229 protein-coding genes, 5 tRNA genes, 1 other RNA gene and 1 riboswitch (2 of these 236 only partly in view) are annotated in these 223079 nt (G+C 67.9%); of the genes, 76 read left to right on the top strand and 159 right to left on the bottom strand.

The window, feature by feature from the left end:
* The 3 genes from ettA to CUR96_RS04345 form a co-directional block, all read right to left on the bottom strand.
* On the bottom strand, positions 1-1448 hold the 5' portion of the coding sequence (ettA, locus tag CUR96_RS04355; RefSeq protein WP_102192268.1) for an energy-dependent translational throttle protein EttA. It extends 232 nt beyond the left edge of the window; the window shows 1448 of its 1680 coding nt (coding positions 1-1448); its start codon is at positions 1446-1448; the stop codon falls past the left edge of the window.
* A gap of 116 nt (positions 1449-1564) precedes the next feature.
* Positions 1565-2062 (bottom strand): DUF6993 domain-containing protein, encoded by a 498-nt coding sequence (locus CUR96_RS04350; protein WP_180968930.1) that lies wholly within the window; start codon positions 2060-2062, stop codon positions 1565-1567.
* A 91-nt stretch (positions 2063-2153) separates the two neighbouring features.
* Positions 2154-2678: a single-stranded DNA-binding protein gene (locus CUR96_RS04345; RefSeq protein ID WP_102192047.1), complete on the bottom strand. Its 525-nt coding sequence runs from the start codon at positions 2676-2678 to the stop codon at positions 2154-2156.
* Positions 2679-2887: 209 nt separating this feature from the next.
* Here CUR96_RS04345 and CUR96_RS04340 point away from each other — a divergent pair, with 209 nt between their 5' ends.
* Positions 2888-3157, top strand: coding sequence for a hypothetical protein (locus CUR96_RS04340; protein ID WP_102192046.1), 270 nt, complete (start codon positions 2888-2890; stop codon positions 3155-3157).
* A 25-nt stretch (positions 3158-3182) separates the two neighbouring features.
* Here CUR96_RS04340 and CUR96_RS04335 read toward each other — a convergent pair.
* Positions 3183-3255 (bottom strand) — tRNA-Arg (locus CUR96_RS04335).
* A gap of 60 nt (positions 3256-3315) precedes the next feature.
* Here CUR96_RS04335 and orn point away from each other — a divergent pair.
* The 6 genes from orn to CUR96_RS04305 all read left to right on the top strand — a co-directional run bounded on the left by orn (position 3316) and on the right by CUR96_RS04305 (position 5944).
* The gene (gene orn, locus CUR96_RS04330) at positions 3316-3942 is read left to right on the top strand and encodes an oligoribonuclease (protein ID WP_102192045.1); all 627 of its coding nucleotides are present in this window, start codon (positions 3316-3318) and stop codon (positions 3940-3942) included.
* A gap of 36 nt (positions 3943-3978) precedes the next feature.
* Positions 3979-4054: transfer RNA gene (locus CUR96_RS04325), tRNA-His, on the top strand.
* Between the two features lie 91 nt (positions 4055-4145).
* Entirely contained in the window at positions 4146-4775 is a 630-nt protein-coding gene (locus CUR96_RS04320; RefSeq protein ID WP_102192044.1) for a LysE family transporter, read from the top strand.
* Between the two features lie 40 nt (positions 4776-4815).
* On the top strand, positions 4816-5163 hold the full coding sequence (locus CUR96_RS04315) for a metallopeptidase family protein (protein ID WP_102192043.1): 348 nt from the start codon (positions 4816-4818) through the stop codon (positions 5161-5163).
* A complete protein-coding gene (gene clpS / locus CUR96_RS04310; protein WP_102192042.1) occupies positions 5160-5456 on the top strand; it encodes an ATP-dependent Clp protease adapter ClpS in 297 nt (98 codons plus the stop codon). Before CUR96_RS04315 ends, clpS begins: the two co-directional genes overlap by 4 nt.
* The gene (locus CUR96_RS04305) at positions 5453-5944 is read left to right on the top strand and encodes a DUF2017 family protein (protein ID WP_102192041.1); all 492 of its coding nucleotides are present in this window, start codon (positions 5453-5455) and stop codon (positions 5942-5944) included. Before clpS ends, CUR96_RS04305 begins: the two co-directional genes overlap by 4 nt.
* A 13-nt stretch (positions 5945-5957) precedes the next feature.
* Here CUR96_RS04305 and CUR96_RS04300 read toward each other — a convergent pair whose 3' ends face one another.
* From CUR96_RS04300 to CUR96_RS04270, 7 genes are all read right to left on the bottom strand, one after another.
* Positions 5958-6539 (bottom strand): hypothetical protein, encoded by a 582-nt coding sequence (locus CUR96_RS04300; RefSeq protein ID WP_102192040.1) that lies wholly within the window; start codon positions 6537-6539, stop codon positions 5958-5960.
* Complete coding sequence (locus CUR96_RS04295; protein ID WP_102192039.1) at positions 6523-6855, bottom strand: hypothetical protein; 333 nt, start codon at positions 6853-6855, stop codon at positions 6523-6525. Before CUR96_RS04295 ends, CUR96_RS04300 begins: the two co-directional genes overlap by 17 nt.
* Before the next feature lie 37 nt (positions 6856-6892).
* Positions 6893-8149, bottom strand: coding sequence for a DNA polymerase IV (gene dinB / locus CUR96_RS04290; protein WP_102192038.1), 1257 nt, complete (start codon positions 8147-8149; stop codon positions 6893-6895).
* 63 nt (positions 8150-8212) lie between these two features.
* Positions 8213-9751, bottom strand: coding sequence for an Asp-tRNA(Asn)/Glu-tRNA(Gln) amidotransferase subunit GatB (gene gatB, locus CUR96_RS04285; RefSeq protein ID WP_102192037.1), 1539 nt, complete (start codon positions 9749-9751; stop codon positions 8213-8215).
* A complete protein-coding gene (gene gatA / locus CUR96_RS04280) occupies positions 9751-11268 on the bottom strand; it encodes an Asp-tRNA(Asn)/Glu-tRNA(Gln) amidotransferase subunit GatA (RefSeq protein WP_102192036.1) in 1518 nt (505 codons plus the stop codon). Before gatA ends, gatB begins: the two co-directional genes overlap by 1 nt.
* Complete coding sequence (gene gatC / locus CUR96_RS04275; protein ID WP_102192266.1) at positions 11265-11564, bottom strand: Asp-tRNA(Asn)/Glu-tRNA(Gln) amidotransferase subunit GatC; 300 nt, start codon at positions 11562-11564, stop codon at positions 11265-11267. The genes gatA and gatC overlap by 4 nt, the downstream gene beginning before the upstream one ends.
* A 137-nt stretch (positions 11565-11701) precedes the next feature.
* On the bottom strand, positions 11702-12325 hold the full coding sequence (locus CUR96_RS04270) for a hypothetical protein (protein WP_102192035.1): 624 nt from the start codon (positions 12323-12325) through the stop codon (positions 11702-11704).
* A gap of 64 nt (positions 12326-12389) precedes the next feature.
* Here CUR96_RS04270 and CUR96_RS04265 point away from each other — a divergent pair, with 64 nt between their 5' ends.
* Together CUR96_RS04265 and CUR96_RS04260 are read left to right on the top strand one after the other, a co-directional pair.
* A complete protein-coding gene (locus CUR96_RS04265) occupies positions 12390-14090 on the top strand; it encodes a long-chain-fatty-acid--CoA ligase (RefSeq protein ID WP_102192034.1) in 1701 nt (566 codons plus the stop codon).
* 46 nt (positions 14091-14136) lie between these two features.
* Complete coding sequence (locus tag CUR96_RS04260) at positions 14137-15936, top strand: DEAD/DEAH box helicase (RefSeq protein ID WP_432612408.1); 1800 nt, start codon at positions 14137-14139, stop codon at positions 15934-15936.
* 101 nt (positions 15937-16037) lie between these two features.
* Here the strand turns inward: CUR96_RS04260 and CUR96_RS04255 are convergent, their stop codons facing one another.
* From CUR96_RS04255 to CUR96_RS04240, 4 genes are read right to left on the bottom strand one after another with little or no spacing between them, the layout of a single operon-like run.
* Complete coding sequence (locus CUR96_RS04255; RefSeq protein ID WP_180968929.1) at positions 16038-16556, bottom strand: AAA family ATPase; 519 nt, start codon at positions 16554-16556, stop codon at positions 16038-16040.
* Entirely contained in the window at positions 16549-18867 is a 2319-nt protein-coding gene (ligA, locus tag CUR96_RS04250; RefSeq protein WP_102192031.1) for an NAD-dependent DNA ligase LigA, read from the bottom strand. The genes CUR96_RS04255 and ligA overlap by 8 nt, the downstream gene beginning before the upstream one ends.
* Positions 18868-18913: 46 nt before the next feature.
* Positions 18914-20011 carry a tRNA 2-thiouridine(34) synthase MnmA gene (mnmA, locus tag CUR96_RS04245; protein WP_102192030.1) on the bottom strand — a complete coding sequence of 366 codons (1098 nt, stop codon included), beginning with the start codon at positions 20009-20011 and terminating at the stop codon, positions 18914-18916.
* Between the two features lie 9 nt (positions 20012-20020).
* Positions 20021-21211, bottom strand: a complete 1191-nt coding sequence (locus CUR96_RS04240; RefSeq protein ID WP_102192029.1) for a cysteine desulfurase family protein — start codon at positions 21209-21211, stop codon at positions 20021-20023.
* A gap of 74 nt (positions 21212-21285) precedes the next feature.
* Between CUR96_RS04240 and glgX the strand changes: the two genes are divergently transcribed.
* The 3 genes from glgX (at position 21286) to glgB (ending at position 27698) form a co-directional block, all read left to right on the top strand.
* On the top strand, positions 21286-23358 hold the full coding sequence (glgX, locus tag CUR96_RS04235) for a glycogen debranching protein GlgX (RefSeq protein WP_102192028.1): 2073 nt from the start codon (positions 21286-21288) through the stop codon (positions 23356-23358).
* 66 nt (positions 23359-23424) lie between these two features.
* A complete protein-coding gene (locus CUR96_RS04230) occupies positions 23425-25497 on the top strand; it encodes a maltotransferase domain-containing protein (RefSeq protein ID WP_102192027.1) in 2073 nt (690 codons plus the stop codon).
* On the top strand, positions 25494-27698 hold the full coding sequence (gene glgB / locus CUR96_RS04225; protein WP_102192026.1) for a 1,4-alpha-glucan branching protein GlgB: 2205 nt from the start codon (positions 25494-25496) through the stop codon (positions 27696-27698). The genes CUR96_RS04230 and glgB overlap by 4 nt, the downstream gene beginning before the upstream one ends.
* Before the next feature lie 62 nt (positions 27699-27760).
* Here the strand turns inward: glgB and CUR96_RS04220 are convergent, their stop codons facing one another.
* A complete protein-coding gene (locus CUR96_RS04220; RefSeq protein WP_102192025.1) occupies positions 27761-28693 on the bottom strand; it encodes a tetratricopeptide repeat protein in 933 nt (310 codons plus the stop codon).
* Complete coding sequence (locus CUR96_RS04215; protein ID WP_245861079.1) at positions 28690-30603, bottom strand: glycosyl transferase; 1914 nt, start codon at positions 30601-30603, stop codon at positions 28690-28692. Before CUR96_RS04215 ends, CUR96_RS04220 begins: the two co-directional genes overlap by 4 nt.
* Positions 30604-30782: 179 nt before the next feature.
* Between CUR96_RS04215 and CUR96_RS04210 the strand changes: the two genes are divergently transcribed.
* The gene (locus tag CUR96_RS04210) at positions 30783-31838 is read left to right on the top strand and encodes an AI-2E family transporter (RefSeq protein WP_102192024.1); all 1056 of its coding nucleotides are present in this window, start codon (positions 30783-30785) and stop codon (positions 31836-31838) included.
* Positions 31839-31856: 18 nt separating this feature from the next.
* Here CUR96_RS04210 and CUR96_RS04205 read toward each other — a convergent pair whose 3' ends face one another.
* The 9 genes from CUR96_RS04205 to rpsB all read right to left on the bottom strand — a co-directional run bounded on the left by CUR96_RS04205 (position 31857) and on the right by rpsB (position 38445).
* On the bottom strand, positions 31857-32576 hold the full coding sequence (locus tag CUR96_RS04205; protein ID WP_102192023.1) for an alpha/beta hydrolase: 720 nt from the start codon (positions 32574-32576) through the stop codon (positions 31857-31859).
* 2 nt (positions 32577-32578) lie between these two features.
* On the bottom strand, positions 32579-32866 hold the full coding sequence (locus tag CUR96_RS04200) for a hypothetical protein (protein ID WP_102192022.1): 288 nt from the start codon (positions 32864-32866) through the stop codon (positions 32579-32581).
* A 9-nt stretch (positions 32867-32875) separates the two neighbouring features.
* Positions 32876-33556, bottom strand: coding sequence for a transglycosylase SLT domain-containing protein (locus CUR96_RS04195; RefSeq protein WP_245861078.1), 681 nt, complete (start codon positions 33554-33556; stop codon positions 32876-32878).
* Between the two features lie 48 nt (positions 33557-33604).
* Entirely contained in the window at positions 33605-34192 is a 588-nt protein-coding gene (locus CUR96_RS04190) for a DivIVA domain-containing protein (protein WP_102192021.1), read from the bottom strand.
* On the bottom strand, positions 34192-35232 hold the full coding sequence (locus CUR96_RS04185; RefSeq protein WP_102192020.1) for a phosphatidate cytidylyltransferase: 1041 nt from the start codon (positions 35230-35232) through the stop codon (positions 34192-34194). Before CUR96_RS04185 ends, CUR96_RS04190 begins: the two co-directional genes overlap by 1 nt.
* Positions 35233-35237: 5 nt before the next feature.
* Positions 35238-35792: a ribosome recycling factor gene (frr, locus tag CUR96_RS04180; RefSeq protein WP_102192019.1), complete on the bottom strand. Its 555-nt coding sequence runs from the start codon at positions 35790-35792 to the stop codon at positions 35238-35240.
* Between the two features lie 68 nt (positions 35793-35860).
* Complete coding sequence (gene pyrH / locus CUR96_RS04175; protein WP_102192018.1) at positions 35861-36577, bottom strand: UMP kinase; 717 nt, start codon at positions 36575-36577, stop codon at positions 35861-35863.
* 90 nt (positions 36578-36667) lie between these two features.
* Positions 36668-37495, bottom strand: a complete 828-nt coding sequence (gene tsf / locus CUR96_RS04170; RefSeq protein WP_102192017.1) for a translation elongation factor Ts — start codon at positions 37493-37495, stop codon at positions 36668-36670.
* A gap of 47 nt (positions 37496-37542) precedes the next feature.
* Positions 37543-38445, bottom strand: a complete 903-nt coding sequence (rpsB, locus tag CUR96_RS04165) for a 30S ribosomal protein S2 (protein WP_102192016.1) — start codon at positions 38443-38445, stop codon at positions 37543-37545.
* 297 nt (positions 38446-38742) lie between these two features.
* On the opposite strand from rpsB, the gene CUR96_RS04160 reads away from it, so the two are divergent.
* Positions 38743-39273, top strand: coding sequence for a murein hydrolase activator EnvC family protein (locus tag CUR96_RS04160; protein WP_245861077.1), 531 nt, complete (start codon positions 38743-38745; stop codon positions 39271-39273).
* Between the two features lie 41 nt (positions 39274-39314).
* On the opposite strand, the gene CUR96_RS04155 is transcribed toward CUR96_RS04160, so the two are convergent.
* From CUR96_RS04155 to CUR96_RS04115, 9 genes are all read right to left on the bottom strand, one after another.
* Complete coding sequence (locus CUR96_RS04155; protein ID WP_102192015.1) at positions 39315-40217, bottom strand: tyrosine-type recombinase/integrase; 903 nt, start codon at positions 40215-40217, stop codon at positions 39315-39317.
* A 135-nt stretch (positions 40218-40352) separates the two neighbouring features.
* A complete protein-coding gene (gene dprA, locus CUR96_RS04150; RefSeq protein ID WP_102192014.1) occupies positions 40353-41543 on the bottom strand; it encodes a DNA-processing protein DprA in 1191 nt (396 codons plus the stop codon).
* Positions 41540-43069, bottom strand: a complete 1530-nt coding sequence (locus tag CUR96_RS04145; RefSeq protein WP_102192013.1) for a YifB family Mg chelatase-like AAA ATPase — start codon at positions 43067-43069, stop codon at positions 41540-41542. Before CUR96_RS04145 ends, dprA begins: the two co-directional genes overlap by 4 nt.
* Positions 43066-43428: a YraN family protein gene (locus CUR96_RS04140; protein WP_102192012.1), complete on the bottom strand. Its 363-nt coding sequence runs from the start codon at positions 43426-43428 to the stop codon at positions 43066-43068. Before CUR96_RS04140 ends, CUR96_RS04145 begins: the two co-directional genes overlap by 4 nt.
* A 119-nt stretch (positions 43429-43547) precedes the next feature.
* Positions 43548-43874, bottom strand: coding sequence for a DUF2469 family protein (locus tag CUR96_RS04135; protein WP_017830719.1), 327 nt, complete (start codon positions 43872-43874; stop codon positions 43548-43550).
* Positions 43875-43934: 60 nt separating this feature from the next.
* Positions 43935-44594 (bottom strand): ribonuclease HII, encoded by a 660-nt coding sequence (locus CUR96_RS04130; RefSeq protein ID WP_102192011.1) that lies wholly within the window; start codon positions 44592-44594, stop codon positions 43935-43937.
* Positions 44591-45319 (bottom strand): signal peptidase I, encoded by a 729-nt coding sequence (gene lepB / locus CUR96_RS04125; protein WP_102192010.1) that lies wholly within the window; start codon positions 45317-45319, stop codon positions 44591-44593. The genes CUR96_RS04130 and lepB overlap by 4 nt, the downstream gene beginning before the upstream one ends.
* 118 nt (positions 45320-45437) lie before the next feature.
* Positions 45438-45788, bottom strand: a complete 351-nt coding sequence (rplS, locus tag CUR96_RS04120; protein WP_102192009.1) for a 50S ribosomal protein L19 — start codon at positions 45786-45788, stop codon at positions 45438-45440.
* A gap of 167 nt (positions 45789-45955) precedes the next feature.
* The gene (locus tag CUR96_RS04115; RefSeq protein WP_102192008.1) at positions 45956-46447 is read right to left on the bottom strand and encodes an MFS transporter permease; all 492 of its coding nucleotides are present in this window, start codon (positions 46445-46447) and stop codon (positions 45956-45958) included.
* Between the two features lie 109 nt (positions 46448-46556).
* On the opposite strand from CUR96_RS04115, the gene map reads away from it, so the two are divergent.
* Complete coding sequence (gene map / locus CUR96_RS04110) at positions 46557-47339, top strand: type I methionyl aminopeptidase (RefSeq protein ID WP_102192007.1); 783 nt, start codon at positions 46557-46559, stop codon at positions 47337-47339.
* 9 nt (positions 47340-47348) lie between these two features.
* On the opposite strand, the gene CUR96_RS04105 is transcribed toward map, so the two are convergent.
* Positions 47349-47795, bottom strand: a complete 447-nt coding sequence (locus tag CUR96_RS04105; protein WP_102192006.1) for a pyrimidine dimer DNA glycosylase/endonuclease V — start codon at positions 47793-47795, stop codon at positions 47349-47351.
* 95 nt (positions 47796-47890) lie between these two features.
* On the opposite strand from CUR96_RS04105, the gene CUR96_RS04100 reads away from it, so the two are divergent.
* Positions 47891-48484: a histidine phosphatase family protein gene (locus CUR96_RS04100; RefSeq protein WP_245861076.1), complete on the top strand. Its 594-nt coding sequence runs from the start codon at positions 47891-47893 to the stop codon at positions 48482-48484.
* A gap of 27 nt (positions 48485-48511) precedes the next feature.
* On the opposite strand, the gene trmD is transcribed toward CUR96_RS04100, so the two are convergent.
* From trmD to rpsP, 4 genes are read right to left on the bottom strand one after another with little or no spacing between them, the layout of a single operon-like run.
* Positions 48512-49213, bottom strand: a complete 702-nt coding sequence (gene trmD / locus CUR96_RS04095; protein WP_102192005.1) for a tRNA (guanosine(37)-N1)-methyltransferase TrmD — start codon at positions 49211-49213, stop codon at positions 48512-48514.
* Between the two features lie 19 nt (positions 49214-49232).
* Entirely contained in the window at positions 49233-49832 is a 600-nt protein-coding gene (gene rimM, locus CUR96_RS04090) for a ribosome maturation factor RimM (protein ID WP_102192004.1), read from the bottom strand.
* 1 nt (position 49833) lies between these two features.
* The gene (locus CUR96_RS04085; protein WP_102192003.1) at positions 49834-50064 is read right to left on the bottom strand and encodes an RNA-binding protein; all 231 of its coding nucleotides are present in this window, start codon (positions 50062-50064) and stop codon (positions 49834-49836) included.
* Between the two features lie 5 nt (positions 50065-50069).
* The gene (rpsP, locus tag CUR96_RS04080) at positions 50070-50507 is read right to left on the bottom strand and encodes a 30S ribosomal protein S16 (RefSeq protein WP_102192002.1); all 438 of its coding nucleotides are present in this window, start codon (positions 50505-50507) and stop codon (positions 50070-50072) included.
* A 209-nt stretch (positions 50508-50716) separates the two neighbouring features.
* On the opposite strand from rpsP, the gene CUR96_RS04075 reads away from it, so the two are divergent.
* The gene (locus CUR96_RS04075) at positions 50717-51901 is read left to right on the top strand and encodes a glutamate--cysteine ligase (protein ID WP_102192001.1); all 1185 of its coding nucleotides are present in this window, start codon (positions 50717-50719) and stop codon (positions 51899-51901) included.
* Here CUR96_RS04075 and CUR96_RS04070 read toward each other — a convergent pair.
* A complete protein-coding gene (locus CUR96_RS04070; protein WP_102192000.1) occupies positions 51883-52854 on the bottom strand; it encodes a sugar-binding transcriptional regulator in 972 nt (323 codons plus the stop codon). The genes CUR96_RS04075 and CUR96_RS04070 overlap by 19 nt on opposite strands.
* 103 nt (positions 52855-52957) lie before the next feature.
* Between CUR96_RS04070 and CUR96_RS04065 the strand changes: the two genes are divergently transcribed.
* From CUR96_RS04065 to glpK, 3 genes are all read left to right on the top strand, one after another.
* On the top strand, positions 52958-54667 hold the full coding sequence (locus CUR96_RS04065) for a glycerol-3-phosphate dehydrogenase/oxidase (protein WP_102191999.1): 1710 nt from the start codon (positions 52958-52960) through the stop codon (positions 54665-54667).
* A 90-nt stretch (positions 54668-54757) separates the two neighbouring features.
* Entirely contained in the window at positions 54758-55510 is a 753-nt protein-coding gene (locus CUR96_RS04060; RefSeq protein ID WP_102191998.1) for an MIP/aquaporin family protein, read from the top strand.
* Between the two features lie 42 nt (positions 55511-55552).
* Positions 55553-57067, top strand: a complete 1515-nt coding sequence (glpK, locus tag CUR96_RS04055) for a glycerol kinase GlpK (protein WP_102191997.1) — start codon at positions 55553-55555, stop codon at positions 57065-57067.
* A 72-nt stretch (positions 57068-57139) separates the two neighbouring features.
* Here glpK and CUR96_RS04050 read toward each other — a convergent pair whose 3' ends face one another.
* The gene (locus CUR96_RS04050; protein ID WP_102191996.1) at positions 57140-58003 is read right to left on the bottom strand and encodes a LysR family transcriptional regulator; all 864 of its coding nucleotides are present in this window, start codon (positions 58001-58003) and stop codon (positions 57140-57142) included.
* Positions 58004-58081: 78 nt separating this feature from the next.
* On the opposite strand from CUR96_RS04050, the gene CUR96_RS04045 reads away from it, so the two are divergent.
* On the top strand, positions 58082-58999 hold the full coding sequence (locus CUR96_RS04045) for an EamA family transporter (RefSeq protein ID WP_102191995.1): 918 nt from the start codon (positions 58082-58084) through the stop codon (positions 58997-58999).
* Between the two features lie 6 nt (positions 59000-59005).
* Here the strand turns inward: CUR96_RS04045 and ffh are convergent, their stop codons facing one another.
* Positions 59006-60562, bottom strand: a complete 1557-nt coding sequence (gene ffh, locus CUR96_RS04040; RefSeq protein ID WP_102191994.1) for a signal recognition particle protein — start codon at positions 60560-60562, stop codon at positions 59006-59008.
* Positions 60563-60663: 101 nt separating this feature from the next.
* Entirely contained in the window at positions 60664-61251 is a 588-nt protein-coding gene (locus CUR96_RS04035) for a TetR/AcrR family transcriptional regulator (protein ID WP_102191993.1), read from the bottom strand.
* Positions 61252-61349: 98 nt separating this feature from the next.
* On the opposite strand from CUR96_RS04035, the gene lipB reads away from it, so the two are divergent.
* Both lipB and lipA read left to right on the top strand, forming a co-directional pair.
* A complete protein-coding gene (gene lipB, locus CUR96_RS04030) occupies positions 61350-61988 on the top strand; it encodes a lipoyl(octanoyl) transferase LipB (RefSeq protein ID WP_102191992.1) in 639 nt (212 codons plus the stop codon).
* Entirely contained in the window at positions 61985-62977 is a 993-nt protein-coding gene (gene lipA / locus CUR96_RS04025) for a lipoyl synthase (protein WP_102191991.1), read from the top strand. Before lipB ends, lipA begins: the two co-directional genes overlap by 4 nt.
* 6 nt (positions 62978-62983) lie before the next feature.
* On the opposite strand, the gene CUR96_RS04020 is transcribed toward lipA, so the two are convergent.
* The 3 genes from CUR96_RS04020 to smc all read right to left on the bottom strand — a co-directional run bounded on the left by CUR96_RS04020 (position 62984) and on the right by smc (position 68058).
* On the bottom strand, positions 62984-63484 hold the full coding sequence (locus CUR96_RS04020; protein WP_102191990.1) for a DUF2004 domain-containing protein: 501 nt from the start codon (positions 63482-63484) through the stop codon (positions 62984-62986).
* Positions 63485-63528: 44 nt separating this feature from the next.
* Positions 63529-64401: a signal recognition particle-docking protein FtsY gene (gene ftsY, locus CUR96_RS04015; protein WP_102191989.1), complete on the bottom strand. Its 873-nt coding sequence runs from the start codon at positions 64399-64401 to the stop codon at positions 63529-63531.
* Positions 64402-64518: 117 nt separating this feature from the next.
* Positions 64519-68058 carry a chromosome segregation protein SMC gene (gene smc, locus CUR96_RS04010; protein WP_102191988.1) on the bottom strand — a complete coding sequence of 1180 codons (3540 nt, stop codon included), beginning with the start codon at positions 68056-68058 and terminating at the stop codon, positions 64519-64521.
* Between the two features lie 512 nt (positions 68059-68570).
* Here smc and CUR96_RS04005 point away from each other — a divergent pair.
* From CUR96_RS04005 to CUR96_RS03985, 5 genes are all read left to right on the top strand, one after another.
* A complete protein-coding gene (locus CUR96_RS04005; RefSeq protein ID WP_102191987.1) occupies positions 68571-68861 on the top strand; it encodes a hypothetical protein in 291 nt (96 codons plus the stop codon).
* A 16-nt stretch (positions 68862-68877) separates the two neighbouring features.
* Positions 68878-69966: a GNAT family N-acetyltransferase gene (locus CUR96_RS04000; protein ID WP_102191986.1), complete on the top strand. Its 1089-nt coding sequence runs from the start codon at positions 68878-68880 to the stop codon at positions 69964-69966.
* A complete protein-coding gene (locus tag CUR96_RS03995; RefSeq protein WP_102191985.1) occupies positions 69963-71045 on the top strand; it encodes a GNAT family N-acetyltransferase in 1083 nt (360 codons plus the stop codon). The genes CUR96_RS04000 and CUR96_RS03995 overlap by 4 nt, the downstream gene beginning before the upstream one ends.
* 106 nt (positions 71046-71151) lie before the next feature.
* Positions 71152-71862 carry an ABC transporter ATP-binding protein gene (locus CUR96_RS03990; RefSeq protein ID WP_102192261.1) on the top strand — a complete coding sequence of 237 codons (711 nt, stop codon included), beginning with the start codon at positions 71152-71154 and terminating at the stop codon, positions 71860-71862.
* Positions 71859-73181 (top strand): FtsX-like permease family protein, encoded by a 1323-nt coding sequence (locus CUR96_RS03985; protein WP_102191984.1) that lies wholly within the window; start codon positions 71859-71861, stop codon positions 73179-73181. Before CUR96_RS03990 ends, CUR96_RS03985 begins: the two co-directional genes overlap by 4 nt.
* Before the next feature lie 17 nt (positions 73182-73198).
* Here CUR96_RS03985 and CUR96_RS03980 read toward each other — a convergent pair whose 3' ends face one another.
* Together CUR96_RS03980 and fdhD are read right to left on the bottom strand one after the other, a co-directional pair.
* Entirely contained in the window at positions 73199-75556 is a 2358-nt protein-coding gene (locus CUR96_RS03980; RefSeq protein WP_245861075.1) for an FdhF/YdeP family oxidoreductase, read from the bottom strand.
* The gene (gene fdhD, locus CUR96_RS03975) at positions 75537-76436 is read right to left on the bottom strand and encodes a formate dehydrogenase accessory sulfurtransferase FdhD (RefSeq protein ID WP_102191983.1); all 900 of its coding nucleotides are present in this window, start codon (positions 76434-76436) and stop codon (positions 75537-75539) included. The genes CUR96_RS03980 and fdhD overlap by 20 nt, the downstream gene beginning before the upstream one ends.
* Before the next feature lie 70 nt (positions 76437-76506).
* Between fdhD and CUR96_RS03970 the strand changes: the two genes are divergently transcribed.
* From CUR96_RS03970 to CUR96_RS03945, 6 genes are read left to right on the top strand one after another with little or no spacing between them, the layout of a single operon-like run.
* Positions 76507-77604, top strand: coding sequence for a HesA/MoeB/ThiF family protein (locus CUR96_RS03970; RefSeq protein ID WP_102191982.1), 1098 nt, complete (start codon positions 76507-76509; stop codon positions 77602-77604).
* Positions 77601-78803 carry a molybdopterin molybdotransferase MoeA gene (locus CUR96_RS03965; RefSeq protein ID WP_102192259.1) on the top strand — a complete coding sequence of 401 codons (1203 nt, stop codon included), beginning with the start codon at positions 77601-77603 and terminating at the stop codon, positions 78801-78803. Before CUR96_RS03970 ends, CUR96_RS03965 begins: the two co-directional genes overlap by 4 nt.
* Positions 78800-79276 carry a cyclic pyranopterin monophosphate synthase MoaC gene (gene moaC / locus CUR96_RS03960; RefSeq protein WP_102191981.1) on the top strand — a complete coding sequence of 159 codons (477 nt, stop codon included), beginning with the start codon at positions 78800-78802 and terminating at the stop codon, positions 79274-79276. Before CUR96_RS03965 ends, moaC begins: the two co-directional genes overlap by 4 nt.
* The gene (gene mobA, locus CUR96_RS03955) at positions 79273-79869 is read left to right on the top strand and encodes a molybdenum cofactor guanylyltransferase (RefSeq protein WP_102191980.1); all 597 of its coding nucleotides are present in this window, start codon (positions 79273-79275) and stop codon (positions 79867-79869) included. Before moaC ends, mobA begins: the two co-directional genes overlap by 4 nt.
* Complete coding sequence (locus CUR96_RS03950) at positions 79862-80110, top strand: DUF6457 domain-containing protein (protein ID WP_102191979.1); 249 nt, start codon at positions 79862-79864, stop codon at positions 80108-80110. Before mobA ends, CUR96_RS03950 begins: the two co-directional genes overlap by 8 nt.
* Positions 80107-80343 carry a MoaD/ThiS family protein gene (locus CUR96_RS03945; protein ID WP_102191978.1) on the top strand — a complete coding sequence of 79 codons (237 nt, stop codon included), beginning with the start codon at positions 80107-80109 and terminating at the stop codon, positions 80341-80343. Before CUR96_RS03950 ends, CUR96_RS03945 begins: the two co-directional genes overlap by 4 nt.
* 19 nt (positions 80344-80362) lie before the next feature.
* Here the strand turns inward: CUR96_RS03945 and CUR96_RS03940 are convergent, their stop codons facing one another.
* From CUR96_RS03940 to CUR96_RS03905, 8 genes are all read right to left on the bottom strand, one after another.
* Positions 80363-80791, bottom strand: a complete 429-nt coding sequence (locus tag CUR96_RS03940) for a molybdenum cofactor biosynthesis protein MoaE (protein WP_102191977.1) — start codon at positions 80789-80791, stop codon at positions 80363-80365.
* Positions 80788-81273 (bottom strand): MogA/MoaB family molybdenum cofactor biosynthesis protein, encoded by a 486-nt coding sequence (locus CUR96_RS03935; RefSeq protein ID WP_102191976.1) that lies wholly within the window; start codon positions 81271-81273, stop codon positions 80788-80790. The genes CUR96_RS03940 and CUR96_RS03935 overlap by 4 nt, the downstream gene beginning before the upstream one ends.
* A gap of 26 nt (positions 81274-81299) precedes the next feature.
* Positions 81300-82163 carry a bifunctional DNA-formamidopyrimidine glycosylase/DNA-(apurinic or apyrimidinic site) lyase gene (gene mutM / locus CUR96_RS03930; RefSeq protein ID WP_102191975.1) on the bottom strand — a complete coding sequence of 288 codons (864 nt, stop codon included), beginning with the start codon at positions 82161-82163 and terminating at the stop codon, positions 81300-81302.
* Complete coding sequence (rnc, locus tag CUR96_RS03925) at positions 82156-82848, bottom strand: ribonuclease III (protein ID WP_102191974.1); 693 nt, start codon at positions 82846-82848, stop codon at positions 82156-82158. The genes mutM and rnc overlap by 8 nt, the downstream gene beginning before the upstream one ends.
* Before the next feature lie 8 nt (positions 82849-82856).
* On the bottom strand, positions 82857-83066 hold the full coding sequence (rpmF, locus tag CUR96_RS03920) for a 50S ribosomal protein L32 (RefSeq protein ID WP_102191973.1): 210 nt from the start codon (positions 83064-83066) through the stop codon (positions 82857-82859).
* Between the two features lie 2 nt (positions 83067-83068).
* Entirely contained in the window at positions 83069-83563 is a 495-nt protein-coding gene (locus CUR96_RS03915; RefSeq protein WP_432612407.1) for a YceD family protein, read from the bottom strand.
* Positions 83564-83646: 83 nt separating this feature from the next.
* The gene (gene coaD / locus CUR96_RS03910) at positions 83647-84144 is read right to left on the bottom strand and encodes a pantetheine-phosphate adenylyltransferase (protein WP_102191972.1); all 498 of its coding nucleotides are present in this window, start codon (positions 84142-84144) and stop codon (positions 83647-83649) included.
* 30 nt (positions 84145-84174) lie between these two features.
* Positions 84175-86349, bottom strand: coding sequence for an ATP-dependent DNA helicase RecG (locus CUR96_RS03905; RefSeq protein WP_102191971.1), 2175 nt, complete (start codon positions 86347-86349; stop codon positions 84175-84177).
* 61 nt (positions 86350-86410) lie between these two features.
* Between CUR96_RS03905 and rsmD the strand changes: the two genes are divergently transcribed.
* Positions 86411-87043, top strand: coding sequence for a 16S rRNA (guanine(966)-N(2))-methyltransferase RsmD (gene rsmD, locus CUR96_RS03900; protein WP_102191970.1), 633 nt, complete (start codon positions 86411-86413; stop codon positions 87041-87043).
* Here rsmD and thiL read toward each other — a convergent pair.
* Positions 87013-88008, bottom strand: coding sequence for a thiamine-phosphate kinase (gene thiL / locus CUR96_RS03895; protein WP_102191969.1), 996 nt, complete (start codon positions 88006-88008; stop codon positions 87013-87015). The genes rsmD and thiL overlap by 31 nt on opposite strands.
* 23 nt (positions 88009-88031) lie before the next feature.
* On the opposite strand from thiL, the gene CUR96_RS03890 reads away from it, so the two are divergent.
* Complete coding sequence (locus CUR96_RS03890) at positions 88032-88499, top strand: DUF3515 family protein (protein WP_102191968.1); 468 nt, start codon at positions 88032-88034, stop codon at positions 88497-88499.
* Between the two features lie 39 nt (positions 88500-88538).
* Here CUR96_RS03890 and CUR96_RS03885 read toward each other — a convergent pair whose 3' ends face one another.
* The 7 genes from CUR96_RS03885 to CUR96_RS03855 all read right to left on the bottom strand — a co-directional run bounded on the left by CUR96_RS03885 (position 88539) and on the right by CUR96_RS03855 (position 96062).
* A complete protein-coding gene (locus tag CUR96_RS03885; protein WP_102191967.1) occupies positions 88539-89627 on the bottom strand; it encodes a D-alanine--D-alanine ligase family protein in 1089 nt (362 codons plus the stop codon).
* Complete coding sequence (locus CUR96_RS03880; protein WP_102191966.1) at positions 89533-90663, bottom strand: NAD(P)H-dependent glycerol-3-phosphate dehydrogenase; 1131 nt, start codon at positions 90661-90663, stop codon at positions 89533-89535. Before CUR96_RS03880 ends, CUR96_RS03885 begins: the two co-directional genes overlap by 95 nt.
* Positions 90656-91408, bottom strand: a complete 753-nt coding sequence (locus CUR96_RS03875) for a lysophospholipid acyltransferase family protein (protein ID WP_102192257.1) — start codon at positions 91406-91408, stop codon at positions 90656-90658. The genes CUR96_RS03880 and CUR96_RS03875 overlap by 8 nt, the downstream gene beginning before the upstream one ends.
* 5 nt (positions 91409-91413) lie before the next feature.
* On the bottom strand, positions 91414-92781 hold the full coding sequence (gene murA, locus CUR96_RS03870) for a UDP-N-acetylglucosamine 1-carboxyvinyltransferase (protein WP_102191965.1): 1368 nt from the start codon (positions 92779-92781) through the stop codon (positions 91414-91416).
* A gap of 78 nt (positions 92782-92859) precedes the next feature.
* The gene (gene leuD / locus CUR96_RS03865) at positions 92860-93456 is read right to left on the bottom strand and encodes a 3-isopropylmalate dehydratase small subunit (protein WP_102191964.1); all 597 of its coding nucleotides are present in this window, start codon (positions 93454-93456) and stop codon (positions 92860-92862) included.
* Positions 93457-93458: 2 nt separating this feature from the next.
* Positions 93459-94895, bottom strand: coding sequence for a 3-isopropylmalate dehydratase large subunit (gene leuC / locus CUR96_RS03860; protein ID WP_102191963.1), 1437 nt, complete (start codon positions 94893-94895; stop codon positions 93459-93461).
* A gap of 162 nt (positions 94896-95057) precedes the next feature.
* Positions 95058-96062, bottom strand: a complete 1005-nt coding sequence (locus CUR96_RS03855; RefSeq protein WP_102191962.1) for a TerC/Alx family metal homeostasis membrane protein — start codon at positions 96060-96062, stop codon at positions 95058-95060.
* Between the two features lie 173 nt (positions 96063-96235).
* Between CUR96_RS03855 and CUR96_RS03850 the strand changes: the two genes are divergently transcribed.
* From CUR96_RS03850 to CUR96_RS03830, 5 genes are all read left to right on the top strand, one after another.
* A complete protein-coding gene (locus tag CUR96_RS03850) occupies positions 96236-96898 on the top strand; it encodes a TIGR00645 family protein (protein ID WP_102191961.1) in 663 nt (220 codons plus the stop codon).
* Between the two features lie 77 nt (positions 96899-96975).
* The gene (locus CUR96_RS03845; protein ID WP_102191960.1) at positions 96976-97527 is read left to right on the top strand and encodes an RNA polymerase sigma factor; all 552 of its coding nucleotides are present in this window, start codon (positions 96976-96978) and stop codon (positions 97525-97527) included.
* The gene (locus CUR96_RS03840; RefSeq protein WP_102191959.1) at positions 97524-98621 is read left to right on the top strand and encodes a DUF4349 domain-containing protein; all 1098 of its coding nucleotides are present in this window, start codon (positions 97524-97526) and stop codon (positions 98619-98621) included. The genes CUR96_RS03845 and CUR96_RS03840 overlap by 4 nt, the downstream gene beginning before the upstream one ends.
* Before the next feature lie 117 nt (positions 98622-98738).
* Positions 98739-99287: a winged helix-turn-helix domain-containing protein gene (locus tag CUR96_RS03835; protein ID WP_102191958.1), complete on the top strand. Its 549-nt coding sequence runs from the start codon at positions 98739-98741 to the stop codon at positions 99285-99287.
* Positions 99287-100525 (top strand): MFS transporter, encoded by a 1239-nt coding sequence (locus tag CUR96_RS03830; RefSeq protein WP_245861074.1) that lies wholly within the window; start codon positions 99287-99289, stop codon positions 100523-100525. Before CUR96_RS03835 ends, CUR96_RS03830 begins: the two co-directional genes overlap by 1 nt.
* Positions 100526-100584: 59 nt before the next feature.
* Here CUR96_RS03830 and CUR96_RS03825 read toward each other — a convergent pair.
* Positions 100585-100657: transfer RNA gene (locus tag CUR96_RS03825), tRNA-Glu, on the bottom strand.
* Between the two features lie 152 nt (positions 100658-100809).
* Between CUR96_RS03825 and CUR96_RS03820 the strand changes: the two genes are divergently transcribed.
* Entirely contained in the window at positions 100810-101448 is a 639-nt protein-coding gene (locus CUR96_RS03820; RefSeq protein ID WP_102191956.1) for an MBL fold metallo-hydrolase, read from the top strand.
* Positions 101445-102002 (top strand): GNAT family N-acetyltransferase, encoded by a 558-nt coding sequence (locus CUR96_RS03815; RefSeq protein WP_348639562.1) that lies wholly within the window; start codon positions 101445-101447, stop codon positions 102000-102002. The genes CUR96_RS03820 and CUR96_RS03815 overlap by 4 nt, the downstream gene beginning before the upstream one ends.
* Here CUR96_RS03815 and pepN read toward each other — a convergent pair.
* Both pepN and CUR96_RS03805 read right to left on the bottom strand, forming a co-directional pair.
* A complete protein-coding gene (pepN, locus tag CUR96_RS03810) occupies positions 101980-104460 on the bottom strand; it encodes an aminopeptidase N (RefSeq protein WP_102191955.1) in 2481 nt (826 codons plus the stop codon). The two genes, CUR96_RS03815 and pepN, sit on opposite strands and share 23 nt — an antisense overlap.
* Positions 104461-104517: 57 nt before the next feature.
* Entirely contained in the window at positions 104518-105477 is a 960-nt protein-coding gene (locus CUR96_RS03805) for a DNA topoisomerase IB (protein ID WP_102192255.1), read from the bottom strand.
* A gap of 214 nt (positions 105478-105691) precedes the next feature.
* Here CUR96_RS03805 and CUR96_RS03800 point away from each other — a divergent pair, with 214 nt between their 5' ends.
* Together CUR96_RS03800 and CUR96_RS03795 are read left to right on the top strand one after the other, a co-directional pair.
* On the top strand, positions 105692-106054 hold the full coding sequence (locus CUR96_RS03800; RefSeq protein ID WP_102191954.1) for a hypothetical protein: 363 nt from the start codon (positions 105692-105694) through the stop codon (positions 106052-106054).
* Between the two features lie 117 nt (positions 106055-106171).
* Entirely contained in the window at positions 106172-106768 is a 597-nt protein-coding gene (locus tag CUR96_RS03795) for an SRPBCC family protein (RefSeq protein ID WP_102191953.1), read from the top strand.
* 45 nt (positions 106769-106813) lie between these two features.
* Here the strand turns inward: CUR96_RS03795 and CUR96_RS03790 are convergent, their stop codons facing one another.
* Together CUR96_RS03790 and CUR96_RS03785 are read right to left on the bottom strand one after the other, a co-directional pair.
* A complete protein-coding gene (locus CUR96_RS03790; RefSeq protein ID WP_102191952.1) occupies positions 106814-108100 on the bottom strand; it encodes an MFS transporter in 1287 nt (428 codons plus the stop codon).
* Positions 108101-108172: 72 nt separating this feature from the next.
* Positions 108173-108571, bottom strand: a complete 399-nt coding sequence (locus CUR96_RS03785; RefSeq protein ID WP_102191951.1) for a VOC family protein — start codon at positions 108569-108571, stop codon at positions 108173-108175.
* A 49-nt stretch (positions 108572-108620) separates the two neighbouring features.
* Here CUR96_RS03785 and CUR96_RS03780 point away from each other — a divergent pair, with 49 nt between their 5' ends.
* Entirely contained in the window at positions 108621-109376 is a 756-nt protein-coding gene (locus CUR96_RS03780; protein WP_102191950.1) for a hypothetical protein, read from the top strand.
* A gap of 22 nt (positions 109377-109398) precedes the next feature.
* Here CUR96_RS03780 and CUR96_RS03775 read toward each other — a convergent pair whose 3' ends face one another.
* The 9 genes from CUR96_RS03775 to CUR96_RS03735 all read right to left on the bottom strand — a co-directional run bounded on the left by CUR96_RS03775 (position 109399) and on the right by CUR96_RS03735 (position 118339).
* A complete protein-coding gene (locus tag CUR96_RS03775; RefSeq protein ID WP_102191949.1) occupies positions 109399-109752 on the bottom strand; it encodes a hypothetical protein in 354 nt (117 codons plus the stop codon).
* A 189-nt stretch (positions 109753-109941) separates the two neighbouring features.
* Positions 109942-110013: transfer RNA gene (locus CUR96_RS03770), tRNA-Gln, on the bottom strand.
* A 95-nt stretch (positions 110014-110108) separates the two neighbouring features.
* Positions 110109-111614, bottom strand: coding sequence for a glutamate--tRNA ligase (gltX, locus tag CUR96_RS03765; RefSeq protein WP_102191948.1), 1506 nt, complete (start codon positions 111612-111614; stop codon positions 110109-110111).
* A gap of 61 nt (positions 111615-111675) precedes the next feature.
* Positions 111676-112440 (bottom strand): class I SAM-dependent methyltransferase, encoded by a 765-nt coding sequence (locus CUR96_RS03760; RefSeq protein WP_102191947.1) that lies wholly within the window; start codon positions 112438-112440, stop codon positions 111676-111678.
* Positions 112437-113696, bottom strand: coding sequence for an MFS transporter (locus tag CUR96_RS03755; RefSeq protein WP_102191946.1), 1260 nt, complete (start codon positions 113694-113696; stop codon positions 112437-112439). The genes CUR96_RS03760 and CUR96_RS03755 overlap by 4 nt, the downstream gene beginning before the upstream one ends.
* Positions 113693-114469, bottom strand: coding sequence for a fumarylacetoacetate hydrolase family protein (locus tag CUR96_RS03750; RefSeq protein WP_102191945.1), 777 nt, complete (start codon positions 114467-114469; stop codon positions 113693-113695). The genes CUR96_RS03755 and CUR96_RS03750 overlap by 4 nt, the downstream gene beginning before the upstream one ends.
* A gap of 17 nt (positions 114470-114486) precedes the next feature.
* Positions 114487-115587, bottom strand: coding sequence for a branched-chain amino acid aminotransferase (locus CUR96_RS03745; RefSeq protein WP_102192254.1), 1101 nt, complete (start codon positions 115585-115587; stop codon positions 114487-114489).
* Positions 115588-115680: 93 nt separating this feature from the next.
* Positions 115681-116727, bottom strand: coding sequence for a 3-isopropylmalate dehydrogenase (locus CUR96_RS03740; RefSeq protein ID WP_102191944.1), 1047 nt, complete (start codon positions 116725-116727; stop codon positions 115681-115683).
* A 64-nt stretch (positions 116728-116791) separates the two neighbouring features.
* On the bottom strand, positions 116792-118339 hold the full coding sequence (locus tag CUR96_RS03735) for an MFS transporter (protein ID WP_102191943.1): 1548 nt from the start codon (positions 118337-118339) through the stop codon (positions 116792-116794).
* Positions 118340-118432: 93 nt separating this feature from the next.
* Here CUR96_RS03735 and CUR96_RS03730 point away from each other — a divergent pair, with 93 nt between their 5' ends.
* A complete protein-coding gene (locus tag CUR96_RS03730) occupies positions 118433-118975 on the top strand; it encodes a TetR/AcrR family transcriptional regulator (protein ID WP_102191942.1) in 543 nt (180 codons plus the stop codon).
* A 41-nt stretch (positions 118976-119016) separates the two neighbouring features.
* On the opposite strand, the gene serA is transcribed toward CUR96_RS03730, so the two are convergent.
* The 3 genes from serA to CUR96_RS03715 form a co-directional block, all read right to left on the bottom strand.
* Complete coding sequence (gene serA, locus CUR96_RS03725) at positions 119017-120621, bottom strand: phosphoglycerate dehydrogenase (RefSeq protein WP_102191941.1); 1605 nt, start codon at positions 120619-120621, stop codon at positions 119017-119019.
* A 121-nt stretch (positions 120622-120742) separates the two neighbouring features.
* The gene (locus CUR96_RS03720) at positions 120743-121102 is read right to left on the bottom strand and encodes a hypothetical protein (protein ID WP_102191940.1); all 360 of its coding nucleotides are present in this window, start codon (positions 121100-121102) and stop codon (positions 120743-120745) included.
* Positions 121099-121557 (bottom strand): hypothetical protein, encoded by a 459-nt coding sequence (locus CUR96_RS03715; protein WP_102192253.1) that lies wholly within the window; start codon positions 121555-121557, stop codon positions 121099-121101. Before CUR96_RS03715 ends, CUR96_RS03720 begins: the two co-directional genes overlap by 4 nt.
* Positions 121558-121615: 58 nt before the next feature.
* On the opposite strand from CUR96_RS03715, the gene CUR96_RS03710 reads away from it, so the two are divergent.
* A complete protein-coding gene (locus CUR96_RS03710) occupies positions 121616-122596 on the top strand; it encodes a hypothetical protein (protein ID WP_245861073.1) in 981 nt (326 codons plus the stop codon).
* Between the two features lie 23 nt (positions 122597-122619).
* On the opposite strand, the gene CUR96_RS03705 is transcribed toward CUR96_RS03710, so the two are convergent.
* From CUR96_RS03705 to CUR96_RS03670, 8 genes are all read right to left on the bottom strand, one after another.
* Positions 122620-123882 carry an alpha-L-fucosidase gene (locus CUR96_RS03705; RefSeq protein WP_102191939.1) on the bottom strand — a complete coding sequence of 421 codons (1263 nt, stop codon included), beginning with the start codon at positions 123880-123882 and terminating at the stop codon, positions 122620-122622.
* Between the two features lie 96 nt (positions 123883-123978).
* A complete protein-coding gene (gene ilvC / locus CUR96_RS03700) occupies positions 123979-125007 on the bottom strand; it encodes a ketol-acid reductoisomerase (protein ID WP_102191938.1) in 1029 nt (342 codons plus the stop codon).
* A 62-nt stretch (positions 125008-125069) separates the two neighbouring features.
* Complete coding sequence (gene ilvN, locus CUR96_RS03695) at positions 125070-125579, bottom strand: acetolactate synthase small subunit (RefSeq protein WP_102191937.1); 510 nt, start codon at positions 125577-125579, stop codon at positions 125070-125072.
* A gap of 3 nt (positions 125580-125582) precedes the next feature.
* Positions 125583-127385: an acetolactate synthase large subunit gene (locus CUR96_RS03690; RefSeq protein ID WP_102191936.1), complete on the bottom strand. Its 1803-nt coding sequence runs from the start codon at positions 127383-127385 to the stop codon at positions 125583-125585.
* Positions 127386-127444: 59 nt separating this feature from the next.
* A complete protein-coding gene (gene ilvD, locus CUR96_RS03685; RefSeq protein WP_102191935.1) occupies positions 127445-129178 on the bottom strand; it encodes a dihydroxy-acid dehydratase in 1734 nt (577 codons plus the stop codon).
* Between the two features lie 9 nt (positions 129179-129187).
* Positions 129188-129985 (bottom strand): trehalose-phosphatase, encoded by a 798-nt coding sequence (otsB, locus tag CUR96_RS03680; protein WP_102192252.1) that lies wholly within the window; start codon positions 129983-129985, stop codon positions 129188-129190.
* A gap of 28 nt (positions 129986-130013) precedes the next feature.
* Positions 130014-131459 carry an alpha,alpha-trehalose-phosphate synthase (UDP-forming) gene (locus CUR96_RS03675; RefSeq protein ID WP_102191934.1) on the bottom strand — a complete coding sequence of 482 codons (1446 nt, stop codon included), beginning with the start codon at positions 131457-131459 and terminating at the stop codon, positions 130014-130016.
* Between the two features lie 72 nt (positions 131460-131531).
* Positions 131532-132779 carry an MFS transporter gene (locus tag CUR96_RS03670; RefSeq protein WP_102191933.1) on the bottom strand — a complete coding sequence of 416 codons (1248 nt, stop codon included), beginning with the start codon at positions 132777-132779 and terminating at the stop codon, positions 131532-131534.
* 226 nt (positions 132780-133005) lie between these two features.
* On the opposite strand from CUR96_RS03670, the gene CUR96_RS03665 reads away from it, so the two are divergent.
* Positions 133006-133305, top strand: coding sequence for a hypothetical protein (locus CUR96_RS03665; RefSeq protein ID WP_102191932.1), 300 nt, complete (start codon positions 133006-133008; stop codon positions 133303-133305).
* A 6-nt stretch (positions 133306-133311) separates the two neighbouring features.
* Here CUR96_RS03665 and CUR96_RS03660 read toward each other — a convergent pair whose 3' ends face one another.
* From CUR96_RS03660 to CUR96_RS03650, 3 genes are read right to left on the bottom strand one after another with little or no spacing between them, the layout of a single operon-like run.
* Positions 133312-134496, bottom strand: a complete 1185-nt coding sequence (locus tag CUR96_RS03660; RefSeq protein WP_102191931.1) for an acetyl-CoA C-acetyltransferase — start codon at positions 134494-134496, stop codon at positions 133312-133314.
* Positions 134493-135146: a CoA transferase subunit B gene (locus CUR96_RS03655; protein WP_180968928.1), complete on the bottom strand. Its 654-nt coding sequence runs from the start codon at positions 135144-135146 to the stop codon at positions 134493-134495. Before CUR96_RS03655 ends, CUR96_RS03660 begins: the two co-directional genes overlap by 4 nt.
* Position 135147: 1 nt before the next feature.
* Positions 135148-135936, bottom strand: a complete 789-nt coding sequence (locus tag CUR96_RS03650) for a CoA transferase subunit A (protein WP_102191930.1) — start codon at positions 135934-135936, stop codon at positions 135148-135150.
* A 104-nt stretch (positions 135937-136040) separates the two neighbouring features.
* On the opposite strand from CUR96_RS03650, the gene CUR96_RS03645 reads away from it, so the two are divergent.
* Positions 136041-136829: an IclR family transcriptional regulator gene (locus tag CUR96_RS03645; RefSeq protein ID WP_102191929.1), complete on the top strand. Its 789-nt coding sequence runs from the start codon at positions 136041-136043 to the stop codon at positions 136827-136829.
* A gap of 10 nt (positions 136830-136839) precedes the next feature.
* Here the strand turns inward: CUR96_RS03645 and CUR96_RS03640 are convergent, their stop codons facing one another.
* Positions 136840-137250: a protease inhibitor I42 family protein gene (locus CUR96_RS03640; RefSeq protein ID WP_146008121.1), complete on the bottom strand. Its 411-nt coding sequence runs from the start codon at positions 137248-137250 to the stop codon at positions 136840-136842.
* A 71-nt stretch (positions 137251-137321) separates the two neighbouring features.
* Between CUR96_RS03640 and CUR96_RS03635 the strand changes: the two genes are divergently transcribed.
* The gene (locus CUR96_RS03635; protein WP_102191927.1) at positions 137322-137828 is read left to right on the top strand and encodes a GNAT family N-acetyltransferase; all 507 of its coding nucleotides are present in this window, start codon (positions 137322-137324) and stop codon (positions 137826-137828) included.
* 66 nt (positions 137829-137894) lie between these two features.
* Here CUR96_RS03635 and CUR96_RS03630 read toward each other — a convergent pair.
* Positions 137895-137967 (bottom strand) — tRNA-Lys (locus CUR96_RS03630).
* A 111-nt stretch (positions 137968-138078) separates the two neighbouring features.
* Between CUR96_RS03630 and CUR96_RS03625 the strand changes: the two genes are divergently transcribed.
* From CUR96_RS03625 to CUR96_RS03610, 4 genes are read left to right on the top strand one after another with little or no spacing between them, the layout of a single operon-like run.
* Positions 138079-138873 (top strand): inositol monophosphatase family protein, encoded by a 795-nt coding sequence (locus CUR96_RS03625; RefSeq protein ID WP_102191926.1) that lies wholly within the window; start codon positions 138079-138081, stop codon positions 138871-138873.
* A gap of 31 nt (positions 138874-138904) precedes the next feature.
* Positions 138905-139480, top strand: coding sequence for a hypothetical protein (locus tag CUR96_RS03620; RefSeq protein WP_102191925.1), 576 nt, complete (start codon positions 138905-138907; stop codon positions 139478-139480).
* Positions 139468-140286, top strand: a complete 819-nt coding sequence (locus CUR96_RS03615; protein ID WP_102191924.1) for a hypothetical protein — start codon at positions 139468-139470, stop codon at positions 140284-140286. The genes CUR96_RS03620 and CUR96_RS03615 overlap by 13 nt, the downstream gene beginning before the upstream one ends.
* 16 nt (positions 140287-140302) lie before the next feature.
* On the top strand, positions 140303-141148 hold the full coding sequence (locus tag CUR96_RS03610; RefSeq protein ID WP_102191923.1) for a hypothetical protein: 846 nt from the start codon (positions 140303-140305) through the stop codon (positions 141146-141148).
* Positions 141149-141152: 4 nt separating this feature from the next.
* Here CUR96_RS03610 and CUR96_RS03605 read toward each other — a convergent pair whose 3' ends face one another.
* The 5 genes from CUR96_RS03605 to CUR96_RS03585 form a co-directional block, all read right to left on the bottom strand.
* Complete coding sequence (locus tag CUR96_RS03605) at positions 141153-141650, bottom strand: hypothetical protein (RefSeq protein ID WP_102191922.1); 498 nt, start codon at positions 141648-141650, stop codon at positions 141153-141155.
* A gap of 22 nt (positions 141651-141672) precedes the next feature.
* Positions 141673-142479, bottom strand: a complete 807-nt coding sequence (locus CUR96_RS03600; RefSeq protein WP_102191921.1) for an ABC transporter ATP-binding protein — start codon at positions 142477-142479, stop codon at positions 141673-141675.
* Entirely contained in the window at positions 142476-143444 is a 969-nt protein-coding gene (locus tag CUR96_RS03595; RefSeq protein ID WP_180968927.1) for a FecCD family ABC transporter permease, read from the bottom strand. The genes CUR96_RS03600 and CUR96_RS03595 overlap by 4 nt, the downstream gene beginning before the upstream one ends.
* A gap of 71 nt (positions 143445-143515) precedes the next feature.
* Positions 143516-144559, bottom strand: a complete 1044-nt coding sequence (locus CUR96_RS03590) for a FecCD family ABC transporter permease (RefSeq protein WP_245861072.1) — start codon at positions 144557-144559, stop codon at positions 143516-143518.
* A 3-nt stretch (positions 144560-144562) separates the two neighbouring features.
* A complete protein-coding gene (locus tag CUR96_RS03585) occupies positions 144563-145606 on the bottom strand; it encodes an ABC transporter substrate-binding protein (RefSeq protein ID WP_180968926.1) in 1044 nt (347 codons plus the stop codon).
* A gap of 163 nt (positions 145607-145769) precedes the next feature.
* Here CUR96_RS03585 and CUR96_RS03580 point away from each other — a divergent pair, with 163 nt between their 5' ends.
* Positions 145770-146594 carry a helix-turn-helix domain-containing protein gene (locus tag CUR96_RS03580; RefSeq protein ID WP_102191918.1) on the top strand — a complete coding sequence of 275 codons (825 nt, stop codon included), beginning with the start codon at positions 145770-145772 and terminating at the stop codon, positions 146592-146594.
* Between the two features lie 16 nt (positions 146595-146610).
* On the opposite strand, the gene CUR96_RS03575 is transcribed toward CUR96_RS03580, so the two are convergent.
* Positions 146611-146925, bottom strand: coding sequence for a hypothetical protein (locus tag CUR96_RS03575; RefSeq protein ID WP_102191917.1), 315 nt, complete (start codon positions 146923-146925; stop codon positions 146611-146613).
* A 240-nt stretch (positions 146926-147165) separates the two neighbouring features.
* Positions 147166-147535, bottom strand: a transfer-messenger RNA (tmRNA) gene (gene ssrA, locus CUR96_RS03570).
* 141 nt (positions 147536-147676) lie between these two features.
* Here ssrA and CUR96_RS03565 point away from each other — a divergent pair.
* The gene (locus CUR96_RS03565) at positions 147677-148339 is read left to right on the top strand and encodes an SIMPL domain-containing protein (protein ID WP_102191916.1); all 663 of its coding nucleotides are present in this window, start codon (positions 147677-147679) and stop codon (positions 148337-148339) included.
* A gap of 10 nt (positions 148340-148349) precedes the next feature.
* Here the strand turns inward: CUR96_RS03565 and hflX are convergent, their stop codons facing one another.
* Complete coding sequence (gene hflX / locus CUR96_RS03560; protein WP_102191915.1) at positions 148350-149855, bottom strand: GTPase HflX; 1506 nt, start codon at positions 149853-149855, stop codon at positions 148350-148352.
* 70 nt (positions 149856-149925) lie between these two features.
* Here hflX and CUR96_RS03555 point away from each other — a divergent pair, with 70 nt between their 5' ends.
* Positions 149926-150570 carry a class I SAM-dependent methyltransferase gene (locus CUR96_RS03555; RefSeq protein WP_102191914.1) on the top strand — a complete coding sequence of 215 codons (645 nt, stop codon included), beginning with the start codon at positions 149926-149928 and terminating at the stop codon, positions 150568-150570.
* A 3-nt stretch (positions 150571-150573) separates the two neighbouring features.
* Here CUR96_RS03555 and CUR96_RS03550 read toward each other — a convergent pair whose 3' ends face one another.
* The 20 genes from CUR96_RS03550 to CUR96_RS03455 form a co-directional block, all read right to left on the bottom strand.
* Positions 150574-151236 (bottom strand): HAD family hydrolase, encoded by a 663-nt coding sequence (locus tag CUR96_RS03550; protein ID WP_245861071.1) that lies wholly within the window; start codon positions 151234-151236, stop codon positions 150574-150576.
* Positions 151236-152108: a diaminopimelate epimerase gene (gene dapF, locus CUR96_RS03545; RefSeq protein ID WP_102191913.1), complete on the bottom strand. Its 873-nt coding sequence runs from the start codon at positions 152106-152108 to the stop codon at positions 151236-151238. Before dapF ends, CUR96_RS03550 begins: the two co-directional genes overlap by 1 nt.
* A gap of 22 nt (positions 152109-152130) precedes the next feature.
* The gene (locus CUR96_RS03540; protein ID WP_102191912.1) at positions 152131-152577 is read right to left on the bottom strand and encodes a GNAT family acetyltransferase; all 447 of its coding nucleotides are present in this window, start codon (positions 152575-152577) and stop codon (positions 152131-152133) included.
* A 63-nt stretch (positions 152578-152640) separates the two neighbouring features.
* Positions 152641-153171 (bottom strand): dihydrofolate reductase family protein, encoded by a 531-nt coding sequence (locus CUR96_RS03535; RefSeq protein WP_102191911.1) that lies wholly within the window; start codon positions 153169-153171, stop codon positions 152641-152643.
* 37 nt (positions 153172-153208) lie between these two features.
* Positions 153209-154120: a tRNA (adenosine(37)-N6)-dimethylallyltransferase MiaA gene (gene miaA, locus CUR96_RS03530; protein WP_102191910.1), complete on the bottom strand. Its 912-nt coding sequence runs from the start codon at positions 154118-154120 to the stop codon at positions 153209-153211.
* A gap of 43 nt (positions 154121-154163) precedes the next feature.
* Entirely contained in the window at positions 154164-155711 is a 1548-nt protein-coding gene (gene miaB / locus CUR96_RS03525) for a tRNA (N6-isopentenyl adenosine(37)-C2)-methylthiotransferase MiaB (protein WP_102191909.1), read from the bottom strand.
* A gap of 74 nt (positions 155712-155785) precedes the next feature.
* Positions 155786-156541, bottom strand: a complete 756-nt coding sequence (locus CUR96_RS03520; RefSeq protein WP_102191908.1) for a regulatory protein RecX — start codon at positions 156539-156541, stop codon at positions 155786-155788.
* Positions 156542-156543: 2 nt separating this feature from the next.
* Positions 156544-157593 (bottom strand): recombinase RecA, encoded by a 1050-nt coding sequence (gene recA, locus CUR96_RS03515; RefSeq protein ID WP_102191907.1) that lies wholly within the window; start codon positions 157591-157593, stop codon positions 156544-156546.
* Between the two features lie 281 nt (positions 157594-157874).
* Positions 157875-158099, bottom strand: a complete 225-nt coding sequence (locus CUR96_RS03510; protein ID WP_102191906.1) for a DUF3046 domain-containing protein — start codon at positions 158097-158099, stop codon at positions 157875-157877.
* Between the two features lie 16 nt (positions 158100-158115).
* A complete protein-coding gene (locus CUR96_RS03505; RefSeq protein WP_102191905.1) occupies positions 158116-158424 on the bottom strand; it encodes a helix-turn-helix domain-containing protein in 309 nt (102 codons plus the stop codon).
* 165 nt (positions 158425-158589) lie between these two features.
* On the bottom strand, positions 158590-159078 hold the full coding sequence (locus CUR96_RS03500; protein ID WP_102191904.1) for a CinA family protein: 489 nt from the start codon (positions 159076-159078) through the stop codon (positions 158590-158592).
* Positions 159075-159668 carry a CDP-diacylglycerol--glycerol-3-phosphate 3-phosphatidyltransferase gene (gene pgsA, locus CUR96_RS03495; protein ID WP_102191903.1) on the bottom strand — a complete coding sequence of 198 codons (594 nt, stop codon included), beginning with the start codon at positions 159666-159668 and terminating at the stop codon, positions 159075-159077. Before pgsA ends, CUR96_RS03500 begins: the two co-directional genes overlap by 4 nt.
* Entirely contained in the window at positions 159668-162376 is a 2709-nt protein-coding gene (locus CUR96_RS03490) for a DNA translocase FtsK (RefSeq protein WP_102191902.1), read from the bottom strand. The genes pgsA and CUR96_RS03490 overlap by 1 nt, the downstream gene beginning before the upstream one ends.
* A 67-nt stretch (positions 162377-162443) precedes the next feature.
* Complete coding sequence (locus CUR96_RS03485; RefSeq protein WP_102191901.1) at positions 162444-162935, bottom strand: GNAT family N-acetyltransferase; 492 nt, start codon at positions 162933-162935, stop codon at positions 162444-162446.
* 23 nt (positions 162936-162958) lie between these two features.
* Positions 162959-164635, bottom strand: a complete 1677-nt coding sequence (locus tag CUR96_RS03480; protein ID WP_102191900.1) for a ribonuclease J — start codon at positions 164633-164635, stop codon at positions 162959-162961.
* Positions 164636-164703: 68 nt separating this feature from the next.
* On the bottom strand, positions 164704-165681 hold the full coding sequence (gene dapA / locus CUR96_RS03475; RefSeq protein WP_102191899.1) for a 4-hydroxy-tetrahydrodipicolinate synthase: 978 nt from the start codon (positions 165679-165681) through the stop codon (positions 164704-164706).
* A 28-nt stretch (positions 165682-165709) separates the two neighbouring features.
* On the bottom strand, positions 165710-166129 hold the full coding sequence (locus CUR96_RS03470; protein ID WP_102191898.1) for an EF-Tu/IF-2/RF-3 family GTPase: 420 nt from the start codon (positions 166127-166129) through the stop codon (positions 165710-165712).
* A gap of 45 nt (positions 166130-166174) precedes the next feature.
* Complete coding sequence (locus CUR96_RS03465) at positions 166175-166936, bottom strand: SDR family NAD(P)-dependent oxidoreductase (protein ID WP_102191897.1); 762 nt, start codon at positions 166934-166936, stop codon at positions 166175-166177.
* On the bottom strand, positions 166936-167412 hold the full coding sequence (locus CUR96_RS03460) for a dihydrofolate reductase (RefSeq protein WP_102191896.1): 477 nt from the start codon (positions 167410-167412) through the stop codon (positions 166936-166938). The genes CUR96_RS03465 and CUR96_RS03460 overlap by 1 nt, the downstream gene beginning before the upstream one ends.
* On the bottom strand, positions 167409-168218 hold the full coding sequence (locus CUR96_RS03455) for a thymidylate synthase (RefSeq protein ID WP_102191895.1): 810 nt from the start codon (positions 168216-168218) through the stop codon (positions 167409-167411). Before CUR96_RS03455 ends, CUR96_RS03460 begins: the two co-directional genes overlap by 4 nt.
* Before the next feature lie 107 nt (positions 168219-168325).
* Between CUR96_RS03455 and CUR96_RS03450 the strand changes: the two genes are divergently transcribed.
* From CUR96_RS03450 to CUR96_RS03440, 3 genes are all read left to right on the top strand, one after another.
* Positions 168326-168739: a thioredoxin family protein gene (locus CUR96_RS03450; RefSeq protein ID WP_102191894.1), complete on the top strand. Its 414-nt coding sequence runs from the start codon at positions 168326-168328 to the stop codon at positions 168737-168739.
* A 21-nt stretch (positions 168740-168760) separates the two neighbouring features.
* Positions 168761-169333 carry a DUF4395 domain-containing protein gene (locus CUR96_RS03445; RefSeq protein ID WP_102191893.1) on the top strand — a complete coding sequence of 191 codons (573 nt, stop codon included), beginning with the start codon at positions 168761-168763 and terminating at the stop codon, positions 169331-169333.
* An 85-nt stretch (positions 169334-169418) separates the two neighbouring features.
* A complete protein-coding gene (locus CUR96_RS03440) occupies positions 169419-169844 on the top strand; it encodes an OsmC family peroxiredoxin (RefSeq protein WP_102191892.1) in 426 nt (141 codons plus the stop codon).
* Here the strand turns inward: CUR96_RS03440 and CUR96_RS03435 are convergent.
* The 6 genes from CUR96_RS03435 to CUR96_RS03410 form a co-directional block, all read right to left on the bottom strand.
* The gene (locus tag CUR96_RS03435; RefSeq protein ID WP_102191891.1) at positions 169819-170286 is read right to left on the bottom strand and encodes a hypothetical protein; all 468 of its coding nucleotides are present in this window, start codon (positions 170284-170286) and stop codon (positions 169819-169821) included. The two genes, CUR96_RS03440 and CUR96_RS03435, sit on opposite strands and share 26 nt — an antisense overlap.
* A complete protein-coding gene (dapB, locus tag CUR96_RS03430) occupies positions 170286-171026 on the bottom strand; it encodes a 4-hydroxy-tetrahydrodipicolinate reductase (RefSeq protein WP_102191890.1) in 741 nt (246 codons plus the stop codon). The genes CUR96_RS03435 and dapB overlap by 1 nt, the downstream gene beginning before the upstream one ends.
* Positions 171027-171094: 68 nt before the next feature.
* Positions 171095-171697: a histidine phosphatase family protein gene (locus tag CUR96_RS03425; protein WP_102191889.1), complete on the bottom strand. Its 603-nt coding sequence runs from the start codon at positions 171695-171697 to the stop codon at positions 171095-171097.
* Positions 171698-171778: 81 nt separating this feature from the next.
* Entirely contained in the window at positions 171779-172807 is a 1029-nt protein-coding gene (locus CUR96_RS03420; protein WP_102191888.1) for an aldo/keto reductase, read from the bottom strand.
* A gap of 219 nt (positions 172808-173026) precedes the next feature.
* Entirely contained in the window at positions 173027-175315 is a 2289-nt protein-coding gene (locus CUR96_RS03415; protein ID WP_102191887.1) for a polyribonucleotide nucleotidyltransferase, read from the bottom strand.
* 299 nt (positions 175316-175614) lie between these two features.
* Complete coding sequence (locus CUR96_RS03410; RefSeq protein ID WP_245861070.1) at positions 175615-177540, bottom strand: GDSL-type esterase/lipase family protein; 1926 nt, start codon at positions 177538-177540, stop codon at positions 175615-175617.
* A gap of 155 nt (positions 177541-177695) precedes the next feature.
* Between CUR96_RS03410 and CUR96_RS03405 the strand changes: the two genes are divergently transcribed.
* Together CUR96_RS03405 and CUR96_RS03400 are read left to right on the top strand one after the other, a co-directional pair.
* Positions 177696-178280 (top strand): DedA family protein, encoded by a 585-nt coding sequence (locus CUR96_RS03405; RefSeq protein WP_245861069.1) that lies wholly within the window; start codon positions 177696-177698, stop codon positions 178278-178280.
* A gap of 39 nt (positions 178281-178319) precedes the next feature.
* Positions 178320-178499 carry a DUF5302 domain-containing protein gene (locus CUR96_RS03400; RefSeq protein WP_102191886.1) on the top strand — a complete coding sequence of 60 codons (180 nt, stop codon included), beginning with the start codon at positions 178320-178322 and terminating at the stop codon, positions 178497-178499.
* A gap of 68 nt (positions 178500-178567) precedes the next feature.
* On the opposite strand, the gene CUR96_RS03395 is transcribed toward CUR96_RS03400, so the two are convergent.
* A complete protein-coding gene (locus CUR96_RS03395; protein WP_102192246.1) occupies positions 178568-180007 on the bottom strand; it encodes a cation:dicarboxylate symporter family transporter in 1440 nt (479 codons plus the stop codon).
* A 147-nt stretch (positions 180008-180154) separates the two neighbouring features.
* On the opposite strand from CUR96_RS03395, the gene CUR96_RS03390 reads away from it, so the two are divergent.
* From CUR96_RS03390 to CUR96_RS03380, 3 genes are all read left to right on the top strand, one after another.
* The gene (locus tag CUR96_RS03390; RefSeq protein WP_102191885.1) at positions 180155-181441 is read left to right on the top strand and encodes a sensor histidine kinase; all 1287 of its coding nucleotides are present in this window, start codon (positions 180155-180157) and stop codon (positions 181439-181441) included.
* A complete protein-coding gene (locus CUR96_RS03385) occupies positions 181438-182139 on the top strand; it encodes a response regulator (protein WP_102191884.1) in 702 nt (233 codons plus the stop codon). The genes CUR96_RS03390 and CUR96_RS03385 overlap by 4 nt, the downstream gene beginning before the upstream one ends.
* A 23-nt stretch (positions 182140-182162) precedes the next feature.
* Positions 182163-182306: riboswitch (FMN riboswitch) on the top strand.
* Positions 182307-182318: 12 nt separating this feature from the next.
* Positions 182319-182753, top strand: coding sequence for a 6,7-dimethyl-8-ribityllumazine synthase (locus tag CUR96_RS03380; RefSeq protein ID WP_102192245.1), 435 nt, complete (start codon positions 182319-182321; stop codon positions 182751-182753).
* Positions 182754-182792: 39 nt separating this feature from the next.
* Here CUR96_RS03380 and CUR96_RS03375 read toward each other — a convergent pair whose 3' ends face one another.
* The 3 genes from CUR96_RS03375 to CUR96_RS03365 all read right to left on the bottom strand — a co-directional run bounded on the left by CUR96_RS03375 (position 182793) and on the right by CUR96_RS03365 (position 185483).
* Positions 182793-183542: an SDR family oxidoreductase gene (locus CUR96_RS03375; protein WP_102191883.1), complete on the bottom strand. Its 750-nt coding sequence runs from the start codon at positions 183540-183542 to the stop codon at positions 182793-182795.
* 70 nt (positions 183543-183612) lie between these two features.
* Complete coding sequence (locus CUR96_RS03370; RefSeq protein ID WP_102192244.1) at positions 183613-184257, bottom strand: FMN reductase; 645 nt, start codon at positions 184255-184257, stop codon at positions 183613-183615.
* Complete coding sequence (locus tag CUR96_RS03365) at positions 184257-185483, bottom strand: LLM class flavin-dependent oxidoreductase (RefSeq protein ID WP_102191882.1); 1227 nt, start codon at positions 185481-185483, stop codon at positions 184257-184259. Before CUR96_RS03365 ends, CUR96_RS03370 begins: the two co-directional genes overlap by 1 nt.
* 112 nt (positions 185484-185595) lie before the next feature.
* Between CUR96_RS03365 and CUR96_RS03360 the strand changes: the two genes are divergently transcribed.
* Positions 185596-186756: an acyltransferase family protein gene (locus CUR96_RS03360; RefSeq protein ID WP_102191881.1), complete on the top strand. Its 1161-nt coding sequence runs from the start codon at positions 185596-185598 to the stop codon at positions 186754-186756.
* On the opposite strand, the gene efeB is transcribed toward CUR96_RS03360, so the two are convergent.
* Genes efeB through efeU form a run of 3 tightly spaced genes read right to left on the bottom strand, consistent with a single transcriptional unit; the run spans position 186729 to position 190236 of the window.
* Positions 186729-188042 carry an iron uptake transporter deferrochelatase/peroxidase subunit gene (efeB, locus tag CUR96_RS03355; protein WP_102191880.1) on the bottom strand — a complete coding sequence of 438 codons (1314 nt, stop codon included), beginning with the start codon at positions 188040-188042 and terminating at the stop codon, positions 186729-186731. The genes CUR96_RS03360 and efeB overlap by 28 nt on opposite strands.
* Before the next feature lie 17 nt (positions 188043-188059).
* Entirely contained in the window at positions 188060-189292 is a 1233-nt protein-coding gene (gene efeO, locus CUR96_RS03350) for an iron uptake system protein EfeO (RefSeq protein WP_102191879.1), read from the bottom strand.
* Complete coding sequence (gene efeU, locus CUR96_RS03345; RefSeq protein ID WP_102191878.1) at positions 189289-190236, bottom strand: iron uptake transporter permease EfeU; 948 nt, start codon at positions 190234-190236, stop codon at positions 189289-189291. The genes efeO and efeU overlap by 4 nt, the downstream gene beginning before the upstream one ends.
* 126 nt (positions 190237-190362) lie before the next feature.
* Here efeU and CUR96_RS03340 point away from each other — a divergent pair, with 126 nt between their 5' ends.
* The gene (locus CUR96_RS03340; RefSeq protein WP_102191877.1) at positions 190363-191367 is read left to right on the top strand and encodes an isopenicillin N synthase family dioxygenase; all 1005 of its coding nucleotides are present in this window, start codon (positions 190363-190365) and stop codon (positions 191365-191367) included.
* 288 nt (positions 191368-191655) lie between these two features.
* On the opposite strand, the gene CUR96_RS03335 is transcribed toward CUR96_RS03340, so the two are convergent.
* Both CUR96_RS03335 and rpsO read right to left on the bottom strand, forming a co-directional pair.
* Positions 191656-191934 carry a hypothetical protein gene (locus CUR96_RS03335; protein ID WP_146008119.1) on the bottom strand — a complete coding sequence of 93 codons (279 nt, stop codon included), beginning with the start codon at positions 191932-191934 and terminating at the stop codon, positions 191656-191658.
* 73 nt (positions 191935-192007) lie between these two features.
* A complete protein-coding gene (rpsO, locus tag CUR96_RS03330) occupies positions 192008-192277 on the bottom strand; it encodes a 30S ribosomal protein S15 (RefSeq protein ID WP_045280509.1) in 270 nt (89 codons plus the stop codon).
* A 143-nt stretch (positions 192278-192420) separates the two neighbouring features.
* Here rpsO and CUR96_RS03325 point away from each other — a divergent pair, with 143 nt between their 5' ends.
* Positions 192421-193713 (top strand): MFS transporter, encoded by a 1293-nt coding sequence (locus tag CUR96_RS03325; RefSeq protein WP_102191875.1) that lies wholly within the window; start codon positions 192421-192423, stop codon positions 193711-193713.
* Positions 193714-193741: 28 nt separating this feature from the next.
* Here the strand turns inward: CUR96_RS03325 and CUR96_RS03320 are convergent, their stop codons facing one another.
* The 6 genes from CUR96_RS03320 to CUR96_RS03295 form a co-directional block, all read right to left on the bottom strand.
* Positions 193742-194296: a YceI family protein gene (locus CUR96_RS03320; RefSeq protein WP_102191874.1), complete on the bottom strand. Its 555-nt coding sequence runs from the start codon at positions 194294-194296 to the stop codon at positions 193742-193744.
* 166 nt (positions 194297-194462) lie between these two features.
* A complete protein-coding gene (locus CUR96_RS03315) occupies positions 194463-194831 on the bottom strand; it encodes an FKBP-type peptidyl-prolyl cis-trans isomerase (protein WP_102191873.1) in 369 nt (122 codons plus the stop codon).
* 86 nt (positions 194832-194917) lie between these two features.
* Positions 194918-195730 carry an ABC transporter permease gene (locus CUR96_RS03310; RefSeq protein WP_102191872.1) on the bottom strand — a complete coding sequence of 271 codons (813 nt, stop codon included), beginning with the start codon at positions 195728-195730 and terminating at the stop codon, positions 194918-194920.
* A 7-nt stretch (positions 195731-195737) separates the two neighbouring features.
* Positions 195738-196565, bottom strand: a complete 828-nt coding sequence (locus CUR96_RS03305) for an ABC transporter permease (RefSeq protein ID WP_102191871.1) — start codon at positions 196563-196565, stop codon at positions 195738-195740.
* 84 nt (positions 196566-196649) lie between these two features.
* The gene (locus CUR96_RS03300; protein WP_102191870.1) at positions 196650-197843 is read right to left on the bottom strand and encodes an extracellular solute-binding protein; all 1194 of its coding nucleotides are present in this window, start codon (positions 197841-197843) and stop codon (positions 196650-196652) included.
* A 45-nt stretch (positions 197844-197888) separates the two neighbouring features.
* Positions 197889-198956 (bottom strand): ABC transporter ATP-binding protein, encoded by a 1068-nt coding sequence (locus tag CUR96_RS03295; protein WP_102191869.1) that lies wholly within the window; start codon positions 198954-198956, stop codon positions 197889-197891.
* Positions 198957-199071: 115 nt separating this feature from the next.
* Here CUR96_RS03295 and CUR96_RS03290 point away from each other — a divergent pair, with 115 nt between their 5' ends.
* Together CUR96_RS03290 and CUR96_RS03285 are read left to right on the top strand one after the other, a co-directional pair.
* The gene (locus tag CUR96_RS03290; RefSeq protein WP_102191868.1) at positions 199072-199851 is read left to right on the top strand and encodes a FadR/GntR family transcriptional regulator; all 780 of its coding nucleotides are present in this window, start codon (positions 199072-199074) and stop codon (positions 199849-199851) included.
* 37 nt (positions 199852-199888) lie between these two features.
* On the top strand, positions 199889-200596 hold the full coding sequence (locus CUR96_RS03285) for a cache domain-containing protein (RefSeq protein ID WP_102191867.1): 708 nt from the start codon (positions 199889-199891) through the stop codon (positions 200594-200596).
* Between the two features lie 151 nt (positions 200597-200747).
* On the opposite strand, the gene CUR96_RS03280 is transcribed toward CUR96_RS03285, so the two are convergent.
* Entirely contained in the window at positions 200748-202052 is a 1305-nt protein-coding gene (locus CUR96_RS03280; RefSeq protein ID WP_245861068.1) for a PrsW family intramembrane metalloprotease, read from the bottom strand.
* Between the two features lie 88 nt (positions 202053-202140).
* Between CUR96_RS03280 and CUR96_RS03275 the strand changes: the two genes are divergently transcribed.
* Positions 202141-203010 carry a fumarylacetoacetate hydrolase family protein gene (locus CUR96_RS03275; RefSeq protein ID WP_102191866.1) on the top strand — a complete coding sequence of 290 codons (870 nt, stop codon included), beginning with the start codon at positions 202141-202143 and terminating at the stop codon, positions 203008-203010.
* 75 nt (positions 203011-203085) lie between these two features.
* On the opposite strand, the gene CUR96_RS03270 is transcribed toward CUR96_RS03275, so the two are convergent.
* The 3 genes from CUR96_RS03270 to CUR96_RS03260 are packed head-to-tail and all read right to left on the bottom strand — an operon-like array spanning position 203086 to position 206150.
* The gene (locus CUR96_RS03270; protein ID WP_102191865.1) at positions 203086-204546 is read right to left on the bottom strand and encodes an aspartate ammonia-lyase; all 1461 of its coding nucleotides are present in this window, start codon (positions 204544-204546) and stop codon (positions 203086-203088) included.
* A 49-nt stretch (positions 204547-204595) separates the two neighbouring features.
* Positions 204596-205531, bottom strand: a complete 936-nt coding sequence (locus CUR96_RS03265) for a phosphodiesterase (protein ID WP_102191864.1) — start codon at positions 205529-205531, stop codon at positions 204596-204598.
* Between the two features lie 49 nt (positions 205532-205580).
* A complete protein-coding gene (locus tag CUR96_RS03260) occupies positions 205581-206150 on the bottom strand; it encodes a dihydrofolate reductase family protein (RefSeq protein ID WP_102192242.1) in 570 nt (189 codons plus the stop codon).
* Between the two features lie 71 nt (positions 206151-206221).
* On the opposite strand from CUR96_RS03260, the gene CUR96_RS03255 reads away from it, so the two are divergent.
* Positions 206222-206794 (top strand): TetR/AcrR family transcriptional regulator, encoded by a 573-nt coding sequence (locus tag CUR96_RS03255; protein ID WP_102191863.1) that lies wholly within the window; start codon positions 206222-206224, stop codon positions 206792-206794.
* Positions 206795-206800: 6 nt separating this feature from the next.
* Here CUR96_RS03255 and CUR96_RS03250 read toward each other — a convergent pair whose 3' ends face one another.
* Positions 206801-207127: a peptidase gene (locus CUR96_RS03250; RefSeq protein WP_102191862.1), complete on the bottom strand. Its 327-nt coding sequence runs from the start codon at positions 207125-207127 to the stop codon at positions 206801-206803.
* Positions 207124-208476, bottom strand: coding sequence for an inorganic phosphate transporter (locus tag CUR96_RS03245; RefSeq protein ID WP_102191861.1), 1353 nt, complete (start codon positions 208474-208476; stop codon positions 207124-207126). The genes CUR96_RS03250 and CUR96_RS03245 overlap by 4 nt, the downstream gene beginning before the upstream one ends.
* Before the next feature lie 158 nt (positions 208477-208634).
* Between CUR96_RS03245 and CUR96_RS03240 the strand changes: the two genes are divergently transcribed.
* Positions 208635-210734 (top strand): S9 family peptidase, encoded by a 2100-nt coding sequence (locus tag CUR96_RS03240; RefSeq protein WP_102191860.1) that lies wholly within the window; start codon positions 208635-208637, stop codon positions 210732-210734.
* Between the two features lie 385 nt (positions 210735-211119).
* On the opposite strand, the gene CUR96_RS03235 is transcribed toward CUR96_RS03240, so the two are convergent.
* Entirely contained in the window at positions 211120-211299 is a 180-nt protein-coding gene (locus tag CUR96_RS03235) for a hypothetical protein (protein WP_102191859.1), read from the bottom strand.
* 108 nt (positions 211300-211407) lie between these two features.
* On the opposite strand from CUR96_RS03235, the gene CUR96_RS03230 reads away from it, so the two are divergent.
* Positions 211408-212001, top strand: a complete 594-nt coding sequence (locus tag CUR96_RS03230; protein WP_102191858.1) for a hypothetical protein — start codon at positions 211408-211410, stop codon at positions 211999-212001.
* A gap of 186 nt (positions 212002-212187) precedes the next feature.
* Here CUR96_RS03230 and CUR96_RS03225 read toward each other — a convergent pair whose 3' ends face one another.
* The 6 genes from CUR96_RS03225 to truB all read right to left on the bottom strand — a co-directional run bounded on the left by CUR96_RS03225 (position 212188) and on the right by truB (position 218507).
* On the bottom strand, positions 212188-213216 hold the full coding sequence (locus tag CUR96_RS03225) for a 6-phosphofructokinase (RefSeq protein ID WP_102191857.1): 1029 nt from the start codon (positions 213214-213216) through the stop codon (positions 212188-212190).
* Positions 213217-213433: 217 nt separating this feature from the next.
* On the bottom strand, positions 213434-215596 hold the full coding sequence (locus CUR96_RS03220) for a DEAD/DEAH box helicase (RefSeq protein ID WP_102191856.1): 2163 nt from the start codon (positions 215594-215596) through the stop codon (positions 213434-213436).
* Positions 215597-215790: 194 nt separating this feature from the next.
* Positions 215791-216741, bottom strand: a complete 951-nt coding sequence (locus CUR96_RS03215; RefSeq protein ID WP_102191855.1) for a bifunctional riboflavin kinase/FAD synthetase — start codon at positions 216739-216741, stop codon at positions 215791-215793.
* A complete protein-coding gene (locus CUR96_RS03210; RefSeq protein WP_245861067.1) occupies positions 216738-217175 on the bottom strand; it encodes a hypothetical protein in 438 nt (145 codons plus the stop codon). The genes CUR96_RS03215 and CUR96_RS03210 overlap by 4 nt, the downstream gene beginning before the upstream one ends.
* A gap of 73 nt (positions 217176-217248) precedes the next feature.
* Positions 217249-217617 carry a hypothetical protein gene (locus tag CUR96_RS03205; protein WP_102191853.1) on the bottom strand — a complete coding sequence of 123 codons (369 nt, stop codon included), beginning with the start codon at positions 217615-217617 and terminating at the stop codon, positions 217249-217251.
* Positions 217614-218507, bottom strand: a complete 894-nt coding sequence (gene truB / locus CUR96_RS03200; protein ID WP_102191852.1) for a tRNA pseudouridine(55) synthase TruB — start codon at positions 218505-218507, stop codon at positions 217614-217616. Before truB ends, CUR96_RS03205 begins: the two co-directional genes overlap by 4 nt.
* Before the next feature lie 80 nt (positions 218508-218587).
* On the opposite strand from truB, the gene CUR96_RS03195 reads away from it, so the two are divergent.
* Positions 218588-219487: an A/G-specific adenine glycosylase gene (locus CUR96_RS03195; protein WP_281255041.1), complete on the top strand. Its 900-nt coding sequence runs from the start codon at positions 218588-218590 to the stop codon at positions 219485-219487.
* 22 nt (positions 219488-219509) lie between these two features.
* Here the strand turns inward: CUR96_RS03195 and CUR96_RS03190 are convergent, their stop codons facing one another.
* Positions 219510-221705 (bottom strand): helix-turn-helix transcriptional regulator, encoded by a 2196-nt coding sequence (locus CUR96_RS03190; protein ID WP_146008118.1) that lies wholly within the window; start codon positions 221703-221705, stop codon positions 219510-219512.
* Positions 221706-221825: 120 nt separating this feature from the next.
* A protein-coding gene (locus CUR96_RS03180; protein ID WP_281255040.1) for a glycosyl hydrolase family 18 protein crosses the window boundary here: on the bottom strand, positions 221826-223079 show its 3' portion. The gene runs 636 nt beyond the window's last position; only the last 1254 of its 1890 coding nucleotides appear in the window; its start codon lies off the right edge, out of view — the gene reads right to left on this strand; its stop codon occupies positions 221826-221828.

The following is a 223079-nucleotide window of genomic DNA, read 5'->3' as shown; positions in this document are numbered from 1 at the left end:
TCCAGCGAGCTCAGCGTCTCGACGTCGAGGTCGTTGGTGGGCTCATCGAGCAGCAGCAGGTTGCCGCCCTCCTTGAGAGTGAGGGCCAGGTTCAGGCGGTTCCGCTCACCACCGGAGAGCACTCCGGCTTTCTTCTGCTGGTCCGGCCCCTTGAACCCGAACTTGGAGACGTACGCGCGCGACGGGATCTCGGTCTTGCCGACGGTGATGTAGTCGAGTCCGTCGGACACGACCTCCCACAGCGTCTTGTTGGGATCGATGTTCGAGCGGGACTGGTCGACGTAGCTGATCTTGACGGTCTCGCCGATCTTGAGGTCGCCACCGTCCAGCGGTTCCAGCCCCACGATCGTCTTGAAGAGCGTGGTCTTTCCGACGCCGTTCGGGCCGATGACGCCGACGATGCCGTTCGGCGGCAGGCTGAAGCTGAGGCCGTCGATGAGCGAGCGGCCGTCGAAGCCCTTCTTCAGCTTCTTCGCCTCGATCACGATGCCGCCGAGTCGCGGGCCCGCGGGGATCTGGATCTCGTCGAAGTCGAGCTTCCTGGTCCGCTCGGCCTCGGTCGCCATCTCCTCGTAGCGAGCGAGGCGGGCCTTGGACTTGGTCTGGCGGCCCTTCGCGCTGGAGCGCACCCACTCCAGCTCCTCCTTGAGACGCTTGGCGAGCTTGGCGTCCTTCTTGCCCTGGACCTCCAGGCGCTCGCCCTTCTTCTCCAGATACGTCGAGTAGTTGCCCTCGTAGCCGATCAGCCGGCCGCGGTCGACCTCGGCGATCCACTCGGCCACGTGGTCGAGGAAGTACCGATCGTGGGTGATGGCGATCACGGCGCCCTTGTAGGCCTGCAGGTGCTGCTCGAGCCAGAGCACGCTCTCCGCGTCGAGGTGGTTCGTGGGCTCATCCAGAAGCAGCAGATCCGGCTTCTGGAGAAGGAGCTTGGCGAGGGCGACACGGCGCTTCTCGCCACCCGAGAGCGGCGCGATGGCGGCATCCGCGGGCGGGGTGCGCAGCGCGTCCATGGCCTGGTCCAGCTGGGAGTCGAGATCCCAGCCGTCGGCGGCATCGATCTCCTCCTGGAGCGTGCCCATCTCCGAGAGGAGCGCGTCGAAATCGGCGTCCGGATCGGCCATAAGCGCGGAGATCTCGTTGAAGCGGTCCAGCTTCGCCTTGATCGCGATGCCCTCCTGGATGTTCTCGATCACCGTCTTCGACTCGTCGAGCTCGGGCTCCTGCATCAGGATCCCGACCGTGAAGCCGGGCGAGAGCTTGGCCTCGCCGTTGGACGGGGTGTCGAGTCCCGCCATGATCTTCAGGATCGTCGACTTACCGGCGCCGTTCGGGCCGACCATGCCGATCTTCGCGCCGGGGAGGAACGCCATCGTCACGTCATCGAGGATGAGCTTCTCGCCCACCGCCTTGCGGGCACGGACCATGGAGTAGATGTACTCTGCCACCGAAAACGCTCCTTCTGTGTCGTCGAAGATCGACACTCCAGCCTACCGGCCTCCGCTGTGCGCACCTGCCGGGACCGAGTGGCCCCATCGGGATCGGGGCCAGGCCCGCGCCGAGGTCACCAGTCGATCGGTCGCGTGGTTCCGACGAGGCAGCGCCCTTCGGCGAGCTGTGCCATGACGGCGGTGACCGGCTCTCCGGTCGACGGTCCCACCTGTCCGATCAGGCAGTGCGCATCGCCCCAGCGGACGGAGAACTGCAAGCTCTCCACCGCATTGCCGACCGTGGTCTCGTCCGGCGTGACCTGCATGAGCGCGCGATCGAATCCGACCGCAACCAGAGCATCCACGTACGCCCGGCCCGACGCACGCTGTTCCGAAGCCCACACCTGCTGCGTGACGGCGGTGAAGACCGGCAGGTTGGCCTCGGCCGTGCCCGCTGGGTCGTATGCCGGCGCCTCGGGCGCCTCCGTCGCGGCCGGCGCACTCTCCGCAGGCTCGGGGTTCGTCGACGGATTCGGCGTGGGACTGCATGCGGTGAGCAGCATCGCGACGGCCGCTGCGGTCAGTACGCCCCGGGTCGCGCGCGAAACAGGGGCGTTCGGTCGTCGGAGCACGATCCGAGTCTACGGGTCGTGCTCCGACGACCGCCTCTGGCGACAACGGCGCTGAATCGCTCGAAGGGACGCCTGGTTCGCTCGCGATCGCTCAGTAGGGTGCGGTCTCGGCATCGGCCAGCTCCGGCGCCGCATCCGGAGTCGTCCACACGGCTGCGCTCAACGCCATCGCCTCGTCAGGATCGACGGCGTTCTCTTCCTCCTCCTGCCCGGCGCTCGCTTCGGCCGCTGCCTGCGCACGGTTCTCGGCCGACGCGGAGCGCGCGGCGCGAGCGTACGCCGCGGTCCCCCATCGAAGATCGTGGCCGATCGTGTCCGCATCGATGTCGACGCTCGTGCCGTGCTTGCCGTTGGCCTCCCAGTTGCGGATCTTCAGGCGCCCGGTCACGATGACGCTGTCCCCGGACCGCAATGATGCCTTCGCATGTTCGGCCAGTTGCCGGAACGCCGCGATCGAGTACCAGTTGGTACTCGTCTCGATCCACTGCTGGGTCGAGTTGTCGAACCTTCGCTGGGAACTCGCCACCCGGAAGTTCGTCACGGGGATCCCACTGGGCGTGCGACCCAGTACCGGGTCTGTGGCGACGTTTCCGATGATCGTCAGCGTGTCGGTCATTTCCTTCTCCTCTGCATGCCCGGGTCGATCGCCCGGATCGCTCCAGGATGCGCCTGCCGACACACGGGGGAACGCACCGAACTCGGGAACGGTGCACTCTTCATCCCAGCCGCGGAATCGTGCAGGAAGGGTCAGGCAGGCGCGCCTGAATCGGTCTCGGCGCGAATGTCGGTGGTCGCTCATATGTTCGAACCAGAAAGGAGATTCCGATGTCCGACAACCTGATCACGTCCCTGCCCGAGGTCCCCTATGCGACTCCCCGACTCGCCACCACGCGCGAGAAGCTCGTTCGAGCGGCCGACCACCTGTGGCGCGTCCAGGACGCGAACGGCCGAATCCTCGGCCATCTGCGCATCGTCGCCGACCCGCTCGGCCTTCGGTACCGCGCCGAGCGACTGCACCTCGCCACCGGGACGTTCCGCATCGTCGGAGAGTTCTGGCGTCCCGACGATGCGGTCGCGGTGCTGCGCTACGCGTGAGGGAAGATCGTCGTCACGATCGGTGTGCCCCCGGCAGGATTCGAACCTGCGACCAAGAGATTAGAAGGCTCCTGCTCTATCCCCTGAGCTACGGAGGCGGCCTAAATACCGTACCGCGCTCCGGAAGGCGATGTCTGCGCCGTCGATAGGATGGCGTCATGGTATCTGCGTCCGAGAATGATCGACTCGTCTGGATCGACTGCGAGATGACGGGGCTCGATCTTCAGGTCGATGAGCTCGTCGAGATCGCCGTCGTCATCACCGATTTCGAGCTCGAACCCGTCGATCCGGGGTTCCAGATCGTGATCAGGCCGAGCGAGGCGGCACTGGACAACATGAACGACTTCGTGACGAAGATGCATGAGAGCTCGGGGCTCATCGAGGAGATCCCGCTCGGCGTCTCCCTCGCTGATGCCGAGGCGCAGACTCTCGCCTACATCAAGCGGTTCGTCCCGTTGGAGCGCAAGGCTCCGCTCGCCGGCAACACGATCGGCACCGATCGGATGTTCCTCGCGAAGTACATGCCGCAGATCGACAACTGGCTGCATTACCGCAACGTCGACGTCTCCAGCATCAAAGAACTCTCCCGTCGCTGGTATCCGCGGGTGTTCTTCCAGGCCCCGGCGAAGGACGGCGGGCACCGCGCACTGGCGGACATCCTCGAGTCGATCAGAGAACTGCGCTACTACCGCGAAGCCGTCTTCGTCGCCGAGCCCGGACCCTCCAGCGATCAGGCACGAGAGATCGCCTCGCGCACCGTGTCGGAGTTCGCCCCGAACGTGTAATAGAATCGTCTGGTTGCCTTCTCCGGTAGGCACATGGTGGCTATAGCTCAGTTGGTAGAGCACCGCGTTGTGGTCGCGGGGGTCGCGGGTTCGAGCCCCGTTAGCCACCCCAATACATGAAGAGGCCCGAACCCTGAGGTTCGGGCCTCTTCTGCATCCGGCACCGTCGCGGGGCGAGTCCGGCACGACCGTAGACTGTCGAGGTGTCGCTGACGGTCTGGCTCTCTCTCCTCACGGCTTGCGTGGTGATCAGCTTCACTCCCGGCGCCGGTGCCATCAACACCATGTCGAATGCCCTGAGCCAGGGCTGGCGCCGCTCGATCTGGGGCGTGATCGGACAGCAGCTGGCGCTCATCGTGCACGTCGTGATCGTCGCGGCGGGCGTCGGCCTCATCGTCTCCAGTTCGGAGATCCTGTTCAACGCCATCCGCTACTCGGGTGCCGCGTACCTCGTGTACCTCGGCATTCGGCTCATCCTCGCCCGGCCCGTGATACCGGACGAAGACGAAACCGCGGCCCCCGTCTCCCGCGAGGGTCGCTGGTCGATGATCCGGCGGGGATTCTGGGTCAATCTGCTCAACCCCAAGGCGATCGTGTTCTTCCTCGCCTTCATCCCCCAGTTCGTCCGTCTGGACGAGCCACCGCTCCCCCAATACCTCACGCTGATCGGCACGGTGATCCTTGTCGACGTGATCGTCATGTGGGGCTTCTTCGCCTCCGCGGCGCGACCGTTCCGCCGGCTCACGCAATCGCCGCGCGGGCAGCGGACACTCAACTCCGTGTTCGGCGCCCTGTTCATCGCCGTGGCCGCGCTGCTGGTGTTCGTGCACTGACGATCTTCGGAACTCCGCTCTCCCCATAGGCTGGGCTGTGATGAACATGGATGCCGCCGCCTTCGAGGAACTCGTCATCGACGAGCTCGATCGCCTGCCCGACGACATGGTGGACGGCCTGGAGAACGTGGTCTTCGTGGTCGAGGATCGCCCAGAGGACGGCAGCCTCGACCTTCTCGGTCTCTATGACGGTCTGGCCCTCACCGAACGCACCCAGTATGGGATGGGCGAACTCCCGGATCGCATCATCGTGTATCGGGAGCCCCATCTGGAGGCGTGCGATGACGAGGACGAGCTCCGCGACGAGGTGCACACCACGCTGGTTCACGAGATCGCGCATTTCTACGGGATCGATGACGAGCAGCTGCACAAGCTGGGGTGGGCATGAGCCTGCCGTCGATCTCTCCGGACATCCAGGAGACCACTGACCTCTCAGCCGCACCGCTGGAGCCCTGGCAGGTCGTCGTCTGGAACGACCCGGTGAACCTGATGAGCTACGTCGTGCGGGTCTTCCGGACGTACTTCGGGTATTCGATGGAACGGGCGACCGCCCTGATGCTGGCGGTGCACAACGACGGACACGCCATCGTCGCAACCGGTCCGCGAGAGACCATGGAAGTGCACGCCCAGGCGATGCACGACTATGGACTGTGGGCGACGGTTCGTAAGGCCCCGCTGTGAAGGAGAAGACCATTCAGCTCTCCATCGCCCGTCTCGAGGGAATCCACTTGTCACGTCTCGTCGATGACTTCATCGAGCTCGTCGACACCGGGCGCGACACGAGCGATCCGGCGATCGCCCGACTGACGCCGAACGCCTATCCGGAAGACGTCGACGCGTCGCGTGGCTTCGCGGACAGCACCCGGGACGACCTCCTCGACCGCAGGGTCACCGATGCGGCGACTGTCCGCTCGGCCCTCGAGGGATTCGACGTCGACGTCGAATCCCTCGCCGAGGAAGAGGCGCTCGCGCCCCGCGACGTCATCGTCCGCGCGGCCGACATCGATGCCTGGCTGCGTACGCTGACCGCGCTCCGGCTCGTCATCGCCGACCGACTGGAGATCACGGACGACGACCAGTACGACCCGGACGACCCGCGCTACGGCATCTACACCTGGCTCGGCTACCGGCTCGAAGGCCTGATCCAGGCCGCCGACGATCTGGACTGAGTGCCACCCGAGTTCAGGGAATTTCGACGATCCGCGTCGCGAGCGTCCGTGGTGCATCGCGCTCGATGTGGCGACGCTCCTGGGCCGCCCATCGGTCCCAGTGCGGCCGGTACGTGTCGCCGTCGCGCCGGAGCGCCCGTGACTTGCGCGAATGATCTGGAGCGTCCACCCACACTCCGACGTCGGCGAGCTTGGCGGTCAAGGGTGTGAGGGAACCGCTCCCCTCGATGATGACGCCGAGAGCGGGATCCACGGCATGGCTCTCGGCATCCGCCTCGGCCTCCCAGTCCCACCGTCGCCACGTGCCCAGGAGGCCACGGCCGTGCGGCCTCAGAATCCATTCGGCGGCGCGCTCTACCCCGGCGTCAAGACCATCCCACCCCGGGTAGATCGAGTCCAGCGCGATCAACTGCACCCGGCCAGCCATCGGCCACCGCCGGAGTAGGCGCTGCGCGAGCGAGGACTTGCCGGCACCGCTGCATCCGTCGATGAGCACCACCGGGTTGGCAGCGGCCAAGGCCTTCACGTCATCCGCGATCAGTGCCGCGGCATGCTCCAGAGCAGCCGCGACGGGGTCCTCACTTCTTGAGTGCACGGATGATGCGGGTGATCGCCCGTCCTGCGACCCAGACGAAGGGGATCGCGACGGCGAGCAGCGAGACGAAGTTCGGCTCGAATCGCAGACCCTCTTCGCGGCGGACGTAGACCCCCAGCGGGATCGCGATGCCACCGCCTCCACCGCCCTCGCCCTCCGCGGCGCCGTCGGCACCACCTGATCCGCCACCGAATCCGGTGCAGGTCAACGCGACGGGAGTGAACTCCGCGCCGTCGACCGTCTGCGTGTTTCCGTAGGCGCTGTTCACGCCGAAGGATCCGGCGTTCTTCCCGAGTTCCAGTGCGATGTTGGGCATGAACCCACGCTAACCCACGACCGGGCCGCTCGGAACGTCAATCCAGTCCGTGAGCCTTCGGGTGCTGCGCTGCGCCGCGCCCCTCACCGCGCCCCAGATGGCGCGCTCTGGTGATCGTGGCATTGCCGAAACGCGCGACGGCATCGTCGACCGCACCCTCGACGCGCCGCCAGTCCTCGTCGTCGTCCCAGAGCCCCATCACACTGCCACCCGCCGGGCGGAGGTTCTCGGCCCGCACGCCGACCAGGCGAACCGGGTCGCGACGCTCGATCTGTTCGAAGAGCGCCTGCGCGGCCTCTCCGATCCGCTGACCCACAGCGGTGGCCTCGGGAAGGGTCTGCGATCTGCTGAGAGTGCGGAAGTCGTCGAAGCGGATCTTGATGGCCACGGTCCCCGTCTCCCAGTCCGCGCGCCGAAGCCGGGCGGCGACACGATCGGCAAGCCTCAGCAGCTCGGCACGGAGGTACACACGATCGATGACGTCGTGATCGAACGTCTCCTCGTGCCCGATGCTCTTCTCCACGCGCTCCGTCTCGATGAGTCGCGCGTCTTCGCCCCACGCCAACTGCGTCAGACGGGCGCTGAGAGCCGCACCCACCGCCCGATCGAGCATCTCCCGGGAAGACTCGCGGATGTCGCCGATGGTGCGGATGCCGCGACCCTCCAGCGCCTCTGCAGCCTTCGGCCCCACACCCCACATGGCCCGCACCGGGCGGAGCGCCAGGAAATCCAGTGTGTCGGCGGCGGCGACCACCAGCATCCCGTCGGGCTTCGCGATCGTCGACGCCATCTTCGCCACGTGCTTCGTCGCGGCGACTCCGACGCTGCAGGTGATCCCGACCTCCGCCTGTACGCGCTCCCGGATGAGCTGAGCGATTCGCGCTGGGCTCCCCCACAGCCGACGTACCCCCTGCACGTCGAGGAACGCCTCGTCGACCGACAGCGGCTCGACGAGCGGCGTGAACGACTCGAAGATCTCCATCACCTGGCGGGAGACCTCGTGGTACCGGTGGAAATGCGGAAGGACGATGCGGGCCGAGGGGCACAGCCGCAGCGCCTGCGACACCGGCATCGCCGCACGCACGCCGTAGCGCCGAGCCTCGTACGAGGCGCTGGAGACGACGGAGCGGCCGTCCGGCGCACCGATGATCAGCGGGAGCCCGCGTAGTGACGGATCGTCGAGTACCTCGACCGCCGCGTAGAACGCGTCCATGTCGACGTGCAGGATGCGGGTGCCCGTATCGTCGGCGCCGTCGGAGGATACGACGCGCCCTCTGCCGTCACCGTGTCCCATGTGCCCATTCTCTCCCGGACCTCGGACACGAGGTCCGGGAGGAGCGGTCAGCCCGCGGAGTGCTTATGCTTCGGGTTCACCGGCGCGAGCCAGGACCAACTCGCGCACGCGAGCGGCATCGGCCTGGCCGTTCATCGCCTTCATGACGGCGCCGATGACTGCACCGGCTGCCTGAACCTTGCCATCGCGGATCTTCGCCATCACGTCCGGCTGGCTCGCCAGCGCGTCATCGATGGCGGCGATCAGTGCGCCGTCATCGGAGACGACCGCCAGACCACGTGCATCGACGACCTGCTGCGGCGTCCCTTCGCCCGCGATGACGCCCTCGAGCACCTGACGTGCCAGCTTGTCAGTGAGCGTGCCCGCCTCGACGAGCTGCTGAAGGGCGGCCACATCTGCCGGGCTGACGAGCTCAGCAGCATCCTTGCCCTGCACATTCGCTGTGCGGGTGATCTCACCGGTCCACCATTTGCGCGCCGCAGCCGGGGATGCGCCGGCGGCGATCGTCGCCTCGACCTCTCCGACCAGCCCGTTGTTGCGGACGTCCTGGAACTCCTTGTCCGTGAAGCCCCACTCGGTCATCAGGCGACGTCGACGGGCGACAGGCTGCTCGGGCAGAGCCGCACGCAGTTCCTCGATCAGCTCGGCCGGCGGCTGCACGGGCAGCAGATCGGGCTCCGGGAAGTAGCGGTAGTCGTCGGCATCCGACTTCGGGCGACCAGGAGATGTGGCGCCGGTGTCCTCGTGCCAGTGCCGCGTCTCCTGCCTGATCGTGCCGCCGTCAGCGAGAATCTGCGCCTGACGCTGGATCTCGTACTTGACGGCGCGTTCGACGGAGCGCATCGAGTTGACGTTCTTCGTCTCGGTGCGGGTGCCGAGCGGGGCCGGCTGCTCGCCTTCCGCAACTCGCGGGCGCAGCGACACGTTCGCGTCGCAGCGCAGGTTGCCGCGCTCGAGGCGCGCTTCCGAGATGCCGAGACTGCGCACGATGTCGCGGATGGTCTGGACATACGCCTTCGCGACCTCGGGGGCGCGGTGGTCGGTGCCGAAGATCGTCTTCGTGACGATCTCGACGAGGGGCACACCGGCACGGTTGTAGTCGACGAGCGAGTACTCGGCACCCTGGATGCGGCCGGTCGCGCCGCCCATGTGGGTGAGCTTGCCGGCGTCCTCCTCCATGTGCGCGCGCTCGATCGGAATCTGAACGATCGTGCCGTCCTCGAGCTCCACCTCGACCGAGCCCTCGAAGGCGATCGGCTCGTCGTACTGCGAGATCTGGTAGTTCTTGCCGAGGTCGGGGTAGAAGTAGTTCTTGCGGGCGAAGCGGCTCGACTCGGCGATCAAGCAGCCGAGGGCGAGGCCCAGGCTGATCGACGAGCGGATCGCCGTCTCGTTCACGACCGGCAGCGAACCGGGGAGGCCCAGGTCGACCGGTGCGATGAGCGTGTTCGGCTCGGCCGCGTGGTACAGCTCGTTCGCGGGGTTCGGCGCATCCGAGAACATCTTCGTGTTCGTGTTGAGCTCGACGTGCACCTCGAAGCCGAGCACGGGCTCGAACAGCTCGAGCGCCTTGTCGAAGTCCATGAGCTTGGCGGCGGCCATCAGCGGGTTCCTCCCGTGAGCTGGGGTGCGCGGTTCAGGAGCGGGGCGCCCCACGAGTCGAGCAGTATTGCTTCGAGCGCGGCGCCGACCTTGTACAGGCGGGCGTCCTCGCGTGCCGGAGCGATGAACTGGATGCCGACGGGCAGGCCGTCCTCGGAGGCGAGACCCGAGGGGATCGAGATGCCCGGGACTCCGGCGAGGTTCACCGGGATCGTGGTGATGTCGTTCAGGTACATCTTCAGCGGATCATCGACCTGCTCGCCGATCTTGAACGCGGTGGTCGGCGCCGAAGGCGTCGCGATGATGTCCACATCGGCGAATGCGTGCGCGAAGTCCTGCTGGATGAGAGTCCGGACCTTCTGTGCACTGCCGTAATAGGCGTCGTAGTAACCGGCCGACAGGGCATAGGTGCCGAGGATGATGCGGCGCTTGACCTCATCGCCGAACCCGGCGTCGCGAGTCGCCGACATGACGTCTTCGACTGTGGGGTTTCCGTCGGGGGTGACACGCAGCCCGAATCGGACCGAATCGAACTTGGCCAGGTTGCTCGAGGCCTCCGCCGGGAGGATCAGGTAGTACGCGGCCACGCCGAACTCGAAGTGCGGTGCCCCGATCTCGACGATCTCCGCGCCCTGCGCCTCCATCAGCGCGAGTGCGCTGCGGAACGACGCGGCGACGCCAGGCTGGAAGCCGCTGTCCGGAAGCTCACGGATGACGCCGACCTTCAGGCCCTTGAGCACGTCTCCTCTGGCGCCCTCACGAGCGGCTTCGGCGAACGACGGCCAGGCGTCACGCAGAGAGGTCGAGTCCTTCGGGTCGTACCCGCCGATCGCATCGTGCAGCAGTCCCGCGTCGAGCACGGTGCGGGTGACGGGGCCGACCTGGTCGAGGCTCGACGCCAGGGCGATGGCGCCGTAGCGGCTGACGCCGCCGTACGTGGGCTTGACGCCGACCGTTCCCGTCACGTGTGCGGGCTGCCGGATGGATCCGCCGGTGTCGGAGCCGAGGGCGAGCGGGGCTTCGAAGGCGGCGACGGCAGCCGCGGAGCCACCGCCGGAACCACCGGGGATCCGGTCGAGATCCCAGGGGTTGCGGGTGGGGCCGTATGCGGAGTGCTCGGTGGAGGAGCCCATCGCGAACTCATCCATGTTGGTCTTGCCGAGCGGGATCAGTCCTGCTGCGCGAGAGCGGGCGACCACGGTGGCGTCGTAGGGCGAACGATATCCCTCGAGAATGCGCGAGCCGCTGGTCGTCGGCTGGTCGGTCGTGACCAGGACGTCCTTGATGGCGAGCGGGACGCCGGCGATCGGTCCGAGCTGCTCGCCGGCTGCGCGGCGCGCGTCGATCGCGGCGGCAGCATCGAGCGCGTGCTCGTTGATGTGCAGGAAGGCGTGGACGTCGCCGTCGACGGCGGCGATGCGGTCGAGGTGCGCCTGCGTCGCCTCGACGCTGGAGACCTCGCGCGAGGCGAGTTTGCCGGCGAGCTCCGCTGCGGTCAGGCGGATGATGTCGCTCACTGCTCTTCTCCCAGGATCGCGGTGACGCGGAAGCGGCCGTCGGCCTGATCCGGTGCGTTCTGCAGCACCTGCTCGTGCGTGAGCGGCTGCCCGACGACATCGGGGCGGAAGACGTTGCTCAGCGGTATCGGATGACTCGTCGCGACAACGTCGGCGGTCGCGACCTGCGACACCTTCGCGATGTTGTCGACGATGGCGTCGAGCTGGCCGGTGAGCCGCGACACCTCGTCGTCGTTCAACTGGATGCGCGCGAGCACGCCGAGATGGCGCACAAGATCAGGGGTGATTTCAGACACCACACCAGTCTAGATCCGGATGGTCTGTGTCCCTTGCCGCCCGCTTTGGCTCTGTCAAGGTGGAATGGCCAGGGTTGATCCCACGGATTGCGTCAGGAATCAGAGGGAACGTCAACCTGTTGTGAGCATTATTCGGGTCAACGCAGCTGCGGGACGGCGGTCTGTGGATCGTGGACGATGCTTTCGAGGTCGCCGCGGAGGCTGGTGGCGCGGATGGGGACGCTCGGCAGCGCGATCTCAGCGCACTTTCGGGCGAGTTCCAGATCGCCCGCCAGGGCCGCGACCCGTGCCCATGTGAGCAGGTGGGCGGGGTGCGGCGGGTCGGCCCTCGCTGCGCGTGCGGCCTCGTGGAAATCGCCGGGCCAGACGGTGAGGCGGCCGAAGAACGCGTCGGACTGCCGGTCCCACTCCGAGACGAGGAACGACACCGCCTCGGACGCCTCTTCCGCGGTCGAGCCGTAGACGAAGTCAGGGTCATGATCGTTGCGGAACCCCGGGATGATGGATGACCGCCAGGCGCAGTCAGCTTCGCGAAGCTTTGCCGGATCGATGACGTGATGAGACATGTCGCCGAGCAGGGTGAGATGCACGCCGAGGTCGACGCGGAACACCCCACGACGCGGCTGGTGCACGACTTCCACGACGTGCGCGACCGGCTCGGCAACACGCCGCAGCACATCCGCGCTGCGGGTGAATCCCTGCGCCTTCAGGACCGGGTAGAACTGCTCGCGGAGGAGCGCGGTCGTTGTCTGCCTGTCCACAGGGGAATTGTAACCAGGCCGGGCGACGGGACGCCCGGGACTGCCGCCCGCATAGGCTGTCGGCATGACGACGTACGATCCCCCTCGCCCCTGGATCTCCAGCTATGCGGCAGGAGTTCCGGAAGATCTCTCGCCCGTCGAAGGTTCGCTGGTCGACATCGTGGCGGCGTCCGCACGGGAGTATCCGGATGCCCCTGCGCTGCAGTTCTTCGGCAGGGAGACGACGTACGCCGCCCTGCAGGAGGCGATCGACCGCGCCGCATCCGGTCTGCGCGATCTCGGCGTGCGCGCCGGAGACCCGGTGGCGATCGTGCTGCCGAACTGCCCGCAGCACATCGTCGCGTTCTACGCCGTGCTGCGACTCGGCGCCGTGGTCGTCGAACACAACCCGCTGTACACCCCGCGCGAGCTGCGCAAGCAGTTCGAGGACCACGGAGCGAAGCACGCGATCGTGTGGAACAAGGTCGTCGGAACGGTGCAGGAGTTCCCCGCCGACCTCGTCGTGTCGAACCTGATCTCGGTCGACGTCACCCGGGCGATGCCGTACCTCACGCGCGTCGCGCTGCACCTGCCGGTCGCCAAGGCACGCGAGTCGCGCGCCGCCCTCACCGAGAAGGTGCGCGGCACGGTGACCTGGGATGCTCTGGTGTCGTCCGCACCGCTGCCGACCTCGCACCCGGCACCGGGAGCCGACGATCTCGCCATCATCCAGTACACCTCGGGCACCACCGGTACCCCCAAGGGCGCTTCGCTCACCCATCGCAACCTCCTCGCCAACGCCGCGCAGGCGCAGGCGTGGGTGCCATCGATCCAGCGCGGCAAGGGCTGCGTCGTGTACGCGGTGCTGCCGATGTTCCACGCCTACGGGCTCACGCTGTGCCTCACCTTCGCGATGTCGATGGGAGCCCGGCTGGTGCTCTTCCCGAAGTTCGATCCTGATCTGGTGCTCGACGTCGTCAAGAAGCACCCGGCGACCTTCCTTCCGCTCGTCCCGCCGATCGCCGATCGCCTGCTGGCCGCGGCGAAGAGCAGAGGAGTGTCCCTCGACGGGATCGAAGTGGCGATCTCCGGCGCGATGGCGCTCCCGCACGACCTCGTCGTGCCGTTCGAGGAGGCGACGCACGGCTACCTCGTCGAGGGCTACGGACTCAGCGAGTGCTCCCCCGTGCTGATGGCGAACCCCGTCGCCGAGAGCCGGGTTCCCGGCACCGTCGGACTGCCCCTCCCCGGGACGGAGTGCCGGGTGGTCGACCCGGATGCGCCGACCGTCGATGTTCCGGCCGGAGCCGCCGGTGAACTGATCGTCCGAGGCCCGCAGGTCTTCTCCGGCTACTACGGCAAGCCGGAGGAGACGGATGCCGTCTTCGTCGACGGCTGGTTCCGCACCGGCGACATCGTGACGGTGGACGAGGCCGGATTCATCCGCATCGTCGACCGGATAAAGGAGCTCATCATCACGGGCGGCTTCAACGTCGCGCCCACTGAGGTCGAGAACGCGCTGCGTCAGCATCCGCAGGTGATCGACGCGGCGGTGGTGGGGCTGCCGAGCGAACACTCCGGTGAGGAGGTCGTCGCCGCGATCGTCATCGCGGAGGTCTCGGATGCCGACGTCGAAGCGATCCGCGAGTTCGCCCGCGGAATCCTGACCCCCTACAAGGTGCCGCGGCGCGTCTTCGTCGTCGACGAACTCCCCAAGTCGCTGATCGGGAAGGTGCTGCGGCGCCAGGTGAAGGAGAAGCTCGTCGCGCTGACGACCGGCTCCTGAGCCGACTTCACAGGTGCGAGCGACGCGGAGGCGCTACCTTTAGTTAGTGACTCCTGAAGACGCTGTGAACGCCGATGCCCCCGAAACCCCTGAAACTCCTGGATTCGAGGAACTCGGCCTGACCGGCCCCGTCCTCAGAGCGGTCCGCGACCTCGGCTACGAGACGCCGTCCCCCATCCAGGCAGCAACGATCCCGACGCTGCTCGCCGGACGCGATGTCGTCGGAATGGCCCAGACCGGCACCGGCAAGACGGCGGCGTTCGCGCTGCCCGTGCTGGAGCGTCTCGACATCTCGCAGAAGATCCCGCAGGCTCTCGTCCTCGCCCCCACCCGCGAGCTCGCCCTCCAGGTGTGCGAGGCCTTCGAGTCGTACTCCGCGAAGATGAAGGGCGTGCATGTGCTCCCCGTCTACGGCGGACAGGGCTACGGTGTGCAGCTTTCGGCGCTTCGTCGTGGCGTGCACGTGATCGTCGGCACCCCCGGCCGCATCATGGACCACCTCGCCAAGGGCACCCTCGACCTCTCCGAGCTGAAGTACCTGGTGCTGGACGAGGCCGACGAGATGCTGAAGATGGGCTTCGCGGAGGACGTCGAGCAGATCCTCGCGCAGACTCCCAAGGAGAAGCAGGTCGCCCTCTTCTCGGCGACCATGCCCCCGCAGATCCGTCGTCTCGCGCAGCAGTACCTGCGCGATCCCGAAGAGATCAGCATCAAGTCGAAGACCGCGACCGGCACGAACATCACGCAGCGCTACCTCGTGGTGTCGTACGCGCAGAAGGTCGATGCGCTCACCCGCATCCTCGAGGTCGAGAACTTCGAGGGCATGATCGTGTTCGTCCGCACCAAGAACGAGACCGAGACGCTCGCCGAGAAGCTGCGTGCCCGTGGATACTCAGCGGCCGCCATCAACGGCGACGTCGCCCAGGTGCAGCGTGAGCGCACGGTGAACCAGCTCAAGGACGGCAAGCTCGACATCCTCGTCGCCACCGATGTCGCCGCTCGCGGTCTCGACGTCGAACGCATCAGCCACGTCGTGAACTTCGACATCCCGACCGACACCGAGTCGTACGTGCACCGCATCGGCCGCACCGGCCGCGCCGGACGCAGGGGCGACGCGATCAGCTTCATCACCCCGCGCGAGCGCTATCTGCTCAAGAGCATCGAGAAGGCCACGCGCCAGCAGCCGACTCAGATGCAGCTGCCCAGCACTGAAGACGTCAACACGACCCGCCTCGCGCGCTTCGACGACGCGATCACGGCGGCGCTCTCGGAGACCGCCCGGATCGAAGGATTCCGCGACATCGTCGCGCACTACGTCCGCAACCACGACGTTCCCGAGGGCGACGTCGCCGCCGCCCTCGCCGTCGTGGCGCAGGGTGAGACGCCGCTTCTGCTGGACCCGGCTCACGACCCGCTCTCGAAGGCCGTGGCAGCTGACAACCGTCCTGCACGGGACTCCGCCGGAGGCACGCGTGCTCCGCGCACCGACCGCGAGCCGCGTACCGATCGTCGTGGTCGCGGCGACTACACGCCTTACCGTATCGAGGTCGGGCGTCGTCACCGCGTCGAACCGCGCCAGATCGTCGGCGCGCTCGCGAACGAGGGCGGCCTCGGCCGCGACGACTTCGGCGTGATCAACATCCGTCCGGACTTCTCGACCGTCGAACTGCCCGCGAACATGGATCCGTCGGTACTCGAGAAGCTGCGCGACACGCGCATCTCGGGCCGCCTGATCGAGATCAAGGCCGACCGCGGTGCTCCCGGACGCCGCTCGCGCGATGACGACGACCGCGCGCCGCGCAGCACGGGCGACCGCGAGTTCCGCAAGCCCCGTCACAAGGGCTGAGCACGACGCGCGGAGACGTCATATTCCGCACGAGACACCACGTCTGACGTGGTGTCTCGTGCGGAATTTCGTGTTTCGTCGTCAGCCAGCGCGTCGCGAGCTCACGCCAGCGTGCGTCGAACGCTCGCGGCCAACGCCGAGATGTCGACTGCTGTCGAGGTGTCGACCCGGAGCAGCGGGAGGTCGGTGATCGGCGCCGCCACCGCAGCCGCGGACTCCCATTCGGCCATACGCGCCTGGTCGTCGTGCACGCGGTGGCGCGGCCGCGTCAGGTACCGATCTCGCATCACCTCGCGAGGAGCTTCGCACCAGAGTTCTATGCCCGAGGGAGAGCCGATGGACTCCCACCCGCGGCGGAACCAGTCCTCGTCGCGTCCGGACAGCCACACCGATTCGACCATCACCGTGCCATCGAGCATCCCGGCCAGTCGCCACAGTGCGTCTGTGGCCAGCGCACCGACCGAGCGGGTCGGCAGATGAGCATCGATCGCGTCGCCCAGCGCCTCCTTGATGGCATCCTTCGACACCAGCGGGATGCCGAGCTCCCCGGCCAGCGGACCCGCGAGCGTCGTCTTGCCGGCGCCGGCTATGCCGTTGACGACGATGAGGCGATCAGCCACCCAGTGCGTCCGGCCCCTGGGTGACGAGGATGTGGAACTGCGCCGCGTCGAGGATGCGGATGCCGAGCTCCTCGGCCTTGGCGAGCTTGGACCCCGCGCCGGGACCGGCAGCGACGAAGTCCGTCTTCTTCGAGACGCTGGACGCCGCCTTGCCGCCGGCCTGGATGATCGCCTCCTGGGCTCCGTCGCGCGTGTAGCCGTCGAGCGATCCGGTCGCCACCACGGTGAGACCGTCGAGAACGCCCCCTTCGGTCACGGCTGCTCCCGGCCCCGCGTGTCCCGGCGTCGCCCACTGGACTCCGGCCTCCGCCCACCGCTGCACGATCTCCTGGTGCCAGTCGATCTCGAACCACGCCAGCAGGGAGTCCGCGATGATCCCGCCCACGCCGTCGACTCCGGCGAGTTCCTCCCTCGATGCTGCGCGGATCGCGTCGAGCGAGCCGAACCACTGCGCCAGTGCACGTGCGGCGACCGGACCGACATGGCGGATGTTGAGCGAGACCAGCAGACGCCAGAGGTCCTTCGTCTTCGCCTTCTCCAGCTCGGCGAGCAGCGTCACAGCCTGCGATGACGGTTGAGGCCCGATCAGCCCCGACTTCCGCTCGGCTGCCGAGGGGTTCCGGCGGAACGGCGAACGCGTCTTCACCACGCCGTCGTCATCCTCCTTGGGCAACCCGGTCTCGGCATCGCGCACGACGACCTCGATCGGGACGATCTCATCGAGGGTGAGCGCGAAGAGCCCGGCTTCCGTCTGCAACGGAGGGGTCTCCGGAGACGTGGGCTGCGTCAAGGCCGCCGCCGTGACCTCGCCGAGCGCCTCGATGTCGAGCGCGCCGCGTGAGCCGATGTGCTCGACACGTCCGCGCACCTGCGCAGGACACGAGCGCGCGTTCGGGCAACGCAGGTCGATGTCGCCCTCTTTCATCGGACGCAGCGGCGTGCCGCATTCGGGGCACCCGAACGGCATCACGAACTCGCGTTCGGTACCGTCGCGTCGCTCCACCACCGGTCCGAGCACCTCGGGAATCACGTCACCCGCCTTGCGCAGCACGACAGTGTCGCCGATGAGGACGCCCTTCGCCTTGACGACATCCTTGTTGTGCAGCGTCGCCTGCCTCACCACAGAGCCCGCGACGTGCGCCGGGGCCATAACGGCGAACGGAGTGGCGCGCCCGGTGCGGCCCACCGAGACGACGATGTCGAGAAGCTTCGTCTGCACCTCCTCCGGCGGGTACTTGTAGGCGATCGCCCACCGCGGGGCGCGACTCGTCATCCCGAGTTCGTCGTGCAGAGCCAGCTCGTCGACCTTGACCACGATTCCGTCGAGCTCGTGCTCGATGTCGTGCCGGTGCTCGCCGAAATGCTCCACGAACTCCACCACCTGGTCGATGCCGTGGCAGACCTTCGTGTGCGGACTCGTCGGCAGGCCCCATTCCGCGAGCAGCCGGTACACCTCGCTCTGCGTGGCGACCGGCGGATTCTGCCACGCGCCGATGCCGTGCACATACATCGACAGCGATTCCACCCGCAGCAGCGCCGCCTCCAGTTCGAGCCCGCTCTTCTTCTCGATCTGCTGCCGCAGCCCGCCGCTCGCGGCGTTGCGGGGATTCGCGAAGGAGGGGAAACGACGGGCGGCGGCGGTACGGGCCTTGTCCTCATCGAACGGCCTCTTCGCACCGCCGCGGGCGGTCCAGCGCTCGAGCGCGTCGGCGTAGGCGAGGTCGCGGAAACGCGCCTGCGCCGCGTTCAGGCGCTCGAACGCCGCGACCGGGATGAAGACCTCGCCGCGGACCTCCACGATCGTCGGATGCCCGCTCCCGGACAGGCGCGACGGGATCTCCGGCAACCGAAGGGCGTTCTCGGTCACGATCTCGCCGACGCGACCGTCTCCGCGGGTGGCCGCCGAAGTCAGCACGCCGTCCTCGTACCGGAGGTTGATCGCGAGGCCGTCGATCTTGAGCTCTGTGAGCCAAGCCACCTCTCGTCCCGACGAGGCCTGCGCCTTCGATGCCCACTCGCGCAGCTCGTCGATCGAGAAGACATTGTCGAGGCTCAGCATCCGCTCGGCATGCTCGATGGTCGCGAGCCCGGTGGATTCAGCGGCGCCCACCATCTGCGTCGGCGAATCCTGTCCGGCGAGTTCCGGATGCAGCCGCTCCAGCTCTTCCAGCCGATGCATCCACCCGTCGTACGTCGCGTCGTCGACGAGCGAGGTGTCACGCCCGTAATACGCGTCCTTCGCCTCGAGGATGCGGGTGGTCAGCTCTTCGACCTCGCTGCGGGCTGCTTCCAGTGAGATGTTCTCCGGCACCTCGCCAGTCTACGAGTGGGGTGCGACAAACACAGGGAAAAGCGCTCTACGCCTCGACCGGAACCGCCGAGACCGTGCGATCGATGGTGAACTGGCCGAGCACGCGGGTGCCGACGTAGAGGACGGCGGTCTGACCGGGTGCGACGCCGTCGAGCGCGACATCCGGCACGACCCGTACACCGGCGTCGGTCACGAAGGCCGTGGCCGGCACCGGGTCCGCATGCGCTCTGATCTGCACTTCGCAGTCGAACTCCGACGAGTCGGGCGCCGCTCCCGCCCAGGAGAAGCGCTCCCCCGCGATCTCCGCGATCGCGAGCGCCTCCTTCGGCCCCACCACGACGGTGTTCGACACCGGGCGCACCTCGAGGACGAATCGCGGCTTGCCGTCAGCGGCCGGCACACCGAGCTTGAGCCCGCGCCGCTGCCCGACGGTGAACGCATGGGCACCCTCGTGCGTGCCGACGACCTCGCCGGCGCGATCGAGGATCTCCCCGGTCTCCGCGCCCACCTTCTCGGCGAGCCAGCCGCGCGTGTCGCCGTCGGGGATGAAGCAGATGTCGTGGCTGTCGGGCTTCTGGGCGACGCTGAGCCCGCGCTCAGCCGCCTCCGTCCGGACCAGGGCCTTCGAGGGCGTCGACCCCAGGGGGAAGTACGTGTGCGCCAGCTGCTCCGTCGTCAGGACGCCGAGGACATAGGACTGGTCCTTGGCCGCATCGGAGGCCCGGTGCAGTTCGAGTCCCGCCGGAGTGTGGATCAGAGTCGCGTAGTGTCCGGTGCACACCGCGTCGAACCCGAGCTCGATCGCCCGCTCCAGGAGAGCCGCGAACTTGATCTTCTCGTTGCAGCGCATGCAGGGGTTCGGAGTACGTCCGGCCCGGTACTCGGAGATGAAGTCGTCGATCACGTCGTCGCGGAATCGCTCGGAGAAGTCCCAGACGTAGAACGGGATGCCGAGCATGTCGGCCGCGCGGCGCGCGTCGAGCGCGTCCTCGATCGTGCAGCACCCTCGGCTGCCCGTTCGCAGGGTGCCGCCCGCACGAGAGAGCGCCAGGTGCACGCCGACGACGTCGTGTCCCGCCTCCACGGCACGAGCGGCCGCGACGGCGGAATCCACTCCGCCGCTCATGGCTGCCAGTATCCGCATGGGTCCAGTCTACGAGCGGTTGCCTGTGCTGGTCCCGGATGCGCGCGCATAGGCGTCCGCGATCACGGCGAGCACCGCGTCGACCTCGGCATCGCCGGAGGTCCTGCCGAGAGTGAGCCGGATGACGCTGCGTGCGTCGCGCTCGCTGCGACCCATCGCGAGGACGACATGCGACGGTTCCGCGACGCCCGCCTGGCAGGCCGACCCCGTCGAAGAGGACACGCCTGCCGTGTCGAGCATGAAGAGCAGGCTCTCGCCGACGGCCCCGGGAAAGAGCAGGTGGGCATTGCCCGGCAGACGGTTCACCGGATCGCCGAGCAGTTCGGATGCCGGAACCGCTGCGCGTATCCCCTGCACCAGGCGGTCGCGCAGGATCCGCAGCCGGACGCCTTCACTGCGTCGTTCGGCCTCGGCCAGCTCCAGCGCCACAGCGAACGCCGCGGCTCCGGCGACGTCCTGGGTACCGGCTCGCAAGCCGCGCTGCTGCGCCCCTCCATGCTGCAGCGGTGCCATTCGAGCCGTGCGATCCACGACCAGTGCGCCGGTGCCGACGGGCGCTCCGATCTTGTGCCCGGCAACACTCAGCGCGACGAGTCCCGATCCCGGTTGGGCCTTCCCGCGCAGTTCCCGATAGGACAGCGGCACGTGGCCGAGCGCGGCGACCGCGTCGAGGTGGAGCGGCACGAGGGCGTCTGCAGCGACCGCCGCGAGGGCGGCCGCGTCGTTCACGGTTCCCACCTCGTTGTTGGCGACGAGGACGGTCGCCAGCGCGGCGCGCGCCGAGCCCGCGGGCGCCATCGCGGCGCCGAAGGCCTCAGGCGTGACGTGCGCGTCAGATGTCACCGGCACGGCCCGTACCTCGGCGCCGTCGGCAGCCAACGCGGCCACGGTGTCGAACGTGGCGTGATGCTCGGCATCCGGAAGCACGATCGCGCGGGCATGCGGGTCCCGCGCCCGCCAGAGCCCCTGAAGCGCCAGGTTGATGGATTCGGTGCCTCCGGAGGTGAAGACCACCTCGATCGGGTCCGCCCCGAGGACAGCTGCCGTCCGCTCCCTGGACGACTCGAGAAGGCGGCGCGCAGCCTGACCGGAGCCGTGCGTGGACGAGGCGTTTCCGGTCAGATCCGTCGCATCGAGCCACGCATCCCGCGCCTCCGGCCGGAGGGGCGATGTCGCCGCATGATCGAGGTAGTACCGCATCCCTCCATCCTCCCACCCGGGCGGGGACGCGGCGTTGCGCGGTTGCCGAGCCGCGCGGGCCTAGGCTATTGCTCATGTGTCCGCAGCCCGCTGCCGCTCCTCTGGGGGGAGCCGCACTCGACAACCTCGGCGTTCGTCTTCACGACGGGGTGGGAACTCTCCGCCTCTGGTCGCAGAACGCGTCCGCCGTCGAACTCGTCATCTTCGACGCGACCGACCTCGATTGGGTGACCGACGAGCTTCCTCTCGAACGCCGTCCCGGAGGCGTCTGGGAGGTCACGACCGAGCTTCTGCAACCCGGAACGCGATACGCCGTCCGCGTGGACGGGCCGCACGGGCCCGGGAACACGTTCAACCCGGAATCGCTCCTCCTCGATCCGTACGCCCGAGGTCTCGCACAGGGCGACGGATACGAAGAATGGCGCTCCGTCGTCATCGTCGACGGATTCGACTGGGGAGATTCTCAGAAGCCCCGTATCCCGCTGGATCGCACGGTCATCTACGAGGGGCACCTCAAAGGCCTGACCAAGCGGCACCCCGATGTTCCGCCCGCCCTGCACGGGACGTACGCGGGCCTCGCGCATCCTGCGATGATCGCGCATTTCCACTCCCTCGGCATCACCTCGGTCGAACTTCTCCCCGTGCATGCCTTCGTCCCTGAGCCCCGGCTGCTCCAGCTCGGGCTGACGAACTACTGGGGATACAACACCCTCAACTTCTTCACGCCCCACACGGCGTACGCCACGGAGCAGGCCCGCAAGGGCGGCCCGGAGGCGGTCCTCGCCGAGTTCAAGGGCATGGTGCGCCTGCTGCACGAGGCCGGGCTCGAAGTCATCCTGGATGTCGTCTACAACCACACCTCGGAGGAGGGTCTGGGTGGACCCCGATCCAGTTTCCGCGGCATCGACAACGCGCAGTACTACCGCCAGCAGGCCGATGGCGCCTACATCGACACCACGGGGTGCGGGAACACGTTCAACACGGCGACGGACGCCGGCGCGCGTCTCGTGCTCGACTCGCTGCGCTACTGGGCGCAGGAGATGCAGATCGACGGGTTCCGATTCGATCTCGCCGCGGCGATCGCCCGGGATGGCGACCACACCTTCACGCCGGACCACCCTCTGCTCGCAGCCATCGCCGCCGACCCGGTCCTGCAGGACACGAAGCTGATCGCCGAGCCCTGGGATGTGGGTCTCGGCGGATGGCAGACCGGGAACTTCCCCGCCGGCTGGCACGAGTGGAACGACCGCTACCGCGACCGCGTGCGCAACTTCTGGCTGAGCGACATCGACTACGCCCGTCGCGCATCCGCCCCGGTGGGCATCGGCGGCTTCGCCACTCGCCTCGCCGGTTCGTCGAACACCTTCAGCGAGAGCCGCGGACCGCTGGCCAGCGTCAATTTCATCACCTCGCACGACGGCTTCACCCTGCACGATCTCGTGTCCTACGACGTCAAGCACAACGAGGGCAACGGGGAGCACAACCGCGACGGCGCAGACATGAATCGCGCGTTCAACCACGGCATCGAGGGTCCGACCGATGACCCGGGCATCCTGGCCGCGCGTCGCAAGGCGATGCGCAATCTGCTCGGCACGCTGCTGCTCTCCGCAGGCATCCCGATGCTCACCGCCGGCGACGAGTTCGGCCGCACCCAGCGGGGCAACAACAACGCCTACGCTCAGGATTCGCCTCTCAGCTGGTTCCCGTGGGAGTTCGAGCCGTGGCAGGAGGATCTGCGCGCGCACGTCACCCGGCTGATCCAGCTGCGCACCGACAACCCGGCTCTGCGTCCGAGTCGCTACGCGCGACTCGGCGAGCACATCCCGAATGCCAGTGTCATGGACTGGTACGACCAGAACGGCGAGACGATGGAGGCCGGTCAGTGGACCGACCCCGGCAACCGCACGCTTCAGTACGTCGCCGCGTCGACGCCGGACAAGGAGTCGTACAACCGCATCCTCCTGATCGTGCACGGCACGGAGTCGCCGACCGATGTCCGTCTGCCCGAGGAGATCGAAGACGCGACACGATTCGTCTCGCTCTGGTCGAGCGCCGAAGAGCGCCCGTCGGAGAGCACGGAGGTGTTCGCGCCCGGAGATGTGCTCCCCACCCCTGGGACCTCGATGAGGCTTTTCCGCGTCGAATGAAGCGAGGTCGGCGGCCACCCCGGCGGCTCGCTTCCAGCCGAGGTGCGAGGGCGGTACATTCAGCTAGTGGCCTCACGCAACGACACCCGAACAGCGGCTCTTCGGAGCCCCGTCCAGATTCCGCTGCGCCCCCTGGGGCACACCGACGACTCCGAGGATCTGCGCACGACGCGCATCCCGTTGGTGTCGCCGTCGCCTCGGGTGCCCGGCGGGTTCTCCGCCAAGGCGTTCGCCGGCGAGGTCGTGCCGTTCGGGGTGACGGCTTTCCGCGAGGGACACGACATCATCGGCGTGCATCTCCGGCTGACCTCTCCGGGTGGCGAGGAGAGCCTGCACCGTCTCGCCCCGCTCCGGGACGGGACCGACCGCTGGCGCGCTGACGTCGCGCTGGACGAACGAGGCGCCTGGACCTACCGCTTCGAAGCGTTCTCCGACGACTTCGCGACCTGGGCGCACGCCGCCGAGCTGAAGGCCGCGGTCGACGTCGACACACCGGTGATGGCCGCGCTCGGCGCGCAGCTCCTCGTGCGCGCGGCCGCTGAAAAGGGCCGTCCGGCCGCTCAGCGGCGGCACCTGGCGGCTGCCGCGCAGCGGATGCAGGATGCGGACGCGCAACAGATCTCAGCCGTCGCCACGGACGCAGAACTCGCCACGATCTTCGCCGAACGGCCCCTCAGTACGCTGCACTCCGCGTCCGCACCGCTCCGTATCGTCGTCGAGCGGGAACTCGCCGGAGTCGGCGCCTGGTACGAGTTCTTCCCCCGCTCCGAAGGGGCGAAGCGCCTGAAGGACGGAACGGTCAAGAGCGGGACGTTCCGCTCCGCGATCAAGCGCCTGCCGGGCGTCGCCGGCATGGGTTTCGACGTCATCTACCTGCCTCCGATCCACCCGATCGGGGAGATCAACCGCAAGGGGCGCAACAACACGCTGGAGGCTCTGGCGGGTGATCCCGGCTCCCCGTATGCGATCGGCTCCGCCGACGGCGGCCACGACGCCATCCACCGAGACTTGGGAACCGCCGCCGACTTCCGGGCCTTCGTCCGCGCCGCTCAGAAGGAGGGGATGGAAGTCGCACTCGACCTCGCGCTGCAGGCCGCTCCGGATCACCCCTGGGTCGTGGAGCATCCGGAATGGTTCACAGTGCTGCCGGATGGCACGATCGCGTACGCCGAGAATCCCCCGAAGAAGTATCAGGACATCTATCCGATCAACTTCGACCGCGACCCGGCCGGCATCTATGCCGAGGTGCTCCGAGTCGTGCGGCACTGGGTGTCGCAGGGGGTGAAGATCTTCCGCGTGGACAACCCGCACACCAAGCCGGTGCAGTTCTGGGAGTGGCTCATCGGCATCGTGTGCGGCGAGGATCCTGACGTGATCTTCCTGTCCGAGGCGTTCACGCGACCGGCGATGATGCAGAGCCTCGCGAAGGCGGGCTTCCAGCAGAGCTATTCGTACTTCACCTGGCGGAACACGAAGGCGGAGCTCGAGGAGTTCCTGACGTCCGTCTCGCACGACACCGCCGACTTCATGCGGCCGAACCTCTTCGTGAACACGCACGACATCCTCACCGAATACCTCCAGTTCGGAGGACGCGCCGCCTACCGCATCCGCGCGGCGATCGCCGCAACCGCAGCGCCGATCTGGGGCGTGTATGCGGGCTACGAGCTCGTCGAGAACGTCGCCCGGCCCGGGTCCGAGGAGAACATCGACAACGAGAAGTACGAGTACAAGTTCCGGGACTGGGACGGCGCCGAGGAGAGAGGCGATTCCCTCGCGCCACTGCTGCGCCGCCTGAACGAGATCCGCCGCACCCATCCCGCGCTCCGCCAGCTTCGCAACTTCTCGGTGCACTGGAGCGACGACGATTCGATCCTCGTGTACAGCAAGCACCTCGATGCCGCGTTCACCGGAACCGGCAAGCCGGACACGATCATCGTGGTCGCCAACGTCGACCCCCACTCGGTGCGGCAGACGACGGTGCACCTCGACACGCGCGTGTGGGGCATCCCGCTCGGCGAGAGCTTCGAGGTCGAGGATCTGCTCTCGGGCAGCGTCTGGACCTGGAGCGACCACAACTATGTGCGGCTCGACGCCTTCGCCGAGCCGGTGCACATTCTGAGGGTGAAGGAGCGAGCATGAGCTACGCAGAAGACATCAGCGTCTCCGCCGACTGGGAGGCTGTCGCGGCGGGATCCCATCACGAACCGCACGCCCTCCTCGGAGCGCATCCGATCACGACCGCCGCCGATCGCACCGTGACGGTGATCCGGGTACGGCGTCCCCTCGCCTCGTCCGTCGCGGCCGTGTTCGCGGACGGCACGCGGCTCGAACTCGAGCACGCCGCCCACGGGATCTGGGAGGCACGCCACGACGGACCACCCGTCCCGTACCGCGTCGCCACCGCATACACCGACGTCGAGGAGACGATCGCCGGCGACCCTTACCGGCACCTTCCCACCCTGGGCGAGCTGGACCTGCACCTGATCGCCGAGGGACGGCACGAGCGGCTCTGGCAGGCGCTCGGAGCCCATCCGCTGTCGGTCGACGGCGAGTCGGGCGTCTCGTTCGCCGTATGGGCGCCGAATGCCACCGCGGTCAGGGTCGTCGGCGACCACAACGACTGGAACGGCGAAGCGCACGCGATGCGTTCGATGGGCGTGAGCGGCCTCTGGGAGCTGTTCATCCCGGATCTCTCGATCGGCGCCAAGTACAAGTACCAGATCCGCACGAGGAGCGGCGGATGGATTCTCAAGGCTGATCCGATGGCCTTGGCCGCAGAGGTGCCGCTTGGCACCGCCTCGGTGGTCACGAGCTCTACGCACACGTGGTCCGATGGGGCCTGGATGACTCGGAGAGCGGCGACGCATGCGGTCGCGCAGCCCTTATCGGTGTACGAGGTGCATCTCGGTTCATGGCGCCACGGCCTCGGCTACCGCGACATCGCCGACCCGCTCATCGCGCACGTGACCGAGACCGGGTTCACCCACGTCGAGTTCATGCCGCTCGCCGAGCACCCCTTCGGCGGTTCGTGGGGCTACCAGGTCAGCGGCTACTATGCCGCGACCAGCCGTTTCGGCAGCCCGGACGACCTCAAGTACCTGATCGACCGCTTGCACCAGGCGGGCATCGGCGTGATCATGGACTGGGTTCCCGGCCATTTCCCGAAGGACGCGTTCGCGCTGGCCCGCTTCGACGGGCAGGCGCTCTACGAGCACCCGGATCCCCGTCGCGGAGAGCACCAGGACTGGGGCACGCTGATCTTCGACTACGGACGCAACGAGGTACGCAACTTCCTCGTCGCGAACGCTCTCTTCTGGCTCGGCGAGTTCCACGTCGACGGGCTGCGCGTGGACGCCGTCGCGTCGATGCTGTACCTGGACTACTCGCGCAACGAGGGCGAGTGGGAGCCGAACATCCACGGCGGACGGGAGAATCTGGAGGCCATCCGGTTCCTGCAGGAGGTCAACGCCACGGCTTATCGGCTGCATCCGGGGGTCGTCATGATCGCCGAGGAGTCGACCAGCTTCCCCGGCGTCACCGCCCCGACCAGTCACGCCGGGCTCGGCTTCGGGTTCAAGTGGAACATGGGGTGGATGAACGATTCCCTGCAGTACATCGAGCGCGATCCGATGTACCGCGCCCACCACGAGGGCGAGATGACCTTCTCGTTCGTCTACGCCTTCGGCGAGAACTACCTCCTCCCCATCAGCCATGACGAGGTCGTGCACGGAAAGGGAAGCCTGCTGGCGAAGATGCCGGGCGACCACTGGCACAAGCTCGCCAACGTCCGCGCCTACCTCGGGTACATGTGGGGCCACCCGGGCAAGAACCTCCTGTTCATGGGCCAGGAGTTCGGTCAGATCGCCGAGTGGTCTGAAGGACGCGAACTCGACTGGTGGCTGCTGGACCAGCCGTCGCACGCGCAGCTGCAGAGCTTCATCGGCGCGTTGAACAGCACGTATCGCGCCCAGGCGCCGCTGTGGGAACGCGACAACGACAGCTCATCCTTCACTCGGCTGGGCGCGCCCAGCTGGGATCCGACGGTGATCGCGTTCGAACGGCGTGACGCGCACGGCGGACGGCTGGTCGTCATCAGCAACTTCGCCGGCGTCGAGCACGCCGGCTATCGCCTCGCCCTCCCGCGGGAGGGCGTCTGGCAGGAGATCCTGAACACGGATGCCGCGGACTACGGCGGTCGCGGTTCGGGCAACCTCGGCATGGTCGTGGCGCACTCCGACGGCGAGGGAGCACCGACGGCGACCGTGACGCTGCCGGCGCTGTCCACGCTGTGGTTGCGGCACCAGCCCGAGCCGCATGTTCCGACCGTCAACCACGGCTGAAACGCGGACGGGCTCGGGACCGATCGGTCCCGAGCCCTTCTGACGGCGGTTCAGACCGCGCTTCAGAACAGCAGCGATGAAAGCCGGTTGCGGGCGGTGATGACCCGGGGATCGGATGCTCCGATCAGGCCGAACAGTTCGACCAGTCGCTCGCGCACCGGGGGGCGCTCATCCGAGGGAAGCGCCTGGAACAGGTCGAGAAGACGACCGAAGGCGTCGTCCACATGTCCGCCGGCGAGGTCGAGGTCGGCGACGGCGAACTGCGCCGGCACATCCAGCGGGGCGGCCGCAGCGGCGGCGCGGGCCTCCTGCAGATCGAGTCCTTGCACGCGGTCGAGCAACCGCACCTGGCCGAGACCGGCGATCGCCTCCTCGTCCCGCGGGTTCTCCGCGAGTGCCTTCTCGTATGCGACGATCGCCGCGGCATAGTCCCCGGCCTCGATGGCGGCGAACGCCTCCGCATGCAGCGGCGGCATCGGCGGCTCCTCCGGGGCTTCGGTCGGCTCGGCTGCGCCGTCGCCGAGCGGAAGAGTGCCGGTGACACCGTTCTGCGCCGCAAGCTGCAGTAGCTGAGCGAAGACCTCACGCACCTGCGTCTCCGGCACAGCGCCCGTGAACATCGGCACCGGCTGACCGGCGATCAGCGCGACCACCATCGGGATGGACTGCGCCCGGAAGCCCTGTGCGAGCTGGGGATTGGCGTCGACGTCGACCTTGGCGAGGAGAACGCGGCCCCCGAGTTCCCTGGTCACCTTCTCGATGATCGGGCTCAGCTGCTTGCATGGTCCACACCACTCGGCCCAGAGGTCGACCACCACGGGGACGGTGCGCGACAGTTCGAGGATCTGGCCGAACGACTCGTCCGTCGCATCGACGACGACATCGACGATGCCGGGCGCCGCCGTGCTGGCAGCGGCTGCCGGCCGCGTGGACCGGCCACGCAACGAGGAGAGGTCGACGGCACCCCGAAGGGCGGCGGGGGAGATTTCGCTCACTTGATCACCTGCACACTGAGAATGTCCTGGCGGGCGGCCAGAAGACGGATCTGCTCCGTCGAGCTCTGTGCCGGCACCGCGAAGAACAGTTGGAATTCGTAGGTCGTCTCGACGCCCTTGGCCGACTCGGTCGCCCCGGTCAGCGCCTTCGCCTGAGCGTTGTCACCGAACCGGATGACGGCGTCGCCCGAGGTGGGCGTCACCGTCTCCTTGTCGATGAGGGAGACCGCGACGATCGCCCCGCTGTCGAGCGTCGTCATCGACACGGGCGCCGAGTCGGACGGCACGATGTCGAACGCCGTCTGAGCGGTGGCTGCGGCGTTGTTGTCGATGAGGTTCTGCACCACCGCCTGCCGGCTGTCCCGGATCGATGTCGCGAGGTTCAGCGAGAGCTCATCGAACAGTCCGTAGGAGGCACTCTGCTCCCCCGTATCGACGACATCGGCGAACGCTGCGGCGACCTCACCGGGCGCCATGCTGAGGAAGGCGGAATCCGCCGGCACGATCGAGGTGCCCAGCCAAGGGGCGGCGAGGTCGGGAACCTTCGACGACGCCTGCATCTCGGCGATGTTCGTCACCTTGTAGTTCGACCACGGATCCTGCTGAGTCATGGTGAGGATCGCCGGCGGCACGGTCTCGTCGGCTGTGCTCTTCGAGAGGAGCAGCACGGTGCGCGGCCAACGGTCGGTGGCTTCGGGGAGCACGACCTCGATGTCCTCGGTCGGGATCGCGGCCGGTACCGGAGTCTCCGGGAGCGCTGTGCGCAGGGCGTACTCGGTACCCCGAGCGGCCAGCGCGGCGCCATCGAGGCGGGTCTTCGCGAGCTCGAGGTCGAGAGCGGTGTCGGCTTCCACCAGGGTGCTGGAGACCTCCTGGAGGATGCGCGCCGCCTGAGCCTCGGTCACGGCCGGCGGCTTCTGGTTCTCCGGGGCGATCACCGTGGGCGTCGGGGACGGCGTCGGCGACGCCGCGTCGAATTGCGGCCAGGAATCCGCCGAGCAGCCGGCGGCGAGAATCGCCGTGAGTCCGAGCGCGGGCAGCGCCAGCATCCGACGACGTCGCGCCGAACGGGGTGCGCGCATGGATGTCCGCGCCTCCGGTTCCTTGTCGTCGTCCGAGTGCCCGGTCGTGTCCGTCGCCTTCGGCTCGCCGACCGGAGCCTCGATCGCATCGCGCTCCGCCGGCGGAATGGCGGCGAGCTCGATCGGCTCGGTCGCGGGCATCGGGCCGGGGCCCTTGCGGCGTGGACCACGCCCGCGGCGCTGGTGCCGGATGCCGAGAACGTACATCACCAGGCCTGCGAGCAGTGCCGCTGCGCCGGCCGCCATGAGCGGACCCGCCCAGGGAGTGGAGGTGTCGAGCGGCCAGGACACGACGATGTTGTCGGGCGCGTCCTGCGTGCCGTCATGGGCGATCAGCACACTCATGCCCTCGGGAAGCTGCATGTTGTCTGCGATCAGGGCGTCCTTCTCGCTGAACGAGTCGAGCCACAGATCGGAGCCGGCAGGGTTGCGACCCGCGGTATCGTCCGCAGGCGCCTCTCCCTCGACCGGCTGTTCCTCGCCTTCGGCCGGCTCATCGGCGACTGTCGCTGCGACGGCCTCCACCGTCGGACGACCGGCCTTGTCAAGGCTCACCTGGTTGTAGTCCGAATCGGCGAGCCATGCCTTCAGATCGGCGGTGCGCCCGTAGGCGGCGAAGATCTCGCCCTCACCACGGAGCAACAGGGTCTGCGCACCGGGGCGGGCGCGGAGCACATCGCCGTCCATGAGCACGAACGGCGCGGGCTCATCGATCTTCACCTGCATCTGCTGCGACGACGGGCCCATGAAGACGGTGCGCTGGGCGATCCCGGCACCGATCAGCACCGTGGCCAGCACGAAGGCCACGACGGCCCATACGAAACGCACGAATAGTCTCCTCACGCGACCCGGACGTCTGCCCGAGTCGCAACACTCGACATTTCAGACTAGCGAAATCACCTGAGTGTTGCCCACGAGGGGGCACTCGCCGTCCGCGCGGCACGTCGTGCGGGCGCCGAGCCCGGCGGTGGATAGCCTGACTGCATCCGAGATTCCGAGGAGCGCAGATGAAGATCCACAACCCTTTCCGCACCGCCCTGGTGGCGACGCTCGGTGTGGGACTGGGCATCATGCTCATCGGAAGCGTCCAATCGCTCTCCACCGTGCTGCTCTATGTCGGCACCGCGCTCTTCCTCAGTCTCGGTCTCGACCCCGTCGTGGCATTCCTCGAGCGGCGCAGGCTCCCCCGGTGGCTCGCAGTGCTGATCACGATCCTCGCGGTGCTCGGTGTCTTCGCGGGCATCGTGCTGATGGTGCTGCCCCTCCTCATCGACCAGATCACGCAGCTCGTGGGGAGGATCACGGTCTTCCTCCAGAGCACTGCGCTCGAGGACGTCAAGGACTGGATCATCGGCGTCTTCCCCGGTTTGCAGCCGTCTTTCATCGACGATCTGTTCACGAATGCCACCGACTGGCTGCTGGACAACTGGGGCACGATCACCGAGAGCGTCATCGTCGTCGGCACGGCGATCGTCACCGGCCTCTTCGGCGCTTTCATCGTGCTGATCCTCACGATCTATCTGACGGCTTCCACTCCCTCCCTCAAGCGCGCTGTGTACCAGCTCGCCCCGGCGTCGAAGCGAGAGCGGTTCATCGACATCGCCGACCAGATCACCGACTCGGTCGGGTACTACGTCATGGGACAGGTCAGCCAGGGCGTCATCAACGGCATCCTGAGCGCGATCTTCCTCTCGATCATCGACGCCCCGTTCCCCGCCGTTCTGGCGGTCATCGCGTTCTTCTTCTCGCTGATCCCGTTGGTCGGCACGCTGACCGGATCCACGATCATCGTGCTGATCTGCCTGATCCCCGGCCTCGGCTCGCCCGCGACCGCCATCGCCGCTGCGATCTATTACCTCGTCTACATGCAGATCGAGGCATACTTCATCGCCCCGCGCATCATGAGCAGGGCGGTCGCGGTACCTGGCGCCGTCGTGGTCGTCGCGGCGCTTGCCGGAGGTAGTCTTCTCGGACTCCTCGGCGCGCTGATCGCGATCCCGGTGGCGGCCAGCATCCTGATCATCTACCGGCAGGTGATCATCCCGCGGATGAACGAGCTCTGAACGCGCAGAAGCGCGTGATCAGTCGGCCACCGGAGGCCACTGGGTCGGCAGCGGAAGGGCCGCCGGGTTGACCGCGGCCACGATCTCGGTGAGAACGCGTCTGGTCTGACTCTCCCCCACCCACAGATGCTTGCCGCCCTCGACCGCGATCAGCGTCGCCTGCGGAATCGAGGCGAATCGACGACGGGCCTCGTCTGGGCTCAGGTAGTCATCGAACTCCGGGACCAGAACGATCACCGGCGTCGTCGTGTTCGCCCACGCCGCCACCTCGTCCGCCGTGGCGCGGTGAAGCGGCGGCGACAGCAGGATGATCCCCGCGACGTCGTGCGAACGGCCGTACTTCAGCGCGAGTTCGGTTCCGAACGACCAGCCCAGCAACCACGGTCGCGGGAGCCCGCGTTCGCGGGCGAAGTCCACCGCGGCGGCCACGTCGAACTGCTCGGCCGCGCCGCCGTCGAAGGCGCCGTCGCTGGTGCCGCGAGGCGATGTGGTGCCGCGGGTGTTGAAACGCAGCACGGCGAGGTCCGCCAGCGCGGGAAGTCGCGCTGCCGCCTTGCGGAGGATGTGCGAGTCCATGAATCCGCCGGCCGTGGGAAGCGGATGCAGCGTCACGAGTGTCGCGACAGGCGCGTGCTCCGCAGGCAGCGCGAGTTCGCCGACCAGTGTCAGGTCGTCTGCCGTCTCCAGCTCGATGTCCTCGCGACGAGCAGGCAGCTCGAGCGGCCCCCGGATCTCCATGCTCACGCCATCCTCCAGCAGTGTGTGTGCCAGTGTCGCCTGGCAGCGAGATCGGCGGCATCCCCGAGGACGCCATCGGCGCGCCAGGTGACGAGATGCGCGGTCCCGGCGACGATGCCCTGTCCGCAGCCGGGGCAGACGTACTCCTTCTGCGCCTGGACCGCAGAGATCGGCTGGACCGTCCACTCGGTGCCACGACGCACTTCCGTGCGCTTCCAGCCGGCCAACAGGCGGTCGAAGGAATCCTCGGTCTCAGGGCGCGCTGAACGCGGTCGACGGGAGCGGGGCATGTCGCCGGCTCACCACCAGTGGTTGCGGGTCCAGAAGTCGTACGCGCCGGCCCAGCTGCCGTAACGACCTGTGGCGTACCCGTTCGCCCACCGCAGGTTGTCGACCGGGTCGAAACAGTTGCCGGGAACCTTGCTGCAGGGCAGCGCCTGCACCAGGCCGCTGGCACCGGAGGAGGTGTTCACCGCGTTCGGGTTCCAGCCGCTCTCCTTGGACACGATGTAGTCGACGTAGCCCTGGTCGCTCGCAGCGATGCCCGCGGCCGTCATCCATTCCGCCGGCGCCCCGCCGCCCGTGTAGAAGAGCGGTCCGCCACCGCCGGTGGACTCGTCGGCGGCCGGTTCAGGCGTGGGAGTCGGAGTCGGCTTGGGAGTCACGTAGACCGAGAAGGAACCACGCTGGACCGGCGCGATCGTCGCGCCTTCCACCGTGACTGTGAGGTTCTGCGTGTCTTCGAGCGCAAGCGAGTACACCGTCTCGTTCTCGTCAGGAGCCGCCGGATCCGCGAGTGCGACACCGGTCGGCGCGACCATGGCGGCGGCGAAACCGACGACAGCCAGGGCAGCGAAGAAACCCGCGACACCCCGCCGCCGGGACCACCGGCGCGCTCCGCTTCGCCGAGGCATCGAGGTCGCCGAAGCGGCCGCGGACGGCGCGCGGTCGGGAAGGATCATGTCGTTGCGTGAGTTCACGATGAGAATCAGTCTACGCAAATGAGGCTGAGACGGCCATGAGAACGCTCAGCGAACGGCCAGAATGACGTCGATCGACGCGTCGAGGAGGGCGTCGACCTGCTCTTCCCGGTAGCCGCCGCGCTGCATCCGGAAAGCAGCGGAACGCAGTTGCTCAGCCGAGAGCGTCTCGCCGTCACGCAGGTAGCGCACGATCCGGGTGGCGACATGGTCCACCTCATCGATCCGGTAGCCGAAGGTGAGTCGTCCCGTGCGGGCGAAGCGCTGACGCTCCGGTCGGGCCAGGTGATCGAGGATGACCTGCGCATCCTCACGCGCCCGCTCGACCCACGCGCCGGCGCCCTGACTGCGCACCACGCGCTGGCGCGCGCGTGCGGCGAAGGCATCCTCCACACGTGCGAGAGCGGCGTCCACCTCCGCGACGACGTAGCCGCCCTTCACCAGTGGGAACGAGGCGATCCGGACCTCAGGTGCACCGAGATCGTCGCTGTCGTCCTCGAAGGCGGCGCGTGCGGCGGCGAGGAAGCGGTCCACGGCGACCCGATGATATCCGAGCGTGCGCCCATGCGTCAGCGAGAAGGCCGGTGGAGACTGCTCGTCCGCATCTTCCAGATCCAGTACGGAGTCGGAGTTCATCACAGCACCACCCAGGGAGAGAGAAGGAAGTAGAGGCACAGCGCGGGGATCGTCGACGGCAGAATGCTGTCCAGCCTGTCCAGGAGCCCGCCGTGCCCGGGGAGCCAGGAACTCATGTCCTTGATCCCGAGGTCGCGCTTCAGCATGGACTCGCCCAGGTCGCCGAGCGTCGCAGACAGCAGAATCGCGACGCCGAACACGACTCCGGCCCACCACGGCAGATCGAGGAGGAACAAGGCGAGCAGCACACCGGCAGTGACCGACGCCAGCGCGGCGCCGGCGAATCCTTCCCAGGTCTTCTTCGGGCTGATCCGCGGTGCCATGGGGTGACGCCCGAACGCGACGCCGGCCGCATACGCGCCGGTGTCGGCCGCGACCGCGATCGCGATGAAACTGAGCACCCACCACTGACCGCCCTCCTGCTCGAGCAGGATGAGGGCCATGCCGGCGAGGAACGGAACATAGATCTGCACGAAGCCGCCGATGACGGCATCCGCGAGCACATCACCGTAGGTGCGGCCGTCCTTGGCGACCATCTGGGCCACCAATCGCCAGACGATCACGAAGGCGACCGACACGAAGAGCATGACCCAGCACAACCAGGGAGCCGCGAAGTAGGCGGAGAGCACCAGGAATGCCGCCGCGATCAACTGCGGGACGACATCGATCCGACGTCCGGAGGAGCGCAGAGCCCGGGAGAGCTCGTAGACGCCCAGCAGGGCGGCAGCGAGGGCGAACGGAACGAACAGCACCTTGAAGAACAGCAGCGACGCGAGCAGCACGACACCGAAGGCGAGGCCGATCAGGATCGCGACGATCAGATCACGGCCGGTGCGCTGCTTGATGCGCTCGTTGGCCTGGTCGAGATGATCGCGAGCCTGCGACACGTGCGTGCCGAACTCGTCTCGCGCTGCACGCCACTGCTCGCGGATCGCGTAGTGATCCGTCGGGTCGAGCGGCGCGCCCGGGTTGCGGGCATCCGCGGACCGCGGGCGCCTCACCGCCCCGCTGTCCGCTGCTTCGCCCGATTCGTCAGACATGCCGACTACACCTCGAGGAGTTCGGCCTCTTTGCGCTTGAGAGCGTCGTCGATGAGGTCGACGTGCTGGCGCGTGAGAGCATCCAGTTCCTTCTCGCCGCGGGAGATCTCGTCTTCACCGAGTTCGCTCTTCAGTGCGTCCAGCTCGTCCTTGGCCTTGCGTCGGATGCCGCGCACGTGCACCTTCGCGTCCTCGGCCTTGGTCTTCACGAGCTTGACGTATTCCTTGCGGCGCTCAGCGGTGAGCTCGGGCATGGTGACACGGACGAGGTTGCCGTCATTCGTCGGGTTGGCGCCGAGGTTCGGCATGTCCCGGACGGCCTGCTCGATGGCCTTCAGCGCCGACTTGTCGTATGGCGTGATGATGAGGGTACGGGCTTCCTGGTTCGCCAGAGACGCGAGCTGGGCCAGCGGAGTCGGGGTTCCGTAGTAGTCGACCAGCACCTTCTGGAAGAGCTGCGGGTTCGCGCGGCCGGTGCGAACCGTGGTGAAGTCCTCCTTGGCAGCCTCGACTGCGCGTGACATGCGGGAGGTGGTTTCAGCGAGGACATCCGCGATCACGGTGGCTCCTATCGTCGGGGTGTTCTGGAAATTCTATCGGGCGAAGTCTCCTCCACCCGCTCACATGCTCAGGCGGTGACCAGCGTGCCGATGGGCTCGCCGAGGAGCGCACGGGTGACGTTGCCGGCGGGTTCCATGCCGAACACCCGCATGTCCATGTTGTTGTCCATGCAGAGGCTGAACGCGGTCGAGTCGACGACCTTGAGACCGCGCTGCAGGGCGTCCCGATATGTGACGCGCTCGATGCGCTCGGCGTCGGCGTGCTTGTTCGGGTCGGCGGTGTAGATCGCGTCGACGCCGTTCTTGGCGACCAGCACCTCCTGCGCACCGATCTCGAGGGCACGCTGGGCTGCGACGGTGTCGGTGGAGAAGTACGGGAGTCCGGCGCCGGCGCCGAAGATGACGACGCGGCCCTTCTCCATGTGCCGCTCCGCGCGCAGCGGGATGTACGGCTCGGCGACCTGAGTCATGGCGATCGCGGACTGCACGCGGGTCGCCGCGCCCGCCTGCTCGAGGAAGTCCTGCAGCGCGAGCGCGTTCATCACCGTGCCGAGCATGCCCATGTAGTCCGCGCGACCGCGATCCATGCCGCGCTGGCTCAGCTCCGCGCCGCGGAAGAAGTTGCCTCCGCCGACGACGATCGCGATCTCGACGCGGTCGACGGCCGCGGCGATGTCACGGGCGATCTGGCTGACCACATCGGGGTTGACCCCCAGCTGACCTGCTCCGAAGGCCTCCCCGGAGAGCTTGAGAAGGACGCGGCGGCGTCCGGTGCGTTCGGTCATGGATGTTGTCCTCTCGTCACATTCAAGATAGTGCCCTCAGGGCATGAAGAAGGGGTTCGGATCATGCTGATCCGAACCCCTTCTCTCGTGCTACGCGCCGACCTTGAAGCGCGCGAAGTCCGTCACGGTGATACCGGCGTCCTTCGCCACCTGGGCGACCGAGAGCTTGTTGTCCTTCGCGTAATCCTGTTCGAGCAGGGCGACCTGCTTGATGAACGCGGAGACACGGCCTTCGACGATCTTGGGCAGAGCCGCTTCCGGCTTGCCCTCGTTGCGGGAGATCTCGGTGACGATCTCACGCTCCTTCTCGACGTCGGCGACCGGGACGTCCTCACGGGAGAGGTACGACGGGTTCGCGAACGAGATGTGCTGGGCGATGCTGCGCGCAGTCTCCGCGTCGTCACCCGAGTAGGCGACGACGACGCCGATCTGCGGCGGCAGGTCCTTGCTCGTGCGGTGCAGGTAGACCTCGACGTTGTCGCCTTCGATCGTGCGCACGCGACGCAGTTCGACCTTCTCGCCGAGGATCGCCGCCTCTTCCGAGATCAGCTGCTCGACGGTCTGAGCACCCGCGGTCGCAGCGAGTGCGGCCTCGACCGAGTCCGCCTTGACGGCGGCCACAGCGTCGGCGACCTTGTCGGCCAGCGTGATGAAGCGGTCGTTCTTCGCGACGAAGTCGGTCTCGCAGGCGAGCTCGATCAGCGTGACGACGCCGCCCTGCTCGCGAGCGACGACGAGGCCCTCGCTCGTGGAACGGTCAGCACGCTTCGCGTTGCCCTTCGCACCCTTCAGGCGCAGGATCTCGGTGGCCTTCGCGACGTCTCCGTCAGCCTCCTCGAGCGCCTTCTTGGTGTCGACCATGCCCGTGCCGAGCTGCTCACGCAGCGCCTTGAGGTCAGCGATGTTGAAGTTGGCCATGTGTGGTGGCTCCTTGCTTCGTGATGTGTGTGCGAGTTCTGGCGGGATTACTTGGCGTCTGCGGCCACGGCGTCGGCGACCTCAGCGGTCTCCTCGGCGGGAGCCTCGGCTGCGGCCTCGGCGGGAGCCTCGACCAGTGCCTCAGCATCGGCGGGGGTCTCCTCGACCGGAGCCTCGGCGACAGCGGCCTCGTCGGCCGGGGTCTCGAGAAGCTCGCGCTCCCAGTCGGCCAGCGGCTCAGCGTCGCCGGTCTCCGGGTTGTGCTTCTGCTGCAGGCCCTCGGCCGCGGCGTCGGCGATGATGCGGGTCAGCAGCGAGACGGAGCGGATCGCGTCGTCGTTGCCGGGGATCGGGTACTGGAAGTCGTCCGGGTCCGCGTTGGTGTCGAGGATGCCGATCACCGGGATGCCGAGCTTCTTGGCCTCGTCGATGGCGAGGTGCTCACGCTTGGCGTCGACGACCCAGATCGCCGAAGGCGTCTTGGTCAGGTTGCGGATTCCGCCGAGCGACTTGTGCAGCTTGTCGAGCTCGCGCTTCTTGAGCAGGAGCTCCTTCTTGGTGAAGCCGCTGTTGGCCGGCACCTCGTAGTCGAGCTCCTCGAGCTCCTTCATGCGTGCGAGACGCTTGGAGATCGTCTGGAAGTTGGTGAGGAGGCCACCGAGCCAGCGCTGGTTCACGAAGGGCTGGCCGACACGGGTCGCCTGCTCGGCGAGGATCTCCTGAGCCTGCTTCTTCGTGCCGACGAAGAGGATCGTGCCGCCGTGTGCGACGGTCTCCTTGACGAAGTCGTAGGCGCTGTCGATGTAGCCGAGCGACTGCTGAAGGTCGATGATGTGGATGCCGCTGCGCTCGGTGAGGATGAAGCGCTTCACCTTCGGGTTCCACCGACGGGTCTGGTGTCCGAAGTGCACGCCGCTGTCGAGCAGCTGGCGGATGGTGACCACAGCCATGGTCGTCTCCTGGTTCTGGCGCGTTCAGCGCCGTTGAGGTTGTCTGCCGATCTGCTGATCGGACTTCCTGGTACCCGGCGCACACCCGCCCGCTCATGGAGTGGGACCTGTGGGAGTGGATGCCACGACCGAAGTCGCTCTGGGCACGCGTAGTCACCCCGATGATCGAGGTGCTCCTCCAGCATACAGGATGCGGCGCGCCCACACCCTCTGCACAGCGAGCGCGGAAGCGGAGCTCTCCCCCGTTCCGGTCTTCCGCGATCCGAACGAAGGCAACTCCCCCACACAATGGACCGCATGCGTGCTCGAGTCGGCCGGCAGATGGTGTTCGGCCTCGTCCTCTCTCTGGTTCTCCTGACCGTTCCCGCGGCCGGGGCAGACGCTGCGCCCCGGCAGGATGACCTCCCCAGCTGGAGTTGGCCGCTCGAGGGGCCGCGGCTGATCGTGGCGCCCTACCGGGCTCCGGCGCACGAGTACGGCGCCGGTCACCGCGGGGTGGACATCGCGGCGTCGCGTGGCGCCGCTGTCCGCTCGCCGGCCGACGGGGTCGTCGCATTCCGCGGCACGGTCGTCGATCGCCCGCTTCTCACGATCGACCACGGCGGAGGATTGGTCACGACCTTCGAGCCTCTCTTGTCGACGCTCTCCCCGGGCGACGCCGTCGCGGAGGGGGACGTGATCGGCGTGGTCGACGCCGGCGGCCATGCGCCTTCGGGCAGCCTGCACCTCGGGGTCCGGCTCGACGGCGAGTACATCAATCCGATGCTGCTGTTCGGCGAAGTCCCGCGCGCGGTGCTGCTGCCCTGCTGCGCTCCTCTCGAGGGGTAGGGCTGAGGCGATACGTGGGGCCGGTCCACGTGCTGACGCTCTCAGGCGCGCGGGTGGGCGAGGCGGTAGGTGGCCACGAGGCGCTCTGCCGACACGTGAGTGTAGATCTGGGTCGTGCCGAGGCTGGCGTGGCCGAGGATCTCCTGCACAGCGCGCAGGTCGGCGCCGCCGTCGAGCAGGTGGGTGGCCGCTGTGTGTCTCAGGGCGTGCGGGCCGATCGTCTCGGCCCCGATGATCGGTCCCAGCACCCGCGCGACCAGGGTGTACACCGTGCGCGGCCCGATACGCCCGCCGCGCCCCCCCAGGACGAGCGCCGGCGTGGAGGTGCCGCTGCGGGCGCTCAGCGCCGGACGACCGCGGCTGAGATAGGCCCCGACCGCGTCACGCGCGGGTGCCCCGAACGGCACCACCCGTTCCTTCGCCCCTTTGCCGAGCACCCGTGCGGTGCCACGGTCGAGGTCGAGGTCATCGATGTCGAGGCCGCACAGCTCGGAGACGCGGATGCCGGATCCGTAGAGCAGTTCGAGGATCGCGTGATCCCGTAACGCGATCGGCTCTCCCCCACTGGCCGCCTGTCTGTGGCCGTCGAGCAGACCGGTCATCGCATCCTGCGAGGCGATCACCGGGAGCGTGCGACCGCGTTTCGGCGCGATCAGGCGCAGACTCGGGTCATGCATGACGAGTTCCTCGTCCTTCGCCCAGGCGAAGAACGAGCGCGCGGCGGCCGCGCGCCGAGCCAGGGTCGAGCGGGCATCGCCGCGCTGCGTCGCCTTCCACAGCCATTCGCGGAGCATCTCGAGGTCGACGTCGCCGAGTACGCTCTCTCCGGCCGAGGCCGTCAGATCGCGAAGGTCGGACCGATACGCGCGAACCGTCGCCGGCGACAACCGACGCACCTGAGTCAGGTGGTCGGCGAACGCATCGATCGCGGCGGATAACTCCATCCGTCCAGGATGCCGAAGACCTGCCCCATCCGTCGCGTGCCCCGCCGCAACGGCCGGTCACCGAGCCGCCTCCCACGCCACAGCCCCGGGTGCCGCACACCTCGTCGCGAGGACGTGGCAGGTCGGGCGACCTCGTCAGGTCCGCTCGCGCGCGGTCGCTGCGCGCCACCCTCTCTCGTCCCGGACGACGGCGCCCTCGAGCGCGAGCAGACCGAGCAGTGCGACCACGCGCGTCGGCGTCAGCCCCGACCGGGCGGCGAGGTCCTGTGGCGACCGGCCCGAGCGGGTGCTCAGCGCATCCCCGAGACGGATCTGATCGGGGTCGGCTCGAATGGGGATCATCGGCGACTCCGCATCCGCTCCCCACAGCTCGCGGATCTCGGCGGCCGACGTGACGCACCGGGCGTCGTACTCGCGCAGCAACCGATGGCAGCCCGCTGATGCCGCCGAGGTCACAGGCCCCGGAACGGCGCCCAGTGGACGACCGAGCGACGCCGCATGCCCAGCCGTGTTCAGCGATCCGCTGCGCCACCCCGCCTCCACGACGACGGTCGCCTCGCCGAGCGCAGCGATCAGCCGATTCCGCGCCAGGAAGCGCCACTTCGTCGGAGCGGCGCCGCATGGGAGCTCGCTCACGACGGCCCCTGAGTGCGCGATGCTTCCGAGGAGTTGCAGGTGGCCGCTCGGGTATGCCCGGTCGACGCCACCGGCGAGGAACGCCACGGTCGCCCCGCCGACACCGAGCGCGGCACGGTGCGCCGCTCCGTCGATCCCGTATGCGCCGCCAGACACGATGACCGCCCCGTCGGCGGCCAGATCCCCCGCCAGTTCCGCGGCGAGATGATCTCCGTACCCGGTCGACGCGCGGGCGCCGACGATCGAGACTCTGGGCTGGGCGGTCAGAAGGCTCGAGTCGCCTCTGACCCAGAGCACCGACGGCGTGTGGTCTCGGAGCTCATCCAGTGCCGTGGGCCACTCCGCATCACCGGGCACCAGCACAGCCGCGCCGACGTGCGCGGCCCCGCGGAGCGCCTCGCCCACCGCTCGCGTGTCCGCCCGCGGACGCCAACGTGCACGCGCCTCTGTGAGCGCACGGTTCTCACGCTCGGTCGGCACGGCCGGTCCGGTGCCAGGCGAGTCGTCGAGCGCGAAGCGGAGCGCTGCCGCCGCACCGAGCTCCGCGATGAGCGCTCCAGCCACCCCGTCACCGGGCTCGGCCAGAATCGACCACGCCACGCGAGCGATCTCCTCCGCGCCATCTCCGTCGGGCCGCAGCGCGCGCAGAGCCGCCATCGTCTCGGCGTCGCCGAGCAGGTCGTCGATCATGGTGTCAGTCCTCTCTTCAGGAACAGAGCGCGTCCGATCTCATCGCGTCCTGGGCGGTCGATCCCTCCGAGATCGGCCATCGTCCAGGCAAGTCGCAGGACGCGGTCATATCCGCGCAGGGTCAGCGCTCCGCGTTCGAGTGCGCGATCCAACGGAGCCCGCGCGTCGCGGTCCAGGCGCAAATCCCCCTGCCGGAGCCAGGTGCCCGGGACCTCGGCGTTGCGCCGCCACGGTGTTCCCGCCCAGCGCGATGCGGCCAGAGCGCGGGCGGTGAGCACCTGTGCCCGCGCGTCGGCGCTGCTGACCTCCGCCCTGACGCCCGAAGTCGCACGGGAGGCCGCGACCCGGGCCACCTGCAGCTCGATGTCGACCCGATCCCGAAGTGGACCGGAGAGCCGCGAGGCATACCGTCTGATCGCCATCGGCGGGCAGATGCACTCCGCACCTCTGATCCCGTAGTTGCCGCACGGACAGGGATTCATCGCGAGGATCAGCTGGAACCGCGCGGGAAACGACGCCGTGAAACCTGCTCTGCTCACCTCGATCGTGCCGGATTCGAGGGGCTGGCGGAGAGCGTCGAGCGCGACACGGGAGAACTCGGCAGCCTCATCCAGGAAGAGAATGCCGCGGTGCGCCCGCACGATCGCGCCGGGGCGGACCACTCTGGATCCACCGCCGACCAGCGCAGCGACAGAGGCGCTGTGGTGCGGTGCCTCCAGCGGCGCGAGCAGGTCGAGCGCGGTGACCACTTCGCCCGTGAGGGAGCGGATGGAGGCGACCTCCAGCCCCTCCTCCTCGGTGAGCTGCGGGAGGATGCCCGGGAGACGCCGTGCCAGCATCGTCTTGCCCGCGCCGGGTGGTCCGCTCAGGAGCATGTGGTGTCCGCCCGCAGCCGCGACGATCAGTGCGTCGACGGCATCCTCCTGACCGACGACGTCGGCGAGATCGAGCATCTCGTCCTCGGCGACCGGACGAGACGCAGTACCGACCGGCTCGACCTCGGGCACCTCGACATCGGCGCCGTGCCACACCGCAACCTGGGCGAGCGAGGCCGCGGCACGGACGTCGATGTCGGGCACCAACCGCGCCTCGGCTTCGTTCGCGTGCGGCACGATCACCCGGTCGAACCCCGCGCGGGCGGCCGCGAACACCGCGGGCAGCACGCCCGGGACCGGCCGGATACGACCGTCCAAACCCAGTTCTCCGATGTGCACGGTCCGGCCTATGGAACGCCGGTCCACCGATCCACCGGCTGCGAGCGTCGACAGGGCGATCCCCAGATCGAAACCCGAACCGTGCTTGGGCAGACTCGCCGGGGACAGGTTCACGGTCAGGCGGCGGCGTGGCAGATCGAGGCCGGCGTTCTTGCAGGCGTTGTGCACCCTCTGCACGGCTTCGCCGAGCGACTTGTCCGGCAGCCCGATGATCTTGAATTCCGGCGTCTGATTGGAGAGATCGGCCTCCACTTCGACGAGGTGGCCGTCGACACCGGTCAGTGCGACCGCCCAGGTGCGCGCCGTCTTCACGACAGGTCCACGAGATGCTCGAGTTGACCGTACGACGGGTCGGCGCCGATGATGCCGATCGCTTCCAGCCGCACTGCACGGGCCCGTGCGAGATCGGGATGCGCCGCCACCCACGCGTACGCCAGTTGCCACAGTCGTCGCCGCTTGCGCTCATCGATCGCCTCGAACGGATGCCCGAATGAGGCTGAACGCCGGGTCTTCACTTCAACCACGGCGAGGTGGATGCCGCACTCCGCCACGATGTCGAGCTCACCCTGCGCGCACCGCCAATTGCGGTCCAGCACGGTGTACCCGAGTCCGGTCAGGTGCCGTGCGGCCCGTTCTTCACCGGCTCTGCCGAGTTCATCCTTCGCTGCCATGTCGACAGCATCGCCTGCGGAGCCGACTCAGCAGCCCCGTATCACGGCTGGCTCACGGTGATTGGGGAAAGGCCGCGAACAAGGACTCCCGTGCAGAACGAGTGTGAGCGTTCCGCGTGTCACTCTCCGTCGAGGGAGAGTTCCTGCGGCAGCTCGAACTCGCGGCGCTGGAGCTCCTCGACGTTGACGTCCTTGAACGTGAGCACCCGGACCGCCTTGACGAACCGGTCGGCACGGTAGATGTCCCACACCCAGACGTCGGTCATGGAGATCTCGAAGTAGAAGTCGTGCTCGGTGTCGCGACGAACGACATTCACCTCGTTGGCCAGGTAGAACCGGCGCTCGGTCTCGACGACGTACTGGAACTGCGATACGACGTCCCGGTACTCCCGGAACAGCGCCAGCTCGAGCTCGCGGTCGTAGTCGTCGAAGGCTTCCTCATCCATGATGACTCCATCCTACGAGGCTGGCCGCTCCGCCGTCGCCTCGAGACCCCGACCCGCGCATCAGAACAGCGTGGGGGCGTCGGTGATCGCCCACGAAGCGCGGTGATACCGCGACAGCCCGAGCGAACGGATCGCGTCTCGGTGCTCCGCACTCGCGTAGCCCTTGTTCCGATCCCACTGGTACATCGGGTACGTCTCGTGCAGGTCCGTCATGTAGGCGTCCCTGGCGACCTTCGCGATCACCGAGGCCGCAGACACCGATGCGCAGTCCCGGTCGGCCTTGATCACCGGGCGCACCTTGAGGGGTTCCGGGTGCACAGCGGACAGGTAGTCGTGGTTGCCGTCGAGGAGGATCAGCGCGTTGTGCAACGCGGCTCCCTGGTCGACGACGTTCTGCACCGCCCGAGATGCGGCGAGTCCCAGCGCGCGCATGATGCCGACCTCGTCGACCTCCGCTGCGCTCGCCCAGCCCACGCTCGACGCCTGAACCCACGCCGCTGCGCGCAGCGCCACATCCGGCCTGCGCTTCTCGGTCACGAGCTTCGAGTCCCGGAGACCTTCAGGCACCCGACGACGCGCCCCCGCAGCATCCATCACGGCGGCACCGACCGCAACCGGTCCCGCCAGCGCACCGCGGCCGACCTCATCCAGCGAGATGATCAGTTCGCATTCCGAGAGCAGCGAGCGCTCCAGCGTGAGTTTCGGCGCGCCGACGGTCATTCCGAGTCCGGTACGCCGTTGAAACTGTCGTGATGAGCGTCGATCGTGCCCAGGCGATCCAGCGGCCAGGTCGTGAAGAACGCCTTGCCCACGACGTTCGGCAAGGGGACGAATCCTCCGCTGGGCAGCTCCTGGTGCGCTCGGGAGTCACGCGATCGATCGCGGTTGTCGCCGAGCAGCCAGAGCGAGTCATCGGGCACGGTGACGTCGAAAGCCTCATTCGAGGCCGCCGTGTCCCCCTGGGGCAGATTCAGGTAGTCGAGTTCGTCGATCGGCGCGCCGTTGACGGTGACCTGGCCGAGCGCGTTGCAGCAGACGACGTGGTCGCCGGGCAGCCCGATCACGCGTTTGACGAGGTGGTCCTGCGCGTCGGAGGTGGAGAGCCCGACGAAGGTCAGCACCCAGTCGACGGCTTCGACGAGCGGCGGACGGGCCGGCGTCTGGGGCTGTGCGGCCAGCCAGCCGCCCGGGTCTTTGAACACGACGACATCGCCGCGCTGATAGTCCGCCCAGCGCGGGGTGAGCTCGTCGACGAGAATCCGGTCGTTGATCATGAGCGTGCGCTCCATCGACGCGGAGGGGATGTAGAACGAGCGGACCACGAAAGTCTTGACGACGAACGAGACGAGCGCCGCGATGACGATGATGACCACGACGTCACGCAGGAAGACGAGAAACCCTCGACGCCGTCTGGTTGCGGTCGCGCGGGCGGAGTCAGTCGTCATCAGGATCCTTCACCGGTGGAGCACCGCTCGAAGACGGCACATACAAGGGTCGCATACGTCGGGGACAACAAAGCACCCCGGGACGTCGTGTCCCGGGGTGCTTCGAAGAGTCTGCGCGTCAGTGGTTGTCGCGCTTCTCCTTGATCTTCGCCTTCTTGCCGCGGAGGTTGCGGAGGTAGTACAGCTTCGCGCGACGCACGTCACCGCGGGTGACGACCTCGATGTGGTCGATCACCGGGCTGTGCACCGGGAAGGTGCGCTCGACGCCCACCTGGAAGCTGATCTTGCGGACCGTGAAGGTCTCGCGCACGCCGTCGCCCTGGCGGCCGATGACGACGCCCTGGAAGACCTGGATACGGGAGCGGTTGCCCTCGGTGATGTTCACGTGCACCTTGACGTTGTCACCGGGGTGGAACTCAGGGATGTCGGAACGAAGGGAAGCCGCGTCTACGGCGTCGAGGATCTGCATGATCGTCTCTCTCTGCACTCGCCACAGGTCGGATGCATGATGCTGGAAGGAATGAGAATGGTGTGTGCCGCACGGCGCAGATGCGTCCGCGGACTCCCCTGAGGCAGAGCCGGTCACGGCACAAGGACCTATTCTGCCATGGATGCCGCACTCGGCCAAACCATCGGTCAGCGGTCGGCTGCGGGCTTCTCCTGGATGATGAAGACCGCGCTGTCTGCGGCATGCTGCGGTGGAGCCTCGGCAGGGGCGTCGACGGTCGCGGTGGTGAAGTAGCGGATGCCGGTGCCACTCCCCTTCGCCTCGCTCCACAGCTGCCACAGCATCAGCCAGAACATGGCGAGCCCGACCGCGATGGCTCCTGTCACGAGGAGGCCGAACCATGCCTGCGGGAAGAAGCCGACGGCGATGGTCAGGCCGTGCCACACCGTGAAGCCTGCGACGTCCCACCACGAAACCGCTCGCTCGGCTCGCACCGAAGGCCTGGATCGCACCAGCAGCGTCAGCAGGAGCTGCCCGACGAACACGGAGGGCATGGCGATGAGCAGCAGCAGGAACGCCCAGCCACCCGCGCCGGTCACTCCCCATCCGATCAGCAGCCACAGCGGCAGCAGGAACGCCGCCGGAAGGAGCCAGCGGAAGAATGCCTGTCGCAACCACATACCGCGATGCTACGCCGCCGAAACGGCCTGGGAACCGGATTTCGCTGAGAGCTTCCGGTCAACGAGCACGAGCTGATCGGCGAGAATGGAGAGGACGAGAGGAAACCCGATGATCGAACTGCGCACCCCTGCCGAGATCGACGAGATGCGCGCCGCCGGGCGCTTCGTCGCCGAGACGCTGGCGACGCTGCGCGACGAGACGAAGGTGGGCACGAACCTCCTCTCGATCGACCGACGCGCGCATGACATGATCCGCAAGGCAGGAGCGGAGTCCTGCTACATCGACTACCACCCGTCATTCGGCGCGAGTCCCTTCGGCAAGGTCATCTGCACCTCGGTCAACGATGCGGTGCTGCACGGCCTCCCCCACGATTACACGATTCGCGACGGCGACCTCGTCTCCCTCGACTTCGCGGTGTCGGTCGACGGCTGGGTCGCGGACTCGGCGGTGTCGTTCGTCGTCGGCACGCCCCGCGACGAGGACCTGCGGCTCATCGAGACCACGGAACGCGCACTGGATGCGGCCATCGCGGCCGCCGTCATCGGCAACCGGATCGGCGACATCTCGGCCTCCATCGCCGCTGTCGCCCACGGCGAGGGCTACTCGATCAACACCGACTTCGGCGGGCACGGCGTCGGCCGCATCATGCACGGCGACCCCCACATTCCCAATGACGGCCGTCCCGGCCGGGGCTTCCCGCTGCGTGCGGGTCTGGTGTTCGCGCTGGAGCCGTGGCTCCTCGCGACCACCGACGAGCTCGTCACCGACCCGGACGGCTGGACGCTGCGCAGCGTGGACGGCTCCCGCGGGTCGCATTCCGAGCACACCGTCGCCGTCACCGAAGACGGACCGATCATCCTCACCGACCGATCGTTCCTCGGCGTCGACTGACCAGCGCGCTCAGCCGACTGCCCGAGCGCGCTCCCAGCTCGCGATCGGTCCGTCCACGACGCGGAAGAGCGGATGCGGCTTCGGGAGCGTCACGTGCGGCCACCGCGCGAGACGCTCGGGATCGCGGACGAGCAGTTTGGCGCTCAAGTGCGCCCATTCCAGCGAGATCTGCCCCGTGGTGACGGTCAGCGAGCCGACGCCCTCGGCCTCCCCGTGGTCGATCCTCGTCCTGTCGAATCGGTAGCCTCTGGCGTCCGCTTCGGCGGCGATGCCGTTCAGATAAGCGCCGACCGCGCTCAGCGGTTCCGGAGCGTCCCGGAACCGCTCCAGCTGAGGATGGCTGGTGTAGCCGCGCGTACGACCTGCGAGCACCGCCTGCGCGAGGAGGGTCTCGCGCCAGCACGCGACGAGTCCCTGCCGGTCGAGGTACTCGGGGTGCAGCGACCAGATCCTCATGCGCGCCGGTACTCATCGACCATGTGATCGACGCTACCAGCGGCGTGTGTGGGCGACACGCGAGGACGGGCGCGCGGCTATGCCATCCTGGGTGCATGATCCCGCAAGACCGTCATGTGCCGGAGCGCGTGTACCTCGCCCGCCACGGTCAGACGGTCTGGAATCGGGAGCACCGTCTCCAAGGGCAACTCGATTCTCCTCTCACGGCCGATGGCATCGCACAGGCCAGAGCGCTGGTGGATCGGTTGTCCGGATTGGACATCCGCACCGTCTGCTCCAGCCCGCTCGGACCGGCACTGCGCACCGCCGTCATCGTCGCAGAAGGGATCGGCGCCGACCTCATCGAGGTCCCGGAGCTCGCCGAGGTCCACCATGGCGAGATGGCCGGAATGACCTGGGACGAGATCGACACGGCGTTCCCTGGCGCCCGGGAGGACCGTGCGGCCAACCGCTACGGCTGGGCGTTTCCCGGCGGTGAAAGCTATGCGCAGGCGCGCGGTCGCGCGCGAGCGGCGCTGAGCGCGTGCGGGTGGGCGTCGGACAGTCCGCCACTGCTCGTGTCGCACGAGATGATCGGGCGGATGCTGCGCGCGGAGCTGCGGGGCCTCGATCCTGCGCATGCTCTGGCGTTGCGGCATCCCCCGGGGGTCGTCATCGAGATCGACCGCCGCACGGAGCGAATGCTCTGAGCGTCGATCAGGCGAAGGCGACGGCGCTCAGGCCCGTGGCGGTCCGTCGGCGAGGAGATCGGGCCGGCGCCGTCGCGTCCGCTCGATCTGCTGCTCCCGCCGCCAGGCGGCGATGGCTCCGTGATTGCCGCTGAGCAGGACATCGGGGACGGCACGATCACGCCAGACGGACGGCTTCGTGTAGGACGGGTACTCGAGCAGACCGTCCTCGTGGGATTCCTCGACGAGGCTCTCCGGGTTGCCGACGACTCCGGGGATGAGCCGGCCGATCGCCTCGATCATCGCCATGGTCGCGACCTCTCCCCCGTTGAGGACGTAGTCGCCGAGACTGACGAGACGGACCTCGCCGAGCGAGCCGGCGAACTCGAACACCCGCTCGTCGATGCCCTCGTACCGACCGCAGCCGAACACGAGGTGCTCCCGTGTGGCCAGATCGCGCGCGGTCTTCTGCGTGAAGACCTCACCCGCCGGCGAGGGGAAGATGATCGTCGGCGCCTCGGTCTCGCGAGCGACCTCGTCGAGCGCGAGCCCCCACGGCTCCGGCTTCATCACCATGCCGGCGCCGCCGCCGTACGGGGTGTCGTCGACGGTGCGGTGCCGGTCGCTGGTCCAGTCGCGCAGATCCCGCACGTGCAGGTCGAAGATGCCGGCATCCCGCGCCTTACCGAGAAGCGAAAGCGTCAGTCCGTCGAAGTACGACGGGAAGATGGAGAGAACGTCTATGCGCACGGAGGCACCGTATCAGCGGTCACTCGACGGATTCGGAGTCCGCGGCGTCGGGCTGGTCGTCGTCCGCAGAATCGGCCAGTTCTTCGAAGAGTCCGGGAGGAGGCGTGACGATCACGCGGCCGGCGGCGACGTCGACCGTCGGCACGATGGCCGCGACGAACGGAACCATGATCTCCCGCTCGCCGGACCGCACGATGAGGAGGTCCTGAGCGGGGAAGTGCTCGACGCGCGCCACGCGTCCGACCACGGTCTCGTCACGAACCACGTCCAGGCCGACCAGCTGGTGGTCGAACCAGGCGTTGTCCTCGACCTCGTCGTTGTCCTGATCGATCCAGAGGATGGCGCGGACGAGGCTCTCCGCGCTGCTGCGGTCGTCGACGTCGTCGAAGAACACGACAGGACTGCCGTTCATCACCCGGTACTCGCGTACCGTGATGGTCTTGCCATGCCACGGAGATGCCTCTGGCACCTGCAACGTGAACTCGGCCCCGACGACGAAACGTCGCTCGGGATTGTCCGTGTACAGCTCGAGCTTGAGACCGCCTTTGAGGCCGTGCGCCTTGACGAGGCGGCCGACTCGAAGCTGGTTCTTGCCCTGGTTTCGCTCGTTCGGCACCACGTCAGTCGTCCGCGACGTCGACGCGGACGCGACGCCCGTCCGCCAGAGCGGTGATGAGCGTACGCAATGCCTTTGCTGTGCGGCCGCCGCGCCCGATCACGCGTCCACGGTCATCGGGGTGCACGCGCACCTCGAGGAGGTCGCCTCGCGGCGACGTGGAAGCGTGGATCTGGACATCCTCCGGGTGATCGACGATCCCCTTGACGATGTGTTCGAGCGCGGCGGCGAGCACGACGATTACTCTGCGTCGGCTGCGGGAGCCTCAGCGGCCTCCGCGTCGGCCTTGGCAGCGGCGGGAGCCTCCTCAGCGGGAGTCTCCTTCTTCTCCGCCTTCGGCTTCACGACGGACTTCTTCTTCGCGTCGATCTCGAAGGGGGCCTTGGGCTCTGCGACCCGCAGCGTGGACTTCGCGTCAGCGTCGCCCTTGAACTTGCCCCAGTCGCCCGTGATCTTGAGGATCGCGGCGACCTGCTCGGTCGGCTGGGCGCCGACGGAGAGCCAGTACTGCGCCCGCTCGGAGTCGACCTCGATGAACGAGGGCTCCTCGGTGGGGTGGTACTTGCCGATCTCTTCGATCACGCGACCGTCGCGCTTGGTGCGCGAGTCGGCGACGACGATGCGGTAGTACGGCGCACGGATCTTGCCCATGCGCTTGAGACGAATCTTGACAGCCACGATTCTCCTGAATTGTGTGGAAGGAAAATGAACCGATCGCCTGGAGAGTGGGGTGCACACCCGGCGGAAGCTCTAATAGGTGGACGCGAACTGGATAGAGGGTCGAGCACGTCGTCCGACCTTCTATTCTGCCAGATGCGCACGCCAGGCGCGAAACGCGACGACACGGGCTTTGCGGTGCCTCGTCACGCGCGTGTCAGAATGTGCTCGTGAAGCTCGAGTTCGCCCCGTCTGCCAGGTCCACCGTCGGCCTGGAGTGGGAGATCATGCTCGCGGATCCGGCGACCGGCGACCTCGTCGGCCGGGCACCGGAACTGCTCGCGGCGCTCGAGGCGGAGAGCGCAGACGAGCGGCACACCGTGACCGGCGAACTGCTCACGAACACGATCGAGGTCACCAGCGGCGTGGGCCGATCCGTCGCCCACGCCGTCGACGACATCGCACAGGCGATCGCGGCCGTCCGCGCCGCGACGGAGCCTGCCGGAATCGAGCTGCTGTCAGCCGGCAGCCACCCCTTCGCCCAGTGGTACGACCAGCGGGTCTCCGACAAGTCCCGTTATCACACCCTCATCGAACGCACGCAGTGGTGGGGGCGCAACATGATGATCTGGGGCATCCACGTGCACATCGGCGTCGAGTCGCAGGCCAAGGTGCTTCCGATCATCAACGCCCTCACCGCGTACCTTCCGCACCTCCAGGCGCTGGCCGCATCCAGTCCGTTCTGGGCCGGAGAGCGCACCGGGTACGCCTCCAACCGGGCTCTCGTGTTCCAGCAGCTGCCGACCGCCGGCCTGCCCTGGTCGATGCGCGACTGGTCGCAGTTCGAGTCGTATCTCGACGACATGGTGCGCACCGGCGTCATGGCCGACGCCTCCGAGGTGCGCTGGGACATCCGCCCGGCTCCCCGCTGGGGGACGATCGAGGTGCGCGCCTGCGACGGGATGTCCACGCTCCCCGAACTCGCTTCCGTGGCCGCGCTGGTGCAGGTGCTGGTCGAGCACTTCTCACGCCAGCTCGATCAAGGTCTCCTGCTCCCCGAGCTCGCGCCGTGGTTCCACCGCGAGAACAAGTGGCGGGCGGCGAGATACGGCCTGGAGGCTCGAGTGATCGTGGACGCTGCCGGCAACCAGCTGCCGGTGCGTGAGCACCTCGCCCTGACTCTCTCCGAACTCGCGCCGATCGCGCGCGACCTCGAATGCAGCCGCGAGTTCGGCGGCATCGCTTCGATCCTCGACAGCGGTGCGAGCTACGCCCGGCAGCTCGCAGCGGCGGATGCCGCGGACGGCGACCTCGGTGCCGTCGTGCAGCATCTCATCCGCGAGTTCCGCTCCGGCCCGGAGTCATCCGTCGCCGAGGAGCCGCCTCTGATCCGGACTCAGCCCTCCAGCAGCTGACGGGCCAGGCCTTCATCGAGTACGACGTCGGTGACGAGTTCCGCGGCGATCGCCGCACGAAGGCTGACCAGCTTGGGCACCCCCGAGACGACGCACACCCGGCGAGGCACGCGGCGGAGGCGATCGAGCCCTGGCCCGGTGGCACGGGCGTTGACTCGGATGTCCTTCCACGTGCCGTCCGCGCGGAAGAACACCGTCGCCACATCGCCGATCGCCCGATCCTCTCGAAGGGAGCGGTAGTCCTCGCGTCCGAGGTAACCGCCGACGTAGACGCGGCTCGGCACCTCTGCCGAGGGCGAGCCAAGACTGAACACCGCGATGTCCATCTTGGATTGGAGATCCAGCACCCGCAGCGTGCTGCGCTCGCGCCACATCGCTTCGCGCGTCGAGGGATCGTCGAAGAAGGCCGGCACCGGGAACTGCTGAACCTGCGCACCGAAGGCGCTTCCGAAACGCTGCAGGATGTCGCTCGAGTACTCCACGCCGCTGGTCTGCGTGTTCCCGGCGCCGTTGAGCTGCACGAATGTCGTGTTGTGCGTCTCCTTCTGCGTGAGCCCGCGACTGACAGCGCTGATGGTCGACCCCCACGCGATCCCGATGATCATGTTGGAGTCGACGAACTGCGAGAGCAGCCGTCCGGCTGTGAGTGCGACGCGCTCCAGCCGCTCCATCTCGCTCACGATCTCCGGCATCGGGACGACGTGCGCCGCGACGCGGTAACGGTCGCGGATGCGCTGCTCGAGCATGCCGAGCCTCTCCAGCGGCGAGTTGATGCGGATGTCCACGAGGCCGCTCTCCCGGGCGAAACTCAGCAGGCGCGACACCGATGAGCGGGAGGTTCGCAGCTCCCGTGCGATCACCTCCATGGTCTTGTCCTGCATGTAGTAGAGCTGCGCGGCGGTGAGCGCGGCGATCAGCTTCGCCTCCTGCGGTTGCGCGTCCGGATGCGCCATGAAGACCTCCTCACCGTCGATCCTTGCACATATGTGCACTGGGGTTGCGCGCCGTGGTCGTGCGGGTCGATGCTGGTCGCAAGCAAGGAAGAAGGGGTCGAGGATGATCGATTCGACACACTCATCAGCGGAACGCGCCGAAGTCCGCGCGGTCCGCGAATCGGGACGCACGTCCGTCCTGGTGATCGGCGCAGGCATCAACGGAATCTCCACTTTCCGCGATCTGGCCCTTCAGGGCGTCGATGTCGTCCTGGTCGAACGTGGCGACTTCGCGTCGGGTGCTTCCTCGGCATCGAGCCACATGATCCACGGCGGCATCCGCTACCTGGAGAACGGCGAGTTCCGCCTGGTGCGCGAATCCGTCCAGGAGCGCAACGGCCTCCTGAAGATCGCTCCGCATTATGTGAAGCCCCTCGAGACGACGATCCCGATCTACTCGACCTTCTCCGGCATCCTCTCGGCTCCGCTGCGGTTCCTCACTCACAAGAGCGGAAAGCCGCAGGAGCGCGGGGCGTTCCTCATCAAGGTCGGGCTGATGATCTACGACACGTTCTCGCGTGACGGCGGCATGGTTCCCCGCCATCGCTTCCTCGGCCGGAAGCGCTCACTGGCCGAGCTGCCTTCGCTCGACCCGCAGATCAAGTACACCGCCACCTACTACGACGCCTCGATGCACGACCCGGAGCGTCTCGCGCTCGACGTCCTGCAGGACGGGCGTGCAGCGCACGCCGGCGCACATGCGCTCAACTACGTCGAGGCGATCGGCCGCGACGGAGACAAGGTCGTGCTGCGTGATCGCGAGAGCGGCACCGAGTTCACCGTGGTGGCAGACGTCGTGGTGAACGCGTCCGGTCCCTGGACCGATCTCACGAACGACGCCCTCGGCGCCGACACCCGCTTCATGGGTGGCACCAAGGGATCGCACATCGTGCTCGATCACCCCGAGCTCCTCGACGCCACCCGGGGCCGGGAGATCTTCTTCGAGCACTCCGACGGACGCATCGTGCTCATCTACCCGCTCAAGGGCAAGGTTCTCGTCGGCACGACCGACATCGACGCCGATCCCCGCGAAGTCCCGGTGTGCACGGAGGAGGAGGTCGACTACTTCTTCGCCCTGATCCACCACGTCTTCCCGCAGATCGACGTGTCGCGTGATCAGATCGTGTACCGCTTCTCGGGTATCCGCCCGCTCCCCCGCCACGAGGACACCGCCCCCGGCTTCGTGTCCAGGGACTACCGCATCGAGGTCGACGACAAAGGCGCCGCTCCCCTGGTCAGCCTCGTCGGCGGCAAATGGACGACCTTCCGGGCTCTCGGCGAATCCCTCTCCGATGTGGTGCTCGGCCTGCTGGGACGCACGCGCACCGTATCCACCGCTGGTGTTCCGATCGGTGGCGGCCGTGACTTCCCGCGCACGACCAAGGCGCGGCGCATCTGGATCCAGGAGAACCTGCCCGGGGCCGGAGACCGGGCCGAGAAGCTCCTCACCCGCTACGGGACGCGCGCGGCAGATGTGTGGGCGTTCATCGAGCAGGGCGACGATGCTCCCCTCGCGGGAGGCGACCTGTCCACGCGCGAACTGGCATGGATGGTCGAGAACGAACTCGTCGCCCGGCTCGAGGACGTCATCCTCCGCCGCACCAGCATCGCCTTCACCGGGCACGCCGATATCGCCGTGCTCGACGAACTGGCCGATGCGCTCGCACAACTGCTCGGCTGGGATCGCACCCGCCACGACGCAGAGGTGGACCAGACCCGTACGCTGCTCAATGAGCGGCATGGACTCACGCTCTCTTCCCGCACCCGCGGCTGACGAGAGATCCGACCGTCGCCCTCCTTGCGACGTTCACTAACAAGTGCCATGGCAGAGGGGCCATGACACGCAAGAAAGGTCAATGAAGACATGACTGAAGTCAATCTCGGTCTCTACTTCCTCTCGGAGCTGGTGGGCACTGCAATGCTCGTCCTGCTCGGCTGCGGCGTCGTCGCCAACGTCGTGCTGGCGAAGAACAAGGGGTTCGGCGGCGGGTTCCTGATGATCAACTGGGGATGGGGCCTCGCGGTCTTCGCCGGTGTGCTCGTCTCGGCATACTCCGGCGCGATCCTCAACCCCGCTGTCGGCATCGGCCTCCTGGTCGCCGGCAAGATCTCGTTCACGATGTTCCTCGTCGCCGCCGGCGCTGAGCTGCTCGGTGCGATCCTCGGTGCGGTCGTGTGCTGGGCTGCCTACAAGCAGCACTTCGACCTCGAGGAGGACCCGGCGAACAAGCTCGGAGTCTTCTCGACCGGACCTGCCATCCGCTCGTACGGCTGGAACCTAGTCACCGAGGTCGTCGGCACGTTCGTGCTGGTCTTCGTGATCTTCGCCTTCGCCGACTACGGCGACATCGAGATCGGTACGCCCGGCGGCCTCGGCCCGCTCAGCGCACTGCCCGTCGCCCTGCTCGTCGTCGGCATCGGCGCCTCGCTCGGTGGTCCGACCGGCTACGCGATCAACCCGGCCCGTGACCTCGGCCCGCGCATCGCCCACGCCATCCTCCCGATCAAGGGCAAGGGTTCCAGCGACTGGTCCTACTCGTGGGTTCCGGTCGTCGGTCCGCTCATCGGTGGCGTGCTCGCCGCTCTCGCAGCCCCGGCGCTGCTCGGGCTCGCGTGATCCGTCCGCTGTTCATCACTCTGACTTCAAAGGAGAACAACCATGGCTGATTACATCATCGCCATCGATCAGGGAACCACGTCCAGCCGCGCGATCATCTTCGACAAGAAGGGCAGCATCGTCGAGACCGGCCAGAAGGAGCACGAGCAGATCCTGCCGCGCGCCGGCTGGGTCGAGCACGATCCCGCCGAGATCTGGCGCAACGTCCAGGAGGTCATCGGCCAGGCCCTGAGCCGGGCCGACCTCACCCGGCACGACATCGCCGCGATCGGCATCACCAATCAGCGCGAGACGGCGGTCGTGTGGGACAAGACCACCGGTGAGGCGGTCTACAACGCGATCGTCTGGCAGGACACTCGCACGCAGCCGATCGTCGACCGCCTCGCGGCCGACGGCGGCGTCGAGCGGTTCAAGCAGATCGTCGGCCTTCCGCTGGCGACCTACTTCTCCGGCACCAAGATCACCTGGATCCTGGAGAACGTGGACGGCGCACGCGAGAAGGCGGAAGCCGGGGACCTGCTGTTCGGCACGACCGACAGCTGGGTGCTGTGGAACCTGACCGGCGGCGTCGACGGCGGCGTTCACGCCACCGACGTCACCAACGCGTCTCGCACGATGTTCATGGATCTCGAGACGCTCGAGTGGCGCGACGACATCCTCGAGGCGTTCGGTGTGCCGCGCTCGATGATGCCGGAGATCCGCTCGTCGTCCGAGGTCTACGGCAGGGGCGAGGACTCCTCGCTGCTGCGCGAGACCCCGATCGCCGGCATCCTGGGCGACCAGCAGGCCGCGACGTTCGGGCAGGCGGCGTTCCAGACCGGTGAGAGCAAGAACACCTACGGCACCGGCTGCTTCCTGATCTTCAACACGGGCGAGGAGATCGTCCACTCGAAGAACGGACTGCTCACCACCGTCGGCTACAAGCTCGGCGATGCACCGACGCACTACGCGCTCGAGGGCTCGATCGCCGTCACCGGCTCGCTGATCCAGTGGCTGCGCGATCAGCTCGGCATCATCGGCTCGGCTCCCGAGGTCGAGGAACTCGCCAAGCAGGTCGAGGACAACGGCGGGGTGTACATCGTCCCGGCGTTCTCCGGTCTGTTCGCGCCGTACTGGCGCCCGGATGCTCGTGGCGCGATCGTCGGCCTCACCCGTTACGCGAACAAGAACCACATCGCGCGCGCCGCGCTGGAGGCCGTCGCCTACCAGACGCGCGACGTGCTCGACGCGGTCAACGCGGATGCCGGTGTGGACCTGACCGAGCTCAAGGTCGACGGCGGCATGGTCGCCAATGACGCGCTCATGCAGTTCCAGGCGGACATCCTCGGCGTGCCGGTCGTCCGTCCGGTCGTCGCCGAGACCACGGCGCTGGGTGCGGCTTACGCAGCCGGACTCGCCGTCGGGTTCTGGAACGGCCTGGACGACCTGTCCGCCAACTGGCAGGAGGACAAGCGCTGGGAGCCGTCGATGGACGCCGCCGAGCGCGACCGCCAGCTGCGTCTGTGGCGCAAGGCCGTCACGAAGTCGATGGACTGGGTCGACGACGACGTGAAGTGATCTCGCATCGCTGAGAGGGCGGGCTCGGAGAATACTCCGGGTCCGCCCTCTTTCGCGATTACGGCGGCGCCCTCAGTCGAGTGCGGCGAGGAAGGCTCGTGCCACGCTGCGAGGTGACCTCGCCCCCCAGGCGACATACTCGACACGGTAGGGTCCGTCGAGCACCTGCTCGGGCACCACGTCTGCATTCGATGTCTCGACGGTGCCCGGCGGGAGGAGCGTGACGGCGAGGCCGGCCGCCACCAGCCCCAGGATGAGGGTCGCAGAATCCGCCTCGAAGGCGACGTCGCGACTGAGGCCGGCAGCGGCGAACGCGGCATCGCTCTGCGCCCGCCCCGAGGTCCCCGCGGGAAAATCCGCGAAGACCTCACCGGCGAGGTCGGCCAGCACGGCATCGCGGCCGGCGAGACGATGACCGCGTGGAAGAGCGACCACGAGGCGCTCGCGCGAGAGCGCGCGCACGTCCACCCCTGTCGGAACACTGTCTTCGCGCAACCCGAGGAGCGCGATGTCGAGGTCTCCTCGCTGTACGGCCGAGACGAGGGCGTCGCTGTTGCCGACCTGGAGCTCCACCCGCACGACGGGATGCTCGGCGCGGAACCGCACGAGGAGAGCCGGCAGATCGACGGCCGTGACCGTCGGGATCACTCCGAGGCGGAGCGTGCCGACGACGCGGCCGGCTGCCGCTGCCGCATCCTCACGGGCAGCGTCCGCGGCAGCCACCGCGATCCTCGCCTGTCGGACGAATGCCTCGCCGGGTTCGGTCAGCCGGACGCTTCTGCTCGACCGGGCGAACAGCCTGTCTCCGATCTCGCGCTCCAGCGCCGATACCTGGTGACTCAGCGCCGACTGGGTCACGAAGCATCTCTCGGCAGCGCGGGTGAAGCTCAAGGCATCGGCCACCTCGACGACGTAGCGCAGTTGCCGGAGGTCCATGCATCAATGATGGCGGTTCATGGATAGCGTGACAACCATGCGTTGGACTCATGGCTTCTGGTCGCGCAGGCTGGAGCCATGAACCGCCTGACCATCGTGCTGATCACCGCCCTCGCCCCGATCGCATGGGGCACGACCTACCTCGTCACCACTGAGCTGCTTCCCGTCGGGCATCCGATGTTCGCCGGACTTCTCCGATCCCTACCCGCCGGTCTCCTCGCGGTCGCCATCAGCCGGACCCTTCCGCGCGGCGGCTGGTGGCTCAAGTCGTTCGTACTGGGCGCGCTCAACATCGCAGCGTTCTTTCCTCTCCTCTTCCTCGCCGCCGAACGTCTTCCCGGCGGCGTCGCCGCAGCGTTGGCCGGTGCTCAGCCGCTCATCGTGCTCTCGCTCGGGGCACTGGTCCTGAAAGAACGGATCAGGCCGATGACGGCGGCAGCAGCCGTGACCGGAGCCGGTGGTGTCGCCCTCATCGTGCTGGGCCCTGCCGCGCGCCTCGATGCTCTGGGCATCCTGTCCGCGCTGGGTGGCGTGACGGCCACCGGCCTCGGCATGATCCTCACGAAGCGCTGGGGACGGCCCGTCGGCGTCGGGCCCGTCGCCTACGCGGGGTGGCAGCTCTCCGCGGGAGGGCTCCTCCTGCTTCCGCTCGCACTTCTCATCGAGGGGACGCCCGCCTCGATCAGCGGAGAAGCGGTGCTGGGCTATCTGTGGCTGGCGACGGCTGGTGGAATCATCGCATACGCGCTCTGGTTCAGCGGAATCCAGAAGCTCCCCGTGATCGCACCCGGCCTGCTCGCGCTGCTCTCCCCCGTCGTTGCGACGCTCCTGGGGACGCTGGTCGCCGGCGAGTCCTTCACGCCGGTTCAGGCGATCGGCTTCGGGATCGCACTCCTCGCCCTGATCGGCGGGCAGTTCTTCGCCCGCTCGGCCAGGACCACGCAACCTCCCCTGGCCGACCCGGTCGCGGCGACGGTTCTCACAGTCGGCCGCTGAGCCTGCTCAGCCCTTGCCGAAGAGCTTCTGGATCTCGGCGAGGTCGGCCTCGCTCGGTGCCTGCGCCGCGCCGCCGCCCAGGCCGAATCCGGAGCCCGTGGGCTGACCGGTCGGCAGCCCGGCGTTCTCCGCCGCCCGCTTGGCCGGGTTGCCGGATCGGGAACCGCCAGACGACTTGCCCTTCTTGCCCCGCTTCGACGAGGCTCCGGGGCGTCCCATTCCGGGCATCGCACCCATTCCGGGGATGTTCGGGGTGCCGCCGCGCGCGACGGTCTTCATCATCTTGGCGGCCTGCTCGAAGCGCTGTACGAGCTGATTCACGTCGGTCACCGTCATACCGGAACCGCGCGCGATGCGCAGCCGCCGAGAGCCGTTGAGAACCTTCGGGTTGCGCCGCTCGCCGGGCGTCATCGAACGGATGATCGCCTCGGTGCGGTCGATCTCACGGTCGTCGAAGTTCTCCAGCTGCTGCTTCATCTGGCCCATGCCGGGGAGCATGCCCAGCATCTTCTTCATCGAGCCCATCTTCTTCATCTGCTGAAGCTGGTCGAGGAAGTCCTCCAGGGTGAACTGCTCGGTCGCGAGCTTCTCGGCCATCTTCATGGCCTCTTCCTCATCGAAGGCCTGCTGGGCCTGCTCGATGAGGGTCAGGATATCGCCGAGATCGAGGATACGGCTCGCCATGCGGTCGGGGTGGAAGGGCTCGAGATCCTCGAGACGCTCGCCAGTGGAGGCGAAGATGATCGGACGGCCGGTGACGGATGCCACGGACAGAGCCGCACCGCCACGGGCGTCGCCGTCGAGCTTCGAGAGGACGACGCCGGTGAAGTCGACGCCCTCCTGGAAGGCCTTCGCCGTGTTCACGGCGTCCTGACCGATCATCGCGTCGATGACGAACAGGACCTCATCCGGATTCGTGGCCTTGCGGATGTCGGACGCCTGCTTCATCAGCTCCGCGTCGACGCCGAGGCGTCCTGCCGTGTCGATGATGACGACGTCGTGCTGGTGGCGACGAGCGTGCTCGACGCCGTCGCGGGAGACCTTGACCGGGTCCCCGACGCCGTTGCCGGGCTCGGGGGCGTAGACGGTGGCTCCGGCCTGCTCCGCGACGACCTGCAGCTGGTTCACCGCGTTGGGGCGCTGAAGGTCGGCAGCGACGAGAAGCGGCGTGTGCCCTTCGCTCTCCAGTTGCTTCGCGAGCTTGCCGGCGAACGTCGTCTTGCCCGATCCCTGGAGGCCGGCGAGCATGATCACCGTCGGCGCGGTCTTCGCGAACTGCAGCCGGCGCTGTTCGCCGCCGAGGATCGCGACGAGCTCTTCGTTGACGATCTGCACGACCTGCTGTGCCGGGTTCAGCGCCTTGCTGACCTCGTCGCCGAGTGCGCGCTCGCGCACCTTCGCGGTGAAGTCCTTGACGACGATGAGCGCGACGTCCGCATCGAGGAGTGCACGACGGATCTCGCGCACGGTGCCGTCGACGTCGGCCGCGGTGAGCTTTCCCTTCGTGCGCAGATTGCGGAAGGTCTCGGTGAGCCGATCGGAGAGCGTGCCAAAGGTTGCCATGGTGCGATCAATCTTACGCGAGCGGCGCCGCCACGCTCAGCGCCGCTCGGAGCCCATCTTGCGCACGCGAGATCGCGTCGCATTCACGCTTCGGATGGCCTTCAGATCCCCCACGGGAGGTCGTGGATCACCGCGAAGGCGTTCCGCAACGCCGCGTCAGGCGGGCTCTGACCCGCTCCGTGCTCGGCCCAGAACCGCAGAGAGGACAGCACCGCGGCGGCATAGGCCGCACCGAGGACGTCGGCGCGGATCACGTCTATCCCGGATGCGGTGGCGGCCGATGCGATCGCAGCCGCGAGCCGGGCGTGCCGCAGCCCGGTGTCGCGCACCAGTTCCTCCTGGAGCCCCATCGCGGCCGCGTTGCGCAGCGCCAAAGCGAGAGGATCAGGCGCGAAGTCCCGGACGATCAGAAGCAGGATGCCGCGCACGGCATCACCCCCGGCATCCGGTCCGAGCAGTTCCAGGGAGGCGATCGCCTCGTTCATCCGCTCATCCAGCCCCGACCAGAGCACGTCGCTCTTGGAGGAGAAGTAGTTGAAGAAGCTCGACCGGCTGACGCCAGCTCGCTGCGTGATGTCCGCGACGGACGTCGCGTCGTAACCACGCTCGAGGAAGAGCTCGCACGCCGCTTCGGCGAGTGTCTCGCGCGAAGACACCTTGGGGCGCCCCGCCCGACTCGTGCTGGTCATCCCCTCACGCTACCGCGCGTCGCGCCACGAGCCGAGCCGGGCACGGAGGAGTATTGTTAGACCGCATCCAACTAATGACTGAAAGAGGGCCTGCGAGCATGCTCGACATCCTCAACGCCGGCATCGCGCCGGAGTTCGTCCCGTACACCGACGGCTGGGACCTGCAGCGACGCGTCCATGCGGGCGTCGTCGACGGCAGCCGCCCTGACACACTGATCCTGCTGGAGCACGAAGCCGTGTACACCGCCGGAAAGCGCACCGAGCCGCAGGAGCGTCCGCAGGACGGCACGCCCGTGATCGACGTCGACCGCGGCGGCAAGATCACCTGGCACGGCCCCGGGCAGCTCGTCGGCTACCCCATCGTGCGACTGCCCGAGCCGATGGACGTCGTGGCGCACGTACGACGGTTGGAGCGGATCCTCATCGACGTGCTCCGCCCGTTCGGCGTCGACGGGTACCAGGTCGAGGGTCGCAGCGGGGTGTGGGTGCGCCGACCGCTCTCCGAGGACAAGGTCGCCGCGATCGGCGTGCGCGTTCAGCAAGGAGTGACCATGCACGGTTTCGCGATCAACTGCGACAACACCCTCGCCGGCTTTCGCGGGATCATCCCCTGCGGCATCACGGATGCCGGTGTGACGACCGTGAGCGAGGTGGTCGGCGCTGATGTCTCCCCCGCCGACGTCGTCGACAGCGTGACGACCGCGTTCCTCGCCGAGTACGCGGGGGTCGCCGCATGAGCGTCGCCGTCCCGGAGGGACGCAAGCTCCTGCGCCTCGAGATCCGCAACGCGGAGACGCCGATCGAGCGCAAGCCCGAGTGGATCCGCACCAAGGCGAAGATGGGTCCCGAGTACACGGCCCTGCACTCCCTGGTGAAGGAAGAGGGACTGCACACGGTCTGTCAGGAGGCAGGCTGCCCGAACATCTTCGAGTGCTGGGAGGACAAGGAGGCGACGTTCCTCATCGGGGGCTCCCAGTGCACGCGGCGCTGCGACTTCTGCCAGATCGACACCGGCAAGCCCGACGACTACGACACCGATGAGCCGCGTCGTGTCGCCGAGAGCGTGCGGCAGATGGGCCTGCGCTACGCGACGGTCACGAGTGTGGCCCGCGACGATCTCCCAGACACCGGTGCGTGGCTCAACGCCGAGACGGTGCGGAAGATCCATGAGCTGAATCCGAACACCGGCGTCGAGCTGCTCGCCAACGAGCACAACGCCGACCCGGCCTTCCTGGGGCAGATCTTCGATGCCCGCCCCGAGGTCTTCGCGCACAACGTCGAGACGGTTCCGCGCATCTTCAAGAGGATCCGCCCCGCGTTCACGTACGAGCGATCCCTGAGCGTGATCACACAGGGCCACGAAGCGGGTCTCATCACCAAGTCGAACCTGATCCTCGGCATGGGCGAGGAACCGGAGGAGGTCGTTCAGGCGCTGCAGGACCTTCACGACGCCGGGTGCGACATCATCACGATCACGCAGTACCTGCGTCCGACCCCTCGGCATCTGCCGGTCTCCCGCTGGGTGAAGCCCGCCGAATTCGTGGAGTTCAAGGAGGAGGCGGAGCGGATCGGCTTCCTCGGCGTGCTCGCCGGCCCGCTGGTGCGGTCGTCGTACCGTGCGGGACGCCTGTGGGCGCAGTCGATGGCGTCCAAGGGCCGCGAGATCCCGCCGCACCTCGCACACATCGCGGAGAGCGCCGACCTGGGCTTCGCGCAGGCGGTCTGACGCAGGTCAGTCCGCGCTCATCACCGACTGCACGCTGCCGTCGGATCCGAGATTCACGAGCAGTACGTCGTCGGTCGAGTCGGCATCCAGCGCATATTCGAGAACCGCGAACGGCTCCGAGCCGCCGTGCTCATCGGCGAGGATCGTCATGCTCATCAGGCGGAGCGAGCGGATGATGTCGACCGCCGGGTCACCGCTGACGTCGACGAGCACCTCGGCCAGTTCCTCGCCGTACACCTCCTGCTGCTGCAGGATGTACTCGGTTACCTCACTGGCCCGGTCATCGACCTCGGCGAGCATTCCGCGTCGCGCCACTGCGTCCACATTCTCCAGACCGGAGATGAGGGATGCGGCGATGTCGAGAGCCTCAGGCGATACGTCCTCCTGGTCAGGGGCGGTGAGGTCGACGGTGACCGACTGGTCACCGAGCTCCACCGTCTCGGACCAGAAGATCGATCCGTCGGGCCCCGACGAGAGGAGTCCGAAGTAGTCGTGTTCGATCGCCATAACGCTATGAAACCAGTCTCTTGGGTGCCGCGGTAGTCCCGTCGTCAGTTGACGAGGGTGGAGACGAAGACATGCGGGGTGAAACCGGTGAGATCGTCGATCCCCTCGCCCTGCCCGAGGAGCTTCACCGGGATGCCGGTGCGCTCCTGCACCGCCAGGACGAAGCCGCCCTTCGCGGAGCCGTCGAGCTTCGTGAGCACAAGACCGGTCACTCCCGCGTGCTCGAGGAAGGCCTCGGCCTGCAGGACGCCGTTCTGGCCGGTGGTGGCATCCAGAACCAGCAGCACCTCGCTGATGGGCGCCTGCTTCTCGATGACCCGACGGATCTTGGACAGCTCGTCCATCAGCCCGCCCTTGGTGTGCAGACGGCCGGCGGTGTCGATGATCGCGATCTCGATGCCCTCGCGCTGGGCGAACTCGACGGTCTGATACGCGACGGACGCCGGGTCCTGACCCTCCTGCTGGGGGCGGACTATCGCTGCTCCCCCGCGTTGCGCCCAGGTAGCGAGCTGATCGACGGCGGCGGCGCGGAAGGTGTCCGCCGCACCCACCACGACGCTGCGCTGGTAGCCGCGCAGGAACTTCGTGAACTTGCCGATCGTGGTCGTCTTGCCGACGCCGTTCACGCCGACCACGAGCACCACGGCAGGACGCTCGGTGAGCTTGAGCGTGGTGTCGAACTTGGCGAAGTGCTCCTCGAGCGTCTCGCGCAGCATCCGGTGGAGATCCTGCGGATCCGTCGTCCGGTAGCGGTCGACCTTCTCACGCAGCTCCTCGACTACCCGCTCGCTGATGTCAGGACCGAAGTCGGCGGTGATGAGTGCGGTCTCGAGGTCCTCCCACGTCGTCTCGTCGATGGTGGGTTTGACGAACATGCCGCGCAGAGCGCGACCGAGGGACCAAGACTTCTCCGCCATGGCTCCAGCCTACGGGTAGCATCCTGGGATGATCCGCGAACGGGTCTTCGTGCGCGGGTCGGCGCGGCGCAGACGCCGTCCGGGCGTCACTCGAGCCCTGAAGGTGAGCGCCGCGGCTCAGCGAGCGGCGGCGCGGTCGCCGACGCGCTGGCCGACGACGGCGGAGACGCCGTCCTGGCGCATGGACACGCCGTACAGCGCGTCGGCGATCTCCATCGTGCGCTTCTGGTGCGTGATCACCAGAAGCTGCGAGCTCTCGCGGAGCTGCTCGAACACCGTGAGCAGGCGCCCGAGGTTCGCATCGTCGAGTGCCGCCTCGACCTCATCGAGGATGTAGAACGGGCTCGGGCGCGCCTTGAAGATCGCGACGAGAAGCGCGACGGCCGCGAGCGACCGCTCGCCGCCGGACAGCAGCGAGAGCCGCTCGATCTTCTTCCCGACGGGGCGCACCGAGACCTCGATGCCCGTGGTGAGCATGTTCTCTGGATCGGTGAGCCAGATGCTGCCCGAACCACCGGGGAAGAGGAGCGGGAACACCTCGCCGAAGGCCCGCTGGGTGTCTTCGAAGGCGTCCGCGAAGATCGTCTGCATACGCTCGTCGAGGTCGGCGATGATCGTGAGCAGATCCTGACGCGTCTGCGTGAGGTCGGCGAGCTGCTCGGTGAGGAACGCATGACGCTGCTCGAGCGCTGCGAACTCCTCCAGGGCGAGCGGGTTGACGCGTCCCAGTTGAGCGAGCTTGCGCTCCGCCTCGGCGAGTCGGCGCTCCTGGATGCGGCGATCGAAGGGAATGGCGGTGTCGTCGTCAGCGCCGTCCTCGACGACGGCGAGGGGATCGCGCGGCACCGCCTGATCCGGCCCGTATTCCGCGACGAGGATGTCCTCGTCGAGGGCGAGTTCGGACGCCACCCGCTCGAGCAGGCTCGTCAGATGCAGCTTCTTCTCGTGGATCTGCAGTTCGAGTCCGTGCACGCTCTCGGTGAGCCCGGCCAGCCGTTCCCGCAGTGACGTCTCCTGTGCACGGAGCGCGGTGAGTTCCTCGTTCTGCGCGGAGCGTGCTGTCTCGGCTTCTGAGAGCGCCACGCGTGCCTCGGTGACCGACCGGTCGAGCGAATCGAGGATCCTGGGCAGCTCCTCGACCACTCCGGATGCAGCTTGGCGCTGTGCACGCCGGATCACCGCGCGGCGAGCGGCCTCGGCAGCTGCATCGCGCTCGTGCTCGCGCTGGCGCTCGAGGCCGGCGACCCGCGCCTGCGCAGCACGCACGCGCTCGCGCAGCGTCTCGATCTCCAGCCGGGCGCGCACTTCGCCCTCCCGTGCCTGCTCGAGAGCCTCGAGCAGGCCGTCGCGGGCGGACGCGTCGAGCACAGGGCGCGGAGCGGATATCGCGTCGTCGAGCTCTCCCTTCGCCTTCTCGGCCTTCGCCTCAGCATCCGCGACAGCCGCCTGGGCCTGACCGAGCCCGGATTCGAGCCGCTCGCATTCGGCGACAGCCGACTCATGGCGCACCGTGACCCGGTTCACGTGCTCGGCGTGGCTTGCGAGGGCGGCGTCGTGCTCACGGAGGAGCCGCAGCGCCTCCTTCGCATTCCGCCTCGTCGTCTCGACCGCCTCATTCGCGTCTTCGCGCGCCTCGCGGAGGGAATCGACGATGACCTGGACCTCGGCGAGCCGCTCGGACGCCGCATCGCGCTCAGCTGCGAGTTCGAGCCGTGATCGCTCGCCTCCTGAGCTGGTGCGCAGAGTCTGCGCCGTGATCACGTCGCCGGTGATCGTGACGATCGTCGTGGTGGTGTCGCCGGTGGAGTCCAGCGCGCTCCGCGCGGCACGCGCAGCATCGAGGTCGTCGGCGATGAGCACATGCGAGAGGATGCCGAGCACCCCGTCCGGGGCCGTCACCGTGTCGACGGCCGGCGTCACGCCGGCGATCCGCGGCAGATCCACCGTCGGTCGCAGCGCTTCGGCGATCACGAAGTCGACCACTCCCCTGCGCTGCTCGGCGGCATCCGCGGCCAGGGCGAAGGCGTCGGACGCGCCGTCGACGAGCACACCCTCGGCCAGGGAGCCGAGCACAGCCGCCACAGCCGCCTCGAATCCGGCACGCACCTGCACAGAGTCGCCGACGAGGCCGCGTACTCCGTCCCCACCGGCCTTGACGATCTCCGCCGCGCCGCCCGAGATCGCAAGGGCGCTGCCGAGGGCCGCCGCCTTCGCCGTCAGCGCATCGACCTCCCGCTCAGCAGCGTGCAGACGTTCCCGCAGGGTCTCCCGCTCGCCCTCCGCCGCCGTCGCCGCACGCTGAGCACTCTCGTATGCGGCCGAATGCTCGGCTGCCGTGCCCTCCGGCGCCTCTGCGAGCTCGATGGCGTCCAGTGCGTCCGCCGCCTCGCGGCGGCGAGTGTTCGCCGCCTCCAATGCGTTCTCCTGCCGCAGAACCGCTCCACGGACCGCGGCCAGCGCGGAGGCCGCCGCATCCGCCGTGCCCCGCAGCGCGCTGAGGCGCATGTCGTACTCGGAGACCAGGGCGCTCTGTTCGGCGATGTCCACGTCGAGCGTGTCGAGTTCTGCCCTGGCATTCACGACCTCGCGACTGGCTGCGGCCGCAGCATCCTGCGCATCGCCGAGCCCCGCGGCGATCTCGGTGATCTCGTCCTTCGCCTCGTCGATCGTGCTCTGGGTCACGGTGACGGCTGTGACGGCCGCATCGTCTTCCTCGGAGCCCAGCAGCGCGAGCCGCTGATTGGCGAGCGTGAACAGCCCGCGCATCCGCTCCTGCGCCTGCTCGAGCCCGAATGCGATGCCGCGTGCCTTGTCGACCGCGACTGAATTCTGATCCTGCTCGAGCCGCAGAATGCCCGCCCGCACTCCTTCTGCCTGATCGGAGAGGACCAGGCGCTCGGTGTGACGTTCGTGCTCCGTGCGGGTGTGATCCGCGAGCGCTGTGCGCAGCGCCACGACGTCGTCGGCGAAGAGCCGCGCCTTGGCGTCGCGCACGACGGCAGCGATCGTCTGTGCTTCCCTGGCGATCTCCGCCTGCCGCCCGAGCGGCTTGAGCTGACGGCGGATCTCCCCCGCGAGATCGCTGAGCCTGGTGAGGTTCGCCTCCATCGCATCGAGCTTGCGGAGAGTCTTCTCCTTGCGGCGCCGGTGCTTGAGGATGCCGGCGGCCTCTTCGATGAATCCGCGGCGATCCTCCGGTGACGCCTGCAGCACGGTGTCCAGCCGGCCCTGGCCGACGATGACGTGCATCTCGCGTCCGAGGCCGGAGTCGCTGAGCAGTTCCTGCACGTCGAGCAGGCGGCAGTTCTCGCCGTTGATCGCGTACTCGCTGGAGCCGTTGCGGAACAGCGTCCGGCTGATCGTCACCTCGGCGTACTCGATCGGCAGCAGGCCGTCACTGTTGTCGATCGTCAGCTGGACTTCGGCCCGGCCGAGCGGTCCTCGCGTGGAGGTGCCGGCGAAGATGACGTCCTCCATCTTGCCGCCGCGGAGTGTCTTGGCTCCCTGCTCGCCCATCACCCAGGCGAGCGCGTCGACGACATTCGACTTGCCAGACCCGTTCGGACCGACGATGCAGGTCACGCCCGGTTCGAAGACGAAGCTCGTCGGCTGCGCGAACGACTTGAATCCCTTGAGCGTCAGGCTCTTCAGATGCATGCGGACAGCCTGCTCATCTGGCGCTGCTGCGCGGGGTTCGAGGACGGATCACGACTTCACGGTACCGGACTCGCCGATCGATGCTTGACGAACACACCAGACGTTCGCTAGCGTGACTGCTCGGATCGCTGTGAAAGGAGGTTACCGATGATGATCACAACTGCTCGTAGACAGGCCCCAGGCCTTGTCGCGTACAGCGCCTTTGCGCTGCGCACCGCCTTCTCGGTGACCGACCCCAGCTTCCGTCTCGTCACGGTCGCTTAGCAAGTTCGGCGCGAGAACTCTGCCCGTACGGGCCTTCTCCGCCCTGCCGGCACCACCGCCATCGACTGGTCTTCGGATCGTCGATCCTGCATGCTCCGCAACGAGCAGCACATCCACGCCCGACGCATCCTGCGTCGCGCCCCGCATCCTGCGATCCGCCGCGCATCCTGCGCACCCCGCGCATCCTCTGCGCACCCGTGCATAACGCACATCAACCTGTATACAACCGACTCTGAAACGAGAAACTCGTGAACACCCTCACGCTGCCCCGCAGCGAATCCCATCCGCCCGATACGCAGGACCTCACGGTCCTCGAGATATCCGTCCCGGCCGACCGTCGCGAACTCGCACTGACGGATCGGCTCTCCCTCCGGCTCGGCGTCTGGCTGCTGCTGCGTGCGCAGCAGGCGCAGAGCCGCGCCGAGCGCCGCGCCGAACGTGCCCAGGAGCTGGGTCTGCTGCTTCTCGAAGAGCGGAACCGCCTGCCCCTGGAACGGTACGCACTGCTCACCTACGACCTGCAGCGACAGCTGCGCTGACCTGGAGGTCACCGAAATGAGCATCCCGCTCACGGAGAACGCCACGCTGCATCCGTTCGTGCCCCCGGCACGGGCGGATGCAGCGGGCTCCGCCGAACTGCGCGAATTCACCGAGGTGCGCAACGCCGTCTATCGGGCGATCACCGGCCGCGACGATCAGGACATGACACCGGAGGAACTGCTTCCGGTCATCTCCTCCGACGAGGACGAGAAGACCCTGATCTGGACGGTGCGCATCGGCCGGGAGATGGTCGGCCGCGCCATGGTCGATCTCCCGATGGATACCGGCTCTCGCATCGCGTATGTGCTCATCGAGCTGCACCCGCACGTCTGGGGTCAGGGCATAGGCACCGCCATCTGGCCGCACCTCGAAGCCGCGGCTCGAGAGCACGGCCGCTCGATCCTGCAGTCGTGGGCGGAACAGCCCGCCTCCGCCGGGCCGACGCTGAGCTCGCCGACCGGATTCGGCACCATCCCGCACGATCACGTCGCGCGCTTCTACCTGCGTCACGGGTTCGCTCTCGAGCAGGTCGAGAGGGTGAGCTCGCTCGAGCTGGGCGAGAAGACCCGCGAGCACGTCACAGGCCTGATGCGTCAGGCGCAGGCGGCCGCGGACGGCTACCGAGTGGTGCAGTGGATGCTGCCGACTCCGGCCGAGCGCATCGAGGGCTATGCCTGGATGAAGTCGCGCATGTCGACGGACGTTCCCGCTGCCGAGCTCGTCTTCGACGAGGAGAAGTGGGACGCGGCGCGAGTCGCCCGGCATGATCAGCGCTTCCTCGACGGCGGTCAGACGGTCCAGGTCACCGCAGCCGAGCACATCGCCACCGGCGAGCTGTGCGCGTTCAACGAGCTGGCCATCGGCCAGGACCTGACCGCGGTCACGCATCAGCAGGACACCCTCGTGCTCTCCACGCACCGCGGGCATCGCCTCGGCATGCTCGTCAAGTGCGCCGCACTGCTGTCCTGGGCCGGCGTCGCTCCGGCGTCTCCCCGCGTCCTCACGTACAACGCCGAGGAGAACCGGCCGATGCTCTCCATCAACGAAGCCATCGGCTTCACCCCCATCGCCTATGAGGGCGCCTGGAAGAAGGTACTGACATGACGACCACCACCACGCTGACGATCACGCCGCTCACCGTTCCGGCGACGCTGGACGCCGCCGATGCAGCCGACTTCGTCGCGTACGGCGAGTTGAGCCGGCAGATCTGCGACGAAGAGGTCGGACTGCCCGACCTCTCACCGAACGCCGGTCAGCTGCTCCTCGGCTGGCTCGACGACACCGACTCGGTGAACCGCGGGTTCGTCGCGCGCCGCGAAGGCGTGACGGTCGGCATGGTGACGACCTCGTACCCTCAGGAGGCGGGCGCTCGCACCGTGGAGATCGACATCCTCGTCCCGCGCGAGTTCTGGGGACAGGGAGTGGAAGGGGCGCTGCTTTCCCTGGCGGAGTCCGAGGCACGCGCCCGTGGTCGCGACATCCTGCAGACCTGGACGCTGCATCGTCCGGCGGAGTCGGACCGGACGCTGACGCCGAAGACGGGATGGGGAAGCGTCCCGGCCACGAGGCTGTCGGATCTGTTCGAGGCGAACGCCTTCAGCTTCGAGCAGGTGGAACGGAACAGCGCCTTCGACCTGCACGGCGACACCGCCGCCGTGCAGAATGCGCTCGCTGCGGCGCAGGCCGCGGCCGGAGCGGCGTACCGGGAGTTCTCGTGGACGCTGCCGACTCCGCCCGAACTGCGCGCGGGTTACGCCGCCGCACTGTCGCGGCTTTCGACGGATGCTCCCACGGGCGAACTCGAGATCGATCCGGAGCACTGGGACGAAGACCGAGTCGTCCGTCGCGATCGCCGGCTGACCGGCGCGGGACAGACGGTCTCGGTCTCGGCGGTCGAACACGTGCCGTCCGGAACGATCGTCGCCTACAACGAACTCCTCGTCGGCGCCGACCGGTCGACCACGACACACCAACTCGGCACCCTGGTGCTGAAGGAGCATCGGGGCCACCGCCTCGGGACCATCGTGAAGTGTGCGAACCTGCTGCGCTGGCGTGACTTCGCGCCGGAGTCCCCGACGGTCTCCACCTTCAACGCCGAGGAGAACCGTCCGATGCTCGACATCAACGAGGCGATCGGCTTCGTGCCGGTCTCCTACGCGGGCGCGTGGCAGAAGAAGCTCTGAACCGACGTTGAGGGGGCAGGATCTCATCCTCCAGGATGAGATCCTGTCCCCTCTCTTCATTCTCAGGGCCGACGACACCGCTACCGGCCCCGACGAGGCTGGAAGCATGAACGCCGCCACCTCCGATCCACCTGTCATCGAAGCCCACGCCCTCACGAAGAGCTTCGGCTCCACTCGAGCGCTCGCCGGGGTCGACCTCGCGATCCATCGCGGTGAATCCGTCGCGATCATGGGCGCGTCGGGCTCGGGGAAGACGACGCTCCTGCATGTGCTCGCCGGTATCATCGCCCCGGACTCGGGGCGGGTCACCTTCCGCCCGGCGGCCGGGGCGGCGATGGAGGTCAACGAGCTCGGTGAGGGCGCCCGCTCACGACTGCGCAGGGAGAGGTTCGGATTCGTCTTCCAGCAGGGGCTGCTCATCCCGGAGCTCACCGCCGTCGAGAACGTCGCGCTCGCCTCGATGATCAACGGCGTGAAGCGCGCGGATGCCGTGCAGCACGCGGCATCCTGGCTCGCGGCCCTCGGGCTCGCGGGAATGGAGGATCGTCGGATCGGTGAGCTCTCGGGTGGCCAGGCGCAGCGAGTCGCCATCGCCCGCGCCCAGGCGACCGGCGCCGAGCTGGTCTTCGCCGACGAACCGACCGGAGCCCTCGACTCGCACACCTCGAATGAGGTCATGGATGCGCTGCTGTGGTCGACGACCGGTCAGGGACGCACCCTGATCGTCGTCACCCACGACGCAGAGGTCGCCGGCCGGTGCACGCGCACCGTCGCCGTCCGCGACGGCCGGATCATCTCGGCCGCGGTGGCGGCATGAACGCGCGGGTTCTCGCCCTCCTCCTCCGCCCCGCTCCCGGCCAGGGTGCTGTCCTCGCCCTCCCAATCATCGCCTTCGGCATCGTGACGACGCTCGTGCTGACCGTGATCGGCGGTGCGCAGTCCTTCTGGGGCTGGACGGACGACTACGCGCCCATCTACCAGATGCTCGCGGCGACCGCGCTGGTGCTCCTCATCGTCCCGCTCATGAGCCTCGGCGGCGCAGCCGCCCGTCTCTCGGCTCGGCGCCGTGACGAGCGCCTCTCCACTCTGCGGCTCCTCGGCGTCTCTCCGGGCGGCGTGACCGCAGCGACCGTCGTCGAGTCGATGCTGGTCGCCGGAGTCGGCGCGGTCGCCGGCGTTCTCGGCCACGTCGCCATCAGCCCGCTGATCGGCCTCATCCCATTCCGAGGCCAGCCTCTCGGCTTCTCAGCCGTCGTGCTTCCGCCGCCGCTCATCGCGGCCGTCTTCGGCGGAGTGCTGCTCCTCGCCACCGTCAGTGCCGCGGTCGGGCTCCGGCGAGTGGTCGTCTCACCGCTGGGCGTTCGCATGCGCACCGCTCCGTCCGGCGCGCACTGGATCCGCGCAGTGATCGCGGTCGGCGTCGTCGCGATCACCGTCGCGCTCGTCCGGTTCTTCCCCTCGAGCGGCGGCATCGTCGCCATGATCGTCATCCTGGCCGCGCTCTTCGCCGGTGCCCTCGCGGTGCTGAACGTCGTCGGTCCCTGGGCGCTGAAGATCGCCGCACGCCGCCAGCTGCGACGCGCCGAACAGCCGGATCGTCTCCTCGCCGCCCGGATCGTCCTGGACTCACCCAAGGCGGCCTGGCGCCAGGTGGGCGGCATCGCGATGGCCAGCTTCATGGCCGTGTTCGCCGGTACCGGCGTCGCATTGATGAATGTGATGAGCGCCGAGAACGCCGCGACGGATGACCTGGCGCTGGCGAGCGACATGCGCACGGGGCTCGTCATCACGCTGGTCGCATCGTTCCTGATGGTGGCCGCGTCCGTCGGAGTGAACCAGGCCTCGGACATCCTCGACCAGCGTGAACTGCATCGCAGCCTCCATCACCTGGGCATGCCGCTGGACACGGTCGACCGCGCACGCCGCAGGGCGATCATGTCTCCCCTGCTGGTCACCGCGATCGGTTCCGCGCTGTGCGCCGGCGCGCTCGTACTCCCGCTGCTCGGACTGGCGCTCGTCACGGCTCCGGCATCCCTGCTCACGATCGTGCTCGTGGTCGCCGTCGGTATCGGCGTGGTGTGGGTGAGCACCCGCGCCACCCGGCCGCTCCTCGCGCGGTCGTTCGCGGCCGCCTGATCGAGGTGCGGTCAGACCTACTCCCGGCCGGCCGACGGGCTGACCCGTACGTGGATGCTCTTCATCAGCGGCTGATCGCTCTGCGCGCTGTAGTCCGCCGGGCCGATGAGCACGTTCATCTCGGGCATGTAGCCCGCCGCGCTTCCGCGGGGCGTGTTGTACGTCACCGCGCGGTACTGACGAAGCTCGCGCTGTGAGCCATCCTTCGACGTCGCCACGATGTCGACGGGATCCCCGTGACCGATGCCGCGATCGCGCATGTCTTCGGAGTTCATGAAGATGAGCTCGCGGATGTTCTTCACGCCCCGGTAGCGGTCGTTGTTCGCGTAGATCGTCGTGTTCCACTGGTTGTGGGAGCGCATGGTCTGCAGCACCAGCATGTCTTCGGACGCCGGGAGCACGTCATGCAGCCGCGGCAGGGAGAACTCCGCCTTGCCCGAGCCGGTGCGGAAATCGAGGTCGCGCGCCGGCTGGGGGATGCGGAAGCCGTTGGGGTGCTTGATGAGTTCGTTGAAGCCCTCGAACCCGGGCAGCACCTCGGCCATCACGTCGCGGATGACGTCGTAGTCCGCGACATAGGACTCCCACGGCAGCGGGCTGTCCGGCGTGGTCGCTCTGGCCATCCGCGCGATGATCTCAGGCTCCGACAGCAGATGCTCGGACGCCGGCTTCTTCCCGCCGACCGAGAGATGCACCATGCTCATCGCGTCTTCGACGGTCTGTCCCTGTCGCCCCGAGGCCTGTTCGTCGGCCTCGGTTCGCCCGAGGCACGGCAGGATCAGCGCCTTCGCACCGTGCACGAGATGACTGCGGTTCAGCTTGGTGCTCACCTGCACGGTGAGATTGCACTGACTCATGCCCTCGGCGGTGTAGACGGGGTCCGGAACAGCGGCCACGAAATTGCCGCCCAGTGCGATGAACACCTTGACATCTCCCTCGTGCATGGCACGGATGCTGGCGACGGTGTCGAGCCCCGGCTCGCGCGGCGAGGTGATCCCGAGGACGGCGTCCAGCCGATCGAGCAGAGCGGCGGGTGCATGGTGGTCGATGCCGCAGGTGCGGTTGCCCTGCACGTTGCTGTGCCCGCGCACCGGCGCCGGTCCCGCACCGGGACGCCCGATGTTGCCCCGGAGCAGCAGCACGTTCATGAACTCGCGCACCATGTCGACGGCGTGCTCCTGCTGGCTCACCCCGAGACACCAGCTGATGATCGTCCGGCCCGCCTCGAGATACAGTCGTCCCGCATGACGGAGCTGCTCCTCCGTGAGCCCGGACTGCTGCACGAGTTCCGGCCAGGGCGTCGCCTCCACGAGCGCCCGGTACTCGGCGAACCCCTGCGTGTAGCTCTCGATGAAGTCGGCCGCGAGCACCGAGGGATCGTTCCTCGCCGCCTCGAACACGACCTTCGCGACGGCGCGCATCAGCGCCATATCGCCGCCGGGGCGCACCTGCAGATCGAGCGTTCCCGTGCTGTGCGTCTTGAAGAGCGCCATGTCGACGAAGTCGTGCGGCACGATCGTGCGCGTGGAGGCCGCCTCGACGAGCGGGTTGACGTGCACCACGTGCGCGCCGTTCTTCACCGCGTTCGACAGGGCGGTGAGCATCCGCGGAGCGTTCGAGGCGGCATTCACGCCGATCAGGAAAAGGAGGTCGGTGTTCTCCCAGTCCTCCAGCGTGGTGGTGCCCTTGCCTGTGCCGATCGAGGCCTTCAGCGCCCGGCCCGACGCCTCGTGACACATGTTGGAGCAGTCGGGCATGTTGTTCGTGCCGTACTCACGGATCATCAGCTGGTACATGAAGGACGCCTCGTTGCTGAGCCGGCCCGAGGTGTAGAAGGTCGCCTCGTCCGGGCTGTCCAGCTTGCGCAGTTCTTCGCCGATGAGGGCGAATGCGTCGTCCCAGCTGATCGGCGCGTATCGGTCGATCTCCGGGTCGTAGACCATCGGCTCGGTGAGCCGGCCGACGTTCTCGAGCTCGAAGTCCGTCCAGGTGGCGAGTTCGGCGACCGTGTGCTTCGAGAAGAAGCCGCTGCTCACACGCTTGTGGGTCATCTCCCACGTGACGTGCTTCATGCCGTTCTCGCAGATGTCGAGCCGCAGACCCTTCTGGTCGTCGGGCCAGGCGCATCCAGGGCAGTCGAACCCCGTGATCGGATGGTTCATCGTGAGCATCGCGCGCGCTCCACTGACCGGTTCCTTCGACCGCAGCAGAACCTCTCCCACCGAGATCGTCGCACCCCAGCCCGCCGCCGGGTGATGGTAATCCTGCTGCGACCAGGGGCGATCGGTCGCCGGGCCGTATCCGCCCTGACGAGGAACATCCGGCATCAATCCGAGTGCTGCTCCCTGCCTCCGGTCATCGTCCAGATCGGTCACGAACTGCTCCCTCCGACTGAAGGGCCGCGTCGGCGTTCCCTCCCGTTTCGATCGTCACCCGCTGCGGATGAGAGTAGACGTTCATGGATCGGCCCCGCAGAAAGCCCACCAACGTGATGCCTCGAGCATCCGCCAGCTCTGCCGCCAATGACGACGGAGCGGAGACCGCAGCGAGGATCGGGATGCCGGCCATCGCCGCCTTCTGCACGAGTTCGAAGCTCGCGCGCCCGGAGACCTGCAGCACCGTGCCACGCAACGGAAGCCGATCGTTGAGCACCGCCCAGCCGACGACCTTGTCGACGGCGTTGTGCCGCCCGACATCCTCTCTGAGCACGAGCATCTCGCCCGATCGCGCATCGAACAGCGCAGCCGCGTGCAGCCCGCCCGTCTTGTCGAAGGCGTCCTGTTGCTCGCGCAGTCGGACGGGGTACGCGGCCAGGTCCTCAGCCGCGACGGACGCGCCGTCATCGGCGACCTCGTGGTGGGAGATCGTCTCCACGGCGTCGATGCTGGCTTTGCCGCACACGCCGCAGGAACTCGTCGTGTAGAAGGAACGTGTGAGTTCCGGTGCCGGCGGCTGCACGCCCGGAGCGAGTGAGAGGTCGAGGACGTTGTAGGTGTTCTCGACGCCACCCGTGCCCGGCCCGCCGCAGTGGATCGCGGACCGGAAGTCGCCGCCTCGGGCGATCACTCCCTCCGAGACGAGGAATCCGGCCGCGAGCTCGACATCGTGTCCCGGGGTGCGCATCGTGACGGCCATCGGCGTACCCGCCACGCGGATCTCGAGAGGCTCCTCGACGGCGAGCGTGTCAGCACGGCGCTGCGACCCGCTGTCCAGTGAGATCTTCAGCACCGACCGTCTCGTCGTGATCCGCCCCATACTCCAAGAGCGTACTCCGGGCGTTGCACACCGATGCTCCGCACTGCGTACGGAGCGGTACCGTTGCTGCATGGCCTTCCCACCCCTTGTGGCGCCCGCTGCGTCGCTCTCCGATGCAGAACGCGTGCGCACGGCGCGGCAGTCACGGCTGACCGAGATCGCCGAAATCGGACAACTCCGCCTCGCGGCGGCACGGGTCGGCGTGCTCGGCGCCGGCGGCATCGGCTCTCCGGTGACGCTTTACCTGGCATCCGCCGGAGTCGGCACGATCGGGATCATCGACGACGACGACGTCGAGCGCAGCAACCTCCAGCGACAGATCGCCTTCGGCACGGCCGATGTCGGTCGGCCCAAGGCCACGGTGGCCGCGGAACGCGTCCGCGCGCTCGCCCCTGACACGCGCGTCATCGAGCATCGGACCCGGCTGACCGACTCGAATGCACAGGAGCTGCTCGGGGGTTACGACCTCATCATCGACGGCAGCGACACCTTCGACACGCGCTACGCGGTCGCGGACGCCTGCAATGCACTCGGCATCCCGCTGGTGTGGGGCTCGGTGCTGCGATTCGACGCTCAGGTCAGCGTGTTCTGGTCGCGCCCCTCAGCGGGATCGCCGGTGCGTCTGCGCGATGTCTTCCCCGAGCCTCCGGCCGCCGGAACCGTTCCCTCTTGTGCAGACGCCGGTGTGCTCGGTTCGCTGTGCGGGCAGGTCGGCTCGATGCTGGTGACCGAAGCGGTCAAGCTGATCTGCGGAGTGGGGGAACCCCTGCTGGGACGGATGCTGGTGATCGATGCTCTCAGCGGGCGCAGCCGGGAGATCCCGCTGGCAGCCCCGTCCGGCCCTGGACGACTTCCCCTGGTCTCCCCCGCGGAACTCGCAGCGCTGATCGCCGAAGCTCCGGTCACCCTGCTCGATGTGCGCGAACCGGAGGAGTACGCCGACGGAACCATCCCCGGGGCTCGCTCGCTGCCACTGGGCGCTCTGCTCGCCGATCCGCTCGCTGTGGCAGTGACCGGAACCGTCGTCGTCTTCTGCCAGCAGGGCCCTCGGGCTCGCGCGGCAGGACGGGCCCTCGCGGCAGCCCACCCCGATGCAGACCTGCGCCTTCTCGCCGGCAGCTACGCGGCGTGGTCCGCCGCGTCCGAGCCTTCCGGAAGCCTCTCGTGATCACTGTCGACGAGCACCGTACGCGTGTTCTCGACGCCTCGCACGTCCTACCGGCCGAACGTCTTCCGCTCGCTGCCGCGCTCGGACTCGTACTCGCCGATGACGTCTCGAGCCGCTGGCCGGTCCCCCTCTTCGACAACTCCGCGATGGACGGCTATGCGGTCCGGCGAGCGGATGCCGCAGCCGGTGCCGTCCTGCGCATCGTGGCCGACGTCGCGGCCGGATCGAGCGAGGATCCGCCACTCGGCCCCGGGGAGGCAGCTCGCATCATGACCGGCGCACCGGTCCCCTCGGATGCCGACGCCATCGTCCCGCTCGAGCAGACCGATCTCGGCATCGCCATCCAGGAGACTCCGCCGGAGCGGATCACGGTGCTCGCCGAACCCGGCCAGAGCGCGCACATCCGCAGACGCGGCGATGATGCCCCGGCAGGGTCGCTGGCGGTCGCCGCAGGCACGCCGCTGGGGGCATGGCAGCTGTCGTCGATCGCCTCGGCCGGACACGACCACGTCGCCGTGATCCGAGTGCCTCGAGTGGCCGTGGTCTCGACCGGCAGCGAGCTCATCTCGCCCTCCGCCACCCCGGAACGCGGTCAGATCCCGGAGTCGAACTCGGTGCTGCTGAGCGCCGCCGTCCGCTCTGCCGGTGCGGAGGTCGTCACGGTCGGCACGGTGGCCGATGACCCTGATGCACTGCGCCGCATCCTCGACGAACTGGATGCAGACGTCGTCATCCTCTCCGGCGGTGCCAGTGTCGGCGCCTTCGACGTGGTCAAGGCGGTGCTGGGTGGTGAGCGAGGCATCCGGTTCGACGCGGTCTCGATGCAGCCGGGGAAGCCGCAGGGATTCGGGGTGCTCGATTCGGGGATGCTGGCGTTCTGTCTCCCGGGTAATCCGGTGAGCGTCGCCGCGTCGTTCGAGATGTTCGTGCGTCCGGCACTGCGCCGCATGGCCGGACACTCCGTGATCGATCGGCCCCGGATCATCCGCTCGGCCGCGACCGGCTGGCGCTGCCCCCCGGGACGCACGCAGATCCTGCCCGTCGTGTTCGACGAGGACACCGTCCGTCCGTCCACGAGCGGCGGCAGCGGCTCGCATCTGGTGACGTCGCTCGCCATCGCGTCGGCGTTCGCCATCATTCCCGCCGAGACCGAGCGGGTCGAAGAAGGAGATCCTGTGACTGTGATGGTCCTGTCATGAATCAGCCGTTCACCCACCTCGACAGCGCGGGTCACGCGCGGATGGTCGATGTCACCGAGAAGCAGCCGACGGTGCGCTCGGCGACGGCATCCGGGTTCGTGCGATGCTCCGCGCGCGTGATCTCAGCCCTCCGCGACGGAACCACGCCCAAGGGCGATGTCCTCGCGGTCGCGCGCATCGCCGGAATCCAGGCCGCCAAACGCACCGCCGAGCTCCTTCCGCTCGCGCACGTCATCGGCGTGCACGGGGCACAGGTCGACCTCGAGATCGTCGACGACGGTGTGCAGATCGAAGCCACCGTGCGCACCGCCGACCGCACCGGCGTCGAGATGGAGGCGTTCACGGCGGTCAGCGTCACGGCGCTCGCGCTCGTCGACATGGTGAAGGGCCTCGACAAGTCGATCACGATCGAGAACATCGCGCTGCTCCGCAAGACCGGCGGCAAGAGCGGCGACTGGCTGCGCACTCCGTGACCGCATCGGCGCCCGGCACCGCCGCCATCATCCTCGGCGGCGGCCGTGCGACGCGCCTCGACGGGACCGACAAGGCGAGTGTGATCGTCTCCGGCGCGGCGCTCATCGATCACGTCTATGCCGCGGTCCGCGGATGCGCACCGATAGTCGCCGTCGGCCCGGACAGCATCTCCCGCCCGGGGGTCCGCGTGGTGCGGGAGGATCCTCCGTTCGGGGGTCCCGTCGCGGCCATCTCGGCAGCGCTGCCCGAGCTGACCGGACCAGATGCCGGGGAGACCTGGCTGCTGGCCTGCGACCTGCCCCGCGCCGAGGACCTCGTCGCCCGGCTCGCCCTCGTCGCGATCCCCGACGACGCGGATGCCGTGATCGCGATCGACGCAGCCGGACGCGAGCAATGGCTGGCCGGGCGCTACCGGCTGGGCCCGCTGAGACGCGCCGTCGCCCTTCTCTCCGAGACCGCGGGAGCATCCATGCGGAACCTGCTCGCTCCCCTGCGGCTGCATGCGGTCGACGACGAGGGAGCCGGAATCGACCTTGATACCTGGTCCGCGATCGAGGACTATCGGAACAGCCGAAAGGAAGATCATGCCTGACTCCCCCGCCGTCCTCGAGGAATGGGTCACTGCCCTCGCCGAGGCGCTCGGCATCGAAGACACCGATGTGCCCACGGACCTGCTGCTGGGACTCACCCGCGAGGTGGCGCACGGTGTCGTCCGGCCCGCGGGACCGTTGGCGACCTATCTGGTCGGCATCGCCGTCACAGCCGGTATGCCGGTGGAGGACGCGGTGGCGCGCACACGCGCGGCCATCGCGGGCTGGCAGGCACAGGTATGAGGCTGCGTTACTTCGCCGGAGCGGCCGACGCGGCGGGCCGCGACGAGCAGCAGGTCACGGGTCCGATCACACTCGGTGAACTGCGAGCGTCGTTGAGCGCGGAGCACGGCCCGGAGTTCGCCGATGTGCTCGGTCGCTGTTCGCTTCTCGTGGACGGGGTGCGCGGAGCGGATGACGTGCTCGTCGCGGACAGCGCGACCGTCGACGTTCTCCCGCCCTTCGCCGGCGGCTGAGCCCGGCGCGAGGGTGCGCCTACTTCGCGAGACTCCCCAGTCCCACCCAGACGGCAGTGCCGTCGGCTTCGAGCTGCTTCTTCCACACCGGGAGCTCGGCCTTGACCCGCTCCACGAGCTCGCGGCAGATCTCGAACGCGTCGGCCCGGTGCGCCGAGGACACGGCGCAGACGATGGCGGATTCGCCGATGTCCAGCGCGCCGACACGGTGGCTCACCGCGATGCGGAGTCCTTCCTCGTCGAGGCTGGCGGCGATCTCACCGATGATCCGCTCCGCATCCGGGTGCGCGCTGTACTCGAGCCGGATGACTTCGCCTGCCGCATCCGGGTCGTGGTCGCGCACGGTACCGACGAAAAGCGCGGTGGCGCCGGAGCCCGGTGCCGCGACGGCGTCGAGGTGCGCGGATGTGTCGAGCACGGCATCCGACACCCTGCTGAACACGATCATTCGTGGTCACCGCCGTCCAGCTGCGCGGCGACATGCCGAGCCACCCGCAGGACGACTGGGATGCCGTCGCGAACCGCACCAGGAGACCCGGCGAGATTCACGACGAGAGCGCCGTCCACGATGCCGGACCGCGCGCGGGACAGCATCGCCTGCGGAACCCCCGCGATTCCGGCGCGACGGATCTCCTCGGCGATACCGGGGATCTCGCGCTGCAGCAGACCGGTCATCGCCTCGGGGGTGACATCGCGAGGCGAGAGCCCAGTTCCGCCGGTCGTCACGACGAGACGGGCACCGCTCGCCACCGCGCGGCGCACCGCGTCCGCGATCGCCACGACGTCGTCGGGCACGACATCCACCGTCGTCGACCAGCCGTCCGCGGCCAGGAGCTCGGCGGCTAAAGGGCCCGACAGATCTTCGCGCAGGCCCGCCGCCGAGCGGTCCGAGACGGTGATCACGGCACCGGCGATGAGAGAGGATGTCACGTTTCCCAGTGTAGGTCGCGGTGATCTCACCGGCGGATCTGGCACCGCGGGCAGTAATGGCTGGAACGGTTCATGAAGGCTTCGCGACGGATGCTGCCCCCGCACCGCGGGCAGGGCTCGCCTCCGCGTCCATAGGCGTTCAGCGAGTGGGCGAAGTAGCCCGATTCTCCGTTGACGTTGACGTACTGGGCGTCGAAGCTCGTGCCGCCTTCGGCAAGAGCCTTCCCCAGCACCGTCCGCACCTCCGCGAGCAGCCGGCGCACGGCGACCGTCGAGAGCCGGTTCGCCGGAGTCTCCGGGTGGATGCGGGCCGCCCAGAGGGACTCGTCGGCATAGATGTTGCCGATGCCGCTCACGACGCCCTGGTCGAGCAGCACGCGCTTGATCGCGCTTCCCCGTCTGCCGAGCGCCTCGCGGAAGGCGAGGTCGTCGAATGCGGCATCCACGGGGTCCCGCGCGATGTGCACGACCTGCGAGGGGATCAGCGAGTCCCCGTCCACGACGAGGTGGTCTACCGCCAGCGAGCCGAAGGTGCGCTGGTCGGCGAACACGATCGCGACGTGGCCGTGCTGCGGATGCTCCAGATGGATGCGGATGCGCTCATGGCGTTCCGGCGCCGCGTCCGGCGCACGCAGCAGCATCTGCCCGCTCATCCCGAGATGGGCGATGAGCGCGGCATCCGCTCCGTCGAGGGGCAGCCAGAGGAACTTGCCTCGGCGCTCGGCACCGCGGAACGAGCGGCCCTCCAGGCGCGCCACGAAGTCGGCGGGACCCGCCGGATGGCGGGTCAGCGCGCGCTCATCGAAGACGCCGACGGCGCTGATCCGCGACCCGATCGCGGCCGGGGCGAGGCCGGCTCTGACGACCTCGACCTCGGGAAGCTCAGGCATGCTCGCTGAGGGAACGCCACGCGCTGAGCGCGGCCGCCATCTCCGCGGTCTTCTTGCTGCTGCCGATGCCGGTCATGCTGACGTCGCCGACGACGACCGTCGCCAGGAAACGCCGATCGTGATCGGGGCCGCTCGCCACGACGGAGTACTGCGGGGCGCCGGATCCGGTTCTGGCCGCGAGCTCCTGGAGGCTCGTCTTGGGGTCCATCGCGGCGCCGTAGCGCTCAGGGTCGGCGAGCAACGGCGCCGTGAGACGGAGCACGAGTTCGGTCGCCGATTCGGGCCCCGCGGACAGATACGTCGCACCGATCACGGCTTCCATCGTGTCGGCGAGGATCGAATCCTTGTCGCGACCGCCGGTCTGCTCTTCGCCGCGCCCCAGCAGCAGATGGCTGCCGAGGTCGATCCCACGGGCCACCTCCGCGAGGGCCACCGTCGAGACGACGCTCGCGCGCCGCTTCGCCAGCTGACCTTCGTCGAGATCGGGGTGGGTCGTGAACAGCATCACCGTCACGGCCTGTCCCAGCACCGAGTCGCCGAGGAACTCGAGCCGCTCGTTGTGCGGGATCCCGCCGTGCTCGTATGCGTAGGACCGGTGGGTCAGGGCCAACTCCAGAAGCTCCGCGTCGATATCGACGCGGAGCTTCTCAGGCAGAGGCCTCGATCCCCCGGGGACCTCGGTCACGACGCGGTTCAGACGTCGGCGACCTTGCGGCCCTTGTACTCCAGGAACAGCTCGGTGCCCTGCGAGTCGGTGACGACCTTCGCCTGGTGCGGACGGCTGTAGACGGTCTGGCCGTTCTCAATCGTCTTCACGAGGGCGATGGGCGCCGCCTTCCACTGCGCGCGACGCGAGCGGGTGTTGGAGCGGGATACCTTGCGCTTCGGGGGGTTACCAGCCATGGCTAACTCTCTTCTTTCTCGGCGGCGCGGCTCTCTGCCTTGCCGTCTTGGTCTGTGATCTGCTGGAGCGCACTCCATCGAGGATCGATGGGAGCGGCCTGCTCCGTGCTGGTGTTCACGGCCAGCCGCTCACCTGTACTCGGGTCGAGTCCAGGGCAGTCCGGCTGACACACCGGTTGAAACGGAAGCGCCATGACGGCCGCTTCCCTGACCAGAGTTTCAAGATCCACGTGGTTGTCTTGAACCTCGAAGTCAGTTTCTTCCTCACCAGGATACGCGAAAAGCTCCTGGAACTCGACTTCGACAGGCTCGGAGATGTCGATGAGGCATCTTCCGCACACTCCGACGTATTCCGCATCGACTGTTCCGGTGGCCAGGATGCCCTCGTGAACGGACTCCAGGCGCACGTCGATGTCGATCTCGGAACCCGCCTCGTAGGAGACGATCCCCTCTCCCCACTGCTCGGGCAGGGGCACGGAGAAACGGTGCTCGCGCATCTCGCCTGGTTTGCGGACGATGTCACGGACGGGAAGGATGAACGGGCCATTCAGACGAGGTCGCACCCCTCAATGCTACCTCGTCAGATGCCGCGGGCTCCTGTGTCGAGGAAGGAGGCGACCGCCGGCGGCACGAACGGCGTGACGTCGCCGCCGAGCGATGCGACCTGTCGTACCAGCGAACTCGACACCATGGCATGCGCGGGATCCGGCAGGAGGAACACCGTCTCGATGTCCGCGAGGTGCCTGTTCACGATCGCCATCGGCGACTCGTAGGCGACGTCGATCTGCGAGCGGATGCCCTTGATGAGGACGTGGGCGTCGACGTCGCGCGCGTAGTCGACCAGAAGACCCATGCTCCAGGATCCGACCACGATGTTCCCCTCCATGCCGTCCTCGGCGATGGACTGCTCCAGCAGCGAGAGGCGCTGGGCGATGGGCAGCATCGCCTCTTTGCCCGGGTTGTGCACGACGAGGACGTGCAGCTCGTCGTACAGTTTCGCCGCACGGCGGATCACGTCGAGGTGACCGAGGGTGGGGGGATCGAAGGAACCCGGGACGACGGCGATCCGGCTGCTCATGATTCCACCCTAGGGCACGCTCTGATCGCGTCAGTTCTTCGCGAGAGCCGCTCGGTCATCGTCGCTGACGCGCCGGGCGATCACCTCTCGCAGACCCGGATGCGACGTGAGGTCGGGATCGTCGGCGAGGATCGCCTCGCCGATTTCGCGAGCCATCGTGATGAGGCCGGCGTCCTTGACCACCCGCAGCAGCTTCAGAGACGACCGGACGCCGGCCTGCGCCGCGCCGAGCACGTCGCCCTCGCCCCGCAGTTCCAGATCGACCTCGGCGAGCTTGAAGCCGTCCAGAGTGCCGGCGACGGCATCCACGCGTTCCCTCGCGATGGATCCCGATTCCGCCTCGGTCACGAGCAGGCACAGTCCGGGGACTCCTCCGCGGCCGACGCGACCGCGCAACTGATGCAGCTGGGATACGCCGAAACGATCGGCATCCAGCACGATCATCGTCGACGCGTTCGGCACGTCCACCCCGACCTCGATGACGGTCGTGGCCAGGAGCAGATCGATCTCCCCTCTCGCGAAGGCCTGCATCACGGCATCCTTCTCGTCGGAGGGCATCCGCCCGTGCAGCACCGCGCGGCGGAGCGCGCCGAGCTTCGGATGCGTCGCCAGGGCCTCATCGAGCTGCACCACGCCCCAGCGCGGCCCGTTCGCCGCGTCGGGCACCGGCACCTGCTCCGCCCCGGCCTCCACGGTCTTCTTCGCCGTGTCGATCGCCGCACACACCGCGAAGACCTGGTGACCCCGTGCGATCTCCTCGGCGGCACGATCCCACACACGGTTGAACCATCCGGGGTGCTCGGCGAGCGGGGCGACGAACGTCTCGATGCCCGCACGCCCCGCCGGCATCGTGCGGATGACCGACGTGTCCAGATCGCCGAACACGGTCATCGCCACGGTCCGCGGGATCGGGGTGGCGGTCAGCACGAGCGCATGAGGGCTGGATCCCTTCGCACGCAGCGCCTCGCGCTGCTCGACGCCGAACCGATGCTGCTCGTCGACCACCACCAGGCCGAGATCGGCGAAGGTCGTCTTCTCCCCCAGCAGCGCGTGCGTTCCCACCACGATGAGCGACTGGCCGGACGCCACGCGCAGGGCCGCGCGGCGGCGATCGGCGGCCCCGAGCTGGCCGGTCAGCAGCGTCGGCATCACCAGCGGTGCGAGCTCCGGACCCAGCATCCGCGTGATCGAGCGCAGATGCTGCCCCGCGAGCACCTCGGTCGGCGCGATGAGTGCCGCCTGTCCCCCGGACTCGGCGACCTGCAGCATCGCACGCAGCGCCACCAGCGTCTTTCCGGATCCGACCTCGCCCTGGACCAGTCTGTTCATCGGCCAGGCACCGACGAGATCGGCAGCCACCTGGGCGCCGACGGTCTGCTGATCATCGGTGAGCGTGTACGGGAGCGTGCTGTCGAAGCGCTCGAGCAGACCGCCGATCTGCGCCGGCCGGGGTGTCGCGGAGAGCGCACGGACGGCGTCCCGCTGCTGCAGAAGGGCCGTCTGCAGAACGAGTGCCTCGTGCATGCGCAGCGTGCGCACCGCCGGGTCGATGTCATTGCGGGTGGGCGGACGGTGGATGTGCTCGAGCGCGGTGCCCGCGTCGAGAAGCCCCTCCTGCACGCGCACAGCGGCCGGGAGTGGATCCGGCACGTCTCCCAGCCCGTCCAGCACGCGCCCGACGAGTTTCGCGATCTGCCAGGTCTGGATGCTCGACGTGGCCGGATAGATCGGGATCGGCACCGCGGCCCTGGCGTCGGCGCTCCGCCGCGCGGAATCCTCGTCCTCGAAGAGCTCGTACTCCGGGTGCGCGAACTGCGTCACCTCGTTGTACATCCCGACCTTGCCGGAGAAGACGCCGCGACGACCGACGGCCAGCTCTTCCGAGCGCCACTTCGCCGCCCCGAGGTTCTTCGCGAAGAACGTCAGCGACATCCGACCGATGCCGTCGCCGATGATGACCTCGACCATCGCTCCCTTCCGGTTGCGCATCGCACGCGCAGTGGAGGAGAGCACCTCGGCGACGATGGTGACCGTCTCCCCGAGGGGAAGATCGCGGATCGGCGTCAGTTCTCCCGGGTCGGCGTAGCGACGCGGGTAATGCGCGAGCAGGTCGCCGACACTGCGCATGTCGAAGGCCCGGTCCAGGGTCTTCGCGGGTGCCGCGCCCAGCGCGTCATCCAGCGACGTATCCAGCGTGAGCGACATGCTCCGAGTCTAGGGAACGCGGCGGACACGGAATCCGGCCCGATTGTCGTATCGTGAACGGGTGACGAGGATCATCGCCGGTTCGGCCAGAGGCATCCGCCTCGAAGTACCGAGCGCAGGCACCCGTCCGACGAGCGACCGCGTGCGGGAATCGCTCTTCGGGGCGCTCGAGTCGGCGGATGCCATCTCCGGCGCACGAGTGCTCGACCTGTACGCCGGCTCAGGGGCGCTCGGGCTCGAATCGCTCAGCCGCGGCGCTGTGAGCGCCGACCTCGTGGAGCGATCGCGCCCCGCGGCCGCGATCGTGCGCCGCAATGCGGCGACGGTGGCGAAGGCCGCCAGATCAGCGGCGGCGGCGCATGTCCACGAGAGCGCGGTGCGGACCTTCCTGCAGCGCGCCGCGGGGCCGTACGATCTGGTGTTCTCCGATCCGCCGTACGACCTGGACGACGAATCGATGAACGGCGATCTGACGGCCCTCGCCCCCCTGCTGGCGCCCGAGGCGCTCGTGATCATCGAGCGCGCACGCCGCTCGACCCCGCCCGATCTCGCGGCAGCCGGGCTCGAGCTGCTCCGTGACCGCAACTACGGCGACACGACGCTGTGGTGGGCGGCGCCGCAGAGCGCAGAGGCGACGCTGGAGTCAGGCGCGGTCGCCGAGGTTCAGCCGGATGCCGAGTCCCAGTCCCGATAGGGGTCCCAGCCGGCGACGTCCACCGGGGCTCCGTCGCAGAGCAGCGTCTCGGCGCCGCGCGGCAGAACGGTGCCGATGATCCGGAAGCCCGGTGGCAGCACGCCGTCTGAGAACGTGGCGAGCAGGGCATGATCCTCCCCGCCGGCAAGTGCCCGCTCCCGGTTCTCGCCGAGGGCGTCGCCGTCGAGGGCGATGGTCACACCGGAGGCGTCGGCCATCCGGCGCGCATCGAGCGCGAGACCGTCCGAGATGTCCATCATCGCCGTCGCTCCGGCGACCGCGGCGACCGGACCCAGGCCGATCGGCGGCGCCGGACGCAGCTGAGCCGAAAGCGCGGCACGCTCGCCGTCTGCGAGCAGGGCGGTGTCTACCGCCAAAGGCGTCTCGCCGTCCCGGAACCGGCCGAACAGCACGGCCAGCCCGCGCGCGGCATGGCCGAGTTCGCCGGCGACCGCGACGGCGTCGCCCGGGCGGGCACCGGATCGGGTGACGGCCGCGCGCCCCTCGAGGTCGCCGAGGGCGGTCACCGCGACCGTCAGCGTGTCCGAGACGGTCAGGTCGCCGCCGACGACGCCGCACCCCGGCGCCAGCGCCGCGCAGGCATCGCTGAACCCGTCGGCGAGCCGCTCGACGAACGAGAGGCGCAGGTCCCGCGGAACAGCGAGAGCGACCAGCAGAGCGGTCGGCCGAGCGCCCATCGCCGCGACGTCGGCGAGATTCACCGCTGCGGCCTTCCACCCCAGGTCGTAGCCGCTCGACCAGGCCAGCCGGAAGTCCGGCCCGTGCACGAGGGTGTCGGTCGTCGCCACCACCGTGCCGGAGGGCGCCGCGATCACGGCGGCGTCATCCCCGGGGCCGATCAGGGTGTGCGATGCCGGTGCGGTACGCGCGAGGATGGCCTGCAGGATGCGCCCCTCGGAGATGTCTCCCAGGCGCGGATCGTCGTCTTCGGGTCGGGAGGGCATGCTGTCAAAGGTAGCCTGGAACCATGCCCCGTTCTCGTCGCCTCGTAGTCGCCGCGGGTGCTCTGATCGTGGCTTCCGTTCTCTCCGGATGCTCCACCACTGTGCATCTCGAACCGGCCGGCGCAGCGAACGATCCCGCCTGCGCCGATGTCTCCGTGCTCCTTCCGGAGACGGTGGCCGGGCTCGATCGCGTCTGGACCGACGCGCAGGCCACTGGAGCCTGGGGCGACCCCAGCATCCTGCTGCGCTGCGGCGTCGCCCCTCCTGCACCTTCTGCGCTGGATTGCACGACGATCGGCGGGGTCGACTGGCTCGTGCTGGATCAGGAGGACGAGCGGCAGCGTCTGGTGACGTACGGCCGCGATCCGGCGATCGAGGTGACCATCAAGCGCGGCGAGGAGTTCGACTTCGCCACGGTCGTGGACACGATCTCGAAGAGCATCCAGTCGGGGCTCGCGGCGCCGACCGCACGCTGCACCGAGCGCGGCTAGTCCGTTCCGCGAGCGGAGACGGTCGGCCGCGCCCGGAGGTCAGCGTCCGAGACCGGATTCGATGAGCTCGGTGATCAGTTCGCCGTAGCCGAGCCCTGAGGCGATCCAGCACTTCGGGAACATCGAGATCGGCGTGAACCCGGGCATCGTGTTCAACTCGTTGACGATCAGTTCGCCGGACGGCGTGACGAAGAAGTCGACGCGGGCGAGGCCTTTGCCGTCCACGGCTTCGAACACGCGCACAGCGGTCTCGCGCAGCCGCTCGATCAGCGCTTCGTCGACCTCGGCCGGACAGACGATCTCGACGCCGTCGCCGCCCAGGTACTTGCCCTCGAAGTCGTAGAAGCTGCGGGAGGTCAGCACCACCTCGCCCGGCAGCGACGCGCGAGCCCGCTGACCGTCTCGTCCGGCGAGCACGCCGACCTCGATCTCGCGCCCCTCGACCCGCGACTCGACGAGGACCTTGTCGTCCTCGGCGAAGGCGATCTCGAGTGCGGCGTCGAGCCCCTCTCCGTCGTCGACCCGCGAGACGCCCACGCTCGAACCGGCGCCGGCAGGCTTGACGAAGACCACAGGACCGAGTGCGGCGATCTGCGCCCGCACACTCGCCGGCTCGGCCCGCCACTGCGCCGCCCGAACGGTGATTCCGGGCGAGACCGCGATGCCGGCGGAGCTCAGCGCGAGTTTGGTGAAGTGCTTGTCGAGGGAGATCGCGGAATCCAGGATGCCGCAGCCCGCATAGGGCACGTCGATGACCTCGAAGAAGCCCTGAATGGCCCCGTCCTCGCCGTGCAGGCCGTGCAGGAGCGGCAGCACGATGTCGACCTCGCCGAGGCCCTCGGTCACGCCGTCCGGGCGCACGACGCGCAGCGTCCGGTCGCCACCGGGTTCGGGCCACAGCATCCGGGTGCCGTTGTCGACCACCTCGGGAAGGTGCTCCGCATCGAGCGGGAACTTCTCCGGCCGGTCCTCTTCGAGGACGAAGGCGCCGTCTCTGGTGATCCCGACCGGGATCACCGCGTAGCGGTCGCGATCAATCGCGCCCAGAACTCCGCCCGCCGTTGCGGAACTGATCGAATGCTCGCTGGAGCGCCCTCCGAAGAGCACCACCACCGTCTGCTTGTCCATGGTCGGTCCTCTCCCCCTGCGGGGTGTCGTCGTCCGTCGTCAGGTGGGGGGCGATGTCGCGGGGGTTCATCTTCCCGTCGAGCACCATCTTCACCTGTTCGACGATGGGCATGTGCACCTCGGACTCGCGCGCGAGCTGCAGGATGGGGGCGACCGAAGCGAGCCCCTCTGCGGTCTGCTGCATCTGCTTGACGACGTCCTGGAAGCTGTATCCCTGACCGAGCAGGCGCCCGGCCGTGTTGTTGCGGCTCAGCGGCGACTGGCACGTGGCGATGAGGTCGCCGAGGCCGGCAAGGCCCTGCAGCGTCTCCGGGTGCGCACCGTTGGCGACCGCGAAGTCCGTCATCTCCACGAGGCCGCGGGTGATGATCGACGCCTTCGTGTTCTCGCCGTAGCCGACGCCGTCGACGATGCCGATGGCGACGGCGATGAGGTTCTTCAGCACGCCGCCGAACTCCGTGCCGATGACATCCGTGTTCACGAAGGTGCGGAAGTAGCTGTTGCGCGCGGCGCGGGCGATCGTCTCGGCGGTCTCCCGGCTGCGCGACGAGATCACCGCAGCCGTCGGCTGCTCCTTCGCGATCTCCAGTGCGAGGTTCGGCCCGGACGCGACGGCGATGCGATCGGGGTCGCACTGCATCTCCTGCTCGATGACCTGGCTCATCCGGAGTCCGGTGCCGCGCTCGACGCCTTTCATCAGGCTGACGATCTTGGCGTCGGAGTTCTCGAGGAGGGGGCGCAGAGCCTTGAGGTTCTCGCGCAGCGACTGGCTGGGAACGGAGAGGTAGACCTGCTCAGCCCCCTGAAGCGCAACGGCGAGTTCGTGCGTCGCCGCCATGGAGCGCGGAAGGTTGATGCCGGGCAGGTAGCGGGAGTTCCGTTTCGCCTCGTCGATCTCGTGCGCGAGTTCGGCTCGGCGCGCCCACATCGTGACCTGCGCTCCACCGTCGGCCAGGATCTTTCCGAACGTGGTCCCCCAGCTTCCGGCGCCGACCACGGCAACGCGAGGCCCTGCGGCGGGAGTTCTCTTAGTCAAGGCGACCGGTCTCCTTCTGGCCGTGCGTGGCCGGATTCCAGCGTTCCGCCGGCGCCTTCGCGCCGCGTGCCTCTTCGAGGAGAGCGGTGATCGCGTCCATCAGACGCGTGGTCGCCTCGGTGAGCACCGCCTGTTCTCCGCTGCGGCCCTTCAGATCGCTGAGGTCGACGGGGTCTCCGATGATCACGTGCACCGGCTTGCGGGGAGGCCAGACGCTGAGACCCTTCTGGTAGCGACCCATGATCGCCTGGGTGCCCCACTGGGCCATCGGGATCAGCGGGATGTCGCCGGCGAGAGCGAGACGCACCGCACCGGACTTGCCCCGCATCGGCCACAGTTCAGGGTCTCGGGTGAGCGTGCCTTCGGGGTACACGATGACGCCTCTGCCGTGCTCGACGAGATCGTTCGACTGCTTCATCGTCTGCTTCGCGGCGGATGCCGAAGAGGTACGGGCGACGGGAATCATCCCGGTCTTCCGCAGCAGCCATCCCAGCACCGGGATGCGGAACAGGCTGTCCTTGGCCATGAACCGGGGAGCGCGCCCCAGCCGCCATACGGCGACCGCGACGATCAGCGGGTCGAACTCCGAATAGTGGTTGGGGGCCAGCACGAAGGCGCCGTCGCGGGGCAGCTTCTCCCGCCCCGTGATCCGGATCTTCGCCAGGAAGGAGATCAGCGGGACGACGATCGCTGCCAGCGGCCAGAACAGACTGGGTCGGCTCTTCTCAGGTGAAGGGGAACCCATCGTCGTCACCGGATGACGTCGAAGTCTGCGCCGACGGCGTCAAGTTTCGCGAGGAACTTCTCGTAACCGCGGCTGAGGATGTCGACGCCCGAGACCTTCGACTCGCCCTGCGCGGTCAATGCTGCGATCACATGGCTGTAGCCGCCCCGCAGGTCGGGAACCACGATGTCGGCGCCGTGCAGCGGCGTCGGACCGGTGATGACGGCCGCCTGCTCCAGGTCGCGGCGGGGCACCCGACGGGGGCCGTCCTGGAATCCGCGCGGGTGCACGACGATGTCCGCGCCCATCTTGACCAGGGCATCGGTGAAGCCCAGGCGGTTCTCGTAGACGGTCTCGTGCACGATCGAGCGACCATGGGCCTGGGTCAGCGCCACGACCAGAGGCTGCTGCCAGTCGGTCATGAAGCCGGGGTGCACGTCGGTCTCGACCACCACGGGACGCAGCTCGCCGTCACGGCGGAAAAGGATGCCGTCCTCCTTGATGTCGAACCAGCCGCCCGCCTTGCGGAAGACGTTCAGGAAGGTGAGCATCTCCTGCTGCTTGGCGCCGCCGACGAATATCTCGCCGTCTGTGGCCAGCGCGGCCGAAGCCCACGATGCGGCCTCGTTGCGATCGAAGATCGAGCGGTGATCGTAGCCGCGGAGGTGCTCGACGCCTTCGATGAGGATGACCCGGTTGGGCTCGTAGGAGATGATCGCGCCCATCTTCTGCAGCACCGCGATGAGGTCCATGATCTCGGGCTCGATGGCGGCGTTGCGCAGCTCCGTCGTGCCCTCGGCGCGGACGGCGGTGAGCAGCACCTGTTCGGTGGCGCCGACGCTCGGGTACGGGAGGTGGATGTTCGCGCCGTGCAGGCGGGTCCCGCCGGTGGACAGACGGATGCCGCTGGGCAGCTTCTCGACGACGGCGCCGAACTTGCGGAGCGCGTCGAGGTGGAAGTCGATCGGGCGATCGCCGATGCGGCAGCCACCGAGGTCGGGGATGAAGGCCTGACCGAGACGGTGCAGGAGCGGACCGCAGAACAGGATCGGGATGCGGGAGGCTCCGGCGTGGGCGTCGATCTCCTCGAAGTGGGCGGACTCGACGTCGCTCGGGTCGAAGACCAGCGCGCCGGGCTCATCGCCGTCGCTCACGCGGACGCCGTGCACCTCGAGCAGCGAGCGCACGACCGCGACGTCGCTGATGGCGGGCACGTCGCGCAGCACGCTGACGGTCTCCCCGAGGAGGGAGGCGACCATCGCCTTGGTCGCCAGGTTCTTGGCGCCCTTGACGTCGACGCGACCGCGCAACGGGCGTCCTCCTCGAATGGCGAGGACGTCTCCGGTGAGAGCGGGGACTCCGTCCGGAAGAGCATCGCGCACGGGTGTCGTCATTCGGAGCCTCACTTCGTTCCACGGATTGCGGCGGTTGCCGCGAGGGCGGTCTGCCCCTGACTCACGCCCCGGTCCGTGTCACTGCACGGGGAGGGTACGTGGCCGCCACGACTCGCGACGGGCCTCGAACTGCGCGATCTTGTCTTCGTTGCGCAGCGTGAGCCCGATGTCATCGAGCCCTTCGAGGAGCCGCCACCTAGTGTAATCGTCGATCCCGATGTCGGCCTGGATGCCGCCGATCGTCGCCGTGCGCGCCTGGAGGTCCACGGTTATCCGTGCGCCCGGATTCGCGTCGATCTCAGCCCAGATCCGCTCCAGATCCTCTTCGGAGATGGTCGCGGCGAGGAGCCCCTGTTTGCCCGAGTTCCCGCGGAAGATGTCCGCGAAGCGCGGGCTGAGGACGACCTGGAACCCGAAGTCGCGCAGCGCCCACACGGCGTGCTCACGGCTGGAACCGGTGCCGAAGTCGGAACCGGCGACGAGCACCGAGGCACCATGGAACGCCGGCTGGTTGAGGACGAAATCCGGATCCTGCCGCCAGGCGTGGAAGAGGGCATCCTCGAATCCGGTCTTGGTGACCCGCTTCAGGAACACCGCGGGGATGATCTGATCCGTGTCTACATTCGACCGCTTCAGCGGTGCGGCGATGCCGGTGTGCGTGGTGAACTTCTCCATGATCAGACCTCCAGATCGCTCGGGCTGGACAGCGTTCCGCGGATCGCGGTCGCCGCGGCGACGAGCGGCGACACCAGGTGGGTGCGACCGCCCTTGCCCTGCCGGCCCTCGAAGTTCCGGTTCGATGTCGAGGCGCACCGCTCGCCCGGCGCGAGCTGATCCGGATTCATCCCCAGGCACATCGAGCATCCGGCGAAGCGCCATTCCGCACCGAAGTCGGTGATGACCTTGTCGAGCCCCTCGGCCTCGGCCTCCAGGCGCACACGGGCCGAACCGGGCACGACCATCACCCGCACCCCGTCGGCCTTCTTCTTGCCCTGGATGACCGATGCGAATGCTCGCAGGTCCTCGATCCGGCTGTTGGTGCACGAGCCCATGAACACGGCGTCCACCGGCACCTCCTTGAGAGGAGTTCCCGGGGTGAGCGCCATGTATTCCAGGGCCCGCTCGGCCGCTGCGCGCTCGTTCGGGTCGGCGATGTCGGCCGGGTTCGGCACGGATGCCGACAGCGAGCTGCCCTGACCGGGATTGGTGCCCCAGGTCACGAACGGCTCCAGCTCGTCGGCATCGATGAACACCTCGGCGTCGAACACCGCACCCTCATCGCTGGGCAGCGTCCGCCAGTAGGCGACCGCATCCTCCCAGTCCTGCCCCTTGGGGGCGTGCTGCCGGCCCTCGAGATAGGCGAACGTCGTCTCGTCGGGGGCGACCATGCCGGCGCGCGCGCCCGCCTCGATCGACATGTTGCAGATCGTCATGCGACCCTCCATCGACAGTGCGCGGATGGCGCTGCCGCGGAACTCCAGAACGTATCCCTGTCCCCCGCCGGTGCCGATCTTCGCGATCACCGCGAGGATGATGTCCTTCGCGGTGACACCGCTGCGCAGCGTGCCGTCGACGTTGATCGCCATCGTCTTGAACGGCTTCAAGGGGAGCGTCTGGGTCGCCATCACGTGCTCGACCTCACTCGTGCCGATACCGAAGGCCATCGCCCCGAAAGCACCGTGGGTCGAGGTGTGCGAGTCGCCGCAGACGACGGTGATGCCGGGCATCGTGAGGCCGAGCTGCGGGCCGACCACGTGCACGATGCCCTGCTCCGCATCGCCCAGCGAGTGCAGACGCACGCCGAACTCAGCTGCGTTGTTGCGCAGCGTCTGGATCTGCGTGCGGCTCGTGAGGTCGGCGATGGGCTTGTCGATGTCCCACGTCGGGGTGTTGTGGTCTTCGGTCGCGATCGTCAGATCGAGCCGGCGCAGCGGGCGCCCCTCGGCGCGCAGACCGTCGAACGCCTGCGGGCTGGTGACCTCGTGCACCAGGTGCAGGTCGATGTAGATGAGGTCCGGCTCGCCGTTCTCGCCCTTGACGACGAGGTGGTCGTCCCAGACCTTCTCGGCGAGCGTGCGCAGACGGACGGGTGTCTCGATGGCATCGGTGGTCATGATGTCGCTGTCTCCTGGGATCGAAGTTCGGCCCACGCTGGACTCCGCGACGAGAGAGGCCTAGATCGAGGTCTCGTCGCGGCCGCTAAGAAGGAGAACCACCCGCCGCATTCGGTCAGTTTACACCGCTGCGACGGGTGGTCCGTCCCTTCGTGAACGCTGTTACTCGACGATCGACGCTTTGTTCGCGGCGCGCTTCTCTCGCGACGACGAGATGAGGCTGGCGACCGTCGCGACGGTCATCGATGCCAGGATCACGCCGAGCGAGACCATGTTGTCGATGTCCGGAACCCACTCGACATGCTGCCCGCCGTTGATGAACGGCAGCTCGTTCTCGTGCAGGGCGTGCAGGATCAGCTTGACGCCGATGAAGCCGAGGATCACGGCGATGCCGTAGTGGAGGTACTTGAGGCGGTCCAGCAGGTCTCCCAGCAGGAAGTAGAGCTGACGCAGACCCATCAGCGCGAAGATGTTCGCGGCGAACACGAGGAAGCCGTTGGTGGTGATCTCGAAGATGGCCGGGATCGAGTCGATCGCGAAGATGAGGTCCGTGACGCCGATGGTGATGAACACGATGACCATCGGCGTGAACATGCGCTTGCCGTCGACGGTGGTGCGCAGCTTCGAGCCGTCGTACTCGTCGCTGATGTCGATGCGGCGGCGCAGCAGCCGGACGATGAAGTTCTCCCGCTGCACCTCGCCCTCATGGTCGCCGTCGGGCATCGCCTGACGGATCGCCGTCCAGATGAGGAACGCCCCGAAGATGTAGAAGATCGGCGAGAAGTGCTCGATGACGGCGACGCCGACGAGGATGAAGGCGCCGCGCAGCACGAGCGCGATGATGATGCCGACCATCAGCACCTGCTGCTGCAGTCGCCGAGGCACCGCGAACTGCGCCATGATCAGCACGAACACGAAGAGGTTGTCGATGGAGAGGCTGTACTCCAGCGCCCAGCCGGTGATGAAATCGCCCGAGTTCTTCCACCCTCCGACATTGCCGAGGAGCACGGCGAAGATCAGAGCGAGGCCGACGTAGAAGAGGACCCAGAAGGTCGACTCCTTGGTCGAGGGGATGTGCGGGCGGAGCCGGACGAGCAGGAGATCGGCGATCAGGATGATCGTGAGCACGACCATCGAGGTGATTTCGAACCAGACGGGGATTTCCAAGGGCGCACTGCACCTTTCGAGAGGGTCGGGAAATGAGCCGAAAGTCTCTCCCCCGCACAGAGTGCGTCGCGCGCCCGGAGCAGCTCTGTCGATGCTCGTGATGACGATGCGCGCGGAACCGGGATACTCCCTCTCGCAGGTCAATGCTAGCGGAGCATCCCGATCATGATGAAATGGTCGGCGTGACACACACCTCGCACGAACATGTCGAACACGGGACCGCTCCCCTCGAGACCGCTCCCCAGAACTCGTGGGCCCGCGCGATCGGCTCTCTCATCTTCGTCAGCCGCTGGCTGCAGGCCCCGCTCTATCTCGGACTGATCGTCGCGCAGATCGTCTACGTCGTGGTCTTCATGGTGGAGCTGTGGCACCTGATCGCGGAAGACGTCTTCGGCGACATCACGCACATCGAAGAAGCGACCATCATGCTGACGGTGCTCGGGCTCATCGACGTCGTGATGATCGCGAACCTGCTGATCATGGTGATCATCGGCGGCTACGAGACCTTCGTCTCGCGCATCAACGTGGACGGGCATCCGGACCAGCCCGAGTGGCTGTCGCACGTGAACGCCAACGTGCTCAAGGTGAAACTCGCGATGGCGATCATCGGCATCTCCTCGATCCACCTGCTGAAGACCTTCATCGCGGTCGGCAACATGGATGCGGACGGAGTCTCCTCCTCCGAGGTCGACGGTCTCGGGAGCTACACTCCCACCGGCGTTCTCTGGCAGGTCGTGATCCACATGGTCTTCATCGTCTCTGCCGTCGCTCTCGCCTGGATCGACCGGATGTCGCAGCAGACGCTCGCGAAGGTGCACGCACAGCCCGAGCACTGATCCGCACGTCTTCTGAGACGATGGGGCATCCGTCGACACTTCCAGGGTGAGAGACACCGAACGGAACAGGATGCCCCGTGCAGACGACTGATCAGAGATGGGCGGCACAGGCCGCGGCAGGCGACGAGAGCGCCTTCCGGGAGCTGTACCGAGCCCACGTGCGTCCGGTCTACTGGATCGCCCATGGCATCCTCGGCTCGCCGGCCGATGCCGAGGACGTCACCCAGGAGACGTTCGTCGTCGCCTGGCGGAAGCTCCCCGGCTTCGACCTGCAGGGTGAGTCGATCCTGCCGTGGCTGGCGACGATCTGCCGTTTCCAGGCGGCCAACCGCCTGCGGCAGCGCCGGCGCGATCAGGCGCACACCGCGGATGCCGTCGACGAGAATCTGCCGGACACGGTCAGCGTCGAGGAGCAGGTCATCACGGCCGCACTCGCGGCGCGGATCGCGGCAGAGGTCGGAACGCTCAGCGAGCTCGACCAGGAGATCTTCCGGCTGTGCGCCGCCGAGGGGTACGCCTACCAGGCGGCCGCCGAAGAGCTGGGCGTCAGTCACGCGGTCGTTCGGAACCGTCTCTCCCGAGTGCGCACCCAGTTGCGCGGCGCCGTGAAGGAAGCGAGAGACGCATGAACGACCAGACCCCCACCGAGACCCTCCCGCCGCTGTCGGACGCGGCGATCGATCGCATCGAGAACGCGGTGTTCGCGGAGATCGCGAACGAGCACCCCTCGGCGCGTCCCGCCATCGACCGCTCCCGCATCCGGCGCCGTCGCTGGCTCACCGGCGGCGGAATCGCTGCGGCATTCGTCGTCGGCGTGCTCGTCACTCCCCCGATCCTCGGCATCGTGGGCTCCGGAACGTCGGCCACCACCGCCGACGGCTGGAGCATGACGACCGAGGGCGGAGGCGGCGCGCAGGACCTGTCGGCGGACAACGCGCCCAGTTCTGTCACCGATACGTCCGCCGAGGCGACCGAGATCGCACCGCTGGCGACCGATCAGGCGTCCTCCCGCGAGATCATCGTGAACGCACAGGCGACGCTCCGGGTGAAGGACATCGCGAAAGCCGCAGCCGCGATCTCGGCTCTCGCCGAGGAGCACGGCGGCTATGTCGAGAGCACCGACATCGGCAAGTCGCTCGCGACGGTCGACACGTCGATGCCGGCTCCTCCGGAGGGAGGGTACGGCTGGATCAGCATCCGCGTGCCGTCAGCCGACCTCACAGACGCGATCGACGCGCTGCAGGAGACCGGCGACGTCCTCTCCTCCTCCATCTCGAAACAGGATGTGACCTCGACGGCCATCGACCTGCGGGCACGGGTCGAGGCCACGCGGACGTCCGTGCAACGGCTCACCGAGCTGATGTCGCAGTCCGGCAGCGTATCCGAGCTCATCGAGGCCGAGGTCGCACTGACCGACCGCCAGGCGCAGCTGGAGTCGTACGAGCAGCAGCTCGCGGCCCTGGAGGATCAGGTGGCGATGTCGTCGATTCAGGTGCAGCTCACCGAGACCACCGCACCCACGAAGGCTGATCCTGCCGGCTTCGGCGACGGGCTGCTGGCCGGCTGGAACGGCCTCGTGGTCTCGCTGAACGCGCTCGTGATCGCCCTCGGGTTCGTCCTTCCGTGGCTGGCGGTCGCCGGCATCGTCGCGCTCGTGATCTGGGTGATCCGCCGGGCTCGGCGCCGGCGCCGGATCGCGACCGTCGCGTCCGACGAGGCCTGAGACCCGCTCGCCGAAAGGCCGCTCCTGACTCTGCGTCAGGAGCGGCCTCTTCATTGATTTTCCGCGGTATACAAGAAGTCTTGTGGGATCTGTCGCGTGCGCTTAGCGTTGCTTCTCGTGGAAGACATCTCCGTGATCACCGCCGTGCACCATCCGCTTCGCCGCCGCATCTTCGACTACCTGCTGCTGTACGGCACATCGCAGGTGACCGCGATCGCGCGCGCGCTCGACAGCCAGGTCGGAAGCATCAGCCATCATCTGCGGATGCTGGAACGAGCGGGCGTCGTGCAGCGGTCCGAGGATCCGAGCGGCGATCGGCGCACGAGCTGGTGGATGCTGTCACGGCACAGCTTCACCTGGTCGGCCGACGACTACTCCGACGCCCCGGCGGATGCACTGCTCGCACGTGAAGCCGAGCGGAACGGCATCCGCGCGCAGATCGAGCGTCTGCAGCGGTGGCGCCGACGGCATCGCGCGGGTGAGCTGCCGGGCTACGACGGCTTCAACATCGAGTCACTCGGGTGGGCTACCCCCGCCGAACTGCAAGAGCTCTCCGAGCGGCTGGGCCGTACCGTCGCCGACTGGCGCACATCGATCGACAGGACTGACGGACGAGAACGGACGCCCGTCTTCTTCTTCGCCCACGCCTTCCCTACGGAGCCGTGATGAGCGTCACCGAACCATTGCAGCTGCGCGAACCCCCGGTGTTCCGCCGCGACGTCGCGGTGCACGCCTGGATCGGCGTGAAGGCGCTCTCCGATGCGGGTGATGCACTCTGGACGATCGCGCTCGCGTGGACCGCCGTGCAGATCGCCTCGCCCGCCGTCGCCGGCCTGATCGTGGCCGCAGGGACGGTTCCGCGCGCCGTCATCCTGCTCTTCGGCGGAGTCATCGCCGACCGAGCCGACGCCCGGCGGGTCATGATCCTCTTCAACGCCCTGCGCGTGGTCGTGCTCGTGGCCGTCGCCCTCTGGGTGCTCGCGGCCACGCCATCGGTCGCCGTGCTGCTGTTCGCGGCGATCGCGTTCGGCGTCTGCGATGCCTTCTACGAGCCGTCCGCAGGCACGATCGCGCGCCAGCTGGTGCGTCCATCCGATCTGCCCTCCTACAGCGCCGTCGCTCAGACCGCATCACGACTGGGCAGCATGGCCGGGGCAGCGATCGGCGGCATTCTGGTGGCGCACGTCGGCCTGAGCGGCAGCGCCTCCGTCAACGCCCTGACGTTCACGCTGGTGGTGGCCTTCATCGCGATCTGGCTCCGCCCGCGGTTCGCGCTCGCCCGCGCCGGCCGCGAGTCGGCGCTGCGGGGCATCGCGCGGGGGTTCGCTCATCTGCGACAGGCGCCCACCACACGAACGCTCGTCATCGCGCTGTCCGGCTTGAACCTCGCCGTCGGACCGGCGGTCGGGATCGGGATGGCCCTGCGGGCGCACGACCAGGGATGGGGCGCGCAGGCGCTCGGCCTGTTCGAGGCTCTCCTCGGCCTCGGCGCAGCTCTCGGGGCCGTCTCCGTCGCCCGCTGGCGGCCTCGACGCGAGGCCTACGCCGGGTTCTGGGCGCTCGTCGTGCAGGGCGCCGGTATCGTCGCGCTGGGGCTCGGTCCGCTCTGGAGTGTGGCGGCCGCCGCGTTCGTGATCGGCGCGACCGCGGGCTATGCCTCCGTACTGCTGAGCTCCACCTTCGCAGCCACCGTCGACACCGCTTACCTCGGACGGATGAGTTCGATCACGCGGCTCGGCGACGACTGTCTGATGCCGCTCGCGATGGCCGGCTTCGGCGCGCTGGCCTCGGCGACGGCACTGTGGGTCCCGTTCGCGCTCTACGGGACGGCGATGGCGGCGATCATGATTGTGCCGCTGCGCAACCGGACGTTCCGCGAGCTCTCGCTGCGGCCTCCGGTGTGAGCAGCATCCACTCCGGGAATGACGAAAGCCCTCGGAGAACCGAGGGCTTTCGCGTTGTGTGACCCCAGCGGGATTCGAACCCGCGTTACCGCCGTGAGAGGGCAGCGTACTAGGCCGCTATACGATGGGGCCGTCTGGCGGAACGTTTCCGTGCCGCGACAACCGTTCAAGTATGCCATGCCGATTCTCCCTCCGCAAAATCGACGCCGAGCCGACCGCACTCCCGGGCGTGGCGCGTTCGCAAGGGGTTTGCGACACCGACGCCGAGCGAGTTGACTCTTCACATGCGCGTCACGAAGTACGAACATGCCTGCCTCCGCATCGAAAGGGCCGAGGAGACCCTGCTGATCGATCCGGGGTCGTTCACGACACCGGTCAGCGATCTCGGAAACGTCGTCGGACTGGTCATCACGCACGAGCATCCGGACCATTGGACGCCGGAGCATCTGGACCGCATCCTCCGCGGAGCCCCCGGTACCCCGATCTTCGCGCCGGCCGGTGTGGCGCGCGCCGCGGACGGATACGAGATCACCGTCGTGGCGCCCGGCGACATCGTCGAGGTCGGCGGTTTCAAGTTGCGCTTCTTCGGCGGCGAGCACGCGATCATCCACTCGTCCCTGCCCATGATCGACAACCTCGGCGTTCTCGTGAACGAGAAGCTCTACTACCCGGGTGACTCCTACGCCGTGCCCGCAGGCGTCGAGATCGACACCCTCGCCGCGCCGCTCGGCGCGCCCTGGCTCCGCATCGGCGACGCGATGGACTTCGTCCTCGCCGTATCGCCGCGCCGGGCGTTCGGCACCCACGACATGACTCTCTCCGTCATCGGCAAGGGGATGCACCGCCAGCGCCTGCAGTGGGCGACGGAGCAGGGATCCGGCGAGTTCTTGGCGCTGGAACCCGGCGATACCCTGGACCTGTGACCGCCCGTCGACTGCTCCCCTCGCCCACGCGCCGCCTTCGATTCCGGGAGATGGTCGACGAGGATCTCGACGACATGGCGGCGATGCTGGGCGATCCGGACGTCATGGCCTTCTACCCCGCTCCGAAGACCCGCGAGGAGAGCGCGGACTGGATCGCGCGGAACCGGCAGCGCTACGCAGAGCACGGTCACGGCCTGTGGATCGTCGAGTCGTACGACGGCGAGTTCATCGGGGGCTGCGGGATCACGTGGCAGTCCTACAACGACACACCGGTGCTCGAGGTCGGATATCAGGTGCGCGCGACGATGCAGCGTCGCGGCTACGCGACCGAGGCGGCGCGCGCCTGTGTCGACCTGGTGCGGAGCGATCTCGCACCGACGCTCTTGACCGCGATCATCCACCCCGAGAACATCGCGTCTCGCCGGGTCGCCGAGAAGCTCGGTATGACGCACATCGCCGACGACCACGCGCATCCGTGGATCGTCCGCACGGTCATGGGCATGCAGGTCGAGCCGGTGCCCACGGTCGCCGTCAGTGCGCCGCCCGGACTCTGAGTTCGCGCGCGAGGCCGTCACGCTGCTCGATGACGAGGCGGCGCAGAGCAGCCGGCGCCGCCGCGTGATCCTCGAGCCAGGCATCCACCAGGTCCAGTGAATCCGTGGCGGGGAAGAGCCCCACCACGAGGCGTCTGGCCAGTTCGATGCTGCGCACGTGCCAGGCTTCTTCGATCCTGACGAAGTACTCCGCGTCGAACCCCGCAATCAGGTCACGGCGCCCACCTGCCCGGAACCCGGCGATCTCCGCATCCAGGTGGTCGTTGCTGAGAGTGGGATCGTTCCATGCCGCGTCCCATGCGGCCGCACGGACGCCGGCTTCCGGGCGTGACGCGAGGGCCCGCCGTGCGGCGGTGCGGCCGGTCGCGGTATCGTCACGGCTCTGCTCGTCGGCGACGACCTCGGACGTGGCGCGGCCCGTTGTGGCCAGTGCGGTGACCAGTTGCCAGCGCAGATCGGGATCGACGATCAGTCCTTCCGGCGCCCGCCCGGAGAGCAGGGCGCGCACGTCGCTCTCACGCGAGTCGTCGTAGGCGGACGCCGCAGCGAACGCGCGAGCCCAGGACAGCTGCGCGTCGCTCCCCGCCTCGGCGTTCCGGAGAGCAGCCCAGGTCGCCTCCGTCCACAACCGCTGCTCATCGACGCGCGACTCATCGCGAACGAAACGTCGCACGGCGAACGCCGCGTTGCCGAGGACTCCCACCAGCAGCCCGATGCTCGATTCGCGTGGCGCGTGGTCGCGCACGATGGCGAGATAGCGGCCGGCCGGGAGCTCGCCGTCGCGAGTGGAATTCCACAGCGATGACCAGACCAGGGCACGCGCCAGGGGGTCCTCGATACCGGAGAGCGACTCCTCCACGCACGCCAGCGAACGCTCGTCGAGGCGCACCTTCGCGTAGGTGAGGTCGTCGTCGTTCACGAGGATGAGGTCCGCATCCGGGAGATCCACCGGGGTCCGCTCGTCTGTGAGGTCCATGGAGATCTGGTTCCGCCGGACCACGCGCCCATCCGTCTGCGTGTACAGGCCGATTCGCAACCGGTGCGGACGCGGATCGCTCTGCACGAGGATCCGCCGGCCGTCGTGGTCGGTCTCCAGCCCGATCGTCGACATTCCTGTCGTCTCCAGCCACGCCCGCGACCATGTGCGCATGTCGCGTCCGGACACGGCGTTCAGCTCGGCCAGCAGGTCTTCCAGCGTGGTATCGCCGAACGCGTGAGCCGCGAAGTAACGGCGGGCTCCTTCGAAGAAGGCGTCCTCGCCGACGAAGGCGACGAGTTGCTTGAGGACGGCCGCCCCCTTGGCGTAGGTGATGCCGTCGAAGTTGAGCTTCGCGGCTTCGAGGTCGGGGATGTCGGCGACGATCGGGTGCGTCGTCGGCAGCTGATCCTGCTGGTAGGCCCAGGCCTTGCGGTTGGCGGCGAACTTGGCCCACGCATCCGTGTAGCGGGTCGCCGCCGCCGAGGCATGCGAACCCATGTAGTCGGCGAAGGACTCCTTCAGCCACAGGTCGTCCCACCAGCGCATCGTGACGAGATCGCCGAACCACATATGCGCCATCTCGTGCAGGATCGTGTTCGCCCGGCTGGCGCGTTGCGCGTCGGTCGCTGCGCCTCGGGACAGATAGGCCTCGGTGAAGGTGACCAGGCCCGGATTCTCCATCGCGCCCAGGTTGTATTCGGGAACGAAGATCTGGTCGTACTTCCCCCACGGGTACGCGTAGGCGAAGGCATCCGTGAAGAAATCGAGCCCCTGGCGGGTGACCTCGAGGATCTCGTCGGACTCCAGGTGCTCTGCCAGAGATCTGCGGGCGAAGACGCCCAATGCGATGTGCTGATCGTCGCGCCGCCACTCCCCTTCGACCCGCACGTACGGGCCGGCCGCGACGGCGGTGATGTAGCTGGAGATCGGCAGCGTCGGCGCGAACTCGATGCGCTGCGCGCCGGCGCGCAGGTCGACGGTCACCGGTGACTGATTTGACAGCACCTCCCAGCCTGCCGGGGCCTCGATGACGAAGGTGTAGGCGGCCTTCATGTCGGGCTGCTCGAAGCATGCCATCACCCGCCGGGAGTCGGCCGGCTCGTACTGCGTGTACAGGTAGGTCTCATCATCGGCTGGATCGCGGAAACGGTGCAGCCCCTCGCCGGAGCGGCTGTATGCCCCGATCGCCTCGACGCGCACGACGTTGTGGGGCTCGAGTCCGGTCAGCGCGATGCGCGCCCCGTCGTAGTCGATGCTCCGCTCGACACCGTTGACGATGACGCGATCGACGGACTCGCCGATGAAGTCGAGCCAGGTCGCCGCCACGGTGGTGTCGAACTCCAGCGTCGTGATCGTCGGGAAGTTGCTGCGAGCATGCTCAGGCGCTCCGGTCAGATCCAGTTCGACCCGGATGCTGCGCAGGGTGACCGCTGCGGATCGCGCCGCGGTCTCCTCCCTGGTGAGATTCGCTGAGTTCATGCCTCCATCGTTTCATGGCCGGTTCAGGACCACGGACCGTCAGCATCCGCTTCACCCTCAGCAGAGGAGCCGGCGGATCGCCGTCTCCGGAGACACGGTCAGGTCCAGCATCCGGCCGCGGGCGTACTCGCGGAAGACGCGCGGATCGATGTAGCTGCCGCGAGCGACGGCGGTGGTGTTGCCCAACGCCGACGCGGTCGCCTGCACAGCCAGGCGCTCTGCTCTGCGCCGTTCGCGCACCGTGCCGAGCCGGCCGATCCGCGCCAGCGCGTCGGCCGCGAGGATCGTGCCGTGCAGAGTCCGGAAGTCCTTCGCTGTGAAGGAGCCGCCTGTGACCTCGCGCAGGTAGGCGTTGACCTCGCCGGGGGTGATCCTGACTCGTCGCCTCCCCCGCAGGTACGCCAGCAGGGGCGCCCGGTCCGGACCCGCCGCAAGGTCGGAGAGTGCGTCCGCGAGGACAGGATCGGTGATCTCGATGCTGGCTCGGCGTCCGCTCTTCGCAGGAAATGAGAGCGAGACGGTCGATCCGTCCACCCTGACGTCGCGCCGCCGCAGCGTGGTGAGCCCGCGACTCCCGTGTCGCACGAGATACCGCTCAGAACCGATGCGGAGCGCCGCATCATCCAGCAGGCGGAACGCGGTCGCCAGGACGCGACTGCGAGACGCCTCCTGCTCGCGCAACGCGCGGGTGACCCTGGCACGCGCGGCAGGCAGTGCCTCGGCAAGGGCCAGCGCCCTGCCGAACTTGCGCCGATCGCGACGGACACGCCAGAGCGGATGGTAGAGGTACTGGCGGCGCCCGGCTTCATCCACTCCGACCGCCTGGATGTGCGCGAGCGGTTCGGCGGCTATCCACACGTCCTGCCACGCCGGCGGGATCGCCAGGTCGTGGATGCGTTCGCGGTCACCGTCGCCGACCGGGCGGCCCGCGTCATCGAGGTAACGGAATCCCCGACCTGAGCGGACGCGCCGGAAACCCGCCTCCTGGCCGGGAACCACACGAACCAACGATGCCATCATCCCTGATTCCTCTCTCGCCCGCGGCAGCCCTGCTGCCATCGAGCCCACGATGCCGGGACGCCCCGCGCCGATGGAAGGGGGTGGTGCCCATCCGGCGGCCGGTGCTATGCCCGGGGCGGCCTATACCCGAACGCGCCCCTTGTCCAGGGACTTCTCCTCGTGCGTGCGGCAGGTCGAAGCTCAAGGCACGGCCCGAAGAAGGAGGCTGGCGATGATTCATGGCCCGGTGAGGAGCAATGCCGGCGCGGCCCGTGACGCGACACGCGTGCGGAACCAGCCGGCGCTGATGACGTCCTCCGGAACGATCTGGATCGTCGTCGGCGCAGTATTCGCCGTGATCTGCCTGATCCCGCTCGTGGGCATCGTCGCCACCGGGCGAGCATCGGGCGCGGTGGCGATGGCCACGATCGTGCTCATGGTCGCCTTGTACGCGGCGATGGTCGCGGTGCGTCTCTCGGCATCGCCCGGCCTGCGACGCCTGCAGCGGATGGCGATCTGTTTCCTGGCGATGGCAGCGGTCACCCTGATCGGCATGATCTGCTGCGTCCTCATCCAGTGGGGCGCACCGTCGTGACCACCGTTGCCCGCTCGCCATAGTCCGCGTCCGCCCGATGAGCAACCCCCTCTCCGCCCTTGCGTATGCCGCTTACCGTGACTGAGTCACAGAGGTGACCCGACGGAAGGAGTCAAGATGAGCAACACCATCACATCGGACATCGAAGTGGACGTGCCGATCCGTACGGCCTACGAGCAGTGGACGCAGTTCGAGTCGTTCCCGGAGTACCTCAGCGGTGTCGAGGACGTGACGCAGCTGGATGACACGACCACCCACTGGATCGTCAATATCGGCGGAGTGCGCCGCGAATTCGACGCCCGCATCGTGGACCAGGTTCCCGACGACCACGTCGTGTGGCGCAGCCTGAACGAAGTCGCCCACGAGGGACGCGTCTCATTTCGACCTGATCCCGAGGGCGGCACCCACGTCGAGCTCAGCATGAAGTGGGAACCCGAGGGTTTCGTCGAGAAGGCGGGAGCTGCGCTGCACATCGATGACATGGTCGTGAAACGCGACCTCCAACGATTCAAGGAGTTCATCGAGGAGCGTCACACTCCGACCGGCGCTTGGCGTGGCGAGATCCACGGCGGTACCACCACCGACACCGCGGCGACGCCCTCGAGCGGCACGGCAAGCGATGCGACCGTGAGCCCCACGACCCCATCGGCGTCGGGAATACCGCAGGCCCCCCGGGATGACGTGCGCGGAGACGACCCCGACCTGCGCGTCTGAGCACCCCTCTCTGTGACGCTCCGAGCTCGGGGCCTCACAGGGGGCTCAGGGCTCCGGCGCCGGTGAGGTGTCCTGATCGACCGCGACCGGGGTGATCTCCGGTTGCTCGCCGTTCGCCGATGCCGGAACGACGCGCTCGAGAACGATCGCGAGAACGCCGACCCCGAGGGCTCCGGCGACCATCACCGCGATGAACCAGGCGTCCAGTCCCGCTCCCAGCAGCAGGCCGGCCGCGAGCGGACCGGTGATGGCGCCGCCCTGGAAGGCCGCTGAATTGATGGCGTTGTACCGGCCTCGGGTGCTGTCTGACGCGAGATCGTTGTAGATCGCGGGAACCGTCGGCTGCAGCATGGTCTCTCCGAAGGCGAAGACTCCCATGAACGCGAGGACCCCGATCGCCGCTGCCAGAGAGTCAGGGAGGAAGCCGGTCGCTCCGAGCACCACCCACGAGAGCGCCCAGATCAGGGCCATCACCTGCATGACCCTGGTCCGGCGTCTGCCGGAGATGAATCGGAGAACCGCGAACTGCAGCAGCACGATGACGGCGGTGTTCACGGCGAACGACAGTCCGACGACACGCGTCGAGACCTCGGCCACCTGTCGGGCGAAGGCGGGGAACCCGGCCTCCATCTGCCCGTAGCCGATGAACACGGCCAGGAATGTCAGCACGGTGAGCCACAGCACGGCCGGGCGCCGCAGGATCTCGCGATACCCGCCTGCCGGCGCTGCCCCTTCCTCCGCTTCCGCTTGAGTGCGCACGTTGCGCAGCGGACCGAGGAGGAGAGCGAGCGGGATGAGCGAGCTCGCGGCGTCGATGAGGAAGATCGCGGTGAATGTGCCGGGATCGGTGACATCGACGAAGAACCCGCCGATGATCCCGCCGACGCCGATGCCGAGATTCACCAACGCGAAGTTCACGCCGAAGTACTGCTGACGGACCTCGCCGTCGACGACCGTCGCGATGAGGGCGTTGAAGCCGGGCCACGACACCCCGAAGTTGATGCCGATGAGAACCACGGCGATCGCCGCGACCGCCGGATGGGATGCGAAGGCCAGCAGTGAGCAGCCCGCGATCATGGCGACAAGACCGGCGAGCAGCACCCTGCGGGCACCGTATCGGTCGATGAGCGTGCCGCCAGGGCCGGTGACGATGAGGCCGGTGATCGCGATGAGGCTCATCAGCGCACCCGAGAGGCCGAGATCGAAACCGCGCACCTCGTGGAAATAGATGATCGTGAACGGCAGGGTCATCCCGCGCCCGAGAGTCTGGATCGCCACCGTCGACAGCAGCCAACGGCCCTCGGTGGGCAGGGAATTCCAGAACGTCTTCATACCGGGCACCCCTTCATTCTCCCGGATGGCGCCGACATCGGCGTCGCGCCGACGACGAGGGTCAGAACCGCGTCAGCCGAGTTCCTCGAACACGGTGATCTGCAGGTTTCCCGGCGCAGCGAGCCGCGCGTTGAGCGAATTCCATGGCGTTCGCGTCGGCGGTGCGATCTCCACGGCCCCGGCCGCGACCATGTCCGACGTCGTGGCGGCGGTGTCGACGACCTCGAACGCCACGCGCATACGCGGGCTCACACGACGTCCGACCTCGACCTCGTCGATGAGGTCGACCTGTTCAGGCGTGCTCAACTCGAGCGTCGCCCGTCCGACGTCGAGAATCGTCACACGCGCGCCGTCTCCGCTGTCGATGAACAGCTCCTCCGGAGCACCGAGCACGTCGCGATAGAAGGCGACGGCGTCGTCGTAGTCCGCGGCCTCGAGCACCAGCCGCATCTGCAGCACCCTTCCGCCCATCGATCGTCCTCGTGTTTCCGGCTCGGTCCACTTCTGAGATCATCACAGTATGCCTGTGTCATTCGACGAGTTCCACGCCGCGCTGCTGCACGCCGAGACGCGAGACGCTCTGGGCGTCTGGATGTCGGATGCCCAGGCGCAGCACGTCCATGCAGATGATCAGCTCACCCGTTCGCATTACGCGCACTGGCTCGCCGCGAATCCTCAGCCGGTCTTCGCCGCCGGCGGCGAACACGACTTCTTCCCGACGGAGCCGCTCGGCGATGCCGTCTCGGCGCCGGTCGCGCATCCTTCTTCCGGAGCCGCCACCAGGAGCAGGAACACCGGGCTGTGGGTGCTGCTGTCGACCTTCGGAGCGTTGATCCTGATCGCCCTGACGGTCGTTGTCATCGCCTTCACGACGGCGCACCACTGGACCAAAGTCGACGTCCCCGAGCAGCCGGAGACGTTCCACAGCGAGGAGTACGAGACCGGTCTGTACGACGTCACCATGGACGCGGTGAACCCCTGCTGGGTGGACCAGCCGTGGGCGGACTGCACCAACGCGATGGTCGCCCAGTACAACGCGGCGTGCGCCGATGTCGAGCTCACGGTGAGCGCGACATCGCTCTGCGAGGACTATCTCGCGTCGATCGATGAGATGAAGGCAGCCGGCACGGACGGCGTCGTCGCCAGCCTCGGCACCTACGGGCACCTGCACCGCACGGCGGAGATGTCAACCCGCGAGGTGTCGAACGACGACTACCGCCCCGCGGTCACACATGAGGCCGTCTGCTATCTCGGCTTCATCGGCGAGTGCGAGTAGCGCCTTCCGGCACGGTCGTCCTTCACCCGGATTTCTCGTCGATCGCAGTGAGCAGGTCCTTGAGCGCCTTCTCGATCTCTGCATGATCGTATTGACCGGCCCGGCTCTCGCCCGAGATCACGGCGCACCGATGCAGCTTCCTGAAGTCGCCGTACGGGAAGCTGTAACGGCCTTTCGTCCCCTCGTTCTCGTCGGTGTCCTCCCCCAGGTGCCACAACGCGAACTCGCTCATGCCGTGATCATCGATGAACGCGTTCTCGTCCTGCGTGCTGGGCGCATGTTCGCTCCAGTCGTCGCGCACGTCCGCGACGACCTCACCGCGTCGCAGAAGACCTCGCGCATGGGAGAGCGCGTCTTGATTCAGGGTGATGGCCATCTCGGCTCCTTTCCGACCGCCGTGGACGGCGGCATCGCAAGGAGGATGTCTCTGCGGAGCGGGAAGAGCAAAGGGGCTGGCGAGTGTCGTGACGCCCTGCTAGTCAGCTGGCGCGCAAACCACGGCTATCGAGAGATGGGGCCAGCCGGGTACAAGAAAACCCCCGCCTGAGCGGGGGTTTCGATCTTGCTGGGGTACCTGGACTCGAACCAAGAACAACGGAACCAGAAACCGCCGTGTTGCCAATTACACCATACCCCAAGGGCGAAAACGCGTCTCGCACCGAGAGTCAAGCCTACCCGAGCGGCGGCCGGAACACCAAAACAGCCGGATTCCGCCGCCGCTCGGGCGCGTCGTCAGACCCCGCGGAGTTCCGCGAGGGCACGTAGGCGTCGAAGCGACTCGTCCTTGCCGATGAGCTCCATCGACTCGAACAGAGGCGGAGAGATGCGGCGCCCCGTGATCGCGACGCGCGGCGGACCGTAGGCGATGCGCGGCTTCAGTTCGAGCTTTTCTACGAGCGCGACGGCGAGAGCATCCTGGATCGCTGCCGGGGTGAAGTCTTCCAGGGGCTCGAGCGCGGCGACGCACGCTTCCAGCACCTCGGCGGCGTTCGCCGGCAGCCCCTTCAGGGCGTCGGCCTCGTAGGTGATCTCGTCGGTGAACAGGAAGCCGAGCATCCCCGGGACCTCCCCGAGAAGCTGTACGCGCTCCTGCACGAGCGGCGCGGCCCGGAAGGCGAGCACGAGCTGCTCGTGGGTGGGTTCGTCGAACAGCCCGGCCGCAGCGAGGTACGGGATGCTTCGCTCGGCGAAATCCTTCACGTCGAGCATCCGGATGTGGTCGCCGTTGATCGACTCGGCCTTCTTCTGATCGAAGCGCGCCGGGTTCGGGTTCACGTTCACGATGTCGAATGCGGCGGTGAACTCCTCGAGGGAGAAGACGTCGCGGTCGTGACCGATCGACCAGCCGAGAAGTGCCAGATAGTTCAGCAGCCCCTCGTGGATGAACCCGCGCTCGCGGTGCAGGAACAGATCGGCCTGCGGGTCGCGCTTGGAGAGCTTCTTGTTGCCGGTCTCCCCCAGCACGAGCGGCATGTGGGCAAACCGCGGCACGAACGTGGTGACATCGGCCTCGATGAGCGCGGCGTACAGTGCGAGCTGGCGCGCGGTCGACGGCATCAGGTCTTCACCGCGCAGCACGTGCGTGATGCCCATCAGCGCATCGTCGACCGGGTTGACGAAGGTGTACAGCGGCACGCCGTTCGGCCGCACGACGACGAAGTCCGGGAAGGACCCGGCGGGGAAAGTGACCTCGCCGCGGATGAGGTCGACGTAGGTGAGGTCCTCGTCGGGCACCCGCAGGCGCAGTGCGGGCTGACGGCCCTCGGCACGGAACGCCGCCTTCTGCTCGTCGGTGAGGTCGCGGTCGAAGTTGTCGTAGCCGAGCTGCTTCGCGCGCCCGTTGGCCTCGTTGCGGGCGTCGATCTCCTCCGCGTTCGAGTAGCTCTCGTACAGAGCGCCGGACTCGACGAGCTTGTCGATCACGCCCCGGTAGATGTCATGACGCTGCGACTGACGGTACGGCGCGTGCGGACCTCCGACCTCGACGCCCTCGTCCCAGTCGATCTTCAGCCAGCTGAGCGCGTCGACGAGCTGGCGGAAGCTCTCCTCGCTGTCACGGGCGGCATCGGTGTCCTCGATCCGGAAGATCATCTTGCCGCCGTTGTGGCGGGCGTAGGCCCAGTTGTACAACGCCGTGCGCACCATGCCGACATGCGGCAGGCCCGTCGGCGAAGGGCAGAAGCGAACGCGGACGTCGGCGCCGCTTGCGGTCGTGGTGAGGGGGTGAGGGGTAGCCATAGCCCTCCAATCCTACGGCGCGTTGCCTCCGCGCCGATTCGCCTCGGAACGCCCGGACGCCTCAGCCGCGATGACCCGACGCGATGGCGGCGGTGTGCGGCAGGGCCACGACCCCGTCGACCGCGCGCTCGGCGCACAGTTCGTCGAACGCGCCACGGAAGCGGCGTCGACCCGATTCGTCGAGAGCCCGGTAGAACGCGCCGGCGGATGCCACACCGCCCTCGGCGGAGGCCCACAGCGCGGCCGGCTCCGCCTGCCACGTCCAGGTGAGCTCCGATACGACGACCTCGCGCCAGCCGCCGTCGCGGAGCATCCCGGCGAATCCCTCCGCATCGCGTTCGAAGTCCTTCTCCGGGGCGAGCCGCTCCCCCGCGGCGGGAAGGAGTCCCGCCCTCTCGCAGACTTCACGCCACAACCAGGACGGCGACCGCACCCAGATGGACGCCGCCACGAGGTCGGCGCTCACCCGGGCGAGCTCTCGCGCCGAGCGCCGCGGATCGTCCACGTGGTTGAGCACGAAATTCGCCGTCACGGCATCGAACTCCGCTTCGCCGAACGGCAGGACAGGAAGCGCGCCGTGGACGAACGGGACCTCCGGGTGCGCCCGCGCGGCGACCGCCCGCATCGTCGATTCCGGCTCGCAACCCGTCACATCCCATCCGCGCGCTGTGAAGTGCGCAGCGAGGAGCCCGGTGCCCGCCCCGACATCGAGGAGCGATCTGCCGCGGCCCGATCCGAGTTCCGCTGCGAGAGCATCGCTGGTTCCCGCGCAGAGTGCCGCGTATGAAGCCGCGTAGGCTTCGCCGACACCCGCCCATGCCCTCATCTCATCCCGCGGCGCGCCAACGGCGAAAGGACGACGATCGCGATGACGATCACGAACCCGGCGGCCCCCAGTCCGGCGTACTGGAAGTTGGCGAGGATCACGCCGGCGAGCACCGCCCCGGCCGCCGCCGACAGGCTCATCAACGAGTCGCTGCGGCCCTGACGGGCGGTGCGCACGTCGGAGGCGCTCGCCTCGGTGAGCAGCGCCGCACCGGCGACCGTCGCGGCGCTCCAGCCGAGCCCGAGCAGGACCAGCGCGATCATGACCCCGGCCGGCGAGGCGTTCGCGAAGACGGCGAAGCCCAGCGCCCCTGCCAGCAGCAGCTGACCCAGCAGCACCACGCGCAGACGGCCCCAGCGATCGGCGAGGATGCCGAACACCGGCGAGAGCGCGAACATGCCGCCGACATGGAGCGCGATGGTCACGCCGACCAGCAGCGAGACATCTTCTGAAGAGGCGTGCCCGCCGTGAGCGGCGTGCGCCATATGCGCGAGATGCACCGGGGTCATCGCCATCACCGACGCCATCACGACGTGGGAACCGGCGACGGCGAAGATCGCGTAGCGAGCGGCGAGCGGACGATCGGCGACCACCTGCCCTGTGGCTTCGGCTGCCGCCTTCGCGATCCTCTGCGCGACGAGCAGCGGGTCCGGCCGCAGCGCGACGAGGTACAGCAGCAGCGCCGCGCATTGCGCCACGAAGGAGAACACGTACGATCCGGTGAGCGGCGGCATCCCGATCGCGCCGCCCACGATCTCCCCGGGGCCGAGCAGCAGCGGGCCGGCGACTCCCCCCACCGTCGTCGCCCACACCACGACGGACAGGTCACGACCGCGGTGCAGGGGCGCGGCGAGGTCGGTGGCGGCGAAGCGCGATTGAAGGTTGCCCGCGTTTCCCGCGCCGATCATCAGGATGCCGACGAGCAGCAATGGGAACACGCGCAGTGCCGCGGCGAGGATCACCACGACGATGCCCACGAGCGCGAAGAGGTTGCCGAGGGTGAGCGCCCGACGACGGCCGACGCGGGCGGCGAGCTTCGCCAGCGGTATCGCGCAGACCGCCGCTCCGAGAGTCACCGACGCCGTGGCCAGCCCCGACAACGCGTCGTTGCCCGAGAGGTCGGCGGCCAGCAGCGCGCCGAGCGAGACCGTCGCCCCGAAGGCGATGCCGCCGAGCACCTGCCCGATCGACAGCACCAGCACCGTCCGGCGCTGCACCGCCGCCTGCTGCTGCTCCGTCAGGGCGGCGACGCTCATGACGCGGGCGGTGCGTCGCGCACGGAACTGCGCAGGACGCCGAGACCGGTGATCTCGACCTCGACGGTGTCACCGGCCTCGAACGTGCCGACGCCCGCCGGCGTGCCGGTGAGGATCACGTCGCCGGGCAGCAGGGTGAAGACGGCCGAGGCGTACTCGATGATCGCCGGAACCGAATGGATCATGTCGGTGAGCGGAGCATGCTGACGCACTTCGCCGTTGACCCGGGTCTCGATGGTGGCGGATGCCGGGTCGAAATCGGTCTCGATCACCGGGCCGAGGGGGCAGAACGTGTCGAAGCCCTTGGCCCTCGCCCACTGGCCGTCCTTGCGCTGCAGGTCGCGCGCGGTCACATCGTTGCCGATCGTGTAGCCGAGGACGTAGTCCAGGGCATCCGCCGCCTTCACGTTCTTCGCGATGCGTCCGATCACCACCGCCAGCTCGCCCTCGTACTCGGTGCGCTCCGACAGAGTCGGACGCACGATCGCGTCGCCGGGGCCGATCACCGAGGTGTTCGGCTTGAGGAACAGCAACGGCTCCTCCGGCGCCACTCCCCCCATCTCGGCGGCATGATCGTGATAGTTCTTGCCGACGCAGACGACCTTCGACCGCGGGATGACCGGGGCCAGCAGCACCGCATCCGCGAACGGCACGCGTTCGCCGGTCGTCTCGTATCCGGCGAAAAGGGGGTCGCCGGCGAGGACGACCAGATCCTTCTCGTCGAGGATTCCGTAGGTGATGGCTTCGTTGTGGCTGAACCGGGAGATCTTCACCCGTCCAGCCTAGAACCTCACGCGTCCAGACGGACCAGCCAGCCGTGCTTGTCCTCACGGCGGCCGTACTGGATGTCGGTGAGCTCTTCGCGCAACGAGAGCGCGAGCTCGCCGATGGGCTGCTCCTCGTCGAAGCCCTCGCCGACGAGGGCACCGATCGGCGTGACGACGGCGGCAGTGCCGCAGGCGAACACCTCGACGATGTCGCCGGAAGCGACGCCCTCACGCCACTCGTCGATCGAGATCGGGCGCTTCTCGACGGTGTAACCGCGATCTTCGGCGAGCTGCAGGAGGGAGTCGCGGGTGATGCCCTCGAGGATGCTGTCGGACTGAGGCGTGACCACGCGGCCGTCCTTGAACACGAACACGACGTTCATGCCGCCGAGCTCCTCGACATTGCGATTCTCGTCGAGGAACACCACCTGGTCGCAGCCCCGGGCACTCGCCTCGGCCTGCGGCAGCAGGCTGGAGGCATAGTTGCCGCCGGTCTTCGCCTTCCCCGTGCCGCCGCGGCCGGCACGGGCGTAGTCCTCGGAGAGCCAGATACGCACCGGCTTCACGCCGCCGGAGAAGTACGCGCCGGCGGGGCTGGCGATCACGTAGTACGCGACCTTCTGGGCGGCCCGGACGCCGAGGAAGGCCTCCTTCGCGAACATGAAGGGCCGCAGGTACAGACTCTGATCGACACCCGACGGCACCCAGCGGCCGTCGACGGCGATGAGCTCGCGCAGCGACTGGATGAAGTACTCGGTCGGGAGTTCCGGAAGCGCCAGGCGGCGGGCGCTCGCCTGCAGCCGGGCCGCGTTGCGATCGGGACGGAACGTGTGGATCGAGCCGTCCGCGTGCCGGTACGCCTTGATGCCCTCGAAGATCTCCTGGCCGTAGTGCAGAACGGACGCCGCCGGGTCGAGCGGGATCGGGCCATAGGGCTGCACGCGCGGCCGGTGCCATCCGCCCTTCGCCGACCAGCAGATGTCGACCATGTGATCGGTGAAATTGGTGCCGAAGCCGGGATTCTCCAGCACCTCCGCAAGGCGTGCGGGCGCCGCCGCCTGCAGGTTCTTCATCACGGTGAACTCGAGCGGCGCCACGGCCGTCTGTGCGTCGATGGTCGTCATGTCGTCATCCATTCCTTGTGCGTGGGCGCTCCGTCGCGCCGTTTCAGCCTACGCCTGAACCGCGGATGAGCGCCGCGGTTCCGGGCCGCTCGGTCAGAGCAGGGCGGTAATCGCGGAGCCGATCTCCGACGTGGTGCGCGGCTCGCTGTCGCGGGCGGCGATGTCGGCCTCGACGGCCGCGCTGACCCGTGCGGACTCCGCTGGGAGGCCGAGGTGATCGAGCAGCAGCGCGACAGAGAGGATCGCGGCGGTCGGGTCCGCCTTCTGCTGACCGGCGATGTCGGGAGCAGAGCCGTGCACGGGCTCGAACATCGAGGGGAACGTGCCGTCCGGATTGATGTTGCCGGAGGCCGCGAGCCCGATGCCGCCCGTGACGGCACCGGCGAGGTCGGTGAGGATGTCTCCGAAGAGGTTGTCCGTGACGATGACATCGAAGCGCGAGGGTGCGGTGACGAGGAAGATCGTCGCGGCGTCCACGTGCAGGTAGTCGACAGCCACGTCCGGATGCTCGGCGGCGACCTCGTTCACGACGCGCTGCCAGATGCCGCCCGCGTGCACGAGCACGTTGGTCTTGTGCACGAGGGTGAGCTTCTTGCGGCGGCGTTCGGCCAGGTCGAACGCGTAGCGGACGACGCGCTCGACGCCGAACGCGGTGTTCACCGACGTCTCGTTGGCGATCTCGTGCGGGGTCCCCTTGCGGATCGTGCCCCCATTGCCGACGTACGGCCCCTCGGTGCCCTCGCGGACGACGACGAAATCGATCTCTCCGGGGTCCGCGAGGGGTCCTGGAGCGCCGGCGAACAGCTTCGACGGACGGAGATTCACGTAGTGGTCGAGGGTGAAGCGCAACTTCAGGAGCAGCCCTCGTTCGATGTTCGCGTCCTTCAGGCGGACGTCGCCGGGGGTGCCGCCGACGGCGCCGAGGAGGATCGCGTCGTGCGCGGCGATCGACTCGAGGTCGCCGTCCGTCAGGGTGTCGCCGGTCTCGAGGAAGCGGGCGGCGCCGAGTGAGAAACGGGTCTTGTCGAAAGTGACATCGCTGCCTGCGGTGACGGCGGCGAGCACCTTCTCCGCTTCGGTGACGACCTCAGGGCCGATGCCGTCACCCGGGATGACGGCCAGCTTCACGACACGCGACATGACACTCCTTGCATCGGGATCGCCCGCGATCCGGCGCGGTGCGGGCGTGCATCCAGCGTACTGGTCAGTGCATACGACCCGAGCGCAGTGTGACGGCGGCGATCGCTCCGGCCGCGACGACGAGTCCGGCGCCGATCAACGACGTCACGGTCACGCCGGAACCGAAGGCGGTGGCGGCCGCGCTCCAGAGCGCGTCGCCGAGCTGCGCGGGCAGCTCCTGCGCCGCCGTGTACGCGCCCGCCAGCGTCTCTCGCGCGGCATCCAGCGCCTCCGTCGGCAGTCCGTCGGGCAGCACCAGCGCGCCGCGGTAGAAGGCGGTGATGATGCCGCCGAGGACCGCCGTGCCGAGCACCGCGCCCAGTTCGTACGCCGTCTCGGAGACCGCACTGGCGGCTCCCGCCTTCTCGGCGGGCGCGCTGGAGAGGATCAGCTCGTTCGAGATGGTCTCCGCGGCGCCGATCCCGATCCCGAGCACCACGAACGCGACCACCAGCGGCACGACGCCGTGCTCGTGCGAGGTGAACGCCACGATCAGGTACCCCACGACCGAGAACACCAGCGCCGACGGAACCAGCACGTGCGGCGGCACCCGACGAGAGATGGGCACGACGGTGAGACCGGCGATGATCATGGCGACCATGCCAGGCACGAGCGCGAACCCGGCCGTCATCGGCGACAGTCCCAGCACCAACTGCAGGTGCTGCGAGACGAAATAGAGGAAGCCGACCAGGGCGACGACGCTGAGCAGATTCACCAGGATCGCGCCCGAGAACGAGCCTCGACGGAACAGTGCCATATCCAGCATCGGGACCTCGGCCCGCAGCTGACGACGCACGAAGAGTGCACCGAGTACGATCCCCAGCAGCGTCCAGACGCCGGCCAGGAGCGTCGGTCCGTCGACGGCGAGGGACTTGATCGCGTAGACGATCGGGACCAGTGCGCCCATCGACAGCAGGATGCTGATCGGGTCGATTCGGCCCGGGTTCGGGTCGCGGCTCTCCGGCACGAGCAGCGGCGCCGCGATGAGCAGCGGGACGAGCACCGGCACCGCGATCAGGAAGACCGATCCCCAGCCGTAGTGCTCGAGCAGGAAGCCGCCGACGATCGGACCGAGTGCGGCACCGGCGGAGAAAGCCGAAGCCCAGACGGCGATCGCCATGCGCCGCTGATCGCGGTTGCGGAAGATCGAACGCAGCAGCGAAAGCGTGGAGGGCATCAGCATCGCGCCGAAGAAGCCGAGCAGCGCGCGCGCAGCGATGAGCAGTCCGGCGGTGGGCGCGAAGGCGGCCAGCGCCGACACCGCGGCGAAGCCGGTCGCACCGATGAGCAGCATCCGCCTCCTTCCGAACCTGTCGCCGAGAGTGCCCATCGTGACGAGGAGCCCGGCCAGGACGAGCGGGTACGCGTCGATGATCCACAACTGCTCGGCTCCGGTGGGGCCGAGCGCGATGGAGATCTCGGGCAGTGCGAAGCTCAGCACCGTGTTGTCCACCGAGACCAGCAGCACCGGCAGCATGAGGACGACGAGTGCCGCCCAACCGCGCGCACCGGCTCGCGGAGCATCCGTCTCGACTTCGCCGTCTACCGTGGGAATCGACGCCGTGCGCGTCATGGAACACCTCTCAGGATCATGCGACGGGTTACTGAACCGTCCAGCTGGTACAGTAACAGAGTCCGCAGAGCTTTTCCCGAGAGAAGGACCCTGATGCCCCGACCGCCGCTCGCGCGCGAACGCGTCCTCGATGCCTTCGAGGCTCTTGTCATCGCCGATGGTGAGCGGGCGGCGACGCTGGACGCCACGGCGAAGGCCGCCGGTGTCTCCAAAGGCGGCCTGCTGTACCACTTCGGATCGAAGGAAGAGCTCACCGCCGGGATGCTCGAGCGCTTGGACGCGCTCACGACGGCCGACCTGGAACGCATGTCGACGGCCGCGGAAGGTCCGGTCGCGTACTACGTGCGCACCTCGGTGATGGAGGATGACGCGCTGGATCGCGCCCTCATCGCCACGTCGCGGCTGGCTCAGGCCGGATCACCGGCGGCAGCCGAGGCGCTCCGGGACGTCCGCAGACGCTGGGCGGACCAGATCCGGCCCCATGTCCGCGACAACGCGAGTCTCGATCTCGTGATGCTCGTCAGCGACGGTCTCTACTTCAACAACTCGCTCGACGTGCACGGCCCCGAGCGACTCATCCCGAACGGCGACGAGCTCAGAGATCTCATCGACCTGGTACTGCGGGCCACTGCCTGAACAAGGAGGGCTCGCGGCTCATCCGCTCGCCCTCCCCCGTCTCACGCTTCGGTGATCTCGATCTGACGGAACAGGTCCGCGTCGATCGCGCTCTGCACGTCGTCGAGGAGCTCGTCGGAGACCGGCGAATCGAGGGTGAGGATGCTCAGTGCCTGAGCTCCGGCCGCCTGGCGGGCGATCTGCATGCCGGCGATGTTGATGCCGGCCTGGCCGAACTTCTGTCCGTAGACGGCCACGATGCCCGGGCGGTCCGTGTACAGCATCACGACGTGGTGCTTCTCGATCGGAAGCTCGACCGCGTGATCGTTGATGCCGACGAGCTTCTCGATCTGCTTGGGACCGGTCAGGGTGCCGGACACCGACAGCTGGGAGCCGTCGGAGAGCGCTCCGCGCAGTGTGATGACATTGCGGTACTCGTCGCTCACGTCGTCCTGGATGAGGCGGACCGCGACGCCGCGCTGCTCCGCCAGCAGCGGTGCGTTCACGTACGAGACCGTCTCGCTGACGATGTTCGTGAAGACGCCCTTGAGGGCGGCGAGCCTGAGCACGCTGACGTCGTAGTCGTTGAGTTCACCGTGCACCTCGACGTCGAGGCTGGTCAGCGGCGACGTCGCGAGCGCGGCGAAGATCTGACCGAGCTTCTCGACGAGGGAGATCCCGGGCCTCACGTACGGGTCGATGACGCCGCCCGCGACGTTCACCGCGTCGGGCACGAGGTCTCCGCCGAGGGCCAGGCGCACGGAGCGGGCGACCGAGACGCCGGCCTTCTCCTGCGCCTCCTCGGTGCTCGCCCCGAGGTGCGGGGTCACGACGACGTTCGGCAGGTCGAGCAGCGCGCGGGCGGAACCGCCTTCGGCCGGCGGCTCAGAGGTGAACACGTCGAGTCCGGCACCGGCGATCTCGCCGGCGACGAGCGCCCCGTGCAGGGCGACCTCGTCGATCAGTCCACCGCGGGCGACGTTCACGACGAACGCGGTCGGCTTCATCGCCGTGAACTGCTCGGCCCCGAGCATGCCCGTGGTCTCCGGCGTCTTCGGCATGTGAATGGTGATGAAGTCCGACTCGGCGACGAGCTCGTCCAGCGAGAGCAGCTGCACTCCGAGCTGCTGAGCGCGTGCGGAGGTGACGTAGGGGTCGTAGGCGACGACGCGCATGTCGAACGCGGCGAGGCGCGCGGCGACGAGGGCGCCGATGCGGCCGAGACCGATGATGCCGACGGTCTTCTCGAAGAGCTCGGCACCGGTGAAGGAGCTGCGCTTCCATGCGCCGGCTGACAGCGAGGCGTGGGCGGCGGGGATGCGACGGGCGAGGCTGAGGATGTGGCCGACCGTGAGTTCCGCGGCCGAGACGATGTTCGAGGTCGGCGCGTTGACGACCATCACGCCGGCCGTGGTCGCGGCCTTGATGTCGACGTTGTCGAGACCGACACCGGCGCGCGCGACGACCTTGAGCTTCGGCGCGTGGCTGAGCGCCTCCTCATCGATCTTCGTCGCCGAGCGGACGAGCACCGCATCCGATTCCGCGAGAGCGGAGAAGAGCGCCGCACGATCGGTGCCGTCGACCTTGCGGACCTCGAAGTCGGGGCCGAGAGCCTCGATCGTGGCGGGAGAGAGTTCTTCGGCGATGAGCACAACGGGCTTCGGCACAGTGGATCCTTCGGGGCAGCGCGACAGGCGGGAGGGGCCGATGCGCCGCACACCGTGGGGGCGCGATCGGTTTCAACTGTACCGGAGCAGCTCGGCGCACCCCGCCGTGTGACTTCCGGGGTCAGCGGGAGACGGTCACCAGTTCGTCCATGTTCAGCACGCTGTATCCGAGCAGGTTCAGCCAGAACACCGCCACCACGCCGAGTCCGGCGAGAAGCACCAGGGCGAGGTCGCCGACGTTGCGACGCCGTCCGATCGCGAGGGCGAGCGCGAAAACGATGATCGGGAACAGCACTCCGAACAGGAGCGTCACCCAGCCGATCACGGTCAGACCGCTCGGCAGGATCGAGACGAGATAGGCGACGGCGTTCCAGACGGCGTAGGAGTACAGCAGTCCGGCGGCGCCCACGACCGTCCAGATCAGCCAGCGGGGGCCCTCGCCGAACGCCGCCCCCTGCACGGATTCTCCTGCAGCACTCATGATCCGATCACTCCCACCGTCACGAAGGGCCATGGCACCAGCAGCACCACGCCGAGAAGAAGGACGAGCAGGCGGATCCAGGTCGCGCGTCCTCGCGTGAGGACCCACGTGGTGAGGAACCAGAGCGCAGGCGCCGCGATCGCCAGCACGAACCACGGCACGAACATCGCGTCCGCGACGATCAGAGAGGTCAGCGGCTTGAGCCGGAGTCCGCCGATGACCCAGCCGATCGTGTAGAGGAGGTAGATGCCCCCGACGATGCCGACCGTGAGGAGCATCGTGGTGCTCATCGGCGTCGGCGCCCCCGCCTGCGTGACGGTGCCGTCGTCTTCGAGCCGCCCGACCTCGGCGCTGCCCTTGCCGACGGCGTTCCATCCGCGCGGAAGCGCGGCGTCGCTCTTCGACGCCTCTTCGTCGCCCGCCCAGGCCAATGCGTCGTCGGAATCGGATGTCATGAGCACAGCGTAGAGCTTCCACTAAGCTCGGCGCTGTAACGATCGGGGAGGCAACAGCGTGGTTGAGAACAAGAAGAAGGCCGCCGGCCGCGAGCAGGCCGCGTCGAACGGCGGCACAGCCGCCGAACCGCCGGCGAACTGGACACCGACGGCCGAGGCGAAGTCGAAGGCGACCACGTTCCGTTGGGTCGCGATGGTCCTGTGGATCCTCGCGATCGCCGGTGAGGCGGTCGGCATCTTCTGGCTGCTGCGTCAGCGCGTCTTCGTGGGCGAGGACGGTACTCTTCTCCGCGACCCCGACACCGGTCTCATCGAGGAACGGGGCGTCACAGCGACCTTCCCGCAGTGGGCGTTCATCACGCTGCTCGTCCTGCTCGTCGTCATCGCGGCCCTGGCCATCACGGGCTCGTTCCTCTGGAAGAAGGCGAATCGCCTCGACCCGGCGAGGAAGTCGGACACGGTGCGCTTCTTCGTGCAGAACCAGCTCGGCGCGATCATCGCCATCATCGCGTTCGTGCCGCTGATCATCCTGATCTTCCTGAACAAGGACATGGACAAGGGCCAGAAGACGACAGCCGGCATCGTCGGCATCGTCCTGGCCGCTCTCGCGGTCGTGCTCGGCATCGACTTCAACCCGCCGTCCGTCGAGAAGTACACCGCGGACCAGTCCACCGTCATCCAGCTGCTCGGCAAAGACGAGGTCGTCTGGGTCGACGGCGGCTCCGTCTATCACGTCTGCGAAGAGGTGTCGGACATCCAGACCGGCAGCGAGAAGCGCACCGGAACGACGGCTCAGGCCATCGAGGCGGGCAAGACCCGTCTGACGCTGGAGTTCGCGTCCGAGTTGAAGACCTGCGGACTGGCTGTCCCGGAGAACTCGGCGGACATCGTCACCGCACTCCGGGCGATCCGCGATGGGCAGACGGACACGCTGCTGCCGGCGCCCGTCTGGGCCGACCCATCCGACGCCCCGATCGAGATCGAGGACGCTCCCGCCGCGGACGAGGCCCCCTCCGACGAGGAGACCCCGGCGGGGTAGCCGCTCCGATCTCTGCGGGCTTTTCAGTCCGTGAGAGTGAGTTCGATCACCGGGATGAGGACATCGGGACGCCGCACCGGCAGGTGGACGCTGAGCGTGCCGTCCGCTTGGCCGGCCGGTGTCATCAGGTCGGCTTCCTGTTCGGGGTCGGTGACACTCGTCCGCAGCCACGAGCCGTCGTTGAGGAGTCGTGCGTAGGACACCCGACCGGCGAGTCCCGGAAGGTGCACGACTCCCATCGGCCAGAAGAAGAGACTCAGATACAGGCGGTTGCCCCGACGCGTGTACACGCCCTCGCGCGGCGGGGTGAAAGGAGCATGCCCTGCCCCGATGACGGCATCCCGATGCAGCCGCATCCAGTCCGCGATCTCCGACAGGGTCTCCGCATCGCGTCGGGCGATCGCTCCGCGGCCGTCGGGCCCGACGTTGAGCAGCATGTTGCCGCCCATCGACACGGAATCCACCAGCATCTGCGTCAGCAGCGTGGCCGATTTCTGATCGGTGTTGTCACGGTGATACCCCCATGAGCCGTTCAACGTCTGGCAGGCCTCCCACACCAGCGGCAGCCCATCGCGAACGATCGGCGCGGTCGGCTGATACTGCTCGGGGGTGACGAAATCGGCCGGGATGCCGAGCCGGTCGTTGACCAGCATGTTCGGCTGCAGCTCCCGGCACAGCGCCAGTAGCGCCTCGGCGTCCCAGTCCTCAGGACCCTTGCCTGGCCACCCGTCCTTCTCGGCCGGGCTGGTGAAGTCGAAGAACAGGTAGTCGATGTCGCCGTATCCGGTGAGCAGCTCACGCACCTGGCCGTGCAGATATTCACGGTACACGGCCATGTCCCGCCCCGCGTCGACGGCGCGGGCATCGGCGTCGTCCCGGCGCGGATGGGTCCAGTCGAGGGTGAAGTGCGGATGATGCCAGTCGATGAGCGAATGGTAGAGACCGACTTTGAGCCCTTCGGCGCGCAGCGCCTCCACGTACTCGCGAACAAGGTCACGACGGGCCGAGGTGACGGAGGTGAAGTCCGTGAGATTCGAGTCCCACAGGCAGAAGCCGTCGTGATGCTTCGTCGTCAGCACCACGTAGCCCATCCCCGTCTCCTTCGCCGTGCGCGCGAGGGCACGCGCATCGAAGAGATCGGGGTCGAAATGCTCGAAGTACTGGCGGTAGTCGTCTTCGGTGAGACGCTCGAAGCTCTGCACCCACTCGTGCCGCGCTGCGGCGCTGTAGAGACCGAAATGCACGAACATGCCGAATCGCGCCTCGTCGAACCAGTCCTGTCGCATGGATTCATCCTAGCCAAAGACATCGGATGTATCCCGGAGGACATACGAGAAAGGGCGCCCCGCGAGGGACGCCCATTCTTGATTCAGATCTTGAGGTCAGCGCGCAGCGCTGCCGTCGACGTAGTCCTCGTCCTGCTGCTTCCACGCGAACAGAGCGCGCAGTTCCTTGCCGGTCGCCTCGATCGGGTGCGTCTCCTCCTTGGCACGCAGTGCCAGGAACTCCTCGCCGCCGTTGTCCTGGTCGTCGATGAAGCGCTTCGCGAACGCACCCGACTGGATGTCGGAGAGGATCGCCTTCATGGAGTCCTTGACCTCGGGGGTCACGACGCGCGGCCCGGAGACGTAGTCGCCGTACTCGGCGGTGTCGGAGACCGACCAGCGCTGCTTGGCGATGCCGCCCTCCCACATCAGGTCGACGATGAGCTTCAGCTCGTGCAGGACCTCGAAGTAGGCGATCTGCGGCTGGTAGCCCGCCTCGGTGAGGGTCTCGAAGCCGGCCTGCACGAGGTGGCTGACGCCGCCACAGAGAACGGCCTGCTCGCCGAACAGGTCGGTCTCGGTCTCTTCGGTGAAGGTCGTCTTGATGACACCGGCGCGGGTGCCGCCGATCGCCTTGGCGTAGGAGAGCGCGAGGTCCCAGGCGTGACCGGACGCATCGCGCTCGACGGCGATGATGTCCGGGATGCCACGTCCGGCGACGAACTCGCGTCGCACCGTGTGACCGGGAGCCTTCGGGGCCACGAGGATGACGTCGACGCCCTCGGGTGCGTCGATGTAGCCGAAGCGGATGTTGAAGCCGTGCGCGAACGCGAGCGTCTTGCCTGCGGTCAGCTTGTCCTTGATGGACTCGTTGAAGATCGTGCGCTGGTACTGGTCCGGCGCGAGGATCATGATGACGTCGGCCCACTCGGCGGCATCCGCCACCGTCTTGACGGGGAAGCCGGCCTCTTCGGCCTTCGCGGCGGACTTCGAGCCCTCCTTGAGGGCGATCGCGACCTCGACACCCGAGTCGCGCAGGTTCTGCGCGTGGGCGTGGCCCTGCGAGCCGTAGCCGACGATCGCGACCTTCTTGCCCTGGATCAGGGACAGGTCGGCGTCGGCGTCGTAGAAGATCTCGGTGCTCACTGTTTTTCTCCTTGATAGTGGTTCGTTCGGGACACGAAGGTCCCTGAGTTGATCGAAGTGGGTCAGCCGCGCAGGACGCGCTCGGTGATGCTCTTTCCGCCGCGGCCGATGGCGAGGAGACCGGACTGGGCGATCTCCTTGATGCCGAAGGGCTCGAGGGCCCGCAGGATCGCCTCGACCTTGCCCTTGTCGCCCGTGACCTCGACGACCAGGGCGTCGGGTGCGTAGTCGACCACCGAGGCGCGGAAGAGGTTCACGACCTCGATCACGTTCGAGCGGGTGGCGTTGTCGGTGCGCACCTTGACCAGCATGTGGTCACGCTGCACGGAGGAGGCCGGATCGAGCTCGACGATCTTGATGACGTTGATCAGCTTGTTCAGCTGCTTGGTCACCTGCTCGAGCGGAAGATCCTCGACATCGACGACGACGGTGATGCGGGAGATCCCCGGGACCTCGGTCACACCGACGGCGAGGGACTCGATGTTGAACCCGCGACGGGCGAAGAGCCCGGCGACGCGGGTGAGGAGGCCTGGCTTGTTCTCCACCAGCAGACTCAGCACGTGGGTCGACATGGCTCAGATCTCCTCTTCGAACTCGGGCGCGTGCTCACGCGCGTACTGGACATAGCTGTTGCTGACGCCCTGCGGCACCATCGGCCACACCATGGAGTCCGCACTCACGACGAAGTCGATCACGACGGGGCGGTCGTTGGTCTCGAGCGCGAGCTTGATCGCGGCATCCACCTCGTCCTCCTTCTCCACGCGGATCGCGAGGCACCCGTAGGCCTCGGCCAGCTTGACGAAGTCGGGGATGCGGACGGTTCCGTGCCCGGTGTTCAGGTCGGTGTTGGAGTGCCGGCCGTCGTAGAACAGCGTCTGCCACTGCCGCACCATCCCCAGCGAGGAGTTGTTGATGATCGCGACCTTGATCGGGATGTTGTTGATCGTGCAGGTGGCGAGTTCCTGGTTCGTCATCTGGAAGCAGCCGTCGCCGTCGATGGCCCAGACCACGCGGTCCGGCTCGGCGACCTTGGCGCCCATCGCCGCGGGCACGGAGTAGCCCATCGTGCCTGCTCCCCCGGAGTTCAGCCACGCGTTCGGACGCTCGTACTTGATGAACTGCGCGGCCCACATCTGGTGCTGGCCGACGCCGGCGGCATAGATGGCCTCAGGTCCGCTGAGCTCGCCGATGCGCTGGATCACGTGCTGCGGCGCCAGGAGCCCGTCGGTGGTCGGCGCGAAGCCGAGGGGGAACTCGTCGCGCAGACCGTCGAGGTACGACCACCACTCCTCGGTGTCCGGCTTCGCGTCGCCGATCGCGCCGCGGTACGCCGCGTCGAGGTCGACCAGGACGTCGCGCACGTCGCCGACGATCGGCACGTCGGCCGTGCGGATCTTGGAGATCTCCGCCGGGTCGATGTCGATGTGGACGACCTTCGCGTTCGGCGCGAAGAGCGCAGCCTTGCCGGTCACCCGGTCATCGAAGCGTGCGCCGAGCGAGATGAGCAGGTCGGATTCCTGCAGCGCGAGCACAGCGGGGACCGTGCCGTGCATTCCCGGCATGCCCAGATGCTGGGGATGCGAGTCGGGGAACGCCCCGCGCGCCATCAGCGTGGTGACGACAGGAGCGCCCGTCGTCTCGGCGAACGCGAGCAGTTCGGCGGACGCGCGTCCGCGGATCACTCCACCTCCGACGTAGAGCACCGGCTTCTTCGCCTCGGCCAGCAGCGCCGCTGCGGCCTGGATCTGCTTGCCGTGCGCCTTGGTCACCGGGCGGTAACCCGGGAGGTCGATCTTGGGCGGCCACACGAACGGCGCCATCGCCTGCTGCGCGTCCTTGGTGATGTCCACCAGGACGGGTCCGGGGCGACCGGTCGATGCGATCTCGAACGCTGCCGCGATGGCACCGGGAACGTCGGCCGGATCCTTCACGAGGAACGAGTGCTTGGTCACCGGCATCGTGATGCCGACGATGTCGGCCTCCTGGAATGCATCCGTCCCCATGAGGGTCGAGAACACCTGGCCGGTGATGGCCACGATCGGCACCGAGTCCATGTAGGCGTCGGCGATCGCCGTGACGAGGTTCGTGGCACCAGGACCGGAGGTCGCGATGCAGACCCCGACGCGTCCCGAGGCCGAGGCGTATCCCTCGGCCGCGTGACCTGCGCCCTGCTCGTGGCGCACGAGGATGTGGCGCAGCTGGGAATCGCCCATCAGCGTGTCGTAGAGCGGGAGGATCGCACCACCGGGGAGCCCGAAGACGTCGGTGACGCCGAGCAGCTCCAGGGAGCGGACGACGGCCTCGGCACCCGAGAGCTCCGGGGCGGCGGATTGGCGGGCGGGCGGCCTCGGCACGGCCGAGACGGAATCAGCAGTCATGACATTCCTTCTGGTGGTCTGTGGACGACGTCGGATGCCGAAGGCGTGGCCGACGCGATTCAGCCGGTCGTCGCGCCCTCGGCGGCGGACCGCACGAGACGCGAGTACTTGGCAAGAACGCCACGGGTATAGCGCGGGGGAAGCGGCTCCCAGCCAGAGCGGCGGGAGTTCAGCTCTGCCTCGTCGACGAGTAGGTCGAGGGTGCGAGCCGCGATATCGACCCGTATCAGATCACCATCGCGCACGAAGGCGATAGGACCTGCGTCCACCGCTTCGGGTGCTATGTGGCCGATGCACAGGCCGGTTGTGCCGCCTGAGAATCGTCCGTCTGTCAAGAGTAGTACATCTTTTCCGAGCCCCGCGCCCTTGATGGCGGCGGTGATCGCCAGCATCTCGCGCATTCCAGGCCCGCCCTTCGGGCCCTCGTAGCGGATCACGATCACCGTTCCCGGGTCGATCGACCCTTCCGCGACCGCATCCATCGCGGCGCGCTCACGCTCGAAGACCCGGGCCGGGCCCTCGAAGACGGCGGCGTCGAAACCCGCCGTCTTGACGACGGCACCCTCGGGTGCCAGCGACCCGTGCAGGATCGTGAGGCCGCCGGTGGCGTGGATCGGGTTGTCGAACGTGTGGATGACCTTGCCGTCGATCGGCTGCGGGTCGAGCTCTGCGAGGTTCTCCGCGAGCGTCTTCCCGGTCACGGTGAGGGCGTCTCCGTGCAGGAGTCCCTCGTCGAGCATGGCCTTCATGATCACCGGGATGCCGCCGTGCCGGTCGACGTCGTTCATGACGTACTTGCCGAAAGGCTTCATGTCCGCGACGTGGGGAACCTTGTCGCCGATGCGGTTGAAGTCGTGCAGGTTCAGCTCGACCTCCGCTTCGCGGGCGATCGCCAGCAGGTGCAGCACGACGTTCGTGGAGCCGCCGAGTGCCATCGCGAGGGCGATCGCGTTCTCGAACGCCTCCTTGGTGAGGATGTCGCGCGTGGTGATCCCCAGACGCAACAGGTTCACGACGGCCTCGCCGGAGCGGTGCGCGAAGTAGTCGCGGCGGCGATCTGCCGCGGGCGGCGCGGCCGATCCCGGAAGGCTGAGTCCGAGTGCCTCGGCGACGGATGCCATGGTGTTGGCGGTGTACATGCCACCGCAGGCCCCTTCACCGGGTGCGATCGCGCACTCGATGCGCTTGAGGTCCTCTTCGCTCATGAGCCCGGCGCGGCAAGCGCCGACGGCCTCGAACGAGTCGATGATCGTGACATCCTTCTCGGTGCCGTCGGACAGCTTCACCCAACCAGGCGCGATGGATCCGGCGTAGAGGAAGACGCTGGACAGATCGAGTCGGGCGCTGGCCATCAGCATCCCCGGGATGGATTTGTCGCATCCGGCCAGAAGCACAGAGCCGTCGAGTCGCTCGGCCATCATCACGGTCTCGACCGAGTCGGCGATGACCTCGCGCGAGACGAGCGAGAAGTGCATGCCCTCATGCCCCATCGAGATGCCGTCGGAGACGGAGATTGTGCCGAACTGCAGCGGGTACCCGCCGCCGGAGTGCACGCCCTCCTTGGCGCCCTGAGCGAGACGGTCCAGGCTCAGGTTGCAGGGCGTGATCTCGTTCCAGCTCGAGGCGATGCCGATCTGCGGCTTCTCCCAGTCGGCATCCCCCATCCCGACGGCACGCAGCATGCCACGGGAGGTCGTGGCCTCGATGCCGTCGGTGACGACGCGACTACGGGGCTTGATGTCGACGGTGCGGGAATCGGCGGGCGCGCTGGCAGAAGGATCATGCGAGGACATGACGGCAGTCTATTCCTGCCGCGCAGCCCGCTCGTCCGCGAGCGCCTCCAGAAGCTGGGCGATCTGTTGTGGGCTGTCCACACGCAGCAGCGCCGCGGACTCCCCCGGCCCGACCCTTACGCCGAGGTCGCCGTCCTGCAGCACGCGCATCGCGTCCTCGTCGGTGACATCGTCACCGGCGAACAGGATGCCGGTGGCGTCGAAGTGGTCGCGGAGCGCCGTCATGGCGGCATCCTTGCCCTCGGTCCTCGAGGAGAACTCCAGCACCCTGTGGCCGGCACGGCGTCGCCAGTGCGGGAAGCGCTCGGCCACGAGGGCGTCGACCTCGGCGAACACGCGGACCTCGGTCTCGCGGTCGGCGCTGCGCGTGTGCACGCCCATGCCGAAGGTCTTCGGCTCGAACTCGGCGCCTTCATGCCGATCGATGATCGGGCGCGCGGCCTCCCAGAGGGCCTCCCGCGCGCCCTCTTCGGTGGCCTCGCCGACGCTGTCGACCTCCCCGATGCCGGGGTACCAGTACTGGGCGCCGTGCGAACCGGCGAGCGCGATCGGGGAGTCGTCGTCGTGCTCCGTGATCTCCCGCAGATCGTGCATGCTGCGCCCGGAGACGTAGGCGACCACGGTGTCCGGTAGCGCGGCGAGCCGTGCCACCTGAGCGGCGACCTCAGGCAGAGCCCGCGCCGCCATCGGTTCCGGGATCAGCGGCGAAGCCGTTCCGTCGAAGTCGAGCGCGACGACCAGACGCGGAGTGGCGGCGATCGCCGAGAGGTCGGCATCCGGGGTTCCCGGCGTCCAGGTACGGGTCACAGTGTCTCCATTCGGCATTCGATCATCGTCAGGCCCTCGCTCCGGAGCGCGCGTCACGGGCGGTCGCGAGGGCGGTCAGGAAGGAGCTCGACCACGCGGTCACGTCATTGTCGAGAACGCGACGTCGCAACGACCGCATCCGCCGCGCCTGCTCCCTCGGCGGCATCTCGACAGCGCGCATGATGGCCTCTTTGAGACCTTCGATGTCGTGCGGGTTCACCAGGATCGCCGTGCCGAGCTCATCGGCGGCGCCGGCGAACTCGCTGAGCACCAACACACCGCGGTTGTCGATCCGCGTGGCGACGTATTCCTTCGCCACGAGATTCATGCCGTCGCGGAGGGCGGTCACGAGCATCACATCGGCAGCCAGATACAGCGCCGCCATCTCCTCCCGCGGGAATCCCTGGTGCAGATACCGGATGGCCGTGTGCCCCATGGTGTCGTTGTCGCCGTTGATCCGTCCGACCGCGAGCTCGATCTCGTCCCGCAGGTTCGCGTACGCGTCGACGCGCTCGCGGCTCGGGCTCGCGACCTGCACGAGGGTGACGTCTTCGACCGACAGGTCACCGGAGGCGAGAAGCTCTCCGTAGGCCTTCACCCGGTGCCCGATGCCCTTGGTGTAGTCGAGGCGGTCGACGCCGAGAAGGACATGCTTCGGATTGCCCAGGTTCGCCCTGATCTCCGCCGCGCGTGCCTGGATGTCCGGACGAGCGGCGAGCTCCAGGTATGGCACGGTGTCGATCGAGATCGGGAACGCCCTCACCAGCGCCCGATGCGAATCGCCCCTGTCGTCGATCTCGCCGTTGCCCGAGGGCACGGTGACCGTCGACGACTTGATCTCGTACTTCAGCCGACGGCGGACCGCGTTGAGGAAGTTCGTGGCATCCGTCGCCCGCTGGAACCCGATCACGTCGGCTCCGAGAAGACCTCGGAGCACCTGTCCTCGCCACGGCAGCTGCGCATACAGACCGTGCGTCGGGAACGGGATGTGATGGAAGTACCCGATCGTCACGTCCGGTCGCAGCGCCCTCACCATCTGCGGCACCAGCTGCAACTGATAGTCGTGCACCCAGACGGTCCCGCCCTCGGCGACGGCGGCAGCGGCGGCATCGGCGAAACGCCGGTTCACCGCGACATACGCATCCCACCATTCCCGGTGGTACTGGGGCGGCGCGATCACGTCGTGGTACAGCGGCCAGATCGTGTCGTTGGAGAATCCCTCGTAGTACTCGGCCACCTCCTGCTCGCTCAATGCGATCGGGATCAGCCGGATGCCGCCGGAGGTGAAGGGCTTCACATCGAGGTCGGCCTGCCCCGGCCAGCCCACCCATGCGCCGTTGACGCCCTGCATCACGGGCTCGAGCGCGGCGACGAGCCCGCCGGGCGAAGTGCGCCAGACTTCCTCCCCGTCGGGGCCTGCAACACGGTCGACGGGCAGCCTGTTGGCGACGACGACGAATTCTGCGGCGGTCATTGATGACTCCTCACGCCTGCGGTTCGGTGCTCCCCAGGCTATCGATGTCACAGGGCTTCGCGTGCACCGGGGTCATACCGGGACGCGCACTGAGCGCGGCCGCGTGCGGCTGAGGAACCAGTTCGCGAGCCCCGGGGCGAAGACGATGGTCGCCGCGACCACCGGCAGCATCAGGGCGGGCCCCGTGCCGACGCTCTCCGCGAGCTCACCGGTGAGGGCGGCCCCGATGGACTGTCCGACGATCACTCCCGAGCCGAGCATCGTCATCACCGTCGTCGAGCGCCCCAGCGGACTGCGTGCCGCTCCGAAGCTGTACTGGGTGACGAGCGTCGGCCCGATGCCGATACCCATGATCCCGAGGGCGAGCATCATCATCCCCGGCGAGCTGACCGCGCCGAGCAGCAGCGAACCCGCCAGCAGGATGCCGGAGAACACGAGCCAGCGTGCACGCAGGGAGAACGACGGAGGGAGCCACGCGACACCCAGCGCGAGCACGGCGGATCCGATGCCCATCACGCCGTACAGGAGGCCTGCCTGCTCGGGAGCGCCCCGGTCTGCCATGAACGACGTGAGCGAGGTGAGCATCGCGCCGAAGAAGAGCCCGACGCCGAGGATCCCGAGCACCACCACGAGCAGTTGCGGCCGGAACAGTTCAGCGACGGCGGACGGTGCTCTGCCGGACGTGTCCCGCTGCAGTGAGATGTCGCGGCCGCTCGGATGCAGCGCGAACGCGCCGACGAAGAGAACCGTGAGGGCGGCCGCTCCGATCAGCGGCGCCGACGGCGCGATCGCCGACGCGAGCACGCCGACGAGGAACGGCCCGAACACGAACACCGTCTCATCGGCGGCCGATTCGTAAGCCATGGTCCCGGACAGCGTGCGCGCGCGCTGGGCCTCCGGCATCCGGTCGGCGATGATCGTGACCAGCCGGGAACGCGACATCGGCGCGACCTGCGGTGCGGTGGCGCCGATCCCGACGGCGGTGAGCAGTACCAGGGCATCGGCGGCGGAGCCGTACACGGTGACGGTGAACACCACCAGCATCGCGCCGTTCGAGACGGCGAGGACGAGCAGGACGACGCGCTGCCCGAATCGGTCGGCCGCCGCTCCGAGGAAGGGCCCGAAGCAGGCCGTGCCGAGCCCGACGGCCGCCGAGGTGAGTCCGCCGAGGGAGATCGAGCCGCGGGCGGCGACGACGACCGTGAGCACGCCGACGACCATCATCGCGAAGGGAAGCCGCGCGATGAAGGCGATGAGGAAGTACGGGACGCCCGCCAGCTTCAGAAGGCTCGGCTGGGGTGCGGTGTATGTCTGTGACATGGCTCTCGCGCGTCGACGACGCGGTGATCGGGTGCCGCCGCTGTCCGCCGGAATGCCGACGGCCGGTAGTTACACGGTGTGCGGCCGCGGTCGAACTGCGGCGAATCCATTCTACCCCGGCTCTGCGGTCACCCGGCTGGGAGCCCCGACTCACGCACCGGACCGGATCCGAGACGGGTTGTCAAGGCTCGGTGCCGCCAAGGGCACCGCCGGGTAGCGTAGGGGCATGCGCTACCTCTTCAGCACCGGACTCGTCGCGGCGATCTCGGCGGGAATCTCCCTCCTGCGCGGGACGCGCCAGGAACCCATCACGTGGCGGGCTGCACTGTCCTGGGTGAGCTGGGGCATCACCATGGCACTCGCGGTCGGAGCAGTGGTCGACATGAATCGCGAGCGGCGCGGTGTGCTCGTCGACGCCGATTCCCCGCAGTCCGTGAAGAAGTCGAGAAAGGCGCAGCGACTGCAGTTCCGGTCGCAGAAGGCGCTGGCCGACGCGCAGGGCCACGCGAAGGATCGGCGCCGCTGACCATCCTCAGCGCGTGAGGATCAGCGCCTCGCCCTGACCGCCGCCGCCGCAGAGGCCGACCGCGGCGATGCCGCTCCCCCGGCGCGACAGTTCATGCACGATGTGCACGACGAGCCGGTTCCCGGATGCGCCGATCGGATGCCCGATCGCGATGCCGCCACCGTGGATGTTCACCACATCCCCGGTCAGTCCCAGCTCGGTCTGCGATCGCGCGACGACCGCGCCGAACGCCTCGTTGATCTCGACGATGTCGAGATCATGCGGCGTGATCCCCTGTTTCTCGCAGGCCCGCTCGATCGCGCGCGCCGGCTGCGCCTGCAGCGAGTTGTCCGGGCCGGCGGTCTGGCCGCTCGCACCCACCGTCGCCAGAACCGCCCAGCCCTGCGCATCCGCGTGGGATCGGGAGGTGACGACGACGGCGGATGCGCCGTCGGAGATCTGCGAGGAGTTCCCCGCGGTGATCGAACCGCCCTCGGCGAACGCCGCTCGCAGTCCGGCGAGCGATTCGACGGTCGTGTCCGGGCGGATGCCCTCGTCCTTCGTCACGAGAACCGGTTCGCCGCGCCGTTGCGGAACGGAGATCTCGACGATCTCATCTGCGAAGACACCGGCCTCCTGAGCCGCGGCCGCGCGCTGGTGCGACAGCGCCGCGACGGCATCCTGCGCCTCCCGGGTGAGCTCGTAGCGGGCATTGTGCCGTTCCGTGGAGGCCCCCATGCTCTCGCGGTCGTACGCGTCGGTGAGTCCGTCGAAGGCCATATGGTCGAGAACCTCGACACTGCCGTAGGTCCATCCGTCGCGGGAACCCATCAGCAGGTGCGGCGCCCTCGTCATGGACTCCATTCCGGCGGCGACGACCACCTCGGCATCGCCGACGCGGATCATCCGCGCCGCATCGATGATCGCGGTGAGCCCCGACAGGCACACCTTGTTCACCGAGTGCGCCGGGACCTCCCACCCGATGCCGGCGCCGATGGCAGCCTGGCGTGCGGCGTTCTGCCCTGAGCCCGCTGCGAGCACCTGCCCGACGATGACCGCGTCGACCGCGGCAGGGTCGATGGATGCCCGCTCCAGCGCGCCGCTGATCGCGAAGGACCCCAGCTGCGGCGCGGTGAAGGAGGCCAGCTGCCCCTTCAGACGTCCCTGCGGCGTGCGAGCCGCCGCGACGATGACGATTTCCTTCTCACTCATGATCGCTCCTTCAGCGCTTCGGCCACGATGAGCTCGGGCTCGGTCGCGGCGGTGACGTCGTCGACGGTCACGCCGGGTGCCGTCTCGACCAGGACGAGCCCGGCCGGCGTCACGTCGATGACGGCCAGATCGGTGATGATCCGGTCCACGACGCCGCGACCGGTCAACGGCAACGAGCACTCGTCGACGATCTTCGCGGACCCGTCCTTCGCGACATGCTCCATCAGCACGATGACCCGGGCCGCTCCGTGCACGAGGTCCATCGCGCCGCCCGGTCCCTTGACCATCTTCCCCGGGATCATCCAGTTCGCGAGGTCTCCGGCCGCTGACACCTGCATCGCGCCGAGGATCGCCGCGTCGATCTTGCCGCCGCGGATCATGCCGAAGCTCGTCGCAGAATCGAAGAACGCAGAACCGGCGAGCACCGTGACGGTCTCCTTCCCGGCGTTGATGAGGTCGGGGTCGACGGCATCCTCCCGCGGATACGGGCCCACGCCGAGGATGCCGTTCTCGGACTGCAGCACGACGGTGACGCCCTCCGGCACGTGGTTCGGCACGAGCGTCGGCAGACCGATACCGAGGTTCACGTACGCGCCGTCCTGCAGTTCGGCGGCAGCCCTGGCCGCCATCTGGTCTCGGGTGAGTGCCATCTCAGGCTCCTTCCGCCGGGAGTGATCCGGCCGAGACGGTGCGTCGTTCGATGCGCTTGGGGATGTCGGGGCCGACCTCGACGATGCGGTGCACGAACACCCCGGGAAGGTGGACGCGATCGGGATCGAGCTCGCCCGGCTCCACCAGCCGCTCGACCTGGGCGATGCACACGCGCCCGGCCATCGCCGCCAGCGGATTGAAGTTCCGAGCGGCCTTGTTGAAGACGAGGTTGCCGTGACGGTCGCCGGCGAGAGCGTGCACGAGCGAGAAGTCGGTGGTGATCGCGTCCTCGAGCACGAACTCGCGTGGCTCGCCCCGCACATCGAAGGTGCGCACGTCCTTGGCCGGCGAAGCGACGGCGACGGTGCCGTCGGAGTTGTACCGCTGAGGCAGGCCGCCCTCGGCGACCTGAGTGCCGACGCCGGTCTGCGTGAAGAACGCGGCGATACCCGACCCGCCGGCACGCAGTTTCTCGGCGAGAGTCCCCTGCGGCGTCAGCTCGAGCTCGAGTTCGCCGGTGAGGAACTGACGCTCGAACTCCTTGTTCTCACCCACGTACGACGAGGTCATCTTGCGGATGCGGCGCGCTGCGAGCAGCACTCCGAGTCCCCAGTCGTCGACGCCGCAGTTGTTGCTGACGACGCTGAGGTCCGATGTCCCCTGCGCGAGAAGCGCCTCGATGAGTGCGATCGGATTGCCGGAGAGCCCGAATCCGCCGACTGCCAGCGATGCACCGTCCGGTATGTCGGCGACGGCCTCCGTCGCTGACCCCCATTGCTTGTCGATCACGCGTACTCCTTCGCATCGTGTCCTGACTCCAGCATCCGCCTCCTGGCCGCGTGAAGGAAGCCGCTTCTTGCGATGTGGTCAGTGTCGGAGATAGCGTCCACATTATGGAACACCCTTCGAGAACGATCCCCGGCGCTCAGGCGATCGCGCGCGCGGCGCTGCTGCTGCGCCTGGTGACCTCGAGCGGCGCGGACGGAGCTCCGCTGCAGGATCTCGCCCGGACGGCGGACCTCTCGCGGTCCACCGTGCACCGCCTGCTCTCCGCCCTCCGCGCGGAAGGACTCGTCGACCGGGACGACACGACCGCGCGCTGGATGCCGGGGCCGGAGCTGTTCCTGATGGGCTCGGTGGCCGCGGCGCGTTACGACGTGACCGCGCAGGCGAGGGACATCGTACGCTCCTTGGCCGTGAAGACCGAGGAGAGCGCATTCCTCTCGGTGCGACGGGCGGACGAGACCGTCTGCCTGCTGCGCGAGGAGGGATCGTTCCCGATCCGCTCCTTCGTGCTCAGCGAGGGGGTGCGGTTCCCGCTCGGCGTGGCGAGTGCCGGCCTCGCGATCCTCGCGTTCCTCCCTGACCACGATGTGGATGCATATCTGGAACGTCATCCGGATCTGGCATCGCAGTGGGGCCGTCCGCACGGCCAGAAGCCGCTGCGTGCGCGCCTTGCCGAGACGAAGGAGCGCGGCTATGCCATCAACCCGGGCCTCATCGTCGAGGGCAGCTGGGGCATCGGCGCCGCCGTGTTCGACCGCGCCGGCCGCCCCGAGTGGGCACTGAGCCTCACCGGCGTCGAGTTCCGCTTCGGCCCCGATCGCATCGCCGACCTCGGACGGACCCTCCTCGCGCACGCGCATCAGCTCTCCGCCCGCATCGCCGGCGCGCGGCGCTGACCGGTTCAGGTCATCTGACCGTGACCTCGATCTTCGCCGTCTTCTGATCGTCGAGATCCTCGGGCACTTCCCCGCGGAACTGATACTCGAATTCGATGACCGTGGTGCCCGTTCCCACCGGAGCGAAACGGTAGGACAGCTCGCTCGGCGCGCCGGTCATCCCTTCCTCGCCGGTGTAGCGGGTCTCCTCTTCGCCGGGACCGAGCACGGCCGCATCCGGCTCCTGCGTGATCACCCAGGCGTCTCCCACTGAGGGGTTGATCTCCCCGAAGTCGACGACGAGCGTCTCCCCCGGGGCGAGCGTCACGGAGTCTGCCGTGTGCTCGACGGTCTTCTCGGCTGCTCCGGCGCATCCCGCGATCCCGAGCCCCATGATGGTCGCCACCACCACGGCCATCACCGTACGGGTCCTTCTTCTCATCGTCCGCCCCACCCCTCGTGTCGACGCTCACGGTACCGCACCGCGTCGGTGGTGCCTGTCATCCTGAGGTCATGAGCGAACTGTCCCTTCGACGCTGGAGCGTCGACGACCTCGACCTCCTGCACCGGGCCAATACCCTCGACATGACGGCGCATCTCAACGGTCCGGAGACCGACGATCAGGTCATCGCCCGCCATGAGCGCTATCTGCGCTTGCAGGACGGCGGTGAGGCATGGATGTTCGTGGTCGTCGACGGCGATCGGCCGCTGGGCTCGATCGGCTGCTGGGAGACCGATTGGCGCGGAGAGGCCGTCCTCGAAACCGGATGGTTCGTCCTGCCGGAAGCCCAGGGACAGGGCGTGGCATCCTCCGCACTCGCACTCCTCGTCGACGTCATGCGCGAGCACAACTCCGAGCGTCGTCTCCTCACCGCCTTCCCGTCTGCGACGAACGGACCGTCGAACGGGGTGTGCCGGAAGGCCGGCTTCACGCACGTGGGAACCATGACCGAAGTGTTCCGCGACGCGGAGCTCACCGTCAACGAATGGGTCCTCGATCTGAGCACCCGAGCGGCCTGAGCGCGACGCTCAGGCCGGGAAATGAAAAAGCCCCGAAGACTGGCGAGAGTCTCCGAGGCGATTCCGTGCACCCCCTCGGACTTGAACCGAGAACCCACTGATTAAGAGTCAGTTGCTCTGCCGATTGAGCTAGAGGTGCGTGGCCCGGGATGACCCCGGCCGAGGAATTACATTACCAGTCGATCGACGCCATGCGAAATCGAGGCCGAGCCGCCGAAGCGGTGCAGAAGGGGACGGCTATCCTGAGGAGGTGACCGCCTCCCCCGTTGCCGCCGACCTCCGCGACGACCTCGAACTCGCGCTCCGCCTGGCGGACGCCGCCGACGCGCAGTCGCTGCCGCGCTTCGATGCGGCCGACCTCGAGATCTCGACGAAAGCCGACAATTCTCACGTCACGGACGCCGACCTCGCCACGGAGCGGGCCATCCGTGACGTCCTCGCGTCCGAACGCCCGGACGATGGGATCTTCGGCGAGGAGTTCGGCGCTCAGGGCGACAGCCACCGCCAGTGGATCATCGATCCGATCGACGGAACGGCGAACTTCCTGCGTGGGGTTCCACTGTGGGGAACGATGATCTCCCTGGCAGTGGACGGAGTGCCGCACATCGGAGTGGTGAGCATGCCCGCATTCGGACGGCGCTGGTGGGCATCGACCGGTCAAGGCGCGTGGACCGCCACCGACGCCGGCCCCCGGAGGATCCGATCCTCGTCCGTCGCATCCCTGGACGAGGCGAGCGTGAGCTTTCAGAGCATCGCCCAGTGGGCCGATGCCGGGCAGCTCCCTGCGCTCCTCACGCTCGCCGGGAGCGTCTGGCGCGACCGGGCCTACGGCGACGTGTACGCGTACATGCTCCTCGCCGAGGGGCGCATCGACATGGTGGCCGAGTTCGACGTCAAGGAGTACGACATCGCCGCTGCGGTCCCCATCGTCCGCGAGGCCGGTGGCCGGATGACCTCGTTCGACGGCGTCGAGACGATCTCGGCGCGCTCGACGCTTGCCAGCAACGGCATCCTGCACGACGCCTTCCTGAACCTCCTGCACTGACTCCACCCCAGACACACGACAGGGCCCAGCGATGATCCCCCGCATCTCGACCGCCGCCACCACCGCGTTGCTCCTCGTGCTCGCGCTCACCGCGTGCAGCAGTCCGCCGGCCGCCGTGGCGACCCCCACGCCCAAGCCGACACAAACCGCTGCGGAGCCCATCGCCGAACCGGCGAGCACTCCGGCCCCCGAGCCGACCGCGACTGCGACCCCGCCCACCTGCGAGACGATGATCTCGCCGGGCACTGTGGACGCGCTCACCGAGGCCGGCTGGACGGCCGGAATCAAGGAGTTCTATGTCGGCGGAGTACAGCTCTCAGACGGCCTGCTCTGCTTCTGGGCGGACTACACCGTCGCCTCGGATCATGGTCAGCTCTTCGGCTGGTCCGAGATCAGTGCAACCGACGCCGCTAAGGCTCAGGCCGCGCTGCTGGCCGACGGGTGGCAGCGCGAGGACAGCCCGGAGGGTGTGTACGTCACCCAGGATGCGCGGCACGCACTCGGCACAGATGAGGAGGGCTACGGCATGACCTACCTCTTCGGCGACGGCTGGGTGAAGCTCGCCGACACGAAGCAGAGCCTCATCCTCATCGAGTGGGCCGGCTGACCGACATGCATCCAGCCCGGCAGCGGAACGGCGCGTTCATCGTCCTGTCCATCTGCTGCGCGATCCTGCTCGCGACTGCGGCCGGGTTCGGCGCCGCCACGCTGTGGCTGTCCAACGTCGCCCCCACGTCGGCAGGCACCCCCTCGCCCGACCCGACGCCGAGGGTCGGAGGCAGTGCCGAATCGAAGCCGCAGACCGTGCAGGGGTTCGACGTCACGACGGTCTCCGACCTGACCTTCGGAGCCTTCGCCCTGTCTGCGACCGATGAGGACGGCTTCACCGTGATCTACGCGAAGATCGAGAACGACGATCCCGCGAACGCCGCGGAGGTCTACTTCGACATCACCGCGTACGGGCCGGATGGACGCGTGGTCGGGCGCACCCCTTCCAACATGTATCTCCTCCCCGGGCAGCGCTCCCTGTTCTACGGGATCATGGCATCGGATATGACGAAAGTCGATCGGATCAAGATCGAGCAGACGAACTTCGATCTGGCGCCGCCGGTGGTGTCCGGCGACGTCTCGGTCGACTCGATCCTCGGCGGCGAGGAGGGGCTGGTCGAGGCGACCTTCACGTCGGCGTTCAGCACTCCCTCCGAATACGCCGAGGTGTACATCGCCGGATTCATCGACGAACAGCTGTTCGCCGTCTGCCAGGACAAGGCGGACATCCCGGCCAGCGGCGGTACCTTCACGGTCCGCTGCCGGCTCGACGCGGTATCGACGGACCGCAACCCCCAGGCGATCGACGAGATCCCCGAGGATGCCGTGTTCGATGCGTACTGGGCACTGGACATCCCTCAATGATCGGAGTGCAGACGCCATGACGATTCCCGAGCCGCCGGGCGGTCACGAGTCACCCGCCGTCGAGGAGACGCCGCGCCCGCGGAACACGCGCGGCAGACTCGCGCTCGTCGCGCTCTCCGTGGCCTGTGCGGCACTCCTCGTGCTGACGATCGGACTCGGGAGCACCGCCTTCCGGCTCTTGAGCGAACGCACCGCGGCACTTGCCCCACTCCCGACCGCCTCGCCCTCCCCGACAGCGGCCGCGTCGCAGACCGTGCAGGGCACCGAGGTCTCCGCGCACTCCGACGTGCGGTTCGACGGCTGGACGATGACGGCCAAGGGCGCATCTCGCCACACCTACCTGTATGCGGTCATCACCTCCGAAGAGAAGTCGCAGGCCGTCGAAGTCGGCTTCGACGCCACCGCGTACACATCAGACGGCCGGATCATCGACCGAGCGCCCGCGGCCGTCTATCTGCTGCCGGAGCAGAGGTCGATGTACAGCGCGATCTTCTCCGAAGATCTCTCGCAGGCTGCCACGATCGTCGTGGAGCAGACCTGGATCGAGCGATCCATCCCCGCCATCACCGGGGAGATCGTCACGGACTCGATCGGTTCCGCCGATGGCTACCAGATCGAAGCCTCGCTGACATCCACCCTGAACCAGGTGCCCCCGTATTCGGAGATGGTCCTGACCTGGTCGGTCGACGGCGAGCTCCGCGGTGTGTGCTCGGCGATCGCCGATATCCCCGCTGGCGGCAGCTTCACCGCTGACTGCCCTCCGGAGCACGTGGGGCGCGGACAGGTCGCTTCAGACGAGCTCGCGGACCTTCCCGCGGATGCCGTCTACGACGTGTTCCTCGTGTTGGAGACCCCGGACTGAGCGGTCAGCTCGCGGAGCAGAGAATCAGCGAAGAACTGACCGCCCCAGTCGGCTTCGCCCCCGCCCCTGCCGCATAGCCGGCCGGGAGCGATGCCGTGGCCTCCATCGTGAAGGCGACCTCGATCGAGAGCGTGGTGCGCAGCGCCACGGTCGCCCCTGCCGGCAACGGCGCGGTCAATGTGACGGAGCGGGACGTGCCCGAGAGAACGGTCACGACCGCCGTGCCGCCCGAGGCGCTGAAGTCGCCGATGTCGGCTACGCCGCTGCCGTTGATGACGATGCCGGTCCCGACCGGGAGCGGCTGATCACCGGCCGTCAGTGTGAAGCCAGGGCCGAGCAGGCCGAGGACGCCGCACGAACCGACGAGTCTGAACGCGCCGACATCGGTGACTGTGGATGCGGCCGCGAGCGGAGTCGCGGCCGCAGCTGCGATCAACGGGACCGACCACGCGGCTCCCCGGAGGACGGTTCGACGGGAGGGCCTGGGCGCGTTCTCGGTCATTTCACCCACAGTAGCGAATGGCTCACGCCCTGGTCCGGCTGCGCCCGATCGGGACAACGCTCGGTGTCCTCGTCACGGGATCGGGCACGACGATGCACGCGAGTCCGAAGACCTCCTGCACGAGGTCGGCGGTGACGATCTCGGCAGGCACGCCTTCGGCCACCACCGCACCGTCCTTCATGGCGATCAGATGGGTCGCGTATCGGGCGGCGTGATTGAGATCATGCAGCACCGCCACCAGCGTGCTTCCCGCCTCATGCAGGTCGGTGAACAGCTCGAGGAGTTCGATCTGATGCGAGATGTCGAGGAACGTCGTCGGCTCGTCCAGGAGAAGGAGCGGCGTCTGCTGCGCCAGCGCCATCGCCACCCACACACGCTGACGCTGCCCGCCCGAAAGCTCGTCGACCAGCCGACCCGAGAGGTCCGCGACACCGGTCGCCGTCATCGCGGCGTCGACAGCCTCACGATCGGCATCCGTCCACGGGCGCATCAGGCTCTGGTGGGGATAGCGCCCCCGAGCCACCAGATCGAGCACCCGGATGCCGTCGGGCGCCAGCGACGTCTGCGGAAGAAGTCCGAGCCGGCGCGCGACCTCCTTCGCACGGTAGCTGTGGATCGAGCTTCCGTCGAGCAGCACGCTGCCGGCGCTCGGCGTCAGCAGACGTGAGAGAGCGCGCAGCAGCGTCGATTTGCCGCAGGCGTTCGGACCGACGATCACCGTGAATGACCCATCTGGGATGTCGACGGAGAGCTCGGAGGAGATCGTCCGCCGGTCGTACCCGATCGTCACCGCATCCGCACGCAATCGACTGTGGAGTTCTTCGGTCATCGACGTAGTCCTTCTCTGATGAGCAACCAGGCGAAGTAGCCCCCGCCCAGTACGACGGTGACGAGCCCGACGGTGACCTGGATGCGCTGACCGACGACGTCCGCCAGCAGCAGAAGCAATGCGCCCAGGATCCCCGCGCTCGTCATGTCCAGCCCGGGCGAGCGCATCAGCCGTCGGGCGAGCTGCGGGGCGACGAGCGCGATGAATGCGATCGGGCCCGCGGCCGCGGTGACGAGGGCGGTCAGGCCCACACCGAGAAGGGTCATCGTCAGACGCGACCTCTCCACCCGTACTCCCAGAGCCTTCGCGGTGTCGTCACCCAGTTCGAGCTGGGCGAAGTCGCCTCGCGACACTGCGATCAGCGGGAACAGAATCAGGAGAACCAGCGAGAACGGCAGCAGCTGTTCGAGTCCGAGCGCGGAGAGCGACCCGAATCCCCAGGCCACCGCCGCGCGCGCCTGCTGCTCCCCCGTGCTGATGAGCAGGTAGTTGTTGATCCCGACGAGGAACGCCGAGACGCCGATACCGACGATGATGAACCGGAAGCCCTGCACACCGCGGCGATAGGCCAGCAGATAGACGACCAGTGCCGTCACCGCTCCACCCAGCACAGCGCCGGTCGCCACCGCCCCGTAGGCGGTCCCGCCGAGCACCAGCATGACCACGAGCGCTCCCGAGTACGACCCGGCATCGAAGCCGATGACATCGGGGCTTCCCAGCGGGTTGCGCGTGAGTGACTGGAAGATCGCTCCGCTGACTCCGAGCGCGATGCCGCCGAGCACTGCGAACAGCACTCGAGGCAACCGCCATTCCAGCACCAGCTTCCGTGCCGGATCCTCGCCGCCGCCGGTCAGCGCCGACAGCACCTGCGCGAGTTCCAGCTGGTAGGTGCCGATCGACAACGCGATCAACGCGAGGACGATCAGGGCGGCGACGGCAGCGGCGCGCACGAGAAGTGTCCGCATCTCGATCCGCCGGACCACGTCGCCTCGGCGCCAGTTCCTCACGCGGGACGCCCTGTCGATGGATGAACTGCTCACAGGCCGCTCGCCCTCTTCCGGCGGGCGAGACCGATCAGAACCGGCGCGCCGAGCACAGCGGTCACGATGCTGACTTGCAGCTCTCCGGATGGGAGGACGACGCGCCCGATCACGTCGGACAGCAGCAGAATGCTCGGGGCGACGACGGCGGAGCACACGATGATCCATCGCTGGTCCGGGCCGGTGAACCACCTCACGATATGGGGGACCATGAGCCCCACGAATGCGATCGGTCCGGCAAGCGCAGTGGCACCTCCGGCCAGCAGAGTTACCCCGACGACGGAGACGATTCTGGTGCGGACGAGCCCGGCACCCAAGGTGCGTCCCAAGTCCTCCCCGAGCGCGATCGCGTTGAGCGGTCGCGCGGCCAGCAGGGAGATGATGAGACCGGCCAGGATGAAGGGGACGATCACCATCGTCGAGTCATCGTCGCGGCCGCCGAGGCTCCCCAGCCCCCAGAACCGAAGGGCACGGAACACCTCCGTGTTCTTGAGCATCACGATCGACGTGATACCGGTGAGGACGGCTCCGATGGCGACACCGGCGAGAGTCATCCGTTCCGGAGACGGGCCCCCGCGCCCCGTCGCGCCGATCAAGTAGACGACGATGGTGATGACGAATGCACCGACGAGGGCCAGCCAGACATAGGCGCCTGATGAGCGCATGCCCAGGAATCCGACTCCCATGGTGACTGCGAAGGTCGCGCCGGCGTTGACTCCGAGGATCCCGGGGTCGGCGAGCGGGTTCCTGGTGAAGGCCTGGATCAACGCGCCGCAGACGCCGAGAGCAGGACCCACGACGAGCCCGATGATCGTGCGCGGCGCTCGCGAGTCCCGAACGATCGCATGGGCGTCAGACCCGTCGAAGCTCACGAGCGCCGCGAGCACGGTCTCGGCCGACACCGCCTGCGCCCCCACCATGAGGCTCAGGACGACCGACACCAGAAGTACGATCACGGCGACGAGCAGTCCGCCGATGCGCGCAGCCGCGTCTCGAGAGTGCGCAGAGCGCTCTCGGACGCGGCTGGACAGCGTGGTCACCGATCAGGGAGAGGGAACGGCGGAGGCGAGAGCGTCGGCGAGATCGTGGATCGTCGCGGGAATGCTCAACACGCTGGGAGCGGTCGTCGCCCATCCGAGGACCTGGTCGTCGAAGAAGTAGTAGGACCCGGCGGCGATGGGCGTCCAGCGAGCGACCAACGGCGACTCGACCGTTCCCTCGATCTCCTCGGGAGCGTTGGCCCAGCCGATGTGGAACTGCGATTCGATATCGCTCAGCTCTTCCAGGCTGACCTTGGCGACGAACTCCTTCGTCGTGCTCTCGAGAGCCGCCACGTCTGGCGAGTAGACGAAACCGAGCTGCTCGATCAGCGGGACTCGAGGATCGCGAGGCAGGTAGAAGTCGAACGAGGTCTCGCCTTCGGCGAGGAACCACCCGTAGGTGAACACGATGTCCTGGAACTCCGGGTGCGCCTCTGCAGCAGCCTCGACAGCGGCATCCGCCTCGTCGAGCAGCTTCTGCGCAGCGTCTTCCTGGTCGAGCACCTTGCCGACCGTGAGCGTCAGCTCTTCACGGTCCGAGGCCCACGCCGACTCGGCGAACCCGACTGTCGGAGCGATCTCAGTGAGACGTTTGTAGTCGTTCTCGCTGATTCCCGAGTGGTTCGCGAGGATCACGTCGGGAGCCAGGGCGAGGATCGCCTCGAAGTCGTACTCACCGGCGTCCGTGAATTCGATGATCTCCGGCAGCTCACCGCCGAGTTCCTCGACCTTGTCCTTGAACCAGGGCAAGTAGGTGTCCACGTTGCCCCATGTGAAGTCCTCGACCGCGACAGGGACCTCACCGAGAGCCGCTACGACGTCCTGCGAGTACCAGCCCAGAGTGAAGATCCGCTCCGGTTTCTCGGTGATCGTCGTCTCCCCATAGACATGCTCGACCGTGACGGGATACGCGCCAGATCCGCCGTCATCGCCCGCGCCGGAGGCCTCCGCCGGGTTCGACGAGCATGCGGCGAGCAGCGAAGCGCTCATGACGAGAGTGGTGAGGGCGACCAGAGTGCGCGGGGCGCGCCGGTGCTTACGGGACATGGGACTCCTCGGGTGAGATGAGACGGTGCTCGATGCCCCAAACATAGTGAAGGCTTACCTAATTTGCTACCATCCAAAAAGGACACTAATAGTCCATGGATGATCTCGTTGTGTCTCTTCGGGATGATGGAGAGCGCATATATGCCGCAGAAAGAGAGAACCTGTGCTTGGCACGACATCGGAGTTTCTTGCGGCGTACCGGGAGTCCGTCCTCCCGGATCACCTGTTCGAGTCTCATTCGCATGCAGCGGACCAGCTCGCCTGGATTCCGGGCGGTGCCGAGGTCAGAGTGGCCGAGTCGCGCTGGCAGGTGCGCGGCGATCAGTTCGTGTGGATCCCGGCGCTCGCGGACCACGAGATTCAGATGACGGGGGCGGAGGAGACCTTCAGTCTCTACATCGATCCACGGCTGCGGCTCCGTCAAGAGCGTTGGGATCGCCCGCTCGTGCTCCCCGTGGATCCGGTTGCGGGGGCGATCGTCCTCAGTCTCTGCACGACGAGGGCAGCAGAGGGCCGACTGCAAGCGTCGCTGAGCCTCCTCACCGAGATCCTCACGCACACGGTGGAGAGCTACGACATGCTCACGCTGCCTACGGACGCGCGCGCGAGAACCGTGGCCGAGGCCGTCCTCAAGGACCCTGGCGAGACGCACTCGCTGGCGACCTGGGCCGAGAACCTGAACGTCAGCACGAAGACGTTGCTGCGTGCATTCCGCACCGATACGGGGCTCACCTACGCACAGTGGCGCACCCGCGCGCGGATCTATGCCGCTGAGCGCCTGCTCGCCGAAGGCCTCTCTGTTCAAGAGACATCCGAACTGTCCGGCTACTCCACCTCGACTGGGTTCATCAAGGCGTTCCGGAGCGTCTTCGGCGCGACGCCTGCCACCTACGCACGCGCGAAGCGGGGGCCGCGTCGGCAGGTGCCCCGTCGCACCGTCCGAAACGGAGACGACATGACTTGGCCTACCAACACAGGCGACCGCTGAGGGCCTCGCCCGCCGGTCAGTCCACCGGCGCGTCGATCACCTCGTCGACGAGCGTGATCCCGCCCGTGGAACTGGCCGACTGCGCGAGAGCTTCTATCCATTTCGGGTTGAGCTGCGGAGGCTCGGACTCATCGAAAGTGAAGCGCAGCGGGATCGACGGATGCAGCCAGATCGTCGACCGGCCGCCGACATCACCGTTCGAGTGCCTCCACGACAGCGTGAAGCTCTCCTGACGACGGAGCTTCGTCGCGATCACGACTTTCAGGTGCGCGAGAGCCCGTTCTTCGATGTGGATCGGGTCTGCCCGACTGCCATAGAAAAGTGTGCCCATACCCGAAACCATAGAGGCTTCCCCTCTCCTCGAACCGAACCGGATGCCGAGAGAGGCTAAGAAGAAGAGTTGCGTTCCGGGCAGGGGCTTGCGCGACAGCCGCCGGCGAGGTTCAATGCACGCGCCTCGCCGCGGACGTGGCTGAAGTGGCGGCTCGGATCCTCGCGGTGGCAGAGAAAAACCCCCGCGCTCCCTCACTCTCGTGAGGAAACGCGGGGGTCATCCACAGTGACAGCGGTTCGGTGGAGCTGGGGGGAATCGAACCCCCGTCCAACGCTGAGTCTCCACGCCTTCTCCGGGCGCAGTCTGTGCAGACGTTCTACTCGGCTCCGACCTTTGTCACAGACACCTAAGTCGACAAGCCCAGCCTGGGAAGAGTCCCGTATGACGTCCAGACGCCGTCATACAGCAAGATTCCTAGATGACGCCAGGATCCGTATCGGAATCACATACGGCCTGACGGACTATCGGGCTCGCTTATGCAGCGAGGGCGAAGTCAGTGCGCTTGGTTTCGGCACTTATAGTTTTGCAGGGAGCGTTCACGAGATAACCCTGCATCCTCGGCCCGCTTCTCGTGGATTCACAGGCGCTGTCGAAACCGATCAGCCCCGTGGTCCTTCTTGCGAAGGGACCGCTGTCACACTGTGTATTTTTCAACCCCGGATGCATGCACCCGAGCATCAAAGACTACAACGAATGCGCGCCTCACGCTATTCCGCGCCGTGCCGGGTCGGTCGCGTAGAGTCACTGCATGACTGACGTCACCATCACCGTACGCGGCGAGAACGAGGCGCGCATCGCGCCGGAGCGCGCGACGATCCACATCACCGTGCGTGCCGAAGGGGCCCAGCGAGCGCCCGTCGTCGACCTCGTGATGCGACTCGCGGAACCGGTGCGCACGAGCATCACCGACCGCAAAGATGCCGGCACGGTCCTCGAGTGGACGAGCAAGCGCCTCGCCGTACGCGCCGAACGGCCGTGGAACAACGAGGGGAAGCGGCTCGCGCCCGTCTTCTACGGCGGCATCTCGCTCACCGCCACTTTCGCCGAGGCATCCGAGCTGTCGATCTGGGTGTCCGAGGTCTCCGCCTGGGACGGAGTGGAGATCGGCTGGGTCGACTGGCAACTGACACCCGAGACACGCGCCAGAGTCGAGCGAGAAGTCGCCTCCGAGGCCGTGGGCGTCGCTGTCGCGCGCGCCCAGGCGTACGCCGGAGCCCTCGGGCTGAAGGAAGTGACCCCGCGGGAGATCGCCGACGTCGGCCTCATCGCCCGAGCGGAGAGCGCTGCTCCCCCGTCGATGAAGATGCGGGGTGCGGCCTTCGCCTCCGCCGACTCCGCGGCGTCGATGGAATACGAGCCCGAGGAGATCGTCGTCGCGGCGACCGTCGAAGCACGGTTCATCGCCCGCTAGTCGTCCTTCCTCAGCGGACGAAGGGTGCCAGCTCAGCGGCCAGCCGCGCGGAGACGTGCGCATGCACGACGGTGCCCTGCTCGCCGTGTTCCGCCGACAGCAGCATGCCGGTCTCGTGGATCGCTGCGACCAGATCTCCTCGGTCGTAGGGCACGACGGCATGGATCTCGACAGCCGGCTTGGGAAGGGCGTCCTCGACGGCGGCGCGCAGCTCTTCGATACCCTCGCCGGAGCGGGACGACACGAAGTGCGCATTCGGTTCGAGGCCCCGCAGCACGAGACGGTCGTCATCGCCGAGAAGGTCTGCCTTGTTGATGACCACGATCTCCGGGAGATCGCGGGCACCGACATCACCCATCACGTCACGCACCGTCTGCAGCTGACCGGCGGGATCGGGGTGCGAGCCGTCCACGACGTGCACCACGACATCGGACTGGCCCACTTCTTCGAGGGTCGACCGGAACGCTTCGACCAGCTGATGCGGAAGGTTGCGGACGAAACCGACGGTGTCGGTGAAGGTGTAGACACGGCCATCGGCCGTCTCGGTGCGGCGCACCGTGGCGTCGAGCGTCGCGAACAGTGCGTTCTCGACGAGCACCCCGGCGCTGGTCAACGCGTTGAGCAGGCTCGACTTGCCGGCATTCGTGTATCCGGTGATGGCGACCGACGGGATCGTGTTGCGCTTGCGCTCGGCGCGCTTGGCCTCGCGGGCCGGCCCGAAATCACGGATCTGCCGGCGCAGCAGCGCCATCTTGGTGCGGATGCGGCGACGGTCGAGTTCGATCTTCGTCTCACCGGGTCCACGAGAACCCATACCCGCACCGCCGGCACCGACCTGGCCACCGGCCTGGCGGCTCATCGAGTCACCCCACCCGCGCAGTCGCGGAAGCAGGTACTCGAGCTGAGCCAGCTCGACCTGCGCCTTGCCCTCTCGGCTCTTGGCATGCTGGCTGAAGATGTCCAGGATCACGGTGGTGCGATCGATGACCTTCACCTTGACGACGTCTTCCAGTGCTCGTCGCTGGCTGGGCGCGAGCTCCGTGTCGGCGATGACCGTGTCGGCGCCGGTGGCGGCGACGATGTCCTTGAGCTCCTGCGCCTTGCCTCGGCCGATGTACGTGGCGGCATCCGGGTGCGGCCGTCGCTGCAGCACACCGTCCAGGACCACTGCTCCGGCGGTCTCGGCGAGGGCGGCGAGTTCGCGCAGGGAGTTCTCGGCGTCCGCCTGCGCTCCCTGCGGATACACGCCGACGAGCACGACATTCTCCAGACGCAACTGGCGGTACTCCACCTCGGTGACGTCCTGGAGCTCGGTCGAGAGTCCCCCGACGCGACGCAGGGCATGGCGATCCTCAAGATCCCACTGTGCCCCGTCGGTCGCGGAGTGCGCGGCCGTCGCCTCGTCCTGCAACGCCTGCGCCGCTCCGAACACGCGCACTTCCGAGCGCTTCTCGGCGTTCGCGAGCACGCGGTCGAGCGCCTCGTCTCCGTTGGAGGGTGTCGAGGTCTGCGTCATCTAGTCCCTGATCTTTCCGCTTTTGTTTCGAGCCTTAACCTTAGCCCTCGGTCTCCGGTACGCTCACCGTATGGGGTCCGATCACTACTTCACTGCAGCCCCGGCAAGCCCCGAGAACCTGCGCGCGATCCGTGTGACGCTCGCAGGCCGTGAGCTGGATGTCACCACCGCCGGTGGCGTCTTCAGCCCGGATCGTCTGGATGCCGGTACCGCGGTGCTCTTCGCCAACATGCCTCCGGTCCCTCCGGGCGGCAATCTTCTCGACCTGGGCAGCGGGTGGGGCCCCATCAGCCTGACGATGGCGCTCGCAGCTCCGCATGCGACAGTGTGGGCCGTCGACGTGAACGAGCGGGCGCTCGATCTCGTCCGCCGCAACGCCAGAGCGCTCGGCCTCACCAATATCAACGCCGCGCTGCCCGATGATGTTCCCGAAGACGTGACGTTCCGAACGATCCGGTCCAACCCGCCGATCCGCGTGGGCAAGGACGAGCTGCACAGCCTGCTCGAACGATGGATCCCACGACTCGACGAGAGGTGCGACGCCTGGCTCGTCGTGCAGCGCAATCTCGGTGCGGATTCGCTGCAGCGATGGATCGGTGCGACCTTCCATCCGGGCTACAGCGTGCACCGCACCGCCACGGGCAAGGGGTACCGCGTGCTGAAGGTGCGCAAGCACGGAACGCCGCCCACCGAGCCGATCCTCGTCGCGGAGTAGCCCCTACGCGCCGGGTGTGATCCCGAGGAGCTCGGGCAATTCGGCCATGTCTGCGAAGACGATCGTGTTCTCCCCCGCCAGCCATTCTGCCGGCGTCAGGCCCCCGCAGTACCCGAAGGCCCGCATTCCCGCCGCCCGCGCGGCTTCGACTCCGAATCGACTGTCTTCGATGACGACGCAGCGCGACGCAGGCACGCCCATGCGCGACGCCGCGTGCAGGAACAGATCCGGAGCAGGCTTGCCGTTCTCCACCTCGACCGCGCTGAATATCCTGTCCTCGAACCTGGAGAGGAGACCGGTCAGCCCGAGTGTGAACCGGATCTTCTCGTGGGTCCCGCTCGAGGCGACGCATGTCTCGCTGCCGATCGCATCGAGCGCCGTGACCACTCCGGGGACGGCCTCCAGATCGCGCGTGAACACCTCCCGGTACCAGGGCTGATACCGAGTCTCCCAGTCGTCCGGCAGGGCGTGCCCGAGATGGGTCTCGACTTCGGCCCGGAAATGCGCATCCGAACGGCCGACGAACCGGTGCACGATCTCATCCGCGGTCAGCTCCCAGCCGAGCTCGGACAACACCCGTCTGTCGATCTCGACGGACAATGTCTCGCTGTCGACCAGGACGCCGTCGCAATCGAAGATGACCAGATCGATGGCTTCCGGCAGCATCAGACCAGGTCGATCTCGCCTCGGAACACGAGCTGAGCGGGACCGGAGAGCGCGACGTGCTCGCCGTCCTCCGCCGCGAACATGCGCACGCCGAGAGTGCCACCTGGGATCTCCACGCGCCAATTGTCCGGCGCCTGCTCCCCCGCCCAGTATCGGACCGCCAAGGCGGTCGCCGCGACTCCGGTTCCGCAGCTCTGCGTCTCTCCGACGCCGCGCTCGAAGACGCGCATCCGCACGTGTCCGATGCCGTCGCGGACCAGAGGCTCGCCCGGCACGACGAACTCGACGTTCGCCCCCGCCGGCAGGGCGGGCTCGAGTACCGGCGCCCGGTGCAGTTCGAGGGTGGCGAGCTCCTGATCCGAGGCGAGCGCGACGACGACGTGCGGGTTCCCGACATCGATTCCGAGACCCGGCCGGGTGACGGCGAGGCCCTCGACGTTCACCAGCGGGTCGTCCCCGGAGAGCCGCCAGCGACCGAGATCGACCTGGTAGCCCGTCTCGCTCCGGGTGACGTCGCGCACGCCGGCACGGGTGCCGATGGGGAGCGTCGAGCCGGGCTCGAGCGTCGCGAGGCCCGATCGCAACAGGTAGTGCGCGAACACGCGGATGCCGTTGCCGCACATCTCGGCGATCGATCCGTCGGCGTTGCGGTAGTCCATGAACCATTCGGCGTCCGGCTCCTCAGCGAGTGCTGCCGCCCCGGCGTCGATCGCCGAGGAACGGACCACCCGGAGGATGCCATCGGCACCGATGCCGAAGTTCCGATCGCAGAGCACCGCAACCTGCTCGACCGTGAGGTCGATCTGTCCGTCAGGGTCGGCGATGATGACGAAATCGTTGCCCGTGCCATGTCCCTTGGTGAATGCGACCATTCGCCCAGTCTAGAGTTCTCGTCTATGCGTCAGCGATCAGCCGCTTTCCGGTGTTGGACACGGTGAACCGCTCATACCCGAGCCGATCGTAGAACCCGAGCACATCGTCATTGCCGTCCCGCACCATCAGCTGCACCTTCGGGCAGCCCATCGCATGAAGAAGCCGCTCTGCTTCCGCGACGAGACTCCGTCCGATGCCCTGCCCGCGGTGGTCGTCGGCGCTGGCGAGGTAATACAGCCACCCGCGATGGCCGTCATAGCCCGCCATCACCGTTCCGACGATGCGCTCAGCATCCGTGTCTGCCGACGCCGGAACACCTGCGACCAGGAACAGCTCGGGCTGAACGGACATCTTGCGCTCGATATCGAGACGGGGATCGTTCCAGGGGCGGGTGAGACCCGCCTCTTCCCACAGTGCGACGACGCCGTCCGCGTCCTGCGGCCGGAATGCGCGAATCCGCCAATTCATCGTCGACCCTCCTCGTCGGACCCGGTGTCCGCGAGTCCGAGTCTAAAGTCGCTTGGCGCGCACTCAGCCACGGACGACGCGATACCGCCCGCACATGAAGTTGCGATTGCGTGCGACCTCGAGGAGCTCTAGGTCGAGTGCACGCGGAAGCAGCGGTGCACCGGACCCCAGCGTCACCGGTGCGTACTGCACCCAGATCTCATCGATCAGTCCCGCATCGGAGAACTGTCCGACCAGACCTCCCCCGCCGACGATCCAGAGGTCCCGCTCGCCAGCCGCTGCGGTCATCTCGGCATGCACGGCGGTGACGTCGTCGCGCACGAAGCGGACGTCGGCCCCATCCGGCACAGGCAACTCTCGATGAGTGAACACCCAGGTCGGCTGTGCGTATCCCCACGGCTCGCCGGCGGTGTTGCGAAGCACCCACTCATACGTGGAAGCGCCCATCGCCAGGGCGCCCATCCCCTTCTCGAACTGGGTGTAGGCCATCGGCCCCTCGAGGTCGATGTCCTGCTTCAACAGCCAATCGAGCGAATGCTCGGTGGTCGCGATGAAGCCGTCGAGACTGGAGGCGGTGTAGTAGTAGGTGGTCATCGCACCAGGGTCGCACCAGCATCCGACATCGGCCAGGTCAGTACTCGAGCAGCACTCCAGGGTCGACCGGGGGCTCATGCCACTCCAGACCGGTGTACCGATTGAACCAGGAGACCTGACGTCGCGCATAACGGCGGGTGAGCGCCTGCGTCTGCGCGATCGCCTCCGCTTCGCTCATCGTGCCATGGAGCTGCCCGAGGGCCTGCGCGTAGCCGATGGCGCGGCTGGCAGTGATGCCCTGCTCGATCCCCCGGCTGCGAAGGCCGTCGACCTCGTCGAGGAGGCCGGCCGCCCACATCCGCTCGACCCTCGCATCGAGCCGCCCGACGAGTTCCGCGCGATCGACGCGGAGCCCGATGATCCGGGTGCGGGGATGCCACAACACGGGTTTCTCGGGAAGGGCGGCGCCATGCGTCTCGGCCCCCTGTTCGATGACTTCGAGGGCGCGGATGATCCGACGGCCGTTCTTCGGGTCGACCCGAGCAGCCGTCACCGGATCGAGGACACGAAGCCGATCCAGCAATGCAGCGGTCCCTTCGCTCTCCAACTCGCCCTCGAGCCGCGCCCGCACCACCGCATCACGCGGCGGGAAGCGGAAGTCGTAGATCACGCTCGACACGTAGAGTCCGGAGCCGCCCACCAAGATCGCGTCGCCGCCGCGACTGTGGATATCGGAGATCGCCTCCCGCGCCAACGGCTGATACCAGGCGACGGCAGCCTCGTCGGTGACATCACGCACGTCGAAGAGATGGTGCGGGATGCCTCGCCGCTCCTCCGGCGCCAGCTTCGCGGTGCCGATGTCCATGCCGCGATACAGCTGCATGGCATCGGCGTTCACGATCTCGGCCGGATTGCCTGTGTTGCGAAGCGACTCGGCGAGATCGAGGGCGAGGTCGCTCTTACCGGTTCCCGTTGCGCCGACGATCACCCAGAGACGGGGCGCATCCACCGGGAAGCCGTCTCCCTCTCCGGAACCCGTCGAGCGTGCCGAATCAGGCACCGACGCGGAGCGTGGGCAGTCCGAGCACGACCGCGCGGGGTGCACCGTCGCCGGACGGCGCAGGAACCGCGCAGGATTCCGACTGCGCGCGGTCCCAAGCGTCACCTCCACGGGTCCGTCGAATCCGCAGGGGGCTCCCGGTCGGGTCGTCGGCGAGCAGATGAAACGGCGCGGCGTGCGTGATCGTCGCCGTGACCACATCACCGGGCCGAGGCAGGTCGGAATGCGGGGTCACCTCGAAGTGCACCAAGCGGTTGTCCTCTGCCCTGCCGGTGAGACGGTGCGTCTCCGCATCCTTCTTCCCCTCGCCCGTCGAGACCAGCACCTGCACCTCACGGCCGACCTGCTTCTGGTTCTCCTCGAGCGAGATGCGCTCCTGCAGGGCGATGAGGCGGTTGTAGCGCTCCTGCACGATCTCCTTCGGCACCTGATCTTCCATCGTCGCCGCAGGCGTGCCCTCGCGAATGGAGTACTGGAAGGTGAAGGCCCCGGAGAACCGCGACTGTTCGACGACGCGCATGGTGTCCTCGAAGTCCTCATCGGTCTCGCCGGGGAAGCCCACGATGATGTCGGTTGTGATCGATGCCTGCGGGATGCGTTCGCGAACACGGTCGAGGATGCCGAGGAACCGCTCACTGCGGTAGGAACGGCGCATCGACTTCAGGATGCGATCGCTGCCCGATTGCAACGGCATGTGCAGCTGCGGCATCACGGCCTCGGTCTCGGCCATCGCGTCGATGACGTCGTCGGTGAAGGCCGCGGGATGCGGGCTCGTGAAGCGGATGCGCTCCAGGCCCGCGATCTCACCGGCCGCACGCAGGAGCTTTCCGAAGGCGTGGCGGTCACCGAACTCGACGCCGTAGGAGTTGACGTTCTGTCCGAGCAGGGTGACCTCGATCGCGCCGTCCTCGACGAGGAGACGGATCTCGTTCAGGATGTCGCCGGGACGGCGGTCCTTCTCCTTGCCGCGCAGACTCGGCACGATGCAGAAGGTGCAGGTGTTGTTGCAGCCGACCGAGATCGACACCCAGCCGCTGTGCGCCGAGTCCCGCTTGGTCGGCAGCGTCGACGGGAAGACGTCGAGCGACTCGAGGATCTCGAGTTCGGCTTCGCCGTTGTGTCGAGCCCGCTCGAGCAGTCCGGGAAGAGAGCCCATGTTGTGCGTGCCGAAGACGACGTCGACCCAGGGCGCCTTCTCGAGCACGGCCTGCTTGTCCATCTGCGCCAGACATCCGCCGACGGCGATCTGCATGCCGTCCTTTCGACGTTTGACCGACGCGAGGTGTCCGAGAGTGCCATAGAGCTTGCCCGCGGCGTTGTCACGCACAGCGCAGGTGTTGATGATGACCACATCGGCCTCGGCGCCATCGACGGCTCGCACGTAACCGGCGCTCTCCAGCGATCCGGAGAGCCGCTCTGAGTCATGCACATTCATCTGGCACCCGAAGGTGCGCACTTCGTAGGATCGCTGTCGGCCGTCGGCGTCGACGGCCGCCGACGACGCACTGATGATCGTCGGTTCGCTGCGCGGGATAGTCATGGTGTTCCCATTGTACGAGCGCTCCACCGTAGAGGCCCTCCGACCGCCGCCCCTGCGGGCCGGGTCGCGAGGGCTCAGTCCGACTCGACGAACCGGACGCCGGAGGAGGGCTGCCCGAACGTCGCCTCGGTCAGAGCCGTCCGCGCGGCCGTCATCGCGACCGAGCCGTTGTATCCCCGCCGGGACAGCTGACCGACGAGCCGTCGGAGCGCTGTCTCATGGTCGAGACGCGACAGGGATCGCGCCTTGGTACGGGCGAACTCCAGCGCACGCTCGGCGTCGTCGTCGGGAACCTCGTCGAGCGCCGCGGAGATCACGTCTCGCGGGATCCCGCGCTGTGCGAGTGCCCGCGACAGAGCCACTCGTCCCAGGCCCTTCCGTTCGACACCGGAGGTGACGAGATGCCCGGCGAGGATCGCATCGTCCAGGTACCCCCGCCTGCAGAAGTCGTCGATCACATCGTCGATCTGCGACGACTCGATCGCGAATCCCTTCAGCACACCTCGGGCCTCCGAGACCGAGAGCGATCTGGTGCGCAGCTTTCGCACCAGCGCCTCCTCAGCGACCTTTCGGGTCTCGTCAGGGTCCGGTGCCGGCGTCGGCGCATCGTCAGCATCCGAAGCGCTCGATTCTGCGTGCGGGCGCAACGCGCGCAGACGCGGCGCGGTTCGGCGTTCGGCTGCCCCACGTGCGGGGTGCCGATCGCTCGGTGTGCCCTCTTCAGGTTCTGAGACTGGCGTCTCCGATCCGCTCTTCACGCCGAAGAGCGGGATGACGGGGGCGAGACGATCTGCGATGCCGTCCGCCCCGCCCCCGTTCTCATCGATCATGATCAGGCCGGTCGACGCTCTGCGAGCTCGTCGGTCGCAGCAGCCGCGACCGCCGGCGCACCGATGCCGAGCTTCTGCTTGATCTGAGTCTCGATCGCCAAAGCGATGTCGGGGTTCTTGAGGAGGAACGTACGGGCGTTCTCCTTGCCCTGACCGAGCTGATCGCCGTCGTAGGTGTACCAGGAGCCCGACTTCTTCACGATGCCGTGCTCGACGCCGAAGTCGATGAGGCTTCCCTCACGGGAGATGCCGATCCCGTACAGGATGTCGAACTCGGCCTGCTTGAACGGCGGGGCCATCTTGTTCTTCACGACCTTGACCCTGGTACGGTTTCCGACTGCGTCGGTGCCGTCCTTCAGCGTCTCGATGCGACGGATGTCGAGTCGCACGGATGCGTAGAACTTCAGCGCCTTGCCGCCGGCGGTCGTCTCAGGCGATCCGAAGAAGACGCCGATCTTCTCACGCAGCTGGTTGATGAAGATCATGGTGGTGTTGGTCTGGTTCAGGCCACCGGTCAGCTTGCGCAGCGCCTGTGACATGAGCCTGGCCTGCAGACCCACGTGCGAGTCGCCCATCTCGCCTTCGATCTCGGCGCGGGGCACGAGCGCCGCGACGGAGTCGATGACGATGAGGTCGATGGCACCGGAACGCACGAGCATGTCGGCGATCTCGAGCGCCTGCTCTCCGGTGTCGGGCTGCGACACGAGAAGGGCATCGATGTCGACGCCGAGCTTCGCCGCGTAATCAGGGTCGAGCGCGTGCTCGGCGTCGATGAAGGCGGCGATTCCGCCGGCGCGCTGCGCGTTGGCGATCGCGTGCAGGGTGAGCGTCGTCTTACCCGACGACTCCGGGCCGTAGATCTCGACGATGCGGCCGCGCGGCAGGCCCCCCACTCCGAGGGCGACGTCGAGGGCGATCGAGCCGGTGGGGATGACGGCGACGGGTGCTCGATCATCGCTGCCCAGCCGCATGACCGAGCCCTTTCCGAACTGCCGGTCGATCTGGGCGAGGGCTGTTTCCAGGGACTTCTCGCGGTCGGCGGGTGATGGCATGATGTGCTTCCTTCTGCTCGCGTGGTGCCGCCTGTAGGCTGTCGCGGCCGACCCGGCTGGGACGAACTCTCCGACAAGGCGTATGGCTCTGGGCCATGTCTTCACCGTAGGAGGGGCCTCCGACATCGCGTCGCCGAACCCGAGAACTGTGGAGAGACAAGTCTCGAAACCATCTGTGCAGAAGAATACGCCCGCTTCGAACAGATCTTCGACGACACGCCGAGATCTGCACACCATCGCCCGCACACATGGATCAGCGCGAAGAGGGCGCATCGACGGGATCAGCGTCCTCGGGGCTCCAGACGCCCGGCGCCGTAGCGTCGCTCCGACGGCACATCCATTTCCTCGCACAACGCCAGCCAGATGTCGCGCGGCGGCATGCCGAAATCGAGTGCCTCCATGGCCGTCCGGTTGCCGAGCGGCGTGAGAACGAGGTCGTTCAGCAGAGCCGACGCACGTACCGAGAACTCGTCATCGACGGCGCGGAGGAATTCACTGCGACGCATCGAGGTCCGTCGCCGGTCAGTGGAGGGAGAGCTGCGGCTCGATCGATGCCACGAGGTCGTCCGGGACGACATCGGGGAAGACCTGGATGCCCTCGAGAACGGAGATGCGGTCGCCGACTTCGCGCATGATCGTCGAGATGGGCACATCGAGCGCGTCGGCCACGGAGGCGAGGATCTCGCTGGACGCCTCTTTCTGCCCGCGCTCGACCTCGCTGAGGTAACCGAGGGCTACCGATGCCTTACCTGCGACCTGACGAAGAGTGCGACCCTTCTGCAGGCGGAAGTCCCTGAGCACATCGCCGATTTCCTGTCGAACAAGAATCATCAGAACCCCCTCTCCATCTTCCCCGGAATCCTCCGGGGGATCGCCAGTCTAACCCGACCTGACTCCATTGAATCTACTGTTTCTCGCTGTGGTTTCGTTGTGAAGGACCTTGACAAGGGACGTGGTGTGATCCGCACATCATTCACAACGGATTCGCGTTCGCCACTATTCCCGGAGCGCCGTCAGCGTCGCGGCGATCGCAGCGTCGACCGACTGCCGTCGAACCGCGGCACGGTCCCCCGTGAAGAGGAACGTGCGGGAGGTCCTGAGTCCGGGCGCCACGATCCCGATGTGCACCGTGCCGACCGGTTGACCGTCGGGTGAATCCGGTCCCGCGATGCCGGTGCTCGCGATGCCGACGTCAGCCGGAGCTCCGGCGATCGAGAGCGCACGACGCACACCGTCCGCCATCTGCACGGCCACTTCCGGGTGGACGGGACCATGATCCTCGAGCAATGAGGCGTCGACGCCGAGCAGAGTGTGCTTGACCGTGGTGGCGTACGCCACCACGCCGCCGCGGAAGACCTCGGAGGCACCGGGAACGGTCACGATCTCCGCTGCGATCGCTCCACCGGTGAGGGACTCGGCGACGCCGAGACTGAGCGCGCGTGATCGCAGCAGGTCGAGCAGCGCTGCCGCATCCGCCGTCGTCATGAACCCGGCTGGCCGCGCCGCCCGCCGCGAACCTGCGCGACGATGTAGTCGACGCCGCTCGCCACGGTCAGCAGCAGCACGGCGATCATCAGCACAGCGGTGATGAGAGCCCAGAGGTCGAGGCCGATCAGCACATGCAGCGGGAGGAGCGCCCACGACAGCGCGACAGCCTGCACCATCGTCTTCAGCTTGCCCATCCACGCCGCTGCGACGATGTGCTGCTTCGCGACCATGAAGCGATGGATCGTGATGCCCCACTCGCGGACGAGGATGATCACGACGAACAACCAGCCGAACGCGCCGAGCTCGCCGAGAATCGCAAGACCGATGAACCCGGCACCGGTGAGCAGCTTGTCGGCGATCGGGTCCCACAGCTTGCCGAAGTCACTGACGATGTCGTACCGCCGCGCCAGGTAGCCGTCGACCCAGTCCGTCGATATCGCGATGATGAACAGGACCGCCGCGGTCCAGCGAAGGGCGAGACCGGGGACGCCGTACGTGCCGCCGAGAAGCAGCAGCACGAAGAAGACGACGGCGAGCGGGATGCGGACGACCGTTATCGCGTTGGGCAGCTGTCGGGGAATGGCCATCAGTCGCGACCCGTCAATCCCCAGGCGTCATCCTCGCCATCTCCCTCGGCTTCGACGACGGGGAGGCCCTCGAACTGCGCTTCCACCGGGTCGACACCCCGGAAGCCCGAGGTCGGAGCCGGAGCCGCGGCAGGAGGAGCAGCCGGTGCGTCATCGCCACGAAGGGTCGCCATGACATCGGCCAGCTGCTCGGCCGTCACCAGAACGTCGCGGGCCTTGGACCCTTCGGACGGGCCGACGATCTCTCGAGACTCCAGCAGATCCATCAGACGCCCTGCCTTGGCGAAGCCGACCCGCAGCTTGCGCTGCAGCATCGAGGTCGACCCGAACTGCGTCGAGACGATGAGCTCTGCGGCCGCGAGCAGCAGCTCGAGGTCGTCGCCGATGTCCTCGTCGACTTCCTTCTTCTTGTGCTCGATCGCTTCCTGCACGTCGGCTCGATAGTCCGGCCGAGCCTGGCGGGTGACGTGCTTGACGACCGCCTCGATCTCCTTCTCGTCGACCCACGCACCCTGGAGGCGGAACGGCTTCGACGAGCCCATCGGCGAGAACAGCGCGTCACCCTGCCCGATGAGCTTGTCGGCACCCGGGCTGTCGAGGATGACACGGCTGTCGGTGACGCTGGTCACGGCGAACGCGAGCCGAGAAGGCACGTTCGCCTTGATCAGACCGGTCACCACGTCGACGCTCGGTCGCTGCGTGGCGAGGACCAGGTGGATACCGCTGGCACGCGCGAGCTGGGTGATGCGGACGATCGAGTCCTCCACATCACGAGGGGCGACCATCATCAGATCGGCGAGCTCGTCGACGACGACCAGCAGATACGGATACGGCTTGAGCACCCGCTCGCTGCCGACCGGCACCTCCACCTCGCCGGCGCGCACCGCACGGTTGAAATCGTCGATGTGACGGAATCCGAACGACGCGAGGTCGTCGTACCGCATGTCCATCTCCTTCACGACCCACTGCAGCGCCTCGGCGGCCTTCTTGGGGTTCGTGATGATCGGGGTGATCAGGTGGGGCACGCCGGCGTAGCTGGTGAGCTCGACGCGCTTGGGATCGATCAGCACCATCCGCACATCCGTCGGCCGGGCACGCATCAGCAGGCTGGTGATCATCGAGTTCACGAAGCTGGACTTTCCGGAGCCCGTGGAACCGGCGACCAGGAGGTGCGGCATCTTGGCCAGGTTCGCGATGACGATGTTGCCACCGACGTCCTTGCCGACACCGATCGTCATCGGGTGCGTGCTCTTCTGCGCCGCAGGCGATCGCAGCACGTCGCCGAGCGCGACCATCTCCTTGTCGGCGTTCGGAATCTCGATGCCGATCGCGCTCTTGCCGGGGATCGGCGAGAGGATGCGCACATCGTTCGAGGCGACCGCGTAGGCGAAGTTGTTGCTCAGCTGCAGGATCTTCTCGACCTTGACGCCGTGGCCGACCTCGACCTCGTACTGGGTCACCGTCGGGCCGCGTGAGAACCCGGTGACCTTGGCGTCGACCTTGAACTGCGTCAGCACGTTGGTGATCTGCTCGATCACCTTGTCCGTGGCATCGGAGCGCACCACGGAGGGCGGCCCCTCACTGAGCACAGCGGGCGGGGGCAGGATGTACGGCGCGACCGGCGCCTGCGGACCGCGCTCCCCCGGTCCTGCGGTGCCGAATCCGTCCAGGCCCGGCAGCTCAGGCAGTTCACCGGTGTCGGAGGCGTCGTCGAGCAGCGCCGTCGTCTGCTGCTCGGCGAGAGCATCGGTGACGGAGCGCACATCCGAGAGCACCTCGGTGGCGGCGTCGTACGGGTCGGCGACGATCACGGCCTGGTCATACGCCGGAGTGGTGTCGGGGGTGGAGAGAAGGGCGGTGATGTCACCGGAGCCGAGCGTCCCCTCATCCGGATCCTCCTCGCGCCCCGTCTTGTTCCGGCGCCACCATGGCAGCACATCGGGATCGTCGACCTTGTCGGCTTCATCGACCGCCGATGCCTCCTTCGAGGGCTTCTCGATGCGCTCGGCGTCGAACATCCAGGCGTAGAGGTCGCCGAGGCGGGCGCCGATGCGGTTCGGAGGGGTCTTGGTGAGGATGAGGACGCTCAGCGCCGCCAGCAGCGACAGCACGATGAACGCGACGATCGGGTTGAGGAACGCGAGCGGTTCGCCCAGCATCCAGCCGAAGAGCCCTCCGGATTCGCTGAGCGCGAGCATCCCCTGCTTGGGCTGCGGACGGGCGCCTGCGACGTGGCAGAAGCCGGCCAGCGAGAGGACGAAGAGGCCGAATCCGATGCCGATCCGCCCGTTGTCGTGCACGGACGAAGGATGCCGGAACAGCCACCCTGCGAGCAGGAGCAGCAGCACGGGCATCACGAACGCCGCGCGGCCGATGAGCGCACCGACCGAGAAGGCGCTGATGTTCGCAGCGACCTCATTGCCGATGAAGAACCACTCGTTCACCGCACCGGCGGCGGCCAGCAGCACGAGAAGGAACGGGAAGCCGTCGCGACGGTCGTCCTTCTCGAGGTTCTCCGGTCCGAACGCACGGAACAGCCCGCCCACGCCATGCGCAAGCCCGATCCAGGCGCGAACGGCCAGCGGGGGCTTATCGATCTCGTCGATGTACTTCTTGGGAGCGGCCTGAGCCTTCGGAGCCGCCTGCCGCTTCGGGCGAGGCGATGCACTCGCAGACGCGCGCTCGGATTTCGTGGTGCTCCTGGCCATGCACTCACGCTACGTCCCGGCACCGACGTTTCCGCGTAATGACGCGGCTTTCCGAGGGATTCTCCGTTCAGCCGAGGCGCTTCACCATGATGTCGCGGACCTGACCGCTCTCGGTCACGGCGAATCCCTCGGAGCGGTACAGGGTCGCAGCATGGTTGCCCCGCTGCACGCTCAGGCTGATCAGGCGATAGCCGGCCCCACGGGCGTGATCGCTGACCTCGCGGATCAGCGCACGGCCGACTCCCCTGGCCCGCCAGATCGGCCGCACTCCGATGATGAGCTCCGGGATCCCGGTGCCCACATATCCGAAGCCGGGATCGCTCCGCGGCAGCGTGCGGTACCACGCCGCGCCGATCGGCTCGCCGAATTCGTCCAGCGCGAGGAATCCGGCATCGCCGGGGCGCATCCAGCCGGCGAGATACCGGCGGTACTCCGCGCTGGCGATCACCTCATGCCTCGGACGGACGCCATCGAGCTGCCAGTTGGCGGCCTCGACCACCATCTCGGCGAGGAACCCGCCGTCAGAGACGGCTGCGGGGCGAACGCGGAACGCGGACATGCCGCGAGTGTACCGACGGCGTGTTACGCCTCGATGACGAGCGGAACGATCATCGGACGACGACGCAGCTTCTGGTTCACCCAGCGCCCGATCGTGCGCCGGATGACCTGCGACAGCGCATGCGTGCCCTGCACGCCGTTGGCGGATGCCTCCTTGAGGGCGGCGACGATCTTCGGCGTGATGTCGTCGAAGACCGAGTCGTCCTCGGCGACGCCACGCGCATGGATCTCCGGCCCGGAGATGATGCGTCCGGTGCCCGCGTCGACCACGACGATCACCGAGATGAAACCCTCCTCGCCGAGGATCCGCCGGTCCTTCAGGTCGGCATCCGTGATCTCGCCGACGGTGGAGCCGTCGACGTACACGAAACCGATGTCCAGCTGGCCGGCCACGCGCGCATCGCCGTCCTTGAGGTCGATCACAGTGCCGTTGGCGGCGATGAACGTGCGCTCCTCGGGCACCCCTGTCTCCTGCGCGAGCTTCGCGTTGGCGTACAGGTGCCTCGATTCGCCGTGCACGGGGAGCACGTTCTTCGGCTTGAGGATGTTGTAGCAGTAGATCAGCTCACCCGCAGCCGCGTGGCCCGAGACGTGCACCTTGGCGTTGGCCTTGTGCACGACATGGGCGCCGAGACGGGTGAGTCCGTCGATGACGCGGTAGACCGCGTTCTCGTTCCCGGGGATGAGGCTGGACGCGAGGATCACGGTGTCGCCCTCGCCCACCTCAATCGCATGGTCCCGATTCGCCATCCGGCTGAGGACGGCCATCGGCTCGCCCTGCGATCCGGTCGACATGAAGACGATCTTGTCGTCCGGGAGGTCGCGCGCCTTCTTGTAGTCGATCAGCACGCCGTCCGGCACCGTCAGGTAGCCGAGGTCCGCAGCGATCGTCATGTTCCGGACCATGCTGCGTCCGAGAAGCGCCACTCGCCGGCCGTGAGCGGCAGCGGCGTCGAGCACCTGCTGCACGCGGTGGATATGGCTGGAGAAGCTCGCGACGATGACACGGCGGGGAGCCTTGCCGATCACCTGGTCCAGGACTGGGCCGATCGATCGCTCGGTCGGCGTGAAACCGGGCACGTCGGCGTTCGTGGAGTCCACCAGGAACAGGTCGACGCCCTCCTCGCCGAGGCGGGCGAACGCCCGGAGGTCGGTGATCCGCCCGTCCAGCGGAAGCTGGTCCATCTTGAAGTCGCCGGTGGCGAGCACGAGACCGGCGGGCGTGCGGATGGCAATCGCCAGAGCATCCGGGATGGAGTGGTTGACGGCGACGAACTCGAGGTCGAACGGGCCGACCTTCTCGTGCTGCCCCTCCTTCACGGTGAGCGTGTACGCCTTGATCCGGTGTTCCTTGAGCTTCGCCTCGACGAGCGCGAGGGTGAGGCCCGACCCGATCAGCGGGATGTCGCTCTTCAGACGCAGCAGGTACGGCACCGCGCCGATGTGGTCCTCGTGACCGTGCGTGAGGACCACGCCGACGATGTCGTCGAGGCGGTCGCGGATCGGCTCGAAGTCGGGCAGGATCAGGTCGACTCCCGGCTGATGCTCCTCGGGGAAGAGCACGCCGCAGTCGACGATCAGGATCTTGCCGTCGTACTCGAAGATCGTCATGTTTCGACCGATCTCGCCGAGGCCGCCGATCGGGATGACGCGCAGGGTCCCTTCAGCCAGCGGTGCGGGGTCTGCGATGGGGATGGACATACTGTCTCCTCTGTCGGACGCTGTGCGCGTCCGTTCGTTCGTGGGGACGCGTCTCAGCGCCCGAAATCTCAGCGCGTGGTGCCGTGCACCTTCGGCAGTGCGCCGCCGGCGGCCGCGTTGCGGTCGGGGCGGAAGTTGGAGAAGTCCGTACCGGGCACGTCGTTCACGAGATCGAGCTCGTCCTCGATGAGTGCGGCTTCCCACTCCTCCGGCCCCACCAGGGGCAGGCGGACGCGGGGGCTGGAGATGCGGCCGAGGCCGTGCAGGATGTACTTCGCGGCGACCGTGCCGGGTACATGCGTCATGACCGCCCGCACGAGCGGCTCGAGGCGCTTGTGCTCGGCTGTGGCGGCAGCCAGGTCTCCGCGGTTCACCGCGTCGACGATGGCCCGGTAGGGGGCCGCGGCGACGTTCGCGGTCACGCCGATGAGGCCGGCTGCGCCGATCGAGAGGTGCGGGAGAACGTTCGCGTCGTCGCCCGAGAAGTACATCAGGTCGGTCTGGTTGAGCACGCGGCTCACCTCGGAGAAGTCGCCCTTGGCGTCCTTCACGGCGAGGATGTTCGGGTGCTTGGCCAGGCGCATGATCGTCTCGTACTTGATCGGCACACCGGTGCGGCCCGGGATGTCGTACAGGATCACGGGCAGGTCGGTCGCGTCCGCGACCATCCGGAAGTGGGTCAGGATGCCGGCCTGGGTGGGCTTGTTGTAGTAGGGCGTGACGATCATGATGCCGTCGGCGCCGGCCTTCTCGCTGGCCTTGTAGAGCTCGATCGCATGGGCGGTCTCGTTGGACCCGCCGCCGGTGATGATCTTGGCCCGGCCCGCGGCGACGGATCTGCCGACCTCGACGAGCTTGAGCTTCTCGGGATCCGTCAGGGTCGAGGTCTCGCCGGTCGTTCCCGTCACGACGATGCCGTCCGCACCCGCGGTGATGACGTCATCGATGTGCTTCTCGACGGCGGGCCAGTCGACTTCGCCGTCGGCCGTCATCGGAGTGACGAGCGCGACGAGAACCTGTCCGAATGGATTGCCCGAGTGCGTCATGGTCCCAGCGTATCGTTTCGGATGCCGCTCACCCAGACGGAACGACCCTGATCACGTCACCGCGAGCGATGCTGACCTTCCCGCTCAGCACGAGCCCGGCGTTCACCCCCACGGACGCCTCGTCCGCCCGCTTGCGAAAGAGCTCCACGGCGGTGATGCGCGAGGCCGCGTGCTCGACGCCTCCGCGCAGGATCACCACGTCGTCGTCGACACGGACGGTGCCGGAGGTGACGGTGCCGGTCGCGACGATTCCACGACCCGTGATCGTGAACACATCCTCGACCGCCAGTTCCCCACCGGACGCGTCCTGCGACGGCGAGAACACGGTCGCATCGACGTCCACGCCTTCTCTCATGGCCGTCAGCCGGGCAGCCTCCGCCTCGTTGTAGTGACGGAGCATCTCGCTCGCGTCCTGCGGATCGCGCTTCTTCCCGAACAACCAGCCCATGCCGTCGATCCTAGGGAAGGCTCGCGACCCCGGACTCCACCGATCTCAGAAGCGTCCGCGCCGGCCGGCGCCGGCGAGCAGCGAAGACGGGAGCACGCGTGTCAGGGCGACGATCGCCTTGTACCGCCACGACGGCACCGACACGGAACGTCCGAGCGCGGCGTCCCGAAGTCCCTGTCTCACCACGGCGCGAGCATCCAGCCACATGAAGCCGGGAACGCCTTCCTGCCCGGGCGGCAGCCCCATCCGCTCGTGGAAGGAGGTGTGGGTGAACCCAGGGCACAGCGCGGTGACGCTGACGCCGTCGCGGGCATACTCCGTGTTCGCCCAGCGACTGAAGCCGACGAGCCATGCCTTGCACGCGGAGTACGTCGAACGCGGGATGAACGCCGCCACCGATGCGACGTTGATGATCCGCCCGCCGCGACCGCGCATCCCCTGCAGAGCGGCATGGCTCAACCGCATCGGGGCCTCGACGTGCAGACGCAGGTGGCGCACTTCGTCGGCGAGATCGTTGTCGGCGAACCGCAGCGAGAGTCCGAAGCCGGCGTTGTTGACGAGCAGGTCGACCGGTGCATCGGCATCCGTCAGCAGCGACGCCACCCGATCGAGATCCGCCTCATCGGTGAGGTCAGCGAGCACGACCTCGACGGCGACCCCGTGTGCTCTGCGCAACTCGGATGCCAGCGACTCGAGGGCCTCGGACGAGCGTGCCACGAGGATCAGATCCGCCTGGCGACGCGCGAGTCGACGGGCGAACTCCGCTCCGAGCCCGGCGCTCGCTCCGGTGATGAGTGCGGTGGGCATCAGCGCTCGTAACCCAGGAAGCGATAGCGGACGCCGGAGCGAGAGGTCTGCCACTCCCCCTCGTCGACGAGTCGCCATCCGGCCTTCGACGGCGCGTAGGCGTCGCCCGGGACCTGGAGATCGAGTTCGGTGACCTCCAGCCGATCGGCATCGCCGATCACCTGCCGGAAGATCTCGGCTCCGCCGATGATCCACACGCGATCCTGTCCGCGCACGGCCTCGGCGACGGTCGCCGCGCGGCGCGCTCCGTCCGCCGCCCAATCCTGCTGGCGGGTGACCACGATGTTCTCGCGGCCCGACAGCGGCCGGAAGCGCTCGGGCAGCGAATCCCAGGTCTTGCGCCCCATCACGACGGGGGCACCGAGGGTGACCTCCTTGAAGTGCGCCATGTCCTCCGGCACATGCCACGGCATGCCGCCCTCGGCGCCGATGACCCCGCCGTCTGCCTCGGCCCAGACCAGGCCGACCCAGGTCATACCGCCACCGCCGCTCGGATCGGCGCGTGATGCTGGTAGTCCTCCACCACGAAGTCGTCGAAGCGGTAGTCGGAGATCGACTCGGGGGTGCGCGTGAAACGGAGGGCCGGATACGGGTACGGATCGCGCGTGAGCTGTTCCCGCACCTGCTCGACGTGGTTGTCGTAGATGTGGCAGTCACCTCCGGTCCAGACGAAGTCGCCGGGTTCGAGACCGACCTGCTGCGCGATCATCATCGTGAGCAGGGCGTAGGAGGCGATGTTGAACGGGACGCCGAGGAACAGGTCCGCGCTGCGCTGGTACAGCTGGCAGGAAAGCCTGCCGTCGGCGACGTAGAACTGGAACAACGCGTGACAGGGCGCGAGCGCCATGTCCGGGATGTCGGCCGGGTTCCAGGCGGAGACGATCAATCGACGGGAGTCGGGCGTGCGACGGATCTGCTCGATGACGTCGGCGAGCTGGTCGATGCTCTCCCCGCCCGGGGTCGGCCACGAACGCCACTGCACGCCGTAGACCGGACCCAGATCGCCGGAGGCATCCGCCCACTCGTCCCAGATCGAGACGCCGTTCTCCTGCAGCCAGCGCACGTTCGAATCACCGCGGAGGAACCAGAGCAGCTCGTACGCGATCGACTTGAAGTGCACGCGCTTCGTCGTGATGAGCGGGAAGCCCTTGGCGAGATCGAACCGGATCTGCCGTCCGAAGACGCTCGTCGTCCCCGTGCCGGTGCGATCCGACTTGTGCGTGCCGGTCTCCAGCACGTCGCGGAGCAGGTCTTCATACGGCGTCGGGACGGCTGCGCTCATGACTGCCACGATACCCGCACCGACGTGGCGGAGGGGCGAGCGCGCGCCCGATCGTCATCGACGGAAACAACGGCCCTCGCACCCTCGGCGCGCCGTACGCTCGATCCATGTCGCCGGAAATCGCACTCACGGTCGCGGGAGCACTCCTCGTGCTCACCGTGATCCTCGGCGTCGTGCTGCGCCGCCGGGAAGGACGCCGGGTGGATGCCGGCGAACTGCGACTCCACCCCGCCGACGTCTCCGAATCCGCGCGAGGATCGAGGGCGACGCTCGTGCAGTTCAGCACCGAGATGTGCACGCGGTGCCCGCACGTACGGCGGATGCTGCACAGCTACGCCGAGCACCACGACGGCCTCCGGCACGTCGAGGTGGACCTCACGCATCGGCCCGACCTGTCGGCACGGTACAAGGTGCTGCAGACGCCGACCACGTTCCTCGTGGACGATGCAGGACGCGTCCGCGCCCGTTTCCATGGCGTGCCTCATCGGCACGCGCTCACCGAGGCCCTCGCCGCCGTCTGAGGCGCGCAGACAGGAGCAGAGATGACCCCTCCCGCAGGCATCGACCCGCGCGGCCCCCGCTTCGCCGCGAGCGTCACGGCAGCGCTGCTGCTCCTCGCGACCTTCCTCGGACTGATCGGGATCTCGACCGCGAAGATTCCCGGTGGCTGGTTCGCCATCGTCCCGAACACCGACTTCGCCTTCATCGCCGGCGACAACTGGGCGGTCCACTCCGTCGGCGTCGTGCAGCGCGCCCTCGACCCCGGATTCCTGCTCGCCCTCGCGATCGCTCTCCTCTTCCTGTGGAGTGTCGTGTCTCCGGCGACGGCGCCCTGGGGCGTGCTGTTCCGCCGCGCCATCCGTCCTCGGCTGTGGCCTCCGAGCGAACTGGAGGATCCGCGTCCTCCGCGCTTCGCGCAGGGCGTCGGCCTGTTCGTCGTCGGCATCGGACTCGTCCTCCACCTGGCCGGGGTGCCGTGGGCGCTGCCGATCGCCACGGCCGCCGCCTTCATCGCCGCCTTCCTCAACGCCGCGTTCGCATTCTGCCTCGGCTGCCAGATCTACCTGCTGCTGCAGCGCGCCGGAATCGTCGGTCGCGCAGCATCCACCGCGTGACTCCGGTTTCTTCGCCCCCGCTCGCTCGATAGGCTGGCGGGAGATCGCGACCGCATCATCGAGCAGCGCGAGAACCGGAGGAATCATGCCTGTCACGAGCGAAGCCGCAGCCACCTGGACCGGATCCCTCTTCGAGGGGTCGGGCACCGTCGCCTTCTCCTCATCGAACCTCGGAACCTTCCCCATCAACTGGAAGGCCCGCAGCGAGGGCAGCGACACGACCACCACGCCGGAGGAGCTCATCGCCGCCGCGCACGCCTCGTGCTTCAGCATGGCGTTCTCCAACATGCTGGCCGAGAACGGCACTCCCCCGGAGCGCCTCAACACGTCGGCGTCCGTGACGTTCAAGCCCGGCACCGGCATCACCGGCAGCCACCTCAACGTGAACGCCGTCGTCGCCGGCATCACGCCGGAGAAGTTCCAGGAACTGGCGAACGACGCGAAGGCCGGCTGCCCGGTCTCTCAGGCCCTGGCGGCGATCGAGATCACGCTCGAGGCGACTCTGGCGTGACCTTCCGGGCGCTCTGCTCCAGGCGGATCGCCTCACGGATGCTGACGCGGGCGTCCTTGCGACGCCCCGCCGCGTCCTGAACGACGCCCAGACGGTATCGAGCACGCCAGTCCTCCGGCGCGGCATCCGCCTCGGCCGTGTATCGGGCCACCAGCGGCTCCGCATCCGCCCGAGCGACGCGACCACTGGGTGTGAGCTCGGTCTCGGCCTCCGGCATGCCCCCCTCCGCGTCGAGCGCGCGTCCGAGCCGGTCCGCAGCGAAGCCGAACTGCATCTCACGGAAGAGCGCCCACCCGCTCAGCACCCCCAGGACGAGAAGAGCGATGCCCATCCCCACCGCCACCGGTTCTCCGACCGCGATGAACATCACTCCGAGCCAGACTGCGACAGCCAGGTAGAGCAGCAGGGCAGCGCCCATCACGCCGACGCCGATGCGCGACATCACGAGCGGATGCCGATGTCGATCATGTTCTCCAGGCCCACCACGACGCCGGTGACGTTCAACGCGAACGGTATGGCGAGCCGGATGCCGGGGGCATAAGCGAGCGCCGGATCGACCGTGTCATGAGTGAACGTCAGCGATTCACCGGGTCCCGCGAGGATCACGTCCTGTTTCGCCACGACTCCTGGGCGCCGGAGCGAGTGGATGGGCACCGTGCCGACCTGCTGACCCCGGGCGCGCTGGTCGGCGTGCGGCGCGCTCACCGGGCCCTGCTCGGCCCGGGCCGCGGCGATGAGCTCGGCGGTGCGGACCGCGGTACCGCTGGGAGAGTCGATCTTCGTCTCCCGATGGGCCTCGACGATCTCGGCCGAGTCGAAGAACGGTGCGGCTGCGGCGGCGAGTGCCGAACCCAGCACCGAACCGAGCGAGAAGTTCGGGATGAAGACGGCGCCCGTTCCGGCGGCGTCGACGAGGGGTCGGATCAGCGCGATGCGCTCAGCCGACCAGCCGGAGGTCGCGACCAGCACGTTGATGCCCCGTTCGACCGCTGCGCGCACGATGTCGATGCTCACCTGCGGGGTGGAGGCATCGACGACGAGATCGGCGCCGTCCAGTTCGGACATCGCACTCGACGACGTCAGCACCCGGGCGACCTCGAAGCCCTCGAGCTCATCGATCACGCCGTGGATGATCGTGCCGAGCTTGCCTGTTCCGCCGACGAGTGCTACCTGCGTGGTCATGGGTTCAGTCTATTTCGCCGTGCACGGAGCCGGCCGCGCGGCGCGGCGGCGTCGCCTGCAGTCGAGGATCAGACCGGCATCGCGTCGGGGACGCCGGTGCGCAGCTCGACCGGCAGGTGACCCGTGTCGTTGTGGGTCAGCAGCGTCCAGGGGCGCCCCTGCTTCTGCGCGATGACGGTCAGACCGCAGTGCGCCTGATTCAAGGTCATCCAGCGCCACTCCGGCGTTCCCAGCACTTCGCGCACGAACCAGGAGATCACGAAGTTGTGCGTGATGAGCACTTCGTGCACTTCACCCGTCTTGCGCACGAGGAACTCGTTCACGGCGTCGGCCATCTGCGCGCGGCCGGCTTCGATCTCGGCCTCCGTCACCGAGCCGAAGAACGGCTCGAAGGCCGCAGGGGTCTCCTCGGTCATGCCGGTGGGCACGCAGTCGAACAACAGCGCCGTCGGCTCGGGGTCGACGGAGGGCAGCCGCTCAGCGACGGCCCGCGCCGTCTCGTTCGCCCGCAGCAGCGGAGAATGCCACACGGCGTCGAGCGGCAGTCCGGAGAGACGGTCGGCGATCAGCTCTGCCTGACGCTGTCCTCGAGGCGAGAGGGGTCCATCGGTCAGGCCGTGCTCGGCATCCTGATGTTCACCGTGTCTGACCAGATATATGTAATGCGTCACAAACCCACTCGCTTCGTCGCAGGCATTCGCCGGGCGTCAATCCACCATATGCCACGCGTGTGACAGGGGCATGACGCGAGGTCAGTTCCCGACGCGGTTGAGGTCGGCGACCTGTGCGCGCGACAGCGTGACGCCGGCACCCTGCATCAGCTCGTCGACGTGCTCGGTCGCGAAGGTGTTCACGATGGGTGCGACGATGGTCCGCTGCGCGAGCAGCCACGCGATCGAGACCGCCGCGACCGGCACCGCGAGGTCTTCGGCGACCTGGTCGAGGGCACGAAGGATGCGGATGCCGCGCCGGTTCAACTGCCCGCGGAGCTGCTCGCCTCTGACGCCCTGCGACGTCGTCGCCTTCCTGCGGTGGCGTCCGGAGAGGAAGCCATGCTCCAGCGCGTGCGAGGGCGTGACGGCGAGATTCTGGGCACCCGCGACCAGACGGAGGTCGCCTTCGAAGGGCTGACGGCGCACGAGGTTGTACGGCGCATCGATCACCTGGATGCGTGGGTACCCTGCGGCCGCGAGGATGCGCGCCTCGACCAGCCGCTCCGGTGCGAAGCCGAAGGCGCCGACGGCGCCGATCTTTCCGGCATCCACGAGCCATTCCACAGTCGCCAGAGTGTCCTCGAGGTTCGTGGTGACGTCGAGCGTCGCATCGAGGTAGAGCACGTCGATGCGGTCGACTCCTAGGCGCGTGAGCGAACCCTCGACCGCGCGGACCAGGTTCACCGAGCCGAGGCCGGGGTTGTCGGCGTGCGCGCCGATGCGCACACTGAGAAGCGCCCGGTCGCGGTGACCGCGGGAACGCAGCCACTGCCCGATGATGTGCTCGCTGCGTCCGCCGGAGAACCCATCAGCCGTGTGGATGGCGTTGCCGCCGAACTCGATATAGCGATCGAGGATGCCGTGACTGGTCTCGAGGTCGACGTTCCAGCCGAACTCGGCGGCGCCCAGCATCATCGGGAACGTCTCGAAGCCAGTCTCGCCCAGCGGAACGCGGATGGTCTCGCCCACGCCGGGACCGACGACCGGAATCGGGGCGGACGGGTGCTCGGAGAGCTCCTCTGATGCGCGCTCAGTGGAGGCTCCTGCCCCTGCACTGAACAACCGCATACTCTTCACCCCCGCGTCAGCCGGGTCTCACCCCGGCTTGCGTACTACCGAATGCACCCCCCGGTGCGTACTTCGAGGGTAAGCGACATCTTCGAACCGCCCGTCCAATCCGGCGAACGGCGCGAAAACTTCCGATAACGGTTTGGTCACGCCGGACACGACGAAGACCCGGGTTCCGGTCGTCTCCGACCGAAACCCGGGTCTCGTGTACGTCAGTGCTTACTCGGCAGCAGCTTCTGCCGGAGCAGCGTCGACAGGCGCAGCATCCGCTGCAGCAGTCTCCTCCACGACGGGCTCGAGCGACAGCTTGCCGCGGTCGTCGATCTTCGTGATCTTGACGAGGATCTTCTGACCGACGGAGAGCACGTCCTCGACGTTCTCGACCCGCTTGCCACCGGCGAGCTTGCGCACCTCGGTGACGTGCAGGAGGCCGTCCTTGCCCGGAAGCAGCGAGACGAAGGCGCCGAAGGTGGCGATCTTGACGACCGTACCCAGGAACTGCTCGCCGACCTCGGGGTTGGTCGGGTTCGCGATGGCGTTGACCTGCGCGCGCGCGGCCTCGGCCGACGGCCCGTCGGTGGCGCCGATGTAGACGGTGCCGTCCTCCTCGATGGAGATCTGCGCGCCGGTCTCGTCCTGGATCGCGTTGATCGTCTTGCCCTTCGGGCCGATCAGCTCGCCGATCTTGTCGACGGGGATCTGCACGCTGATGACGCGCGGCGCGGTGGGCGCCATCTCGTCGGGAGCGTCGATCGCGGAGTTCAGGACGTTGAGGATCGTCAGGCGCGCGTCGCGTGCCTGGGTCAGCGCACCGGCGAGAACCGACGTCGGGATGCCGTCGAGCTTCGTGTCGAGCTGGATGGCGGTGATGAACTCACCGGTACCGGCGACCTTGAAGTCCATGTCGCCGAGAGCGTCCTCAGCACCCAGGATGTCGGTCAGCGCCGCGTAGCGGGTCTCACCGTCGACCTCGTCGGAGACGAGGCCCATCGCGATGCCGGCGACGGGAGCGCGCAGCGGCACGCCCGCGTTCAGCAGCGAAAGGGTCGAGGCGCACACCGAGCCCATCGACGTCGAGCCGTTGGAGCTGAGAGCCTCAGACACCTGACGGATCGCGTACGGGAACTCCTCGCGGCTCGGCAGCACCGGCACGAGCGCGCGCTCGGCGAGGAAGCCGTGCCCGATCTCGCGACGCTTCGGCGAACCCACTCGGCCGGTCTCACCGGTCGAGTAGGGCGGGAAGTTGTAGTGGTGCATGTAGCGCTTGCTCGTGGTCGGCGACAGCGAGTCGATCTGCTGCTCCATCTTGAGCATGTTCAGCGTGGTGACACCCATGATCTGGGTCTCGCCGCGCTGGAAGATCGCGGAGCCGTGCACGCGCGGGATGACCTGCACCTCGGCGTCGAGCGGACGGATGTCGGCCAGACCGCGGCCGTCGATGCGGACGCTCTCGGTGAGGATGCGTCCGCGGACGATCTTCTTCGTGACCGACTTGTAGGCGGCCGAGAACTCGAGCGGAGCGCCGGCGGGCAGTTCGCCCGCCTCGACGGCCTCGATGAGTTGGGCCCGGACGCGGTCCTTGATCGCGTCATCCGCGTTCTGACGGTCCTTCTTGTCGGCGATCTGGTAGACGCCGACGAGGTCGTCGTAGGAGCGACCCGCGACGAAGTCGTAGACCTCCTGGCTGTACGGCAGGAAGACCGGGTAGACGCCCGGCTCCTTCGACGCGGTCGCGGCGAGCTCGGCCTGAGCCTTGACCAGCTGAGCGATGAACGGCTTCGAGGCCTCGAGGCCCTGGGCGACGATCTCTTCGTTCGGCTTGGTGGCGCCGGCCTTGATCAGGTTCCAGCTGCCCTCGGTGGCCTCGGCTTCGACCATCATGATGGCGACGTCTTCCGTGCCATCGGCCTTGGTGACGACACGACCGGCGACGATCAGGTCGAACACGGCCTCAGAGACCTGCTCGGCGGTCGGGAACGCGACCCACTGGTCGGCGTGCTCGCCCTGACCTGCGATGAACGCCAGGCGGACACCGGCGACGGGACCCGAGAACGGCAGACCGGAGATCTGCGTCGAGGCGGAAGCCGCGTTGATCGCGAGCGCGTCGTAGAACTCGCCCGGAGCGATGGAGAGGACCGTGATGACGATCTGGACCTCGTTGCGGAGACCGTCGACGAACGACGGACGCAGCGGACGGTCGATCAGACGGCAGACGAGGATGGCCTCGGTGGAGGGGCGACCCTCGCGGCGGAAGAACGAGCCGGGGATCTTGCCGGCGGCGTAGGAACGCTCCTCGACGTCGACCGTCAGCGGGAAGAAGTCGAAGCCCTCGCGCGGGTGCTTGCCTGCGCTGGTGGCCGAGAGGAGCATGGTCTCGTCGTCGAGGTACGCGGCGACTGCGCCCTGAGCCTGCTGCGCGAGGCGGCCGGTCTCGAAGCGGATGGTGCGGGTGCCGAAGCGGCCGTTGTCGAGAACGGCCTCGGTGGCGGTGATTTCAGGACCTTCCAAGAGGTCTCTCCTTCTTTGTTTAGACTCGCGAATCCGTATGACGCGCGAGCGTGTTCGCGAAGGAGCGGATACGGGCAGATATGGGCGCGCGGGCATTCCCGCGAATGTCGCCTGCGCTGGCCACCAGTAGAAAGCCACCCGGCGCATCTCTGCCGAGGAACCCACCACAGGGGACCAGCTTCTCCGCCGACCGCTCCGTATATGTGTGTGAAATTGAGCGGATGCCCGAAGGCAACCGCATCCAGCCTACCAGCGGGATCCCGAGATTCCGCCGCGAGCGGGGGCCCGCGTCTACAGCATCAGTGCACGCGGACTCCTTCCCTCACCGGCGTGCGACCGAGATAGACGTAGTCGTCGTGCTTCGCGACCCGCCCGTCGCCCGCGGCGCGCCCATGCAGCCGCCGCCAGACCCACGGCAGCGCGTGACGCCGCCACCACAGACCGGTGCTGAGCGACTCGTGCTCGTGCAACGCGGCATCGAGTGCGCCCAGGGCGTCGGCGTGCGGCACGCCGAGCACCTCACCGGCCCGATAGGCGAGGAACCGATGCCCTCGGCTGCTCAGATGGACCAGATCCTCGCCCCAGTTCCCCCGATCCCCGAGCGACGGGTGCAGGTCGGTGTCGATGAGGATCGCGCCGGTACGCGCGGCGATCCCCGTGAGCAGGGTGGCGAATGCGGCGAAGCGTGCGGTGTAGATCGATGCGGCACGACGCCCCGGCAGGAACGGCGTCACCAGCAGGACGTCGGCGCCGATCCCCCGGAGCCGCGACACCGCATCCTCTAGACGCCCGGCGAGCGCGGTGATGTCGACGCGATGCTTCACCAGGTCGTTCGCGCCGATCAGGATCGAGACCAGGTCGGGACGCAGCTCCAGGGCACGTTCCAGCTGAGAGCCGCAGACGTCCGAGACCCGCTTCGAACGGATGGCGAGGTTCGCGTAGTGCAGGCCGCCGCGCGCCGCCAGCAGCAGAGCCAGACGATCCGCCCAGCCTCGCAGCGCCCCGTCCGGTGCAGGGTCGCAGAGTCCCTCCGTCAGCGAATCGCCGAGCGCGATGTACCTCTGCCATCGCGTCGGCGGCGCGACCTTCGCCATCTCCGGACGCACCGCGCGCCGGGCGCGGAGCCCGGAGTCGATAGTCCGCAGCGCGCGTGCCTCTTCGAAGTGCCCGAGAAGCTGGTCGCAGACGCTCGCCCAGGACCGCCCCTGCACGGCGACGCGGCCCGCCTCGCCGAATGCACGCCGCTTCCGCGCATCGCCGACGAGGTCCGCCACCCGCATCCTCAGATCGTCGAAGTCGCCGGGGCGGTACAACCACCCGTCGATTCCCATCCGCACAAGATCGAGCGGGCCCCCGCGCCCCGTGGCGACCACCGGGATCCCGCTCGCGTGCGCCTCCTGGAGCGTCTGCCCGAAGGTCTCGCTCTCCCCCGGGTGCACGAAGACGTCGAACGAGGCCATAGCCGCGGCGAGCGCATCACCGTCGAGATGGCCGAGGAACAGAGCGCGCGGCAGGAGAGCCTCGAGCTGCGCACGTGCCGGCCCGTCGCCGACGATGACGAGCCGGACCCCCGGGATGGTCTGCAGCACGGCGAGATCCTGCACCTGCTTCTCCGGGGCCAGTCGGCCGACGTAGCCGACCACGACGTCTGCATCCCACTGCGAGCGCAGACTGCCCGAGCGCCGCTCCGGCTGGAACCGCTCGGCGTCGACCCCGCGCCCCCAGCGGCGCATCCGATCGACGCCGAGTCTCTCCAGCTGCTGTGCGGACTCCCCCGACGGCACCAGGGTGAGGGTCGCCCGGCGATGCAGCCGGGCGATGTGCGACTGCGCGAGGCCGGTGGTCGCCGCGATCCGGTAGCGCTCCGTGTACGCGGCCACGTCGGTCTGGTACGCCGCCACGGATGCCACGCCGAGCCGCTCGGCGGCGAGAACGCCGCGCCACCCGAGCGCGAACGGCGACGCGAGATGAACGACGTCCGGCTGGAAGCGACGCAGCGACGCAGCCACGCGATGAGCCGGCGATGTGCCGACGCGGACGTTCCGGTATCCGGGCAGCGCCAGGCTGGGGATCGGCTCGATCACGGCACCGCTCACTTCGCCGGGGATGCCTGTGGCGATCGGTGCGATGACGTGGGCGTCGTGGCCGGTGCGTTCGAGATGCCGCAGGATCTGCAGCACCGAACCGGTGACGCCATTCATGTGCGGAAGGAAGGACTCTGTCACGATCGCGACTCTCACACCCTCAGGATGGGGGTGCGGTCGCAGGACGAACACCGGAATCGGCCCCGGCCACCAGATGTTCACCGGATGCTGGAACGCCGGTCACCGGCTATCCGCTCTTTGGTTCCCGTTCACCCGGAACCCGCACAGTTGACCACGTGCCGACCGACGTCCTCGCCGAACTGCTGACCGGACCCTGGGCTCTCGTCCTGATGAGCCTCCTCGTCCTCGGCGACGCGTTCTTCGTGGTGATCCCCGGTGAGATCGCGGTCACCGCTCTCGGCGCCTTGTCAGTGACGAACGGCGCACCGCCGTTGCCGGCGGTGATCGTCTGCGCTGCCGTAGCCGCGACGCTCGGCGATGTCACCTGCTACCTGATCGGACGGGCGGTGGGCACCGAGCGGTGGCGCTGGATGCGGGTGCCGCGCGTGCAGCTCGCTCTGGACTGGGCCAGACGGCGCCTGGACAGCGGGACGGCGACGGTGCTGTTCACCGCGCGATTCGTGCCGTTCGCCCGCCTGGCGATCAATCTCGTCGCGGGGGCGTCCCGCATCCACCCGCCGCGCTACCTCGCTCTCGTCGCGGTCGCAGCCACCGGCTGGGCCGTCTACCAGGCGTCGGTCGGTGCTGCGGTCGCCGCGATCGTCCCCGGTGGGCCGCTCGTGGCCGTGCCCGCATCCATCGTCATCGCCGTCGGAATCGGGCTTCTCATCGACCTGATCCTCCGGCGGATGCGGACGTGATCTCCCCCTCGGCCATCGCGGTGACATAGGCTGACCAGCATGAGCACCGAAGAAAGCGCCTCCTCCTCTGAGGACATGAAGCGCAAGTTCAAGGAAGCGCTCGAGAAGAAGAACGCGCACCACCGGCAGGGCGAGGCTCACCTCGACGGCGATTCCGCCGTGCACGGTGGCCCCGCAGCCCCGCAGACGCGGCGCGAGTTCCGACGCAAGAGCGGTTGACCGCATGAAGGATGCGGGAGCAGGCGTCCGCCTGCTCCCGCATCCTTCACCACTTGGGTCGGTGCGGCTCAGCGCCCGGAGACGCGCTCCCGCGCCCGCTGCTCCTTGGCCGCCATCTCGGCCAGCGCCGACTCGCCGAGTTCCTGGGTATCGGCGGCCTGACGCTCATCGGACATGCCGTGCTCATCGACGCCGTCGAGCGAAGATTCGTCGAACGGAAGCTCGCCGCTCAGCACCTGCCGGACCCTGTCGCGGTCGATCTGCTTCGTCCAGGTGCCGATGAGCAGTGTCGCCACCGCGTTGCCGGTGAAGTTGGTCAGCGCGCGGCCCTCCGACATGAACCGGTCGATGCCGACGATCACGCCCACGCCGTCGACGAGGTCGGGCCGGTAGGCCTGGAGACCACCGGCGAGGGTCGCGAGTCCCGCACCCGTGACACCGGCTGCGCCCTTGCTCGCGATGATCATGAACACCAGCAGGCCGATCTGCTCGCCGATCGACATCGGCTGCCCCATCCCCGTCGCGATGAAGAGGGAGGCCATGGTGAGGTAGATCGCCGTGCCGTCCAGGTTGAACGAGTAGCCGGTGGGAACGGTGATCCCGACGACGGGCTTCGAGACGCCGACGTGCTCCATCTTCGCGATCAGTCGTGGCAGCGCCGACTCCGACGACGACGTGCCGACGATCAGCAGGTACTCCCGCCCCAGGTACTTCATGAGGCTGAGGATGTTGACCCGCGTCACGACCCAGAGCAGCGTCCCGAGGACGACCGCGATGAAGAGGATGCAGGTGACGTAGAACGCGATCATCAGGATGCCGAGGCTCCAGATCGCGGCGATGCCGGTCTTCCCGACGACGGCGGCGATCGCACCGAACGCGCCGAGCGGTGCGAGCCAGAGGATCATCCCGAGGATGCGGAAGACCAGCTTCTGCAGGTTCTTCACCGCATCCATGATCGGGGCGCCGCGGTCGCCGAGGCCCTGCAGAGCGAAGCCGGCCAGCAGCGCGATGAACAGCACCTGCAGCACGCTCTCGCCGGTGAAGGCAGAGAAGAAGGTGGTCGGGATGATGCCGAGGATGAACTCCTGGGTCGTCTTCGCCTCCCCCGTCTCCCCGTCGTAGGTGGAGGAGGTCATGTCGAGCCCCGCGCCGGGGTGGATGATGTTGCCCACCACGAGACCGATGGCGAGGGCGAACGTCGACATCACCATGAAGTACAGCAGTGCGAGGCCGCCGATCTTGCCGACCGTGGCGGCCTTGGCGATCGATCCGACTCCGACGACGATCGTGCAGAAGATGATCGGGGCGATCATCATCTTGATCAGGGCGACGAAGCCCTTGCCGAGGGGCTCGAAGCTCTGGCCGACCTCGGGCCAGATGAGTCCCACCGCCGCGCCGAGCACGACGGCGATGATCACCGAGACGTACAGCCAGGTGTGCCGGTCCCAGGCCTGCTTGCCGCGTCGCGAGTTGTACCCGGGGAGAGAGAATCCCGTCGTGATGGCCATCGTGTCCTCCTTGAACATGAACTTCGTCGTCACATGGCCGCCTGCGTCAACGCCGACGGTAGGAACAGCGTCATCGACTTCACACAGAGGCACCATTTGTGGTCGTATTGGTCACTGGCGAACACGTCACGAGCCGAAGGAGTTTCGATGGCACGCGCCTCCGAGGCTCGAAGCGCCGCATCTCGCGTGTTCATCGTCCTGCTCCTCGTCGGCGTGCTGGTGGGCGCTCTGGTGGCCGTCTTCCTGGTGATCGAGGCGCAGCGTGCGACGCACGCCGAGGCGGAACGCGTCACGAGCGCGACAGCCATCGCGATCGCGGAATCGCCCGCCGCGATCGACGCGCTCGCCGCCGGCGACCTCGATGCTGCGACGCGTGCGCTCGAACCGTACGTCCTGGACGTGGCGGACGCCGCCGGCCTCGACTTCATCACGGTGATGACGCCGGACGGCGTGCGCATCACGCATCCGGACCCCGACGAGATCGGCGGCCGGTACCTGGGCACGATCCCCGCCGCCCCCGAGCCGCGCACGGAGGTGTTCACCGGCACCCTCGGACCATCCGTGCGGACGATCGTGCCGATCCTTTCCCCGGGGGGCGAAGCTCTGATCGGCTGGGTCGCCGCCGGAGTGACCGTGGAATCGATCGCCGAGACCCTCGTGCGGCGCCTGCCGCTGTCGCTCGGCGTCGCGATGTCGGTGCTTGCGGTCGGCGTGATCGGTGCGTGGCTCGCCCGGCGCTTCACGCGGCGCATCGCCGGCGACCTGCCGCCGGGACAGCTGCGGGATGCCGTCTCGTCCTACGAGTCCATCCGAACGCTCGGCGAGGCATTGCGCGCCCAGACCCATGAGCATGGCAATCGGATGCACACCGCCGTCGCGCTGCTGGAGCTGGGCCGCACCGAAGAGGCGATCGAGATCCTCACCGAGACTTCTCGTCAGAGCCAGTCCCTCGTGGACCAGGTCACCGCTCGCCGCCACGGCGACCCCGCCGTCGGCGCGCTTCTACTGGGAAAGGCGTCGCAGGCCAAGGAGCGGGGCATCGACTGGCGTGCGCGCATCGAGCCGGACGCTCCGCGTTCGTCGCTCTCCACCGTCGACAGCGTCTCGGTGCTGGGCAACCTCATCGACAACGCCATGGATGCCGCCGTGGAGGCCTCCGATCGGTGGGTGGAGGTGTCCCTGAGCCGCACCGATGAGGGCGCGCTGCTGATCGGGGTCTCCGACAGCGGCTCCGGGGTTCCCGACGGCCTGCGCGAGCAGATCTTCACCCACGGCTACTCCACCAAGCCGTCCGGCTCGCAGGGACGCGGAGTCGGCCTGGCTCTCGTCCGGTCGGTCGTCGCAGAGGCGGGTGGTTCGGTGCGGATCACGGGTGACCCGACCACATTCCACGTCACGCTGCCCGCTGCTTCGTCCGCACGGAGGAAGCCATGATCCGCACCCTGCTCGTGGACGACGATCTCCTGACACTGGAACTCCACCGCGACTACATCGACCGCCTCGACGGGTTCACCGTGGCCGGCGAATGCACGGGCGCGAGGGCCGCGCTCACCGCTGTACTCGATCAAGCCATCGAGCGCCCGATCGACCTCGTGCTCCTGGACATGACGATGCCGGACGGCTCAGGGCTCGATGTGCTGCGTACGCTGCGCGCGCGCTCCGCCGCCGTGGACGTCATCGCCATCACCGGCGTGCGAGACGCCGAGGTCGTGCGTCAGATGGCCGCTCTCGGCGTCTTCCAGTACCTGGTGAAGCCGTTCACCTTCGCGACGTTCCGCGAGCGACTCGAGCAGTATCGCGCCTACCTCGCGCAGTCGCACTCGACAGATGGAGAAGCGACGCAGGCCGAGATCGACGCCCTCCTGGGCGCGGCGCGGCCGACCGGATCGATCCCGGTGCCGAAGGGCCTGTCCCCGGCCTCGCTGGAGAGCATCACGGCGGCGATGCGGTCTTCAGACGCACTCTCGGCGAGCGAGGTCGGCGAGATCCTCGGCATGTCACGCGTCGCGGCGCGTCGCTATCTGGAACACCTCGTGGCCGAGGGGACGCTGAGGCGCACAGCGCGCTACGGCGCTCGCGGGCGTCCCGAAACCGAGTACCGCTGGAACCGGGGCGGTCATCAGGCGCCGTGAGGCGACACTGGTACTCTCGTGCCGTATGTCCTCAGGGCGGGGCGAGATTCCCCACCGGCGGTGACGCGGCTCGTCCGCGAAGCCCGCGAGCGGATTCCACGGTGGAGCCCGCAGACCCGGTGTGATTCCGGGGCCGACGGTCAGAGTCCGGATGGAAGAGGACGAAGGGAACGATCATCATGTCCAGAATCGCCATCGTCGCCGCCGAATGGCACGCAGACATCGTGGAGCGGGCCGTCGTGTCCTTCGGCGCACGACTCGCGTCGCTCGGCTTCGAGGACGTGGGGGTGATCCGCGTCCCCGGTGCTTTCGAGATCCCGCTGCACGTGCAACGATTGGCTCGAAGTGGCGGCTACGACGCCATCGCGACATGTGCTCTCGTGGTCGACGGCGGCATCTACCGTCACGACTTCGTCGCCTCCACGGTCGTCGACTCCCTGATGCGCGTGCAGCTCGAGTCGGATGTCCCCGTGTTCTCGGGCGTGCTCACACCCCACAACTTCCATGAGCACCAGGAGCACAGGGACTACTTCGGCCGGCATTTCGAGCTGAAGGGCCGCGAACTGGCGGATGCGGTCGCGAAGACGCTCGAGAGCCTGTCCTCGATCGGCTGAACCGGCCCGACTCCGACGGCGGACACGCCGTCTCTGCGGTCAGCGCTGCGGCTGCGAGGCGAGCCAGTTCGCGAAGGTCACGGTTCCGCGTTCGGCGTCGTCATCGGGAAGCATGCTGCCGTCGCGCATCGCGCGTCCGAACGCGCCGGGAAGCGCTATCGCCGGCATCCAGCCTTCTCGGCCGGTGTGCCGCGCCCACGACCTCATCATCTCGGCGAGGTCTTCCTCGTGGGGGCCGGCGAGGTCGCGCGCACGGCCCGCGGGCGCGGCCTCGGTCAGGTCGACGAGCCGTTGCGCGACCTCGATGACCGACACCGGCTGCGTCCGCATCCGCACCGCCAGGTGCAGCGGGCCGACAGCGGCTCTGCGGTGCATCTGCGCCGAGAAGTCGTGGAACTGCGTGGCGCGCAATATCGTCCACGGCGTCTGACCGGACTGCACCGCCTGCTCCTGCGCGAGCTTGCCGGCGTAGTACGCGTGCGGCGCACGATCGACGCCGACGATCGACAGGGCGACGTGATGACCGACTCCTGCGCGCTGCTCGGCGGCGAGCATCTTCGCCGTGGTTCTGGTGAAGAAATCGCTCGACGTGCGGGCGCTCTGCGTGACGACGCTGAGCGCGTCGATCACGGCATCGGCGCCCTCCAGCGCCGCGTCGAGGCCCTCTCCGCTCTGCACGTCGACGCGGTTGCCTCTGGTCAGGACACGGACACGGTGGCCGCGTTGCTGTGCCACCCGCACGACTTCGGTGCCGACGATGCCGGTGCCGCCTGCGACTGCGATCTCCATGCGTCTCCATTCAGAGGTGTGGTGTTCCATTCTGACCCGCGGCGGGCGCATGGAGAACGCAGTCGGCAGGTCACTCCCCCGCGAGGCCGCCGAGCATATGACCGAAGGAGCGTCCTTCGCCGAGATAGGTCGTCGGGTCGTAGGGGTCGGCGACCACAGTCGCCTTCCGCCGCGCGATCGCCTCGGCGAGCTCCCGCGCGCCCTTCTCCACCCGCTTCGCGAGCGGTGCGACGTCGTCGCCCGCGCCACCCCAGTCGCTGGACGCCGCGAACACGCCGGTCGAGACGGGCTCGGCGTGCAGGTAGGCGAAAAGCGGGCGGATCGCGTAGTCGATCGCCAGGGAATGGCGCGCGGTCCCGGCGTTCGCGCCGATCAGCACAGGCTTGCCGGCCAGCGAGTCGGGGTCGAGCACGTCGATGAACGACTTGAACAGCCCCGAGTAACTGGTCGAGAAGATCGGCGTGACCGCGATCAGCGCATCCGCCGAGATGACGGTGTTGATCGCCGTCTCCAGCGCTGGCGGCGCGAATCCGGTGAGCATGTTGTTCGTGATGTCGTGCGCGTAGTCGCGCAACTCGATCACGTCCACACTCGCCTCGATGCCCTCGGCCGCCAGGGCCCTCAGCGTCTCCGCTGCCAGCCGATCCGCGAGCATCCGGGTGGACGAGGGGTTGGACAGACCCGCCGAGACGACGGCGATACGGCGCGTGGTCATCATGCGTCCTTCCGGCTGAGGCCGAATGCCGCGCCCGTCGGCGCAGGAGTGTCCTGATACGGCGAGTCGCCGGTGAGGTTGTCCCCGCGGTTCGCGCCGGGGCGCGCCTGACGGGTGGGCCCATCGCCGAACTCCGCCGCGACACGGGCGGCATGGGTCGGAGCATCCGGAACGCCCGCAGGACGGTCCTTCGCGAGCTCCTTGCGGAGCACGGGTACGACCTCGGAGCCGAGGATGTCGAGCTGCTCGAGCACCATCTTCAGCGGGAGCCCGGCGTGATCGATGAGGAACAGCTGCCGCTGGTAGTCACCGTAGTGCTCGCGCATTGCGGCGTAGCGGTCGATGACCTGCTGCGGCGAGCCCACCGTCAGAGGGGTCATCTCGGTGAAGTCCTCCATGCTCGGGCCGTGACCGTACACCGGGGCGTTGTCGAAGAACGGGCGGAACTGGTTCACCGCGTCCTGCGACTTCGCACTCATGAACACCTGTCCGCCGAGTCCGACGATCGCCTGCTCCGGCGTTCCGTGGCCGTAGTGCGCGAAGCGCTGACGGTACAGCTCGATGAGCCGCTGGTAGTGCTCCTTCGGCCAGAAGATGTTGTTCGCGAAGAACCCGTCGCCGTAGTACGCGGCCTGCTCGGCGATCTCGGGGGTGCGGATGGATCCGTGCCAGACGAACGGCGCGATGCCGTCGAGCGGACGCGGCGTCGAGGTGAAGCCCTGCAGCGGAGTGCGGAACTTGCCTTCCCAGTCCACCACGTCTTCACGCCACAGCTTGTGCAGCAGCGCGTAGTTCTCGATCGCGAGCGGGAGCCCCTGGCGGATGTCCTGTCCGAACCAGGGATACACGGGCCCGGTGTTGCCGCGGCCGAGCATCAGGTCCATCCGGCCGTCCGAGACGTGCTGCAGCATCGCGTACTCCTCGGCGATGCGCACAGGGTCGTTCGTCGTGATCAGCGTCGTCGAGGTCGAGACGATGAGTCGTTCTGTCTGCGCCGCGAGGGCGGCGAGGAAGGTCGACGGACTGGACGACCAGAACGGCGGGTTGTGATGCTCACCGATCGCGAAGACGTCGAGACCCACCTCTTCGGCGTGCCTGGCGATCGTCATCGTGGCCTTGATGCGCTCCTGCTCGCTCGGCGTGACCCCCGTCACGGGGTCGCGGGTGATGTCGCTGACCGACATGATGCCGAACTGCATCCCGTGTGCGCCCGACTGCTCGCTCATGATTGCTCCGTCTTTCCCGAAGCGGATGACAGGGCATCCGTTTCTATTCACTTGAATGTATTTGAGTCAACGCGATCCAGGCAACTTTATTCCCGCGCGGTAGCCTCGGAGGATGAGCAGCGCCGACGCAGACTCCGGACGACCGTCCACCGGTTCGATCCAGAGGCCCCGGCGCCGGGTGCCGTTCTGGGACAACGCCCGTTACGCCTGCATCGTCCTCGTAGTCCTCGGGCACGCGATCCAGCGCCTGATCTACGACTCGGACATCGCTTTCGCGTTCTACCTCACGCTGTACGCGTTCCACATGCCGGCGTTCGCGATCATCTCGGGGTACTTCTCGAAGTCGTCGTCACCGACGAAGACGCAGATGGCCAGGGTCATCACGGACATCCTCGTGCCCTATCTCATCTTCGAACTGCTCTGGACGCTCACGAAGTGGCTCGTCGAGGGACAGGCCGACCCCAACATCACCCGGCCGTCTTGGACGCTGTGGTTCCTGCTCGCGCTGGGGATCTTCCGCCTGGTGCTCCCCTACCTCGCCCTGCTGCGGTGGCCGTTGCTGTGGACTGTGGCGATCTCGATCGGCGTCGGGTACCTGCCCAACGTCGACAGCACCTTCTCGCTTTCGCGCACTCTCGGCCTGCTGCCGTTCTTCGCCTTCGGGTGGTGGCTGCGCGAGAACGACATCGTCGCCCGGATGCGCCTGCTGGATTCCCGCCCGTGGTGGGTCCCCGTCGTGGCGGTCGCGGTGCTCGGGGCGGCCGGCTGGGCGGCGTGGACCTGGCTCCCGCTCTGGCAGGCGATCGACCTGAGGCATTGGCTGTTCTACGAGGACTCGTACGCGGACCTCGGGGGTGAGCAGTGGTGGGCCGGCGGCCTGCGCATCGCCCTCATGCTGCTCGCCGTGGTTCTCAGTGCGGCCTTCTTCGCCCTGATCCCCCGCGGGACGCACTGGTGGACGCCGTTCGGGCAGTACACGATGTACGTGTTCCTGCTGCACTCCTTCGTTCTCTACCCGTTCCGTGAGACGGGGATCCTGCGCGACCTGGATCCGACCTGGATCTGGCTTCCGACCGTCACGGTGCTGTCGGTGCTGATCGCGCTGGCGCTCGCCACCAGACCGGTGCGATGGCTGTTCCGGCCGCTTGTGGAACCACGCCCGACGTGGCTCTTCACCGACCCCGGTCTCGCCTCGCGCGAGGGGCGCCGCAACGACCCGACCGGCTCCCGCCGGCCGGCCTCGCCTCAGTCGAAGAGCTCGGCCCCGACGTAGGATCCGGGCTTCGCGCCCCCAGGGACGGCCCAGATCCCGGAGCCGACGTGCCGGATGTACTCGTTCAGGAGGTCGGTCGAAAGCCGGCGCTGCAGCGACACGAACTGTGCGGGGTCGCGCTGGTACGAGAGGAAGAACAGCCCCGCGTCGAGGCGCCCCAGGTTGTTGTTGCCGTCGACGTAGTTGTAGCCGCGGCGGAGGATGCGGTTGCCGTCGTTCTGCTCCGGATGCGCGAGCCGCACGTGGCTGTTCTCGTCGATCGCGACCCGGCTGAAGTCGGGGGCGGTGAACTCGCCGCCGCCGGACAGCGGCGCTCCGGCCCCCTTGTCACGGCCGATGATGGAATGCTGCTCGGCGAGGCGCACCCGATCCCACGTCTCGATGAGCATGGCGATCTTCCGGGCGACGAGATACGAGCCCCCGCCCAGCCAGGCGGGTTCGTCGGATGCTGCGACCCAGACGTGCTCTGCGAGAGCGTCCGCATCGTCGGCGAGGATGTTCGCCGTGCCGTCCTTGAACCCGAAGAGGTTGCGGGGCGTCGCCTGCGTCGACGTCGTCCGCGAGGTCTTGCCGAACCCGAGCTGCGACCACCGGAGCCTTGCCCGGCCGAAGGCGATCCGGCTGAGATTGCGGATCGCGTGCACCGCCACCTGCGGATCGTCGGCGCATGCCTGGATGCACAGATCGCCGTTCGAGAGTTCGGGATCGAGGTCGTCACCGAGGAACGGAGGCAGCTTCTCGAACCCGGCCGGACGCCGTGCGGCGATGCCGTAGCGATCGCCGTCCTCGTTCTCGAACAGCCCCGGCCCGAAGCCGAAGGTGATGGTGAGTCCTGCCGCGGGCAGCCCCAGCGCCTCGCCGGTGTCCTCCGGCGGTTGTTCTGCCGGACCGCCGACCGCGCCCGTGGCGCTGACCTCGAGCCCCTGCGTCATCCGCGATGCTGCGTAGGTCCAGTCCTGCAGCAACGAGACGAGATCGTCGCGATCACTCCGCGGCATCATGTCGAACGCGGCGAAGTGCAGGTGATCCTGCACCGGCGTGGTGATGCCGGCCTGATGGGCACGGAAGAAGTCGTAGGCGCTCTGCGCCACCGCGTTCTCCCGCGCACGCCCCAGGGCGACGCCGCCGGCGAGTCCGGCTCCCGCTCCGACCGCGAGCCCGGCGACGCCTCCGCCGATCGCGAGCCCGAGCAGGCCTCGTCTGCTCAGCCCCGGGCGGGCGGATGCTGCGGCGCCCTCGCTGTCCTTCGACGGCGTGGCCGCGGCATCCGTCTCGTCCGCGTTCATCTTCGATGCATCCCCGATCAGGACAGCACGGTGCCGGTCAGCTGCGAGAGCGGCTCGGCGAGTGCGTTGATCAGGTCGGTGAACTGGCGCTTGTCGCCATCGGTGAGTTCGGCATATCCGGCGAACCCGTCGGCCAGCGAGCCGTGCGCGGCGAGCGCTTCTTCGAGCTGCGCGTAGCCGGCCTCGATCTCGCCGACCAGCGCCTTGCCCTCTTCCCCCTGAGCCGCGGCGAAGTCCTGCACCAGCGAGAACGCCATCTTGGATCCCTCGACGTTCGCCGCGAAGTCGTAGAGGTCGGTTCCCGACCACCAGTCCTCCTCGCCGGAGATCTTGCCGGTCGCGACCTCGTCGAGCAGCGCGATGGCGCCGTTCGAGATACCCGCGATGCCCTGGTCGTCCAGCGCCGTGGTGAAGTCGTCCGAGTGCACGTAGGAGAAGAGCTCCTGCACGTCGGCGAGCAGCAGGTCGCCGAACTCGGAGCGCTGCTCGGGAGTCGAGGGCGCCCAGTCCTTCCATGCCGGGGTCTCGCCATCGGCGTTCAGTGCGTCCTGCGCCGGCACCCACAGGTCTTTCTCGATGCGGTGGAAGCCGGTCCAGTCCAGCTCCTCGGCGACGGCGTCGACCTCGCGGTAGTCGATGCGCGGGTCGAGGTCGCCGAGTGCCTCAGCGACGGGTTCGATGCGCTCGTAGAACGCACGGGTCTGCGGGAAGAGAGCGCGCGCGGTCTCGTCATCGCCAGCCACGTAGGCGGTGACGAAGTCCTCGACCGTGGGCACGAGCTGTCCGACCTGGTCCTTGACGAACGCGGCGTAGAGGTCGACAGCCTGCTGCTTCAGCTCGGCATCCGGCCCGTCGACGGCGATCCGGTCGCCGGTGACGGAGAACGGTGCCTTGCCGACGCCCTCGCCGATCATGCCGGGCTTGCAGAGGGTGAAGTACTCCCCCGGCTGGGCGACGACCGTGAGCGTGCGGGATGCCGCAGGCGCGATGTTCTCGACTTCGCCGACGATGCGCAGACCGTCCTCGGCGAGCAGGTAGAACTCCGAGATCTTGCTGCTGTCGTTGGTGACCTCGAAGGTCAGCGTCCCGCTCTTCGCCGTCGCCGCGGAGACGGCGCAGGTGCCGTCCGTCGAGGACACCTCGAAGGCCGCAGCGGTATCGACATCGCTCTTCGCGACGCAACCGCTCAGAACGAGGGTTCCGGCCCCGACGGCCGCGAGGGCACCGATGATTCGGCGTGAGGTGATCATGCTGCTCCTTGTGGTGAAAGGTGAAGAGTCTCGTCCGGATGCGGGTCCGCAGCCGGTCGTGGGCGTGACGGATGCCGCGCGCGCAGGCCGCGGGCGTAGAAGAACCCGACGATGGCGATGTACAGCGCCCAGGCCGTGACCTGCAGCCACGTCATGGCCGGCATGAAACCGACCGTCGCCTGCAGGATCGCCGCCAACGCGCTGTCGGGCGGGATGGCGGATGCGACGTCGAACGCCCAGCCGAACGGGAAGGCAGCCCAGCCGACGGCGACCGCTCCGTTGGCCGGATCGAGAGGCGCGAGTGCGGTGAAGGGGCCCGGGAGCGCCCCGGCCTCCTGCAGATCCATCACGGCGTAGGCGAGGACGCCGGCCGCGACGACGACGAGGAATCCGCCGGTCCAGGTGAAGAATCGGCGCAGGTCGAGCCGAACGGCGCCACGGGTGATCAGCCAACCGGTGATGACGGCGGCCGTGAGGCCGAGCAGCGCGCCCAGAAGTGCCGACGGCGCGTCGCCGAAGGACTGCACCATCGACCACAGCAGAAGTGTCGTCTCGATGCCCTCTCGCGCCACCGAGACGAAACCGATCGCGACGAGCGCCCACAGACCGCCGTTGGTGAGCGCGCGATCGACACCTCCCTCGAGCGTCGCCTTCATCGTGCGGCCGGCCTTCTGCATCCAGAAGATCATCCAGGTGACCATCCCCACGGCGAGCAGGGAGAGACCTCCGCCGAGAAGCTCCTGGGCTTCGAACGTCAGCGCATAGTCGCCGAACGTGAGCACCGCTCCCACGCCCAGCGCCAGCGCGACGGCGAGGCCGATCCCGAGCCACAGCCGCGGGAGCACATCAGCGCGACCGAGCCGACGGAGGTAGGCGATGAGGATGCCGACGACGAGCGCGGCTTCCAGGCCTTCGCGAAGGCCGATGAGGAATGTGGCGAGCACGGACAGGGATACTCTCGATCGCAGAACAGAGGTAAGGCATCCCTTACTTAGGAGACTTTAGCACCCTCCCGGTAACGCGACGCAACACTGTTTCCGGCTTCCGCCGACCGGATCTAACCTCGGGTCATGGCTGAACTCTCGCTCCCGATCCTCGACCTGTCCCAGCTCGATGAAGGCCCGGAGGCCGCTGCCCGCTTCCGCGACGATCTGCGCGCGGCGACCCACGATGTCGGCTTCTTCTATCTCACAGGCACCGGCGTATCCCCCGAGCTGGAGGCACGACTGCATCGCGCGGCGCTGGACTTCTTCGCACTTCCGGAAGAGGAGAAGCTCGCGATCGAGAACGTGAAAAGCCCGCACTTCCGCGGGTACACCCGCATCGGCGGCGAGCGCACCCAGGGCAAGGTCGACTGGCGGGAGCAGATCGACATCGGCTCCGAGCGAGAGCCGGTCACCGGCGGCCCCGCGTTCAACCGTCTCATCGGACCGAATCTGTGGCCGGCGGCGCAGCCCGAACTGCGCGAGGTCGTCGCCGAATGGCACGAGACGCTCTCGGGCGTCGCCCGGAAGCTGCTGCGGGCCTGGGCCGTCGCGCTCGGGGCCGAGGAGTCCTACTTCGATGAGCACTTCGGCGAGCCCTCCACCCTCATCAAGATCGTGCGCTACCCCGGAACCCATGAGCCCGAGCCCCAGCAGGGCGTCGGGGCTCACAAGGACTCCGGTGTGCTGACCCTTCTCTGGGTCGAGCCGGGAAAGGGTGGGCTCCAGGTCGAGCGCGACGGCAGCTGGGTGGACGCGCCACCCGTTCCCGGTGCCTTCGTGGTGAACATCGGCGAGCTCCTGGAGTATGCCACCGGCGGCTATCTCAAGGCGACCAACCACCGGGTCGTCTCGCCGCAGGCGCCGAACGAGCGCATCTCGATCCCGTTCTTCTTCAACCCCGCGCTGGACCAGCGTCTCCCGCTGATCGAGCTCCCAGCCGATCTCGCTTCGGAGGCAAACGGGATCACGCAGGATCCGAGCAATCCGATCCACGCGCTCTACGGCGAGAATGCCCTGAAGTCGCGGCTGCGTGCGCACCCGGATGTCGCAGCGATCCACCATGCCGATCTCGTCGGGGTGCCCGCCTAGGCCAGCTCCACGCTCACGGCATCTGCTGGCCGCCGAGTTCGACGATCGCGCGGAGCGCCTGCAGATGCCCGGCGAATGCCTTCTGCCATCAGTGAGAAGCGGATGGGCGTCGAGAAGTTGTCGTCGAGGCGGGTCCGCGGGTGCGGTGCCCGCCGCTTCTCAGTCATCGCCACCGGCCGGCTCATGAACCACCGGCGACGGACGATCCGGCACGAGCGCGGCTGCGACGTACATCACGGCCACCAGCGCCCCGGTGCCGAACAGCATCCCCGGGGACACCTCATCGGACTACGCCGCCAGCAGGCTCGTCCCGGCGACGAGCGCCGACGTCGCCAGGAACACCGAGATCTGCGGCCAGCGCCAGTATCGGCCGAGAGCGGCAGGACCGGCGTCCGAGCGCCAGGCGAACATCCAGGCGACGAGCCCGAGCATCAGCAGCAGCGGAACGATCGCCGACGCCAGGTCGTCGAGCCCCCAGGAGGCCACCATGAGACCGAGCACCAGGCCCAGAAGGGCCGTGGCCCATCGAGTCGGTCGGGGCAGCGGATCACGCTGAGCGATGGTCAACCCGTGGAAACGACGAAGGCCGCCCCACACCTGGGACGGCCTTCGGAAGAAGTGCGATTGAACGCTGGGTCGCTCAGCGGCGAAGCCCAAGACGCTCGATCAGCGAGCGGTAACGCGCGATGTCGATGTCCTGGAGGTAGCCGAGCAGACGACGGCGCTGACCCACCATGAGGAACAGGCCACGACGCGAGTGGTGGTCGTGCTTGTGCTCCTTGAGGTGTTCGGTGAGGTCCTTGATGCGCTGCGTCAGCATTGCGACCTGCACCTCGGGGGATCCGGTGTCACCGGGGTGCGTCGCGTACTCTTCCATGATCGCCTTCTTGGCGTCAGATTCGAGTGGCATAGATGGGATCCCCTTTCAGTTCGTTGCGCGGCGCCCAACACCTGATGTGTGAGCTCTCTTTATCCGCGGCCGATCAAACGGCAACCTGAAGAGTCTACCAGCAGCGCGCGCCTCCCTCGCACCGGGGCCGATAGCCTCGTCAGGTGCAGTTCTCCCGCGGGCATCTCATCGACCTCACTCCCCTGCGGACCTCCCCCGCCTTCGCCCGGATGTGGATCGGGTCGCTGCTGACGGGCATCGGCGGCCAGCTCACGATCGTCACTGTGATGCTGCACGTGTTCGACCTCACCGCCAGCACTCTCGCGGTGTCGATGATCGCCGTCGCGGGGCTCGTGCCGATGATCGTGGCGGGCCTCTACGGTGGAATGCTCGCGGATGCTTTCGACCGGCGCAAGGTCGCGCTGATCGCCGCATCCATCGCCTTCTGTGCGACCGCGCTGCTTGCGGCCCTCACCTGGACCGGTACCGAGACGATCTGGTGGCTGTACGCGCTCAGCATGATCATCGCCGCGACGAACTCGGTCGGCTTCGCCACGCGAACCGCGATCGTGCCACGGCTCATCCCCATCGATCAGCTCGCCGCCGCTTCCGCCCTGAACGGGATATCGTTCGGCCTCACGGTGATGGCGGGTCCCGCGCTCGCGGGGCTGCTCGTCGCGCTCACCGGCTTCGGGTGGACCTACACGATCGACGTCGTGCTGATGACATCGATGTTCCTCGGCCTGTGGACCCTGCCGGCACTCCGCCCCGAAGGCGAGATCGTGCGCCCGGGGCTGGCTTCCCTCGTCGACGGCTGGCGGTTCCTGCGCGGCGCCGGCAACATCCGGATGCAGTACCTGCTGGACATCATCGCGATGACGTTCGGACACCCGCTCGTCCTGTTCCCGGCGCTCGGGGCCGTGCTGCTCGGTGGCGGTGCCGTCACGACGGGGATCCTGACGGCCGCCGTCGCCGTCGGGACGTTCACCTCGAGCCTGTTCTCGGGCCGCGTGGTGCAGTATCGCTGGCACGGCCGCGGCATCGCGCGGGCCGTCCAGGCGTACGGGATGACGATCGCCCTGTTCGGAACAGTCCTGCTGGTCGGCACGTTCGTGCCCGGCGCGTCGGCGACGGCGCCGAACATCCTGCTCATCGTGTGCGCCTGCGTCGCACTGGCGCTCTCCGGGGCCGCCGACAACGTCAGTTCGATCTACCGGAACACGATGATGCAGGCCGCCGTGCCCGACGCGATGCGCGGACGACTGCAGGGCGTCTTCATCATCGTTGTGGCCGGCGGGCCCCGCGTCGGAGCGCTCTACGCCGGGGTCCTCGCGACTGCGACTTCGCTGTGGTTCCCGCCGTTGCTCGGCGGGTTCCTGGTGATCGCCCTGGTCGCGTTGCTCGCCAGGACCACCCCGCGGTTCCGCGGCTACGACGCACTGAACCCCGAGCCCTGAGGACCCGGGGTTCAGTCGACCGAGGCCGTCAGCTCTGCTCGAGCGCGCCCTGCAGGTCGAGGTTGATCGTGATCTCCTTGCCGACGAGGACTCCGCCGGTCTCCAGCGCGGCGTTCCAGGTCAGACCGAAGTCCTCACGGTTGATCGTGGTCACCGCCGAGGCACCGGCCTTGTAATTGCCCCACGGGTCGGACCCGAAGCCGCCGAAATCGAACTCGAAGCTCACGGGCTTCGTGATGCCGCGGATCGAGAGGTCGCCGTCGACGAAGAAGTCGCCGCCCTCGACGCGGGCGCCGGTGGACACGAACTCCATGGTGGGGAAGTTCTCGGTGTCGAAGAAGTCCGCGGAGCGCAGGTGCGTGTCGCGTCCCTCGTCCTTCGTGTCGATGGACGTGACGTCGACGCTCGCCTCGACTCTCGCCTCGAGCGGGTTCTCCGGCGCCACCAGGGTCGCGTTCTTGATGCCGAAGGTGCCGCGCACCTTGGAGATCATCATGTGGCGGACGCTGAAGGTGACCTCGCTGTGCGCGGGGTCGAGGACCCAGGTGCCTGGACGGTAGCCGGGGATGTCGATGCTGGTCATGGTTGCTCCTCTGGGACGTGGACCGCTGCTGCGGCAGGGGCCGCTTCTGCGGCATCAGAGAAGACAACTCGCATTCACGTGAATGTATTCCGATGAAGGTGGAATTCGTTCCGGATGCAGAGAGACGCCCCGATCATCGGATCGGGGCGTCTCTCGAGATGTGCGATCAGCCGACGGCGACGAGATCGATGATGAAGATCAGCGTCTTGCCGGAGAGGAAGTGGCCACCACCGGCGGGGCCGTACGCGAGCTGCGGCGGGATGACCAGCTCACGGCGACCGCCGACCTTCATGCCGGGGATGCCGTCCTGCCAGCCCTGGATCAGTCCGCGCAGCGGGAACTGGATGGTCTCGCCGCGTCCCCAGGAGGAGTCGAACTCTTCGCCGGAGTCGAACTCGACACCCGCATAGTGGACGGTCACGGTGTCGCCGGGCTTCGCCTCGGCGCCGTCGCCTTCGATGAGGTCCCGGACCACCAGTTCCGTGGGTGCGGGGCCGGTGGGAGCGTCGAACTCGGGCTTTGTGCGATCAGTCATGACTCCATCCAACCCGAGGCGCTCCCCCGGGGTCAACGCAGATGATCCGCTGAGCGCGAACGCCCAGGCGGGCCTCCACCGACGCATCATCCGCGGTCCGTGATGTCCCGCCCGAGGCGCTGGGACACCCACACCGGGACGAAGGAGGCGAGGATCACGATGGTCGCCACGACGTTGACGGTGTTCGCCTCGTTCGGGCGCGCCATCTGGTTCATGATCCACAGCGGTAACGTATCGACTCCCGGCGGGGCCGTGAAGATCGTCACGTACACCTCGTCGAAGCTGAGCGCGAAGGCGAGGATCGCCCCCGCGATCAGCGCGCTGCGGAACTGCGGGAAGGTCACCATCCGGAACGTCTGCCACGGTGTCGCGCCGAGGTCCTGGGAGGCCTCCTCGATACTCGGATTCAGCCGGCGCAGCCGTGCGAGCACGTTGTTGAACACCATCACGATGCAGAAGGTGCCGTGGGCGATGATCATCCCGTAGAAGCCGACCTGGATGCCGATCGGCTCGAGCATACGGTTGTACGTGTTGTTCAGGGCGACGCCGGTGACGATGCCAGGAAGGGCGATGGGCAGCACCACCAGGAGGTTGACCGCGCGCTGTCCGAAGAACGAGTGCCGCTGCAGCGCGAACGCGACCAGCGTGCCGAGGATCACGGCGATCACTGTGGCACCGCTCGCAACCAGCACCGAGTTGAGCAGCGCGGCGCGAACGGGTTCGCTCGCGAACGCCTTCCCCCACCACTCCAGGGAGAAGCCGGCGACGGGCCAGCTGACGATCCGTGCCGCGTTGAAGGAGTTGAGGACGACCAGCCCCAGGGGGATGTACATGAACGCGAGGATCACGGCGACGAGGAGGCCGAGGATCACCTGGGAGGTGCGGGACAGTCTCAGCATGAACCGCTCACATCCTTTCGAGGGCGCCGGTGCGCTGAACGCTCACCAGGTAGATGACGACGAACGCGATCGGGACGAGCGAGTACGCCGCCGCGAGCGGTGGATTCAGGTTGATGTTCGATGCGATGACGCTGCCGATCATCTGGGTGTCGCCGCCGACGAAGCGTGCCACCAGATAGTCGCCGAGGCTGAGCGAGAAAGTGAAGACGGAGCCGGCGATGATCGCGGGCTTGATCAGCGGCAGCACGACCGACGTGATGGTTCGCCATGAGCCCGCGCCGAGGTCGGCGGAGGCGTCGAACAGATTCGGCGGCAACTGGCGGATCGCGGTGTACACCGGGACGGCCATATAGGGAAGCCACAGATACGTCAGCGTGAGCACGACCGTCACCAGCGTGAACCCGGGACCCTCGATTCCGAACGGGGCCAGCATCCAGTTGAAGAAGCCCTCCTTCGTGAACGTGATGCGCATCGCCAGGACCTTCACGAGGTACCCCGCCCACAGCGGCAGCGTGATCGACACCGCCAGCAGCGCCCGCAGCCACGGTGCGGCCACTTTGGCCATGAAGATGCCGAGCGGCACTGAGACGAGGATCGACAGTAGCGTCACTGCGAGGGCGATGCCGAGCGTGCGCAGGGATGTCGAGAGATACGCCGGGTTGATGAAGAGCTGTTCGAAGTTGCGGAGGGTGAAACCGGGCTTAACCTTCGAGGTGAACGGATCGGTCACCCAGAAGGCGGTCACCAGAAGCATCACCAGCGAGAAGATGTAGACCCCGATGAGCCAGGCCATCGGGAGGGCCAGCAGGCCGGCGAGGCGTGTGCGGCGCTTCATGTGGATCCCGTCGTCATTGTGAATGGTCCGGTTCCCTGGGCGGAGCCGAGGCCCCGCCCAGGGAACGTGTGCGGTCGTGGTCGCTCAGCCCTTGACCGAGAGCCAGGCGTCCGTCCACTGCTGGAAGTTCGTGCAGGTCGCCTCTTCGGCCGTACGACCGTCGATGCACTGCTCGATCGGGGTGGTCCAGAACCACACCTTCTCGAAGTACTCCTCGTTGGTGGCGTTGTAGTACTCGCAGTGCGCCTTGGCCTCGTCGCTCGTCTCGCAGAACGCGGCGTTGGCCGGGGCCATGCCGAAGTTCATCGCGATGGCGCCGTTGACCTCGGGGGTCGAGGCGTAGTCCATCCAGGCGTAGGCGCAGTTCGGGTTCTTCGCCTCAGCCGCCAGCATCCAGGCATCCGACCAGCCGGTCGAGCCTTCCTCCGGCAGCACGCTCTTGAACTTGTCGTCTTCGGTGAGCTTGCGCAGCACCTCCCATGAGGTGCCGAGCACGGTGGTGCCGCCGGCGAACGAGGTGATCTGCGCAGCCGGGTCCGACCAGTACTCCGAGACGATCTCGTTCTGCTGCTTGAGCAGATCGACGGCCGCGGCGAGCTGCTTCTCGTCGAGGGCGTACGGGTTCTCGATGCCGAGGTCGGGTTCGTGTGCCATCAGGTACACCGCGGCATCGGCGATGTAGATCGGCGCGTCGTAGGCGATGACCTGGCCCGCGTACGGGCTGTCCTTCTCCCAGGCGATGTCCCAGCTCGTGGGCTCCTCGGTGACGACCTCACTGTTGTACTGCAGGATGTTGGCGCCGCGGCCGATCGGGATGCCGTAGGACTTGCCGTTGATCGTGTCGTAGATCTGGCCCTTCATCCCGGCGACGATGTCGTCGCCGAAGCTCGGGATCAGGTCGAGGTTGAGCGGCTGGACGTCACCGCCGGCGATCAGGCGCAGGCTGGCGTCACCGGAGGCGGACACGAGGTCGTAGTCCCCGGTGCGCATGAGCTGGACCATCTCGTCGCTGGTGCCGGCGACGCGGCGGTTGACCGTGCATCCGGTGTCCGCGGTGAACCGGTCGCTCCAGTCGGCCTCGACGAAACCGCTCCAGGCGATGATGTTGACTTCGTCTTCGTTGTCGCCGAGCTTGTCGAGCATCGGGACGTCGGGAACCTCGATCTGAAGTTCACCGCCGCCCTCGGCCGGCGCTTCTTCCCCGCTGCCGGAGCAGGCGGAGAGGGCGAGGACGGCGACGGCTGCCATTGCGGTGGTCGCCAGGATCTTGTTGCGCATTGATCGCTCCTTTGTGATCGGTGGTGCAGGGTGGGGTTTGGATGTTCAGGGAAGCCGTGCCGCGTGCTCCGGGGTCCATGCGGCACGGACATGGTCTCCTCGGCCGAAGACGGCTCCGGAGATCGGGTGGTACGCGTTGGGCTGCTCGGCGATGATGTCGACTCCGGCATCGGCGGTCACCAGATAGCGGGTCGCCGGGCCGGTGTACACGACCTCGCGGATCGTGCCGGTCAGAGAGACATCGCCGTCGTCGAGCGGTTCGTCAGGTGAGGTGAGACGCACACGCTCGGGGCGGATGCTCATCGTCCGGCGGTCGCCGGTGAGCTCTTCGGCGAGATCATCGCTGATGAGGTTGGAGAGGCCCAGGAAGCGCGCGACGAACTCGGTCCGGGGGCACTCGTACACTTCTTGAGCCGTGCCGATCTGCTCGATCCGACCGTTGTTGAACACGGCGACCCGATCGCTCAGGGTGAGCGCCTCCTCCTGGTCGTGCGTGACGAAGATGAACGTGATTCCCACTTCGCGCTGGATCTGCTTCAGCTCGATCTGCATCTGCTCGCGCAGCTGCTTGTCGAGGGCGCCCAACGGCTCGTCGAGCAGGAGCACCTGGGGGCGCAGGATGAGCGCACGTGCCAGGGCGATGCGCTGACGCTGCCCTCCGGACAGCTGGTGGGGCAGGCGGCTCGCGACATGATCGAGCCGCACCTGCGCGAGAGACTCCTGCACTCGTCCGGCCCGCTCCCGCCTGGCCTCACCCCGGACACGCAGTCCGTAGCCGACGTTCTCGGCGATCGTCAGGTGCGGGAAGAGCGCGTAGTCCTGGAACACGGTGTTCACCTGGCGCGCGTGCGGCGGCGTCTTCGTGACATCGGCACCGGACAGGCGGATGCTGCCGCTCGTCGCGTCCTCGAAGCCGGCGATCATCCGCAGCACCGTGGTCTTTCCCGAGCCGGAGGGGCCGAGCATCGAGAGGAACTCGCCGGAGGCCACCTGGAGGTCGAGATCCTTGACGGCGGTGACCTCGCCGAAGGATTTGGTGACGCCGCTCAGCGTCACCGTTCCCGGTGCAGCCGCGGCGAGTGCTGCCGTGGTCTCTTGTGCCGTAGCGATCATCTCGCTCTCCTCTGGTCATCGTCGAACGGGGAAGATGAGATAAACATATAAACCCAGAGGTAATATTTCAAGTGGAAGTTTTCGCCGTTCACCGAGGAAGGTGGAGAATCGCAGAATGGAATCGTTGTCGACGCCGCTCACGGCACCGGATTCCGAGGCACGCCATGACGCCACCCCGCACCGCCTGCAGGGTGCACTGTTCCAGCCGATCGGCGACGAGGGGCGCGCCGAGCTGGTCGAGCGCCGTCTGGTCGATGCGATCACCCGCGGTCATCTGCGTGCCGGGGAACGGCTTCCCTCGGAATCAGACCTGTCCAGGAGCCTGGGCGTCGCCCCGGTCACCGTCCGTGAGGCGCTGCTCGCCATGCGGGGCCGTGGACTGGTCATCACCAAGCGCGGACGCAACGGTGGAAGCTTCGTCGCCGAGCACGCCGACCCGCTCTCCTTCGCGCGAGAAGCGGTGCGCACCTCCTCCCGTCTCGCCCTGCGCGACCTCGGCGCGCACTACGCGGCGATCACCGGCGCCTGCGTGCGCCTCGCGGCCCGGCGCGCCGACGCCTCCGAGACTCAGCAGGTGCGGCGGCGGATGGAGCGCCTCACCGAGCTGGACCAGGAACAGCAGCGCCGACTGCTCGATGACGTGCAGATCGAACTCGTCGCACTGAGCCAGTCCGCACGATTGACCCGAGAGCAGATGAAGCTGCAGGCAGAGCTCTCCCCCTACCTGCGCCTCGTCGCGCACGAGGTCGAGGATCATCGCCGCCAAGCGACTCATCTCGCCGCGGTCATCGATGCCGTCGAAGATGCCGACGCGGAAGCTGCAGGCAGACGGACGGAGCTCATGGTGACCGAGACGATCGACGCGCTCATCGAGCTGCAGACGAAGATCAGCTGAACGACGAACCCACCATCGACGTGCACAGGAGGACGTGATGAGTACGAAGACCCCCACCGCGATCGACGCCGCGGCCACGATCGTGCGGGAGTACTTCTCCTCGCCGATCCGCTCACTGCTGAGCTGGGTCACGCCCCTCGCCGAGCAGCTCGCGGCCGCCGAGCGCAGCGGTCCTCTCACCAGGGCCAAGGTCGATGCGCTGGTGCGGCCGTACGCCCTGGAGACGCTCGCTCTCCCCGGCGTCCCGGTGTACGGCGCAGGGTTCATCGCGGCGATCGACCTCCTCTCGGACGCGCGCAGCCATCTCGCATGGTGGCAAGGCGCGGAGCGCAGGCAACTCGTCCTCGCATCGCAGTCGGTCAACAAGGAGAACATCGACTACAGCGCCCTCGAGTGGTATCGGGTGCCGATGTCGACCGGCGACCCGCACGTCGCGGGCCCGTACGTCGACTACCTCTGCAGCGACGAATACACGATCACCATCGCCGCCCCGGCGGAGGTCGACGGGGCGAGAATCGGGGTCGCCGGTCTCGATCTGCTCGTCTCCGCGGTCGAGCGCGACCTCACACCGAGATTCGCCGCGCTCGGGCACGAGGTGACTCTGACGAACGGTGTCGGACGGGTGGTGGTCTCCACCGATCCGAGGTGCGCCACCGGCGACTCGATACGCGGCAGCCGTCTCGAAGGGCTCCCCCGCGTCGCGTGCGCAGGCGTCGCGCTCGACGTCATCGTCGAGATGAGCTGACCGACGAGTTCCAGAACTCACTTGACACCCGGGGCAGGCGGGTGCACCCTGTTTACAGATCAACTCAGCGCCCGGGCGTCATGCAGGCATCGCCGCAGCACCGGGCGCTGAGTCTTGCTCCAGGAGGCTTCTCGAGCCGGTCCCGGCTGGGTCAGTAGGCCAGCAGCGCCGCCCTCGTCGCCCTGGTGCGGATGAGCAGCGCCCTCTCGTCGTCGGCGACGAGAGGATCGCGTCCGCTGATCGCGCGCTGGCGGACGGCGGCGAGGGCCGTCGCATCCCTGATGAACTCACGCATCAACGGGCGACGATCCCCCCGCAACGAAGCGGCCCACCGCAGCCCGGTCTTTCGACCGGCGGGAGTGGCGAGCATCGTCACCTCTTCCGGCGTGAACCATCCGGCGGCGGCGTAGTCGCCGAGCCGCAGTCGTGTGAGCCGGGATTCCTCCCGGCGCAGCGCGATGATCGCGAGGATGAAGCCGACGAACAGCGGCACCTGCAGGGTGAAGTACAGAACGTAGAAGTCCGCAACGAAACTCGAGCCGTTCCAGAAGGCGTGCAGCAGGATGGCACCGAGCATCCCGAGCAGGCCGATCCCGAGCGCGGCACCTGCCGAGGCATGCCGCCGCGCGGCGAGACCGATCGCGAAGCCGGTGAGCGCCGTGAACATCGCGTGGGCGAACGGCGACATCAGTCCCCGCAGCACGAACGTGATCGTGAGCTGCTCGCCGCCGCCCTCGATGAGGCTGATCGCGAAGTACTGGATGTTCTCGGTGAAAGCGAAGCCGGCCCCGACGAGCGCACCGTAGACGACCCCGTCGACCGGACCATCGAAGGCGCGGCGCGCCGTGAGATAGATGAGGAAGACGCCCAGGCCCTTCCAGAACTCCTCGACGATCGGAGCCTGGACGATGGCGGCCACCGCCTCGGTGCGAAGGCCGAAGAGCAGTGTGATCGCGATGTCGAGCAGCAGGGTGAGACCGATCGCGGCGATCGCTCCCCAGGCGACGGCGAAGAACAGGACGCGCTTCGGCTCCGGCTCCCAGCGGTCGATCAGCCGTACCCCGAGCAGGACGATGATGAGGGGAATGAGCGCGAGCACCATCCCGATGCCGGAAGCGAGCACGCCCAGGGCCCAGACGAAGTAACCGATCAACGCGATCAACAGGAAGCCGAGCGCGCCGAAGAGCCAGATCGAGACGGTGCGCCCCTTCTTCGCGGGGACCGGCAGGCTGGGCAGCGAGGGCGCCGGCGACGGTGCCACAGGCGCGGGGGGTGAGTAGTGCGTGGGCTGCGCGAGCGCCGAGCCGAAGGCCGGCTGCTGCGAGAACTGCGGCGGAATGTAGGGAGATTGCGCGTACTGCTGCGCCGAGTACTGCGACGCCGTCGGCGACGACTGCGCGGGCGGCGGCGTGTACGGCGAGGGCTGCTGCGGCTGGGACGGTCCTCCGGAACTCATAGCCAAAGCATATGGGGCACAAGCATTGCGCTCGCGGTCTGGTGAAGTCCTCCAGAAAGATCGAGCCTGTCACCGGTAGCGTAGAGATATGCGGTTCGCTCATCTGCGCCGTGCCGATTCCTCCCACGTTGCTCTCGCAGTGGTGGAAGACGCCGATGCCATCCTCGTCTCCGATCTCCTCACCGACGCGCCTGCGACCCTGCAGGACCTCATCGAAGGCGGTGCCGACGCGCTCGACGCGATCAGGCGCGCTCTCGCCGCAGGCGCCGCACCGCGGCATCCGCTCGGCGACTTCGGCTATGCGTCGGCCGTTCTCGCTCCCCCCGCCGTACTCGCCGTCGGGCTGAACTACGCCGCGCACTCGAGCGAACTCGGCCTGAAGACCGACAGCGCGCCGACCGTCTTCACCCTGTGGCCGAACTCCCTCACCGGGCACGAGGAGACGACCTCCTGGCCGCGATCGCTGAGCGAATCCGTCGACTACGAAGCCGAACTCGGGGTGCTCATCGGCACGCCGGCCAAGGACGTGCCCGCCGACGAGGCGCTGTCGCACGTCTGGGGGTACACGGTCGTCAACGACATCACCGCCCGCGACATCCAGTTCTCCGAGGCGCAGTGGTCGCGATGCAAGTCGTTCGACGGCTTCACCCCGACCGGCCCGTTCGCGGTCACCGCCGACGAGGTCGCCGATCCGCAGGATCTGCACATCTGGACGATCGTCGACGGTCACACCGTGCAGGATGCCTCCACCGGTCAGATGGTCCGCTCCGTGGCGACGCTGATCGCCCACCTGTCGCAGTCGCTGACGCTGCTGCCGGGCACGCTGATCTCCACCGGCAGCCCCGGGGGCGCCGGCTACTCGCGCGACCCGCAGATCTTCCTTCGCGATCGTTCCACCGTGACCGTGGGCATCGACGGAATCGGCGAGCTCACCACGCACTGCCGCATCCTCAACTGAGGAGGGACGGCGCTCGACCGCCCCGGAACGACGAAGGACGGATGCTGCGGCATCCGTCCTTCGTCGTCAGCGGGCTCAGATCTCGGTGAGGTCCTCCGCCGCGATGATCGGGATCGCCGCCGTCACGGCTTCGAGTCCGGAGAGCCGAGCGGGCGAGAGCTGCTTGACGACTTCCTCGCGCGACATGAGACCTGCTTCGACGACGAGGTCGGCGACATTGCGGTTCGTCAGCAGCGCGGCCTTCGCGAGAGCGGCGGATGCCGCGTAGCCGATGAACGGCGTCAGGGCAGTGATGACGCCGACCGATGCGCCGACCATCGCGCCGAGACGGTCGCGGTTGGCGGTGATGCCGTCGACGCAGTTGACGCGCAGCGTCCACATCGCCTGACGCATCCAGGTGATCGACTGGAAGATGGAGTGCGCGATGACCGGTTCGAAGGCGTTGAGCTGCAGCTGGCCGCCCTCGACCGCCATGGTGACGGTCATATCGGCACCGACCACGGCGAATGCCACCTGGTTGACGACTTCGGGGATGACGGGGTTCACCTTGCCGGGCATGATGCTGGAACCGGCCTGCTTCGCCGGCAGATTGATCTCTCCGAGACCCGCCTGTGGGCCCGAGGAGAGCAGCCGGAGGTCGTTGCAGATCTTGGACAGCTTGACCGCGTTGCGCTTCAGTGACGACGAGAACGACATGAACGAACCCGTGTCGCTCGTCGACTCGACGAGGTCGGTGGCCGTCTCGAGGTCGAGGCCGCTGATCTCACGGAGGTGCTTGAGCACGACGGGCGCGTAGTCGATGTGGGTGGTGATGCCCGTGCCGATGGCGGTCGCGCCCATGTTGATCTCGAACATCAGCGACGCGTTCTCGCCGAGACGGCTGTGATCCTCGCCGAGGGTCGTCGCGAAACCGTGGAACTCCTGGCCGAGCGTCATCGGCACAGCGTCCTGCAGCTGGGTGCGGCCGACCTTGAGGACGTCGTGGAACTCCACGGCCTTCCCGAGGAACGACCGGCGGAGGAGGTCGAGTTCGTCCAGCAGCGACTGCAGCGTCAGCGACAGGCCGATCTTCACGGCGGTCGGGTACACGTCGTTGGTGGACTGGCTGCGGTTGGTGTGGTCGATCGGCGAGAGGAAGGCGTAGTCGCCCTTCTCGCGGCCGGCCATCTCGAGCGCGATGTTGGTGATGACCTCGTTCGCGTTCATATTCGTCGAGGTGCCGGCACCGCCCTGGATCACGCCGACGGTGAACTGGTCGTGGAACTCACCGTCGATGACGCGCTGCGCCGCCCGGTCGATGAGGTCGGCCCGCTCGGCGTCGAGGACGCCGATCTCCCGGTTCGCGCGTGCGCTGGCCTGCTTGACCATCGCGAGGGCCCTCACCAGGTCGGGGTAGACCGAGATCGGACGCTTGGTGATCGGGAAGTTCGCATCGGCACGGGCAGTGTGGATCCCCCAGTACGCGTCGACGGGGATCTCCATGCTGCCGAGGGAATCGGTCTCGGTGCGGGTCAGGGCAGGCGCGGCAGAAGCCATGTCACATCCTTGTGGGTGGTGGCGGGTGAGAGAAGTTCGGGGGATGCTTCTATTCTATGCCGCTCGGCTGGCCGGTCTTGCGGGAGAACGCTTCCAACCGCTCGGCGGGCGTCAGTCCCGCCATCTTCTCCAGCCACGCCTCGGAGAAGTAGTCGCCGGTGGGAGCATCCGTGACCGGCACCACCGTGTGCGTGATCGTGTCGGGGCGCACGTGCACCAACTGGAACGACTGCGCGGCATCCATTCCGTTGACGGCGGACGCGGGTAGCGCGACGTTCATCGTGTAGCAGGTGGCGGACGCGACGCTCACCGGTACCCCGGCGAAGGTGCCGTGAGCCGAGTAGTGCAGATGGCCGGCGAGGATGCCCCGGACGTCGCTCCCCCGGATCACCTCGGCGAGCTCGTCCTGATGCTGGAGCTCGAGGATGTCGAAGAGGGGGACGTGACTGGGCAGCGGAGGGTGATGCATCGCCAGCAGCGTCCCGTGCCGCGCCGGCTCCCGGAGCTGCCCGGCGAGCCACTCGAGCTGCGTGCGGTCGAGGTCGCCATGGTGCCAGCCGGGCACGCTGGTGTCCAGGGCGATCAACCGCAGGCCGTCGAGGTCCCAGACGCCGGTGACCGGTTCCTCGGTGGGGGCGAGCCCCAGGAGACCCTGTCGCAGGGCCGGGCGCTCATCATGGTTTCCGGCGACCCAGACGACGGCCGCGCCGAGGTCGGCCGCGACCGGCTCGACGGCATCCCGCAGACGACGATAGGCGTCGGGCTCGCCCAGATCGGCGAGGTCGCCGGTGATCACGATCGCCGCGGGGTTCGGGTGGACGACCGTGATCGCTTCGAGGGTTCGTGCGAAATTCGCCTCGACGTCGTACTGGCCGGCGAGTCGGGCTCCGCCGGCCAGGAAATGCGGGTCGCTGACGTGGATGATCACGTGGGATGCAGGCTCGTGACGACCGAAGACGTGCTCGCTGGCGGAGTGCGCAGACATGGCATCAGCCTAGGCGGCGAGACCGATGATCGTCTCGCCGCCTCCGGAATCACGTCTCGTGTCGACGAGCGTATTCCGAGAACACGACCCCTGAACCGAACGCCGTCGTGCTCACCTCCTCAAACTGTGCGGGGCGATACGAGCGGGTCCCGAACAGAGGGATGCCATCACCGAAGAGCAGCGGGTACCTCTTCAGCACCAGCCGATCGATCTCGGGCGCCAGGGATGCGGCGAGCCGACCGCCGCCGCAGAGCCAGATCGCCGCGCCCTCCTCCGATTTCAGTCGCCGCACCACTTCGGCCGGGTCGCTATCGGTGACCTCCAGGTTCTCCCCCGCTGCGCTATGCGTCCGAGAGAAGACGATCTGCCTCAGGTGCCGGTAGGGGCTGACCATCCCGCCAACCGCGTAGGTGTTCCATCCCATGAGCACCGTGTCGAACATCGACCTCTCTTGACGGATTCCCAGCGATGCGGCGAAGTCGGTCGGGATGGTATCGCCGAATCGCCTGTTGATCTCTTCCACATGATCACCGACGACAGGGAAGGCATCGAACTCGCCGTTCGGTCCTGCGATGAAGCCGTCCAAGGTGACGGCCGCGTAGTACACCAGTTCTCGCATCATTCTCCATTCACGACATGTGTAGTAAATAGAGATTACAGCACCTGTAGTGGTTGCGCTAGGGTGAACTCATGGCAAAGAACGAGGCGAGACGACGTACGATCACGGATGCCGGCCTCCGCGTGCTCGCGCACGACGGCTCCCGCGGACTCACCCATCGCGCGGTGGACCTCGAGGCCGGTGTGCCCACCGGGACGACATCGAACTATTTCCGCACCAGGGACGCCCTCATCGAGAGTCTGGTCGAACGCATCGGCGAACGGCTGGCGCCGGCGCCGGAGGATCTCGCCGCGCGCGCGTCATCCGTTCCGAGCCGAGCACTGTTCGCAGACTATCTCCGCGACATCGTGCGTCGGCTGAGCGACGATCGCGACGTGACGCTTGCGTTGTTCGAGCTCCGCTTGGAGAGCAGCCGACGTCCGGAGATCGCTGCTGTACTGGGGGCGTGGCAGCGATCGGGCCTGGACGCCGATGTCGATTTCAACGTGCAGGCGGGCCTTCCGGGAGGGCGCCGCGAGATCGCGTTGTTCCACTACGCCATCGACGGGCTCCTGCTCGACCGCCTGACGACGCCAATTGATCCGGAGACCTCGACGGACGCGGTGATCGACGATCTCGTCGCCGGTCTCCTCGGCGCAGGCTGACGTCTCTCAGTGCCCGACGACGATGATCAGAATGCCGCTGATCACCGCGACGGCGCAGAGGGCGAAGCATCCGTAGGCCCCGAGGAGCGAGAGACGCTTCTGGGCCGCCGTGAGCGGACTCTTCTTGGCGGCTTTCGCGGCCTGCTTGGCGGCTCGCTTGAGCTCCTTCTCGGTGATCACGGTGATCGCGTCGGTGAACTCGGCCGGGCTCACCACAGGGGCATGCCCGCTGCGCACCAGCAGGCGCAGGCCCACGGCGTAGAAGGTGACGATCGCCGCGGAACCGACGAGCGCGGCCACGAACACCTGGACGAAGGCCAGCCAGTTGATCACTTCGACTCCTCGTTCCTGCCGGCGGCATCGGCATCGTCCTGACCTGCGGCCGACGGGGTTCCGGACTTCGCGGCGATCTTCGCCTTCTTCGCGGCCGACTTCGCCTGCTCACGCGCCTGCGCCCTGGCCTTGGCCTCGGCCTTGGCCAGGGCGAGGCGCTGCTGACGACGGGTCGGCGGCGGTGCGTCCGGAAGGTCGACGGCCAGTCCCGACTCGGCGACGTCGCTCATGGCGTTGGCGTGGGTGACCGCGTTGCGACGGGAGCGCAGGAAGAGGGCGATGATGATCGCCACGGCGAGCACGGCGTCGATCGCGACACCCCAGTTACCCAGCCACTGCACCAGCAGCGCGGCCAGTCCGCCGACTGCTCCGGCGGCCGGAAGGGTGAGCAGCCAGCCGATGCCGATACGCCCGGCGGTCCGCCAGCGCACGGTGGAACCACGGCGGCCGAGACCGGAGCCGATGACGGATCCCGAGGCGACCTGCGTCGTGGACAACGCGAAACCGAGGGCGCTGGAAGCGAGGATGGTGGCCGCCGTCGAGCTCTCGGCGGCGAACCCCTGTGCGGGCTTGACGTCGGTGAGACCCTTGCCGAGTGTCCGGATGATCCGCCAGCCGCCGAGATACGTGCCGAGAGCGATCGTGAAGGCGCAGGCGACGATGACCCAGAACTCCGGCTCGTGGTGCGCGTCCGACTGCCATCCGATGGTGATGAGGGCGAGCGTGATGATGCCCATGGTCTTCTGCGCGTCGTTCGTGCCGTGCGCGAGGGCGACGAGCGAGGACGTGAAGATCTGGCCCCAGCGGAAACCGTCGCGGCCATCGGGTTTGCCGTCGTAGCGTCGCGTGATCGAGTAGGCGATCTTGGTGGCGATGAACGCGATGAGACCCGCTGTGAGCGGCGCGATGAGCGCCGGCAGGATGATCTTCGACAGCACGATGCCGAAGTCGATCCCGGTGAATCCGACGCCGACCAGGGTGGCGCCGATCAGCCCGCCGAACAGCGCGTGCGACGAGCTCGACGGCAGACCGAGCAGCCATGTGAGCATGTTCCAGGTGATCGCGCCGATGAGTCCGGCGAAGATCAACGGCAGGAACACCTCCGCGCCCATCTCGCGGATCGCGTCTTCGCGGACGATGCCGCCCGACACGGTCTTGGCGACCTCGGTCGACAGGAACGCTCCGACGAGATTGAGGACGGCTGCGAGGAGAACAGCGGTCTTGGGTTTGAGAGCACCGGTCGCGATGGGCGTCGCCATCGCGTTCGCGGTGTCGTGGAAGCCATTGGTGAAGTCGAAGAAGAGTGCCAGTGCAATCACCAGCACGACGATGAGGGCTGCGGTTTCCACCGTACGCTTTCGGTCGTTTCGAGGAAGAAAGGAGGTGTCGACGTGATCGACGTGATGAACGAAGAGTTCACCGTGGGTTTGACTTCCGTTAACCGGCCCCGGTCGATCCTCCCACCCTCCCCCGCGCCGGTCAACTTGACCTGGGATAGCGTGGAGCGGTGACCAACGCCCCGATCGCAGACCGCCGCTCGCACATCCGAACCCACCACGGCCACAGCTTCGACGATCCTTACGAGTGGCTGCGTGAGAAGGAGTCGCCGGAGGTCGTCGCGCACCTCGAAGCCGAGAACGCCCACACGGATGCCGAGACCGCGCATCTCGCAGATCTCCGCGAGACCCTTTTCCAGGAGATCAAGGGGCGCGTACTGGAGACCGATCTGTCGGTGCCCACCCGACGCGGCGACTGGTGGTACTACAGCCGCACCGAGGAGGGCGCCCAGTACGGCATCCACTGCCGCGCCGCTGCGGCCGCAGGCGACTGGACTCCCCCGCACCTCGAACCCGGACTGGCGGTACCGGGCGAAGAAGTGCTGCTCGACGGCAACGTCGAAGCCGAGGGGCATGAGTTCTTCTCGCTGGGCTCGTTCGCCGTCTCGGATGACGCGACCCGGCTGCTCTGGTCCACCGACTTCGAGGGCGACGAGCGTTACACCGTCCACGTGCGCGACCTCGTCACGGGCGAGCAGTTCGCCGACGAGATCCCGAACACCGGTGGCGCCTTCTTCACCCCGGACGGGACCGGCATCCTGTACACGACCCTCGACGACTCCTGGCGGCCGGACACGCTGTGGCTGCACCGCATCGGTACCGCGGTCGACGACGATGTGAAGCTCTTCCACGAGCCCGACGAGCGGTTCTGGCTGGGAGCGGGCATCACCCGCAGCCGCCGCTATCTGGTCATCGCCGTGGGCTCCAGCATCACGAGCGAAGAGCGCCTGGTCGATCTGGACGGCCCGATCACCGCCGAACCGCAACTGGTATGGCCCCGCAGCGAGGGCGTGGAGTATTCGCTCGAGCACGCCGTCGTCGACGGCGAAGACCGCCTGTTCATCCTGCACAACGACGGCGCCCTCGATTTCGAGCTGGTCTCCGTACCGGCATCCGACCCCCAGGGCGAGCGGCGCGTGATCGTCGCACACGAGTCCGGTCGCCGGCTGCTCGGCATGGACGCGTTCCGCGATTTCGCCACTGTGGAGTACCGCAGCGAGGGCCTGGAGCGCGTCGGCCTGCTCGACTACGCGACGGATGCAGTCGACGAGCTGTCCTTCGACGAGCCGCTGTACTCGGCCGGGGTCAGCGGCAACCCCGAATGGCACTCGCCGTTCCTGCGCCTGGGATACGCCTCGTTCGTGACCCCCGGCACCGTCTACGACCTCGACCTGGCCACCCGCGAACTGGTGCTGCGCAAGCAGCAGCCGGTGCTCGGCGGCTACGACGCGGCCGAGTACGGCCAGAAGCGCGAGTGGGCCGTGGCCCCTGACGGGACGCGGGTGCCGATCTCGCTGGTCTGGAAGCGATCGTTCGGCGAGCCCGGCGCCGCATCGCGGCCGCTGCACCTCTACGGCTACGGCTCGTACGAGCACTCCATCGATCCCGGTTTCTCAGTGGCGCGTCTCTCCGAGCTCGACCGCGGCGTGATCTTCGCCGTGGCGCACGTGCGTGGCGGTGGCGAGATGGGCCGGCACTGGTATGAGGACGGCAAGAAGCTGTTCAAGCGCAACACCTTCACGGATTTCGTCGCGTGCGCCGAGCACCTGATCTCGACCGGGGTCACCACCGCCGACCGCATGGTCGCCGAGGGCGGCAGCGCCGGCGGGCTGCTCATGGGCGCGGTCGCCAACCTCGCGCCGGAGAAGTTCGCCGGCATCCTGGCATCCGTCCCGTTCGTCGACGCGCTGACCTCGATCCTCGACCCTTCGCTCCCCCTCACCGTGATCGAGTGGGACGAGTGGGGCGACCCGCTGCACGAAGCCGAGGTCTACGAGTACATGCGGTCGTACACCCCCTACGAGAACGTGCGGTCGGATGCGGCGTACCCCCGGATCCTCGCGGTGACCTCCCTCAACGACACGCGCGTGCTGTACGTGGAACCGGCCAAGTGGGTCGCCGCGCTGCGCGTCGCGGGAGCATCCGATGTCCTGCTGAAGTGCGAGATGGTCGCCGGGCACGGCGGCGTCAGCGGACGGTACAACTCCTGGAAGGAACGCGCCTTCGAGCTCGCCTGGTTGCTCGACACCCTCGGCCTCGCAAAGGCCTGAGCCGGCATGGGCGCCCCGGGATGCGCGCATCCCGGGGCCTTGGCCGGCGCACGCGCACGCAGATGTGCGCATGTCACACAACTCGCGGGTCCGGCACCGCTGCACGCGCGGATGCTGTGCCATGCGGTGGCGCCGCGTCATGGAAGTCGTCGGTGGTCCGGTGACGCACCCGCGATTTCTGTGACGCGCGCAAACCTCCACTTGTTCTCCACAAGGTCACCGGCGGGTAGTTTCTCCCCGAAGTGGGCAGAATCCTTCGTACGGCGACAGGCGCTGCACATCAATGCCGTTGGATGACGGCATGACCCGCCGCACGCCCTTGCCGACCGCGCTCGAGGAGCGAGCTTTCTCCGTGCGCGACGCGCACGAGCGCGGCGTCACGGCCTCACGTCTTCGCGCGGCGGATCTCGTTGTTCCCACGCGCGGCGTCCGCGCGCACGTCCTCGAGCCGGCGATTCCCGCTCCAGAAACTGCATCGCAGCGACTTGACCGTCTGCTTGCCGACATGCGGAACCGTGCTGAGCAGGTCGGCCTCGTGCTGACGCCTGACCAGTTCTTCAGCCATGGCTGCGGACTTGGGCTGGCTTCAGTGCCGTTGCCGTTCACACTGGCCGACACACGTGCCCTGCACGTTTCGGCTCGACGCCCCGCTGGGCAGCCTCGTCGACGTGGCGTGATCGGCCATCGCCTGCAGGCTCGTCCGCCGGCTCGTTGGACAGCGAAAGGCCTGCCCATCGAGCATCCTGCACGTCTGTGGAGACAAGTCGGCGCGGAATGGGAGCTCGACGACCTCATCGTCGCGGCGGACAGTCTGATTCTTCCGCGGAGGCGGTTGCTGTCCATCGAGGACCTCAGGCGGGAGGTGCTCGAGGCGGGCGACGTCGCCGGTAAACTCCTCACCCGAGCGCTGCTCGAGGCACGGCCGGGAGCCGAGACCGCCGAAGAAACCCGCCTGCGATTGCTGCTCGTGCGCGCGGGACTGCCCGAGCCGGAGTTGAACTTCGACTTGCGCGCGGGCGGAGAGTTCATCGCTCGGCTGGACCTCGCCTACCCCCGGTATCGAGTCGCTGTCGAGCACGACGGGCGTATCCATGCTGAGGACCAGGCACAATTCGCGAAGGATGCCGATCGGTGGGATGCGATTCGAGCAATCGGGTGGCAGCACGTCCGCGTTCTCAGCCACCACATGCGGCCCAACCCGCAGATCGCCGTCGACAAGGCCTCCCGTGCGCTCTTCGACGCCGGCTGGCGGCCTGGGCGCAACTGACTGCTTGTCACAGAAGTCGGTGGTGCGTATCGGAAGCACCCGCGAGTTCTGTGACAAGCACTCCCGATGCGTCTCAGAAATTGCCGTTGCGGGCCACCAGTACCCTTGACTTCTGTGACATGCGGAACTCGGACGGAGGCGACGGCGGCCGCCGCCGGGTTCCGAGCCACACGGCAGCCGCTGAGATCAGCCGAAGAGCGCTGCGGCTTCGTCGTAGCGGTACCGCGGGACGGTGTTCAGCTCGCCTAGCGCCTCGGCGAACGGAACGCGGACGATGTCGGTGCCGCGCATGGCCACCATCTGGCCCCAGGACTCCTCGACGAGGGCGTCGGCGGCGTGCAGCCCGAGCCGGGTCGCGAGCACGCGATCGAATGCCGAGGGCGAACCGCCGCGCTGGATGTGACCGAGCACCGTGGAACGGGTCTCGATACCGGTGAGGCGCTCGATCTCAGGCGCGAGGACCTCGCTGATGCCGCCGAGACGCGGCCGGTTGAACGCATCCAGGCCCTTGTCGCTGTACGCCTCGTCCATGCCCGTGAGCGTGAAGCCCTCGGAGACGACGACGAGCGGAGCCCTGCCACGCTCGAACGCACTGGTGACCAGGGCGGCGACTTCATCGATCGACATCGGCACCTCAGGGATGCAGATGACATGGGCGCCGGCGGCCATTCCCGCGTGCAGCGCGATCCAGCCGACGTGGCGGCCCATCACCTCGGCGACCATGCATCGCTGGTGCGAGTCGCCGGTCGTGCGCAGGCGGTCCATGGCGTCGGTGGCGATGTTCACCGCGGTGTCGAAGCCGAACGAGTAGTCGGTGGCGCGCAGGTCGTTGTCGATGGTCTTCGGGACCCCGATCACGTTGATGCCGTCCTTGGACAGACGATCGGCCGCCGCCAGCGTGCCCTCGCCGCCGATCGCGACGATGCCGTCGATCTTGTGGCCGTACAGGGTCTTCGCGATGTTCTCGGCACCGCCGCGAGCACCTTCGTAGGGGTTCGTGCGGCTGGTGCCCAGGATCGTTCCGCCGGCCTTGGACAGCCCCTTCACCTCGTGACGCGTGAGCGGAAAGAAGTCGCCGTCGACCACGCCGCGCCATCCGTTGCGGATGCCGACGAACTCGACGTCGTACGTCGTCGTGCCTTTGAGGACGATTCCGCGAATGACCGCGTTGAGTCCGGGGCAGTCGCCGCCGCTCGTCAGGATGCCGATCTTCATGCTGCTGCCTTCTGACTTCGGGAAAGGGGGAAAGAGGCGACGCTGCCTGCCTCGACACTAGCGCCGAAGCACCACCGGGCGCCATTCGGGGCACGCGAAAACCCCGGATCTTGACACGCCACATCGGCCGAATCGCAGATCTTCCATCGAAGTGGAATTTCGAAGGTCGCCCGCCCCTCAAGAAGCGCGTTTCTTAACGCGCTCCTCGAGGTACGGATCAGGAACCGTCGAGCGCCTGACGCAGCAGGTGCATGAGCGCCGCCAGCTGCACGGGCTCGGCTGCGGAGTCGTCGACGGCTTCGCCGTCGAGCGCACGCGCGGCGAGGCCCTGCTTCTGATCGATCAGCTCCGCGATCTTGGTGTCGATCGTGTGCGCGGCGATGATCCGCCATGCGGTGACCGGCTCATCCTGCCCGATGCGGTGCACCCGGTCGATCGCCTGCGTCTGCTCCGCGGCGGTCCAGCTGAGTTCGGCGAGCACCACGTTCGAGGCCGCCTGCAGGTTGAGGCCGACGCCGGCCGCGGTGAGCGAGCAGACCGCGATGCCGACGGACGGATCGCCGTTGAAGTCGTCGATCGCCTGCTGACGCGCGGTGGAGGTCTGGTCGCCTCGGATCGAGACCGAGCGGATGCCGGCCGAGGCGAAGTGCGCCTCCGCCCGGTCCATCACGTCGATGTGCTTCGCGAAGAACACGACCTTGCCCACCGAGCGCTGCAGCTGCGCGGCGTAGTCGGCTGCGAGCTGGGCCTTCGCCTGGCCGATCCGGCGCACCATCGTGAAGACGTTGTCTCCGCCGGTGCCGGCCGCCTTCGACTCTTCGAGCTCGTTGTTGGCCACCAGGCGGATGATGTCGTCGTCGATCTCGCCCGGCGTACCCGTCCACAGGCTCTTCGACCCGGACGAGGAACGGGCATCGACGATGCGACGGTACTTCGCCGCCAGCCGCTCCCCCAGTTCGCGCTCGGCTTGGCGGATGCTGCGCCCGAACTCGTCATCCAGCTGCACGGGGAGGTCCGCGATGAGCTTGTCCGGAAGGTCGGCAGCGACGTCCTTCTTCTTGCGACGGACGATCCCCATCGAGATCACCGCTTCGCGGGCCTCCGGGTAGAAGGCCTTGTCTGCGGGGGTGAGCCCCGTGGCGTCCAGCTTCTCCATGAGTTCCGGGCCGGGCTTCTCGCCGGTGGTCCACCCGAGGAACCGCCAGATCGCGTCGAAGTCCTCGACGTCGTTGATCAGCGGTGTTCCGGTGAGGGCAAGCATCAGCGGGTTGCCGCCCGGAGTGCGCTCGCGCACCCGGGAGGCCAGCGCCAGCACGTTCTGCGAGCGTTGCGAGGAGAGGTTCTTGATGAAGTGCGCCTCGTCGACGACCATGCCCCGCAGGCCGAGCGAGCCGAGCCAGGACAAGTGCCGGTCCAGGATCTCGTAGTTCACGATGAAGACGTCGGCGAAGGCGTCGATGTCGTCACCGTCGCCCTGGATCACGGTGGCGCGCCGGTTGGGCGTCCACCGCTCCACCTCGCGCGCCCAGTTCATCTTCACGACGTTCGGCACCACCGCCAGCAGCGGGTAGGCGCCGGCGACGGAAGCCGCGAGGGCCGACTGCGCCGTCTTGCCGAGTCCGGGTTCGTCGGCGAGGAGGAAGCTGCGATGCCCCGCCCTCACCTCTTCGAGGAAGCGCGCCTGGTGCACCATGACCTCGAGCCCCTTGGGAGACACGTGGTCGAACTCGGGCGCCGGGGGCAGGTCCATGCTCGCCACGGCTCCGCCCGCTCCGGTCTCGAACGACTTGTAGAGCGGTCCCATGAGCTCCCAGCCGTCGAGCCGGCGGCGCGGTGTCGTCGCCGCTCTCGGGGTGAGGTCGGGCTCGAGGAACGGGTTCGCGAGTTGGCGGGCCTCGACGGACGCCGGGGTGACCTGGCGCTCTGCGATCCCGGCGGGCACGACGGGCGCCTGGACCGGGGCGATGTCGACGATGATGAGCTCTTCCGGCGCGAGCTCAGCGCCCGACTCCAGGAGCCAGTCGCGCCGCATCCGCTTCGCCACCGGGGAGGTGGCCTGATCCGCTTCGAGCAGCTGGATGAGCGAAGTGTCGCGCGCCGCGGTCTTGGCGAGGATCGTCGCGACCCCGTCCAGTCGCTTCAGCAGTTCGGCGCGTGCCGGGTCGCCGAGCTCGGCATCCGCCTTCACCCTGGCGCGCTCCTCACGCACCAGGAACGCGATCACCTGGAACTTCACCCGGTTCGTCGGGCCCAGCTTGCCGCGCTGCGACTTCGCCTCGATCTCGCGCACTTTGCGCGCGAGAATCGGGATGAGGGGGGCGTCTTCGTCACGACGGGACGTCTTCTTGCGCCGCGTGGCGGCGGTTGCCGTAGTCGGCATGCTCCTCCTGAGCGTGAATGCCGAGGTACCCCGAGGGTGCCTGAGCCGTTCTCGATGTCCGCGTGTGGCGTGTGCCAGGACCGTACGAACAGTAGATCTCGTTCCCGCCGACGCACGACTGACGCGCGAGGTTCGCCGGGAACGATCGACAGTCTACGCCAGAATCGCCGCGAGACGTCGAGCCGCGACGCAAATCACGCCGGGTCGGCCAGCAGCGCTTCGGCCTCGGCGACGTCGGTGGCCATCTGCTCCTTGAGCTTGTCGATGCCTTCGAACGCGACCATCCCCCGCAGGCGCTGGACGAACTCGACACTCACATCGTGCCCGTACAGATCGAGATCGGTCTCGCCGAGGACGTGTGCCTCCACCTGGCGCACGAGCACGTCGTCGAAGGTGGGGTTCGTCCCCACCGAGATCGCCGCCTGATGGCGGATCCCGGTGTCGTGGTCGACGAGCCAGCCGGCGTATACGCCGTCGGCGGGCACGAAGGCGTCGACGACGGCGGAGAGATTCGCGGTCGGGAATCCGAGCTCGCGGCCGCGCTTCAGCCCGTGCACGACCTCGCCGCGCACGTCGACGTTGCGGCCGAGGACGAGCGCGGCGGTTGCGACGTCTCCCTCGATGAGCAGTTCGCGGATCCAGGTGGACGACACCCGGCGATCGGAACCCGGCAGGTAGACGTCGTCGACGACGCCGACGGAGAAGCCGTGCTGCGGGCCGAGGGCACGCAGCAGCGCGGGATCGCCCGCCCCTCCTCGGCCGAAGCGGAAGTCCTCGCCGACGAGCACCGTCGAGACGCGGAGCGCCCCGACCAGGATGTCGACGATGAACTCCTCGGCGCTGCGCGCAGCCATCGCCTCGTCGAACGTGAGCAGGAGGGTCGCGTCGAGGTCGAGTTCGCCGAGCAGTTCGAGCTTGCGCTCGACGGTCACGACGTTCTCCGGGCAGCGATCCGGTCGCAGCACGGCGAGCGGATTCCGGTCGAAGGTGACGGCGACGGCACTGGCACCGGATGCGGCGGCCTCGTCCTTCAGCCGGCGGATGACCGCGCGATGACCGGCGTGCACGCCGTCGAACTTCCCGATCGCGACGACCGAGCGGCCGAAGTCGGCCGGGATCTGCGCAGGGTCGCGGAAGACGATCACGCTGTCGTCTCCGCGAGCTGCGGGGCCCCGACCGGACGATGCGTCCGCAGCCACCAGATCCCGAACACGGGCAGTACCAGGGGGATGAACAGGTATCCGATCCCGAACAGCGACCAGACGGTCTCGTGCTGGAAGAGCTCCGGCATCAGGAGGCTGAGCGAGCCGACGACGACCACGCCGGTGAGCTCGAACACGATCGCCACCCAGGCGACGGCGTACCAGCCGCGCCGTCCGGCGAGCACCAGCGCGAGAGTCGCCAGCAGATAGACGACGGCCGCGACCGCCGACAGAGCGTACGCGAGCGGCGCCTCATCGAAGCGGCGAATGATCTGCACCACGCTCCGCCCGGTCGCGGCGAGCGCCATCACGGCGTAGACGATCACGAGGACACGGCCGACACCGGTCATCCGAGGGGTGGGAACGGAGGAGCTCATAGCGCATTCCATCCTAGATGCGCAGGGACCGGCCGGACTCCGCGACCGGCACCGCGAACGGGAGCGGTCCGGCTCAGGCGATCTGGATCGTCCAGATGACCTGCATGCGCCAGAGCATGATCGCGATGGCAAGGCCAGCAACGCCGAGGATCACGGTGCTCCAGCGGCTGCGCTCCATCAGCGCCCACAACACTGCCCCGACCGGCAGGAGCACCGCGGAGACGAGGTACACCCAGTACTCCAGCAGATCACCGGTGGGCGGGTTCCCGGCCAGGGGCGCGATGATCGCGACGACCACCTGGACGACGAGGAGCAACTCCACGAGGGCGAGGGCGCCGACCGAGATGTCGCTGGGGCGGCGACCGACGAGGCCGGCCACGATGCAGAAGACGCCGGCGGCGACCGCCACGGAGATCTGGGCGATGGTGAACCAGAGGATCACGAGGCTGCCTCGGGCATGTTCATTGCACTCTTGAGGTCGTCGCCGCGTTTCTCGATGATGCCCACGAGTGCCCCGTCCGGATCGACGGCTGCCGCGAGCGCACCGGTGAGCCGTGATGCCTGACCCGCGAGACGTTTGCCGTGTCGCAGGTCTCGCGCTTCCTCCGCCGTCACCGGGAGCGCTTCGAGGATTCGTGCTGCTGCGTCGGCCGCAGTGAGGGTCGCAGCACCCGCGAGGTCGTCGATGCCGACGGCATCCGCGACGTCGAAGGAGCCCACTCTGGTCCGGCGCAGCGCGGTGAGGTGACCGCCCACGCCGAGGGATGCGCCGAGGTCGCGCGCCAGTGAGCGGATGTAGGTGCCGGAGGAGCAGTCGACGATGACATCGAGATCGAGGGTACCGGAACCGGCACGCTCGGCGATCACGTCGAATCGGGAGACGACCACGTCACGGGCGGCGAGGATGACCTCCTCCCCCGCGCGCACCCTGTCGTATGCGCGGCGCCCGTCGACCTTGATGGCCGACACCGAACTGGGCACTTGCGAGATCGCACCGGTGAGCACGGCGATGCCCTCGGCGATACGCTCCGGGGTGACCGCCTCCCAGGCCGTTTCCTCAGCGCGAACGATGATCTCGCCGTCCGCGTCGTCGGTCGAGGTGGTCTGCCCGAGGCGGATCGTCGCCTCATAGGTCTTGTCCGCGCCGACGATGTAGGTGAGGAGCCGGGTGGCGCCTTCGATCCCGATCACGAGCAGTCCGGTGGCCATCGGGTCGAGCGTGCCGGCGTGCCCGACCTTGCGTGTGCCGAACGCCTTGCGAGTGCGCGCGACCGCGTCGTGGCTGGTGATGCCCGCGGGCTTGTCGACGAGGAGGATGCCGGGCGAGACCATCCTCCCAGCCTACCGAGGCGCCGGGGCGGGCTCGTTGCCGGAGCGAGCGCGCAGCGCGCTCTCCGTCCTAGGCTGGAAGGGTGCCCGTGTACCCGACATCTCCGTCTGTTCGGCGGGCGCAGTTGTCGGATTGGTACCGGCTCAGCGCCCGCGATCTGCCGTGGCGGCGTGCCGCGTTCCACGAACAGTACGGGGCGTGGGGAACGCTGGTCAGCGAGTTCATGCTGCAGCAGACGCCGGTTGCCAGGGTGATCCCGCATCTGGATGCGTGGCTGACGCGATGGCCGACGCCGCGGGCTATGTCGGCCGCCACTCCGGCCGAGGTGGTGCAGCAGTGGGCCAACCTCGGCTATCCGCGCCGAGCCCTCTGGCTGCATCGCGCGGCGATCGAGATCACAGAGCGACATGACGGCGTGGTGCCCCGCGAAGTCGACGCGCTCCTGACGCTGTCCGGGATCGGCGACTACACAGCTCGAGCGGTCGCCGTCTTCGCCTACGGCGACCGGCACCCCGTCGTCGACACCAACACCCGCCGGGTGCTGGCCAGGGCGATCGAGGGAAAGGGACAGCCGGCGGCGGCGTCCCGACGCGACCTCGCGCTGATGGAGTCGTTGCTGCCGGCGGCGGACGCCGAATCGGCGGTGTTCAACGCGGCGGCGATGGAGCTCGGCGCCACCGTGTGCACGGCCCGCGCACCGAAATGCGATCGGTGTCCGCTCCGCGCGGACTGCGCGTGGGTGGCGGCCGGCAGGCCGGACACCCCCGACACCCGGAGGCGGCAGGCCGCTTACGAGGGGTCGGACCGGCAGGCACGTGGCGCTGTGCTCAGGATGCTCCGCGACGCGGCACCCGCAGCGGTGCCGATGCCGTCGGTGATCCCGGACTGGCCGGACCCTCGGCAGCGCGACAGGGCGATCGACTCGCTCATCGCCGACGGCCTCGCCGAGGCATCCGAACTCCTGCTCTCGCTGCCGCGGTGATCGGGATATCGCGCGGCGCGTCTCAGAGATGCCGGCTGGTGCGGTGTGCGAGCACCGTCAGTTCCACTCTGGTGCGAACGTCGAGCTTCGAGAACACGCGCCCGAGGTGCACCTCGACCGTGCGGACCGACACGATCAGCCGTTCGGCGATGTCTCTGTTCGGTGCTCCCCCGACGACGAGCATCGCGACCTCGAGTTCCCGCGACGTGAGCAATGACTCCCACGCGTGCCGACACGATGCGAGCAGATCGGGTGGCTCGTCCGGAGGGCCTTCTCGGAGCTGGAAGAGCGCGAGACGCCTGTCGATGGATGCCGCCCATGCCGCGGCACCGGCGTCGGCGAAGAGTCTGCGGGCCGTCTGCAGGTAGCGCCGGGCCGTCGCATGGTCGTCCCGGATCATGGAATGGACGCCGAGCATCGCCTCCACCCTCGCTCGCGCGAACGGCGAGCGCAGCATCCGAGCCTCGGCATGAACTGCGGCGAATTCGCTGCGCCATCTGCCGTCGGCCGCGGCGCTCACACGCCGGCGGAGTTCCCGCGCCAGCGACTGCTCGCGAGGCTCGACACGTCGGCGATCATCGTGCCGCTGTCCCCCTGCGGGGGCGACCTCATCCAGACCAGGAATGCCGAGCGCCGTCTCGGGAGCGCCGCGATCCTGCCAGAGCTGCAGGTAGGCGGCGGCCTTCGCGAACGCTCCGTCGAGGTACGCTTCGATGCCGCGATCCACCAGACGATCCACCCGGAGTCCCGGCGGGAGCGCCGCGGTCATCGATCGCGCGAACGGGCCGAGCGTGCCGAGGACGGCAAGGTCGAGGCGACGCGCGAGCACCACGGCGAGCCCGGCGAACGGCATCGCGACGGGCGCGGCGATCGACGCGGTGATCAGGCGCTGCCTGGCCAGTGATATGTCTCCGCGCCACACCAGGAGCAACGTCTCGGCCACGTCTCGATAGGCGCGCACGAGCGGACTGTGCTCGAAGCCGGAGACGAACGGGTCCGCCTCTCCGCCCATCGAGCCGTCGCCGTTCGCCAGCGTGCGGAGCCCGCCGTCGATGTCGCCCTCCAGCGCGGTACGCAGAGCTCCGAGCACGCTGCCGGAGACGGGACCGGATCCTTCGACGGCGATGGTCTCCTGTTCCCCGGTCAGCAGCCAGCTCAGGGCCACGGCGGGGTCGCGCAGCTCCCGCTCCGCGCCGATACGTGCGCATCCTTCGCGCAGCGCATCGAGCCAGGTGCGCATCCTGGCTCGGTCGCCTCGTTCGGCGCAGAGCACGGCAGCGAGGGCCACCGCCCTCGTCCAGGAGTACCAGTCGTCGTGATCGTCCGTCCGAGGGCGGAGTGCTGCCGGATCGATATCGGGCACGTCGCCATGGAGATGAGCCAGTGCGACGATGAGCCCGCCGAGTCCTTGGAGCCGGCAGCGCTCGGCGCCCTCAGGAAAGAGGTCCCCCAGCCACTCGCCCGCCTCCGCGGCGTAACCTGCGCCGATGGCCGCCGCGCCGGCCACGAGACGCGCCTCGTCGCGTTCGACTCCGGCGGCGTGCGCGGCCGCTTCAGCGGCGTGAAGGAGGGCGCGATCGGAGTCACCGGCTTCGGAGAGCTCGCGCGCGATCGAGATCAGTTCGGCTGCCGTCGCGGGGTCTCCGTGGAGGGAGGACCTCGCCCGGTGCCAGGCAGCGCTCACCCGATCGCCCCTCCGGCGGAAGACGGCCTCCAGTCGTTCGTGCACCCGCACCTGCACGGCCGCCGCGGTCGTCTCCCGCAGCCAGATCGCCAGCCGCGGGTCGGCGAAGCGATAGCGGCCTGCGTGGATCACGAGATGCGGTCCCGCCGGCCCGACGAGAATCTCGTGCGCAGTCCTGGTGGCGAACTCGAGCAGCGGATCGAGACGATCGTCGAGTCGCAGAGCCGCGGCCAGCAGCAGATCCCGGTCGGCATCGGAGAGTTCGATCGCGGCGTACATATTCGCGATCGGCGGCACGAGCGGAAGCGGCGCCGGAAGCGGCCGGAGCCCGTGCCGCTGCTGAGGCGTGAGGTGGGCGGCGACTTCGCGCACTGCGGGCAGATCCGCGTTCAGTTCCACGACGAGGGTTCTCAGGACGTGCGGAGCCGTGCTCAGCTCATGTTCGAGCAGGTCATCGAGCATGCTCTCGATGACCTCGAGCGAGACCTCCGTGCCTTCGGCACGGCGCCGTCGCCGCATCTCCGGTGTCTTCACTTTCGACTCCCCCGGCGCGAAGAGAGCTTCGCGGCTAGGCACAGGGTAGCAAAACGCCTACGCCGGACAGAAGGGTGCCCCGGACCGCGGCCCGGGGCACCCTTCGGTCTGGTCAGGCCGCTAGCACGTGCCGGTCAGACCCCATGCTCCCCACTCGACTGAACCGGGCGCCTCCCCCTGCGTCCACCACTTCGCGGTGTACTCAGAACCCTGGTAGGACGCGGTCGCGCCGCCCGTGTAGACCGCCTCCGGCGACCAGGCCGCCGCATCGCAGACACCGGGATCAGTCGGATCCGTCGGGTCCGTCGGGTCCGTCGGGTCCGTCCCACACGCCTCGACGAGCGCCCACACCGCGCTCGTTCCCGGAGTGTCACCCTGGGTCCACCACTTCGCGGTGTACTCGGATCCTCCATGCGAGACCGCTGCGCCGCCGGTGTAGACGGCCGTCGAAGACCATGCCGCAGCGTCACACGTGCCGGGGTCTGTGGGATCGGTCGGGTCTGTGGGATCGGTCGGGTCTGTGGGATCGGTCGGGTCTGTGGGATCGGTCGGGTCCGTCGGATCCGTCGGGTCCGTGGGATCGGTCGCTCCGCCGGGCGTCGCCGCGCGCAGCTGATCGGCGAGTGTGCCGATCAGCTCGCCCTGGCGGTCTCCGGAGAGCTCCCACCACATACCGCCGCCCAGCTCGTGCTCGACGATGTATGCGGCCTTCTGCGTGACGCTGCGGGTGTCGTCGTAGCTCCACCACTGGCTGCCGTCGTAGCGCCATGCGGCGCCGATCGTCGCGTCGTAGTGGCCGGTGCCGAGGCTCTTCAACTTGTCGTAGTCCTCGTTGCCCTTCTCCCACGTCCCCGGCGCCGCCCCGGTCGCCGGACCCCAGGCGTCCGCGGATGTCGCTCCCTGCCAGCCTCGCCCGTAGGCGGCGAGACCCATGCCGAGCTGCGCCGGGTCGATCCCGGTCTTGAGATATTCGCGCACGCTCTGATCGACGCTGAACTGCCTGGCCTCCGCGCGGGTGTCGGCGGGGTCGTCGTACAGGTTGCCCTGATGGCCGGTGAGTCCCGCGTCCCACGCGCCGTGAAGGTCGTAACCCTGGATGTTGCCGAAGTCGAGATAGCCGAACAGCGCAGGGTCGTTCCATCCTCCGGCCTCGATGTCGGCCGGATTCGCCGGCAGGAACGCCGACAACTGGTAGTCCTTTCCGGTCGTGACGGACAGCGCATCCAGCTGCGTGCGGAACTCCTTCAGCAGGGCCTTGAAGTTCGCCCTGTCGTTCGCCTCGTCCACGATGTTCCCGACCTCGCCGTTCTGCGAGCCGGGCCACTCCCAGTCGATGTCGAAGCCGTCGAAGACTCCGGCAGCAGCTCCGGGGCC

The sequence above is a fragment of the Microbacterium aurantiacum genome, assembly GCF_002872075.1.
GTDB classification, from domain to species: Bacteria; Actinomycetota; Actinomycetes; order Actinomycetales; family Microbacteriaceae; genus Microbacterium; species Microbacterium aurantiacum_A.
Note: the sequence above shows the minus strand (reverse complement) of the source record. Positions and strands in the feature narration are given on the sequence as shown.

Bases quoted from the DNA above. Each gene is read 5' to 3' on its own strand.
- CUR96_RS04345 (WP_102192047.1), bottom strand. From the start codon at position 2,678: ATGACCGACACGCTGACGATCATCGGAAACGTCGCCACAGACCCGGTA.
- CUR96_RS04340 (WP_102192046.1), top strand. From the start codon at position 2,888: ATGTCCGACAACCTGATCACGTCCCTGCCCGAGGTCCCCTATGCGACT.
- orn (WP_102192045.1), top strand. From the start codon at position 3,316: ATGGTATCTGCGTCCGAGAATGATCGACTCGTCTGGATCGACTGCGAG.
- CUR96_RS04315 (WP_102192043.1), top strand. From the start codon at position 4,816: ATGAACATGGATGCCGCCGCCTTCGAGGAACTCGTCATCGACGAGCTC.
- clpS (WP_102192042.1), top strand. From the start codon at position 5,160: ATGAGCCTGCCGTCGATCTCTCCGGACATCCAGGAGACCACTGACCTC.
- CUR96_RS04295 (WP_102192039.1), bottom strand. From the start codon at position 6,855: ATGCCCAACATCGCACTGGAACTCGGGAAGAACGCCGGATCCTTCGGC.
- dinB (WP_102192038.1), bottom strand. From the start codon at position 8,149: ATGGGACACGGTGACGGCAGAGGGCGCGTCGTATCCTCCGACGGCGCC.
- gatB (WP_102192037.1), bottom strand. From the start codon at position 9,751: ATGGCCGCCGCCAAGCTCATGGACTTCGACAAGGCGCTCGAGCTGTTC.
- CUR96_RS04265 (WP_102192034.1), top strand. From the start codon at position 12,390: ATGACGACGTACGATCCCCCTCGCCCCTGGATCTCCAGCTATGCGGCA.
- mnmA (WP_102192030.1), bottom strand. From the start codon at position 20,011: ATGCGGATACTGGCAGCCATGAGCGGCGGAGTGGATTCCGCCGTCGCG.
- CUR96_RS04240 (WP_102192029.1), bottom strand. From the start codon at position 21,211: ATGCGGTACTACCTCGATCATGCGGCGACATCGCCCCTCCGGCCGGAG.
- glgX (WP_102192028.1), top strand. From the start codon at position 21,286: ATGTGTCCGCAGCCCGCTGCCGCTCCTCTGGGGGGAGCCGCACTCGAC.
- glgB (WP_102192026.1), top strand. From the start codon at position 25,494: ATGAGCTACGCAGAAGACATCAGCGTCTCCGCCGACTGGGAGGCTGTC.
- CUR96_RS04210 (WP_102192024.1), top strand. From the start codon at position 30,783: ATGAAGATCCACAACCCTTTCCGCACCGCCCTGGTGGCGACGCTCGGT.
- CUR96_RS04205 (WP_102192023.1), bottom strand. From the start codon at position 32,576: ATGGAGATCCGGGGGCCGCTCGAGCTGCCTGCTCGTCGCGAGGACATC.
- CUR96_RS04200 (WP_102192022.1), bottom strand. From the start codon at position 32,866: ATGCCCCGCTCCCGTCGACCGCGTTCAGCGCGCCCTGAGACCGAGGAT.
- CUR96_RS04190 (WP_102192021.1), bottom strand. From the start codon at position 34,192: ATGAACTCCGACTCCGTACTGGATCTGGAAGATGCGGACGAGCAGTCT.
- CUR96_RS04185 (WP_102192020.1), bottom strand. From the start codon at position 35,232: ATGTCTGACGAATCGGGCGAAGCAGCGGACAGCGGGGCGGTGAGGCGC.
- pyrH (WP_102192018.1), bottom strand. From the start codon at position 36,577: ATGACCGAACGCACCGGACGCCGCCGCGTCCTTCTCAAGCTCTCCGGG.
- tsf (WP_102192017.1), bottom strand. From the start codon at position 37,495: ATGGCCAACTTCAACATCGCTGACCTCAAGGCGCTGCGTGAGCAGCTC.
- rpsB (WP_102192016.1), bottom strand. From the start codon at position 38,445: ATGGCTGTGGTCACCATCCGCCAGCTGCTCGACAGCGGCGTGCACTTC.
- CUR96_RS04160 (WP_245861077.1), top strand. From the start codon at position 38,743: ATGCGTGCTCGAGTCGGCCGGCAGATGGTGTTCGGCCTCGTCCTCTCT.
- CUR96_RS04155 (WP_102192015.1), bottom strand. From the start codon at position 40,217: ATGGAGTTATCCGCCGCGATCGATGCGTTCGCCGACCACCTGACTCAG.
- dprA (WP_102192014.1), bottom strand. From the start codon at position 41,543: ATGATCGACGACCTGCTCGGCGACGCCGAGACGATGGCGGCTCTGCGC.
- CUR96_RS04140 (WP_102192012.1), bottom strand. From the start codon at position 43,428: ATGGCAGCGAAGGATGAACTCGGCAGAGCCGGTGAAGAACGGGCCGCA.
- CUR96_RS04135 (WP_017830719.1), bottom strand. From the start codon at position 43,874: ATGGATGAGGAAGCCTTCGACGACTACGACCGCGAGCTCGAGCTGGCG.
- CUR96_RS04130 (WP_102192011.1), bottom strand. From the start codon at position 44,594: ATGACCGTCGGCGCGCCGAAACTCACGCTGGAGCGCTCGCTGCTCTCG.
- lepB (WP_102192010.1), bottom strand. From the start codon at position 45,319: ATGACGACTGACTCCGCCCGCGCGACCGCAACCAGACGGCGTCGAGGG.
- rplS (WP_102192009.1), bottom strand. From the start codon at position 45,788: ATGCAGATCCTCGACGCCGTAGACGCGGCTTCCCTTCGTTCCGACATC.
- CUR96_RS04115 (WP_102192008.1), bottom strand. From the start codon at position 46,447: ATGTGGTTGCGACAGGCATTCTTCCGCTGGCTCCTTCCGGCGGCGTTC.
- map (WP_102192007.1), top strand. From the start codon at position 46,557: ATGATCGAACTGCGCACCCCTGCCGAGATCGACGAGATGCGCGCCGCC.
- CUR96_RS04105 (WP_102192006.1), bottom strand. From the start codon at position 47,795: ATGAGGATCTGGTCGCTGCACCCCGAGTACCTCGACCGGCAGGGACTC.
- CUR96_RS04100 (WP_245861076.1), top strand. From the start codon at position 47,891: ATGATCCCGCAAGACCGTCATGTGCCGGAGCGCGTGTACCTCGCCCGC.
- CUR96_RS04070 (WP_102192000.1), bottom strand. From the start codon at position 52,854: ATGGCGCATCCGGACGCGCAACCGCAGGAGGCGAAGCTGATCGCCGCG.
- CUR96_RS04065 (WP_102191999.1), top strand. From the start codon at position 52,958: ATGATCGATTCGACACACTCATCAGCGGAACGCGCCGAAGTCCGCGCG.
- CUR96_RS04060 (WP_102191998.1), top strand. From the start codon at position 54,758: ATGACTGAAGTCAATCTCGGTCTCTACTTCCTCTCGGAGCTGGTGGGC.
- glpK (WP_102191997.1), top strand. From the start codon at position 55,553: ATGGCTGATTACATCATCGCCATCGATCAGGGAACCACGTCCAGCCGC.
- CUR96_RS04050 (WP_102191996.1), bottom strand. From the start codon at position 58,003: ATGGACCTCCGGCAACTGCGCTACGTCGTCGAGGTGGCCGATGCCTTG.
- CUR96_RS04045 (WP_102191995.1), top strand. From the start codon at position 58,082: ATGAACCGCCTGACCATCGTGCTGATCACCGCCCTCGCCCCGATCGCA.
- ffh (WP_102191994.1), bottom strand. From the start codon at position 60,562: ATGGCAACCTTTGGCACGCTCTCCGATCGGCTCACCGAGACCTTCCGC.
- CUR96_RS04035 (WP_102191993.1), bottom strand. From the start codon at position 61,251: ATGACCAGCACGAGTCGGGCGGGGCGCCCCAAGGTGTCTTCGCGCGAG.
- lipB (WP_102191992.1), top strand. From the start codon at position 61,350: ATGCTCGACATCCTCAACGCCGGCATCGCGCCGGAGTTCGTCCCGTAC.
- lipA (WP_102191991.1), top strand. From the start codon at position 61,985: ATGAGCGTCGCCGTCCCGGAGGGACGCAAGCTCCTGCGCCTCGAGATC.
- CUR96_RS04020 (WP_102191990.1), bottom strand. From the start codon at position 63,484: ATGGCGATCGAACACGACTACTTCGGACTCCTCTCGTCGGGGCCCGAC.
- ftsY (WP_102191989.1), bottom strand. From the start codon at position 64,401: ATGGCGGAGAAGTCTTGGTCCCTCGGTCGCGCTCTGCGCGGCATGTTC.
- smc (WP_102191988.1), bottom strand. From the start codon at position 68,058: ATGCATCTGAAGAGCCTGACGCTCAAGGGATTCAAGTCGTTCGCGCAG.
- CUR96_RS04000 (WP_102191986.1), top strand. From the start codon at position 68,878: ATGAGCATCCCGCTCACGGAGAACGCCACGCTGCATCCGTTCGTGCCC.
- CUR96_RS03995 (WP_102191985.1), top strand. From the start codon at position 69,963: ATGACGACCACCACCACGCTGACGATCACGCCGCTCACCGTTCCGGCG.
- CUR96_RS03990 (WP_102192261.1), top strand. From the start codon at position 71,152: ATGAACGCCGCCACCTCCGATCCACCTGTCATCGAAGCCCACGCCCTC.
- CUR96_RS03985 (WP_102191984.1), top strand. From the start codon at position 71,859: ATGAACGCGCGGGTTCTCGCCCTCCTCCTCCGCCCCGCTCCCGGCCAG.
- fdhD (WP_102191983.1), bottom strand. From the start codon at position 76,436: ATGGGGCGGATCACGACGAGACGGTCGGTGCTGAAGATCTCACTGGAC.
- CUR96_RS03970 (WP_102191982.1), top strand. From the start codon at position 76,507: ATGGCCTTCCCACCCCTTGTGGCGCCCGCTGCGTCGCTCTCCGATGCA.
- moaC (WP_102191981.1), top strand. From the start codon at position 78,800: ATGAATCAGCCGTTCACCCACCTCGACAGCGCGGGTCACGCGCGGATG.
- CUR96_RS03950 (WP_102191979.1), top strand. From the start codon at position 79,862: ATGCCTGACTCCCCCGCCGTCCTCGAGGAATGGGTCACTGCCCTCGCC.
- CUR96_RS03945 (WP_102191978.1), top strand. From the start codon at position 80,107: ATGAGGCTGCGTTACTTCGCCGGAGCGGCCGACGCGGCGGGCCGCGAC.
- CUR96_RS03940 (WP_102191977.1), bottom strand. From the start codon at position 80,791: ATGATCGTGTTCAGCAGGGTGTCGGATGCCGTGCTCGACACATCCGCG.
- mutM (WP_102191975.1), bottom strand. From the start codon at position 82,163: ATGCCTGAGCTTCCCGAGGTCGAGGTCGTCAGAGCCGGCCTCGCCCCG.
- rpmF (WP_102191973.1), bottom strand. From the start codon at position 83,066: ATGGCTGGTAACCCCCCGAAGCGCAAGGTATCCCGCTCCAACACCCGC.
- CUR96_RS03915 (WP_432612407.1), bottom strand. From the start codon at position 83,563: ATGCGCGAGCACCGTTTCTCCGTGCCCCTGCCCGAGCAGTGGGGAGAG.
- coaD (WP_102191972.1), bottom strand. From the start codon at position 84,144: ATGAGCAGCCGGATCGCCGTCGTCCCGGGTTCCTTCGATCCCCCCACC.
- CUR96_RS03905 (WP_102191971.1), bottom strand. From the start codon at position 86,349: ATGTCGCTCACGCTGGATACGTCGCTGGATGACGCGCTGGGCGCGGCA.
- thiL (WP_102191969.1), bottom strand. From the start codon at position 88,008: ATGCCCTCCCGACCCGAAGACGACGATCCGCGCCTGGGAGACATCTCC.
- CUR96_RS03890 (WP_102191968.1), top strand. From the start codon at position 88,032: ATGCCCCGTTCTCGTCGCCTCGTAGTCGCCGCGGGTGCTCTGATCGTG.
- CUR96_RS03885 (WP_102191967.1), bottom strand. From the start codon at position 89,627: ATGGACAAGCAGACGGTGGTGGTGCTCTTCGGAGGGCGCTCCAGCGAG.
- CUR96_RS03875 (WP_102192257.1), bottom strand. From the start codon at position 91,408: ATGGGTTCCCCTTCACCTGAGAAGAGCCGACCCAGTCTGTTCTGGCCG.
- murA (WP_102191965.1), bottom strand. From the start codon at position 92,781: ATGACGACACCCGTGCGCGATGCTCTTCCGGACGGAGTCCCCGCTCTC.
- leuD (WP_102191964.1), bottom strand. From the start codon at position 93,456: ATGGAGAAGTTCACCACGCACACCGGCATCGCCGCACCGCTGAAGCGG.
- leuC (WP_102191963.1), bottom strand. From the start codon at position 94,895: ATGACCACCGATGCCATCGAGACACCCGTCCGTCTGCGCACGCTCGCC.
- CUR96_RS03850 (WP_102191961.1), top strand. From the start codon at position 96,236: ATGGTCGGCGTGACACACACCTCGCACGAACATGTCGAACACGGGACC.
- CUR96_RS03840 (WP_102191959.1), top strand. From the start codon at position 97,524: ATGAACGACCAGACCCCCACCGAGACCCTCCCGCCGCTGTCGGACGCG.
- CUR96_RS03830 (WP_245861074.1), top strand. From the start codon at position 99,287: ATGAGCGTCACCGAACCATTGCAGCTGCGCGAACCCCCGGTGTTCCGC.
- CUR96_RS03820 (WP_102191956.1), top strand. From the start codon at position 100,810: ATGCGCGTCACGAAGTACGAACATGCCTGCCTCCGCATCGAAAGGGCC.
- pepN (WP_102191955.1), bottom strand. From the start codon at position 104,460: ATGAACTCAGCGAATCTCACCAGGGAGGAGACCGCGGCGCGATCCGCA.
- CUR96_RS03805 (WP_102192255.1), bottom strand. From the start codon at position 105,477: ATGGCATCGTTGGTTCGTGTGGTTCCCGGCCAGGAGGCGGGTTTCCGG.
- CUR96_RS03800 (WP_102191954.1), top strand. From the start codon at position 105,692: ATGATTCATGGCCCGGTGAGGAGCAATGCCGGCGCGGCCCGTGACGCG.
- CUR96_RS03795 (WP_102191953.1), top strand. From the start codon at position 106,172: ATGAGCAACACCATCACATCGGACATCGAAGTGGACGTGCCGATCCGT.
- CUR96_RS03790 (WP_102191952.1), bottom strand. From the start codon at position 108,100: ATGAAGACGTTCTGGAATTCCCTGCCCACCGAGGGCCGTTGGCTGCTG.
- CUR96_RS03785 (WP_102191951.1), bottom strand. From the start codon at position 108,571: ATGGGCGGAAGGGTGCTGCAGATGCGGCTGGTGCTCGAGGCCGCGGAC.
- CUR96_RS03780 (WP_102191950.1), top strand. From the start codon at position 108,621: ATGCCTGTGTCATTCGACGAGTTCCACGCCGCGCTGCTGCACGCCGAG.
- CUR96_RS03775 (WP_102191949.1), bottom strand. From the start codon at position 109,752: ATGGCCATCACCCTGAATCAAGACGCGCTCTCCCATGCGCGAGGTCTT.
- gltX (WP_102191948.1), bottom strand. From the start codon at position 111,614: ATGGCTACCCCTCACCCCCTCACCACGACCGCAAGCGGCGCCGACGTC.
- CUR96_RS03760 (WP_102191947.1), bottom strand. From the start codon at position 112,440: ATGAGGGCATGGGCGGGTGTCGGCGAAGCCTACGCGGCTTCATACGCG.
- CUR96_RS03755 (WP_102191946.1), bottom strand. From the start codon at position 113,696: ATGAGCGTCGCCGCCCTGACGGAGCAGCAGCAGGCGGCGGTGCAGCGC.
- CUR96_RS03745 (WP_102192254.1), bottom strand. From the start codon at position 115,587: ATGACGACCATCGACGCACAGACGGCCGTGGCGCCGCTCGAGTTCACC.
- CUR96_RS03740 (WP_102191944.1), bottom strand. From the start codon at position 116,727: ATGTCGCGTGTCGTGAAGCTGGCCGTCATCCCGGGTGACGGCATCGGC.
- CUR96_RS03735 (WP_102191943.1), bottom strand. From the start codon at position 118,339: ATGACGCGCACGGCGTCGATTCCCACGGTAGACGGCGAAGTCGAGACG.
- CUR96_RS03730 (WP_102191942.1), top strand. From the start codon at position 118,433: ATGCCCCGACCGCCGCTCGCGCGCGAACGCGTCCTCGATGCCTTCGAG.
- CUR96_RS03720 (WP_102191940.1), bottom strand. From the start codon at position 121,102: ATGAGTGCTGCAGGAGAATCCGTGCAGGGGGCGGCGTTCGGCGAGGGC.
- CUR96_RS03715 (WP_102192253.1), bottom strand. From the start codon at position 121,557: ATGACATCCGATTCCGACGACGCATTGGCCTGGGCGGGCGACGAAGAG.
- CUR96_RS03705 (WP_102191939.1), bottom strand. From the start codon at position 123,882: ATGCGACAGGACTGGTTCGACGAGGCGCGATTCGGCATGTTCGTGCAT.
- ilvN (WP_102191937.1), bottom strand. From the start codon at position 125,579: ATGTCGACCCACGTGCTGAGTCTGCTGGTGGAGAACAAGCCAGGCCTC.
- CUR96_RS03690 (WP_102191936.1), bottom strand. From the start codon at position 127,385: ATGACTGCTGATTCCGTCTCGGCCGTGCCGAGGCCGCCCGCCCGCCAA.
- ilvD (WP_102191935.1), bottom strand. From the start codon at position 129,178: ATGTCCTCGCATGATCCTTCTGCCAGCGCGCCCGCCGATTCCCGCACC.
- CUR96_RS03675 (WP_102191934.1), bottom strand. From the start codon at position 131,459: ATGACCGCCGCAGAATTCGTCGTCGTCGCCAACAGGCTGCCCGTCGAC.
- CUR96_RS03670 (WP_102191933.1), bottom strand. From the start codon at position 132,779: ATGTCACAGACATACACCGCACCCCAGCCGAGCCTTCTGAAGCTGGCG.
- CUR96_RS03665 (WP_102191932.1), top strand. From the start codon at position 133,006: ATGCGCTACCTCTTCAGCACCGGACTCGTCGCGGCGATCTCGGCGGGA.
- CUR96_RS03660 (WP_102191931.1), bottom strand. From the start codon at position 134,496: ATGAGTGAGAAGGAAATCGTCATCGTCGCGGCGGCTCGCACGCCGCAG.
- CUR96_RS03655 (WP_180968928.1), bottom strand. From the start codon at position 135,146: ATGGCACTCACCCGAGACCAGATGGCGGCCAGGGCTGCCGCCGAACTG.
- CUR96_RS03645 (WP_102191929.1), top strand. From the start codon at position 136,041: ATGGAACACCCTTCGAGAACGATCCCCGGCGCTCAGGCGATCGCGCGC.
- CUR96_RS03640 (WP_146008121.1), bottom strand. From the start codon at position 137,250: ATGAGAAGAAGGACCCGTACGGTGATGGCCGTGGTGGTGGCGACCATC.
- CUR96_RS03635 (WP_102191927.1), top strand. From the start codon at position 137,322: ATGAGCGAACTGTCCCTTCGACGCTGGAGCGTCGACGACCTCGACCTC.
- CUR96_RS03620 (WP_102191925.1), top strand. From the start codon at position 138,905: ATGATCCCCCGCATCTCGACCGCCGCCACCACCGCGTTGCTCCTCGTG.
- CUR96_RS03610 (WP_102191923.1), top strand. From the start codon at position 140,303: ATGACGATTCCCGAGCCGCCGGGCGGTCACGAGTCACCCGCCGTCGAG.
- CUR96_RS03605 (WP_102191922.1), bottom strand. From the start codon at position 141,650: ATGACCGAGAACGCGCCCAGGCCCTCCCGTCGAACCGTCCTCCGGGGA.
- CUR96_RS03600 (WP_102191921.1), bottom strand. From the start codon at position 142,479: ATGACCGAAGAACTCCACAGTCGATTGCGTGCGGATGCGGTGACGATC.
- CUR96_RS03595 (WP_180968927.1), bottom strand. From the start codon at position 143,444: ATGCGGACACTTCTCGTGCGCGCCGCTGCCGTCGCCGCCCTGATCGTC.
- CUR96_RS03585 (WP_180968926.1), bottom strand. From the start codon at position 145,606: ATGTCCCGTAAGCACCGGCGCGCCCCGCGCACTCTGGTCGCCCTCACC.
- CUR96_RS03575 (WP_102191917.1), bottom strand. From the start codon at position 146,925: ATGGGCACACTTTTCTATGGCAGTCGGGCAGACCCGATCCACATCGAA.
- CUR96_RS03565 (WP_102191916.1), top strand. From the start codon at position 147,677: ATGACTGACGTCACCATCACCGTACGCGGCGAGAACGAGGCGCGCATC.
- hflX (WP_102191915.1), bottom strand. From the start codon at position 149,855: ATGACGCAGACCTCGACACCCTCCAACGGAGACGAGGCGCTCGACCGC.
- CUR96_RS03555 (WP_102191914.1), top strand. From the start codon at position 149,926: ATGGGGTCCGATCACTACTTCACTGCAGCCCCGGCAAGCCCCGAGAAC.
- CUR96_RS03550 (WP_245861071.1), bottom strand. From the start codon at position 151,236: ATGCTGCCGGAAGCCATCGATCTGGTCATCTTCGATTGCGACGGCGTC.
- dapF (WP_102191913.1), bottom strand. From the start codon at position 152,108: ATGGTCGCATTCACCAAGGGACATGGCACGGGCAACGATTTCGTCATC.
- CUR96_RS03540 (WP_102191912.1), bottom strand. From the start codon at position 152,577: ATGAATTGGCGGATTCGCGCATTCCGGCCGCAGGACGCGGACGGCGTC.
- CUR96_RS03535 (WP_102191911.1), bottom strand. From the start codon at position 153,171: ATGACCACCTACTACTACACCGCCTCCAGTCTCGACGGCTTCATCGCG.
- miaB (WP_102191909.1), bottom strand. From the start codon at position 155,711: ATGACTATCCCGCGCAGCGAACCGACGATCATCAGTGCGTCGTCGGCG.
- CUR96_RS03520 (WP_102191908.1), bottom strand. From the start codon at position 156,541: ATGATCGATGAGAACGGGGGCGGGGCGGACGGCATCGCAGATCGTCTC.
- recA (WP_102191907.1), bottom strand. From the start codon at position 157,593: ATGCCATCACCCGCCGACCGCGAGAAGTCCCTGGAAACAGCCCTCGCC.
- CUR96_RS03510 (WP_102191906.1), bottom strand. From the start codon at position 158,099: ATGCGTCGCAGTGAATTCCTCCGCGCCGTCGATGACGAGTTCTCGGTA.
- CUR96_RS03505 (WP_102191905.1), bottom strand. From the start codon at position 158,424: ATGATTCTTGTTCGACAGGAAATCGGCGATGTGCTCAGGGACTTCCGC.
- CUR96_RS03500 (WP_102191904.1), bottom strand. From the start codon at position 159,078: ATGACGACGGCGGATGCGGCAGCGCTGCTCGACCTGCTGCGATCACGC.
- pgsA (WP_102191903.1), bottom strand. From the start codon at position 159,668: ATGGCCATTCCCCGACAGCTGCCCAACGCGATAACGGTCGTCCGCATC.
- CUR96_RS03490 (WP_102191902.1), bottom strand. From the start codon at position 162,376: ATGGCCAGGAGCACCACGAAATCCGAGCGCGCGTCTGCGAGTGCATCG.
- CUR96_RS03485 (WP_102191901.1), bottom strand. From the start codon at position 162,935: ATGTCCGCGTTCCGCGTTCGCCCCGCAGCCGTCTCTGACGGCGGGTTC.
- CUR96_RS03480 (WP_102191900.1), bottom strand. From the start codon at position 164,635: ATGTCCATCCCCATCGCAGACCCCGCACCGCTGGCTGAAGGGACCCTG.
- dapA (WP_102191899.1), bottom strand. From the start codon at position 165,681: ATGACGCACTCGGGCAATCCATTCGGACAGGTTCTCGTCGCGCTCGTC.
- CUR96_RS03470 (WP_102191898.1), bottom strand. From the start codon at position 166,129: ATGGGCTGGTTGTTCGGGAAGAAGCGCGATCCGCAGGACGCGAGCGAG.
- CUR96_RS03465 (WP_102191897.1), bottom strand. From the start codon at position 166,936: ATGCCCACCGCACTCATCACCGGAGCGAGCGCCGGGCTCGGAGCGGAG.
- CUR96_RS03460 (WP_102191896.1), bottom strand. From the start codon at position 167,412: ATGACCTGGGTCGGCCTGGTCTGGGCCGAGGCAGACGGCGGGGTCATC.
- CUR96_RS03455 (WP_102191895.1), bottom strand. From the start codon at position 168,218: ATGAGCGCAGCCGTCCCGACGCCGTATGAAGACCTGCTCCGCGACGTG.
- CUR96_RS03450 (WP_102191894.1), top strand. From the start codon at position 168,326: ATGTCGCCGGAAATCGCACTCACGGTCGCGGGAGCACTCCTCGTGCTC.
- CUR96_RS03445 (WP_102191893.1), top strand. From the start codon at position 168,761: ATGACCCCTCCCGCAGGCATCGACCCGCGCGGCCCCCGCTTCGCCGCG.
- CUR96_RS03440 (WP_102191892.1), top strand. From the start codon at position 169,419: ATGCCTGTCACGAGCGAAGCCGCAGCCACCTGGACCGGATCCCTCTTC.
- CUR96_RS03435 (WP_102191891.1), bottom strand. From the start codon at position 170,286: ATGTCGCGCATCGGCGTCGGCGTGATGGGCGCTGCCCTGCTGCTCTAC.
- dapB (WP_102191890.1), bottom strand. From the start codon at position 171,026: ATGACCACGCAGGTAGCACTCGTCGGCGGAACAGGCAAGCTCGGCACG.
- CUR96_RS03420 (WP_102191888.1), bottom strand. From the start codon at position 172,807: ATGCGGTTGTTCAGTGCAGGGGCAGGAGCCTCCACTGAGCGCGCATCA.
- CUR96_RS03400 (WP_102191886.1), top strand. From the start codon at position 178,320: ATGAGCACCGAAGAAAGCGCCTCCTCCTCTGAGGACATGAAGCGCAAG.
- CUR96_RS03395 (WP_102192246.1), bottom strand. From the start codon at position 180,007: ATGGCCATCACGACGGGATTCTCTCTCCCCGGGTACAACTCGCGACGC.
- CUR96_RS03390 (WP_102191885.1), top strand. From the start codon at position 180,155: ATGGCACGCGCCTCCGAGGCTCGAAGCGCCGCATCTCGCGTGTTCATC.
- CUR96_RS03385 (WP_102191884.1), top strand. From the start codon at position 181,438: ATGATCCGCACCCTGCTCGTGGACGACGATCTCCTGACACTGGAACTC.
- CUR96_RS03380 (WP_102192245.1), top strand. From the start codon at position 182,319: ATGTCCAGAATCGCCATCGTCGCCGCCGAATGGCACGCAGACATCGTG.
- CUR96_RS03375 (WP_102191883.1), bottom strand. From the start codon at position 183,542: ATGGAGATCGCAGTCGCAGGCGGCACCGGCATCGTCGGCACCGAAGTC.
- CUR96_RS03370 (WP_102192244.1), bottom strand. From the start codon at position 184,257: ATGACCACGCGCCGTATCGCCGTCGTCTCGGCGGGTCTGTCCAACCCC.
- CUR96_RS03365 (WP_102191882.1), bottom strand. From the start codon at position 185,483: ATGAGCGAGCAGTCGGGCGCACACGGGATGCAGTTCGGCATCATGTCG.
- CUR96_RS03360 (WP_102191881.1), top strand. From the start codon at position 185,596: ATGAGCAGCGCCGACGCAGACTCCGGACGACCGTCCACCGGTTCGATC.
- efeB (WP_102191880.1), bottom strand. From the start codon at position 188,042: ATGAACGCGGACGAGACGGATGCCGCGGCCACGCCGTCGAAGGACAGC.
- efeO (WP_102191879.1), bottom strand. From the start codon at position 189,292: ATGATCACCTCACGCCGAATCATCGGTGCCCTCGCGGCCGTCGGGGCC.
- CUR96_RS03340 (WP_102191877.1), top strand. From the start codon at position 190,363: ATGGCTGAACTCTCGCTCCCGATCCTCGACCTGTCCCAGCTCGATGAA.
- rpsO (WP_045280509.1), bottom strand. From the start codon at position 192,277: ATGCCACTCGAATCTGACGCCAAGAAGGCGATCATGGAAGAGTACGCG.
- CUR96_RS03320 (WP_102191874.1), bottom strand. From the start codon at position 194,296: ATGACCAGCATCGACATCCCCGGCTACCGTCCAGGCACCTGGGTCCTC.
- CUR96_RS03315 (WP_102191873.1), bottom strand. From the start codon at position 194,831: ATGACTGATCGCACAAAGCCCGAGTTCGACGCTCCCACCGGCCCCGCA.
- CUR96_RS03310 (WP_102191872.1), bottom strand. From the start codon at position 195,730: ATGCTGAGACTGTCCCGCACCTCCCAGGTGATCCTCGGCCTCCTCGTC.
- CUR96_RS03305 (WP_102191871.1), bottom strand. From the start codon at position 196,565: ATGAAGCGCCGCACACGCCTCGCCGGCCTGCTGGCCCTCCCGATGGCC.
- CUR96_RS03300 (WP_102191870.1), bottom strand. From the start codon at position 197,843: ATGCGCAACAAGATCCTGGCGACCACCGCAATGGCAGCCGTCGCCGTC.
- CUR96_RS03295 (WP_102191869.1), bottom strand. From the start codon at position 198,956: ATGATCGCTACGGCACAAGAGACCACGGCAGCACTCGCCGCGGCTGCA.
- CUR96_RS03290 (WP_102191868.1), top strand. From the start codon at position 199,072: ATGGAATCGTTGTCGACGCCGCTCACGGCACCGGATTCCGAGGCACGC.
- CUR96_RS03285 (WP_102191867.1), top strand. From the start codon at position 199,889: ATGAGTACGAAGACCCCCACCGCGATCGACGCCGCGGCCACGATCGTG.
- CUR96_RS03280 (WP_245861068.1), bottom strand. From the start codon at position 202,052: ATGAGTTCCGGAGGACCGTCCCAGCCGCAGCAGCCCTCGCCGTACACG.
- CUR96_RS03275 (WP_102191866.1), top strand. From the start codon at position 202,141: ATGCGGTTCGCTCATCTGCGCCGTGCCGATTCCTCCCACGTTGCTCTC.
- CUR96_RS03270 (WP_102191865.1), bottom strand. From the start codon at position 204,546: ATGGCTTCTGCCGCGCCTGCCCTGACCCGCACCGAGACCGATTCCCTC.
- CUR96_RS03265 (WP_102191864.1), bottom strand. From the start codon at position 205,531: ATGTCTGCGCACTCCGCCAGCGAGCACGTCTTCGGTCGTCACGAGCCT.
- CUR96_RS03260 (WP_102192242.1), bottom strand. From the start codon at position 206,150: ATGCGAGAACTGGTGTACTACGCGGCCGTCACCTTGGACGGCTTCATC.
- CUR96_RS03255 (WP_102191863.1), top strand. From the start codon at position 206,222: ATGGCAAAGAACGAGGCGAGACGACGTACGATCACGGATGCCGGCCTC.
- CUR96_RS03235 (WP_102191859.1), bottom strand. From the start codon at position 211,299: ATGGCTGAAGAACTGGTCAGGCGTCAGCACGAGGCCGACCTGCTCAGC.
- CUR96_RS03225 (WP_102191857.1), bottom strand. From the start codon at position 213,216: ATGAAGATCGGCATCCTGACGAGCGGCGGCGACTGCCCCGGACTCAAC.
- CUR96_RS03220 (WP_102191856.1), bottom strand. From the start codon at position 215,596: ATGCCGACTACGGCAACCGCCGCCACGCGGCGCAAGAAGACGTCCCGT.
- CUR96_RS03210 (WP_245861067.1), bottom strand. From the start codon at position 217,175: ATGAGCTCCTCCGTTCCCACCCCTCGGATGACCGGTGTCGGCCGTGTC.
- truB (WP_102191852.1), bottom strand. From the start codon at position 218,507: ATGGTCTCGCCCGGCATCCTCCTCGTCGACAAGCCCGCGGGCATCACC.